Source organism: Belnapia rosea, from assembly GCF_900101615.1.
GTDB lineage: Bacteria > Pseudomonadota > Alphaproteobacteria > Acetobacterales > Acetobacteraceae > Belnapia > Belnapia rosea.
On the sequence record NZ_FMZX01000005.1, the window covers coordinates 1 to 221,461 of the forward strand.

A 221,461-nucleotide genomic window follows, 5' to 3' on the forward strand; every position below is an offset into this window, starting at 1 on the left:
GCCATGACGCGCTTCGACTTCAGCGCCTCTGGCACGTCGCCCTTGACGATGCGAAGCGCGAGGCCCTCGACGATGGCGGTCTTGCCGACGCCGGGCTCGCCGATCAGCACCGGGTTGTTCTTGGTGCGGCGGGCGAGGACCTGGATGGCGCGGCGGATCTCCTCGTCGCGGCCGATGACCGGGTCGAGCTTGCCCTCGCGTGCGGCCTCGGTGATGTCGCGGGCGTATTTCTTCAGCGCGTCGAAGCTCTGCTCGGCGTTCTGGCTGTCGACCTTGCGACCCTTGCGGAGGTCGGTGACAGCGGCCTCCAGGCGCTGGGCATCTGCGCCGGCGCCCTTCAGCACGCGGCCCGCCGGGGTGTCGGAGGCGGCGAGCGCCACCAGCAGCCGGTCCTGCGCGACATACTCGTCGCCGGCCTTCTGCGCCTGCTGCTGGGCGGCATCCAGCACGCGGACGATGTCGGGGGTGAACTGGGGCTGGCCGGCGCCGCCGCCGGTGACTTTTGGCTGGCGGCTGATCTCAAGGTCGATGGCCTGCTTGGCGCGGGCGGCATCGCCGCCGGCGGCGCGGATCAGGCCCGCGGCCGCACCCTGTTCGTCATCGAGCAGCGCCTTCAGCAGGTGCTCCGCCGTGACGCGCTGGTGGTACTCTCGGATGGCAATGGTCTGGGCGGCCTGGAGAAAGCCGCGGGACCGTTCGGTGAATTTCTCAATGTCCATAGCGTTTGTCCCTCATCGAGGCGACGGAGGCCACCGCCCCTCAAGAGGCGACGACGGCATCCAGTTCGTCACAGGATGTGGTAATTCGCCTTGCGCGAGGTCAAGGGGCGGGAGAATTTATTCCGATGCGCGTCGAACATATCTACCGCTACCCGATCAAGGGCCTGACGGCCGAGGCCTTGGAGGAGGTGACCCTCAAGCCCGGCGAATGCCTGCCGCATGACCGGCGCTTCGCCCTGGCCCAGGGCGATGCCCCCTTCGATCCGGCGGCGCCGAGCTGGATGCAGAAGCGGCATTTCGGCTGCCTCATGGCGAATGCCAGGCTGGCCCTGCTGCACACGGCCTTCGACCCGCGAAGCGGGCAGCTGCTGATCCGCCCGCCGGAAGGGGAGCCGCTGGTGGGCGATACGCGGAGCGAGGCAGGCCGGGCGGAGATCGCCGCCTTCCTCACCCACTTCCTCGGCGAGGAGGCGCGGGGCGTGCCACGCTTCGTCGAGGCGCCGGGGCACAACTTCACCGATGTGGCGGCGAAATGCGTCTCGATCATCGGCCTCGCTTCCCTGCATGCGCTGGAGGAGGCGGCGGGGATGCGGCTCGATCCGCTGCGGTTCCGGGCGAATGTCTATGTCTCGGGCAGCCACCCTTGGGCGGAGTTCGACCTGGTCGGACAGGAGATCCAGCTCGGCGGGGCGCGGCTGCGGGTGTTCAAGCGGATCGTCCGCTGCCCGGCGACGGAGGTGAACCCGGAAACGGCGGAGCGGGATGCGAAGCCGCCCAAGGTGTTGCGGGAGGCGTTCGGCCATGCCGATCTCGGCGTCTATGCCGAGGTGATCGAGGGTGGGCGGCTGGCGGTGGGCGATGCGCTGGAGCCGCTGCAGGGGGACATGCTGCACTGACCGCGGCTCAAACCGCTTCAAACGGCATCAACCAGTGGCGGTCAGGGCATTGAATTCGTTCCCGTTTGGCCGGAAATTTCAAGCTTTTAGGGTTTGAGGCGCCTCCCTGGCCAGCCGCCGGACAAGGCGGTGCTGGAGGCAAATAATCCTAATCCTGTCCGCCGCCCGAAGGCAAGCGGACATGGACGGATAGGGAGCCGGGGAGACCACCGCCTCCCCGGCCTGTCTCCCGGCCTAGCGCGCCACGGGGGGGAGGTAGATCTCGCCCCCATTGCCGCGGAAGCGCTCGGACATCTCCTCCATGCCCTGCTGCGCCGCCTCGCGGACCTCCTGGCTGATCTTCATCGAGCAGAATTTGGGGCCGCACATGGAGCAGAAATGCGCCAGCTTGGCGCCCTCGGCCGGGAGGGTCTGGTCGTGGAAGCGCTCGGCCGTCTCCGGGTCGAGGCCGAGGTTGAACTGGTCGCGCCAGCGGAATTCGAAGCGGGCGCGGCTGAGGGCATCGTCGCGGAGCTTGGCGGCGGGGTGACCTTTCGCCAGGTCGGCGGCATGGGCGGCGATCTTGTAGGTGATGACGCCGGTCTTCACGTCGTCCCGGTCCGGCAGGCCAAGATGTTCCTTGGGCGTCACGTAGCAGAGCATGGCGCAGCCGAACCAGCCGATCATGGCGGCGCCGATGCCCGAGGTGATGTGGTCGTAGCCCGGAGCGATGTCGGTCGTGAGCGGGCCGAGGGTATAGAAGGGCGCCTCGCCGCAGACCTCGAGCTGCTTCTCCATGTTCACCTTGATCTTGTGCATCGGCACATGGCCGGGGCCCTCGATCATCACCTGCACGTCGCGCGCCCAGGCGATCCTGGTCAGCTCGCCCAGGGTCTCGAGCTCGGCGAACTGGGCGGCGTCGTTGGCATCGGCGATGGAGCCGGGGCGGAGGCCGTCGCCAAGCGAGAAGCTGACGTCATAGGCGCGCATGATCTCGCAGATCTCGGCGAAATGCGTGTAGAGGAAATTCTCCTGGTGATGCGCCAGGCACCACTTCGCCATGATCGAGCCGCCGCGGGAGACGATGCCGGTGACGCGCTTCGCGGTCAGCGGGATATAGGCGAGGCGGACGCCGGCATGGATGGTGAAGTAATCCACCCCCTGCTCGGCCTGCTCGATCAGCGTGTCGCGGAAAATCTCCCAGGTGAGGTCCTCCGCCTTGCCGCCGACCTTCTCCAGCGCCTGGTAGATGGGGACGGTGCCGATGGGGACGGGCGAGTTGCGGATGATCCATTCGCGCGTCGTGTGGATGTTGCGGCCGGTCGAGAGGTCCATCACCGTGTCGCCGCCCCAGCGGATGGCCCAGACGAGCTTGTCCACCTCCTGTGCGACGGAGGAGGCGACGGCGCTGTTGCCGATATTGGCGTTGATCTTCACCAGGAAATTGCGGCCGATCGCCATCGGCTCCGATTCCGGGTGGTTGATATTGGCGGGGATGATGGCGCGGCCGCGGGCGACCTCGTCGCGGACGAACTCCGCCGTCACGTAGTCGGGGATCTCGGCGCCGAAGCTCTCGCCATCGCGCTCGGCCGCCTCGCGCAGGCGGGCGCGGCCGAGATTCTCGCGGATGGCGACGTATTCCATCTCCGGCGTGACGATGCCGGCCCGGGCATAGGCGAGCTGGGTCGGCGCGGCGCCCGCGCGGGCCCGGAGCGGCTGGCGCTGGCCGCGATCGAAGACGGGGACGCGGCGGGCCTCGCCGGGCTTCAGCCCGTCATCCTCGGGCTTCGGGTCGCGGCCAGCATAGGCCTCGACATCGCCGCGGGCCTCGATCCAGGCGGCGCGGAGGCCAGGGAGGCCGCGGCGGATATCGGCCTGGTAGGTGGCATCGGTATAGGGGCCGGAGGTGTCGTAGACGCGGAGCGGCGGCTCCTTCGCCGAGGGGTCGAGCGCGATCTCGCGCATCGCCACCCGGATGCCGGGGTGGTGGGTGCCGGCGATGTGGATCTTGCGCGAGGCCGGCAACGGGCCGGTGGTGACCTCGAGGCTCTCGGTGGGGAAAATATCGGGCATCTTGGACCTCCTTCAGTGGAGATCCGGGTGGTGTGACGCGTGGGGCCGGGCCTGCCCCCGACATGGCTGGGGCGAAGCCCGCTCGTTCCGTTCCCTACGCCGGCATGACCCGGATCAGGTTCGAAGGGTCATGGCGGGCCCGCCATATCTCAGCCCCAGCCTGGGGCCCCCCTTGGAACAAGGGGGAGCCTGCGTCCGGTGGAGGGGACTGTCAATGCAGGGGATGCAAGCGGCTCAGGCCGGCTCGCGCGGCTGCTCGTCCTGGTCCTGGCTGGCCTCGGCCGGCTGGCCATTCGCGTAGGGCTGGCCATTGCCATTGCCCTGGCCGTTGAACTCGGACTGCTGGTCGCCCTGGTTCTCGCCGCCCTCGCCGCCCTGGTCCGGGCCATTCTGGTAGCGGCGGGGTGGCTGCTGGCCGCCCTGCTGCTGCTGGACCTGGTTCATGGCGTTGAGGATGCGGAAATAATGCTCCGCATGCTGGAAATAGCTCTCGGCCATCACCCGGTCGCCCGAGCCGGTCGCGTCGCGGCCGAGCTGGAGGTATTTCTCGAAAAGCTGCTGCGCGGTGCCGCGCAGGCGCATGTCCGGCCCGTTGGAGTCGAAGACATGGTTGCGGCTCATCGGCTGATGGGACGCGGGGCGGTACTGCCCGCCGCCGCCGCCACCACCGCCGCCACCGCCTCCGCCGCCCCCACCATGCCGGTGGCTGCGGCCGCGAATCCGTTTCATGTTCATCGGTATTGCGTCTGCCGTCTCGCAGCTGGGCCGCCCCGTCCTTGCCCGGCGCTCGGGCTGGATCGGCTGTGGCGGTCGATGTGGTTCAAAGCGCCGCGGACGCCATGCTGAGCACGACCACCCCACGGATTGGGGCCTACGCAGCCTGGGTCATGCCCGTCTGCTCACGAAGGCCTATCGCAAGCTAGTCGCTGTGGCCGCCGGCGCCAAACGGTTTTTTTGCAAAGCAGCGCGAGGGGAAGGCCTCAGCCGATGACCAGGGCGCGGTCCACGCCGCCGAGATCGGCCCGGCAGGCGAGCGGGGCGAGGCCGGCGGCGCGGGCCAGGGCCTCGACGGCCGGGCGCTGGCCCTGGCCGAGCTCCAGCACGGCGCGGCCGCCGGGGGCGAGGAGGCCGGGCAGGATCCTGGCCAGGTGGCGATAGGCGGCGAGGCCATCGGCGCCGCCATCGAGGGCCGAGGCGGGCTCATGCCGGGCGACGTCGGGCATGAGGCCGGCGATGGCACCGGTCTCGATATAGGGCGGGTTGGAGAGGATGAGGTCGAAGCGGCCGGCGATGGGCGCGGCCCAGTCGGCGGCGAGGAAGCGGGCACGGCCGGCGAGGCCGAGGCGGCGGGCATTCTCCTGCGCCAGGGCGGCGGCCTCGGGGATGCGGTCGATGCCGAGGCCGGTCGCCTGCGGATACTCCGTGAGGGCCGCCAGCAGCAGGCAGCCGGTGCCGGTGCCGAGATCGAGCAGGCGGAGCGGGGCCGCATGGTCGGGGCGGGCCTCCAGCGCGGCCTCGATCAGGCTCTCGGAATCGGCGCGGGGGATGAGGGTCGCCGGGGAGACGCGGAAGGGGAGCGACCAGAATTCCGCCTCGCCGAGGAGATGGGCGATGGGGGCATGGCCGAGGCGGCGGCGGAGGAGGCCGGCGAAGCGGGTGGCGGCCTCGGGCGGGACGGGCGCGCGGGGGTCGCGCAGCAGATCCTCCTGGCGGCAGGCGAGGCTATGGGCCAGCAGCAGCCGCGCCTCCTGCCGGGGCGCCTCGATGGCGGCGGCGCGCAGGGCCTGGCCGGCGCGGCAGAGGAAGAAGCCGACGGTGCCAGCGGGGTCGGGGCAGGCGCTCACTCCCCTTCGGCCGCGAGCCGGGCCGCCTCGTCCTCCTGGGTCAGGGCGTCGATGATCTCGTCGAAATCGCCGAGCATGACCTTGTCGATCTTGTGCAGGGTGAGGCCGATGCGGTGGTCGGTCACCCGGCCTTGCGGGAAATTATAGGTGCGGATGCGTTCGCTGCGGTCCCCGGTGCCGACCTGGGACTTGCGGTCGGCGGCGCGGCCCTCGGAGAGGCGGGCGCGCTGGGCCTCGTAAATGCGGGCGCGCAGCACCTTCATCGCCTTGGCGCGGTTCTTGTGCTGGCTGCGCTCCTCCTGCATCGCCACCACCGTGCCCGTCGGGATGTGGGTGATGCGGACGGCGCTGTCGGTCTTGTTGACGTGCTGGCCGCCAGCGCCGCTCGCCCGGTAGGTGTCGATGCGGAGGTCGCTGTCGTTGATCTGGACGTCCACCTCCTCCGCCTCCGGCATGATGGCGACCGTCACCGTGGAGGTGTGGATGCGGCCCTGCGTCTCGGTGGCGGGGACGCGCTGGACGCGGTGGACGCCGCTTTCATACTTGAAGCGGGCGAAGACGCCGGTGCCGGCGATCTCGGCCACGGCGCCCTTCACCCCGCCCAGCTCGCCCTCGTCGTATTCCAGCACCTCGAAGCGCCAGCGGCGGCCCTCGGCGTAGCGCTGGTAGGCGCGGAACAGCTCGGCGGCGAAGAGGGCGGCCTCGTCGCCGCCGGCGGCGGGGCGGATCTCGAGGATGGCGCTGCGCTCGTCGGCGCTGTCCTTCGGCAGGAGCATGAGGCGGACCTCGCGCTCCAGCCGGGGCACGGCCTCCTTCTGGGCGAGGTACTCATCCTCGGCCAGCTCGCGCAGCTCCGGGTCGCCGAGCATGGCCTCGGCCTCGTCGCGGGCGCGAATGGCGGCGCGGAGGGCCTCGACCCGCTCGACCAGCGGCTCCAGCTCCGACAGTTCCTTGGAGAGGGCACCGAACTGGCTGCCATCGGCGGTGGCGAGGAGGTGGCGGACCTCCTCGGCGCGGGTCAGGACGCGATCGAGTTTATCCGAGATGCTCATGCGAGGCGGCCGGGGATCTCCGCCAGCGGGACGGTCTGCTGGGTGCCGGCATCGAGGTCGCGGAGCTGGGCGGCGCCCTGCGCCAGCTCCTCCTCCCCGAGGATGACGGCGGCGCGGGCGCCGAGGCGGTTGGCGCGCTCCATCCGGCGCTTCAGGTTGCCCTTATAGGCGATCTCGGCGGTGACGCCGGCGCGGCGGAGCGATTGCAGCAGGGCCAGCGCCGGGGCCTCGGCGGCCTCGCCCACGGGGATGACGGCGACCTGGCGCGGGGCGGCGGGGGTAAGGCCACTGGCCTCGACCAGCAGGGCCAGGCGCTCGACGCCGGCGGCCCAGCCGACCGAGGGGGTGGGCGGCCCGCCCATCTCCTCGACCAGCCCGTTGTAGCGGCCGCCGCCCATCACCGTGCCCTGGGCGCCGAGCCGGTCGGTGACGAATTCGAAGGCGGTGTGGCTGTAGTAGTCGAGGCCGCGCACGATCCGCGCATTGATGCGGAAGGGCACGCCGAAGCTGGCCAGGTGGCGCTGGACGCCGGCGAAGAAGCCGGCGGCCTCGGGCGTCAGGTGATCGAAGATGGTCGGCGCGTCGGCGATGATGGCGCGGTCGCCGGCATCCTTGCTGTCGAGGATGCGCAGGGGGTTCCGCTCCAGCCGCATGCGGCTGTCGGCCGAGAGCCGGTCCTGGTGCGCGGTGAAGTAGCCGACCAGGGCGGCGCGGTAGGCGTCGCGGCTGGCGGCATCGCCGAGCGTGTTGATCTCGAGGACGGTGCCCTCGGTGATGCCGAGCTCCTGCTGGATGTGCCAGCCGCAGGCGATCACCTCCGCATCGGCCAGCGGCTCGGCGGCGCCCAGCACCTCGATGCCGATCTGGTGGAATTGCCGGTAGCGGCCCCGCTGGGGGCGCTCGTAGCGGAACATCGGGCCGGCATAGAAAACCTTGCGCGGCAGGTTCGCCTGGGTCAGCCCGTTCGAGACCAGGGCGCGGCAGACGCCGGCGGTGTTCTCCGGCCGCAGGGTGACGCTCTCCCCGCCACGGTCCTCGAAGCTGTACATCTCCTTCGAGACCACATCCGAGGTGTCGCCGAGGCCGCGGGCGAAGACGCGGGTGTCCTCGAAGATGGGCGTCGCCCATTCCTCGAAGCCGTAGAGCGTGGCGATCCGGCGCGCGACCTCGATGACGCGGTGGTGGCGCCTGAATTCCTCGCCGATCAGGTCATGGGTGCCGCGGGCGGGTTGCAGGGGGGTCATGGGGATGCCGGATAGCCCTCCGCCCCGCGCAGGGCAAGCGACGCGACGGAACGGTGCCGGTTCTCGGGCGCTGTTACATCGGCCCCCTGGGCGATTCACGGCAAGGAGAGACAGGATGAAACGCTTGATCTGGTCGGCGGCGCTGATGCCCGCCCTGCTCCTCGGCTGCGCGCAGACACAGCAGGCGGCGGATACCACCGTGGCGGCGGCGAAGGCGCAGGTGAACCCGACCCTCTCCACCACCGATGCCGGCTTCATGACGACCGCGACGCGGGGTGGCCTGGCCGAGGTGCAGATGGGCCAGCTGGCGCAACGGAACGGACGCTCGCCAGCGGTGAAGCGGTTCGGCGAGCGGATGGTGGCGGACCATTCGAAGACCAACCAGGAGATGCTGGCCCTTGCCCAGCAGAAGCAGATCACCCCGCCGGACAGCATGGGGGCGCAGCACCAGGCGATCTATGACCGGCTGGCAGGGCTGCGCGGCCGCGAATTCGACCGGGCCTATATCCAGGCGATGGTCGAGGATCACCGCGAGGATGTGCAGGCCTTCCAGACCGAGGCGCAGGACGGGACGGACCCGGATGTAAGGGCCTTCGCCCAGCGTCACCTGCCGGTGCTGCAGGAGCATCTGCGGATGGCGGAGCAGATGGAGGGGCGCGGGCCGGCAACCCGCGGGCACGCCCGGCACCACCAGTAGGGCACGATACGGGAGGGGTCTTGCCCCTCCCGAACTCCCGCTAGCGTGGCAGGTGATCCGCCACGGTCAGCGCCAGGAACAGCACCAGCTCCGCCAGCAGCATCCAGCCGAGGCGGCGAAGCTGGCGGGCCGGGTGGTCCGGCGGCTTCCCCTGGCCGAGCCGGCCGAGCAGCAGGGCGGAGAAGCCAAGGCCGTTCACCCCTATTCGGCCGCCAGCGCCGCCTTCTCGGCCGCCTCGGCGGCCTTGATCATCTCGACCCGGCGCTCCACCAGCTCGACCAGGTGGTCGACCATAGTGGCCTCGTCGATGGTGTGGTCGGTCTTGCCGGAGGCGTAGATCATGTGCCGCCCGGCGCCGCCGCCGGTCAGGCCGATATCGGTCATCAGCGCCTCGCCGGGCCCGTTCACCACGCAGCCGATGATGGAGAGCGTCACCGGCGTCTCGATATGGGCCAGCCGCTCCTCCAGCGTCTCCACCGTCTTGATCACGTTGAAGCCCTGCCGGGCGCAGGAGGGGCAGGAGATGATCTTCACGCCGCGATGGCGGATGCCGAGCGACTTCAGGATCTCCCAGCCGACATGCACCTCCTCCTCCGGCTCCGCCGAGAGGGAGACGCGGATCGTGTCGCCGATGCCGGCCCAGAGCAGGCTGCCGAGGCCGATGGCCGACTTCACCGTGCCGGTGCGCTTGCCGCCTGCCTCGGTGATGCCGATGTGCAGCGGATGGTCGCAGACCTCGGCCAGCTGCTGGTAGGCGGCGGCGGCAAGGAAGACGTCCGACGCCTTCACGCTGATCTTGAACTCGTGGAAGTCGTTGTCCTGCAGGTGGGCGGCATGCCAGAGCGCGCTCTCGACCAGGGCTTCCGGGTTGGGCTCCCCATATTTCTCCAGCAGGTGCTTCTCGAGCGACCCGGCATTGACGCCGATGCGGATGGAGCAGCCGTGGTCGCGGGCGGCCTTCACCACCTCCTTCACCCGGTCGGCGCTGCCGATATTGCCGGGGTTGATGCGGAGGCAGGCGGCGCCCGCCTGCGCCGCCTCGATGGCGCGGCGGTAGTGGAAGTGGATGTCGGCGACGATCGGGACATTCACCTCCCGCACGATCTCATGCAGGGCGGCGGTGCTCTCCGGCGTCGGGCAGGAGACGCGGACGATGTCGACGCCCGCCACCTCAGCGCGGCGGATCTGGGCGATGGTCGCCGCGGCATCCTCGGTCGGGGTGTTGGTCATGGTCTGGACGGTGATCGGGGCGTCGCCGCCGACCGGCACCTTGCCCACCATGATCTGGCGCGACTTGCGCCGGGTGATCATCTGGTACGGGCGATAGCTCATGCGGTGAAATCCCGATTGGGTTCTGGTGTCCTGATCCCGAAATCCTGCGGATTTCGCTTTCCGGCCACCAGCCTTTGTTTTCACTGGCCTGCTTATCCGCGAGGCTCGTGAGTTACTCACGAGCCTCGCGGGCAGGACACTGGCGGCCAATATGGCAGCCCGGGCGCCGATGCCCAAGCCGCGGGCCGGCGTTATTGGGCCGGGCGCGGCGCCGGGGCGGCGGGCGGCCCGGAGGGGGCGGCGAGAGGCTGGCCGGATTTCAGCCGGTCCGGCTCCAGCAGCAGGTCGCGGCGGACGGCCTGGGCGCCGCCGAGGGCGGGCACGGGCTGGCCATCCACCAGGATATCGAGGCCGCCGGCATTGCCGGTGCTGAAGAGCAGCCCCTCCCGCGGCGGCACGGTATAGCTCTCGCCCGGGCGGAGGACACGGTTGACGATCACCGTGCCCGAGGCCCGGTCGCGGAGCTGGACCCAGGATTCGGCCCTGGCGCGCAGCACCACGCGGCCTTCCGGCGCGGCGGCGGCCGGGACGGGGGCGGCGGGCGCCGCGGGTGGCGCCGGGGCGGCCTGGGGCGGGGCCGGCGGGGGTGTCGGCGGGACGATTGCGGCCTGGGCGTTCACCGGCGAGGAGGGCGGGGGCGGTGGGGCGGCCTCGCGGGCCGCCTGCTCGATCCGGGCCGGGACGGGCGGCACGGTATCCACCACCCGGTTGCCGCTGCCGGACCATTGGTACCAGCCGATATAGGCGCCGAGCGCCAGCATCGCGCCGACCAGGATCACCGCCCCGGCGGGCAGGCCGCGTTCCGGCACCGGCTCGGGGAAGACGAGATCGGTCTTGCGCTGCACGACCGGGCCGCTCGCCTCGCGGAAGCGGCGCACGATCTCGTCCTCGTCGAGGCCGAGGGCGCGGGCATAGCTGCGGACGAAGCCGAGAGCATAGGCCGGGGCCGGCAGGTCGCGCACCCTGCCCTCCTCCAGCGCCACCAGATGGGGGCGCCGGATACGGAGGGAGGCGGCGACGTCCTCGATGGAAAGGCCGAGGGTGGTGCGTGCCTCGCGCAACTCCTCGCCCAGCCGGGCGGCCTCGCCTGCGGAGGGTTCGGGTCGGGTGGGGCGCTTCATGTCGTCGAACACGTTTCCGGCATGTAGACCCTTGCCGCCGGGGCGGCAAACCGAATCGCACCGCCGGGCGGGCATGTCATCGGCTTGTCACCCCGCGCGATGCGGGGATGTCACGCCGGGCGGGGGCCTGTCAGGCCGCCCGGCGGGCGAGCGCGGCGGCGGCCTGGCCGACCAGCTCGGCGATGATATCGGCGGCAGGGGCCTCGCGATCCACCATGCCGACGGACTGGCCGGCCATCAGGCTGCCATTCTCCACATCGCCATCGATGACGGCGCGGCGGAGGGCGCCGGCCCAGAAATGCTCGATGTCGAGCTGGGCGGCCTCCTTGCTCAGCTCGCCGGCCTGGAATTTCGCCAGCACCTCGGCCTGATGGGCCATGAAGCGCTTGGTGCCGGCATTCACCAGGGCGCGGACCGGGATGACCGGGAAGCGCTCGTCGATCTGCAGCGTCGGCACGGCGTCGCGCGCCGCGCCGCGGAGGAAGGCGCGCTTGAAGAGCGGATGGGCGATGCTCTCGGCCGCGCAGACGAAGCGGGTGCCGAGCTGGGCGCCGGCGGCGCCCATCTCCAGGTAGGAGAGCATGGCCTCGCCGCGGCCGATGCCGCCCGCCACGAAGACCGGGACCTCGGCGGCCATGGTGGGCAGGATCTCCTGCGCCAGGACGTTGAGCGAGACGGGGCCGATATGGCCGCCGGCCTCGGAGCCCTCGATGACGAGGGCGTCGGCCCCCGACCGGACCAGCTTCTTCGCCAGGGCCAGCGCCGGGGCGAAGCAGACCACCTTGGCGCCGCCCTCCTTCGCCCGCTTGATGGCGGAGCCGGGCGGGATGCCGCCGGCGAAGACGATATGGCCGACCCGCGCCTCGAGGCAGGTCTCGACCAGCGCCTCGAGGCGGGGGTGCATGGTGATGAGGTTCACGCCGAAGGGGCGGCGGGTCAGCGCCTGGGTGCCGGCGATCTCCTGTGCCAGGCGGTCCGGCTCCATCGCGCCGCAGGCGATGACGCCGAAGGCCCCGGCATTGGAGAGGGCGGCGACGAGGTTGCGTTCGCTGACCCAGGACATGGCGCCGCCGAGGATGGCGTAGCGGCTGCCGAGGAAGGCGGCGCCGCGGGCCATCAGCCGGTCGAGCCCGGCCATGCCCGGCGCGAGGGGGGTGGTGCCGTCCATCAGGCGGGGCCGTCCAGGCCATAGGCGGTGTGCAGGGCGCGCACCGCGAGCTCGGTATAGTCGGCACCGACCAGGACGCTCACCTTGATCTCGCTGGTCGAGATGACCTGGATGTTGATGCCCTTCTCGGCCAGCGCGCCGAACATGGTGTTGGCAACGCCCGCATGGCTGCGCATGCCGACGCCGACGACGCTGATCTTGGCGACGTTCGGGTCGGCGACCAGGCTCTCGAAGCCCATCTCGGCCCGGGCCTTCTCGAGCACGTCCTGGGCGCGGGCGAGGTCGGCCTTGCCGACGGTGAAGGTCATGTCCGTCGTGCCGTCGGCGCCGATGTTCTGGACGATCATGTCCACGTTGACGTTCGCCTTCGCCAAGGTGCCGAAGACATTGGCGGCGACGCCCGGCCGGTCCGGCACGCGCCTGAGCGTCACCTTGGCGTCGTCACGGGAATAGGCGATGCCGCTCACGACCGGCTGTTCCACGATCTCGTCCTCATCCACCACCAGGGAACCTGGCTTGTCCTCGAAACTGGAGAGCACCTGCACCCGCACGCGCTGCTTCATCGCCAGCTCGACCGAGCGGGTCTGCAGCACCTTGGCACCCACCGAGGCAAGTTCCAGCATCTCCTCGTAGGAAATGCGCTCCAGCTTGCGGGCGCGGGGGACGATGCGGGGGTCGGTGGTGTAGATTCCGTCGACATCGGTATAGATGTCGCACCGGTCCGCCTTCACCGCGGCGGCGATGGCGACGGCCGAGAGGTCGGAGCCGCCGCGGCCGAGGGTGGTGACGCGGTTGCGCACCGGCTCCAGCCCCTGGAAGCCGGCGATGACGGGGACCTGGCCGGAGCGCATCCGCTCGATCAGCAGGGAGCCGTCGATGCTCTCGACCCGGGCCTTGCCATGGGCGGCATCGGTGATGATCGGCACCTGCCAGCCCTGCCAGGACCGGGCATCGACGCCGATGGTCTGCAAGGCGATGGCAAGGAGCCCGATCGTCACCTGCTCGCCGGTGGCGACGACGGTGTCGTATTCCCGCGCGTCATGGAGCGGGGAGAGCTCCTGGCACCACTTGACCAGCTGGTTCGTCACGCCGGACATGGCGGAGACCACCACGGCAACCTCGTTGCCCGCCTCCACCTCGCGCTGGACGCGGCGGGCGACGTTGCGGATACGGTCGAGATCGGCGACGGAGGTGCCGCCGAACTTCATCACGATACGGGCCATGGCGGGGCGTTCGGTCCGGAAAAAGGCCTCTGCGGCGGTTGCGGCCGCGGGAAAGCCGGCACAGATACCGATCCGGCCCACGGGCTGCAACCGGAAGAGGATGGCGCATGCCGGGACCCGGAACCGCGATCAGCGCAGAGATCGCCAAATTCGACCGGCTGGCGGCGCAATGGTGGGACCCCAAGGGCCCGATGGCGCCGCTGCATGCCATGAACCCGGCGCGGATGGGCTGGATCATCGAGCGTCTCGCCAAGGGGCGCCCGAACCGGCTGGACGGGCTGCGCGTGCTCGATGTCGGCTGCGGCGCGGGGCTGGCCAGCGAGGCGCTGGCGCGGGCCGGGGCACGGGTGACGGGGCTGGATGCGGCGGTGGGCGCGCTCGGCGCGGCGCGGGCCCATGCCGCCGGCCAGGGCCTCGACATCGACTATCGGGAGGGGATGCCGGAGACGCTGGAGGAGAGCGGCTTCGATGCCGTCGTCGCGCTCGAGGTGATCGAGCATGTGGCGGACCGGGAGGCCTTCTGCCGGCAATTGGCGCGGCTGGTGAAGCCGGGCGGGCCGGTCTTCCTCTCGACGCTCAACCGCACGCCGCGCTCCTTCCTGATGGCGAAGCTCGGGGCGGAGTACCTGCTGCGGCTGCTGCCGGTCGGCACGCATGACTGGCGGATGTTCGTCCGCCCGGGCGAGCTCGGCGCCGACCTGCGGGCGGCGGGGCTGCGCGTGGCCGACATCGCCGGGCTCTCGATGGGGCCCGGCGGGGGCTGGCGGGTCAGCCGCGACGTGGGCGTCAACTACATCGTCATGGCGCGCTAAAGGCTAGTCGGCCAGCGGCACCCAGGGGATCCGGGCGACCTCGATGCCCTCCTCGCGCAGCGCCTCGGCATCGGCCTCGGAGGCCTCGCCATAGATGCCGGGGCGCTCGCTCTCGCCGCGATGGATCTTCCGCGCCTCCTCGGCGAAGTCGCGGCCGACATAGTCGCATTTCTTCTCGACCTCGGCGCGGACGCGCTGGAGAAGGGCGACCATCTGGGCCGGGATCGGCGGTGGCGGCGGGGCGGCGGGGGCCGCCGGGGGCTGGGCGGCGGCCTCGGGCGGCGGCGCCTCCTTGGCACGGATCCGGCCCTTCTTCGGGATGGCGGGGGCCATCAGCCGCTTGCTGACATCCTTCGAGCCACAGACCGGGCATTCGACGAAGCCCGCCCTGGCCTGGCTGGCGAAGGCCTCGCTGTCCTTGAACCAGCTGTCGAAGTCATGGCCTGCACCGCAGCGCAGATCGTAATGGATCATCCCCGCTCATCCCTGGCCCCGCGATATCCCGCGGCCTGGCCCATCCCATAAGTTTGGCACTCTTCCCCGGTGAGTGCCAAGCGCCGGCTCAGGCGGCAGCCAGCAGCGGGTCCAGCTTGCCGGTGCGGTCGAGTGCGGTGAGGTCGTCCGACCCGCCGATCGGCTTCCCGTCGATGAAGATCTGCGGGACGGTGGTGCGGCCGCCGGAACGGGCGATCGCGTCCTTCCGCGCCTGGGAACCGGTGGGAGCGTCGATCTCCTCGAACGCCACGCCCTTCTTGTCGAGCAGCGCCTTGGCGCGGTCGCAATAGGGGCAGAACAGGATGGTGTAGATTTCGACCTTGGGCATGGCATGGAGCTTGGCAGCCGACCCTCGCCGGTCAAGGGCCCCTGGTTCAAGGTCCCGGCAGGATGGCGAAGCTGAGCAGGATGGCGGCCGGGGCGAAGACCAGGGCCAGGGCCAGGGCGAAATCGCGCAGGTCGATCTCATCCTCGGTGTTGCGGAGGGTGGCCGGGCGCGGCTCGACCACCGGCTCCGGCGCGATGCGGCGGCTGGAGATGGGATGCCGGGGCGGGGCCGGGATGGTGAAGGGACAGGGCTCCGCCGCCGGCTGTTCAGGGGGGGTGGGCTCGGAGGTCTCGGGCATATTGCCGCATCCTTCCGTTCTGGGGGACACGGGGAGCCTCGCCGATTCGGGTTAAGCCCCGGTTATCGCATTCTCGATACGCGGATCAGGAACGCGTGCGGCGGCCAGCACCTCCACCGCCGCGGCACCGCCGGCCAGCAGCAGCCGGGCGCAGGCCTCCGTGGTGGCGCCGGAGGTCAGCACGTCATCCACCAGCAGCACGCGGCGGCCGGCGATGCGGGCGGGGGTGCCACGGCCGAGGGCGAAGGCGCCCTCCAGCGCCGCCTCCCGCTCGGCGGCGCCCAGCTCGCCGAGCGGCACCGTGCGGCGGATGCGACGCAGCAGGCGGGGCGCATAGGGCTTGCCGGAGAGGCGGGCCAGCCGGGCGGCGAGCAGCCCGGCCTGGTTGTAGCGGCGGGCGAGCTGGCGGCGCCAATGCAGCGGCACCGGGGCGATGAGCTCGGCGCGGTCCAGCAGGGCGGCGCCGGCGCGGGCCATGTGGCGGGCGAGCGGGCCGGCGAGCTCCGTCCGGTCGGCATATTTGAAGGGCAGCAGCAGGCGCTGGGCGCCGGCATCGTAGCGCAGCGCGGCGCGGGCGGCGGCGAAGGCCGGCGGCCTCGCCCGGCAGGCGGGGCAGAGCGGGCCCATCGCCGCCTGGCGGAAGGGCACGCCGCAATGCTCGCAGAGCGGGGCGGTGAGGAAGGAAAGCCCGCTGAAGCAGGCGCCGCAAAGCGTGCCCTGCTGGCCGACCTCCGCCTCGCAGGTAAGGCAGTGGGGCGGCAGCACGGCATCCAGCAGGCGGGTGCCGAGGCGGGCGAGCGCGCCGCTCACGACTGGGTTCACACCTGGCCGAAGCGGGCGTCGCCGTCGCGGGCCACCTCATGCACCAGGTCGATCTCCCAGGAGAGGTACTCATGCATGGCCGCCTCGACGCCCTCGTTGCGGTCATAGGGGCGGAGATAGGTGTCGATGCAGTCCGCATCCTCGGGCGTGCGGCGGTTGGCGGCGAGCGGCAGCCCGGCCTCGCGCCAGGCGGCGAGGCCGCCGGCCAGCAGCCGCACCGGGGCGGCGACCAGCGCCTGCAGCTCGGGGATGGCGAGGCGGGCGGTGGCCTCATCGGGCGCTGCGACGACCACCGGGCGGTCCCCGGCGAGGCGGGGGGCGAGCGCCGAGAGGCGGGTGCGGACGCCCCAGAGGGCGCCCGGGATATGCGCCTCGCGGAAATCGATGGAGCGGGAGAGCTGGACGACCCGGGCACCCCCCTCGTCCAGCAGGCCAGCGAGCTCGGCGGGGGTGACGGCCTCCGGGCGGATGGCATCGGCCTCCGGGCATGCGGGGCGCCAGGGGCCGGTCTCGAGCGGCCCGGCGAGCCCATCCTCCAGCACATGGACCTCCCACTGGCCAAGCTGGCGGAGCCAGCCGCCCGTCATGCGGGCGCGGACGCCGGTATCGTCCACCAGGACGATGCGGGCACCGCGGACGGCGACCCATTGGTCGGTCGCCTGGACCAGCTGGCCGCCGGGGGCGCTGCGGCTGCCGGGCAGGTGGCCGGCGGCGTATTCGGCCGGGTCCCGCACATCGAGCAGGTAGGTGGTGCGGCTGGTATCGGCCAGCAGCCCGGGCAGGCCGGCGCGGTCCAGGCTGCGCACCCCGGCGCGGGCGGCGAAATCCGTGGCGCGGGCGAGTGCCGTCGGCAGGCTGCCGGGCGTGCCGGCGGGGTAGCTGTCGGTCCGGCCGGTCTCGCAGGCGAAGCCGGCCAGCTCCCAGCCCATGGTGCCGTTGCGGAGCGCCACGACCTTGTTCGGCAGGCCGGCGCTGCGGAGGCTCTCGGCGCCCATGATGCTGCGGGTGCGGCCGGCGCAATTCACCACGATGGTGGTGGCCGGGTCCGGCGCGATCTCGCCGATGCGGTAGACCAGCTCGCCACCCGGCACGTCGATGGCGCCGGGGATCGACATGCGGCGGAACTCGTCCATCGGGCGGCTGTCGAGGATGACCATGGGCTCGCCCGAGGCGCGCATCGCCTGCAGCTCGGCCGGGTCGATGGAGGGGGTGTGGTAATGGTGCTCCACCCATTCGCCGAAGGCCTTGGAGGGCACGTTGACGCCGGAGAAGAGGACATAGCCGGCCGCCGCCCAGGCCGGGGTGCCGCCCTCCATCACCGAGACATCGGTGCAGCCGATACCCTCCAGATAGACGGCGAGCCGTTCGGCGAGGCCGCCCTCTCCGCCATCGACACAGGCGATGCGGGTGCCGGGGCGCGGCAGGATGGCGCGGGCCCGCTGCTCGGCGCGGGAAAGGCCGCAGGGATTGGCCCAGAACAGGTGCGAGCGGCCGAATTCGCCATCCTCGCGCGCATCGAGGATGGCGAGCTCCGCGCCATCGCCGATCCAGGATTTGAGGGTGGCGGGCGTAATCCTCTGCATGCGCGGCATTCCTGATCCCGGCGCGGAGGGTATGGCGCCGGCCAGAGGACAGCAACCATGTGGACAGCGGGGCGGGCGCGGGCCAAATGACCGGATGCGCCGATCGAGCCCGCCCTCCCCCTCCCCCCGCCGCCCGTCCCAGCCGGAGGCGCGCGGCGGGGCCCGCGGTGAAAGTCGGGGCGAGGCCGGCGGGACCCTCTGGCTCTACGGGCTGCATGCGGTGGCGGCGGCGCTTGCCAACCCGGCGCGGCGGCTGAAGCGGCTGCTGGCGACGGAGGAGGCGGAGGAGGCGCTGGCCGCCCGGCTCGGCGAGCGCTGGCGCATCACGCCGGAGCGGGTGGAGCGCGGGCGGTTCGGCACCTTCCTGCCGGAGGATGCGGTGCACCAGGGCGCCGCGTTGCTGGTCGAGCCGCTGCCGAACCTGACGCTCGACCGCGCGGTGGAGCATGGGCCGGGGCCGGTGCTGGTGCTCGACCAGGTGACGGACCCGAGGAATATCGGCGCCATCCTGCGCTCGGCCGCGGCCTTCGGTGCGGCGGCGCTGGTGATGCAGGACCGGCATGCGCCGCCGGAGACGGGGGCGCTGGCGCGGGCTGCCTCCGGCGCGCTCGAGATCGTGCCGGTGGTGCGGGTGGTGAACCTGTCGCGGGCACTGGACGAGCTGAAGAAGGCCGGGCTCTGGGTGGTCGGGCTGGACGGCGCGGCGCCGGTGACGCTGGCGCAATCGGGGCTTGGCGGGCGGCGGGTGGCGCTGGTGCTGGGCGCCGAGGGCGACGGCATGCGCCGGCTGACGCGGGAGGGCTGCGACGAGCTCTGCCGCCTGCCGATCGCGCCGGAGATGGAAAGCCTCAATGTCTCGGCCGCGGCGGCGGTGGCGCTGTACGAGCTGGGGCGGAGCTGACGCAAACCCCGAAGGGGAGGAACCAGGCATGGACGCTGCGGTGGAGGCAATCCTCGAGGCGAGGCGGGCGCGGCGGGTGCTGGCGCCGCTCGGCACCAGCGCGCCGGCCGATGAGGCGGCGGGCTATGCGCTGCAGCGCAAGGTGGCCGAGGGGCTGGGTGCCGTGCCGCCGGCCGGCTTCAAGATCGGCGCCACCACGCGGCAGATGCAGGAGTATCTCGGCTTGGCCGGGCCGGCGGCCGGCTTCGTGCCGCAGGGCAGCCTCAACCCCGGTGGCGCCGGGTTCCGCTTCGCCGATTTCCTCAACCCCGGCGTCGAATGCGAGATCGGCGTGCGCCTCGGCCGCGACCTGCCGGCGGGCCCCTGCACGCGGGAGGCCGCGGCCGAGGCGGTCGCCGAGGTCTTCCCGGCGATCGAGATCGTCGAGCGGCGCTATGGCGATCTCGGCGAGCTCGGCACGCCGACCCTGATCGCGGACCAGGTCTTCCATGCCTCGGGGGTGCTCGGCGCGCCGGCCGAGGGGTGGCGGGGGCTCGACCTCGCGGCGGTGCAGGGCGTCTTCCATGTCGGCGGCCGGGTAGTGGGGTCCGGCCATGGGCGGGACCTGCTCGGCCATCCCTTCGCGGCGCTGGCCTGGCTGGCGGGCTCCGGCGCGGCCCGGGAATTCGGCGGGCTGCGGGCGGGCCAGGTGGTCTGGCTCGGCTCGGTGACGCCGCCGATCTGGCTGGAGGGGCCTGGCGAGGTGGTGGCCGAGTTCGGCCCGCTGGGGGCCGTGCGGCTCCGCTTCCTGTGACGGCGCCGCTAAGGAAGAATTAGGGGGCGGGTGCGAAGATTGCGGGGCCACCATGAGGTGGCTGTGATGACCTCCGCCAGAAGGGCGTCAGGGATCGGGAAATCCTATGCCCCCCGCCGACTGGAATCTGCTGACCGAGGATCTGCAGCTCGCGCTTTCGCGCGAAGCGCTGCGCCGTGCGACCGAGACGCTGGCCGAGCATGCGAGGCTGCTGGCGCTGGAGATGGAGCACGGCACGTTGAGCGACCGCGGCGGGCCGGAGGCGCTGCGCCTCTTCGCCGCGGTGGTGACGGCGACCAGCCAGGATGCCTTCGGGCCGATCGGCCATGCCTGAGGCGATGGTTGCGATGGCGGCCGGCCCGGATTAAGGCCACCCGGCTATTGCCGACGGGGCCTCATGGACAACCCGCTGCTCTTCGCCCTTGCCGTGCTCGCCGTGCTGGCGACTCCTGGGCCGACCAACACCCTGCTCGCCACCTCGGGCGCGATGGTGGGGGTGCGACGCTCCCTCGCCCTGGTGCCGGCGGAGGCGGCCGGCTACTCGATCGCCATCCTCACGCTCGGCTTGGTGCTGGGGCCGGTGATGGCCGGGCAGCCGCTGCTGGCGGCGGCGCTGCGGGCGGCGGTCGGGGCCTATCTGCTGCTGCTCGCCTGGCGGCTGTGGCGGCGCGGGGCCGGGGGAATGGTGGGGGCGGTGGCCGGGGCGGGGCTGGTGCGGCCGGGGCAGCTCTTCCTGACGACGCTGCTGAACCCTAAGGCGGTTATCTTCGCGCTGGGGATCGTGCCTTTCGGCAAGGCGCCGGTGCTGCCCTACATGCTGGGCTTCCTCGCGCTGCTGGCCGCGGTGGCGGTCGGGTGGATCGCCCTCGGCGCCCTGCTGGGCCGGGCGGCGGCGCGGCGCGGCGTCGCCGGGGTGGTTCCGCGGATCGGGGCGACGGCGGTGGCGGGGTTCGGGGTGCTGCTGCTGGTCGGGCCGTTGCTGCGATAGGCCCGGAGGCGCCGCCTCACCCCTGCAGGGACAGGCCGAGCAACAGGTAGAGCCGCGCCGCGGGGGGCCAGGCCTCGACGATCGGCGCCTGCCACAGCAGCAGCGCGGCGACGAAGCCGAGGAGGAGCAGGCCGGAGGCGGTCCAGGCGGCGGCCAGCGCCAGCCCGCCACGGTGCGGGACCATGGCCGATAGCGGCGGGGCAATCGGTTGCGGCGGGCGGGGCGCGATGGGAATCGGTGGCGGGGCCGGCTCGGCCCGGCCCGAGGGGGCAGCCGGGGCGGGCGGCTCGGGCACGGGCTCGGCGGCGGCGCCCTCGCGCCATTCGTGGCGGCATTTCACGCAGCGCAGCAGGCGTCCGGCCCCGATCAGCGTGTCGGGGACCTCATAGGCGGCCTGGCATTGCGGGCACTGGATGCGCATCGATGGCGCAATGTGCGGGCCGCGGCCCCGCGCGGCAAGCATCCGCTTGATGGGTCCGGCGTCATGGCTCTGGCGGCCCTTGGCGTGCAGGCCCGCCGGCGGCATTGTCCGGCCCCATGGTGCGCTTCGATGATGTCGGGCTGCGATATGCCGGGCCGTCCGGCCTGGGGCCGCAGGGCCCGGCGCCGGAGGTGCTGCGCGATGTCAGCTTCACCTTGCCGCAGGGCAGCTTCCACTGGCTGCTCGGGCCCTCGGGCGCCGGGAAATCTTCGCTGCTCGGCCTGATGCATCTGGCGCTGCGGCCGAGCCGGGGCGAGGTGGAGGTGCTGGGCCAGAGGCTGTCGCAGCTGCGGCGGGGCGCGCTGCCGGCGCTGCGGCGGCGGATCGGCGTGGTGTACCAGGATTTCCGGCTGCTGCCGCACCTCACCGTCTTCGACAACGTGGCGCTGCCGATGCGGGTCGCCGGGCGCGGGGAGGCGCAGTTGCGGGCCGATGTGGCCGAGATGCTGCGCTGGACCGGGCTTGCCGAGAAGGCGGGTGCGCTGCCGGCGACGCTCTCGGGCGGCGAGCAGCAGCGGGTGGCGCTGGCGCGGGCGGTGGTGATGCGCCCGGCCCTGCTGGTGGCGGACGAGCCAACCGGCAATCTCGACGGCGTGCAGGCACGGCGGGTGCTGGCCCTGCTGCGGGAGATGCACCGGCTCGGCACCACGGTGGTGGTGGCGACCCATGCGGAGGCGCTGGTGGCGGAACATCCCGCGCCGGCGCTGCGCATGGATGAGGGGCGGCTGGTGGCCCATGGCTGAGCCGTCCCGCCTGGCCACCCCGAGGCTGCGGCGGAGCCGGGGGCGCGACCCGCTCGGCCTGCGACGGGCCCTGTCGGACCGGCTGCTGCCGGCGCTGGTCGCGGCGATGGCGCTGCTGGCGGCGCTCGCCCTGGCCGGGGCGCGGGGCGCGGCCGAACTGACGGCCCGCTGGGAGGCGGGCGCGGCGGCGGCGATGACGGTGCAGCTGCCGCCCTCGGCCGCCACGGGCGGGCGGCTGGAGCGGGCGCTGGCGGCGCTCGACGCCATGCCCGAGGTGGCCGAGGCGCGGGTGATGGATGGGGCGCGGATGCAGGCGCTGCTGCGGCCCTGGCTGGGCGAGGCGCCGGCCGTCTCCCTCCCCCTGGTGATCGAGTTGCGGCTGGCGGAGCTGCCGGCCTCGCCGGAGGTGCTGGCGGGGCGGATCGGCGCCGCCGTGCCGGGAGGCACCGTCGAGTCGCACGGCGTCTGGGTGGCGCGGCTGGTGGCGCTGGCGCGGAGCCTGCAGGCGGTTGCGCTGGCGGCGCTCGTGCTGGTGGCGGGGATCGCCGCCGCGGTGGTTGCCGTGGCGGTGCGGGCGGGGATCGCGGCGCGGCGATCGGCGATCGCCCTGCTGCACGACCTGGGGGCGACGGATGCGGATATCGCCGGGCGCTTCGGCCAGCGGGCCGGGCTGCTGGTGGGAACCGGGGCGCTGCTGGGCACGCTGCTGGCGGTGCCGGTGCTGGCGGGCTTCGCCGACCTGGCGGCGCCGCTGCTCGGCAGCCAGCCGGCCCCCTCGCTGGCGGCGCTGCCCTGGGCCAGCCTGCCCTGGGCGGAACTCGCCCTGCTGCCGCTGCTCGGCGCGGCGCTCGGCTGGGTGACGGCGCAGGTCACCGTGCGGCGCTGGCTGCGGCGGCTGCCGTGAGCGAGGCGCTTCGCCGGCCGCGCTGGCGCCGCCGGCGTCGGCTGCTGGTGCTGGCGCCGGTGCTGAGCTTCGCCCTGCTGCTGCTCGGTTTCGGCTGGTTCCTGCTGGTGGTGGCGCGCGGGCCGGCCGAGCCGGGGCGGCAGACCGACGGCATCGCGGTACTGACCGGCGGGGCGGAGCGGGTGGAGACCGGGCTGCGCCTGCTGCGCGAGGGGCGGGCGGAACATCTGCTGGTCTCGGGGGTCCATCCGCAGGTCACGCTGGCCGATGTGGCGCGGCTGGCGGCGATGGAGCCGGAGGCGCTGGCCGACCGGGTGGCGCTCGGGCCGCGGGCCACGACCACGCGGGGCAATGCGCGGGAAATCGCGGAATGGGCGCGGGCGGCGCAACTCCGCTCGCTTCGGGTGGTCACGGCGGGGTATCACATGCCACGCGCCCTGCTGGAGCTGCGGCGCAGCCTGCCCGAGATCGAACTGGTGGCGCACCCCGTGGTGCCGGCGCGGCTGCGCGACCCGGCCGCCGGCGGGCGGGCGCGGACCTGGTCGCTGCTGGCGGGCGAGTATCTGAAATTCCTCGCAGCCTGGGCCGGACTGCCCTACCTGCTCGGCCTGCCCCTGGACCCGCCCCGATGATCTGGCTTCGTTCCGTCCTGTTCAATATCGCCTTCTTCACCAGCACGGCGCTGGTGGCCGTGCTGGCGACGCCCGTGCTGCTGGCGCCGAGCCACTGGACCATGCCGCCGATCCGCTTCTGGGCCTGGCTGGTGGTGCAGGAGCTGCGCTTCATCTGCGGCATCCGCCTGCAGGTGACGGGGCAGGAGCACCTGCCGCAATCCGGCCCGGCGCTGATCGCCGCCAAGCACCAGTCGGCGCTCGATACCATCATCTGGCTGCTGCTGGTGCCGCGCTGCTGCTATGTGCTGAAGCAGGAATTGCTGCGCATCCCCTTCTACGGCTTCCTGGTCGCCAAGGCGGGGATGATCTCGGTGGACCGCGCGGCCGGCGGGGCGGCGATGCGGCACCTGCTGAAGGCGGGCAAGGAGGCGGCGGCGGCGGGGCGGCAGCTGGTGATCTTCCCCGAGGGCACGCGCGTCGCGCCGGGACAGCACAGCCCCTACCAGCCGGGGATCGCGGCCCTGGCCTCGGCCACCGGCCTGCCCGTCATCCCCGTGGCGACGGATAGCGGGATGCTCTGGGGGCGGCGGGCCTTCCTCAAGCGGCCGGGGGTGATCTCGGTCACCGTGCTGCCGCCGCTGCCGGCAGGCCTGCCCCGGCCGGTCCTGATGCAGCAGCTCGAGACGGTGATCGAGCGAGAGACCGACCGGCTGATGGCTCGCGGGCTTGTGGATAACTCCGTGGATGAACTGGTGCAGACCGCTGCCCCGTGAGGCAAGCAAGGCATCGCAAGCTGCTGCCAGGGCGCGCTTTTCCCCGGCCCGACGCCTTTCCGCGCCATTCATCCACCGCGGATTGCACAGGCTAAGTTACTGATTTTTCGATGTAATATCGTGAATAGTCACAGGCCCTCCCCTGGCCTGGGGACGCGCCGCAGCATTGATTCGGGCCTAAATTGAACAGCTTGGCCGGATTGTGGACGATTTACGGATGTGACTCGGGGGCCGTTTAAGACAATCTGCCGCTCGGTACGGTGGCAGACATGGCGCCCAACCCCGTCAGACCGTCTCCGAAGCTGGTGGGAGCAGGGCCGCGATCCGGTCGAGCGCGGCGTCGCGGATGCCGAGGGCGCGCAGGTGCTGCACGGTGTTCATGAGGTAGTCCCGATTCGCCCCCGCCTGGCCGACCCCGCGGGCGATGGTGGCGGCGGCGACCTCCGCCTCCGGCCGGCAATAGGCGCCGTGGCGGCGATCCGCCACATAGGTCACGGCATGGACCATGCGCCCGCTGTCCAGCAGCCGGACCGGCAGGCGACGGCGGGTATAGACCGCCTCGCCCGCCAGGTTCTCCCTCGCATCGAGATAGGCAAGCACAGCCTCCGCCTGGCCGGCCGCGACGCGGAAGGCGACCCCGCGGCAGGCGCCGCCCCGGTCGAGGCCGAGGACCAGGCCGGGCACCTCCGCCGTGCCGCGGTAATGCCGGCTGGTGAGGCAGAAGCGACGGTGGAAGCCACGCAGCAGGGCCGGGTGCATGCCCTCATGGGTGAAGCCGGGGCGCCAGATCAGCGAGCCATAGGCAAAGACGTAGAGCGGCGGTTCGGGGAGGGTATCGGGCATCGCGGGTCCGGGGCGCGGCCATTCGCGTGCCGTGCGGGGGCGGGATATATCGCCCGGCATCATGCCAGCCAAGCCGCGCCCTGCCCTTCTCCCCCGCCTCCTTCTCGCTGTGCTGGCCCTGCTGGTCCTGCTCGGGGTGGGCCATGCGCTGCTCTGGCGCTGGATGGCCGGGCAGGTGGAGGCCAACCTCGCCGCCTGGGAGGCGGCGCGGCGGACCGAAGGCTGGGTGGTGGAGCATGGTGCGCCCGTGCGAGCCGGCTGGCCGCTGGCGGTGCGGCTGCGTCTGCCGGCGTTCCGGCTGGCGCGGGAGGCGGTGGACTGGCGGGCAGCCTCGATCGAGCTCCGCCTCGCCCTCGCCCGGCCGGGGCGGCTGGTGGTCGACATGGCAGGCGAGCACCGGCTGCGGCTCGGCCAAGGGGACTGGCCGGTGCAGGCCGGGGCGCTCTCGGCCAGCCTGCCGGTGGAGCGGCGGGCCCTGCCGAGCGAGGCGACGATCCGGGGCGCGGGGCTGCGGATGGGCGAGATCGGGGTCGCGGCGCTGTGGCTCGACCTCGAAACCCGCGAGGGGGCGCTGGAGGGCGAGCCGGCGCTCGGCCTGCGTGGCGCGCTGGATGGGGTGGACCTGCCGGTAGCGCTGGCAGCGCTCGGCCCGCGGATCGAGGGGCTGGCGCTGGATACGGTACTTACTGGGCCGATGCCGCCGCCGGCCAGCCTTGCGGCGCGTGCCGCCAGCTGGCGGGATGGCGGGGGCACGCTGGCGCTGCGGCGCCTCGACCTGCGCTGGGGACCGGTGACGGCGGCGCTCGACGCGACGCTGGCGCTCGACCAGGCGCTGCAACCGATGGGCGCGGGGACGCTGCGGCTTACCGGGGCGGAGGCGGCGCTCGACGCGCTGGCGGCGGCCGGGATGCTGGCGCCGCGTGGTGCGGCGGGCGCGCGGGTGATGGCCGGGCTGCTCGGGCGGGTGCCGCCCGAAGGCGGGCCGCCGAGGATCGAGGTACCGCTGACCCTCGACCGGCAGAGGCTGACCCTGGCGGGCCTGCCGCTGGCGCGCATCGAGACCTGGCGCTGGCCGTGAGCCGAGATCGGGGCTGGCCAAGCCGGATGGGCCGGGCTAGGGTGCCCTGCATGAGGTTCCGCTTCACCCGTACTGTGCGAATTACCGGCCCGGCTGCCTGAGCCGCGCCGTGGGTACGGCGCGTCCGCGCCGCCGGGATGTCCCTGCCCACACCCTTCGCCACGGTTCGGAACCTTCTCCCATGTGCAGCTCCTCCCTTGTCTCCGTTCGATTCCGCGTGCTTGCCGATAGCAGCCCGGGCCTGTTGCCGCGCCTGCTGCAGCCGCTCGCCAAGCGCGACCTCACCGCCGACAGCATGACGGCTCAGCGGCAGGGCGAGACCATGGCGGTCGAGCTGGTGCTGGAGGCGATGCCGCAGGAGATGGTGCATCTCGTCGCCGGAAATCTCGGCCAGGTGATCGGCGTCATGGAGGTGCTGACCGAGGCGGGTGCGGGTTTGCGCCTGGCCGCATGAGCGTCACTTGAATGCCGCGCTGCAGCGGAGCAAGAACTATGCAGGCGGCCGGCGCGTAATCCGGCTGACGCCCGGATAGGAACAGGCCGATGCTGTGGGATGCCTTGCCGGATGCGCTGTTGCTGGCGCGAATCCAATTCGCCTTTACCGTCACGTTCCACTTCCTCTTCCCCGCCTTTACCATCGGGCTCGCCAGCTATCTTGCGGTGCTGGAAGGACTGTGGCTCTGGACGAAGCGCGAGGCCTATCTCGACATTTTCCGGTACTGGCTGAAGGTCTTTGCCGTGAACTTCGCCATGGGCGTCGTCTCCGGCATCGTGCTGTCCTACCAGTTCGGCACCAACTGGTCGGTCTTCGCCGATCGCACAGGGCCGGTGCTCGGCCCGGTGATGGGCTATGAGGTGCTGACGGCCTTCTTCCTCGAGGCGGGCTTCCTCGGCGTGATGCTCTTCGGCCTCGGCCGGGTCGGGAAGGGGCTGCATTTCGCGGCGACGAGCCTTGTCGCCATCGGCACGCTGATCTCGGGCTTCTGGATCCTCTCGGCCAATTCCTGGATGCAGACGCCCGCGGGCTACACGATCGGGCCGGATGGGCGCTTCCTGCCGGAGGATTGGTGGGCGATCATCTTCAATCCCTCCTTCCCCTTCCGCTACCTGCACACCATCACCGGCGCCTACCTGACCACGGCGATGATCGTCGGCGCGGTCGGCGCCTTCCATGTGCTGCGCGACCGGCGCAACGAGCGGGCGCGGCTGATGTTCTCGATGGCCATGTGGATGGCGGCCGCCGTCGCGCCGGCGCAGGCGGTGTTCGGCGACATGCAGGGCCTCTGGGCGCTGCACTACCAGCCGCAGAAGGTGGCGGCGATGGAGGGGCACTGGGAGACGCAGCGTGGCGCCCCGCTCATCCTCTTCGGCATCCCCGACATGGAGCGGGAGGAGACGCGGCTGCGGGTTGAGATCCCCTATCTCGGCAGCCTGATCCTGCGGCACAGCCTGGATGGCGAGATCAGGGGGCTGAAGGATTTCCCGCGCGATGCGCGGCCGACCAACGTGCCGCTGGTCTTCTGGTCCTTCCGCATCATGGTCGGCATCGGCTGCCTGATGATCGCGCTCGGGATGGTCTCGCTCTGGCTGCGCTGGCGCGGGAGGCTCTACGACACGCCCTGGTTCCAACGCTGGGCGGTGGCGATGGCGCCCTCCGGCCTGATCGCCGTGACCTTCGGCTGGATCACCACCGAGGCGGGGCGGCAGCCCTATACCGTCTATGGCCTGATGCGGACGGCGGAGAGCGTGAGCCCGATCGCCGCACCGGCCGTGGCGGCCTCGCTGGCGGCCTTCGTCGTGGTCTACTTCTGCGTCTTCGGCGCGGGCATGTGGTACCTGTTCCGCCTCGTCGGGAACCCGCCACTGCCGCATGAGGAGGGGCCGCGCGAGGATCAGCCGATCCGCACCGGCGGCATCACCCCGGGGCATCCGGCGCAGCGCCAGGCCCGCCAGGCCGAGAAGCAGGCGGAGAAGGTGTCATGAGCGCCGAGACCATTGCGACGATCTGGGCCTTCCTGATCGCCACCGCCGTCTTCCTCTATGTCTGCATGGACGGATTCGACCTCGGCGTCGGCATCCTCTTCCCCTGGATCACCGGGCAGGAGGACCGAGACGTCGCGGTCAACAGCATCGCGCCGGTCTGGGACGGGAACGAGACCTGGCTGGTCATGGGCGGGGCGGGGCTCTTCGCCGTCTTCCCGCTGGCCTATGCGACAATCATGCCGGCGCTCTACATGCCGATCATCCTGATGCTGCTGGCGCTGATCTTCCGCGGCGTCTCCTTCGAGATGCGGTTCCGCGGGACGACACCGGGGCAGCGGCTCGGCTGGGACCGGGCCTTCTCCTGGGGAAGCTATGCGGCGACCCTCTGCCAGGGCCTGGCACTCGGCGCCTTCGTGCAGGGCATCGAGGTGGAGGACCGGGCCTATGCCGGCGGCTGGTGGGACTGGCTGACGCCCTTCTCCTGCCTGACCGCCGCGGCGCTGGTGGTGGGCTATGGGCTGCTCGGCGCCTGCTGGCTGGTCTGGAAGACCGAGGGCGAGTTGCAGGACCAGGCGCGCGGGCTGGCACGAGGCCTGGGTTGGCTGACGCTTGGCCTCATCGCGCTGGTGAGCGCGATCATGCCCTTCCTGATGCCGGAATTCCGGGCGCGCTGGTTCGCCTTCCCGGCGATCCTCGCGGCGCTGCCGGTGCCGGTGCTGGTGGTCTTCCTCGCCTGGCGGATGTTCAAGGCGCTGGACGAGACGGATGGCCATCCCTGGCGGGACGGGCTGCCCTTCCTCTGCGCGATCGGGCTGTTCTTCCTCGCCTATACCGGACTCGGCATCTCGATGTGGCCGATGATCGTGCCGCCGGAGCTGACCATCTGGGACGCGGCGGCGCCACGGGATTCACAGCTGTTCCTGCTGGTCGGGGCGGCGGTGCTGATCCCCGTGATCCTGGGCTACACCGGCTATGTGTACTGGCTGTTCCGGGGGAAGGTGAAGCACGGCCAGGGGTACCACTAGGCCATGGCGCGCCGGTGGCTGTGGTTCGTCGGGCTCTGGGCGGCGGGGGTGGTGACGGTCGGCACCATCGCCATGCTGCTCAGGACGCTGATGAAGGCGCTGTGAGGCGAGCCGGCCGCGCACCGGTGCCGGCCCCCGAGGCCTGAGGGGCAGCGGCCGGCAGGGTACGGGCGGAGGCTAGGCCTGCTTCCGCTCGATCAGCCCCCGCCGGATGCGCCGGCCGCGGCGGATGCGGTCCTCGATGAAGTCGGACTGCCCCCAGCGCACGGCCCGTGCCAGGGCGTGGCTGTCCTCGGTGAAGCGGGCCAGCATCTCGAGCAGCGCGTCGCGGTTGTTGAGGAAGATGTCGCGCCACATGTCGACATCCGAGGCGGCGATGCGGGTGAAGTCGCGGAAGCCGGAGGCGGCGAAGCGCAGCACGGCCTCGCGCGTCTCCTCCGCCAGGTCATCGGCCGTGCCGCAGATGGTGAAGGCGATCAGGTGCGGCAGGTGGGAGACGATGGCGACGACCTTGTCATGCGTCGCCGCATCCATGCTCTCCACCGTGGATCCGGCACGGCGCCAGAACTCGGCCACCTTGTCCTGCGCCGCGCGGTCGCCGCCCGGCAGCGGCGTGAGGATGGTGTAGCGGCCCTCGAAGAGCGTGGCGAAGCCGGCATCGGGGCCGGAATGCTCGGTGCCGGCCATCGGATGGGCGGGGACGAGGTGGACGCCCGGCGGCAGCAGCGGCGCCAGGTCACGGATCACGCTGCCCTTGGTGCTGCCGACATCGGTGAGGATGCAGCCCGGCGCCAGATGCGGCGCGATCTGCGCCATCACCCCGGCATAGGCGCCGACGGGGACGCAGAGGATGACGCAGTCGGCGCCCTCGACGGCACGGGCGGCGTCCTCCTCCACCACATCGGCGAAGCCGAGCTCGCGGATGCGGGCCAGCGTCTCCGGCTTGCGGGTATGGGCGACGACGGTCCCGGCGATGTCGCCCCGCTCCCGCGCCAGCCGGGCGATGGAGCTGCCGATGAGGCCGGCGCCGATGAGGCAGAGGCGCCGGAACAGGGGCCCGCTCATGCGGTGCCGCGCATGAAACCCGTCAGCGCGTCGAGCACCATGGAGCATTCCTCCGCCGTGCCGATGGTGATCCGCAAGCATTGCGGCAGGCTGTAGCTGCCCATGGCACGGACGATGAGGCCGCGCGCCTTCAGCGCCGCATCGGCCCCCTTGGCGCGCTCGGCGGTGCCGAAATCGGCGAGGATGAAGTTGCCCTCGCTCGGGTGGACGGTGATGCCCGCGGCCTGCAGGCCGTCGGAGAGCTTCGCCCGCCACTCGCTGTTATGGGCGACCGACCGCTCCACCCAGCCGTGCTCGGCGAGGGCCGCGATGCCGGCGGCCATGGCGGGGGCGTTGACGTTGAAGGGGCCGCGGACGCGGTTCAGCACGTCGGTGATGTGCGGCGGCGCATAGGTCCAGCCGAGCCGCACGCCGCCGAGGCCGAAGACCTTGCTGAAGGTGCGCGTCATGATGGTGTTGGTGCCGGCCTCGACCAGCGCCACGCCCGGGTCGTAGTCCGGGCGGGTGACGTATTCGGCATAGGCGCTGTCGAGGACCAGCAGCACGTCCTCCCGCAGGCCGGCGCGCAGGCGCTCGATCTCGGACTGCGGCAGGATGGAGCCGGTCGGGTTGTTCGGGTTGGCGAGGAACATCAGCCGGGTGCGGGGGCCGACGGCGGCCAGCAGCGCATCGACATCGGCCGTCAGGTTGCGCTCCGGCACCTTGATGATGCGGCAGCCGGCATAGCGGCCGGCGATGTCGTACATGACGAAGCCATGGGCGCTCATCACGAGCTCGGTGCCCTCGCCGCCATAGGCCATGATGATGTGGCCGATCAGCTCGTCGGAGCCGTTGCCGCAGACGATCCGCTCCGCATCCAGCCCGTAGCGCTGTGCGATCGCCTGGCGGAGGGCGGTGCTGCCGCCATCGGGGTAGCGGTGCAGTTCCGCCGCCAGCTTGGCATAGGCGGCCTGGGCGCCGGGCGGCACGCCGAAGGCGCCCTCGTTGGAGGAGAGCTTGATGATGCGGTTGACGCCCGGGATCTTCGACTCGCCGCCGACATAGGGCTCGATCGAGAGGATGGAGGGGCGGGGCAGCAGGGTGGGCATCAGCCGATGACTCCTCTCTCGGGCACCGCGTAGAAACCCAGCGGCAGGGCACGGTCGACCGGCAGGGCGGCGAGGCGGGGGTCGCCCGCCTCGAGCACGCCATCCACCTCGGCCAGGGCACGCAGCAGGCCGCCATCGCGGCGAAGCTGCAGCAGGCGGGGGGCGAGGCCGGCGGCGGTGAGCGCGCCGGTGAGCTGGGCCCTGCTGCGCTCGCCCATCGCCTCGATCCGCAGCAGGGAGCGGTCGGCGCCGCTCGGGTCCGGCGCGCCGGGGGCGATGGCCAGGGCCTCGGGCAGGCTGTCCGGGCCAGTGGCGAGGAAGGGCAGGCGGGCGATGACCTGCAGGCGGGGGCTGTCGAGGCTCATCCACCAGGCATCCTCGGGCGCCTCGCCCTCCTCCGGCAGGGGCAGGACGGCGACCTGCGCCTCGCCGGCGGCGACGGCCGAGAGGGCGCGCGAGGCGGTGGGCAGGCTCCGCAGTGGGGTCAGGCTGCCGAAATGCTCCCGCGCCAGCCTGTCGAGGTCGGGGCTGCGGGCATAGACGGCGACGGTGAAGCCGCCCTGCTGGGCAGAGGAGGAGGCCAGGATCTCCCGCCAGAGGCGCACCAGCGCCGTGGGCGGCAGGGGCCCCTGATGGCGGGCCAGCAGGCGGCGCAGGATCATCGCCTCGCGCCCGGGGCGGAGCGGGCTCGGGCTGCCGGCCTTGGCGCGGCTGGCGGCCAGGCGGGCAACCACCTCCGCCCGCTGCATCACGAGATCGTGCAACGCATCGTCCAGCGCATCGATCTCCGCGCGGGCGGCGGCGAGCGGGTTGGAGGGCTCGAGGGAGGTGGCCAGGTCGGTTTCGGAGGTCATGGTCCGGGCGTCTTTCCCGGCAGCTTTAGACGCGACTTCACGCCCCGCCAAGGCGTTCCCCAAGCCCAACCGTTGAAGACCGGGACGGGCGGGCCTATTCCTGCCCGTCGAGACACAAGAAGACGCCATGTCCGCACATGTTGCCCCCTTCCCCCAGGTGGACCATCAGCGCGCCCTCTTCCCCGAGGGGCTGGCGCTCGATTGCGGCATGGCGATCGCGCCGCTCGCCGTCGCCTACCGCACCTATGGCCGGCTGAACGCGGCACGGAGCAACGCCATCCTGGTCTGCCATGCGCTGACCGGCGACCAGTACCTGGCGGAGCCGCAGCCGCTGACCGGGAAGCCCGGCTGGTGGCAGACCATCGTCGGGCCGGGGCGGCCGCTGGATACGGACCGCTACTTCCTCATCTGCGCCAATGTGCTCGGCGGCTGCATGGGCTCGACCGGGCCGCGGGAGGAGATGACGGATGCCGAGGGGCGGCCCCTGGGGCGGCCCTGGGGGACGGACTTCCCCAACGTCACCATCCGCGACATGGTCCGTGCCCAGAAGAAGCTGGTGGAGGATCTCGGCATCGAACGGCTGCTGGCGGTGGTCGGCGGCTCGATGGGCGGGATGCAGGTGCTGGAATGGGCGGCGACCTTCCCCGAGGCCGTCTATGCCGCGGCGCCGATCGCGACCGCCGCCTACCACAGCGCGCAGAACATCGCCTTCCACGAGGTCGGCCGCACCTCCATCCATGCCGACCCGGACTGGCGCGGCGGCCGCTACTGGGAGGATGGCCGGGTGCCGGCCAAGGGCCTCTCCGTCGCGCGGATGGTGGCGCATATCACCTACCTTTCGGAGCAGGCGCTGACGCGGAAATTCGGCCGGAGGCTGCGGGGGGCGAGCGCGCTGACCTTCCTCGAGGACGTCTTCGAGGTGGAGAGCTACCTGCGCCACCAGGGCAGCACCTTCGTCCGGCGGTTCGACGCCAACAGCTACCTGACCATCACCCGGGCGATGGACTATTTCGACCTCGCGGCGGAGCATGGCGGGGACCTCTCGGCCGCCTTCCGGGGCACGCGGACGCGCTTCTTCGTCGCCTCCTTCTCCTCCGACTGGCTGTTCCCGACGACGGAGAGCCGGGCCATCGTCCGGGCGCTGAACGCGGCGGCGGCGAATGTCAGCTTCGTCGAGATCGCCTCCGACAAGGGACATGACGCCTTCCTGCTGGAGGAGCCGGATTTCCACCGGGCGCTCGGCGGCTTCCTGGCGGGCTGCGCGGACCGGCTGGGAATCTAGGCCCGGATCAGGTCGGCCGCCTTCTCGGCGACGCTCAGCACCGTCGCGTTGATGTTGCAGACGGGGATGTCGGGGAAGACCGAGGCATCCACCACCCGCAGCCCCGCCACGCCGCGCAGCCGGAGCGCGGCGTCGAGCGGCGCCTCCGGGTCCGCGCCCATCCGCACCGTGCCGCAGGGGTGGTAGACGGTGCCGCCTGTGGCGCGGGCGAAGTCGAGCAGGTCGGCATCGCTCTCGGCCGCCGCGCCGGGGCGGGATTCAGCGGTGACGATGCCGGCGAGCGGCGGGGCGGAGAGCCAGCGCCGGGCCAGGCGCAGGCCGCGGATGACGCAGGCGCGGTCCCCCTCCGTCGCCAGGTAGCGGGGGGCGATGCGCGGGGCCATGGCCGGGTCGGGCGAGGCGAGGCTCACGCTGCCGCGGCTCTCGGGCCGGCATTGCCAAACGCCGACGGTCATGCCGGGCTCCGCCTCCGGCGTGCCGATGCGGAGGCCGGGCCAGCGCCCCTCGCCCGGTGCCTCGGCCCAGGAGAGCGGGCCGCCATTGATCTGGATGTCGGGCGCCTCCAGCCCCGGCGCGGTGCGGGCGAAGAGCGAGAACATGCCCGGCGACCAGGTCAGCACGCCGGTGCCGTCCAGCGCCCAGCGCATCGCCTCGATCGGCAGGCGCCAGCCGGCGATGCGGCGGTTGGCCGACCAGCGATGCGAGGCGAGGCGGTAGCTGAGGCGGATGATGTAGTGGTCCTGCAGGTTGGCGCCGATGCCGGGCATGTCGCGCAGCACGGGGATGCCGAGATCAGCCAGCGCCGCGGCGGGGCCGAGGCCGGAGAGCATCAGCAATTGCGGGGAGCCGATGGCGCCGGCCGAGAGCACCACCTCGCGCCGCGCCTCGATCACCTGCTCCACCCCGCCGCGGCGGATGGCCACCCCGGTCGCCCTTCCCTCCGTGACGACGACGCGCAGCGCCAGCGCCTCGTCGATCACCGTGAGGTTCGGCCGCCTCAGCGCCGGGTGCAGATAGGCCCGCGCCGCCGAGATGCGCCGCCGCCCCCGCCGGGTCTGCTGGAATTCGGAGAAGCCCTCGCGCACCGGGCCGTTCATGTCGGGCTGGACGGGCAGGCCGATGGCGCGGACGGCCTCGGCCAGGTGGTCGAGCAGGGGCGGGCGGTCGGCCAGCGGCTCGACGGTCTGCGGGCCGGTGGTGCCACGGCCCGCGCCGCCGCCGGCATAGGCCTCGTGGCGCTGGAAATAGGGCAGCAGGTCGTCCCAGCCCCAGCCGGTGCAGCCCTTCTGCGCCCAGAGGTCGTAGTCCGACGGATGGCCGCGCACATGGCCGAGCCCGTTGATCGAGGAGGAGCCACCCCAGACCCGGCCGCGCGGATAGTCGAGCGCGCGGGAGGCGGTGCCGGCATCCGGCTCCGTCCGGTAGCCCCAGGTGAGGCGCGGATGGCCGAGGATGCGGGCATAGCCGGCGGGGATATGGATATAGGGGTGGCGGTCCCGCCCGCCGGCCTCGATAAGCGCGACGGTCGAGCGGCCATCCTCGCTGAGCCGGGCGGCGAGGACGCAGCCGGCGCTGCCGCCGCCGACGATGACATAGTCGAAGGGCCCCTGCATCGCGGCACTCACTCCATCAGGTCCGGCCCGGTCCGCAGGCCACTGGGCGGGTCCACCTCCCGCGCCACGGCCAGCAGCAGGCGGCGCATCCAGGCATGGCCCGGATCGGCCTCGAAGCGGCGGTGGAACAGCAGCGAGAGGCGGGTGTGGCGTGGCGCCACGGGCGGGTCGCGGATGACCAGCCCATGCACCTCGGCGAGGCGCACGGCGAGGCGGGAGGACAGGTTCATGATCATGTCCGTCCGCAGCAGGATCTCGGGCACGGCCGAGAGATGCGCGACCACGGCACCGAGCCGGCGGGTATGGCCGAGCTCGGCCAGCATCTCGTCGATCGCCCCGCTGCGCGAGCCGTTCGGCGAGTGCAGCAGGTGCGGCACGCTGGTGAAGCGCTCGAGGGTCAGCGCGCCCTCGGCCAGCGGGTGGCCGGGGCGCATGACGGTGCAGAACCCCTCCGGCAGCAGGCGCAGCCGCGTGTAGAGCGCGGGCGGCTCGGGCAGCACGCCGACGGCCAGCTCGGCGCCGTCGCTCTCCAGCAGGGCCTCCCAGTTGGTGCGGTCGGCATGGCGGATCGCCAGCAGGGCATGCGGCGCCTCCTGCGTCATGCGGGCCAGCAGCGGCGGGGCCAGCACCGCCTCGGCATATTCGCTGAGGGCCAGGACGAAGACGCGGGTGGTGGTCGCCGGGTCGAAGGGTGCCTGGGCGGAGATGGCGGCGGCGATTCGGTCCAGCGCCTCGGCTACCGGAGCGGCGAGGCTAAGGGCGAGCGCCGTCGGCTCCACCCCGCCGGGGCGGCGGAGGAAGAGCTCGTCGCCGAGCGCGAGGCGCAGCCGGGCGAGGGCGTTGGAGACGGCGGGCTGGGAGAGGTTCAACCGCTCCGCCGCGCGGGTGACGTGGCGCTCGCGCGCAACGGCGTCGAAGACCCGCAGCAGGTTGAGGTCGAGACCGCCTATGCCGGCCATGCGGCCTCCGCATCATTCACCCGGGTGATGATGGACGTTCCGGCCCTGCGTTGGAAGCCGGGCGGGGCGGGCGGCATCTTCCGCTGCATCGAACTTCCCTGTTGCGGAGACTTCCGATGCCCGAGACCACCACCACGACCCCCTATGCCGCCGCGCTGCTGCGGATCGCTCAGGGGCTGATGTTCCTGGCGCATGGCGCCATCCTGAAGCTCGGCACCTTCGGCCTCGCGGGCACGATGGGCTTCTTCGGCAGCATCGGCTACCCGCCGGTACTGGGCGCCGTCGTCATCGCCGCCGAGATCCTGGGCGGCCTCGCCCTGATCGCCGGCTTCGCCACCCGCTGGGTGAGCCTCGCCCTGGTGCCGGTCCTGCTCGGCGCGACGCTGCAGCATGCCGGCAATGGCTGGCTGTTCAACGTCGCGGGCGGCGGCTGGGAATTCCCGGCCTTCTGGACCGTGACGCTGCTGGTGCAGGCCGGGATCGGCGCCGGCGCCTGGGCGCTGGACGGGCGGCGCGCCACGCCGAGGCCGGTGGCCGTCGCGGCCTGAGGCGTCGCCGGCCCGAGCCGGGGTTGGGCCTGGGGTTGGGGCTGGCCTAGTCCGGCGCGGTCGCCTGGCCCTCGCCGAGCGGCCGCGTCATCAGCACGCTGTCCACCCAGCGCCCGTGCTTCCAGCCGATGCCGGGCAGCAGCCCGGCATCGGCGAAGCCGCAGGCCCGGTGCAGGCCGATCGAGCCGGCATTCGCCGAATCGCCGATCACCGCCACCATCAGCCGGAAGCCGAGCGCGGTGCAGCGCTCGATCAGCGCCGGCAGCAGCAGGCGGCCGATGCCGCGCCGCCCGGCCTCCGGCGCCACATAGATCGAATCCTCGACCGTGAAGCGGTAGGCGGGGCGGGTGCGGTAGGCGCTGGCATAGGCGTAGCCCAGCACCTCGCCGTGCCGGTCGGTGGCGACGATATAGGGGTAGCCGCCATCGAGCACGGCGGCACGACGCCGGGCCATCTCCGCCCCGCCTGGCGGGTCGAGCTCGAAGCTGGCCAGGCCGTGCAGGACCCAATGGCCATAGATGCGGGCGATGGCCGGGATGTCGGCATCGGTGCTGCTGCGCAGGAAGAGGTCGGGCATGGGGGAATCCTGACTCGGCACGCGCAGGCTGTCCACTGGGTGGTCTCTTCACCCGTGGCGCGCAGGGCGCAAGTTGCGCGCGGCGCGCGCGGAGACGAGGCTGAGCCGCCGCCCGGGAGTCGCCGCTTGCCCCAGCCTGCCCATGCCGCCCTGCTGGTGGGCCTTGCCGTCGGCGCAGTGGGGCTGGCGACGACCATCCCCCTGCCCCTCTATGGCGAGATGGCGGCGCGCGAGGGCCATGGTGCCGGGGCGCTGGCCGCCGCCTTCGCCTGCTATGCGGCGACGGTGATCCTGACCGCGCCGCTGCTCGGCCCCCTGCCGGACCGAATCGGGCGGAAGCCCTGCGTGCTGCTGGGCATCGCGCTCGCGGCGGTCTCCAGCCTGGTGCTGAGCCTCTGGCCGAGCATCCCCGCCCTGGCGCTGGCGCGGGTGGCGCAGGGGCTCGGCATGGGCTGCGTCGCCGGGGCGGCCGCCGCCTGGGGGGCGGAGCTGGCTGGTGGCGGGGCGGAAGGCGGGCGCCGCGCGGCCGGGGTGATCGCGCTGGCGACGATCGGCAGCTTCGGCGCGGGCGGCATCCTGACCCTGGCGGCGATCCTGGCCTGGCCGGCGCAGCGGCCGCCGGCCACCTTCGCCCTGCACCTCGCTCTCTGCCTGCTGCTGCTGGTGCTGGTCGCGCGGCTGCCGGAGACGCTGGCGGCGCCGCAGCGCGGCTGGCTCCGCCTGCCCCGCTTCCCGCCCGGCACGCTCGCCACCACCTGCGCCATCCTGCCCGGCTGGGGCGTGACGGGGACGGTGCTGACGGCGGTGCAGTCGACCCTGGCGGCGGGCGGGCAGCGCCTGGCCGGGCCGGTCGCCGCCTGCGGGATGATGCTGATCGGCGTGCTGGCGCAGCGCTGGTTCCGGCAGGTGGCGCCGCAGCGGGCCGTCCGCATCGGCCTTGCCGTGCTGCTGGCCGGGGCGGGGCTCACCTTTATCGGCACGGCGGGCGGCGGGCTCTGGCCGCTGCTGCTGGGCGGGGCGGTGGTCGGGATCGGCAGCTATGGCTTCGTCTATCCCGGCGGCCTCGCCGCGGTGGCGGAGGCCGCCTCGGGCGAGGACCGGGCGCGGGCGGTCGCCGGCTATTTCGTCCTGGCCCATCTCGGCTTCGGGGCGGTGCCGCTGCTGGTCGGCCTCGCCATCGACGGCCTCGGCGCCGGGCCGGCGCTGGCGGGGAGCTGGGCGGTGCTGCTGCTGGCCAGCCTGGTCCTGTGGCGGGCTACCGCTCGCAGCGGATGAAGAGGGTGCTGCGGTTGGCGATCTCGCCGACATCGGCGGCGCCACGCTCCGGGCCGGTGCTCTCGGCGGTCTGCGGGTTGAGGCCGGCGCGGCGGAGGAAGACCTGCGCCGCCTCGCCCTTCACCGCGAAATTGATGTTCTGGGCGATGTCGCCGGTGGCGCGGGCGATGCGCTGGGCGTTCAGCTTCGAGACCACGATGCCGACGATGTTGCCGTGCATGTCGAGCAGCGGGCCGCCGGAATTGCCCGGCTGGACCTCGGCGCTGATCTGGTACTGGTTGCGGTTGTCGGCGAGGCCGGCGAGGCCGTTCACCTCGCCCCGCGTCAGCTTGGCATCGGAGGAGAGCAGCCCGGCCAGCGGGAAGCCGTAGGCGACGACGCCGTCGCCGCGCCGCACCGCCGGCCCGCTGCGGAAGGGCAAGGCGGGGCCGGGCAGGCCGGGGACGGCGAGCAGGGCGAGGTCGAGCTCGGCATCGACCCGCGCCGGCGGCACGGCGCCGAGCCAGCGCCCATCCGGCGTGCGCATGACGATGCGGTCGCAGCCATTCACCACATGCTGGTTGGTCAGCACCCGGTCCCCGGCCACGAGGAAGCCCGTGCCGGTCGAGACGTTGCGCGCATTCTGGTTCGGCCGCTGCTGCGGGACGTTCGGCGCGGGCGGCACGGCGGCCGTCGCGGGCGCCGGCTTGCCGGAGGGCAGCGGGCGGGTGGCGACATCGAAGGCCAGGTCGCGGTTGGCGCAGATATCCTGGTTCTGCAGCAGCGACTCGCGGCCATCGGTCAGCACCAGGCGGAGGTCGAAGCGGCAGCCGGCGGATTCGGCCGGGTTCACCCGGAAGCCGGCGCCTGGGGCGAGCGGCCGGTCGGGAGAGAGCAGGTTGCGGCCCCAGTCGCTGCTGGCGCCGCGCGGGGTGCGGACGGCGTTCAGCTCCCGCGCCGGGGCATCGGTGCGGTTCACCACATGAAAGGGCTGGCCTTGGGCCAGCGCGGCGGCCGGGGCGAGCAGGAGGAGGAGCAGCGCGAGGCGGAACGGGTGCGGCATGAGGGGCATGTCGGCTGCGGCCGGGGTGCTGTCAATCGGCCGGGGCGTGCAGCCGCATCGCCACGGCCAGGGTGTCGAGCAGGGCGGCGGCGGGGGCGGCCCCGCGGGCGCCCATCGGCTGCGGGATGGCGCTCCAGCGCCCGGGGAAGGACTCGTCCAGCCGCGGCCCCAGTACGCGGGCGACGGCGAGGCCGATGACCAGCACATGCGCCGGCCGCAGCGGCGGCAGCAGCGGGCCATGGAAGCAGCGCCAGCTTTCGCGCAGCGCGGCGGCATGGGCGGCGGGCGGCAGCCGCTGGCCGCCGGGGCCGGCCACGGCCACCACCGAGGCATCGGTCAGCCAGATCCCCCGGTCGCGCAGCCGGCGCAGCAGGGCCAGCTTGGCGGCGAGCCGCCCGGTGGCCTGGGGGAAGGCGGCGCGGGTCGGTGGTGGGCTGCCTTCGACCAGGGCGAGCAGGCGCCAATACTGGCCGGTACCGGCATTGCGGGCGGCGGCGAGGCCGGGGACCAGGGACGGCTCGCCATAGGCCGGGCAGTAGAGATGGCGGCTGAAGCCGGCGGGGTGCGGCCAGCCCGGGGTGGGCAGCATGGGCGTCGCCAGCTCCTCCGCAGCGGTCGCCATATGGCTCTCGGCCAGCAGCAGCAGGCGAAGCCGGGGCGGGCGCCAGGCCTGACGCCAGGCCTCGGCGGCGAGGGCGGCCCCGGGCGGTTCCAGGCCCGGGCCGATGGCGGCGAGGGCGGCGGCAATTCTGTTCGCCGCGATCCCTTGACCCTCCCATAGTGGGAACCCCCATATCCCCGCCATGCCCGAAGCACCCCTCCCCGCCACGCTCAGCCTGCCCATCGCGGGCATGACATGCGCCACCTGCGCCCAACGGGTGGAACGCGCCCTCAGCCGCGTGCCGGGCGTGCTCGGCGCGCGGGTGAACCTGGCGACGGAGCGGGCCGCGGTCGAGGGCGGGGCGCCGCTGCCGGCGCTGGTCGAGGCCGTGACCCGGGCCGGCTATGCGGTGCCGGAGGCGCGCTTCGACCTCGGCATCGGCGGCATGACCTGCGCCACCTGCGCCGGGCGGGTGGAGCGGGCGCTCCGCCGCGTGCCGGGGGTGCTGGAGGCGCAGGTGAACCTCGCCTCGGAACGCGCCACGGTCCGCGCCGTGGCGGGGGTGGAGGCGGCGGCGCTGGGCGAGGCTATCCGCCGCGCCGGCTACGAATTGCGCGAAAGCACGCCGGAGCGGCGCGCCCCCGAGGGCGGGCGGGAGCGTCGGGACCTGCTGCTGGCTGCCCTTCTCAGCGCACCTTTCTTCCTCGGCATGATCGGGATGGCCTTCGGCCGGAACTGGATGCCGGGCGGCTGGGTGCAGCTGGCGCTGGCCGCGCCGGTGCAATTCTGGCTCGGCGCCCGCTTCTACCGGGCCGGCTGGGCGGCGCTGCGGGCGGGCACGGGCAACATGGACCTGCTGGTGGCGCTCGGCACCAGCGCCGCCTTCGGCCTCTCGCTCTGGGGGCTGCTGCGGGGCTGGCACCATCTCTATTTCGAGGCGAGCGCGGTCGTCATCCTCTTCATCCTGCTCGGCAAGTATCTCGAGGCGCGGGCGCGGCGGGCGACCGGCGCGGCGATCGAGGCGCTGCTGGCGCTGCGGCCGCAGGTGGCCCGCCGGCTCGCCGCCGATGGACGGGAGGAGGAGGTGCCGGCGGCGGCGCTCGCGGTCGGCGACCGGGTGGTGGTGCGGCCCGGCGAGCGCATCCCGGCCGATGGCGTGGTGCGCGAGGGCGAGGCGGGCGTCGACGAGAGCGCGCTGACCGGCGAGAGCCGCGCGGTGGAGCGGGGCCCCGGCGGCAAGGTCGCCACCGGCACCGTCGCCCTCGACGGGCGGCTGGTGGTGGAGGTGCGGGCGGTCGGCGCCGAGACGGTGCTGGCGCGCACCGCCGCGCTGGTCGCCGCCGCCCAGGCCAGCCGGGCCCCGGTGCAGCGGCTGGTGGACCGGGTGAGCGCCGTCTTCGTGCCGGTGGTGATCGGCATCGCCGCCCTCACCCTGGTCGGCTGGCTGCTGGCCGGTGCCGGGGCGGAGGCGGCGGTGCTGCGGGCCGTCGCCGTGCTGGTGATCGCCTGCCCCTGCGCGCTCGGCCTCGCCACGCCCGCCGCCATCATGGCGGGGACGGGTGCTGCGGCGCGGGCCGGCATCCTCATCCGCGACGCGGAGGCGATCGAGCGGGCGGGGGCGATCGACCTGGTCGCCTTCGACAAGACGGGCACGCTGACCGAGGGTCGGCCGCGGCTGGCGGCGGTGCGGACGGCGCCGGGCGTCACCGAGGCGGAGGCGCTGCGGCTGGCGGCCGCGCTGCAGGCGGGCAGCGAGCACCCGCTGGCCCGCGCCGTGCTGGAGCGGGCGGGCGGCGCGGTGCCGCCGGTCGCGGAGTTCCGGGCGCTGCCCGGGCGCGGCGTCTCCGGCATGGTCGAGGGCCGGACGCTGCTGCTCGGCAGCCCGCGCCTGCTGGCCGAGAGCGGTGCCGATGCGGCCGGCCTGGCGGCGGCGGAGACATTCACGCCGGCCTGGCTGATCGAGGCGGGCCCGCAGCCACGGGTGCTGGCGCTGCTCGGCTTCGAGGATGCGGAGCGGCCGGGCGCCGCCCCGGCCATCGCCGAGCTTGGCGAGCTCGGGGTGCGGGCGGCGATGCTGAGCGGCGACAGCCCGGCCGTCGCCGGGGCCATGGCCGCGCGGCTCGGCATCGCCGAGGTGGCGGCCGGGCTGCTGCCGGCGGACAAGGCGGAGCGCGTGGCCGCCTGGCGCGCGACAGGGCAGCGGGTCGCCATGGTGGGCGACGGGGTGAACGACGCGCCGGCGCTCGCCGCGGCCGATCTCGGCATCGCCATGGGCTCGGGCACCGACATCGCCATCCAGGCGGCGGGGATCACCCTGCTGCGGAGCGACCCGGCCCTGGTGCCGGCGGCGCTGCAGGTCACGCGGCGGACGCTGCGGACCATCCGGCAGAATCTCGGCTGGGCCTTCGGCTACAACCTGATCGGCCTGCCACTGGCGGCCTTCGGCCTGCTCTCCCCCATGCTGGCGGGGGCTGCCATGGCCTTCTCCTCGGTCTCCGTATTGGCCAATGCGTTGCGCCTGGCGAGGTGGCGGCCATGAGCTGCACGATCGGCGAGGCCTCGAAGGCCTCCGGCGTCTCGGAGAAGATGATCCGACACTACGAGGCTATCGGCCTGCTGCGGCCGCTGCGGGAGGCGAATGGCTACCGCCGCTACGGCGAGGCCGACATCGCCGTGCTGCGCTTCATCCGCCATGCCCGCGACCTCGCCTTCCCGCTCGAGGAGGTGCGGCGGCTGCTCACCCTCTGGCAGGACCGGGGGCGGGCGAGCGCCGAGGTCCGGGCCATTGCCCTCGCCCATGTCGCGGCGCTGGAGGAGAAGGCACAGAGCCTCCAGCGCATGGCCGAGAGCCTCCGTCACCTGGCCGCGCATTGCCACGGCGATGCGCGGCCCGACTGCCCCATCCTCGATGGTCTGGAAGGAAAGACATCATGCTGACCCTGCAAGTCGAAGGCATGAGCTGCGGCCATTGCGTCCGCGCCGTGACCGAGGCGATCCGCACGCTGGACCCGAAGGCGGAGGTCCAGGTGGACCTCGCGGCCGGAACGGTGCGGGCCGAGACGGCGGCGGCGCCCCGGGCCGTCGCCGCCGCCGTGGAGGAGGAGGGCTACAAGGTTCTCTCGGGTGCCTGACCTGGGCGCTTGACCTGGGCGGCCGGGCGGGGGATCACCCCCGCCTCATCCGATCCACGGTCCCATCGCCATGCAGCGCGTCTTCTCGGGCATCCAGCCCTCCGGCATCCCGACCCTCGGCAACTACCTCGGCGCCATCCGCAACTGGGTGCCGCTGCAGGACACGCATGACGCGATCTACTGCGTGGTGGACCTGCACGCCATCACCCAGCCCTTCGACCCGAAGACGCTGGCGACCCAGACGCGGGAGATGGCGGCGGCGCTGATCGCCTGCGGGCTGGACCCCAAGCGCTGCATCCTCTTCGTGCAGAGCCATGTGCATGCCCATGCGCGGCTGGCCTGGATCTTCAACTGCGTGGCCCGCCTCGGCTGGCTGAACCGGATGACGCAGTTCAAGGACAAGGCCGGCAAGGACCGGGAGGCGGCCTCCTCCGGCCTCTATGTCTATCCGAACCTGATGGCAGCCGACATCCTGGCCTACAAGGCGGTGCTGGTGCCGGTCGGCGACGACCAGAAGCAGCACCTGGAGCTGGCCAACGACATCGCCGAGAAGTTCAACCACGACTTCGGCGCCGAGGGCTTCTTCCCCCGCATCGAGCCGCTGATCCAGGGCGTCGCCGCCCGCGTCATGTCGCTGCGCGACGGCACCAAGAAGATGTCGAAGTCGGACCCGTCCGACCAGTCGCGCATCAACCTGACCGACGACGCGGATGCCATCGCGCTGAAGATCCGCCGGGCGCGCACCGACCCGGAGCCGCTGCCCGAGGCGGCGGCCGGGCTTGAGGCCCGGGCCGAGGCGCGCAACCTCGTCGGCATCCTCGCCGCCATCTCCGGCACCACGCCGGAAGGGGTGCTGCGCGAGCATGGCGGGAAGGGGTTCGGCGCCTTCAAGGAGGTGCTGGCCGAGGCGCTGGTGGCGCATCTGTCGCCGATCCAGGCGGAGATGCGGCGGCTGCTGGACGACCCGGCGGCGGTCGATGCGGCGCTGCGCCATGGCGCCGAGCAGGCCGCGGCCATCGCCGACCCGATCGTCACCGAGGCGGAGCGGATCGTCGGCTTCCTGCCGCGGTAAGTCGCCGCTCAAGCCCGATGTGATCCCGGGCCCGGATCGCGGGCCGGGGCCAGGGCGTGCTAGAGCGCGGCGCATGAACATCCTTGCCCGCCGCACCCTGCTCGCCGCGCTCGCGGCCCTGCCCTTCATTCCCGCTGCACAGGCGCAGACGGCGCCGATCGAGCGGCTGAACGCCGCCCTGCTCGACGTCATGCGCAATGCCCGCAGCCTCGGCGTGCGCGGGCGGGAGCAGCGGCTGCGGCCGGTGATGGAACAGGTCTTCAACCTGCCGGCGATGACGCGCATTGCCGTCGGCCCCTCCTGGACGGGCTTCTCCCCGGCCGACCAGCAGGCGCTGGTCGCCGCCTTCAGCGACTGGTCCATCGCCACCTATGCCAACCGCTTCGACGGCTATGGCGGGGAGAGCTTCGAGATCCAGGGCAGCACGGCGCGGCCGAATGGCGACCAGCTGGTGAACACCCGCATCGTCCGGCCGAACGATCAGCCGGTGCAGATCAACTACCTGCTGCGCGAGGGCCGCATCGTCGATGTGTACCTGACCGGCACCATCAGCGAGCTGGCCAGCCGGCGCTCCGAATTCGCCGGCCTGCTGCGGGATGGCGGGGCGCAGCGGCTGGTGGCCGAGCTGCGCCGCCGCACCGCGGACGCCCTTCGCGGCTGATCAGATGCCGGGCGCGTAGCCGAGCGCCTGGTTGAGGCGCGATCTGGCGCGGCCGAGCTGCACCGCGGAGCGGGCCTCGGCCCCCGCCGCCTCGAGCTGGAGCTGGCGGACGCGGTAGAGGTCGAAGATGCCGGTCTCGCCAGCGCGGAAGGCGCGGCGGGCGGTGTCGAGCTGCTGGTTGGCGACCGAGAGGCGCTGGCGGGCCAGCCGCGTCGCCTCCTCGGCGGCCCGCAGCGCCTGCTCGGCGGCCAGGACGGCGGCCGATACCAGCCGGCGCTGCTGGGCGAGCACGGCCGTCGCGCGGGTGATATCGGCCTCGGCGGCGGCGCGGCGGGGGGCATTGCGCGCCTCGGTTGCCAGCGGCACCCGCAGGCGCAGCCCGAGCGAGACGCCCTGCTCCGTCACGTTGCCGCTCTGGCTCTGGCCAAAGAGGCCGAGTTCCGGGTTGTCGCGCTGCGTCGCGGCCACCAGCCGGGCCTGGGCCTCCGCATTGGCGAGGCTTGCCTGGGCCGCGGCCAGCAGCGGGTGCTGCACGCGGCGCGGCGCCGGTGCCTCCTGCGGGAGGTCGGGCTCGGCGCCGCCGGTCAACGTGGCGTAGGTGGCCCGGGCGGCGATCAGCGCCGCCTCGGCCTCGGAGAGGGCGAGCTCCGCCGCCAGGGTCTCGTTCTGCGCCAGCAGGCTGTCCGAGGGTGGGATGTCGCCGAACTCTGCGCGCCGGGCGACGTCACGGGCGATGTCGCGCGCGGTCGCCAGCCGGTCGCGGGCCAGCTGCTGCTCGCGCGCGGCCAGGGCGGCGTTCCACCAGTATTCGCGCAGCAGGCCGGCGATTTCGAGCCGGCGCTGGGTAAGCTGCCCCTCCACCTCGGCGACGCCGGTGGTGACGGTGTTGCCGAAGGCGCTGCGCTGGCCGGGCAGCCAGAGCGGGGCGCCCACCTCCAGGTCGAATTGCAGCGCCTCGCGGGGGCCGCGGGTATCGGTGCGCCAGGCGCCGCTGACAACGGGGGAGCCGGCGATCGGCGAGCGCACCGTGGCGCTGCGGGCCGCGACGGCGCCACGCTGGGCGGCAAGGCTGCGGCTGGCGGCGTCGAGCGTCACCGCCTGGTCGAGATGGCGGCCGAAGAGGGTCTGGTCGCCGCCCCTCTGCGGAAGCGGCCGCGACGGGGGCTGGGGTTGGGCCTGGGCCCAGGAGGAGACGAGCAGCATGGCCATCAGGGCCAGCGCCTGAAGCATCAGGATCGGACGCATCGCTGTCATCACTCCGCTGGAGCCTGCCCCGGCAGCGGCAGGACTGGCTGTTCCGGCCTCCGCTCACCCTCCGCCATGGCCGATTTCGGCAGGGCGAAGCGGGCATAAAGGATCGGCAGCAGCACCAGGGTCAAGACCGTTGCGGTGACAAGGCCGCCGATCACCACGATGGCCAGCGGGCGCTGGATCTCGGCGCCGGGGCCGGTGGCGAAGAGGAAGGGCACCAGGCCGAAGGCGGCGATGGTGGCCGTCAGGATCACCGGCGTCATCCGCCGCTTCGCCCCCTCTCGCACCGCATCGGCCAGCGCCAGCCCCTCCTCCGCGATCAGGCGGTTGATGTAGGAGACCAGCACGACGCCATTCAGCACGGCGATGCCGACCAGGGCAATGAAGCCGACCGAGGCCGGCACCGAGAGGAACTCGCCCGAGAGCCAGAGCGCGACCACGCCGCCGATGGCCGCGAAGGGCACGTTGCAGAACACGAGGGCCGCCTGCCGCGCCGAGCCGAAGGTGAAATAGAGCAGCAGGAAGATCATGCCGAGCGCGATGGGCACGACGATGGCGAGCCGGGCCGAGGCGCGCTGCTGGTTCTCGAACTGCCCGCCCCACTCCATGCGGTAGCCGGGCGGCAGCTCCACCCGCTCGCGCACCGCCGCCTGCGCCTCGGCGACGAAGCCGACGAGGTCCCGCCCGCGGACATTGGCGAGGATGGTGGCGTAGCGCTGCGTGCCCTCGCGGATCACCTGGATCGGCCCCTCCTCCTCGGCGATGCGGGCGACCTGGGAGAGCGCCACGGTGCGCCCGCCCGGCAGGGCAAGCGTCAGCCGCTGCAGGTCGGTGGCCGAGCGGCGCAGGCTGCCCTCGCCACGCAGCATCAGCGGGATGCGGCGCTCCTGCTCCAGCACCAGCCCCATGTCGCGGCCATCGACCCAGACGCGCAGCGCCTGCTGCACGTCCCGCACGTTGAGGCCGAGCCGGCCGGCGGCGAAACGGTCGATCTCGACGCGGAGATATTTCATCCCCTCGTTGCGCAGGGCGAAGACCTCGGAGGAGCCGGGGATGCCCTGCACCACCTCCTCCACCTGCCGGGCGATCTTGTTCAGCTCGCCTATGGAGTAGCCGAAGACCTTCACCACCACGTCGCCGCGGGCGCCGATGATCATCTCCTGCACGCGCATGTCGATGGGCTGGTTCACGGCGTAGGAGATGCCGGGGAATCCATCGAGCACCTTGCGCACCTCGTCGATGACGAAGTCGCGGTTCTTCTTGTCGCGCCACTCCTCGCGCGGGGCGATGGTGAGGAAGAAGTCGCTGTCGTTCAGTCCGACCGGGTCGATGCCGAGCTCGTCGGCGCCGGCACGGCCCATGATGCCGCGCACCTCCGGCACGCGATGCATGATCTCGCGCTGGAGCAGCAGGTCGGATTCCGCCGCCTGCTCGACATTGATGGTCGGGTGCTTGCGCAGCGTGATGACCGGCGTGCCCTCATCCATCACCGGCATGAAGGTGGAGCCGATGCGGCCGAAGAGGAAGACGGCGAGGCCGAGGCCCGCCAGCGCCGAGCCGCCCACCTTGAGCGGGTTCTTCATCGCCCAGGCGAGGAAGGGGTCGTAGACCGCATGCAGCCGGCGGACGAGCCAGGGCTCCTTCGCATGGCCGCCCGCCTTCAGCACCGACGCCGCGAGCGCCGGGACGACGGTGAGGGAGATCAGCAGCGCCGCGCAGAGCGCGAAGATGATGGTCAGCGCCACCGGGCCGAAGAGCCGCCCTTCCAGCCCCTGCAGCGAGAGCAGCGGGACGAAGACGGTGACGATGATGACGACGCCGGAGACCAGCGGCACCGCCACCTCCCGCACCGCCTCGAGCGTCGCCTGGGAGCGGGCCTTCAGGCTCGGCTTGCCCTCCATCCCCGCCAGGCGATGCGCGACGTTCTCCACCACCACCACGGCGCAATCGACCAGGAGGCCGATGGCGATGGCGAGGCCGCCGAGCGACATGATGTTGGCCGAGAGGCCATAGAGCGACATCACCCCGAATGTGGACAGCACCGAGAGCGGCAGGGCGAGCGAGACGACGAGCGCCGCGCGGAGGTTGCCGAGGAAGAGGATCAGCAGGACCACCACCAGGGCGATGGCCTCCAGCAGCACCTTCTGGACGGTCCAGACCGCCTTCTCGATCAGGTCGTTCCGGTCGTAGAAGATGCTGATCTTCACGCCCTCGGGCAGTGTCTTCTGGATCTCGTCCAGCTTGGCGGTGACGCCGTTGACCACGGTGCGCGCATTGGCGCCGCGCAGCCCGAGCACGATGCCCCAGACCGCCTCCCCCTCACCATTGCGGGTGACGACGCCGTTGCGGGCCAGCGCGCCGAAGCGGACATCCGCAATGTCGCCGACACGGACGACGCCGGTCGGGTGGGAGACGACGACGATGGCGCGGATATCCTCGAGCGTGCGGATGCGGCCCTCGGCGCGCACCAGCAGCGCCTCCTCCCCGTCCTGCACGCGGCCGGCGCCGTCGTTGCGGTTGTTCTGGCCGAGCACCTCGGCCAGCATGGCGCTGGTGATGCCGCGCGCGGCCATGGCCGCCGGGTCGGGCGCCACCTCATAGGTGCGGACATGGCCACCGAGGGTGTTGACGTCGGCCACACCCGGCAGGCCGCGGAGTTGCGGCCGGATCACCCAGTCGAGCAGCGTGCGGCGCTGCATGGGCGAGAGCGTGCCGCCCTCCAGCGTGAACATCAGCATCTCGCCGAGCGGCGTGATGACCGGCGCGAGGCCGCCGGAGACGCCGTCGGGGAACTGGCTCTCCAGGTCGTCGAGGCGCTGGTCCACCTGGGTGCGGGCCCAGTAGATGTCCGTCCCCGGCGCGAATTCGAAGGTCATCAGCGCCGTCCCGTAGCGGGTGACGGAGCGGATGCTGGCGAGGCCGGGGATGCCCTTCATCGCCAGCTCGACCGGGTTGGTCACCTGGGTCTCGAGCTCCTCCGGCGGCAGGCCGGGCGCCTGCATGGCGATCAGCACCTGGGTCGGCGAGACATCGGGGAAGGCATCGATCGGCAGCTTGCGGTAGGCATCGATGCCCCAGGCGATCAGGCCGAGGGTCGCGAGCATGACGATCAGGCGCTGGCGCAGCGCCAGGCCAACGAGGCGCAACAGCATGTACGGTCAGCCCCCGTAGACTTCGGTAAGTTCGGCCAACAGCGAGAGGATGCCGCGCGTCGCCACCTGGTCCTCGGCGGTGAGGCTGGCGCGGATGGAGACGGTGCTCGCGGTCTCGGCGATCACCACCACCGGCCGGGCGCGGAAGCCCTGCGAGCTGCGGACGAAGACCCAGGACTGGCCGGCATGCCGCACCACGGACCCCGATGGCAGGCGCCATTGCGGGGTGCCGTTGGGCCGCAGCGCCACGCTCGCCGAGACCACCTGGCCGGGGCGCAGCGCCTCGGCGCCGTCCGAGACCTCGACCACGGCGGCGAGCGACTGGGTGTTGGGATCGACGCTGCGGCCAAGGCGGACCACCTCGCCCTGGGCCGGCGTGCCGGGGACGGCGACGCGGGTGCCGGGCACGATGGCATTCGCCTGCGCCAGCGGCAGCTGCAGGGTGATCCAGAGCGGGTCGAGCTGGGCGATGCTGAAGAGCGGCGCGGCAGGGGCGATGCGCTCGCCGGCGGTGGTACGGACCTCGAGGACGACGCCATCGGCCGGCGCGCTGACGGTCAGCGCCGGGACCATGCGGCGCTGGTCGCGGACGGCGCGGATATCGACCTCCGCCATGCCGAGCAGGGCGAGCATCTGCTCGCGCTCCTGCAGGGTGGTGCGGGCATAATCGTAATCGGCGCGGGTGGTGAGCAGGCGGCGCTCGGCGATGATTCGCTCGCGGTGCATCTGCTCGTCCCGGCGCAGCTTCTCGGCGGCGAGGCGCTCGGCGGACAGCGCCTGGAGGTAGGTGCGTTGCGCCTCGAGCAGGTCGGTGCTGCGGAGCCGGGCAATGGGCTGGCCCGCCTTCACCGGCTCGTTCGGCGCGACCAGCACCGCCTCCACCAGGCCGGCGGCCGGCGCAGCGACGACGCGGAGTTGCTGAGGCGGGACGCTGACGGTGCCGGGCAGGATGGTCTGGGTGGTGCCAGCCTCCGCCTCGACGCGCGTGATCTCGATACCGGCGGCGCGGTACTGGCGCTCGTCGATGCGGATCTGCACCTCGTTCGGCGCCGGTTCGGCCGCATGGGCCAGGAGAGGCACCAGCAGCAGGAGCGGCGCCAGGGCGCGCGCGACAAAGGGCGCGCCAAAAGCAATTCGCACAGTCATAGCCTCCGATGGGACGGGAGGCGCACGGCTCAGCGCCCGGTTGCGCGCAGGCCGCCGGGGGCGGTAGCGCATCGGCTCAACAGGCCCCCATATACAAGGAGGCGTGCCACCTTGATGTGGTCTACAGCGCCGGCCGACCCAGTGAAAATGGACAAATTGTAAGAATTTTCAATCCCTGGCCGCACAGGTCCTTATCACGCCCGCGCGAAGGAGACATGCATGATCGTTCTCGTCACCGGTGCCACGGCCGGCTTCGGCCTCGCCATTGCCCATCGTTTCGCCAAGGATGGTGCGCGGATCATTGCCGCCGGACGGCGGCAGGACCGGCTGGAGGCGCTGGCGGCGGAGTTGCCCGGGCAGGTGCTGCCCCTTGCGCTCGACGTCGCCGACCGGGCAACGGTGGAGGCGGCGATTGCCGGGCTGCCGGCGGATTGGGCGGAGGTCGACCTGCTGGTGAACAATGCCGGCCTCGCCCGCGGCCTCGCCCCGGCGCAGGAGGCCTCGCTGGATGACTGGGAGGCGATGGTCGATACCAATGTGAAGGGGGTGATGTACCTTACCCATGCCGTGCTGCCGGGGATGGTGGCCCGGAATGCGGGGCACATCCTCAATATCGGCTCGACGGCGGCGGAATGGCCCTATCCGGGCGGCAATGTCTATGGCGCGACCAAGGCCTTCGTCCGGCAGTTCAGCTACAATCTCCGCGCCGACCTGCACGGGACGAAGGTGCGGGTGACGGATATCGAGCCCGGGCTGGTCGGGGGGACGGAGTTCTCCACGGTGCGCTTCGGCGGCGATGCGGAAAAGGCGGCGGGCGTCTATGCGGGGACCGACCCGCTGACGCCGGAGGATATCGCCGATGCGGTGCATTGGGTGGCGACGCGGCCGGCGCGGGTGAACGTCAACCTGCTGCAGGTGATGCCCGTGGTGCAGAGCTTCGGCCCGCTCAGGGTGCATAAGGGGTAACCAGGGGCCGAAAAGGCCCTGGAACCCCTGGGTCAGGAGGGTTGGAGGGGTGCCATCCGCCTCTCCGCCCAGACCCAGGCGAGCAGGCCGGGCAGGAAGATGACGAGGTCGCGCAGGCGGCGGGCGATGGCAAGCGCCGCCGACACCTCGGGCGGCAGGCCGAGCAGCAGGCCAAGGCCGAGGAAGCCGGCCTCCTGCAATCCGAGCGCGCCGGGCACCAGGAAGGCGGCCGAGGAGAGCGCCTGGATCATCGCCTCGATCGCCACCGCCTCGGCCAGCGAGACGGGGTGACCGAGGGCGGCCAGCGCGATCCAGATCTCGAGCGCGCCGGCCAGCCAGCCAGCGAGCTGCCAGAGGAAGCAGCCGGCGATGGCGCCGCGCACCCGCCAGAGGCGCCGCGTCATCCGGTCGATTCGCGCCGAATGGGCGGCGATGCCGGGGAAGCGCCCGGCGGCGATGCCATTCAGCAGCGCGGCGAGGCGCGAGAGGATATCGGCTCGCTGCGCCAGGATGAAGCCGCCCGCCATCGCCAGCCCCGCCACCAGCCCGAGCGCCACGCCGCCCCAGCCGATCCCCGCCCCCGCCCAGGCCAGCAGGGCCAGGCCGAGCAGGGCGAAGCCGAGCTGGCTGAGGATGGAGATGGCCATGTCCACCATCAGGCTGGCCGCGGCCGGCGCCACGGCGACGCCCTCGCCACGCAGCAGCCGGTAGGAGGCGATCTCGCCACCGATGCGGGCCACGGGCAGCAGCCCGTTCACCGATTCCCGGATCCAGACATTGGCCGTCATCGCGCCGAGGCTGGGGCGGCGGCTGCGCGGGAGCAGGAGGCGCCAGGCATGGCCGTTCAGCGCCATCGAGGGGATATGCGCCAGCGCCGCCAGCACCAGGCCGAACCCGGCCGTCACCAGCAGCGCGCCCACCTCGGTGAGGTCCTGCTGGCCGATCAGCAGCAGCGCCGCGGCGAAACCGCCCAGCGCCAGGAGGAGGCCGAGGCGGTTCATGCCAGCATCGCCGTGTAGCCGCCGCTCGGCAGGGTGGCGCAGGCGGCGCGGATGCGCGGGTCGGTCAGGGCTGCAAGCTCCTCGGGGTAGCGGTAGCCGGGGGCGGCACCGGGGAAGCCGCCTGCCATGGCCGGGTGGAAATAGAGCTCCGTCACCCCGGGCGGCAGCCGGGCCAGCGCCTCAGCCAGCCGCTCGGCGGTGAAGGCGCCGGTCCAGGCAAGGCCGATGACGCGATCCGGCGCGCGCAGCCCATGCCGGACGGCCAGCCGCCGGAGCCAGAGGATCAGCGGCGCCAGGGCCCGGGCGGTGCCGGGCTCATGCGGGATGCGTACGGCGCGGATGCCCTGGCGGGCGGCCTCGGCGAAGGCCTGGACGGCGATGACCGGGTGCAGGTGGTAGTGCTTGTGCGCGTTCAGATGGTCGCAGGCGAGGCCCGTTGCCCGGAAGGCGGCGCATTGCGCGGCAATCTCGGCGCGGAGCTGGGTGCGGGCGGCGGCCGAGATGGCGAGCGTCAGGCCGAGCCCCGCCATGTCGTCACGGAAGCGGCCATTGGGCTGGACAAGGGCCGGGATGCGCTCGGGCGGCAGGGTCGGCGTGCCGTCGGTCAGCGTCAGATGGAGGCCGATGGCGAGGCGCGGGTTGCGGCGCGCGACCTCGACGCCCTCCGCTGCTGCCGGCTCACCGACCATGAGGCTGGCGGCCGTCAGCACGCCCTCGCGGTGCGCCTGCTCGATCGCGGCATTCACCGGCGCAGCGAGGCCGAGATCGTCGGCATTGAAGATGAGGCGAGTGGTCATGGTGGTCCCCGGGCTCAGGGCCCGGGGGCGTCCGGCTCAGGCGGCCTGCTGCTCCCCGGCCGTCTTCCGTTCGCGGAGGAAGTGGAAGAACTCCACCCCCTCGCGCAGGCGGCGCACGAGCATCTGCCGGTCGCGGATCATCTCGCCGCAGATCGAGGCGATCTTCGGCGCGCGGAAGTAGAACTTGCGGTAGAATTCCTCGACGCCGTTGAAGATCTCGGTATGGCTGAGATGCGGGTAGGCGAGCGGGGCGATCTGCACGCCATGCGCGTCCACATATTCGGTATGGGCGGTGTCGAGCCAGCCCTCCTTCTGCGCCTGATCGAACAGGAAGGTGCCGGGATAGGGCGCCGCCAGCGAGACCTGCAGGGTATGCGGGTTGGCCTCGATGGCGAACTGGATGGTCTCGCGGATGGTCTCCGTCGTCTCGCCCGGCAGGCCGAGGATGAAGGTGCCGTGGATCATGATGCCGAGCTCGTGGCAGTCCTTGGTGAACCGCCGGGCGACATCGATCCGCATGCCCTTCTTGATGTTGTGCAGGATCTGCTGGTTGCCGCTCTCGTAGCCGACGAGGAGCAGGCGCAGCCCGCCATCCTTCAGCACCTTCAATGTTTCACGGGGAACATTCGCCTTGGCGTTGCAGGACCAGGTGACGCCGAGCTTGCCCATCTCGCGGGCGATGGCCTCGGCGCGGGGCAGGTCGTCGGTGAAGGTGTCGTCGTCGAAGAAGATCTCCTTCAGCCCGGGGAAATTGTCCCGGATGTAGCGGATCTCCTCGATGACGTTGCCGACCGAGCGGGTGCGGTAGCGGTGGCCGCCCACCGTCTGCGGCCAGAGGCAGAAGGTGCAGCGGCTCTTGCAGCCCCGGCCCGTATAGATCGAGACATAGGGGTGCTTCAGGTAGCCGATGAAGTACTTCTTGTAGTCGAGGTCGCGCTTATAGACCGGGCTGACGAAGGGCAGGCTGTCCATGTCCTCGAGCACCGGGCGGTCGGCGTTGTGGACCAGCACGCCGTCCCGGTTGCGCCAGGACAGGCCCTTGATCGAGGCCCAGTCGCGGCCCTCGGCCACATCCTTCACGGTGAAGTCGAACTCGTTGCGGGCGACGAAATCGACCACCGGCGCGTCGCGCAGGCTCTCCTCGGCCTGCACGGCGACCTTGGCGCCGATCAGCCCGACCTTGATGTTCGGGTTCTCGGCCTTCAGCCGCTCCGCCACCTTCACGTCGGAGCTGAAGGAGGGCGTCGAGGTATGCAGCACGACGAGGTCATGGTCGCGCGCCATGGGGGCGACATCGGCCAGGCTCTGCCGGTGCGGCGGGGCATCGACGAGCTTCGAGCCCTCGACCAGCGCGGCCGGCTGGGCGAGCCAGGTCGGGAACCAGAAGCTCTTGATCTCCCGCCGCGCCTGGTAGCGGGAGCCGGCGCCGCCGTCGAAACCGTCGAAGGAGGGAGCCTGGAGGAACAGGGTGCGCATCATCGCCGGAATCAATCCCCAACCCGCGCCTCGGCCATGCGGCCTTCGCGGTCCATTCGATATCGCTGGCCCTGCCACGTCACCGCGCCTCGGGCAAGCCCAAGCCCCCATATAGCGAAGGAGAGGAGGTCTCGCAGTGGCAGAAGTGCCAGCCTTCCCATGCGCCAGGGGCGGCCCAGCACCCGGTCCACCGTGAGGGCGAGGGAGAGCCGGGCGGCCAGTGCCACCGCCAGCGCCAGGAGGCCACGCGGTGCGAGCAGCGCCGCCAGCAGGCCCGGCACCAGCGGATAGGTCAGGCCCATCCCGAGATAGCCGCGCGGGTCGAGCAGCCTGAGGGTCCGCGCCCAGCGCAGCTCATGCGCGAGAAGGACGCGGAGGCTCGGCTCGCTCTGGACATGCAGCGGCAGCACCGGCGCCACCACCACGCGGAGGCCGAGGCGGCGGACGGCGGCGCCGAGCGCATGGTCGTCGGCCAGCAGCCCGGCAAGCGCCCGGAAGCCGCCGATGCGCTCCAGCGTCTCGGCCCGGAGCGCCATGGTGGCGCCGTAGCAGCCATCCGCCCGGCCCATCTGCTCGCCGAGGCAGGCATTGGGCAGGAATTGCCAGTCGATCCCGAGCGCGCCGAGGCGGGACCAGAAGCCGGGATCGGCCGGCTCGCCCTGGTAGAGGCAGGTGACCAGGCCGACCGAGGGATCGGCGAGCGGGGCCGTCACCGCGGTCAGCCAGTGCGGCGGCACGCGCATGTCGGCATCCGCCACCACCAGCACCGGATGGCGTGCCACCTCCTCCAGATTCACCAGCTGGGAGACCTTGCGGTTCGGCCCATGCAGCCGGCTGTCGCGGACCAGCCTGGCGGAGATGGCGGGGCGGCCGGCCATGGCAGCCTCGGCCACCGGCCCGGCGCCATCCGCGGCATCCGGCACGGCGAAGAGCACCTCGAAAGGGGCGGCATGGGCCTGGCCGAGGGTTGCCAGGAGATTCTCGTCGAGGCCGGGCTCGGCCCCGTGCAGCGGCTTCAGGATGCTGGCGGGCAGCGCCGGCGCGGCCGCAGGCGCCGTGCGGCCGAAGCGGTAGGTGGCGCGAGCGGCCAGAAGCGCGGCGGCGGCGCCGGCCATGGCCGGGATGGCGAAGAGGAGGTCAAGCACGCGCGCGGTGCCGGTTTGGTGGCTGCCGGCCGCTCGGGCTTTGGGTTAGCGTGAGCTTCCCCCTGCTGGTTGGTCCCATGTCCCCCATCACTGCTCTGCCTGCCCTTACGCTTGCGCTCGCCATGGCCGCTTGTGCCCAGTCCGGCGATGGGCGTCAGGTGGTGGCGGCCAATGGCCGTGTGGCCTCCGATGCCGCCGGCAATGCCCCACCCGTGGTGGTGACGGCACCGACCGACCCGACCGACCCCTACGAGGCGGCCAACCGTCGCGTCCTCGACTTCAATTTCGCGGTCGATGATGCGGCCATCCGCCCCGCCGCGGTCTTGTACCGGAATTCCATCGGCAATTGGACGCGCACGCGCATCCGCAACGTGTTGAACAACCTGAACGAACCGGCCGTCGCCGCCAACAGCCTGCTGCAGGGGCGGCCGCTGGAATCGGCGCAGACGGTGTTGCGCTTCGTGTTCAACAGCACGGCCGGGCTCGGCGGGATGTTCGACCTCGAGCAATTCGGCGGACCGCCGCGGCTGGAACGGGATTTCGGCCAGACCCTCCACACCTGGGGCCTGCCGGATGGACCCTATCTGATGGTGCCGGTCCTCGGCCCCTCCAACCCGCGGGAGCTGACCGGCTCCGTGGTGAACGGCTTCATGAACCCGATCAACTACTTCATCCCCTTCGGCGCCAATATCGGCCGCGGCGCGGTGGAGGGGCTTGATACGCGCGAGCGGAATATCGAGACGCTGGACGAGATCCGGAACGGCTCGCTCGACAGCTATGCCCGGCTGCGGAGCCTGTGGCAGCAGCACCGTGATGCCCAGCTCGGCCGGGTCACCAGCGATTCCATCGACGTACTGGACGATCCGGGCGCGCCCGCGGCCCGGTAAGACAACAGGCAGGGCAATGGGGGGCGCGAGCCCCCCATCCCTGGTTCAGGCGTAGCGGCGCGCCACCACGGCGGCGTTGCGCGTCCCGGCCCGGGCACCGAGCACGGCAGCCACGGCACCCAGCAGCATCGCGGCGAAGATCCAGTAGGCCGCGACCGCACCGGCCGTCGCGGCGGCATCGGCCGCCTCGCGGGCCTGGCGCTCGGCCGCCTGAGCGGTCTCGGTCGCCTGCTGCTCAACCTGCTGGAGGCGGCGGTTCGCCTCGTCCGGGGCGATGTTGTACTCGGCGGCGACGAGCCGGCTGAGGCGGTCGCGGTCACCCTGGGGCAGGTTGCCATCGGTCACCCGGCGGGTGAGGAGCTGGCCGATCTCCGCATTGCGCTGGTCGCTGCTCATCGCGGCCGGGTCGCCACCGGTGCGGAGGGCGGTCTGCGCCCGCTCGACCAGCTTCGAGGGATCGATCTGGCTGGCCATCTGGCTGGCCGGGCCTGCTGCGGCGGAGGCCGCCTGGCCGGCGCCCTGGGCCAGGCCGCCGAGCACGGAGGAGGCGCCCTGCGTCGCCGTCGCCGCGGTGCCGGCGATGACATTGCCGAGCAGCACCGCCGAGAGCAGGTAGCCGATGGCCCAGACCGAGAGCCCGTGCAGCGTGCTATCTGTTCTATCGGCGCTGCCGGAGAGGCGGGCCGCGACATAGCCGCCGACCGCGAGGCCGATCAGGTTCGAGATCAGCAGCCAAGCCCCGGCGATGATGCCGGCGTTGCCCGCTTCGGGGGATTGGCCCTGGGTCGCATCCACCGCGCTTGCGCCGATGGCGACACCGAGGACGGAGAGCATGGTGCCCACCGCCACGGCGACGACGCCACCGGCGAGGATGGCGCCCCAGGAGACCCGGCGTTGCAGGGTAGGCGTGCCCTCTGCGAGGCCGGTAGCGGTGCCTGGTGCGACGGTCGCACCCATGGTTTGCGTCGGCATCTGTTGTTCCCGTGACTGGTTGCGCCCGCTGAACGCCGACTCCCCCGGCAAGTTCGCACCAAACCGGTCACGGACTTACCGTTTGTGCCTTGCTCCCGCCACAGGCCCGGTCCAAACCCGGGCCATTCCTCCCCTGGTTCGGAACTAGCGATGCAGGTCTACCTGCCGATCGCCGAGATGTCGGTGGATGCCTTCCTGCTGGTCGGCATTGGTTTTGGCGTTGGCTGGCTATCCGGCCTGTTCGGCGTGGGGGGCGGCTTCCTGCTGACCCCCCTGCTCATCCTCATCGGCATTCCCTCGCCCGTCGCGGTCGCCTCGGGTGCCAACCAGACGCTGGGTGCCTCGGTGTCCGGCCTCATCGCGCAATGGCGACGGGGCAATGTGGATGCCAAGATGGGCGGCGTGCTGCTGGTCGGCGGCGTGCTCGGCTCGCTGGGCGGAGTGCAGCTCTTCGCCCTGCTGCGGCGGGTCGGGCAGGTCGATCTCGCCGTTTCGCTCTTCTACGTCGTCGTGCTGGGGACGGTCGGCGGGCTGATGGTGATGGAGAGCCTGCGCGCCATCCTCCGCCGCCGCACCGCCACCAAGCGCAAGCTGCACGAGCATTTCTGGATGCATGGCCTGCCGCTGAAGATGCGGTTCCGCCGGTCCCGCCTCTATATCTCCATCATCCCGCCCTTTGTGGTCGGCTTCGGCATCGGCGTGCTCTCGGCGGTGATGGGCGTCGGCGGCGGCTTCATGCTCGTCCCCGCCATGATCTACCTGCTCGGGATGCCGACCTCGGTGGTGATCGGCACCTCGCTGTTCCAGGTGGTCTTCGTCGCAGCGAATGTGACGATGCTGCAGGCGGTGCAGCTCGGCACGGTCGATATCCTGCTGACCATGCTGCTGCTGCTGGGCGGCGTCGCGGGCGCGCAATTCGGCGCCGCCATGGGGACGCGGCTGCGCGGCGAGGAGACGCGGGCGCTGCTTGGCCTCTTGGTGCTCTCGGTCGCGCTCAGCCTGCTCTGGGGGCTGCTGCGGCGGCCGGAGAACCTGTTCAGCAGCGGGCCGGCGCTGTGATCCGGCTGCTGCTGCTGCTGGCCCTGGCCTGGCCGGGCCGGGCCCCGGCGCAGGAGGTGCCGCTGGTCGCCGCCCTGTCGCAGAATGCCGTCGAGGTGACGACGGGCTTCACCGGCACCTCGCTGATGGTCTTCGGCAGTACCGAAGGGCCGATCGGGCCAGGGGGCGACGAGGTGCTGATCCTCGCCCGCGGCCCGACCCGGCCGGTGGTGGTGCGGCGCAAGGTCCCGGTCGCCGGGGTGATCTGGGTGAACGGCCCCTCCGCCCGCTTCGCCGAGGTGCCGGGCTTCTATTTCCTTGGCGGTACCCGCCCGGCCTGGCAGGTGCTGCCGGAGGAGGAGCGGCAGCGCAACCGCCTCGGCCTCGACAGCCTGCCGCTGACCAGCACCGGGGCGCGCTCGCCCGGCTTCCGCGCCGCGCTGCTCGCCCTCGAGAGCAGCAGCGGTCTCTGGCAGGAGGATACGGCGCCGATCGAGATCGCCGGCAGCCGGCTGTTCCATGCGCGGCTGCCGCTGCCGGCCTCGGTGCCGACCGGAGATTACCAGGTGGAGGTGCTGCTGGTGCGCTCCCGCCAGATCGTTGCCCGGCAGCAGCTCGCCTTCCGGGTGGACCGGGTGGGCACCGCCGACCGCATCGCCACCGTCGCGGAGGACCAGCCTTTCCTCTACGGTCTTGCCTGTATCCTTAGCGCGGCGCTGGCCGGCTGGCTCGGCAGCGTCCTGTTCCGGAGGGGCTGATGGGTGAGACGCGGGAGCAGCAGGAGGCCGCGAGCAAGCGCGACCGGGTGTTCCTGGTGGTGGTGGATGACAGCCCGGAGCGGGCGGTCGCCCTCCGCTATGCCTGCCTGCGTGCCCGCAATGGCGGCGGGCGGCTGGCCTTGCTGCGGGTGATCGAGCCCGAGGGGCTCACCGAATGGGCCGGGGTCGGCGCCATGATGGCCGAGGAACGCCGGGAGGAGGCGGAGCGGCTGCTCTCCGGCCTCGCCGCGCAGGTGAACGAGATCACCGGCGGCCTGCCCATCCTGCTGATCCGCGAGGGCAATCCGCGGGACGAGTTGCTGGCGCTGCTGGAGGAGGACCCGCGGATCTCCATCCTCGTGCTCGCCTCCTCGGGCGAGGGCAGCGGGCCGGGGCCGCTGATCAACGCGCTGACCGGGCGCTATGCGACGCGCGTCCGGGTTCCGATGACGATCGTGCCCGGCAATCTCGAGGATGCGGAGATGGAGCGGGTCACCTGAGGCGCAGCCCGGCCCGGTAGTCAGCCCGTGACGGTGTCGCCCATCAGGCCCGCCCGTTCCACCGCGCTGCCGAGCGCCTCGAGCGCCGCCCGGCTGCGGCGGGCGACCACCAGCAGCGCCGGCAGCTCCCGCGGCTGGCGCAGCAGGGCAAGGGCGACGCGGCCGGCGGCGGGCCGCCCATCCACGGTGAGGCCCACGGCGGCAGAACGTGGCAGCACCTCCTCCGCCGTGTCGGCAACGGCGCGCAGGGCGGCGAAGGGCAGCCGGCGGGCGGTGGCGAAGGCGGCCGCCGCCTCGGTTTCCAGGTCGACGATCAGGGCGCCGGTCGCGGCGCGCAGCAGGCGCTTGTTGGCCGGCTCCCCCACCACGGCGCTGGCGCCGGCCACCATGCCGAGCCGCGCCCCGCAACGCCGGGCAAGCCGCGCCGACCACACGGGATCCGAGGCATAGGCGCCGCCCGGCCCCCGTACCCGCGTGGCCACCACGAGATCCCCGGTGATGAGCGAAGGATCGAGCCCGCCGGCGATGCCGAAGCTGAGCACGGCGGCGATGCCATCAGGCTGGTCCTGCAGGAGCCGGCGCAGCCGGGCCGGATCGCCGCCGCTGACCACGACGCGCATCCCCCTCGGCAGCAGGGCCGCTTCCGATTGCATGCCGACGACGGCGAGGATGGAAGGGGCGCTCATGCTGCGGTGCAGTATAGACGGGCGTGGTGCCCCTTGCACACCCCATGCCGCGGGCATTACCGTGGCTGCACGGCCTCCACCCCGCCCGGCAGGGCCAGGCCACGGGCGCGCAGGCAATCCCGATAGGCGCGGAGGAGCAGGATCCGCTCCTCGCGGTCCAGCCGGTTCTCGTTTTCCGTGTTGCCCGGCAGGCGCTGGCGGTTGAGGGCGGTGACGGCCGGGGAGAGCCGGGCCTCCTCCCGGCAGGCGCGTTGCTCCGGGGTTTCCGGCTCGCCCGGCGGGGCGCCGCCGCCGAAGAAGCCGCAGGCGCCAAGGGGCAGCAGCAAAGCAAGGGCCGCAGCCCGCCTCATGCCGCCTGCTCCGCCAGCCAGTCCTCGATCAGCCGGCGGGCGATGCTGTCGCCGCGCGGCAGGGCAAAGCCATGCGCCTGCGGGTTGCGCATCTCCTCCACGGTGAACCAGCGGGCGTCGCGCAGCTCCTCTGGGTCGATGGTGATGGTGTCCGAGAGGCCCTCGGCATGGAAGCCGAGCATGATGGAGGAGGGGAAGGGCCAGGGCTGGGAGGAGTGGTAGTGGACGGCGCCGACCTCGATGCCGGCTTCCTCCATCACCTCGCGCCGCACCGCCTCCTCCAGCGTCTCGCCCGGCTCCACGAAGCCGGCGAGGGTCGAGTACATGACGTTGTTCGGGAAGCGGGTGGAATGGCCGAGCAGGCAGCGCCCCTCCCGCACCACCAGCATGATGACGGCCGGGTCCGTGCGGGGAAAATGCTGGGTCCCGCAATTGGTGCAGGCCATGGCATGGCCGGCCGAGCGCGGCTCGCAACCGGCGCCGCAGACACCGCAGAAGCGATGCTTGGTGCGCCAGTGCATCAGCCCGCGGGCATGGGCGAGGATGCTGGCCTCGCCCGGCGGCAGCAGGCCGGCGACGGTGCGGAGATCGGCGAAGGCGCCCATCCCCTCCGGCAGCAGCGGCAGCGGGTCATCGGCCTGGGAGCAATCCACGGCGAAGACCGGGCGGCCCTCCCAGAAGCCGAGGAAGGCCCAGGGACCGCCCGTCATGCGCACGGCCTCGGCCGCGGCACCGGTGAGCAGCACCGCCTCCGGCGCCCCCTCCGGCACGCCCTTCATCAGGCTTCGGCTGCGCCAGACCGGGACGAAGAGCGTCTCCGCATCGGCCAGGGCGGCCTCGATGAAGGCGGCATCCTCGCGGCGGTTTGCGGCGCGGTCGAGGGGGCTGCCGGAATAGGCGTTGGGGCGGCTGGCGGGAATGGAGAGCATGCAGGGCGACGGTGCCATGCGGGGGGCGCGGCGGCAACGGGCCTCCATTCCATCGGCGCAGGACAGGCGGCTAGGATCGGCCCATCGCCATGACGCCGCCCGACCGCATCCGCCTGATCCATGACGCCCCGAGCGGGGTGGAGGCCATCGAGGCCCGTTTCGCCGCCCATGCCTATGACCTGCACCGGCATGACGACTGGCTGGTCGGCGTCACCGAGAGCGGGGTGCAGGATTTCCTCTGCCGTGGCGCGCGGCGGCGGAGCACGCCGGGCCGCGTCATCCTGATCGAGCCGGAGGAGGCGCATGACGGCCAGGCCGGGGCGGAGGGTGGCTTCGCCTACCGCATGCTCTACCTGCCGCGCGCCTGGCTGCGGGCCGGGCTGCCGGGCGAGGATCCCGGCTTCGCCGCCAGCCTCTGCGACGACCCGCCGCTGGCGCGCGCGATCGGCGCCGCCTGCCGCGCCCTCGCCCAGCCTTCGGAGCGGCTGCTGCGGGATGCGGCGCTGGATGCCGTGCTGCACCGGCTGCGGCCCCATCTCGGCCGGCCGTGGCGCGCGCCGCCGCCACGCGATGCCCGCGTCGCCCGCCTCGCGCGGGAGCGGCTGCGGGACGACCCGGCGCGGGACCCCGGTGCCGACGCCCTGGCGCAGGAGGCCGGCGCGGCGGACCGCTTCCAGCTCGCCCGCGCCTTCCGCGCCGCCTATGGCACCTCGCCCCATGCCTACCTGATCCAGATCCGCCTGCTGCGGGCGCGCCGGCTGCTCACGGCCGGGATGCGGCCGGCGGCGGTGGCGGCGGACTGCGGCTTCGCCGACCAGAGCCATCTCGGCCGCCGCTTCCGCCGCGCCTATGGGCTGACGCCGGCGGCCTACCGCGCCCTCTGCACGGGCGTTCCAGACAGCGGCGCCGCCCCGGCGTGACATGCCGGCCTCCGCGACATGGCAGGGGCAGCATGCAGTTCGAGACGAAGGTGGCGATCCTGGTGCTGGAGGACCTGGTGGTCTGGCAGAAGCTCAACGTCACCGCCTTTCTGGCGACCGGCATCGCGGCGGCGGCGCCGGAGGCCATGGGCGAGCCCTACGAGGATGCCGCGGGCCGCCAGCATGCCCGGCTGCTCGGCCAGCCCATGCTGATCTTCGCCGCCGGGGGCGAGGTGCTGCGCCGCGCCTGGCGCCAGGGCATCGAGCGCGGGTTGACGCGGGCCGTCTATGTCCGGGCCATGTTCGGGACCGGGCATGACGCCGCCAACCGTGCCGCCTTCCTCGCCGAGCCGGCGGAGGCGCCGGACCTCGTCGGCCTCGCCCTGCGCGGGCCGCGGCGGGAGGTGGACAAGGCGACCAAGGGCGCCTCGCTCCACCCCTGACCTTGCGGGCCCTGACTTTGCGGGCCCTGACCCCACGGGCTGCTGTCCGATGGGGCGCCGGAGCACCGGTGCCCGGGTGTCTCGGCACCGGGTTGTACGAAGCCCCCCGTGCCATGATATGGTGCCCTCGGAAGGTCGGTGGTGGACGGGCTCCCCGCCAACCCGGTCAGGTCCGGAAGGAAGCAGCCGTAACGGGTTCTCGCCTGGGTCGCTTGCCGGCCTTCCACCCTCTCCCCCGGCCCGGCGGGCCAGATGCACGGGATGCCGCCGCGCCGATGTCCTCATCCCTGTCCGGCACCGAAGACCGGCCGCCCGAGGAGGGCCTGCCCGAGCCGCCGGCCGAGGGCCCCGGCCTCTTCGGCGAGGCCCCGCCCCTGCCGCCCGCCCCCGCCGCGCCGACACCGGCCGCGCCGGCAGCGGCCCCGGCGGATGCGCCCTACCGGGTGCTGGCCCGCAAGTACCGTCCGAGCAATTTCGAGCAGCTGATCGGCCAGGACGCGCTGGTGCGGACCCTGCGCAACGCCTTCGCGCAGGACCGCATCGCCCATGCCTACCTGCTGACCGGCGTGCGCGGCGTCGGCAAGACCACCACGGCGCGGATCATCGCCCGCGCGCTGAACTGCGTCGGCCCCGACGGCCGTGGCGGGCCGACGCCCGAGCCCTGCGGCGTCTGCCCGGAATGCCGGGCGATCCTCGCCGACCGCCACCCGGATGTGCAGGAGCTCGACGCCGCTTCCAACAACGGCATCGACGATGTGCGGGAGCTGCGCGAGCGGCTGCGCTACCGCCCGGCCCAGGGGCGCTTCAAGGTCATCATCCTGGACGAGGTCCACATGCTGTCCACGGCGGCGTTCAACGCGCTGCTGAAGACGCTGGAGGAGCCGCCGGCCCAGGTGAAATTCATGCTGGCGACGACGGAGCTGCGGAAGGTCCCGGCCACCATCCTCTCCCGCTGCCAGACCTTCCACCTGAAGCGCGTGCCCCAGGCCGAGCTGCGGGCGCATTTCGAGCGCATCGCCGGGCTCGAGCATGTGAGGGTGGAGGCGGAGGCGCTGGCGATGCTGGCCCGCGCCGCCGATGGCTCGGTGCGGGACGGGCTTTCGCTGCTCGACCAGGCGATCGCGCTCGGCGGGCCGGAGGGGCAGGTCACCGCCGAGGCGGTACGGGACATGCTCGGCCTCGCCGACCGCGCCATGGTGCTCGAGCTGATGGAGGCGCTGATGGCGGGCCGGACCGCCGAGGCCCTCACCCTGCTCGACCGCGCGCATGAGCGGGGCGCCGACCCGGCCGTGGTGCTGCAGGACCTGCTGGAGCTCACCCATACGCTGACCCGCCTGCGCAGCGTGCCCGGGCTGAAGGATGACCCCTCGCTGACCGAGGGCGAGCGGACCCGTGGCGCGGCGCTGGCCGAGACGCTCTCCGTCCCCGTGCTCGGCCGCGCCTGGCAGATGCTGCTGAAGGGCCTCGGGGAGGTGAACGAGGCGCCGGACCGCCGCGCGGCGACGGAGATGGTGCTGATCCGCCTCGCCCATGTCGCCGAGTTGCCGACGCCGGGCGACCTGGTGCGGCGGCTGACCGAGGGCGGCGCGGTGGCGGCCAATGCGCCCCGCCCGGCCCCGCCCGGCAATGGCGGCGGCATGCGGGCGGTGGCCAATGGCGCGCCGGTGCTGGCCGATGCGGTTGCCGCCCCTGCCCTGGCCCAGCCGCAGAGCTGGCGCGAGGTGGTGGCGCTTGCCTCGGGCCGGAAGCCGATGCTGCATGCGCATCTGCTGCACAGCGTGCATCCCGTGCGGGTGACGCCGGGGCGGATCGAGATGCGGGTGCAGGCGGGAGCGCCGCGCGACCTCGCCGCCGAGCTCGGCACGCTGCTGGGCGAGCTCACCGGGCAGCGCTGGACCATCGCCCTCTCCAATGCCGAAGGCGAGCCGACGCTCGCCCAGCAGGGCCGTGTCGCCGAGGCGGAGCGCCGCAGCCTGGCGCAGAGCCACCCGCTGGTGCAGGCGGTGCTGGCCGCCTTTCCCGGTACGGTGATCGAGGCGGTGCGCGATGCCGGGACCGACGCCTATGGCCTCGCCCTCGCCCCCGCCGCGGCGGAGGCCGACAACGAAGGCGAACCGCCGGATTTCGACGATGTTCCACCCCCCGATGACGACAGAGAATAGGGCAGCGCCATGAAGAATCTCGGCAACATGCTGAAGCAGGCCCAGCAGATGCAGTCCCGCATGGCGGAGATGCAGGCCAAGCTGGACGCCACCACCGTGGAGGGCGTCGCGGGCGCCGGCATGGTCGCGGTGACGCTGACCGGCAAGGGCGACCTCAAGCGCGTCTCGATCGACCCGAGCCTGATGGCGGCCGATGAGCGCGAGGTGCTGGAGGACCTGCTGGTCGCAGCCCATGCCGATGCCAAGCAGAAGGTCGAGGCCATGATGGCCGAGGAGATGCAGAAGGCCACGGCCGGGCTGAACCTGCCGGGCGGCCTCCCGGGCGGGTTGAAGCTGCCCTTCTGAGATGAGCGGGGAGCGGCCCGTCGACCCGATCGAGCAATTGGTCGGGCTGCTGGCGAAGCTTCCCGGCCTCGGCCGGCGGAGCGCCAGGCGGGCGGCGCTGAGGATGCTGATGCAGCCGGAGCGGGTGATGCTGCCGCTCGCCGGTGCCTTGCAGGCCGCCGCGGCCGCGGTGCAGCCCTGCCGCGTCTGCGGCAATCTCGATGCGCGCAACCCCTGTGGCATCTGCCGCGACCCGCAGCGGGACCATGGGCTGATCTGCGTGGTGGAGGGCGTCTCGGAGCTCTGGGCGCTGGAGCGGGCGCATGCGCATCGCGGCCTCTACCATGTGCTCGGCGGCACGCTCTCGGCGCTCGGCGGCGTCGGGCCGGACGATCTGGCGGTGCAGCCGCTGCTGGCCCGCATCGATGGGGCGGAGCCGAAGGTGGAGGAAGTCATCCTTGCCCTGCCGGCCACGGTCGATGGCGCGACCACGGCGCATTACCTCTCCGATCGGCTGGCCGGTAGTGGCGTGCGCGTCACCCGCCTGGCGCAAGGTGTGCCGATGGGGGGCGCACTCGATGTACTGGATGAGGGTACCCTGGCGGCGGCATTGAAGGCGCGGCGGAGTTTCTGACGCCTTGTCTTGGAACCGGCCGAATCGTTTCGACGGCGCTGGATTTGGTTACAGGAAAGTTCAATTGACAAGAACGTGAGCTTATCGTTCAAGTCAAGGGATGCGTCTCCTCCCCAGCGACCCGCTGCCCTATGCCGAATTCATCGTCAAACGGCTGATGCAGCCGCTATCGCCTGACGGGCGCATGGGCCTCGCCGTCACCGAGACCGAATTCCCGATCCTCGGCGACCGCTGGTTCTGGGCGGACGACAACGCCAAGATCCTCGAGTTCCTTGCCCTGCCGGCGGTGTGGCGGCAGTATCCGGAAGCGGTGGCGCAGGCCTTCGGCTTTCTGGCCTCGCTCTGCGAGGGGCCTTTCATCTTCCGCCGCACCGGTCATGCCCGGCTGGAGCAGACCCAGCGCGATGGTGGCCGCGCCAGGTTCACCCATACCTTCCTGCATGTGGAATGTGACCTGCCGGCCGGCAGCGTCACCATCGGCACCCGCTTCCATGACGGGCGCGATGCGCGCAACGTCATCCTCACCGGCAACTACGTCCATTTCGTCCATGACGGCAGCTTCTTCAGCCTGGACGTCGAGGATGCGATCGATGGCTGGGACATCGAGCAGAACGAGCGCGAGGCGCGGCTCAGCCATCGCAGCGAGCTGACCTTCCTGCACCAGGGGCGGCGGCTGCGGCTCGGCCGGCTCACCTACACCTATCGCATCGAGGCGGCCTCGATGATGGTCGATGCCGAGGCGGCGCTGGAGCTCGACCCCGGCATCGCCGTCTCCGACGTGGTGCTCACCATCGGCCAGGATGGGATGAGCCACGGCGAGAACAACGTGCATTACGGCACGGTCTTCGCCGATGTGCCGGGCCGCGGGCCGGTGCGGATGGATGCCGCGGCGCCCGGCCATACCAGCATCGGGGCGCCCGGCTGCGGCTACTGGTCCGTCGTGCAGCGCGACGAGATGCGCGGCTTCGCCCTGGCCGCCCATACCATGCCGCGCGACCCGGGGCGCATGGCGAGCATCGAGGCGATGGTGGCGAGCCCGAACCGCCTCCACTGGGTCGTCTCGCAGCACCGCTTCCCCGGGCAGTGGCGCGGCGAGCGGCTGGTGGCGGCTGAGCGCAAGCTCATCACCGGCGGCGGCTTCTACGACCGGGTCGCGGATTGCAGCCTGATGTTCCGCACCCGCGCGATGGCCGAGGCCTCCTATGGCCAGCCGCTCGATCTTTCGATCTCCTATGACTACGGGGCGGAGATGGCGGCCTTCGCCCGCTGCTTCCGCGGCGCCGGCGCGCCGGACATGCCGCGTGCGGCGCAGCTGCTGCGGGACCAGAGCCGCGCGCTCTACGACCATTTCCACGCCGTCTATGCCGAGAACCTGCTCTCGGCGCACCGTACCGATACGTCGGCCATCTTTTCCCGGCCGCTCGCCTTCGTGGTGATGAGCCTCGTCGACATGTGGAGGGCGACCGGGGAGGAGCGCTACCGGACCGCCCTGCGCGAGACGGTGGCGATCCTGCTGGAATTCGAGAAGCCCTTCCAGGGCATCACCGGCCAGCCGGAATCGGGCTTCGTGATGGGGCTGCGCACCGCGGCGGCGCCCTTCGTCGACTGCCATGCCGCAGCGATCCTGGCGCTGATCCGGGCACTGCCGGTGCTCGGCGATACCGGCCTCGCCGCCAGCGTCGACCGTGCCTTGCGCTCCTTCCAGGTGCTCACCATGGATATCGAGGCGGTCCGCCCGCAGAAGTCGGACCTCGTCATCGTCGACTTCCCGCATCCGGATGGCAGCGGGGCACGCCTGCCCTGCCATACCTTCTGGAATTTCTGCGCCGGGCTCAGCCACCGCGCCTTCAAGGCGCTGCGGGCCTCGCCGCACCCCGCATTGCAGGGCGTGCTGGCGGAGCACGACTTCCGCCTGAGCACCTTCGAGGCGCTGATCCGGCACCAATTCGTCAAATCCATCCGCGAGGCGGACGGGCTGCTCGAGATCCGCACCTGCGCCATGGCGGCCGAGAGCAATTCCGAGACCCAGCCCTGGGTGGCGCTCAGCCTGGTGGCCGATTCGGGCGACGACTGACGCCGGCGGCGGGCACGAAGGACGGCAGGGGCATGAGGGCGTTCTTTTCCGCCGAGGAGTTCGTGGAAGCCCTCTACGAGGGCATCCTCGGCCGCGAGGCCGATGCGGAGGGGCTGTCCCACCATGCGGCCGAGCTGCGCCGCCGGGGACCGCTCCATTCCATCCGCGCCCTGCTCGGCAGCGAGGAGTTCCGCCACGCGCTGGGGCTCGACCGGCAGCAGCAGCTGACCATCCTCGGCAATTGCAACGCGCCGGTCCTCGCCGAATGCCTGCGCGCCGGCAGCAATGCCTGGGTGCGCTGGGTCGCCGACGTCAACCACCGCGGCAAGCCCGCATTCCTCGCCGCTCTCGCCGCGATCGACGCACTGCAGGCTGGCAGCGTCATCTCCGTCCCCTTCGGGGAGGACCACCCGGACCTGTCCACGGCGCGCATCAAGGCGCTCTACGGCGATCGGTTCTTCCTGATGACCAACATCCACTTCACCGGGCTGCACCCCGACCTGACCTATTTCGGCGGCTTCGGCGGCCGGGTCCACAGCCCCATCGGCGAGTACAACAGCCGCATCGTCCTCAGCTGCTACCTGCGCGGCATGAGCCGGCAGGACTGCCTCAGGCAATTCAACGGCAGGACCTACGAGAAGCTCGGCTATTTCAGCGCCTGGGAGGACTCGGCGGAGGAATTGCGGCGGCGCGACCGGCCGATGGACATCACCTTCGCCGACGCCTTCCTCGAGATGACGCGGCACGAGCAGACGCTCTACTCGATCAACCACCCGACCAGCATCGCCTTGGTGACGCAGGCCGAGAGCATCGCCCGGAAATTCGGCCTTGCCGCGCGCTTCTCGGTGGACAGTTTCTACAACCCACTCGTCGAGGAAGCTCGCTGGCCGATCTACCCGGAGATCCGGGAGGCGCACCGTCTGCCTTACGAAACGGAGTTCCGCTTCCGCGGCAAGCCCACTGCAGGGCCCAGCATGGATCTCGCGGATTTCATTGCGGCTTCATATAATTGTTACGACGCCTACGGGCACGAGGCGCTGCGCCAGAAAGCCCGGCGCAACGACGACTTCATCGACCGCGATTTCTGAGGCGGCCTCGCTTCAGACCTTCTCGAAGACGAAAGTATTCGACAGGCAGTCGGCGCGCGGCGCGATCACCCAGGTGTCCTCGCGCATCTCGAGCAGCCGGCAGCGGTGGCGCTCGGCCAGGTCCAGCACCGCGCGTTGCGGCACCATGTGCATCTCCACCGCCGGCCCGTCCGCCTGCGCCAGGTAGTCGGCGGTGCGGAAGGCGTACCACTCGTAATGGGTGGGCACCTGGAAGATGGTGATGCCGCCCGGTGCCAGGCCGCGGAACATCCCGTCGAGGATGTGCAGGATCACCGGCGGCGGGTTGTGCTGCAGCACGATCCGCGAGAACCACAGGTCGTAGTCCTGCTCCGGGTGCAGGTGGTCTGCCGTCACCTGGCGGAAAATGATGTTCTCTATATCGAGCTGGCGACGACGCTCCTCCGCCAGGCGGAGATGCGCCCGCGAGATGTCGAGGCCGACGACCTGCCGGAAGGTGCCGGCGAGAAGCATGCTGAGCCGGCCGACGCCGCAGCCATACTCGACGATACGGGTGAAATCCCCAGGCGCCCGGCCGATCCGCGCCAGGATGCCGAGGATGATCCGCAGGTCGATGCCGGCGGAGGCGTAGAAGGCCTCGCGCGTCTCCGCGATGCGCTCGGGGGCGAACTCATCGCTGCTGACGACGGACCAGTGCGGCGCGGTCTCGCCGATCGCCTCCCACCGGCCGGCGACGAGGTTGAGCAGCCGGGCCAGCGTCGCGGCGTCGGCCTGCGTCTCGACCGGCCGCGGCGCCACGTCGAGCGGCAGGGTCGCCGCGAGGGGCGTCACGGCCTGGGTGGCCGAACGGCCAAGCTGTTCGCTCAATTCCCGGGAGTGGAGGAAGGTGTCGCGCAGGCTGGCCAGGGAAGCATGACCCTGCCGATGCTGCTCGATCACCGCCTCGCTCTCCGGCTCCCGTCCGAGGATGTAGCGGTAGGCCAGCACCACCTGTTCACGGTCCAGCGCCATGATGGCCTTTCCCCAACACCCGTTCAGCCAGGATCGCGGCACGGGGTCAGGGGGCAGCATACCGGCTGCCATGCCATTCCCACGCGGCACTCCATCGCGAAGCCGTTATGCCGCGAGGGGCAAGAATGGGCAAGGCAAAGACAAAAGGCTCCCCGAAGGGAGCCTCCTGCCATCGTCACGACCTGATCGGCTTGTCCTCAGTCGGTGGCGTCGCGGACCTTGTCCTTGGCGCCGCCAACGGCGTTCTGCACCTTGCCCTCGGCCTTGTCGGTCTTGCCCTCGGCCTGCAGGGCGGCATCACCGGTCACCTTGCCGGCGGCGTCCTTCACGGCACCCTTGACCTGCTTGCCGATGCCTTCGATGCGATCCTTATCCATGGCATTTTCTCCTTGGCCGGCCGCGAGGCGCGACGGCTTCGGGGACAGGAACGCGATCAGGGATCGGAAGGTTCCGCCCCCGCTCAGCGGAAGGGAATGGCGTACATCAGCCCGCCCTGGGTCCAGAGGCCGTTGAGGCCGCGGCGCAGCTTCAGCGTGCTGCCCTGGCCGACATTGCGCTCGAACACCTCGCCGTAATTGCCGACCGCGCGGATGGCGCTCAAGGCCCAGCGGTTGTCGAGGCCGAAGCGGCTGCCGAACTCGCCGGCGGTGCCGAGCAGCCGCTGCGCGTTCGGGTTGGCGCCGGCGGCCTGCGCCTCGGCATTGGCCGCGGTGATGCCAAGCTCCTCCGCCTCGATCAGCGCGTAATGCGTCCAGGCGATGATGTTGGACCACTGGTCGTCGCCATTGCGGGTGAAGGGGCCGAGCGGCTCCTTGCTGATCGTCTCCTCCAGCACGCGATAGGCTGCCGGGTCGCGCGCCGCGGTCAGCGCGCCGGCCAGCGCGCTCGCATCCTGGGTCATCGCGTCGCAGCGGCCGGCGTAGAAGGCCTCGTACATGGTGTCGATGCGCTCGAAGACCACGGGGCTGAACTTCATCCCCCGCGCGCGGAACACGTCGTTCAGGTTCAGCTCGTGCGTGGTGCCCTGGGCCACGCAGATGGTCGCGCCGTCCAGCTCCTGCACCTTGCCGACACTGGCGTCGCGCCGCACGGCGAAGCCCTGGCCGTCATAGAAATTCACCGGCCCCTGGTTGAGGCCGAGCGAGGCGTCGCGCAGGAAGGTCTGGGTCGAGTTGCGGAACAGCACGTCGATCTCGCCCGTCTGCAGCGCGGTGAAGCGCGCCTGGGCGGTCAGCGGCACATAGCGCACCTTGGTCGCATCGCCGAGCACGGCGGCCGCCACCGCCCGGCAGTAGTCGACATCGAGGCCGCGGAACTCGCCGCGGCTATCGGGGGCGGAGAAGCCGGCGAAGCCCTGGCTCACGCCGCAATTGAGCACCCCGCGCGCCTTCACCGCCGCCAGCGTCTGTGCCTCGGCGCCCTCCATGCCGGCGAGGGCCAGCGCCCCCGCCAGGATCCAAGCCTTCATCACTGCAATCCCCTTCACAGGCTGGCCAGCGCGGCGTCCACCGCCTCGCCGAACCGGTCCACGATCTCGTCGATCTGCGCGGCCGTCGCGATGTAGGGCGGGGCCAGGATGGCGTGGTCGCCCCGCCGGCCGTCGATCGTGCCGCCCATCGGGTAGCAGGCGAGGCCGCGCTCATAAGCCTGCATCTTCACCCGCTCGTTCAGCTTCAGTGCCGGGTCGAAGACGGATTTGCCCGCCCGGTCCTCGACCAGCTCGATCGCCCAGAACAGGCCGCGGCCGCGGATGTCGCCGACATGGCGGTGGTTGCCGAAGCGCTCGGTGAGGCGCTGCTCGAGCCGCGCGCCCATGGCCTGGACGTTGTCGAGCAGCCTCTCCTCGGCGATGACCTTCTGCACCGCGACGGCGGCGGCGCAGGCCACCGGATGCGCCTGGTAGGTGTGGCCGTGCATGAAGGCGCCGGTGCCGCCGGTCAGCCCCTCGATCACCCGGCCATGCACCAGGATGCCGCCGATCGGCTGGTAGCCGCCGCCGAGCCCCTTGGCGACGATCTGGATGTCCGGCGTCACGCCCTCCTGCTCCCAGGTGTGCAGCGCGCCGCAGCGGCCCATGCCGCTCATCACCTCGTCGAGGATGAGCAGCGCGCCATGCCGGTCGCAGACCGCCTTCATCGCCGGGAAGTAGCCGGGCAACGCCGTGACGCAGCCGAGCGTCGCGCCCACCACCGTCTCGGCCATGAAGGCGATGACGGTGTCGGGGCCGAGGCGCTGGAACTCGGCCTCCAGCTCATCGGCCAGCCGGGCGACGTATTGCTCGTCGCTCTCGCCCTCGGCGCGGTCGCGATAGGCGTAGCAGGGCGAGACATGGCTGAAGGCGGGCGAGAGCAGCGGCTGGTAGGGCGCGCGGCGCATCGCATTGCCGCCGGCCGAGAGGGCGCCGAGCGTGTTGCCGTGATAGCTCTGCCGCCGGGCAATGAAGCGGGTGCGCTCCGGCTGGCCGATCTCGAGGAAATACTGCCGTGCCATCTTGATGGCGGCCTCGTTCCCCTCCGAGCCGGAGGAGCAGAAATAGGCATGGGTCAGCCCGCCCGGCCGGTGGCCGACCATGATGTCGGCCAGCTCCTCCGCGCTCTCGCAGCTGAACAGCGCGGTATGGGCATAGGCGAGCTTGTCGAGCTGCGCCTTGATGGCCTCGATCACCCGCGGGTGGCCATGGCCGAGGCAGGCGACGGCGGCGCCGCCCGAGCCGTCGATGATCGCCCGGCCGGACTGGTCGTAGAGGTAGATCCCCTCGCCCCGCAGGGCGAGCGGCGGGTCGGCATGCAGGCTGCGATGGACGAGGTGGCTCATGGCTGGTCCTCCGGCTCGGGCAGGTAGGCGGACAGGGTGGCGAGGCGCGCCTCGCTTTCGCGCAGCCGAGCCCGCGCCGCCTCGCCGCCGAGGGCGAAGACGGCGGCGGCCAGCGCCTGGGCGAGGGCCAGCGCGGCGGTGAGGCTCGGGAAGAAGGCCGGCGTCGCGGTGGCGAAGACCAGCAGGTGCTCCGCCCCGGCGGCGACCGGCGCGGCGGGGCTGTCGGCCAGCACCACCAGCCGCAGCCCGGCGGCGCGTGCCGCCGCCTGGGTGGTCAGGGCGGCGCGGGAATAGGGGGCGAAGCCGGTCAGCACCAGCGCCTCGCCCCGCTGCATCGCGCCGAGATCGAGGTCGAGCGCGGCATCGCCCACCAGCACAGTCTCCGGCCGGAACAGGCGCAGCTGGTAGTGCAGCAGCGTCGCCACCGCGCGGCAGGACCGGAAGCCGGCGACATGGATGCGCGGCGCCGCATCCAGCATGGCGGCAGCGGCCTGCAGCGCGGCCTCGGGCAGTGTGGCCAGCGCCGCGATATTGGCGGCCTCGGCGGCCTGGATGGCGGCGAGGCCACCGTCCCCGGCGCGGCTGGAATAGGGGGCGGGCCGGCGCTGCTCCTCGATGGCGGCGGCGCGCAGCTCGTCCCAGCCGGCGAAGCCGAGGGCCTGGGCGAGGCGGGTGAAGGTCGCGGGGCTCGCCCCGGCCTCGGCCGCCAGCGCCCGCATGGAGCGCGTCGCGGCATCGAAGGGGCGTTCGCTGACATGGCGGCCCGCCGCGGCGAGCTGCGGCGGCAGGGCCGGCAGGGCGGCGCGGAGGCGGTCGGCGAGCATGAGACAAATGTTTCACGACCCAGCCGGAACCGCAACACCTGTCTCTTAGCCAAGCCGGGCCGAAAGCCGCCCCCGCGCTGCCCCTGGCATGATCCGCGGTCGCCGGACAGCGCGGGTCATGCCAGAGGCGATCGCGCCTTACGGCATGGTGCGTGGCGCGGTGGTCTGAGGCGTCGGCGCCATGCGGCCATTCTGGTCGGGCGTGGCGACGCCATCGCGGGGACGCGGCGGGCCGCCGCAGGCGGCGAGCAGGGCGACCAGCAGCAGCGGGGCGGCGAGGCGGGTGAAGGCCATGGTCTGTCTCCGGGACGGTTGCACCAGGGAGAAACCCCGACCGCCACCGGAGTTGCGCCCAGGCGCCGTGCCAAGCCTCAGGGCGCCGTCAGCACGCCCACCGTCGCGCCCGCCATGCAGCAGGCGATGCTCGCCGCCACCAGGCTACGCAGCCCGAGCCGGACGATCTCCGCGCGTCGCTCCGGGCACATCGCCGCCATGCCGGTCACCATGATCCCGACCGAGGCGAAATTGGTGAAGCCGCAGAGCGCATAGGTGAGGATGACGCGGGAGCGTTCGGTGAGCCCGGCGGCGCCGCTGGCGGCGAGTTGCAGGTAGCTGACGAACTCGTTCACCACCACCTTCACGCCGAGGCTCTGCGCGACCGTCGCGCATTCGCTGGCGGGGATGCCCATGGCGAAGGCGAGTGGCCAGAAGACGAGGCCGGCGATGCCCTCCAGCGTCCAGCCGGTGAGCGGCTGGAGCATGCCGTTCACCAGCGCCACCAGCGCGACGAAGACGATGAGCGAGGCCATGATGCCGAGCAGCAGCTGCAGCCCATCCGCCGTGCCGCGCACCAGCGCATCCATGCTGCTGTCATAGAGGCGCGGCGCGTCGGCCTCCGGTCCGGCGGCTCCCGCCGCCTCTCGCTCCGGGACCATCAGCAGGGCGGCGAGGACGGCGCCGGGGGCGGAGACGAGGCTCGCCGTCAGGAGCTGCCCGGCGGCATCGGGCACCACCGGCGCGATCATCGTCGCATAGACCACCAGCATGTTGCCGCTGATGGTGGCGAGGCCGGCCACCATGCAGGTGAACAGCTCCGCCCTCGTCAGCCGCGCGAGCCAGGGGCGGATCAGCAGCGGCGCCTCCACCATGCCGACGAAGACATTGGCGGCGACCGAGAGGTTGCAGGCGCCCGACAGGCCGAAGAGCCAGCCGAGGCCGCGCGCCAGGCCCCGCACCACCAGCGGCAGGATGCGCCAGTGGTAGAGCAGCGCGGAGAGCGCGCCGACCAGCAGCACCAGCGGCAGGGCCTGGAAGAAGAGGATGAAGCTGCCACCTGGCACCGTCTCGGCATAGGGCAGCGGCGCCCCGCCGAGATAGCCGAAGACGAGGCTGGTGCCCGCCCGCGTCGCCCGCGCCAGCGCATCCACCCCATCGCCGACCAGGGCGAAGCCGGCGCGCAGCGGCGGGATGTGCAGCAGCGCCGCGGCGACCAGCAGCTGGCCGAGCAGCCCCGCCACCACCACCCTTGGCCGCACGCCGCGCCGGCAGCCGCCCAGCACCCAGGCCAGCAGGCCGAGCGCGGGCAGGCCCGCCAGGGCCTGGAGCTGCAGGGTGCTCATTCGGCGGCGCGGGCCGGGCTCGGCGTATCCATCTCCACCGCCTCGATCCGGGCGGCGGCGGCGAGGATCTTCTGCGCGGTGATGGCGATCTGGTCCATATCGGCCTGCGACTCGCTGAAATGGCGCCGGAGGTTGCCGACGCGGCGGTCGAGCCGCCCGGTCTCCTCCGCGAGGCGGGCGACCTCCAGCCGCATGTTCTGTGCCTCGGCCCGCAGCCGCACGTCACGCATCAGCGCCCGCATGGCGCCGAGCACCGCCCAGAGCGTGCCGGGCGAGACGAGATAGACGCCGCGCCGCGCCGCCTCCTGCACCAGCGCGCCGTGCAGCGCGTGCAGGTCGGCATGCAGCGCCTCGGAGGGGAGGAAGATCAGCGCGCCCTCCGCCGTCTCGCCGGGGCGGATGTATTTCGTCGCCACGTCATCGACATGGCGGCGGATGTCGGCGGCCAGCCGCCGCGTGGCCTGGAGCCGCGCCGCCTCGTCGGGCGCCGTCCGCAGCGCCTGCCAGGCCTCGAGCGGGAATTTGCTGTCCACCGCGATGGGGCCGGGCGGGAAGGGCAGGCGGATCAGCGCGTCGCAGCGCGTGCCGTTGGACAGCGGGTGCTGCCAGGCCCAGCCCTCGGCCGGCAGCCTGTCGGCCAGCATGTCGCGCAGCTGCACCTCGCCGAAGGCGCCGCGTGCCTGCTTGTTGCCGAGGATGCCGGCCAGCGTCGTCACCTGCCCGCCCAGCGCCTCGATATTCGCCCGGGCGGCATCGATGACGGCGAGCCGCTCATGGATGCGGCGGGCACTGTCCTGGGTGCGCTCGGCGCTGTCGGCGAGGCTGCGGGCCAGGCGCTCATTCTGCGCCGCCACCGACTGGTCGAGCCGCTGGGAGAGCGCATCCATCCGCTCGGCGAGCAGCGCAACGCCCTCGCCGCCGCCGCCACCGCGCGGGCGGAAGGCCAGCACCAGCAGCCCGCCCGCGAGCGCGGCCGCCACGGGCACCAGCAACGGCAACAGCCAATCCGGCACGCAGGATCCCCCGATTCGCCCCTGGGCGAGTCTCGCACTCCGGGGTGCCCCGAGGAAACGATCTCAGGATGCCGGGTGGAACTCGCCATCCTCGCCGAGCAGCACGAGCTTGCCCGTCGCCACGCCGAAATGCGCGCCATGCAGGATGAGGCGGCCCTCGGCCACCGCCTCCGCCACCCAGGGGAAGGTCATGATGTTGCGGAGCGAGATGCGCACCGCCTCATGCTCGCCCACCTCCTGCCGCTCGGCGGGCTCGCAGCGCAGCACCCGCTCGCGCGCCTCCTTGGCGATGCTGATCCAGCCGGCGACGAAATCCTGCGCCTCCGGCGGCGCGCCGTTCAGCAGCGCCGCGACGCCGCCGCAAAGCGCATGGCCGAGCACCAGGACCCGCTCCACCTTCAGCACCCGGACGGCGAATTCCAGCGCCGCGCTGGTGCCGTGGAAGGCGGCGTCCGGCATGTAGGGCGGGATGAGGTTGGCCACGTTGCGGACGACAAACAGCTCGCCCGGCGCGGCGGAGAAGATCATCTGCGGGTCGACGCGGCTGTCCGAGCAGGCGATGACCATGGTCTTCGGGCTCTGCCCCCGCTCCGCCAGCTCCTCGAAGCGGGCCCGCTCGCGCGGCCAGGTCTCCACGCGGAAACGGCGGTAGCCGTCGATGAGGCGGTCCATGGACATGCTGCTCCGTTACGATGAGGGACCTGCCGGATGTGCTCCGGACAGGCCCGCAATCAAGCCTCTCAGTGCCGGAAGTGCCGCATCCCGGTGAAGACCATGGCGAGGCCGGCCTTGTCGGCTGCCGCGATCACCTCGTTGTCCCGCATCGATCCGCCGGGCTGGATCACCGCCGTGGCGCCCGCTGCCGCCGCCGTCTCCAGCCCGTCGGCGAAGGGGAAGAAGGCGTCCGAGGCAACGACGCTGCCGCGGGCCAGCGGCTCCGGAAGGCTGGCGGCCTTGGCCGCGGCCTCCGACTTCCAGGCGGCGATGCGGCTGCTCTCCACCCGGTTCATCTGCCCGGCGCCGATGCCGACCGTCGCCAGCCCCTTGGCATAGACGATGGCATTCGACTTCACATGCTTGCAGACGCGGAAGGCGAAGAGCAGGTCGGCCAGCTCGGCGGCCGTGGGCGCACGCTGCGTCACCACCTTCAGCCCCGCCTCCGTCACCCGGCCGGCATCGCGGGACTGGGCGAGGAAACCGCCCGAGACGCTCTTGAAGACGCGGCCCGGCGCCGCCGGGTCCGGCACGCCGCCGGTCAGCAGCAGGCGGAGGTTCTTCTTGCGGGCGAAGATGGCGCGGGCTGCCTCGTCCGCATCGGGGGCCACCACCACCTCGGTGAAGATGGCGGTGATCTTCTCCGCCGCCGCGGCGTCCAGCACGCGGTTGGCGGCGACGATGCCGCCGAAGGCCGAGACCGGGTCGCAGAGCAGCGCCCGGTCCCAGGCCGCGGCCAGGCTCCCGTCCACCGCCACGCCGCAGGGATTGGCGTGCTTGACAATGACGATGGCAGGCCGGTCGAATTCGGCGACGCATTCGAAGGCGGCGTCGGTGTCGTTCAGGTTGTTGTAGGACAGCTCCTTGCCCTGGGCCTGCCGCGCGGTGGCGATCCCTGGCCGGTCGCTGCCATCGGTGTAGAAGGCCGCCTGCTGATGCGGGTTCTCGCCGTAGCGGAGGCCCTGGCGCAGCACGCCGGCCATGGCGAGGCGGGGCGGGAATTCCTCGCCGAGCTGGCCGGCGAACCAGCCGGAGATCGCCGCGTCATAGGCCGCCGTCCGGGCATAGGCCGCCGCCGCCAGCCGCCGCCGCGTCGCCAGGCGGGTGCCGCCCTCGGCCTCCAGCTCGGCCTGGACCTCGGCGAGCTGCGCCGGCTCGGTCAGCACCACGACATGGGCATGGTTCTTGGCGGCGCTGCGGATCATCGCCGGGCCACCGATATCGATATTCTCGATGCAGTCCTCGAAGCCCGCGCCGCCGGCGACCGTCGCCTCGAAGGGGTAGAGGTTCACCACGACGAGGTCGATCGGCGCGATGCCGTGCTGCTGCATCTGCGCCCCGTGCTCCGGCAGGTCGCGCCGGCCGAGCAGCCCGCCATGGACCTGCGGCACCAGGGTCTTCACCCGGCCGTCGAGGATCTCGGGGAAGCCGGTATGCTCGGAGACATCCTTCACCGGCACCCCGGCCTCGCGGAGTGCCCGGGCCGTCCCGCCGGTGGAGAGGATCTCCACGCCGCGCCCGGCGAGGAAGCGGCCAAATTCGAGCAGCCCGGTCTTGTCGGAGACGGAGATCAGGGCACGGCGGATGGGGACGAGGTCGGTCATGAAGGGGGCACTCCGCGGTCGGGCGCGGCATAGACCCGCGCCCGCCACGGGGCAACCGCCCCGAGGCCGTTACCGCAGCGGAGGCAGGGTGCTCCGCTGGACGCCACCACCCGCGACAGGCGCCGGGCCACTGCCGAGCGTGCCGGGGCCGGGCTGGTAGCCAGGCGCCGGCTGATAGGCGGGGGCGGGCTGGTAGGCGGGCGGCTGGGCGGCCGCCGCGGTGCCGGTGCCGAAGCGCATCAGCGCCGCCCGCAGCGGGTCGGCCGCCGGGTTGTGGACCTGCATCGCCACCACGATCTCCCGCGGCCCGGTTTCGCGCTGGTAGTAGCTGCGGTTCCATTCGCTGCGGGGCGTGATCATCGAGCCTTCCAGCGTCAGGCCGGCATAGAGACCGCGGGCGCGGGCGAAGGCGACGATATCGGCCCCGACCGCCGCCGTCGTCGCGCCCTCGACCGAGCCGCCATAGGTGGCGAAGGCGAGCGAGGCATCGGCGCCGAGCTTCAGCTGGCTGTCGAGCATGGCGTTGAGCGCCTTGTCGTTCATGATCAGCATCAGGATCTGCAGGTCCTGGATGCCGGCCTGCAGGCCGAAGCTGCCCGAGCCGAGGGAGTAGAAGGCCGGCGAGGACCAGGATCCGGCGGCATCCCGCCCGACCATTACGCAGCCACCGCCCTCGCCGCCGAAGAAGAAGCCGCCGCGGAAGATGCGCGGGCAGATTATGGCGGCGCGGGCCCGGCGCAGCAGGTCGGCGGCCTTCAGCCGGTCATGGCCCTCGCCGAGGATTTCCTGCACCGCGAGCGTGGACCGGTCGACCAGCGTCTGCTCCTCGCCTCCGACGGGGGTACCCGCGCAACCGGCAAGCATTGTGAGAGTGAGGCCCACGATCATCAGACGCCGCATGAAGCTTCCCCACCAAGCCATGGATTTGTCGACGGAAGGTTAGCCGTTCTCCGGCGGGCTGTCCAAACCCCAGCCGGAGAGGCGGCCGCATCCGCGGTTGGGCGGAGCCCGCCCTGTGACAGAATAATACGGAGACACGAACGATTTGTTTACCATTACACAATCACAGGTTGTAGGGTCCGGCCAGGATACCCGGCATTCGGGTGACTCCCAGGCAAGGACCGGATCATGGCCGACTACGCATCGATCATCGGCGGCAACGGGGCGCATCTCGCCTTCGACGACGTGCCGCGCGCGGTGGATGCCTTCTACCAGCTGGACAGCGCCCTCCCGGTCCTCGACCTCTCCTTCCGCAGCGGCAGCAGCTATGTGGACGGGGCCGGCAATGCGAACGACCTGCATGTGATCCTCGGCAAGGGAAGCGACACGGTCTTCACCGGGATGGGCGACGACGTGATCTTCGGCGGCAAGGGCGGCGACCGCATCGATGCTGGCGGGGGCAACAACCTAGTCATCGGCGACCAGGGCCATGACAGCATCGCCGCCGGCAGCGGCTTCGACACGCTGAGCAGCGGCAAGGGTGACGACACCATCGATGGCGGCGCCGGCGCCGACCACCTCGCCGGCGATGATGGCCATGATCTGCTCCTCGGCGGTTCCGGCAATGACACGCTCAACGGCGGCAAGGGAGACGACGATCTCTATGGCGGCAGCGGCGACGATTCGCTGTTCGGCGACAAGGACGACGATCTGCTCTCCGGCGGCGCCGGCCGCGACACGCTGGATGGCGGCAGCGGGAACGACACCCTCTCCGGTGGCGTCGGCGACGACGTGCTGGCCGGGGGCGACGGCTACGACACCTTCTATTTCGAGGATGGCTTCGGCCACGACCAGATCATCGGCTTCAGCACGGATGACCGCATCCTGCTGGCACCCGATATCGACGGCTCCGGTATCATGACGCCGAAGGATCTGGAACCCTATGTCAGCGGCGACCATGCGGTGACGAAGATCACCATCGGCGACAACAGCATCGTCCTGCACGGCATGGACAAGGAGGTCTTCCTCAGCCACCTCAGCCAGTGGGTGAAGGTCCTGTAGGGCGCGGTCGCGCGCCCCGCCCTACTCCCAGTCGGGCGCCAGCCAGGGCTCCTCGTTCACGGCGGAGACGCGCCAGTCTCCGCCATGGCGCTCGAGCCGCGTCACCCCAAGGTTGCGGATGGAGAAGGCCAGGGCCTGGTGCCCGGTCAGACCCAGCGCATGGGCGATGGCGGCACGGATCGAGCCGCCATGCGCCACCACCACAACATCCTCGCCGGCATGCGCCTCGGCCAGCCGGTCGAGCACCGCGCCGACGCGGGTGGCGACGGTGGCGAAGCTCTCGCCATTCGGCGGCTCCTCCTCCGCGGCATGCGGCCAGAAGGGATGGGCCGGGTGGCGCAGCTTCGCCGCCAGCGCCTCATGCGGCAGCCCCTGCCAGTCGCCGAGATGCTGCTCGGCGAGGCCGGGCTCCGTCGCCAGCGGCTGCTCGGGATAGCCGGCGGCGAAGATCGCCGCGGCCGTCGCCCGGGTGCGGGCCAGGTTCGAGGTGACCCAGGCCGCCGGCCGCGGCAGCCGCGCGGCCAGCCAGCGGAACAGCGAGGCATCCTGCTTCAGGGCCAGATCGCAGAGCGGCACGTCCATCGCGCCGTAGAACAGGGTCCGGGCCTTGGGCTCGACCAGGGCGTGGCGGATCAGGTGGAACCGGGTCTCGGGCATGGCGGCCAGCTATTCTCCGATGTTCAGCAGCGCGCCACGCACCCGGGCGGACTGGAATTGCCGCAGGAAGACGAAACCCATCAGTGCCAGCCAGGCGGCATCCAGCGCGAAGGCGGCAAGGAGATGGCCGGTCGCCACCGTCCCGTCGCGCAGCGCCTGCCGCATCCCCTCGAAGACATGCGCCGAGGGCAGTGCGAGCGCCACCGGCTGCAGCCAGCCGGGCAATATGCTCACCGGGTAGAAGACGGCCGAGAAGGGCGTCAGCCCGAAGAGGATCGACCAGGCCAACGCCTCCGCCCCCGCGCCGTAGCGCAGGATCAGCGCGGTGACGCCGAGCGCCACGGCCCAGCCCATCACCAGCAGCGCCGCGAAGAAGCCGACCACCACCGGCCCCATCGTCAGGATACCGAAGGAATACAGCAGCCAGGCCAGCAGCATCGCCGGCAGCACGCCGACCAGGACGCGGATGATGCTCATGCCCATCAGCGCCGCCACCAGCTCGCGCGGGCGGAGCGGGCTGACGAAGACATGGCCGAGGTTGCGCGACCAGATCTCCTCGAGGAAGGAGAGCGAGAAGCCCATCTGGCTCCGGAGCGCCACCTCCCAGAGCAGCACGCCGCCGAGCAGCACCCCGGCCGCCACGCTCGCGGTATTGCCCTGCACACCGGCCAGGTAGGAGGTGACGAAGCCCCAGACCACCATCTGCAGCACCGGCCAGTACATCAGCTCCAGCACCCGCGGCCAGGACCGCCGGTAAAGTGCGAGATGCCGGTAGATGATCCCCCAGACCCGCCGCAGCGCCGCCCGGTTCATGCCGGCACCCGCTGCCGCCCGCGGGCGATGTCGAGGAAGACCTGCTCCAGATCCTCGCGCCCGTATTTGCCCAGCAGCTCGGCCGGGCTGCCGCTGTCGACCACGCGCCCCTGCTTCAGCATCAGCACATGGCCGCAGAGCCGCTCGACCTCCGCCATGTTGTGGCTGGCGAGCAGGATGGAGCAGCCCGTCTCCGCCCGGTAGCGCTCCAGCCAGCTGCGCACCCAATCGCCGGTATCCGGGTCGAGGCTTGCCGTCGGCTCGTCGAGCAGCAGCAATTCGGGCCGATTCACCAGCGACTTGGCGAGCGCCACCCGCGTCTTCTGCCCGGCCGAGAGCTGCCCCGCCGGCCGGTCCAGCAGGTCGGTGAGCTGGAGCTGTGCCGCCAGCTCACCGATCCGGCGCTCGGCCTCCGGCACGTCGTAGAGATGGGCATAGACCCGCAGGTTCTCGGCCACGCTCAGCCGCGAGGGAAGGGCGATATAGGGTGAGGAGAAATTCATCCGCGCGAGCGCCGCGAACCGGTCCCGCGCCATGTCGTGGCCGAGCACGGTGATGCGCCCGCCGCTCGGCACCAGCAGGCCGAGCAGCATGGCGATGGTGGTGGTCTTGCCCGCGCCGTTGCCGCCAAGCAGTCCCCAGGTGGCGCCGCGTGGCATGCGGAAGGAGAGGCTGTCGACCGCCGCCGGCGCATCGGGGGCGTAGCGCTTGCTCAGCGCCTCGGCGAGGATGGCGGGGATTTCCATGGGCTCCGCATATGCGTCAGCCCCGTGGCCGCAGCAACCGCCCTTCGAACAGCGTAATGCCCGCCTCCCATCCCCAGCCGATGGCGGCCGCCCGGTCCGCCCCGGCGAGGACCACCCTTCCACGGTCCTCCGGCAGGGCGGCTGCGAAGCCCGGCAGGGCCGCCGACCAGCGCAGCCGCAGCAGGTCCACCTCCAGCCGGGCCAGGGGCAGGGCCGGCAGCAGGGCCGGGGCGGCGAGGTCGAGTGCCACCCGCCAGCCGCGCAGCCGGCAAAAATCGCGGGCGAAGGCAAAGCCCGCCGGGTCCGCCAGCGCATCCTCGGCGGCGAGGGAGAGGGTCATCCGCGCCCGCCCCTCAGGCCCCAGCGCCGCGTCGAGGCGGAGGAATTCCGGCTCCGCCACCGTCTCCGGCGCGAGGGAGAGGCCGGCCTGGCCAAGCCGCCGGGCATCCTCCGGCCGCGCCAGCTCGGTCAGCAGGCGGCGGTCGGCCAGCCGGCGCAGGCGGCGGGACAGGGCCGGGGCAAGGGCCGGGTCGGCCCCGGGCAGCAGGGCGGCGCAGAGTTCGGGCCAGGCGAGTTCCCATTCCTCCCATGCGATGTCCGGGCCACCGCCATCGGGCGAGAGCCGGCAGACCGGGCGGCGGACCAGGAAGCGCGCCAGGCCGGCATGGCCGAGCCCGCGCTCCATCGCCGCCAGATCGGCGGCCGAGACGGGATGCCTGTCCGCCTCCGGCGCCGGCCGCCGGCGGGGCGGGGCGCTGCCGGGGGTGAGGCTATCCTCCACCGCGGCGAGCAGGGCGGCTGCTTCCTCCGGCAGGCGCCGCCGGGTGAAGGGCGGCGCCTCCTCGGCGGCGAAGAGGATGGCGAGCTCCCCCTCCGCCTCGCGCAGGTGGCGGCCCTCCGGCGGGGCAACGGCGACGATGTCGCCATTCGGCAGCTCGAAGACGCGGGCGCGGGTTGGGCGCAGTAGGGGAGCGAGGGCATCCCGTACCAGGCGCTGGTGGTGGCCGCGGCGGAGGCCGGCCTCGAGCGCCGTCAGGCGGAGATGCAGCACATCCCGCACCGTGCCGGCGGCCACCGCCTCGCGTAGGAAATGGGCGAGGGCCAGGGCATCGGCGCCGCGCGGGCCGGCGAAGGGGCGCAGCGGGGCAGGCTGAGGGCTCATGCCGCCTCCGCCGCCGGGCCGGTGGCGAAGGCGCCGAGCCGCGCCGCCAGCGCAAGCGCGGCCGGGCCGTCGCAGCCGGTCAGGACGAGCCGTTCCGGTGGCAGGCCGCGCAGCGCCGCCAGCCCGGCGCGATCCTCGAGCGCCGGGGACCAGCGGAGCAGCAGCAGGTCGGCCGGCAGCCCGCCAGCCGTTAGCAGGGCAAGCGCCGCGGCATCCAGCCCCTCCAGCGCCAGATCCCAGCCTCGCGCCGCCAGGGCCTCGCGCCAGGCCGGCAGCGCCGGATCGGCCGCGGCCGCGAGGGGCAGGACGCCGATAAGGCCGGGCAGCGCGGTGGGCGGCGGCAGGACACCCCGCGGCAGGGGCAACAGCCGCCGGCCGGGCAGGTCCCGGGCCCAGAGGGCGAGGCCGGGCAGCAGCCGCGCCGCCAGCCGGTCCGCCGCATGGGCCATCAGATCCGGATCGGCCGCCAGCGGGCCGAGCATCGTAGCAAGGGCTGGCCGGGAGAGCCGCAGCCGGCGCCCCCGCCCGGGCACCGCCGCACCGGGGCGGATCAGGTGGCGGTGCCGGAGGACGCGGTCGGCGGGCAGCGCATCCAGCCGCGCCTCGAGCCCGGCAAGCCCCTCGGCCGGGGCCAGAATTGTGGGCTCCGGCCCGGCGAGCTGGGCCGTCGCCGCCCAGGCGAGCAGCGCCTTGGCATCCTGCGGCAAGGTCCAGAGCGTCGCCGGCTGCATGTCCGGCCCGGCGAGGGTGGCGAGTGCCGCCGCGGCGCGGCGCGCGGCACCCGGCATGGCGCCGAGCAACAGCATCTCCCCCGACGTGGTGTCGAACACCGCCCCGCCCCCGGTTTCCGCGGCGTCCTGCAGCAGGGCGCGCGCCAGGCGGCGGCGGGGGGGCGGGCCGGCGAGTCGGCCGGCCGGGCGCAGCCGCAGCGCCACCCGCCCCTCGGCGCCCGGCAGGGCTTGGCGGAGCAGGGGCATCAGCCCGGCCGCCGGCGGGCTGGCCGATGATGGGGCGGGAAAGCCGGCAGGGCGGGGTCCGGTCACGATCATGCGCTGTCCTGGCGCGGTGCGGTGCGGCGCGTCATCCTCTAAACTCGCGCCGGATGGTGAACGATGCCCTAAGCGCCGCCTCGAAATCGGCGCGCCCCGCATTCCCCTGGCCCGGCCAATTGGCCCCCGGCGCCCTGCCGCCGGGCTGGCGCATCTATGCGGTGGGCGACATTCATGGCTGTGCCGACCGGCTCGCCACCCTGCATGCCATGATTGCCGAGGATGCGGCGGCGCGGCCGGTCAGCCGCGTCACGCTCGTCCATCTCGGCGACTATGTGGATCGCGGCCCGGACAGCGCTGCGGTGCTGCGGCGCCTGCTCGACCCGGAGCCCCTGCTCGGCCCCGCCTTCGCCGAGGTCGAAGTGGTCAACCTGCTGGGCAACCACGAAGTGATGATGCTGGATGCCTGCGACCCGGACGCCCATCCCGGCGCCCTGCCCTTCTGGCTGGAGAATGGCGGCGCGGCGACGCTCGCCAGCTATGGCGCCGACCCGGACGGCCCCGATGCCTGCGCCGCCGTGCCGCCGGAGGATCTCGACCTGCTGCGCCATTGCCCGCTGCAATATGCCGCCGGCGACTACCTTTTCGTCCATGCCGGGGTGCGGCCTGGCATCCCGACCGAGCGGCAGGACCCATTCGACCTGGTCTGGATCCGCGAGCCCTTCCTGTCCTTCGACGGGGACCTGCCTCAGGTGGTGGTGCATGGCCATACGCCGGCCGAGGTGCCCGTGGTGCGGCCGCACCGCATCGGCGTCGATACCGGCGCCTGCTTCGGCGGAACATTGAGCTGCGTGGTGCTGGAGGGGCAGCGCCTGCGCTTTCTCTCGGCATGATGGCTGGTTCGAGGGTCCCCGGGGCCCCATTGCCGGTCTGTGACAATTATCGGCGTCTCTCGCCTTGCGTGTGAACCCTGGCATGGGCTACCGCAGTGCGATGCACGGCCCCGCGCCCGAACCCCGCCCAGCCCTATCCGGTGCCATACCGGCCGATCTGCTGGAGGCGGTGCGCCAGTTGAAGCGCGGCACCGTCCTCGTTGTCGGGGACGCGATGCTGGACCGCTACGTCTATGGCCGCGTCGAACGCATCAGCCCGGAAGCGCCGGTGCCTGTCCTGGCGGTGGAGCGCGAGGTGGCGCTCCCCGGTGGCGCCGGCAATGTCGTGCGCAACCTGACGGCGCTGGGCGCCGCCGTCGCCTTTGTCTCGATCGTCGGCGACGACCAGGCGGGCAGCGACCTCACCGGGCTGATCGGTGGCCAGCCCGGCGTCGAGCCCTGGCTTCTGGTACAGGGCGGCCGGGCCACCACGGTGAAGACGCGCTTCGTCTCCAGCGGCCAGCAGCTGCTGCGCACCGACCATGAGCAGGCCGCCCCGATCCATCATCGCCTCGCGGACCGGCTGGTGCGCATCGCCGCCGATGCGGTGGCCGCGACCACGGTCATGGTCCTGTCGGACTACCGGAAGGGCGTGCTGGCCGGGAATACCGCCGCCCGGCTGATCGCGGCTGCCCGCACCGCCGGCCGCAAGGTAGTGGTCGATCCGCGCGGCGGCGACCCCAGCCGCTTCGCCGGCGCCGACCTCATCATCCCCGATTGCGCCGAACTCAGCGACGCCACCGGCCTGCCGACCGGGACGGAGGCGGAGATCGCCACCGCCGCGCAGGCGCTGAAATCCACGCATGGCTTCGGTGCCGTGCTCGTCATCCGCGGCCCGGCCGGGTTGATGCTGGTGGATGGGGAGGAGCGGCCCCGCCACCTGCCTGCCGATGTGGCGGAGCTGGTCGACCCGGCGGGGGCCGGGGATGCGGTGATCTCAGTCACGGCAGCCGGCCTCGCCGTCGGCCTGCCCTTGCCGATGGTGGCGAGGCTCGCGGCGCTGGCGGCGGGCATCGCCATGGGCAAGTCCGGCATCGGCGTGGTGCGCGAGGATGAGTTCCTCGAAGTGCTGACCCCGGGCCGGCTCGCCGCCCGCAAGCTCGTCACCCGCGGACAGGCGGCGGAGCGGGTCGAGGTCTGGCGCCGCGCCGGGCACCGCGTCGGCTTCCTGGCCGCCCGCACGGCCGCGGCCGAGCCGCATCTGCTCGACCAGGCGCATGACTGGTGCGACCGGCTGGTGGTCGGCGTCGGCGACGGGGATCCGGCGGCGGAGGCGCTGGCGGAACTCACCGCGGTCGATCTCGTCATCCGGTATGGCAGCGAGACGGCGGTCGACCTGATCCGCATGCTGCGGCCCGATGTGCTGGTGCAGGACCCGGGGCGCGCGCCGGAGACATTGGCCGGTGGCGACATCATGCAGGAATGGGGCGGCACCGTGCGCCGCGCGGTCCCCGAGCCGGAGCGCGGACTCTAGAGCCGCCGCCTTCGCCGCATGGTTGCCGGCGCCGCTGGCCCCGGCTACAGCCAAGGGGCGACAGGGTGCAGGGGAAGTCCATGCAAGCAACGTTCCGCGGTTTGGCAATTCTGGCTGCATGCCTCGCGCCGATACTCGCCAAGGCGCAGCCTGCCTCTCGTGCACCGGCACCGGCGCCTACGGCACCGACCGTGGCCACGCCGGCACCGAATGCCCCGGCCGATAGCCCGGACCGCACCATGGCCGTCTTCGCCGACTGGATCGTGCGCTGCGAGACGCGCGCCGCGGCCGGCACGGCACCCGCCGCCCGCCAGTGCGAGATGGCCCAGACGACCCAGGACCAGCGGCAGCAACCCGTCGCGGTCGTCGCCCTCGGGCGTACCGGGAAGGGCGAGCCGCTGCGCATCGTGGCGCAGGTGCCGGTGAACCTGCAGATCGGCCCGCCGGCCCGGCTGGTGCTCGATATCCCGAACCGCCCGGCCGAGCCGCCGCTGGCGCTCGCCTTCCGCAATTGCGTGCCGCGCGGCTGCTTTGCCGAGCTGGAGATGCGCGACGAGGCGGTGCTGCGCCGCCTGCGCAGCCGCCCGGCCGAGGCGGCCGCCCGGATGGAATGGAAGGATGCGGCGGGCGGGGATGCCAGCATCCCCGTCTCCTTCCGCGGCTTCGCCGCCGCCTTCGAGGCGCTGGCGAAGGAGAGCGAATAGGGCTGATCCCGGCCGGGTGGGCGCACCCGGCCGGGCCCGGCCTCACCCGTCGGCGCGGATGTTGTTGGCGCGCACGACCTCGCCCCAGCGGGCATGGTCGCGGCGCATCGTCTCGCCCAGCGATTCGGCCGTGCCGCCGCCCGGCTCGTCGCCCTGGCTGGTGATGCGCTCGCGCACCGAGGCATCCTGCACCGCCGTGTTCAGCGCCGTGTTCAGCCGCGCGACGATCTCCGGCGGCAGGCCGGGCGGGCCGAACAGGCCGATCCAGGCGGTGAAGGTGTAGTCCGGCAGGCCCTGCTCGGCCGAGGTCGGCAGGTCCGGGAAGGCCGGGATCCGCTGCGTGCCGGTGGACAGCATGCCGCGGATCTGCCCGGCCCGCAGGAAGGGCGCGACCACCGAGGCGGCGTCGCACATGATGCTGAAGCGCCCGGCGATGAAGTCCTGCATCGCCGGCCCGCTGCCGCGATAGGGGACGTGCTCCATCGGCGGGTTGCCGATGCGGTTCTTCAGCATCTCCATCGCCACATGGGAGAGGCTGCCGGCGCTGGCCGAGCCGTAGTCCACGCCATTCGGCTGGGTCCGCGCCCAGGCGGCGAATTCCTGCGGCGTCTTCGCCGGCACGGAGGGGTGCACGCAGAGGACGAGCGAGGATTGCAGCATCAGCCCGACCGGCGTCAGCCGCAGCGGGTCGATCGTCATCCCCTGGAAAGTGTGCGGGTTGATGGTCAGCGGGTTGGCGTTGCCGGCCAGCAGCGTGTAGCCGTCCGGCCGCGACCGCAGCACCGCATCGGTGCCGAGATTGCCGCCGGCGCCGCCGCGGTTGTCGATCACCACGCTCTGTCCGAGCGCGGCGGAGAGGCCGGGCTGGAGGATGCGCGCGGCGAAGTCGGTCTGCCCGCCCGGCGGGAAGCCGACCACCACGGTGATCGGCCGGTTCGGATAGCCGCCCTGCGCGATGGCCGGGGTGGCGAGGCCGAGCCCCAGCATCCCCGTCAACGCGCCGCGGCGCGAAGGGCCTTGCCCAATGGTCGTCATCGAGGCGCCTTTTCAGTCATGTTGGTGGCGGCGCTTGTACAGGGCGGCGCGATCTATTCCAGTACCGCGATGCGCTTCCGCTCGATCAACTCGAAGTCGATCGCGGCGCCGAGGCCCGGGCCCTCCGGGGCATGCACCAGCCCGTCCGGCCCCACCGTGATGTCCTCGGCCAGGCCGTATTTGTGCGCCCCGTCCGGCAGCAGCACCTCGAAGTAGCTGGTGTTGCGGATGGCGCAGCAGACATGCAGGTTCGCCACGTTGTTGAGGCTGTTGCCGCCGTGATGCACCTCGTAGTTCATGCGGAAGGCCTCGGCGAGGTGGGCGGTCTTCATCAGGGTGGTGATGCCGCCCTTCACCGCGACGTCGCCGCGCAGGTAGTCCGTTGCCTGCAGCATGATCCAGGGCGCGTAGCTCTCGAGCCCGGCCGCCGGGTATTCCGTGGCGACGATCGGGATGTCGAGCTTCTGCCGCAGCTTGACGTAGCTGGTGATGTCCTGGTCGTGCAGCGGGTCCTCGTACCAGAGGAAGCCGAGCTCCTCGATGGCGCGCCCGACGCGCATCGCCGCCGGGAAGTCGTAGCTCCAGGTGCTGTCGAGCATCAGCGTGTAGTCCTCGCCGACCGCCCGGCGCACCGCCTCGCAGACCTTGATGTCGGTCCGCCATTGCTGCGGCGGGTGGATCTTGTAGGCGGCCCAGCCGGTGTCGCGGAAGCGCACCGCCTCCTCCGCATAGGCCGCGGCGTCGGGCAGGATGGCGGAACTCGCATAGGCCGGGATGCTGTGCCGCGTCGTCCCGAGCAGCCGGTGGATGGGCATGCCCGCCGCCTGGCCGGCGATGTCCCATAGCGCCACGTCCACCGCGCCGATCGAGCGTACCGAGACGAGGCGGGACCAGGGCCAGAGGGCGGCGTTGAGCCTCTCGCGGTCGAGCGGGTCCTGGCCCATCAGCAGCGGCTTCAGGTAGCGGACAAGGCCCGGCCCGTCATTCGCCGCGGTATGCGTCGCGGAGCCGAGGAAGGCATGGCCGGTGATGCCGGTATCCGTGCGGATCCGCAGCAGGCCGAGGGCGGAGCTGCCCGACTCCAGCCGGCTGGAGGCGTGGTACTTGGTCGGCGGGATGCCCTCCCAGGCGAAGAGCGTCAGCGAGACGTGGTCGATCTTCATCGGCGTTTCCTTCCCGGTGGGGAAGGTTAGAGCATGATCGCCGCAGGCTGGAACGGCCGGAGGCGTGAATCATGCGACGCAACAACAGGCTGGGGCGTGATCCGCGATCCGGAGATTGCGGATCACGCCCCAGGCAAGCGGCGGCGGATTTGTCATCTGCGCCCCGCCGGACGAGCATGGCCGCAACGATGGAGGAAACCGACCATGCCGATCGCCCGCCGTGCCGCGCTCGCCCTGCCGCTCGCTGCCCTGGGGAGGCCGGCCGCGGCCCAGCCCTGGCCGCCCCGCCCGCCGCGCCTCGTGGTGCCCTATGCGCCGGGTGGGCTGACCGACATCCTGGCCCGCGCCCTCGCCGCCGGCCTCGGGGCGCAGCTCGGCCAGCAGGTTGTGGTGGAGAACCGGCCGGGGGCGAATACCATCATCGGCGCCGGGGCGGTGGCCCAGGCGGCGCCCGACGGGCTCACCCTGCTGATGGCCAGCGGCGCCAGCACCGTGCTGAACCCGCTGCTCTACCGCCAGCTGCCCTATGACGCGGCGCGGGACCTCCTCGTGGTCGGCATCGTGGTGGAGACGCCGCTGGTGATGGTGGTGCCGCCGGGCCTGCCGGTGCGGAGCGTCGCCGAATTCGTCGCCCATGCGAAGGCGCGGCCGGATGGGGTGAACTACGCCTCGGTCGGCCTCGGCAACCCCATCCAGCTCGCCGCCGAGCTCTTCGCCATGGGGGCCGGGGTGCCGCTCACCAATGTGGTTTATCCCGGCAGCGCCCCGGCGCTGCTGGCGCTGACCGCGGGCGAGGTGCAGGTGATGTTCGACGTCATCGGCACCTCCCTGCCGCAGATCCGCGAAGGGCGGCTGCGCGCCCTGGCGGTGACGACGCGCGAGCGCCTGGCCGTGCTACCGGATGTGCCGACCATCGCCGAGAGCGGCCTGCCGGGCTATCAGGCCACCACCTGGTTCGGCATCGCCGTGCCGCGGGCGGTGCCGGAGCCGGTGCTCGCCCGCCTGCGCACCGCCCTCGCCGCGGTGCAGCAGGAGCCGGAATTCGTCCGCCGCTTCGCCGATCTCGGCCTCGCCGTGCAGCCGCCACTGGAGGCGGCCGCCATCGAGGCCTATCTGGCGGAGGAGCGCGAGCGCTGGGGCGGCGTCATCCGCGCCAAGGGGATCTCGCTCGGCGCCGCCCCCTGACGCCCAGGCCCATGATCCCTTGGCTCAGTCGAGCTGGATGTTCGCCTTGCGGATCACCTCGCCCCAACGGGCGATCTCCTGGTTGATGTGGGCGGCGAATTGCTCCGGCGTGTCGCCCACCGGCTGGGCGCCCTGCTCCTCGATCTTCGCCCGCACCGCCGGGTCCCGCACGATCGCCTGCAGCTCCTGAGACAGGCGCTGCACGATCTCCGGCGGCATGCGGGCGGGGGCCTGGATGCCGAACCAGGCGGTGGCGTCGAGGCCCGGATAGCCGGCCTCATGCGTCGTCGGCACATCGGGCACCGCCGGGCTGCGCTCGGCCGTCGTCACCGCCAGGGCGCGGACGCGGTTGTCGCGGATATGGCCGAGCGAGGAGGGCAGGTTGTCCACCGCCATGTCCACCCGGCCGGCGATCACCTCGGTCAGCATCGGGCCCGAGCCGCGGAAGGGGACATGCACCAGGTTGATGCCGGCCACCTGCTTCCACAGCTCGCCGGTGAGGTGCAGGCTGGTGCCGTTGCCTGAGCTGGCGATGGTCAGCCCGTCCCGCCGCTGCTTGGCCAGGGCCACCGCCTCCTGCAGGGTCTTCACCGGCAGTTGCGGGGCGGCGATGATCACGTTCGGCACCGCCGCGATGTTGGAGACGGCGGCGAGGTCCTCCGGCTTGTAGGGCATGGTGTTGCGATACAGGCCGTAATTGATGGCCGCCGTCCCGATCGTCGTCATCAGCAACGTGTGGTTGTCGGTGGACCTGGCCACCGCCTCGGCACCGATATTGCCGCCGGCGCCGGGGCGGTTCTCGACGACGACGGACTGGCCGAGTCGCGCGGTCAGCGGCTCCACCAGGAGGCGCGCGACGATGTCGGTGGTGCCGGCGGCGCTGAAGGGGACGATGATCCGCACCGGCCGGTTGGGCCAGCCGGCCTGCGCCAGGGCCGGACGGCCGGGCAGGATGGTGAGGGCGGCGGTGCCGAGGCTGGCACTGAGCGCGGCGCGACGTGTGATGGCAGGCATGGTCTTCCCCATTTGGCTCAGGCGGGCTCGTGATCCCGCGTCTCGTCCCGTGCGGCTCGGCAAGCCCGAACGCGCATGGCCGCCCTTGTATCCAGCCATTCGTTCCTGGTCGAACCGGCCAGGCCCCCGCGCCCGGGATCGTGCGCGGCCGCCGTTCGAAACAATGCGGCTTGGCCTGCACCCCGCATCGCGCTTGGATGGCGCCCAAGGAAATCGGGAGAGAGACGCATGGCCGCATCGGTCCCCATCGCGGGCAACCGCTTCGCCATCATCGGCGGCGCGAGCCTGGTCGGCTCCGCCACCGCCGGTGAGCTTTTGGACCATGGCGCGGCGGAGGTCGTGCTGTTCGACAATTTCGCCTTTGGCTCGGATGCCGCCATCGCCCATCTGAAGGACCATCCGCGCCTCCGCCTGGTGCGCGGCGACGTGATGCGGATGGCCGACCTGCTGCGCGCCACCGAGGGCCTGGCCGGCGTGCTGCAGCTGGCTGCCTACATGACCCTGTCGATGGACCGCGACCCCTGGAGCGGGCTCGACGTCAATATCCGCGGGGTGCAGAACGTGCTGGAGGCCTGCCGCGCCAATGGCGTGCGGAAGCTCGTCTTCGCCTCCTCCAACGCCACCTACGGCTACGGCCCCGGCGTCGCCGGCGAGCTGGTGGAGGACACGCCCTTTCATTCCGCCGGCGCCCCGCCGGCGGCCATCCTCTACGGCGCCAGCAAGATCATCGGCGAGCAGCTCTGCCGCGACGCCTACCGCAAATGGGGCCAGGACTATGTCGTGCTGCGCTACAGCACGGTCTATGGCGAGCGCCAGCACTACCGCGCCGCCAATGCCCTCTACATCATCGAGACCATCGACCGGCTGCGGCGTGGCGAGGCGCCGCAGGTCTTCGGCGACGGCTCGGAGACCAAGCATTTCGTCTATGTCGGCGACCTGGCGCGGGCCAACCGCATGGCCTTCGAGAGCGGGGCGACGGATGTGGCGGTCAACACCTCCGGCCCCGCCCCGACCACGACGCTCGAGCTGGTGCAGCTGGTGACCGAGCTGCTCGGCGGCGGGAAGGCGCCGGAGTTCATCGGCGCCGAGCCGGGCAAGGTCCGCCTCACCTCGGGCGGCGCCTTCCGCATCGCCCATGAGGCGGCGAAGGCGGCCATCGGCTGGGCGCCGGAGGTGGACATGCGCGAGGGCCTTCGTCGCCTCATCGCCTGGCGCGATGGAAACGAGGGGCGCAACAGCAACGAGGAGCGCGGCGCATGAGCCTTACCCGGCGTACCCTGCTGGGGGCGGGCCTCGCCACCCCCGCCCTCGCCCCCTCCCTCGCCCAGACCGCTCGCTACCCGGAGCGGCCGATCGAGATCATCGTCGGCTTCACCGCCGGCGGCGGCACGGATCTCGATGCCCGGAGCTATGGCCGCGCGCTGGAGCAGCGACTCGGCGGCACCGTCGTCATCACCAACCGGCCCGGGGCGGGGGGCGAGCTGGCGCTCGGCGCCGTGGCCCGCGCCAAGCCGGACGGCCATACCCTCGGCACCACCAACTATCCCGGCCTGCTCACCATCCCGATCGAGCGGCAGGCGCAGTTCAAGCTCGACGACTTCGCCCCCATCGCCAACCTGGTGACGGACCCGAGCGCCATCACCGCCCATGCCGACGGCCCCTACCGCACCCTCGCCGATGTCATCGCCCGGGCGAAGGCGGAGCCGGAGCGCATCACCTACGCCTCGCCGGGAATCGGGACGGACGACCACCTGCAGCTCGTCCTGCTGCAGGTGGCGGCCGGCATCCGGCTGAACCACGTGGCCTTCCAGGGCGACCCGCAGCTGCGCACCGCCGTCCTCGGCAAGCAGGTCGACCTGATGGGGCTCAACCTCGGCGCCGTTACCGCCGCGCCGCAGGGCTTCCGCATCCTCGCCCAGGCCGCGGCCCGGCGCAGCCGCTTCGGCCCCGAGGTGCCGACGCTGACGGAACTCGGCTTCCCGATCACCATGGCCTCGGAGCGCGGCATCGTGGCGCCCGCCGGCACGCCGCCTGCCATCCTCGCCCGGCTGCGCGAGGCGACGGCCGACATCGCCCGCGACCCGGATTTCATCCGCGCCCTGGAGGACCGCTTCACCGAGCCCGCCTATGAGCCCGGTCTCGCCTGGTTCGACCGGCTGCGCCGGCAGGAGGCGGACTACCGCGGCCTCTGGCAGCGCACCCCCTGGGTGCAGCGGGGGTAGTGCAGCGGGGGGGGTAGGCGGTCAGCGGGCGGACCAGACCCCCCGCCGCACCGAGGCCGCGGTGATCAGCCCATAGGCGCTGATCCCGAGCGCCACGGCGACGAACTGGCCCTGCAACCCGAAGCCCAGGATGTCCGAGAGCAACCAGCCGCCGCCCACCGCCAGGACGACGCGGGTCACCGCCGCCAGCACCGGGCCGGCCATCCGCCCCGCGCCCATGCTGGCGAAGTAGAGCGCCATGCCGACGCCGAAGCCCGGCAGCGCGAAGCCGATGACCGACAGCGCCTGGGTGGCGATGGCGACCACCTCCGGGTCCCGGCTGAAGGAGGCGGCGGTGAAGCCCGGCGCCACCGAGACGAAGACGCCGACCACCAGCGTGACGGCCAGCGCCATCAGCGCCCCGGCCCAGGCGGTGCGCCGTGCCGTCCCCCAGTCGCCCGCGCCGACCGAGCGGCCGACCAGCGCCGTCAGCGCCGAGCCGACGCCGAAGGACAGCGGCACCATGAGGAATTCGATCCGCGCCGAGACGCCATAGGCCGCGACCGCCACCGGCCCGTAGGCGGCGATGCGCGCGGTCACCAGGATGGTGGCGAGGTTGGCGATCGTCGCCATGGCGCAGGCGACGAGGCCGACCGAGAGGATGCGCCAGAACAGCGCCGCCTGCAGCCGGACGCGCAGATCGGGCGTGAAGCCCGCGCCGCCGCGCAGCACCACCACCGCCATGCCGATGCTGGCCGCCGCCATGCTGATGGCGAAGGCGATGCCGATGCCCGCGAGGCCGAGGCCCGCCGGCTCCATCAGTACCCAGGCCAGCGGCGGGTAGGCGATCCAGCCGAGCAGCAGCACGCGCGAGGCCAGCGCATGCCGCCCCCCGCCGCGCAGCACGGAGGCGAGGGTGTTGGCCATCCAGGCCGGGACGGCGCCGGCGCCGAACAGCCAGGCGCAATAGGACGCCGCGGCCGCCGCAGCCTCCGCCCCGCCGATCAGGCCGAGGATGGCGTGGGAGAAGCCGGCCAGCACCAGGGCGAAGAGCAGGCCGAAGCCGAGCGCGATGACCAGCGCATGCACGACCAGCGTCGAGGCCTCCTCGCGCCGGCCGGCGCCGAGCGCGCGGGCGATGGCGGAGACCACGCCGCCGCCCATCGCCCCGGTCGACATCTGCTGCATCAGCAGGGCGAAGGGCAGCACCACCGCCCAGCCGGCCAGCGCCGCGGTACCCTGGCGGGAGGCAAGCCAGGGCTCCGCCAGCTGCGCCGCCGATTGCAGCGCGGCGATTGCCGTGGTCGGCGCCGCCAGCGCCCAGACACGGCGGAGCAGGATGCCGAGTGGGGCCGGCGAAGGGGGTGCCGCAGCGGCCAAGGGGGTGGCGGCGAGGGCCGTGGTGCCATCAGCCATGCTCGGCCTCCTCCAGGCGGGCGCGGAGGCTGCGGCCGGCGCCCGGCCCGGCCAGAACGCGGATATCCTCGAGCCGCAGCGGCACACCGCTGGAGGACAGCAGCGGCGGGCTGCGCACCGGCTGGCCCGTGGCCCGCTCTTCCAGCACCACCGGGGAGCCTTCTGGCCCGACCATCCAGCGATCCGCCCAGGCCTTGAGGGCGAGGAAGACGGGGAAGACGTCCCGCCCCTTCTCGGTCAGACGGTACTCATGCCGCGCGCCGCCGGCCGGGACCCGCTCGATCAGCCCATGGCCGGCGAGGTCACGCAGCCGGGCCGAGAGGATGTTGGGCGCGATGCCGAGGTTGCGCTCGAACTCGTCGAACCGCGTGGTGCCGTAGAAGCATTCGCGCAGCACCAGCATGGACCAGCGCTCGCCGAGCACGGCCATGGCGCGCGCGATCGGGCAGCGCATCTGGGTGAAATCGGTGCGGCCCATGGCGGGGATTCCCTATGACTTGCATCATGCAAGCATTCCGGCTTGCATGATGCAAGCAGCTTCCCGGCAACGGCCTTCGCTCAGCGCAGCGCATCGCCTGTCACATACCCTCACCTCAGCCCCGGGCGATGGCGGAGAGGCCCAGCATGGCCGCGTCGTGCCGCATGACCAGCCAAGCCGGCACGGGCTCCAGCCAGGTGCGGAACCGGCCCTTCTCCTCGAACCGGGCGCGGAAGCGGGAGGCGGCGAGGTAGTCCGGGAAGCGCGGGCAGATGCCGCCCGCGATATAGACCCCGCCCTGCGCGCCATAGAGCAGCGCCAGGTCACCCGCCAGGCTGCCGAGCATGGCGCAGAAGACGTCCAGCACCTCCGCCGCCCGCGGGTCGCTGCCCGCCAGCGCCCGGGTGGTGATCTCCGGGGCCTCGAGCGGCTCCACCGTGATGCCATCGATGGCTGCCAGCCCGGCATGGAGGTTCTCGATCCCCTGGCCGGACAGCAGCCGCTCGGCCGAGACATGGCCATGCCGCGCGCGGAGCCAGGCGACCACCGCCGCCTCCCGCTCGTCATGCGTGGCGATGCTGGCATGGCCGCCTTCCGTCACCAGCGCCCGGCCAGGAGCCGAACCCTGCGGCAGGAAGGCGCCAATGCCGAGGCCGGTGCCGGGGCCGACCACGGCGAGCGGCGCGCCGGCCTGCGCCGGGCCGCCGCCGAGCGGGTGCAGGTCCGGCCCGGACAGATACGGCAGGGCCCAGGATTGGGCGGCGAAGTCGTTCACCACCTGTATGCGCGGGATGCCGAGTCGCGGCCCGAGGGCCGCCCCATCCACCACCCAGCCCCGGTTGGTCAGCCGCACGCTGTTGTTCGAGACCGGGCCGGCGACGGCGAGTACCGCCGCCTGGGGTCGGGGGACGTCATCGAGGAAGGCGGCGATCGCCTCGGCGATGCCGGGGAAATCGTCGAGCGCGAGGCTGGTCGCGGGGCCGGGCTCGTGGCCGTCCAGCAGGGCGAAGCGGGCATTGGTGCCGCCAATATCGGCGAGGAGCGTCGTCATCCCGGCATAGTGGAATGGCTTCGCCCTTCCAGGCCACCCTGCCGGGCATCGGCGAGGGCTTGCGAACCATCAGTTGATTGCGCGGCCAGGCGGCGGCGAGGTGGGCGGGGCGGCGCCGGCGGGGGCAGCGGCAACGCCTCGCAGGTGAAGCAGAGGCCCCAGCGTTCCGCCAGCGTCCGTGGATCGGGGCGCTGGGGCAGGCTGGCCCAGGCGGCGGCGATCAGCAACGCCACCACCAGCGGCTCGAAGGCCGAGCCGGTGCGGCAGAGCGGCAGGGCCCAGGTGCCCCGCAGGGGCCAGGCAAGGCGCAGCCCGCCAGGCGTCAGCAGGTCGGCGCCCAGATGGCTGAGATAGCCGATGATGATCGGTGCTGCCCAGGCGACCGGCACCGCCTGGTGGCGCAGCAGCAGCCAGCAGCCGACCACCGCCAGCAGCGAATGCGTGACACCCCGATGCCCTAGCAGCGCGGCGAGGATGTCGGATACCGGGCGCACCCGTCGGCCAACCCAGGATTTGGGGTGGTCGATATCCGGCAGCAGCCCGCCCAACGCGGCCAGCGCCATCGCCCCCGGCGCCAGCGGCGGCTGGCCGAGATGCGGCGCCGCAGCCATCCAGGCCGCCATGCCGAGCGCAATATGGGAGCCCGCCATCATGGCGTGCGAGGTCCTTACCGGAAGTGCTTGGAACGAAGCATGAAGAATTCTGTCTAAACGCTGATAAGTCCAGTCTTTTCCCGCCAAACCTCCTTGTGATGACGCCGCAACTTTTGCGGCTGCGGATGCTGCAGGGCACATCGCTGCCCCGTCCGGCCAATCTGGCCGGATCGGGAACACGCATGGGAAGGGTGACGCGCTACCTGCTTCTGCGCCCGACTCGCGGCTACAACTCGGCCAGGACCTGAAGGAAGCGTTCCGCTGCCAGCTCCGGCGGCCAGGGCCGCCAGGGCTCCCCGCCATACGGGGCGACCAGCGGATCCTCCTCCATGACCCTGGCGCGGATGCCGAGCGTTCCGCGCACCTCCGCCCGCGTCCAGCCGGCGACATGCACCGCCTCGGCCGCCGCCAGGGCGATGTCGCAGGCCTTGTGGGCGCGCCGCTCCTCCGGCGTCCAGGCCGGCAGGCCGTAGCGCAGGGCGATGACGGATTGCAGCCGCGCCTGCAATTCGGCGAAGCCGGCGCCCAGGAAGGGCTTCAGCGGCGAGATGCAGTCGAAATTGATCAGCCCTTCCTCGGCATCGTGCAGCAATTCCCGCCGCGCCTGGGCCGGGGTGAGTGTGGCGCGCGCCTGCCGCAATGCCAGCACCGACAGTGAATGCTGCGCGACCGAGAGGGGCGCCCCCGGCCAGATGGAGTGCCCGCCCCAGCGGAAGGTGCGCGAGAGGCCGATCGCCAGATCCTCCTCCGTCCAGTCGAAGGGCGTCGGGGAGAGGAGGTCGAGTCGCCGGCCCGAGGGCAGCCGGATCCAGGCACGCAGCGGCGGGGCCATTCAGAAGCGCGGTTCGGTGATGTCGAATTCCTGCATCACCGCGAGATCCTCGCTGAACCAGGCGGCGATGCCGGCGCGGCGCTGGCCGATATAGGCGGGGCGTCCGGTGGCATCGAGTCGCATGGTCAGGTCATGCCCGGGGATCAGCAGCGTGCCCGGCACCTGGCGCCACAAGGCCCAGATGCGCTCGAGGCTGGCGCGGCTGGCCGGTGCGTCCATCGTCATGTCGGTGGCGAGCGAGAGCAGCTCCGCCCGGTTCTTCGCCGCGTCGCCGCTGAAGAGGACGGGCACGTCATTGCCCTCCAGCCGGTAGACGAGGCAGCCGGGCGTATGGCCGGGGCAGAGATGCGCGGTGAAGCCGTCGAGGAAGGCCTCGCCATCCTCCAGCAGGTGCAGCCCCGGGTGGCGGGCCAGCGCCTCGACATGCAGCTCGGGCAGCGGGTTGAAGCCGGGCGGCTCCCGCGCCGCCCAGTCCATCTCCGCCCGGCCGATCCAGATCTCCGCCTTGGGGAAGAGGGTGAAGTTCACCGAGTGGTCCCAATGCGCATGGGTCAGGACCACATCCGTCACCGCCTCCGGCGCGACGCCGGCCGCCGCGAGCTGGCGGCCGAATTCCGGCCGCACGCCATAGGCGCCGACATCGACGAGGATGACGCGGCCATGGCCGCGCAGCAGGGCGATGGTGCTCCAGCCGAGCCCGCCATGGCAGAGCGACCGCTCGGGATAGCCCTGCACCAGCACGTCGATGGCATGCATGGCCCCTGCCCTCTCAGCCGAGCAGCAGGCGCCGCAGCTTGGCAACGGCGCTGTCCGGCGTGGTGAGGACCAGCCGGCCGGTGGCGGCCTCCACCAGCGGCGCGGCCCGCGCCAGGCTGAACTGCGCCAGCGCCACCACGTCGCAGCCCGCGAGGCCGCGCGCCGCCTCGGCCGCCAGCCGGTCATGCTCGGCCGCATCGCCCCGGTCGAGCGCGGCCAGCGCCCCGGCGGCGAGTTGCGGCACCACCTCCACATCCCCGGGGAATTCCGGCGGCATGGTGTCGAGCGTCGGCTGGAAGGTGGCCAGCAGCCCGATGCGGGGCCGCCGGCCCGGGGCGAGGCGGCGAGCCTCGGCCACCGCCGCCTCGATCATCGCCTCGTTCGGCTTCAGCACCGGCATCGGCGCCCGTTCCGCCGCCACCGCCTCGATGCAGGGGCCGAAGGCGGAGCAGGTGAAGAGGATGCCGTCCGCCCCCGTCCCCGCCGCATAGCGGGAGAGGGTGAGAAAGCGCTCCGTCATCGCCGGCGTCAGTGATCCGGCGCGGGCGAGATCGGCCGAGAGGCTGTCATCCAGCAGGTTCATCAGCACCGCCTCCGGCCAGGCGTGCGCGAAGGCAGCCTCGATCGGCGGCGGGGAATGCCGGAGGGCGTGGATCAGGGCGATGCGCATGGCGTCAGGACCGGCGGGCGCAGCGGCGCAGCGGCGAGGGGAAGTCGCTGCAATCGGTGAAGGCGATCTCGTCCGGGCCGCGCCGTTCCACCCGCAGGATGTCCGGGCTGCCGCCGCAGCCGAAGCCGATATCGGGCGGCAGGCGGTTGCCGAGCGCGCTGCCCAGCGGTGCCGCCGGCAGGAAGCGGAATTCGAGGCCGTTCGGCTGCAGCGCCACCGTCTCGATCACCCGCTGCCGGTAGGGCGTGTCGAGCATGCTGGCGCGCATGACGATGTCCCGGGTGAAGACCACCGTCGGGCTGCCGAAGCAGGCGGGGCTGTCGGCGTCGTTCGGCGGGAAGATGCCGCCCGTCCAGGCGCCGAAGATCCATTCATGCGGCGGCCCCTGGCGCTGTTGCGCGCGCAGGATGGTGGGGGCAGCCAGCGTCGCCATGGTGACAAGCAGGGCCCGACGACGCATCCGGTATTCTCCAAGGATTGGTGATGGGAAGCTTGTAGCGCCCTTCGCGCCCGATGCCCAAGGGGCCGCGCATCGGGTGAACCCGCGCCTCGCCTTCTCGCACATCACCAAGGCAACGTACTGCTGCCACGCATCTCCGAGCCCGGATTCTGCCGCCTTGCGAGAGGTCGGCCGGCACAGCATCGTCGTAGCCTGAACGAGCCGGGAGGATAACGGCGATGCAGGACGGCGCACGGAACCAGGGGGCGCAAGGACAGGCGGCGATCATCGGCTTCGGATTGATGGGCTGCGACATCGCCGCCATCTTCCTCGCCGGCGGCTGGCGCGTCACGGCGGCGGAGCCGGACCGCGCATCCTGGCCGGCCCGGCTCGACCGCGTCGCCGCCTCGCTGGCCCAGCTTGGTGCGCCGGCCTCCCGCGTCGAGGCGCTCGACCTCGTTGCCCGGCTCGAGGATATCGGCTTCGCCGATTGCGTTGTGGTGATCGAGGCGGTGCCGGAGCGCCTGGCGCTGAAGCGCGAGGTCTTCGCCAGCCTCGACCGGTTGGTGCCGGAGGGCGTGCCCATCGCCAGCAACGCCTCCGGCTTCCGCATCACCGATATCGCCGCGGGCTGCGCCACCGCCAGCCGCATGGCGAATCTGCATTTCTTCCTGCCCGCCCATCTCGTCCCCGGCGTCGAGGTGGTGCAGGGCGAGCGGACCGACCCGGCCATCTGCGAGCGCCTGGCGGCGATCATGGCGAGCCTCGGCCGCGTGCCGATCCGCGTGGCGCGGGACGTGCCGGGCTTCCTCGCCAACCGCATCCAGCACGCGATGGTACGCGAGGCCTTCAATGCCATCGACGAGGGCCTCGCCACGCCGGAGGATGTGGACCGCGCCGTGCGCTTCACCTTCGGCATGCGGCTGATGGGGGCGGGGCCGATCCTGCAGAAGGAGCTCGCCGGGCTCGAGACCCAGCTTGCCGCGGCAGCGACGATCTACCCCTCGCTCACCACCCGCGATGCGCCGGGGCCGACGCTGACCCGGCTGGTGGAGGAGGGCAAGCTCGGCCCGAAGACGGGCCAGGGCTTCTGGAGCTGGACGCCGGAAAGTACCGCCGCCGCACGCGCCCGCTACGAAACGATGCTGCTCGCAGCGCTCGACCTGCTGCGAACGGAGATCGCGCCGGAACGCACGGAATCGTGACTCCAGGCGGGAGCGGTGGAACCGCCGCCCCGCCCCTCGCGTCTGCCCCGCGAGATCCGCCAGGGAGCAGACAGACATGGACTCGGACAGTCTCGTGGTCTGGCTTTTCGCCATGACCCTCATCGTCGGCGCGGCGATCGGCGTCTGGCAATGGACCCGCGTCAAGCAGGCCAAGCGTACCAACGAGCATTCCGTGGCGACGACGCCGCAGGCGGGGCCGGACCCCCGGGCCTAGCCCCGGCGCAGCTCCTGCTCCACCAGTGTGGCGAAGTAGCTCGCCCCGATCGGCAGCAGGTCGTCGTTGAAGTCGTAGTGCGGATGATGCACCGGCACGCCGCCGCGATCCGTGCCCTTCTGCCCCATGAACAGGAACGCGCCGGGCCGCTTCAGCAGCATGAAGGAAAAGTCCTCGCCGCCCATGACGGGCGGCAGGTCGCGATGCACCTTGGCGCCGCCGAGTACCCGCCCGGCCGCCTCGGCCGCCCGGTCGGTCTCCGCCGCGTGGTTCACCGTGGGTGGGTAGCGGCGGGTATAGGTCACCTCCGCCACCGCCTCATGCGCGGCGGCGGTGTTCTCGGCCACCTGGGCGATCAGCCGCTCCATCTGGTCGCGCACCTCGGGCAGCAGGGTGCGGACGGTGCCGCGCAGCTCCGCCGTATCGGGGATGACGTTGCCGGCGCTGCCGGCATGGAACTGGGTGACGCTCAGCACCGCGCTCTTCAACGGATCGATGCGCCGCGCCACCACCGCCTGCAGCGCCACCAGGATATGCGCGCCGACCATCACCGGATCGATGGCGATATGCGGCTTGGCGGCATGCCCGCCGACGCCGCGCACGGTGATGGCGATGCCGTCGGACGCCGCCATGATCGGCCCCGCGACCGCGGAGCATTCGCCGAGCGGCAGGTCCGGCGCATTGTGGATGCCGTAGACCGAATCGCAGGGGAAGCGCTCGAACAGCCCCTCCTCGACCATCACCCGGCCGCCGCCGCCGCCCTCCTCGGCCGGCTGGAAGATGAAATGGACGGTGCCGTCGAAATTCCGTGTCTCCGCCAGGTACCTAGCGGCGCCGAGCAGCGTCGCCGTATGACCGTCATGGCCGCAGGCATGCATGCGGCCCGGGATGGTGGAGGCATGCGGCACCCCGCTCTGCTCCTGCATCGCGAGGCAATCCATATCGGCCCGGAGCCCGATGCTGCGCCCGCTGCCGCCATTCCGCAGCACGCCGACGAGGCCGGTCGTGGCCAGGCCCCGATGCACCTCGATCCCCCATTCGGCCAGCTTCGCCGCCACCACATCGCTGGTCCGCCGCTCCTCGAAGCCGAGTTCCGGGTGGCGGTGGAAGTCCTGCCGCCATTCGGCCATCTCGGCAGCGAAATCGGCGATGCGGTTGATGACGGGCATGAGGCGACTCCAGTCGGGCGGAAAGCGGCGGAGACTAGACCAGGACCGGCCCGGCTTGGAGCGCCGATCCGGCCTCAAGGCGGTACGGCGGCATCCGGCGTGGCAGGGCTGGCGAGAAAAATCCGCAGCGCCATGGCCTGCCACGGCGTTCGGCGCCATGCTCTCCGCCAAGCAAGGCGGGAGGAGCGCCATGACATTCCTGGTCGGCAATGGCAGCGGGTTCTCGGGCGACCGCGTGGATGCGCCGGTCCCCGTCGTCCGCAGCCTGGTCGCGCGCGGCCTGCCCGCAGCCCTGTTCTTCGAGACCCTCGGCGAGCGCACCGTGGCCCTGGCCCAGCTGGAACGCCGCCGTGACCCGGAGGCCGGCTACGAGCCGATGCTGGAGCGGCTGCTGGAGCCGATCCTCCTCGACTGCCATCGCCACCGCATCCCGATCCTCGGCAATTTCGGCGCAGCCAACCCACCCGCCGCGGCGCGCCTGATCGCCCGGCTTGCCGCGCGCCTCGGCCTGCCCGGCCTCCGCGTCGCCATCGTCGAGGGCGACGACGTGATGGGCCGGATCGCCCTGGACCAGCTCCCGGTGCATGAGGCGGATGGCAGCCTCGACATGCGTACCGCCCGGCTGATCGCCGCCAATGCCTATATCGGCGCCGAGCCGCTGGCCGCCGCGCTGGCCGCCGGCGCCGATGTGGTGGTGGCCGGCCGCACCTCGGACCCGGCGCTGGCCATCGCCCCCTTGATGCACCATTTCGGCTGGGGGCCGGATGACTGGCAGGCGCTCGCCATCGGCGCCGCCTGCGGCCATCTGCTGGAATGCGGCAGCCAGGTCACCGGCGGCGTCTTCTGGGACCCAGGCTTCAAGGACATACCCGACCCCGCCAATATCGGCTTCCCCATCGCCGAGGTGACGGCGGAGGGCGGGCTCACCATCACCAAGCCGGAGGGTACCGGCGGCATCGTCGACCTGCGCACGGTGAAGGAGCAGCTGCTCTACGAGCTGCATGACCCTGCCCGCTACATCACGCCGGACGTGGTGCTCGACATCACCGGCTGCCATCTCGAGCAGGCCGGCCCCGACCGCGTGGCGGTGCATGGCCTCCGCGGCCATGCCCGGCCGGAGACGCTGAAGGTCACCGCCTGCTTCGAAGGCAGCTGGCTGGGCGAGGGGGAAGTCTCGGTCGCCGGCCCCAATGCGCTCGCCCGCGCCCGTGCAACGGCGGATGTGCTGCTGCGGCGGCTGGAGATGCGGGGGCTGCCGGTCCGCGCCCGGGCCGACCTCATCGGCCTCGCCAGCGTGCTGGACAGCGATGCCGGCACGCTCTGGCGCGGCTATGACGGGCCCGAGCCGCCTGAGCTCCGCATCCGCCTCGCCGCCGAGGGACCGGACCGCGATGCGGTGGATCAGGCGGCACGGGAGGCGCTGGCGATGCTCTGCTGCGGCACCGCCGGCACCGGCGGCGCCCGCTGGCGCGTGACGCCGCGCATCCTGACGCGCAGCTACCTCGTGCTGCGCGAGCGGGTGCCGACCCGCTTCACGCTGCACAGCGCGGCGGAGCTGGCATGATGCCCAGCCCCGACGCGCCGCGGTCAGCCGCGATGGCCACCTTCATCGATATCGGCCCCGGTGCCGCCGCCGGACAGGCGCGACGCGGCCTCGGCCGGCGTCACGAAGGTCGCCGCACCGAGGGACAGGCCAAGGGCAGTGGCAAGCAGGCCGGTACGGAGCATCGGACTGGTACTTTCTCCCGCCCCGGTACCGATCCGGCTCCATGCCGGCACGGCTCGAAGCTAACACTCACGTTGATCAAAATTCATCCGTTCGGCTGCCGAGGAGAGTCGCCATGACCGGGATGGAGGTTCCGTTGCACGCCGTTGCCCATGCCCGCGCCGGCGACAAGGGCAACCGCGCCAATATCTCGCTCATCCCCTATGACCCATCCCTCTACCCGCTGCTGGCGGAGCAGGTGACGGAGGCGCGGGTGCTGGACCTCTTCGCCCATCGCGGCGCGACGCGCTGCACGCGCTACGACCTGCCGCTGCTGCACGCCTTCAACTTCGTGATCGACGACGTGCTGGAGGGCGGGGTGAATGGCAGCCTGAACCTCGACGGCCATGGCAAGACCGCCTCCTTCCGCCTGCTGTCACTGACGGTGACGGTGCCGCGCGGGTTGTTGCCGCCGTGAACCCGGGCATGGCAGGCGCGTTGCGCCAATGTGACCTATTTCATGTTCGCCACCGGCATCGAGAACAGCAACCCAACCATCGAGGGGGGGCGTGTCCGGCGCGACCAGATGGAGGAATGCGGCCACTACGCCCGCTGGCAGGAGGATCTGGCGCTGGTGGCCGAGATCGGCTGCGGCTTCCTGCGCATCGGCCCGCCCTTGCACCGCACGCTGCTCGGCCCCGGGCGGCACGACTGGGACTATGCCGATCAGGTCTTTGCCGAGATGCGGCGGCTGCGGATCGTGCCCATCGTCGATCTCTGCCATTTCGGCCTGCCGGACTGGCTCGGGGATTTCCAGAACCCCGATTTCCCGGCCGCCTTCGCCACCTATGCGCGGGCCTTTGCTGAGCGCTTCCCCTGGGTGCAGCTCTATACGCCGGTGAACGAGATGTACATCACCGCGGTCTTCTCCGCCCGCTATGGCTGGTGGAATGAGCAGCTGAGCAGCGACCGCGGCTTCGTCACCGCCCTCAAGCATGTGGTCCGCGCCAATGTGCTGGCGATGGAGGCGATCCTCGAGGTGCGGCCGGATGCGCTCTTCATCCAGAGCGAGAGCTCGGAGTATTTTCACGCCGACAGCCCCGCCGCCATCGGCCCCGCCGAGATCCGCAATGCCGAGCGCTTTCTCTCGCTCGATCTGAATTATGGCGTCCGCGTTTCCTCCGAGATGTACGACTACCTGCTCGACAACGGCATGACGCGGGAGGAGTACCGCTTCTTCATGCAGCACCGGCTGAAGCGCTGGTGCATCATGGGCAACGACTACTACGTGACGAACGAGCACCTCGTATCGGCTGATGGCCGCACCAAGGCCTCGGGCGAGATCTTCGGCTATGCCACGATCACCCGCCAATACCATGACCGCTACCGCCTGCCGGTGATGCATACCGAGACCAACCTGCAGGAAGGCCCGCGCGGCGACGAGGCGGTGCAATGGCTCTGGAAGCAATGGGCCAATGTGCTGCGCGTCAGGAATGACGGCATGCCGATCGTCGGCTTCACCTGGTTCTCGCTGACCGACCAGGTGGATTGGGACACCGCGCTGCGCGAGCGGAACGGACGGCAGAACCCGCTTGGCCTCTACGATCTCGACCGGCGCATCCGCCGCGTCGGCCAGGCCTACAAGAAGCTCATCGCCGACTGGCGTGACGTGCTGCCGGCGCAGAGCCTCTGCCTCCAGGTCCCGGTCCATATGCTGCGGGACCGGGATGGCTGGCCGGAAGGTGAAGGGCGAGGCTAGGGCTTCGCCCGTTCCCGTTGGATGACGGAAAGCGCTTCACGCTGCTGCCCGGCCGGGCCCATACCCCCGATCGGGGCTTGCCTCAGCCTCCCGCCACGCCCTGCGTGTTGACGTAGAGCGCGAAGAGCGACTGCGCCGCGGACATGAACAGCCGGTTCCGGTGCCGCCCGCCGAAGCAGAGATTGGCGCAGCGTTCCGGCAGGTGGATATGGCCGATGGGATCGCCGCCGCTGTTGAAGACGCGCACGCCATCCAGCGCCGGCGTCATGCCCCAACCGCACCAGAGATTGCCGTCGATATCGACGCGGAAGCCGTCCGGCGTCTCGTCCGGTGCGCAGGCGACGAAGATGCGGCGGTTGCGCAGGCCCTCTCCCGTTACGTCATAGGCCAGGATGTTGCGCGGGCTGCTGCGGCTCTCGATGACGTAGAGCAGGCTCTCATCCGGGCTGAAGGCCAGGCCGTTAGGATGGTCGATGTCGTCGGCGACGCAGGTGATGGCGCCGGTCTTGCCATCGACGCGATAGAGGTTGGTGTGCGGCAGCTCGGCCTCGGTCTTGATGCCCTCATAGAAGGCATAGGTGCCGAAGGGTGGGTCGGTGAACCAGATGGAGCCGTCCGACTTCACCACCACGTCGTTCGGGCTGTTGAGGCGCCGGCCCTGGTAGCTGTCGGCCAGCACCGTCACGCTGCCGTCGTATTCGAAGCGCACGACGCGGCGGCCGGCATGTTCGCAGGCCACGATGCGGCCCTCGCGGTCCCGCGTATGGCCGTTGGCGTTGTTGGAGGGCTTCTGCCACTCGCTGACCTCGCCCGTCGCCTCGTCCCATTTCAGCACGCGGTTGTTCGGGATGTCGGACCAGAGCAGGCTGCGCATGTCGCCGAGCCAGACCGGCCCCTCGCCCCAGCGGGAGCCGGTCCAGAGCCGCTCCACCGCCGAGAGGGCGAGGTGGTATTTCTTGAAGGAGGGATGCAGGGCAACGATGGCGGGGTCGGGGTAGCGTTCGCTCGGCTGCCAGCGCTCGGTCATGGAGATTCCTTCCCAGATGGAAGGCCGATCCTGCCGCCGCCGCGCCGGCGGCGCCAGACGGCGAAAGAGCGCCGCGCCACCGCCCGGGGCTACAGCGCCCCGCTCATCGGCGGCGGCGGCGCACCAAGCGCCTCGGCAATGGCGGCATAGGCCAGCGGGCGGCGGGCGGTGACGGCATGGGCCAGCATGGCGGCGGCGATCGGCTCCGCCCCGCCCCGCGCGGCGAAGAGGCAAGGCAGCGCGTCCCGGCCGAAGGCGGCGCAGTAGTGGTCGATGGCGGCCTGGAACCCGGCCTCGGCGGCGGGCATCACCCTGTCTCGTGGCATGGCATCCTCCATGGGTCATGGCGAAGCTAGCCGGGGCCGGGCAGGCTCACCCATCCATACGGTGGATGAACCCTATCCGGGCTTCGCATTGGCCTCCGGGCACCGCGGGGGCCATCTTCCGGGTCACAGAGAGGGCCGGCGAGGGTTTCGAGCCTCGGGCGGCCCCCATCCCGAAGGAGAGTCAAGCCATGATCCGCAATACCGTATTTGCCTCGTTGATTGCCCTGACCGCTGCCGGTGCCGCCCAGGCGCAGGACAACGGCCCCCGCCTGATTGGTGGCGGTGCCGATGGTGGCCCCCGCGTCGAGTATGGGATGCCGAGCGAGAATGTGGTCGGCGGCGGCTATGCCCGCATCACCGGCGAGGCCAACAGCCGCACCGTGGCCTATTCCGGCCAGACCGCCGCCCAGCATGAGGGCCGCTATGTCGCCCAGCTCGTCGGCGGTGGCCGGGAGCAGGCCCTGGTCTATGTCCCCGCCCAGGCCGCCAGCCCCACCCTCGCAGGCCGCCTCGTCAGCCAGGGCGGCTGATCAGCCAACAGCCCCGGGCGCCAGCGCCCGGAATCCCTGCTGACCCTTAGCCTCCCTCCGCCCCCCTCCCCCGCGAGGCAGACCCATCCCACCCCCCGGGATGGGTTTGTCGCGTTCGGGGGCTGCCATGCATTGGCGGTGCACCGCTCCTAGGTAACGGATCTCATCGCCGACGACCGTCAGGCTTACGTCCCGGGCCTGTGGCCCAGGGCTCAGCGTGCGGAGGCCGAGGCCTCCGACCGTGTCGCACCGACCCGCGAGGCCAGCGCCGCCGCCATGAACTCGTCGAGGTCGCCATCCAGCACGGCGGCCGGGTTGCCCTTCTCGACGCCTGTCCGGAGGTCCTTCACCAGCTGATAGGGCTGCAACACGTAGTTCCGGATCTGGTGGCCCCAGCCGATATCGGTCTTGCCGGCCTCGATACCGGCCGCCACCGCCTCGCGCTTGGACAGTTCCAGCTCATAGAGGCGCGCCTTCAGCATGTTCATGGCGATGGCGCGGTTCTTGTGCTGGCTGCGGTCCTGGGTGGAGGCTGCCACAATCCCGGTCGGGATATGGGTGAAGCGCACCCCGGATTCCGTCTTGTTCACGTGCTGGCCGCCGGCGCCCGAGGCCCGGAAGGTGTCAGTCTTGATGTCGGCCGGGTTGATATCGATCTCGATCTTGTCGTCCACGACCGGGTAGACATAGACGCTGGCGAAGCTGGTCTGCCGCTTGTCGTTGCCGCCGAAGGGGCTGATCCGCACCAGGCGGTGCACGCCCGTCTCGGTCTTCAGCCAGCCATAGGCGGCGGGGCCGGTGACCTGGAGGGTAGCCGACTTGATGCCGGCCTCTTCCCCATCCGACTGCTCGGTCAGCGCCACCTTGTAGCCATGCTGCTCGGCCCAGCGCTGGTACATGCGCAGCAGCATCTCAGCCCAGTCCTGCGCCTCGGTCCCGCCGGCGCCGGCATTGACCTCGATATAGGCATCGTTTTGGTCGGCCTCGCCGGAGAGCAGGCTCTCGATCTCGCGCCGCTTGGCCTCGGCGGCCAGCGCCTGGAGGTCGGCGACGGCGGCATCGGCCGTCGCCGCATCACCCTCCGCCTCGGCCAGCTCGACCAGCTCGATCGCGTCGCGCACGGCCTGTTCCAGCCGGGCCACGCCCTCGGTCTGGTCGGCGAGGCGGGAGCGTTCCCGCATCAGCTTGTTGGCGGCCTCGGCATCGTTCCACAGGCCGGGATCCTCGGCCTTGGCGTTCAGCTCATCGAGACGTCGGAGTGCGGCATCCCAGTCAAAGATGCCTCCTCAGCAGGGACACCGAAGCGGTGATCTGCTCGTTCAGGGATTCTGCATCGGCGCGCATTGCCGGGCGATAGGCCATGGCGGAGGCCCTGTCCAGAGTGCCCGGAGGGATACAGCACGCCACGGGAGTTCGCTCGACCTTGCGCATACCGATGGTATAGGATCAGGCGACCGGAAGCGCCCCGCTGGGGGCCGAGCATGGAGGGCATTCCCGGCCATGGCCGCCGTCACGCCGATCGACCTCGCCGGCGCCCACCGCATCCTGGCCCGCGCCGCCTATGGCGCCCGGCCGGGGGAGGCGGAGGCGCTCGCCCGCACCGGCCTCGCGGCCTGGCTCGACCGCCAGCTCGCCCTGCCCGCCCTGGAGCCGGCGGTGGAGGCCCGCATCGACGGGGTGCTGATCCCCATCCGCTACGCCGCGGGCCCGGGCGAGCAGATCACCGACGAGATCCGCCCGCCCGTTGCCCTGCGCCAGACCCAGGCGGAGCGCTGGCGGCTTGGCGAGTTCCGCCAGGGGGTGCGCATCCCCCCCGCCGAGCGCGAGCGGCCGCGCCTGGAGCTCAGCCTGGCGACCCTGCTGCGCAGGACGGCGGCCGAGGCGCAGCTCCGCGAGCGGCTGGTGGAGTTCTGGCACGACCATTTCAACGTTGCCTTCCAGGCCGATGGCCGGGTTGCCGCCTCCCTGCCCGACCATGACGGGCGCATCCGTGCCCATGCGCTCAGCTCCTTCCGCGCGCTGCTGGAGGCGATGGCGACCAGCCCGGCGATGCTGGTTTACCTGAACAACCAGAGCTCCCGCGCCGGCGCGCCGAACGAGAATTACGCCCGCGAGCTGCTGGAGCTGCATACGCTGGGACGCGCCGCCTATCGCGGCAGCGCCCGCACCGGTCGGGACGTGCCGCGGCTTCCCGATGGCAGGCCCGCCTTCTATGTCGATGCCGATGTCTGGGAGGCCGCCCGCGCGCTGACCGGCTGGAGCATCGCCTCCGGCCAGGCTTTCGACGGCGCCCGCGCCCTGCCGCGCACCGGCGAGTTCGCCTATGTCGCCCAGTGGCACGATCCCTACCAGAAGCACTTCCTCGGCCAGGACCTCGACCCCTTCGCCCCGGCCATGGCGCACGGGCGGGCAGTGCTGGACGCGCTGGCCGCCCATCCGGCGACGGCGCGCTTCCTCTGCACCAAGCTCGCCCGCTTCCTGCTGGGAGACCCGCCGCCGGCCAGCGCCATCACGCGCGCCGAGGCGGCCTGGACCCGGGGAATGGGGAAGGATGACCAGATCGCGCAGACGGTCCGGGCCCTTCTCGCCGGGCCCGAGATCCTCGCCCCCGCACCCTCCCGCACCCGTCGCCCGGTCGAGGCCGTGGCCGCCGCGGTCCGGGCGCTCGACATTCCCTTCGCGCCCAACACCGGGATCCTCGGCCAGCTTGCCAATGCCGGGCAGCTTCCCTTCGGCTGGGCCCCGCCGGATGGCCAGCCGCTGGAGGCGGAACCCTATCTCGGCGCCTCCGCGCTCCGCGCCCGCTGGGCCATGCTGCTCGGCCTGGCCCGCAACAGCGGCGGCATGGGATTCTCGCCCCTCTATGCCGAGCTCGCCCGCACGCCCGTGGAGGGCATCGTGCGGCGCCTCGGTGAGCTGGCCCTCGGCCCGGCCGGCGCCCCCGTGGCGGAGACGGTAGCCGGGATCTGGAGTGCCGCCGGCCGCAATGCCCGCCCGGTGCCGGGCGAGGTCGCCGAGCTTGCCGGCTGGGTGCTGAACGCACCGGCCTTCCAGACCGTCTGAGGAGAGAGGCCATGCCCATCCTGCTCGGCCGCCGCCATCTGCTCCGCGCCGGCCTTGGCGCTGCCCTGCTGCCCGGCCTGCGCAGCCTCGCCTTCGCCGAGCAGCCGGGTGCGCCGTTGCTCGTGCTGGTCAATCTCCGTGGCGGGATGGACGGGCTGCATGCGCTCTCGCCGGCGGATAGCGCCCATTTCGTCGATCTGCGGGCGGAGAACCTGCGCAGCCTCGCCACCGGCCCCCAGGCGGGACATCGCCTGGATGCCTCCCCGGCCGCTGACTTCCGCCTGCACCGGGAGGCCGGGCCGCTGGCCGAGATCTGGCAGGATGGCCGCATGGCGATCTGGCCGGCGGCCGGCGTGCCCCAGGCAACGCGCAGCCATTTCGAGGCCCAGGCGATGATGGGCCTCGGCCAGGGCCTGCGGGCCGAGGCGGGCGGCAGCACCGGATGGCTGGCCGCCTGGGCCGCCGGTGCGGCGCCGCCCGATGCCGCCATCGCCGCCATCTCCGCCCAGGGCGGTCTCGCCCCCGAATTGCGCGGCGCCCGGCACGGGCTTGCCGTCGCCGGACTGGGTGATGGGCTGGCACCGCCCGGCAGCGCCTTCGGCGATGCCATGCTGGAAGCCCTCTACCGCCGTGGCCAGGGCCCGGTGGCGGAGGCGGGGCGGGATGCGCTGGGCGGGCTCCGCAGCATCGACCGGCTGCTGCCGCGCAATGCGGAGGGCCGTCCGCTGCCCTATGCGCCCGCCGTCGGGGTGGATTACGGGCCCGGTCGCGAATTCGGCCGGGCGCTGGCCGTCATGGCGCAGACGGCGAAGCTCAACCCCGCACTGGTCGCCGCCACGGTCGATCTTGGTGGCTGGGACACGCATGAGGGTCAGCCCGGCCGCTTCGCCGACCGGATGCGGGTGCTGGCCCGCGGCCTCGGCGCCTTCGATGCCGACATGGCCGGGCTGCCGCGGCGCTGGACGGTGCTGGTGGCCAGCGAATTCGGCCGCCGCCTCCGCTCCAACCGCAGCAGCGGCACGGATCACGGCCGGGCCGGGGTGATCCTCGCCTTTGGCGGGCGCTTCGGCCTCGGCCGGCATTTCGGCGAATGGCCGGGCCTCGCGCCGGAGGCGCTGGACGAGGGCGTCGACCTCCGCGTCGCCAGCGACTACCGTGCGGTGTTCCGCACCGTCATCGCCGACCTCGCGCCCTCGGCGCCGCCGCCTTTTGCCCGAAGCTAGAGCGAACCCCGATCGGGCGGGATCACCTGATCGGGGCAATCTGCACCATCAATCAGCCAGCTAGGATGGGTTCCGTGAGCTGCCACGAACGAAAAATGCTTTCGGTAAGAACCCATACATCTTGATTGGCAATACTTACGGTTTCGCCTCCTGAACGGGTTTGGATGGCACGCTTGTTCTGGCTGTCGGATAGGGCTTGGGCTGCCATCGGGCCGGCCATGGGTAAGCTGATGGCGACGAGGCTCGTGGAAGCCGGGTATGGGGCGGCAGGATGATCGGATGGCGAAGCCGCGCTTGCCTCCTCGGCAGCGGCACGGAATTCGACAGTGTCGTTACCAATCCGGGACTTGACCATGCCTGCACTTGACGGAGGCGCCCTGCCCCGAGTGGCGCGGGCCTGTGGACCCGGGATGCCTGCGACCTCGACCACCGGCTACGCAGGCGATGCTGCACTGCCTGCCACCCGGCGGCCGTTGGTGGCGCTACGCGAGCCCGTCCGCACGGCGCAATTCGCGGGCCCAGGCGCGGCGTCGCTCCTTGCCGCAGCGGGCCACCTAGTGCGGGTCTTCTGATGCTCCTCAGTGATACATATGCCGCAACAGCTCTGTCACTGACGACGCTCTGCCATGAGAGACGAGCCGGAGCGGCGGAGCACCCATGAACGAGTGTTTGCCGCCCTGTGCAGGCATCTCCCGGGAGGCAGGATGAACGCGCCCACAACAGACGGCACCAACCGTCGTCCGCCTACAGGGAGTGACGGCCGCCCGATCGATGCGGCTGAGGCCGAGGCGGCGCGGCTGTCGATGCTACGGCGCTACGCGATCCTTGACACGCCGGCGGAGGCGGCCTTCGACCGGCTGGCAATGCTTGCCTGCGACCTCCTCGGGACGCCAATGGCGATGGTTTCGCTCATCGACGAGACCCGCCAGTGGTTCAAGGCCCGCATCGGCACAGACCTGCGCGAGGTGCCGCGCGAACTGGCCTTCTGCGACCATACCATCCGGGGCGGGCCGGACGAGGTGCTGGTCGTGCCCGACCTGAAAGCTGATCCACGCTTCGCTTCCAACCCGCTGGTCGCCGGGGACCCCTGCCTCCGCTTTTACGCTGGCGCACCGCTTGTCGGTCCGGGCGGGGAGGTGCTCGGGACCGTGAGCGTATTGTCCTCCGAGCCGCGCCCCGAGGGGCTGTCAGGGACGGAGACGCGCGGGCTTCGCAATTTGGCGGCGATGGCGACTGACGAGTTGGAGTTGCGCCTCCAGTCGCGCCTGTCCCGCGAGGCGGCGGTGCGTGCCGAGGCGGCGCGGGCCGCCGAGGAGCGGCTGCGCCGTGCCCAGGAGGCCGCCGGGGTCGTCGCCTTCGAGATTGCCGGCCGAGGCCGAACGGTCGTCGGCGTGGCCCCCCGGGGCGGCAGGCTGCGCCAGATCCTCGGACTGTCGCCCGGTGCACTTCTCAGTCTCCGCCACGTGCTGGCCGTGATGCACCCGGAGGATCGCCCTGCGCTGGTCGCCGAGGCACGCCGGCTGACCGCCGCGGGCGGGGAGTTCCGTCTCGAGTTCCGGATCAGGTCCGGGCTTTGGCTGCAGACGCGCGGCAAGGTCGAGGCCAGCAGGGGCGAGGACCGGATGCCGGTCTGGCGCGTCTCCGGGGCCGTTCACGACATCACGGAGCGCAAGGAGATGGAGCTGGCGCTGCGCGAGGCAGAGCTCCGCCAACGCACGCTCTTCGAGGCCGCGCCCTTCGGCGTTATCGTCATCGACCCTGCAACGCACCGCATCCTCGACGTCAACGGCCGCGTCTGCGCCGAGTACGGCTACACGCGCGAGGAGCTCCTCCGCCTCTCGATTGCCGACATCGACGCGCTCGGAGACTCTGAGGCCATCCGGGTCCGGGGCAGGATGCATGCCATCCGGCCTGGCACGCAGGAGGTCGAGGCGCGGCACCGGACCAAGTCCGGCGAAATCCGCGACGTGCTGGTCCGGGCGCAGGGCGTCGTGCTCGGCGGGCGGGACGTGACCTACGGCGCGCATATCGACATCACCGCCCGGAAGGCCGCCGAGGCAGCGCTGCGCGAGAGCGAGGCCGAGTTCCGGGCGGCGTTCGAGCAAGCCTCCGTGCCGATGTCGGAGGTGGACTGCGCCACGGGCTGTCTGCTCCGGGTCAACGCCGCCTATGCACGGCTCGTCGGCCGGCCAGTGGAGGAGATCGTGGGCCGGCCATTCTCCGACTTCGTGCATCCCGACGACCGGGCCGAGGACCTCGAGGAGTTCCAGCGTGTGTGCCGGGGCGAAGCGCCCGGGCACGAGGTGGCCAAGCGCTACGTGCGGCCCGACGGCTCGGTCCGATGGACCGAGCTGACCTCGGCTCCCGTATGCGACGACGCGGGGCGCATCGTGCGAACCGTGGCGATCGTTCAGGACGTGACGGAGCGCCGGGCGGCGGAGGAGCGCCAGGCCCTGCTGGTACGGGAGGTGGACCACCGGGCGAAGAACGTGCTGGCCGTGGTGCAGGCAGCGCTGCGGCTGACGCCGAAGGGCGACACGGAGGCCTATGCCAAGGCCGTCGAGGGCCGGGTGATGGCGCTTGCCCGAGCGCATACGCTGCTTGCGGCGGGACGCTGGACCGGTGCCAGGCTGCGCGTCCTGCTCGAGAGCGAATTGGCGGCCTTCCTCTCGGTCACGGAGACGAGCGCTGGAGGCGGCCAGCGGGCCGAGCTGCACGGCCCCGATATACTGCTCCCGCCCACCTCGGCGCAGGCGCTGTCGATTGCCCTGCATGAGCTTGCCACGAACGCCATCAAACACGGAGCGCTCTCGGCACCGGGAGGGCGGATCTCCGTGTCGTGGCGCATCGCGGGGGAGACCGACAGGGGAACGCTGTGGCTGCGGTGGAGTGAGGCCGGTGGGCCACCGGTCGCCGGGCAGCCGGAGCGCCGCGGGTTCGGCTCCCGGGTGATCGAGGCCACCATTCGGGACCAGCTCGGCGGCACGGTGCGCGCGGCCTGGGAACCCGGCGGGTTGATCTACGACCTGACCATGCCACTCGGGCATAAGCGAGGGGAATGAAGGGTGGGACGACCGGGAGGCGAGGCGGCCTTGCAGCTTTACGCCTCCCGTTGCGGGCTCATGCGCTTCGCACGAAGCCCGGATAGCCCGTTGCGGCGACCTCATCGCAGATGGAACGGTAGCGTGCCATGCCACCGGCATAGGGCATGAAGACGCGCGGCTTGCCTGGCACATTGGCACCGAGATACCAGGAGTGATGCGCCTGCGGCAGCAGGGTGGAACGCGCGGCATCGTTGACTTGCGTGACCCAGTCATCCATCGCGGCCTCCGTCGGCTCTATCCGTGCCAGGCCTTCGGCGCGCAGATGGGCGATGCAATCGGTGATCCATTCGACGTGCTGCTCGATGGCGACCGGCATGTTGCAGAGCACGGAAGGGCTGCCGGGCCCGGTGATGGTGAAGAGATTCGGGAAGCCTGCCACCTGCAAGCCCAGGTAGTTGCGCGGCCCGGCCTCCCAGGCCTCGGCCAAGGCCCGGCCGTCCCGGCCCTTGATGTTCATCCTGAGCAGCGGGCCGGTCATGGCGTCGAAGCCGGTGGCGAAGACGATGATGTCGAGTGGGTACTCCGCCTTCCCGGTGCGGATGCCGGAGGGCGTGATGCGCTCGATCGGCGCACGGCGTACATCGACAAGCGTGACGTTGGGGCGGTTGAAGGTTGCGAAATAGTCGCTGTCGATGGGCGGGCGCTTGGCGGCATAGGGATGGTCGATGTCAGCCAGCAACTCCGCGGTCGCCGGGTCCTTCACGATCTCGCGGATCTTGTTCTTCAGGAACTCCGCCGCGGTGTCGTTCGCCTCCTTGTCGATGAGGAGGTCACGGAAGGCGGCACGGAATTGCAGGCCGCCCTTGGCCCAGGCCGCCTCATAGATTGCCTGGCGCTGCTCGGCGGTCACGTCCCAGACTGAACGGTCCTCGATGACGAAGGGGTGGCCGTTGGGGGTTCCCTGCATGATGCCGCGAAGCTTGGCGTGGTTGCTCTTCACCCACTGCTTGAATTCCGGTGTCAGCGGCGCGTTGTGTGCCGGCACGCTGTAATTCGGCGTGCGCTGGAATACGGTGAGATGCGCCGCCGCCTCGGCGATGACCGGCGTCGCCTGGATTCCGGTGGAGCCGGTGCCAACAAGGCCGACGCGCTTCCCCTTGAAATCCACGCCGTCATGCGGCCATTGCCCGGTGTGGTACCAACGGCCTGCGAAATCAGGAAGACCGGGAATCGCCGGCACGTTCGCGGTCGAGAGGCAGCCCACGGCGGTGATGAGGAACTGCGCTGTCAGCGTCTCGCCGGCTTCGGTCGTCACCTCCCAGGATTTCGCCGCATCGTCATAGCACGCGCCCACGACGCGGGTGCCGAAGCGGATGTCGCGCTTCAGGTCGAAGCGGTCGGCGACATGGTTCAGGTAGCGCATGATCTCCGGCTGTTCCGGATAGCGCTCGGACCACTCCCACTCCTCGAACAGCTCCTTCGAGAAGGTATAGTTGTAGGAATGACTTTCGGAATCGCAGCGTGCCCCTGGATAGCGGTTCCAGTACCAGGTGCCACCCACGCCATCGCCCGCTTCCAGCACCTGGACATTCAACCCCAGCCGGTCCCGCAGGCACAGCAGCTGATACAGGCCGGAGAAGCCGGCGCCGATGATGAGCGCGTCGAAGGTCCGATTGGCCGGGGCGGGCATCATGTCGGGCATGAGGATCGATCCTCCTTGGATGGTCGGCTGAGGGTTTCCGTCAGGTCGTTTTCGGTAGAGATGGATCCAGGCCGGCTCAGGCCGCGGTCATGCGGCCATCGCTGCCAGCCCGGCATCATTCAAGTAGCCAGCGCCGTCGCAGGCAAGGACCACAATGCCTTCGGTAATGTCCATGGCCAAGCCGGGACAGCCCCACGGCCTCGAGCCCGAAACGAGTTTCCGCGCTGGTGCAGTGTCGTTGCTGCCGGTGCGGCGAGCGTGGGCGATGAACGGCGCCGATCGTCTGGATCAAACGCGTCGCTTCTCCTTCCACTGAAGTGGCCAAAGTCGGGCTCAGGTGAGGTCATGGCTCCAACAGGGCACCCCCGTTTTTTGGACCGATTAGCGGCTCCTGCTCCGCGTCATGCGCCGGGCGTCCTCGGCGGAGAGATTTTTCTTGCCGCTCAGCGTGCTTAGCCCTCCACCATCTCGGCCTTGAGCGCGTGGACGAGAAGGCGGACCGCGAGGCCGGGGGGCCGGTGGCGGTGAGAGGCGGCCACCACCTCGCGCTGGATCAGCGGATCAATGATGAGCCGGCAATGCACGATGCCCGCCTCCACCGCCTTCCGCACTGCCAGTTCGGGCAGGATGGTCGCGTAGGCGCTGCGGCTGACCAGGTCGAGCGTCATGTTGAGAGAGTCGATCTCGAAATCGGGCTGAAGGGCGAGGCCGGCCTCGCCCAGCCTCTGGTCGAGCAGCCGGCGCATCCCCTGCCGGGACGAGGGCAGCACGAGGCGAAAGCCGCCCAATTCCGCCGCCGTGACCTGGGGCGGCAGCCGCGGCTCGCCCGCTTCCACCCTGGTGACCAGGGCCAGCCGGTCCATGGAGAGCGGTATCGCCGGCACCGGCAGGCTCGGCCCGCCATTGACGATGGCAAGGTCAAGGCTGCCGGCCTGCAGCCGCTCCAGCAGATCATCGCTATAGGCCTCGATGACCGTGACACGGACGGCGGGGTAGTCCCGCGCATAGGCCAGAAGGGCCGGGGCCATCGTGCCGGCTGCGAGGGAGGGCATGAGCCCGAGCGTGACATGGCCGGTCACCAGGGTTCCCGCCTCGCGCAGCGCCTGGCCCGCGCCCTCGACGCCGGCAAGGATTGCCAGGCAATGCTTGTGGAACTCGCGTGCCCCCGCCGTGGGCTCGACGCCACGCGCGGTCCGCTGGAAGAGCTGGGTGTGGAATTCCTCCTCGAGCTTGCGGATCTGCATGCTGAGCGCGGGTTGCACGACCCCTAGCCGCTTGGCCGCCTTGGTGACGCTGCCCTCGTTGAACAGCGTGACGAAATAGCGGATCTGGCGAAGGTCCATCGGCGCCCGGTTGCGATGCTGCGGAATAGATGGACCGGCGGCCGGGAAAGCGCAAAGGAAGGGGCCAGATCCGTTGATGGCAGCCATCAGCGGGGCAGCACTTCCGGACGGCAGGCCAAGGGCGCATGAACGGGGCCGGGAGGGCGGCTTCGGCCGCTATAAGCAGAGGCATGGCTTCGAACCGATGAGCATCTCATCTGCCGGCGGCCGGATGGTCGCCGATATCTACCGCCAGTACGCCACCGATCCGTCGGCGCTGGATAACAGCTTCGGGGCGGTCTTCGAGGGGCTGGAGGGCGCCGAACTTGCTGCCGGCGCGCGCCCCGACCCGGAGGTTATGGACCCCTACCGCACCGCCCTGGTGCTGGGCCGGGTGATCGAGGGCTATCGCTGGCGCGGGCACCAGAATGCGCGGCTGGACCCGCTGGGTCTCGCCGAGCCGAAGCTCGATGCCGACCTGCAACTGGACCGCGAGCTGCTCCGCCTGGCCGATCAGCAGGTCGCCCCGGCCCTCGCCGGGACGCTGGGGCTGAAGCAGGGCACCGTGCCGCAGATCCTGGAGCGGCTCGACCGGATCTATTGCGGCACGATCGGCTTCGAATACATGCAGGTCCGCGACCCGGTGGCCCGCGAATGGCTGCGCCGCGCGATCGAGGCCGGGCCCGCCATGCCCGGGCGGGAGGCGCGGCGCGACGCTGCCCGGCAGCTCATCCGCGCGGACGAGCTGGAAGCCTTCATGCACCGCCGCTTCGTCGGCAAGAAGCGCTTCGGTGCCGAGGGCTGCGAATCCCTCATCTGCGCGCTCTGGGCGGTGCTTGCGCGCGGCGCGGCGCTTGGGGTGCGAAGCGTCGTCATGGGCGGGACCTCGCGGGCGCGGCTCAACCAGCTCGCCAATGTGGTCGGCAAGCCGCTGCACGCGATCTTCGCCGAGGTGAAGGGCCTGTCGCCGGTGCCGGAGGGCGTCCGGGCCTCGGGCGATGTCGCCTACCACCAGGGCTTCCGGGGCGAGCAGCAGGTCGGCGGCGTCACGGTCAGCATCGACTACACCGCCAACCCTTCGCATCTGGAGACCGTGGATGGCGTCGCCGCCGGCCGGCTCCGCGCCATGCAGGAGGCGCGGGGCGGGGCGGGCTGGCGCGAGGCGCTCGGCCTTGTCGTGCATACCGACGCGGCCTTCGCCGGCCAGGGCATCGTCGCCGAGGTCGCCCAGCTCAGCGCGCTGCGGCACTACTCGGTCGGCGGCACGATCCACGTCATCGTCAACAACCAGGTCGGCTTCACCACCGACCCGGCCGATGGCCGCAGCTCGGCCTATTGCTCCGATCTCGCGCGGGCCGTCGGCAGCCCGGTCTTCCATGTGAATGGCGACGATGTCGATGCGGTGATCCGGGTCGGCCAGCTTGCCGCCGAATACCGGCAGCGCTTCGGGCAGGACGCCATCATCGACCTCGTCTGCTACCGGCGCCGCGGCCATAACGAGATGGACGAGCCGAGCTTCACCCAGCCGCTCATGGCGGCGCGCATCGCCGGCCATCCCACCACGCGGCGCCTCTATCTCGACCGGCTCGCGGCCGAGGGCGCCGTGACGGCGGCCGAGGAACAGTCGATCACCGCGGCGGTGCAGCAGGAGATGAGCGACGCCTATGAAGCGGCTCAGTCCTATCGGCTGAACGCCATGCCGGAGGATGCCTGGGCGGCGAGCCCGGAGCGCTTCGCCGAGGAGACCGCCGGCCCCGAGATCCCGACCGGCATCGACCTTCCGCTGCTGCAGGCCCTCGGCACCGCGATCTCGACCGCGCCGCCCGGCATCGGGCTCAACCCCAAGGTCGAGCGGGTTTTCGCCGAACGCCTGGAGATGCTGGCCAGAAAGCGGGAGGTCGCCTGGGCCTTCGCCGAGGGGTTGGCGCTCGCCAGCCTGGCCTCGGAGGGCACCGCCATCCGCTTCAGCGGCCAGGACACGCCGCGCGGCGCCTTCTCGCAGCGGCATTTCGCCGTCCATGACGCGAGTAGCGGCGCCGGGGCGAGCATCTTCGCCAACCTGCCCTCTGGGAGCGCGGCCTGCACCGTCTTCGGCAGCCCGCTTTCGGAATACGCCACCCTCGGCTTCGAATACGGCTATTCGCTCGAGGCGCCCGGGACCCTGGTGCTGTGGGAGGCGCAATTCGGCGATTTCGCCAATGTCGCGCAGCCGGTCTTCGACCAGTTCATCGCCAGTGGCGAGGACAAGTGGCTGCAGCAATCCTCGCTGGTGACGCTGCTGCCACATGGCCTCGAAGGCCAGGGGGCCGAGCATTCCTCGGGCCGGATCGAGCGCTTCCTCCAGCTCTGCGCCGCCGGCAACATCATGGTCGCCAATGCGAGCACGCCGGCCAGCTACTTCCACCTGCTGCGCCGTCAGGCGAAGGGCCGGCGGCGGCCGCTGGTCGTCTTCACGCCGAAGTCGCTGCTGCGGCACCGCTTCGCCGTCTCGGGCCTCGCGGAATTCGGCCCTGGCACCGCCTTCCGCCCGGTGATCGGGCCGCAACCCGGCCAGCATCGCCGTCTGGTGCTGTGCAGCGGCAAGCTGTACTGGGAGCTGGAAGCGGCGCGGCAGGAGCGGAACCTCGCCGATGTCGGCCTGGTGCGGCTGGAGCAGCTCTATCCGTTCCCGGCCCGGGAGCTCGCGGCGATATTCCGCATGGCGCCCGGGGCGGAGATCCTCTGGTGCCAGGAGGAACCACGGAACATGGGCGCGTGGGACTTCGTCGACCGGCGGATCGAGGCGGTGATGCGTGCCAGCGGCTGCAGCGCGCCCTGGCCCGCCTGTATCGGCCGCCCGGCCAACCCTTCACCCGCACTCGGCACGGAGAAGCAGCACATGGCGGACCAGGCGAGACTGATCGAGGCCGCGCTCACCGGCCCCTCTCCGGCCCGATAAGGTCATGCCGATGCAGGGCAATCCCCCGACCCAGGCGCTGCTGGACCGCTGTGCCACGGCCCTCGATTCACTCGAAGGGCTGCAATCGGCGGCGAAGGCGGCGCTCGCCGCCCGGCTGCTGCGCAACGGGCGCGCCGATGGCGCGGCGCTGGAGCGCGAGCAGCTGGCCGCGCATGGCTATGCCTGGCTGGCGACCTATGCGACGGCGCTCGGCGCCCTGCTGGCGCGGGCGCGGCGGCTCGAGGCCGGGGGCGTGCTGTCGCCGCTCGAGCGCCTGGTTCTGGAGGCCGGGTTCAGCGAGTACCTGGCGCAGGTCGCCGGCGGCATCGCCATGTCGCAGAACGAGATCGTCCGGCTCGAGGAGCTCGGCCTGCCGGAGGCCGATCTCGCCCGCTTCCTCGAGGCGCCGGCGGTGCAGGCGCTGCGGCGGGTGTCGCAGTCCGGATTGCGGGCGGAGATCGCGGCGGCGATCGGCCGCGGCGACGAGCCGCATGAGGCGCTGGGCGACGACATGCTGGACATGATCCGCGACCAGTTCCGCCGCTTCGCTGCCGAGGCGGTCGCGCCGGAGGCCGCCCGTATCCACCGCGAGGACGCGCTGATCCCGATGTCGCTGCTCGCCAGCATGGCGGAGCTCGGCGTCTTCGGCATCACCATCCCCGAGGAGCGCGGCGGCCAGGGCCTCGGCAAGGTCGCCATGTGCGTGGTGACGGAGGAGCTGTCGCGCGCCTCGCTGGCCGTCGGCTCGCTCGCCACCCGCTCCGAGATCGCGGCCGAGCTCATCGCGCAGAACGGCACCGAGGCGCAGAAGGCCGCCTTCCTGCCCGGGATCGCCAGCGGCGCCATCATCCCGACCGCCGTCTTCACCGAGCCGAACACCGGCTCCGACCTGGCCTCGGTCCGCACGCGCGCGGTGCCGGAGGATGGCGTCTACCGGGTCACCGGCGGCAAGACCTGGATCACCCATGCCGCCCGCGCCGACCTGATGACGGTGCTGGTCCGCACCGGGGCGCCGGAGGAGGGTCATCGCGGCCTCTCCATCCTGCTGGCCGGCAAGCCGCGCGGGACGGAGGAAGACCCCTTCCCCGCCGCGGGCATGACGGGGGCCGAGATCAAGGTGCTCGGCTATCGCGGCATGAAGGAATACGAGATCGCCTTCGACGGCTTCATGGTGCCGGAGGACCGGCTGCTGGGCGGCGTCACCGGCCAGGGCTTCCGGCAGCTGATGGCAACCTTCGAGGCGGCCCGCATCCAGACCGCCGCGCGTGCCGTCGGCGTCGCCTGGAACGCCTATGACCTTGCCCTGCGCTATGCGCGGGAGAGGACGCAATTCGGCAAGCCGCTCTTCGCCTTCCCCCGTGTCCACGGCAAGCTGGCGATGATGCTCGTCGAGAACGTCATCGCCCGCGAGCTGACCCTGGCCGCAGCCCGCCGCAAGGACCAGGGCGGGCGTTGCGACATCGAGGCCGGCATGGCGAAGCTGCTGGCGGCGCGGATCGCCTGGAGCAATGCCGATGCCGCCGTGCAGATCCATGGCGGCAACGGCTACGCCGAGGAATACGCCGTTAGCCGCGTGCTGGTGGATGCGCGCATCCTGAACATCTTCGAGGGCGCGGCCGAGATCCAGGCGGGCGTCATCGCGCGCGGCCTGCTGGAGGGGCGGAACTGATGGACGCACCGCTCGCCGGCCTTCGCATCGTCGAGGTCTCCGCCTTCATCGCCGCGCCGATCGGCGGCATGACCCTGGCGCAGCTCGGCGCCGAGGTGATCCGCATCGACCCGCTCGGCGGCAATATCGACTACAACCGCTGGCCACTCGCGCCCGATGGGCAGAGCCTCTACTGGACCAGCCTCAACAAGGGAAAGCGCTCCGTCGCCCTCGCCCTCGACAGGCCGGAGGGCCAGGCGCTGGTCCGCGACCTGATCTGCGCCCCGGGCGCCGAGGCCGGCATCCTGCTGACCAACCTGCCAGCGTCCCGCGGCTGGATGAGCTATGCCGCGCTCGCCGAGCATCGGCCCGACCTCATCATGCTGCGGCTGACCGGCAATCCGGATGGCTCGGCCGCCGTCGACTATACGGTGAACTGCGCCAGCGGCTTTCCGGTCGCCACCGGTGCGGATACGCGGCCGGTGAACCATGTGCTGCCGGCCTGGGATGTGGCGGCTGGCCTCTACCTGGGACTGGGCCTGCTCTCCGCGGAACGCGTCCGCGCCCGCACCGGCAAGGGGCAGGAGGTGACGCTGGCCCTGTCGGACGTGATGGCCGCGACGGTGGCCAATCTCGGCTATGTCGCGGATGTGCAGGTCAATGGCGCGGTAAGGCCGCCGATGGGCAATGAACTCTACGGCGCCTTCGGGCGGGACTTCGCCACCGCGGATGGGCGCTCGGTGATGCTCGCCGCCATCTCCAACCGGCAGTGGCGCGCCATCGGCAAGGCGACGGGGCTGGCCGACAAGCTGGCCGCCATCGGCCCCCTGATGGGCGTCGATATCGAGACCGAGGGCGGACGCTTCCAGGCGACCAGGGCCATCGCCGCCCTGCTCGAGCCCTGGTTCGCCGCCCGCAGCCTGGAGCAGGTGGCGGCCGCCTTCGCCAATAGCGGCGTGCTCTGGGGCCCCTACCAGGATTTCGGGCAGCTCGTGCGGGAGGACCTGCGCTGCTCACCCGCCAACCCCATCTTCGGCGAGATCGAGCAGCCGGGCATCGGCAGCCTGCTCGCGCCGCGGGTGCCGCTCTCCTTTGCCCTCAGCGCCGCGCCGCCACCCGCGCCGGCGCCTCGGCTCGGGCAGCACACGGGGGCAGTGCTGCGTGACATCCTGGGCCTCGACGCAGGCGCAGTCTCCGAGCTCGGGAAGCAGGGGATCCTGCGCCCCTGACCGAGGCGCCTACCGGGCACAAGATGGCGCTGCGCCGGACGGGCCGCGGCTGGAGCGGGTTCCGTTCGCACTGGCTCACGGAAGCCGCTCCAGCGTGTCGCCGGATCGATCCAATACCTGAGAGGCGGGCAGCACCCTCCCCAGCCCGGCTCAGTACAACCCACCCAGCCCCCGATCGAGCCCGACCGCCGTCCCCCGCGACGGATCCTCCTCGGGTGGCCGGGCGGCATTCTCCGTGCCGGGCCGGAAGGCCTCCATGATGGCCTGGCCATTATCCGCCTGGACCCGCACCAGGGCGACGCCGGGCGGGGCGCGGAAGGGCACGGCCGGGCTGCCGCGCAGCGCCGCCTCCAGCACGTCATGGAAGATCGGCGCCGCGTTGCTGCCGCCGGTCTCGCCATTGCCGAGCGAGCGCGGCTCGTCGAAGCCCAGCCAGACGGCGATGACGATGTCGGGCGTGAAGCCAACGAACCAGTTGTCGACATAGTCATTGGTCGTGCCGGTCTTGCCGGCGATCGGCCGGTTCAGCCCCTTGCCCGCCGCGGTGCCGGTGCCGCGCGTCACCACGCCGGTCAGCAGGTTGACCATCTGGTAGGCGGCGATCGGGTCGGTGATCTGGCGGCGGCTGTCCACCAGCTCGGGCGGCCCGGCGCCGGGGCCCGATCCCGGCCCGGTCGCGGCGCAGCCTTCGCAGGCGCGGTTGTCGCTGCGCCAGATCACCCGGCCGCGCTGGTCCTGCACGCTGTCGATCAGCGTCGGCGTCACCTCGCGCCCGCCATTGGCGAAGGCGGCATAGCCGGCGGCCATGCGCAGCACCGTCGTCTCGCCCGAGCCGAGCGACATCGCCAGGTAGCGCGGCATGTTGGGGATGACGCCGAAGCGCGCCGCCGTCTCCGCCACCTTGTCGATGCCGACATCCTGCGCCACCCGGATGGTGACGAGGTTGAGCGACTTCTCGAGCGCGGTGCGGATGGAGACGTAGCTGTTGGTGACGCCATCGCCGTAGTTGCCCGGGCGCCAGATGCCCTGCGGCGTGTTGATCTCGATCGGCGCGTCGAGGAAGCGCTGGTTCGGCGGGATGCCCGCCTCCAGCGCCGGGAGGTAGACGAAGGGCTTGAAGGAGGAGCCGGGCTGCCGCTGCGCCTGGGTGGCGCGGTTGAACTGGCTCTTCTCGAAGGACCAGCCGCCGGCCATGGCGAGCACGCGGCCCGTGCCGGGGTCGAGCGCGACGATGGCACCCTCCACCTGCGGGATCTGCCGCAGCGCCAGCCGCTCCGGCCGGGCGGGGGCGCGGCCCTGGGCGGCCTGGGCCGGCAGCGCCTCCACCAGCACCACATCGCCCGCCGCCAGCACATCCTGCATCCGCCGCGGCGTGGCGCCGAGCCGCCCGTCGCCCAGCGCGCGCCGGGCCCAGCCGGCCTCCTCCAGCGGCAGGGTGCCGGTCCGGGGTTGCGCCGGGCCGCGCGGGTCCGGCCGCTCGATCCAGCCGAGCCGCGCCTCGCGGTCCCGCACCTCGAGCGCAACGGCGAGCTTCCACTCCGGCATGGCGCCACCCGGGCGCTGCGTCGCCTCCAGCGCCGGCAGCCATTCCGTGGCGGCGGCGGAGATCTTCGCCACCGGCCCGCGCCAGCCGCCGCGCCGCCGGTCATAGCTCGTCAGCCCGGTGCGCAGCGCCGCTTCGGTCGATGCCTGCAAGGCCGGATCGATACTGGTGCGCACGACGAGGCCGCCCATCGTCGTCTGCTCCGGCCCGAAGCGCGTCGTCAGCTCGCGCCGCACATCCTCCGTGAAGTACTGCCCGACCGGCAGCACCTCGGGCCGGCGCAGCGGGCGGGGGATGAGGGGCTCGGCCTTGGCCGTCGCCGCCTCGGCCGGGGTGATGGCCTTGTCCTCCGCCATCCGGTCCAGCACCCAGTCGCGCCGGGCGCGTGCTGCCTCGGGGAAGCGCATGGGGTTGTAGTTGTTCGGCCCTTTCGGCAGCACGGCGAGGAAGGCGCTTTCGCCGAGGGTCAGCTCGTCGAGCCCCTTGTTGAAATAGGCCTGCGCCGCCGCGGCCACGCCATAGGCCTGGTAGCCGAGGAAGATCTCGTTCAGGTACAGCTCGAGGATGCGGTCCTTCGGCAGCGTCTCCTCGATGCGGATGGCGAGGATCGCCTCGCGCAGCTTGCGGGTCAGCGTGCGGTCGGCGCCGACCAGCATGTTCTTCGCCACCTGCTGGGTGATGGTGGAGGCGCCGCCGAGCCGCCGGCCGCTGCCGTAATTCTCAACAGCTGTCAGCGTCGCCCGCAGGATGCCGATGGGGTCGACGCCATGATGCTCCCAGAAGCGCTGGTCCTCGGCGCTGACGAAGGCTGCCTGGATCTGGCGGGGGATCGCCTCGATCGGCACGAAGACCCGGCGCTCCGCCGCCAGCTCGGCCAGCAGCCGGCTGTCGGCGGCATAGATGCGTGACATCTGCGGCGGCTGGTAGTCGGCAAGCCAGCGGTAGTCGGGCAGGTCCGCCGCCACCTGGCGATAGAGGCCATAGGCGACCACGGCGCCCCCCGCGGCGCCGACGGCCAGCAGCATCAGCAGCCCGCCGAAGACCCCGCGGAAAGGCACGCGCCGCCGGCGCGGCTTCTGCTTCGGCGGCGGGTCCCGTGGCGGGGGCGGGGGCGGCGCGATCTCGAGGGTGGGCTCGGGGCGGTAGTCAGGCGGCGACATGGCGGTCCCAATACAGCGTCCCGGGGCAGGCGGCCACGCGGACGGCCCTGATATAGGCGCATGGCGCACCGGCACCACGAACAACTGCGCGGGCGCCGCCCGGCCCCTTCGCCGGCGGCCCGGCCGGGATCAGCCGGCCGAGGCCACGACGGCGCCCGGAGCGCCGAGGAATCCATGCACCGCCTCGGCCAGCGCCCCGGCCAGCTTGGCGCGGTGGCTGGCGCGGTTCAGCGCCGCCTCGTCCTGCGGATGGGACAGGAAGCCCATCTCCACCAGCGCCGCCGGCACGTCGGGGGCCTTCAGCACCACGAAGCCGGCGCGCCGATGGGTGTTCGGCAGCAGCGGCACCTGATCCTCGAGAGAATCGACCACCAGCCGCGCCATGCGCTCCGAGCCGGCCCGGGTCTCCTGGCGGATCAGGCTGAGCAGGATGCGGCCGACCTCGGGCGAGACGCTCGGCAGCCGCAGCCCGCCATTGCGATCCGCCTGGTTCTCCCGCTGGGCGAGGCGGGCGGCCAGGCTGTCCGAGGCGGTCTCGGAGAGGGTGTAGACGCTGGCGCCGCGGGCACCCGGTGCGCTGTCGGCATGGAGCGAGAGGAACAGCGCCGCCTCGCGTCGCCGCGCCATCTCCACCCGGTTGCCGAGCGGGATGAAGACGTCCCGCCCCCGGGTGAGTGCCACGCGGCAACGGCCGCCGGCCTCCAGCTGCCGCTTCAGCTCCAGTGCCGAGGCGAGGGTGATGCGCTTCTCATGCGTGCCCTGGCTGCCGATCGTCCCCGGGTCCCGCCCGCCATGGCCGGGGTCGATCATGACCAGGGGCAGCGAGCCGCGGGCTGGCAGGGCGGCGCTGGCCAGCGGCCGGCCCTGGGCCAGCCGGGCGAAAGCCGCCGCCGGGCCGGGCCGCAGCGCGATGGTCAGCCGGTCCCGCGTCGCGGCGACGCGCGGCGCGGCGATGGGGCCGGCGAGGTGCAGGATCAGGGTCTGGGTGCCGCCGCTGCCTTCGCGCCGCGCCTCGGTGACGATGCCGGCGCCGGCCAGCCGGTCCGGCCCGCGCCAGGACTGGTTAGGCAGCTCGATCACCAAGCGGGCCGGGTTGGCGGTGGCGGTGACGCGCCAGGCGGTGCCGGGGGCGATCGGCAGCAGCAGCCGCGTCTCGCCACGCGCCGCGCTGAGCCGAGCCTGCGGCGCCGCCGCCTCGGCCAGCCCCGGCAGCAGCAGGCCGGCCGCAGCCGCGATCAACCCGCGACGCCCCGGCCGGAATTGGCCATCCCCCTCGATCATCCGTGCCACGCCCCCCAGCGTTGCGGCCGCATTCTATCCTCGACCCGGCGATGGGTGAAGCCGCATCGCCAGGCATTGCCGCATCGTCAGGCGGGGATGTGACCAAATTGGGGGCGATGTCGGCACGGGATGCCGACTGGCGGCCTGCAACCGTGGCGCGTCAGCCTTGTGGAAGACAAACCCCTCCCCTATGGTGCCTTGCCCCGGCGGCGCCCGCTGCCGGCGGAGGATTACGGCGCTTTCGTGCCGACAGGCCATGGACCCAGCGGTCCGCCGGGCCTGCGGTGCGGTACGCGGCAGTGTCCGGCATGGGGGGCGGTAGCCGCCTCCGCGTTTCGCCGGTCCGCCACCCGCCACGGTCCCCTGACAGGTCCTTGGGCTTCGCCCCGGGGCATGGCGTCGGTGGGCTGCCCGGGACGCCGCCTTCGTCGCCATGCGGGACGTGTCGCGTGCGGACCCTTGGCGCCCTTTCCATCCCTTCGGGGCGTCCCTGGTGCAAGCGTGACCGACGTCGCCCCAGCCGCGCCCTGCGTGGCTGGCCCTGGGGGCGCGAACCCTGGGGTGCCACCCCGGGCCGACGCCTTGCGCCGTACCCGGCGCGGCGGCAGTCCGGGCCCGGCCCCCGCCGGAGGAGGATGGATGGGCGCATGACGCGCGTGCCCTGCCCCCGCGATTGGCCGCCCCAGGCGGCGATCAGCGGGAGGATGCAGGTCATCAATACAGAAGCCCGGTGGACCGGAGGGAGTGGCCGCCTGCGTGCGGCCCCGTGCTTCGCCACACCGGGCCGCGTCGCGCCCCCTTCCGATTTCGGGTCACGCCACCCCGATCCGCCGCGCCGCACTCTGGTGCCGCGCGGCGCGGAGCCACTGCTTCGATGACCAAGCGCATGCTGATCGACGCATCCCACGCGGAAGAGACCCGCGTGGTGGTGCTGGACGGCAACCGGCTCGAGGAGTTCGACCTCGAGGCCGCGAGCCGCCTGCCTCTCAAGGGCAATATCTACCTGGCCAAGGTGGTCCGGGTGGAGCCCAGCCTTCAGGCCGCCTTCGTGGAGTATGGCGGCAACCGCCACGGCTTCCTCGCCTTCAGCGAGATCCACCCCGACTACTACCAGATCCCCGTCGCCGACCGGCAGCGCCTGCTCGAGATGCAGGCCGCCGAGGCGCGCGAGGAGGAGGAATCGGAGGAGCGCGAGGCCGCCCTCGCCGACGCCCTGGAAGCCGCCGCCGCTGAGGAAGTGCCGGCCGAAGCCGTGGCGCCGGAGGCCGAGCCCTCTCCAGCCGAGCCCCCTCCAGCCGAGGCTGACGCCAGCGCGGCCGAAGCCATGCCGGCCGCCACGGAGGCGTCCGAGGCCGGGCCCGCCACCGAGGCACCCTTCGGGGAAGCCCCGGCCGAGCCCATCTCCGCCGGCCCCATCGAGATCGCGGCCGAGGCCCGCTTCGAGGCCGCACCGGACGCCGCCGAGACGGCGCCCGACAGCGCCTCCGTGGCCGCCTCTCCGGGTGAGGGCGACCAACCCGAGCTCGCCCAACCTCTCGCCAATGGCCATGCGCCCGAGGCGCTGCAGCCGAATGGCGAGGATGAGCGCGGCGAAGATGACCGCGGCGGTGACGAGGAGGAGGATGCCCCGGCGCCCGAGACCATCGGCGGCGAGGGCCCCGAGGAGGTCTCGCGGGAGCGCCGCATCCCGCCCCGCTTCCTCCGCCACTACAAGATCCAGGAGGTGATCCGCCGCCGGCAGATCATGCTGGTGCAGGTGGTGAAGGAGGAGCGCGGCACGAAGGGCGCGGCGCTGACCACTTATATCTCGCTCGCCGGCCGCTTCTCCGTGCTGATGCCGAACAGCCCGCGCGGCGGCGGCGTCTCCCGCAAGATCACCTCCGTCACCGATCGTAAGCGCCTGCGCGAGGTGATCGACGATCTCGGCCTGCCGGGGGGCATGAGCCTCATCGTCCGCACCGCCGGCGCGCAGCGGCCGAAGCCCGAGATCCGGCGCGACTGCGAATACCTGCTGCGGCTGTGGGACAACATCCGCGACCGCACCATGGCCTCGACGGCGCCTGCGTTGATCTACGAGGAAGCCGACCTCATCAAGCGCTCGATCCGCGACGTCTATGCGCGCGACGTCGAGGAGATCCTGGTGGATGGCGAGGACGCCTTCCAGGAGGCCCGCGAGTTCATGCGCATGCTGATGCCGCAGCATGCCAAGAAGATCCAGCTCTTCCATGATGGTGGCCTCTTTGCCCGCCATCAGGTGGAGGCCCAGCTGGATGCGATGCATTCGCCGATGGTCCAGCTCCGCTCCGGCGGCTACCTGGTCATCAACCAGACCGAGGCGCTGGTCGCCATCGACGTGAACTCCGGCCGCTCCACGCGCGAGCGGCATATCGAGGACACGGCGCTGCGGACCAACCTTGAGGCGGCGGACGAGATTGCCCGCCAGCTGCGCCTGCGCGACCTCGCCGGCCTGATCGTCATCGACTTCATCGACATGGAGTCGGCCAAGCACGACGCCATGGTGGAGCGCCGGATCAAGGAGGCGCTGAAGCATGACCGCGCCCGCATCCAGGTCGGGCGCATCAGCCATTTCGGCCTGCTGGAGATGTCCCGCCAGCGGCTGCGGCCGAGCCTGACCGAGACCACCTTCGTCACCTGCCCGCACTGCCAGGGCCGCGGCCAGGTCCGCAGCCTGGAGAGCAGCGCGCTGCAGGTGCTGCGCGGCATCGAGGAGGAGGCGGCGCGCCGCCGTTCCGCCGAGATCTGCGTCCATGTCGCCGCCCAGGTCGCCTTCTACCTGCTGAACCGCAAGCGCGAGAAGCTTCAGGCGATCGAGCAGCGCTTCGGCATGTCGGTCGTCTTCGAGCCGGATGACACCCTGATGCCGCCGGCCTTCCGGCTGGAGCGGCTGCGCGCCGCCGAACCGGGCCGCATTCCGGAGGCGCCGCCGGCCGCACTGCGGATGGACTACGCCCCCGAGGCCGAGCCGGAGCCGGAGCCTGAAGCCGAGGAGGCCGAGGCGCCGGCACCCGCCGAAGCCAGCGAGGCCGAGCGGGCCGAAAGCGAGCGCCAGGGCGATCGCCGCCGCCGGCGCCGCCGGCGCCGGGGCAGCAACCAGCGCGGTGAGGGCGCCCAGGCCAATGGTCAGGCCGAGGGCGACACCGAGGAGGAAGGCGAGGGTGAGGAGGAGCAGGCAGAAGCTGCCCCGACGCCCGAAGCCGAGCCGCAGCCGGCACCGGCCGCCACAGCCGAGGAATCCGCCGAGGCCGAGCGCCAGGCGGATACCGAGGGTGATGCCGGCCGCGACGGCCCGCGCCGCCGCCGCCGTGGCCGCCGTGGCAGCCGTCCCGGGACCGCCGGGCAGGGCGAGGAGGCCACGCCGGAGGAGGGCGAGGCCGCCCCGGCCCCCCGCTATACCGGCCCGACCCCGGCCGACCCCTTCGCCGGCCATGTCGATGACATCATGGCGGCGATGGAAGCGGCCGAGGCCGCGGCCGAAGCGGCGGCCGCCGCTCGCCGCTCGGCCCGCATCGCGGCACCGGCCGAACCGGCCCCCGAAGCGCCATTCGGCGAGGCGGTGACGGAGGCCGCGCCGGCCGGGCCAGCGGCCGAGGCAGCGCCAGCAGAGGTAGCGCCAGCCGAGACCACCCCGGTCGAGACCGCGCCGGCCGAGACGACGCCAGTCGAGGCAACACTGGTCGAGGCCACACCGGTCGAGACCATGCCAGGCGAAGCCACACCGGCTGAAACCACGCCCGGGGACGCCGCATTGGCCGAGGCCACACCGGCCGAGGCCATCCTGGAACCTGCCCCGGCCGAGGCAGTGCCTGCTCCGGAGCCGGAGGCCGCTGCCATGCCAGAGCCTGCTCCCACCCCCGAGCCAGTGCCCGAGCCGGCGGTGGTCCAGGGGCCGATCATCCAGCCGGTCAGCGTCGATGCGCTCGACGAGGCGGCCCCGAAGCGCCGCGGCTGGTGGCGCCGCTGATCCGCTGAACCCCGCGCCGCCCGGTTACCCTGGGCGGCGCGGCGGGGCGTCCCGCCCCATCAGATAGCCAACCAGACCAAGCGCCAGGGCGGCGGCGAGGGTGGCGAAGGCGATGGGCCAGGCCATGCCCGCCGGGGCCGCAGCCACGGCCCAGCCTGTCAGAGCCGGCAGGGCAGCGCTGCCCAGGGTCTGCGCCAGGTTCACCGTCGTCGCCCCGCGCCCCACCAGATGGTCCGGGAAAAGCGAGCGGCCCTGTGCCACCACCACGACCGGGTAGCAGCTCAGCAGGCAGAGCAGCACCAGCAACCCCACCGCCAGCGGCAGGGGGGCGCGCGGCCAGAAGGCGAGGGCCAGCAGCACCAGCACTGCCCCGCCCGCCATGCCGGCCACCAGCCACTTCCGGGTGTTCAGCCGCCGCTCCAGCGGCCCGACGCCGAGCAGGCCGAGCACCAGCGCGAGACCCATGGCCCCGAGCACCATGCCGCGCGGCCCCGGCGCCAGCCCGTGCACCTCCGACAGATAGGGGCCGGCCCAGACCGCCAGCACCGTCGCCATCGCCGCATAACCGACGAGATGCATCGCCAGCACCGGCAGCAGCCCCGGCGTCCGCCAGACGGTCAGCTGGCCACGCAGCGCGCCGGCCAGCGTCTCGGGCGGGCGGTGCGGGGCCGGGCGGTCCGGCGGGTCATCGCGCACCCAGGCCCACCACAGGGCCGCGAGCCCGAGGGTGAGCACGGCCGAGAGAGCATAGGCGCCGCGCCAGCCGATTCCGGCCGCCACCCAGGCGAAGGGCGCCCCCGCCAGCAGGATGCCGATCTGGCTGAAGGCGAAGACACGCGCCAGGGCGGTGGTCAGCCCCTCCCCCGCATGCCAGCGGGCGCAGAGCACCACGCTCGCCATGAAGGAGGCGGCGCACCCCAGGCCGAGCAGGAAGCGGCCGGCCAGGAACAGCCCGGCATCCGGCGCCAGGGCCTGGGCCAGGGCGCCAGCCGCCGCCGGGAGGCTCAGCGCGGCGACCGTCCGCCGTGGCCCGATGCGGTCGAGCGCCAGGCCGACCGGGATCTGCAGCACCAGCAGGGCGAGGAAGAAGGCACCATTGGCGGCGCCAAGCAGGCCCGGCCCGGCGCCGAGGTCACTCGCCAGTTCCGGCCCGATCACGCCGAGCGCGGCGCGGTGGAACTGGCTGGCGCTGGTCATCAGCGTCAGGGCCAGCAGCAGGCGGGCCGAGGCGCTCATGCCGCGATGCCCAGTGCCTCGCCAAGTTGGCGAGCCCCCTCCGGCGTCATCCGCAAGCGGCGCCGGGCCAGCGGGTCGCCCTCCCGCTCGGCCGGGATGCGGGCGAGCCAGTGGCGGCGGAGGCAGCAGGCGGCGATCTCCCGCCCCAGCCCGCCCGCCAGATGCGCCCGCCGCTCCGACCAGTCCATGCAGTCACAGGCGAATCGGCGCGCCTGCCGCGCCGCGACGAGATCGACGCCGAGCGCCGCGAGCCCCGCCTCCCCCCTCGCCGTCGCCACCCACCCCCCGGCCACCGGCGCGATCCAGCCCCGCCCGGTGAGGCCGGCATGCAGGGCGACGCCGAGCCGGCCGGCCAGGTGGTCGTAGCAGAGGCGCGCGCTGCGGAAGGCCTCGCCATGCGGCCAGCGGCGGGCAGGGGAGACGGCCTCGCTGAGGCCGCCCAGCGTCTCCAGCATGGCCGCCACCTCCTCCGAGGCGAGGCGATGGTAGCGGTGCCGGCCCTGTGGGTGGACGGCGATCAGCCCGCCCTCCGCCAGCCGGGCGAGATGGGCGCTGGCCGCCGGGGCGCCGATGCCGGCGACGCGGGCCAGCTCGCCCGCCGTCAGCGCCTCGCCCGAGAGCAGGGCCTGCAGCATCGCGGCGCGTGCCGGGTCGGCGAGGAGGATGGCGGTGGCGGCGAAGGCAACAGGGCTGGTCATGGAGGCGAGCCTAGCGTGGATGCGGCGCCGCCGCTTCGCCCCTGCCCGAAGGACAAGCGCCACGCGGCATGGCAGGCTCCGTGCCAGGAGGACCCGCATGATCGCCGTTATCTTCGAGGTCGAGCCGGCCGAGGGCCGCTTCGACGACTATCTGGACCACGCCGCCCGCCTGAAGCCCGAGCTCGAGAAGATACCGGGGTTCATCTCGGTCGAGCGGTTCCGCAGCCTGACCAACCCCGCGAAGCTGCTCAGCCTCTCCTTCTGGGAGGATGACGCGGCGGTGGCCTGCTGGCGCAACCATGGGACGCATCGTGCGAGCCAGGCCGCAGGCCGGGACGGGATCTTCGCCGGCTACCGGCTGCGGGTGGCGGCGGTGCTGCGCGATTACGGAATGGCGGAGCGGAGGGAGCAGGCGCCGGCCGACTCCCTTGCCCTGCATGGCTGGTAGGGCCGGCTAGCCGCAGCCGCTGGCGACGATCTCGCAGCTTGCGCTGCGGTCGCGGCTGCCGCAGGCGGCCAGCGCCTGGCTCTCGGCCGCCTCTTGCGAGGGCCCGGCCCCGCCCGCGGCATAGGTGATGGTGTAGGTGCTCGGATCAGCGGTACGGACGAGGCCGTTGCTGCGCCGGGCCTGGGCCACCGCGCCGCAGCGGTCGGTGAACTCGAGGGCGAGCCGGCAGGCGCCGCCCTGGCCCTGGCAGCGGCGCTCCGCCTGGCCATGGGCGGCGAGCCGGTCCGGCTGGCCATAGGTCAGGCCGAAGCTGCCGCTCGGCGCCGGGGCGAGGTAGATCGCGCCGCTCCGCGCACCGCCGCCGTGATGCGGCGGGGCCGGTACGCTGGCGAGGCCACGCACCTGCGGGGTGTAGGTTCCTTGCGGCAGGGCGGCCAGGCGCTGGCCGGTCGGGCCCTGGAGCGCCACGTAATTCGGCTCCGCCAAGGTGCCGCGGCCGGTGGTGGTGCCGCGGCCGGTGGTGGCGCCCCGGCCGGCGCTGCGCTGAAAGGCGTGGCCCGCGGTACACCGCATCAGGCAGGCCTGGACCGGCGCCGGATTGGACCGGATGGCCGAGGAGGCAGCGCCGCAGCTCCGGGTGCAGGCCGGCGGGGCCGAGGTGGTCTGCGCCACGGCCAGCGGCGGGGCGAGGAAACCCAGAATCAGCATCCCCCAACCGATGAGGATCGTGGACCGCTCGACCATGCCCTCTCCCCGCCATGCACGCTGTCACTGCGTGCTGTGACACGAGCCGCCTCCGTGGGACGCGGAACGCGGGGTTTGGCTTTTATCAGCCTATTGGTGATATTCCAGCATCAAAACTGCACGGTTCCGTTACCGCCCGAGGAAACGGGCGATACGGGACGGAGCCGCAGCCATGTCGGCCTCCGGTCCGCAGTAGGACAGGCGCAGGAAGCGATGGCCGCGCGCCGCGTCGAAATCGACGCCGGGCGTCGCGGCGATGCCGGCCTCCGCCAACAGCCGGCGGCAGAATTCCGGGCTGTCATTGGTCAGGTGGCCGATATCGGCCCAGAGGTAGAAGGCGCCATCCGCCGGCGAGAGGCGGTCGAGCCCCGCCGCCGGCAGCCCGGCCAGCAGCGCATCCCGGTTGCGGCGATAGCGGGCGATATTCGCCTCGAGCTCCGGCCGGCAGGCGAAGGCGGCCTCGGCAGCCACCTGCGCCACATGGGGCGCGTTGATGAAGAGGTTCTGCGCCAGGCACTCCACCGGCCGGACCAGATCCTCCGGCAGCACCAGCCAGCCGATGCGCCAGCCGGTCATCGAGAAGTATTTCGAGAAGCTGTTGACCACCACGGCGCTGGAGGAGTGGGCTGCGGCGCTCCGCTCCTCGACCGTGCCGTAGGTCAGGCCGTGATAGATCTCGTCCGAGATCAGCCGCACCCCCTCCGCCTCGCACCAGCGGGCGATGGCGATGAATTCCTCCGCCGGCAGCATGGTGCCGGCCGGGTTGCAGGGGCTGGCGAGGATGAGGCCGGCCGGGCGCGGGTCCAGCGCCTTCAGCATGGCCAGGGTCGGCTGCCAGCGCGTCGCGGCATCGCAAGGCAGGATCTGCGGGCGCATGCCGAGGGCGGTCAGGATGTTGACATAGGGCGGGTAGTAGGGCGCCGCCATGGCCACCGCATCGCCCGGGTCGAAGGCAGCGAGGAAGGCGAGCGGGAAGGCGCCGGAAGCGCCGACCGTCACCGCGATCCGCTCCGCCGGCACGGCGGCACCGTAGCGCTCGGCGTAATGGGCCGAGATCCGCTCGCGGAGGGAGCGCAGGCCGAAGGCCTCCGTGTAGCCCATCGGCGCCCCGGCCTCGAGAGCCGCCACCACCGCCTCGGCGGCGCCGCGCGGGGCACCGGTGCCGGGCTGGCCGACCTCCATCCGCAGGATGCCGAGCCCGTCGGCGAAAGCGCCGGGCGGCAGAACCGCGGCCCGGGCATTGGCCGCGGCAATGACATCCATCACCAGGAAGGGCGGCGCGGAGGCTCCGCGGCCGATCTTGAGGGCCATGGCGGCTACCGGTCGATGGCGCCCAGCGCCACGCCGGCGCCGCGCGGGTCGGAGAGGATGCTGCACCGGTTCGGATAGCCGGGCAGGTAGTCGGTGCAGGTGCCGAGCTGCGTCCGCGCCGGCTCCGGCGAGCCGGACTCGAGCGCGGCCAGCGGAGCGGTGGAGCGCAGCAATTGCAGCGCCGCCGGCCCGGCCACGCCGATCGGCGCCGCCTCCTGCCCGGAGGCGGCCGCCGCGAGGCGGAAGCTTTTGATGTTCGGGTTGTAGGCGAGGGCGGCGGAGAGCAGCGGCGGCCGCACCTGGCCGATATTCGCCGCCGGCGCCAGCAGGAAGCCGAAGCCCGGCACCACCCGCCCGGTCCCGAAGAGGTTGTTCATGGTGAAGGCGCAGCTCACCGCATGGCCCAGGCGGTCGAAGACCACCAGCCCGGCCGAGGCGCCAACCGGCCCCGGCTCCGCCGCCGGCAGGCTGGTCGAGGCAAGGATCGCCCGCGCATCGCCCGCCCCCTGCCGCCAGGCGGCGGCGGCGGCCAAGCCGCGGCGGGAGGCATCCGGCAGGCTGGCCCCACCCTGCAGGGCGGCGAAGGCCGCCGCCGCCGCCAGCCCGCCATCGGCCGGCGGTGGCAGGAAGGCAATGCGGTCCCCGTTGCGGGAGGGCAATTCGATCGGCGCCACGAGGTTGGGCAGGGCGGCGCGCAACTCATCGCCGGTCAGGTTGCCGCCGGCGGCGCGCGAGGCTTCCTCCAGCCGACGGGCGAAGCCGCCCTGGTGCATGTCGCCGACGCCGCCGACGCGGAGCTGGCCAAGGGTCCCGGCCAGCTCGGGCTGCGTCATCGTCTCGCCGGCGACCTTCGGCCTGCCATCCGGCCGGGCGAAGACCGCCCGGGCGCCCGGGTCGGCGAGGAGCGGGCCTGAGACGGCTGCCAGATCGGCGGCGAGGCCGCGGCTGACCTCCGTGCCGAAGCGGGCAAGCTGCTCGGCCGGGGCCATCAACTCCTCGAAGGGCCGGACCGGGTTGCGGGTATGGAGGCCGAAGAGGCCGCGGGCCAGCAGCGGCACGGCGGCCGGCCGGTCGGCGCCGGGCGGCACGGCGGCGCGGGTGCCGGGCAGGAACATCACCGCCTCGGTCGTGCCCTTGGCCGGGTCGAAGGAGAGGCAGGCCCCGCCGCCGCCGAGCCCGACGCGGGAGGGCAGCGTAACCGACATGGCGAAGCCCGCCGCCACCGCCGCATCCGTTGCCGAGCCACCGGCCGAGAGCACGTTGCGGGCGATCAGCGCCGCCGCCGGGTCCTCGGTCGCCACGCCGCCAAGGAAGCCGCGGACGAAGCCGGGCGCGCCGAGCGCCGGGCCGCCGCCGCCGATGATGGGCGAGAGCGCGCTGTTCACCGTCTCGCAGCCGGGCAGGAGGAGGGCGGCCGCCAGCATGAGGGAAGGCGTCAGGGCCGAGCGGCCCGGCCTGGAGGAGTCCGCCCGCTGGAAGACGCTGGCCCCGGTCTCGGCACTGCTTGTCATGCTGCTGTCCCTGGTCCCCTTCGAGGCGGCGCGGGGCCAGGGCCTGGCTCGAACCACACCGCAACCCCATGGTCCGTGCCGCCGGCACGGAGGCTGGCCTGATGCGCGTCACGCTGATCCCGGCGCGGGCCATAAACGCCTTCGTCACCAGCGGCAACCGGTGTTGATTTCGGCAGGGGCCTGCGTCGCCCCGCGCTTCGGTCTAACCTGCCGCGCAACGCGGAGGAGACCGCCCCGGTGAAACGAGTTCTCGCCCCCCTGCTGGCCGTCGCCTCGCTGACCATCGCCTTGCTGGCTGGGGCCGCAGCCATTGCCCAGGGCTTCACGCCTGAGCAGCGGCAGGAGATCATCGCCATCCTGCGCGAGGCCCTGGTGCGGGACCCGACGATCCTGCGCGAGGCCATGACCGCCGCAGAGCAGGCCGACCAGCGCGAGCGGGAGGGAGCGGTGCGCCAGGCCATCGCCAGCCAGGGCGACGCCCTGTTCCGCGACCCGGCCGACCCGGTGAAGGGCAACCCGCAGGGCGCCGTCACCATCGTCGAATTCTTCGATGCCCGCTGCGGCTACTGCAAGCAGATGCAGCCGGCCATGGAGCAGCTGCTGCGCCGCCAGCGCGATGTGCGGCTGGTGCTGAAGGACCTGCCCATCCTCGGCCCCAGCAGCGTGCTGGCCAGCCGCGCCCTGATCGCCGCCCAGCGCCAGGGCAAGTATGCCGAGCTGCACGATGCGCTGATGAAGCTGCGCGAGGAGCCCGCCGAGCCCGTCCTGCGCCGTGAGGCGGAGCGCGCGGGGCTCGACTGGGCCCGGCTGCGGCGCGACATGGACGACGCCGCCATCCAGGCCCGGCTCAACGGCAATATCCGCCTCGCCCAGGCGCTGCGGATCGAGGGCACCCCGGCGCTGGTGATCGGCCAGGCGCTGATGCCGGGCGCCGTCGACCTCGCCACGCTGGAGCGGATGGTGGCCGAGGCCCGGCGCGGAGGCTGAGCGATGCCGCACTATATCTGCACCGCCTGCACCATGCAGTTCGCCGAGAGCGAGGCGCCGCCGCCGCTCTGCCCGATCTGCGAGGATGAGCGGCAATTCGTCCCCGCCCGGGGCCAGGGCTGGACCACTCTGGAGGCCATCCGCGGCGGCCACAGCAATGCCTGGCGGCAGCTTGGGCCTGGCCTCCTCGCGCTGCAGACGGTCCCGGCGCTCGGCATCGGCCAGCGGGCGCTGCTGGTGCAAAGCCCGGCGGGCAACCTGCTCTGGGACTGCATCGCCCTGCTGGATCCGGCGACGGAGGCGATCATCCAGGCGCTCGGCGGCCTCGCCGGCATCGCCATCAGCCACCCGCACTACTACTCGACCATGGTGGAATGGGGCCGGGCCTTCGGCGTGCCGGTCTGGCTGCATGCCGCCGACCGCGCCCATGCCGCCCGGCCAGACCCCTGCCTCCGTTTTTGGGAGGGCGAGACGCATTCCCTGCTGCCGGAGGTTACGCTGCATCGGCTGGGCGGGCATTTTGCCGGGGGCACCATCGCCCATTGGTCGGCCGGGGCCGGCGGGCGGGGCGCGCTGCTCTCGGGCGACATCCTGCAGGTGATGCCGGACCGGCGGCATCTGGGCTTCATGCGCAGCTATCCCTGCCTGATCCCGCTGCCGCCCGCCGAGGTCCGCCGGATGGCGGCCGCCTGCGAGGGCCTCGCCTTCGACGCCATCTACGGTGCCTTTCACGAGCGGGAGATCGTCACCGGCGCCCGGACCGCGCTGGCCCGCTCGGCCGAGCGCTACTGCGCCTGGGTGGCGGGTATGGTGGAGCCCTGAGGCTTCAGCCCGGCTCCCGCCACTCCACCGCCTGATCGATCGGGTAGACCGGCCGCGGCAGCCTCGCCCAGGAGAAATTTCCCAGCACCGGGCTGGTCAGGCCAGGCACGTCCACCTCCAGGATCCGCGCATCGGGGAAGTGCTCGTCGAAGCCGGCGCGGAAATGGCCGCGGCTCTTCACCACGAGGCAGCGCAGGGCGGCGATGTCGATGCCGTGCATCTCGAGCATGCGCGGCTCCGCCAGCTGGCGCCGGAGCGAGGCGACCACGACGCGGAGGCCGGAGCCGGCGAGTTCCAGCAGTGCCGAGGGACCGAGGTCGAAGCGCCGCCCGGCGAGGATGCCGCGCCGGCCGATGTCCTGGCCATCGCGGAGCGCCAGCACCCGGGCCGGGGCGGCGAAGCGGTGGCTGAACTCGCTCTCGACGCGGTTGAAGACGGCCTCGAAGGCCGCGCCCTCGCCCCGCCCATGCGCCTCGGCGGCCAGGGCCGGATCGACCAGCACGCCGGCGACCACGCCCTCGGCCCCGGCCTCGTGCAGGGCACGGAGGAGGAAGGTGGTGCTGCCGCGGCCCCCGCCGCCGGGATTGTCGGCGACATCGGCCAGCAGCACGGGCGGCGCATCCCCGCGCCCGGCCTCGACCGCCCGCGCCACCGCCTCGGCCAAGGGGGTGAGCGCGCGGCGGTAGCGCGGGTGGTCGGCCCAGACCCGCCGCGCCAGCGCGCGCGCCGCGGCCTCGGCCGCCGCCGCGTCGCCGTCCCGCGCGGTGACGGTCACGGTCATCCCGCATTTCGGCAGGTCGGAGAAGACGAAGCCGGCCGCGACGGAGGCATTGGCGATGCGCCGGTCCGTCCGCATCAGCGCCTCGGCCGCCTGGATCGCCTCGGCATAGGGGCCGGCGGCGGTCAGCAGGGTGACGGAGGGCGGCGTCAGCGGCAGGCGGATGAAAGCCTTCGCCGTCCGCATCCCGGCCAGCATCTCGCGCAGCAGCTCGGCACTCTCGGCGGCGCGTTCCGCCATGTCGACATGCGGGTTGGTGCGGTAGACCACCAGCGCATCCACCGCCTCGACCAGACGCTCGCTCACATTGCAGTGAAGATCGTGGCTGCAGACGATGGGGGTGGCAGGCCCGACGACGCGCCGCACCAGCGACGCCAGCGTGCCGTCGCTGTCCTCGTCGCCGGTGGCGGAGGAGGCGCCGTGGCTGGCGATGTAGACACCGTCCAGCGGCAGGGCAGCGGCGAGCCCGCCCCTGATCTCGTCGAGGACATCGAGGAAGACCGCCTGCTCGATCGGCCCGCCCGGCGGCGCGGCGGCGATGAGCACGGGCACCGGCTGCCAGGGCCCGGCGGCATCCATCCGCCGGTAGAAGCCGCCGATCTCGCCCGGCAGATGGCTCGACTCGGCCCGTGCCAGGCCAGTGATCGCCGCGCCGCGTTCCAGGCATTGGCGGGTGAAATCCTCCCGGATGGTGGGCGGGGCGAAGGCATTTGCCTCCAGATGCAGCCCGAGCACCGCAATGCGTGGTCCCTTGCCTCGATCCATGCCACAGCCCCTCCCCGGATTGCCGGCTTCGCCACCCCGTATAGACTGCTGGATGGGAGACAATGGAATGGCGCAGCTCAGCGAGGCACTGGGGCTGCTCGACCGGCTGGTGGGGTTCGACACCACCAGCCGCAACAGCAATCTCGACCTGATCCGCGACGTGGAAGCGTGGCTGGCGGCGCATGGCGTGGCGAGCCGCGTCACGCTCGACGCGGAAGGCCGCAAGGCCAACCTGCACGCCATGGTCGGCCCGCGCGTCGCCGGCGGCGTGGCGCTCTCGGCGCATGTCGACTGCGTGCCGGTCGAGGGCCAGGACTGGCGGGCCGATCCGTTCCGCCTGCGCCGCGAGGCCGGTCGGCTGATCGGCCGCGGCGCCACCGACATGAAGGGCTTCGCCGCCTGCGCGGTGGCGATGATGCCGGAATTCGCCGCGATGGACCTCCAGCGCCCGGTGCATCTCTGGCTGACGCATGACGAGGAGACCAACGCCGCCGGCGCCTGGCGGCTGGTGACGGAATTCGAACCGGACCCGATGCCCGGCTTCTGCGTGGTCGGCGAGCCGACCGGCATGGCCCCGGTCATCGGCCACAAGGGCTATGCGAGCTGGGACGTGACGGTGACCGGCCTGTCCGGCCATTCCTCACGCACCACCGAGACCGCGAATGCGCTGCAGGCGGCGGCCGAGGGCGTGGCCTTCCTGGCGCGCCGGGCACGGCTCTTCGCCAGCGAGGGCCGCCGCGCGGCCGGCTTCGAGCCGCCTTTCACCACCGTCCATGTCGGCACCTTCCACGCCGGCAGCATCCTCAACATCGTGCCCGACCGCGCGGAGCTCACCTTCGAGGTGCGCAGCGTGCCGGGCGACGAGGCCGGGGCGGTGCTCGCGGAATTCATGGCCTTCATGGAGCAGGTCGCGTTGCCGCCCCTGCGCGCGGCGCATCCGGCGGCGGCGCTGCATGTCACGCCGCGCTCCGAGCTGCCGGCGCTCGACCTCGCGGAGGATGCTCCGCTCACCCTACTGGTGCAGCGCCTGACCGGGCGCAACAGCGCCGGGCGCGTCAGCTACGGGACGGAGGCAGGGGTTTACCAACGCGCGGGCATCCCCACCATCGTCTGTGGGCCCGGACATATCGCCCAGGCGCATCAGCCGGAGGAATGGGTGGCCGAGAGCGAGATCGAATCCTGCCTTGGCTTCCTGCGCCGCCTCGCGGGCACGCTGGCGGAGTAGGCATGGCGCGGTCCCAGCCTCCGTCGCAGCCATCCTCCCTCGGCAATTCCGGCGTGCTGCGCCTCGAGGTGCAGATCAGGGCGCCGGACATCCGCCCCTTCCTAGGCGGCAATGTGCTGCCTGGGGTCTGGAGCTTCTCCGCCGTGGCGCCCGGCCCGCATGTGGCCGTGGTCGCGCTGGTGCATGGCAATGAGATCGGCGGTGCCGTGGTGCTGGACCGCTGGCTGCGCGCCGGGTTGCGGCCGGCACGCGGCCGGCTCTCGCTTGTCTTCGCCAATCTCGATGCCTATGGCCGCTTCGATCCGGCGGACCCGACGGCCAGCCGCTTCATCGACGAGGACCTGAACCGGCTGTGGGATGAGGAGACGCTCGATGGCGGCCGCCGTTCCTGCGAGTTGCGCCGGGCGCGGGTGCTGCGGCCATTCTTCGACAGCGTCGATGTCCTGCTCGACCTGCATTCCATGCTCTGGCCCTCGGACCCGCTGATGCTGGTTGGCCAGTCCAGGCGGGCGGCCGGGCTGGCCCTGAGCCTTGGCGTGCCGTCGCTCGTCGTCGCCGATGAGGGGCATGAAAGCGGCAGGCGGTTGATCGACTACACGCGGTTTTCCGCGCCCGGCAGCCAGCGCAGCGCGATCCTGGTCGAGGCGGGTTCGCATTGGGAGGAGACGACGGTCGCCACGATGGAGGCGACCGGCGCCGCCCTGCTGCAGACGACCGGCGTGGTGGAGGCGGGCAACGCCATACTGCGCCCGGCGCCGCCGGGCCGTGCGGCGCCCCGCCTGGCCGAGGTGACGCGCACCATCGTCGCGCGCAGCCGCGGCTTCGCCTTCGTTCAGCCCTATCGCGGCGGCGATGTCGTGGCGCGGCGGAACACGCTCATCGCCCTCGACGGCGATGCGGAGGTCCGCTCGCCGCATGACGGCTGCCTCATGGTGATGCCGAGCCTGCGCACCATGCCGGGCCAGACGGCGGTGCGGCTGGCCCGCTTCGTCGGGCCGGGGCCGCAGGCCCGGTAGCCTCTCGGCCCCCGGTGCTCAGCCCCCGGTGCTCAGCCCCCGGTGTCAGCCCTCTGGTGCCGGCTCGCCTTCCCGCGCGGTGCCGTATTCGGCCAGCAGCGCGAACATCTCGCGCGCCGCGGCATCGACCTCCGCCGCCTCGGTCCCCTTGGCAACCAGCGCCACGCCGCCGCCCTTGCCGCGGTAATAGGGATAGCTGCCGAGATCGAGCGCCGGATGGCGCTGCTGGATGGCCGTCAGCCCCGCGGCGATCTGGCCTTCATAGACGTAGTCCGCATGCACGGTATGGGAGAGGATGGGGCGGCCGCGCTCCAGGCCCGGGGCCAGCGCCTCGAACATCGAGCGCATGATGCGCGGCACGCCGGCCATCACATGCACATTGCCCATGCTGAAGCCGGGCGCCGTCGTCTCGGCACAGCGGATCGGCACCGCGCCGCGTGGCAGCGTCGCCATGCGGAGGCGCGCCTCGTTGAACTCCACCGGCGGGTCGCGCCGGGCATAGTCGGCCGCCATGATGGCGCGGGTTTCCTCATGCACCTCCCAGGGCACGCCGAAAGCCTGGGCGATGCATTCGCTGGTGATGTCGTCATGCGTCGGCCCGATGCCACCGGTGGTGAAGACATGGGTGAAGCGTGCCCGGACCTCGTTCACCGTGCCGATGATGGTCTCCGGCACGTCGGGAATGACGCGCACCTCGCGCAGCGGGATGCCGAGCTCGCCGAGCCGGGTCGCCAGGAATTGCAGGTTGGCGTCGCGGGTCCGGCCAGAGAGGACCTCGTTGCCGATGATGAGCAGGCAGGCGGTGGGATTGTCGGTCATGGCGGCTCCGGCCCGTGATGTGGTTCCGGCAAGCCTAGAGCAAACTCACCTCAGGCGGGACATGGGCCGCGAGTGAGACAGGAAAGCGGCCGCATCGCCCCAGGCGGCCCTTAGGCGGTGGGGTGCGATGGGCCCCTGCCCTCGCCCAGGCGTAGCGTCACCGCCTGGCGCACGGCCGGGTGCCGCAGGCCGATGCGGCCTGGCGCGATGGCGGCCTGCCACCCGCTGGCCCGGGCATGCCGGATCAGCCGGGATGGCAGGACGATGACGCCGGCTGTGGCACGGCGGCTCGAGACCAGCACTTGGTCGGCCTCGAACTCCACGCGCCAGCCCTCGCGCTGGGCCAGGCGGAGCAGGGTGGAGAGGATGGACCAGTCGGTCCGGTCGCGGGCGGCTTCCATGCAGTCCCGTAATGCCGTGCCGGCGCCATCGTTGCCTGGCCCGCGCATTCGTGCAGTACGGCGCCGCGAGGCGGCGATGGCATTTGCCTCACCCAGGACGATCGGGCATGAGCGGCAACCACGACCCCGTGACTGCCGACAGGACCGACGAAGCCATGCGCGTGCTGTTCGTCCACCAGAATTTTCCGGCCCAGTATCGCCATGTGGCCCGCGCCCTGGCCCGGCGGCCGGGGATGCAGGTCATCGGCCTCGGCGAGAACCCCGGGGAGACGCTGCCGGGTGTGCAGCACCTCCGCTACAAGGCACCGCATCCGGGGGCGAAGGAGACGCATCGCTACGTCCGCCGGTTCGAAACCGCGGTCTATCGCGGCCAGCAGGCCGCCCGTGCGGCACTCACCCTGAAGGAGCGCGGCTTCACCCCGGACATCGTCTGCTGCCATCCCGGCTGGGGCGAGGGGCTGTTCCTGCGCGATGTCTGGCCGGACACCAAGCTGCTCTACTATTGGGAATTCTATTATCATTCCTCCGGCGCCGATGTCGGCTTCGACCCGCCGGGGCAGGTGTCGATGGATGATGCCTGCCGCGTCCGCATCCTGAATGCCAACCATCTGGTTTCGCTCCAGGTAGCCGATTGGGGCCAGACGCCGACCCAATGGCAGGCCAGCCGCTTCCCGGACTGGGCGCGGGAGCGCATCTCGGTCGTGCATGAGGGGATCGACACCCATGCGATCCGCCGGCGGCGGGACGTCACGATCACCCTGCCCGATGGCTGCCGGCTTACCGAGGGCGACGAGGTGGTGACCTTCGTCGCCCGCGGGCTCGAGCCCTATCGCGGCTTCCATGTCTTCATGCGGAGCCTGCCGGAGATCCTGGCCCGGCGGCCGGCGGCGCAGATCGTCATGGTCGGTGGGGAGGACCCGCATTACGGCAGCAAGCCGCGCGAGGGGACGAGCTGGAAGGCGCTGCTGCTGGAGGAGCTTGGGGAAAGGCTGGACCTGAGCCGAATCCATTTCACCGGCAAGGTGCCCCATGAGACGTTGCTCGGCCTGCTCAGCCTGTCCTCCGCCCATGTCTACCTGACCTATCCCTTCGTGCTGTCATGGTCGATGCTTGAGAGCATGTCGCTCGGCTGCCTCCTGATCGGCTCCGCCACCGCGCCGGTGCAGGAGGTGATCGAGCACGGGAAGAACGGGCTGCTGGTGGATTTCTTCTCCTCCGACCAGCTGGCGGAGACGGTGGTGCGGGCCCTGGCCGACCCGGCGGCCCATGCCCCGCTGCGGGAGGCTGCACGGCGTACGGCGGTCGAAAATTATGATCTGGACAGCGTTTGCCTGCCGCAGCACCTGGCGCTGATCGATGCGGTGGCAGCCGGTCGGCGCCCTGAGCGCCGCTGAGCGGCCGCACCAAGCCATATTTCACAACTTCGCGTGACAAGAGGGCGTTGGGTAACAGTTTGTTGAGGTGTTCGCTCCTATGATTTCTCAGGTGACAAGGGCGTGCTGCACCGCACACTATGGCTGCCGTAATCCTGGATTGAACAATGCAGGGCTTGCTGTCGGCAGACGGGCGCCGCAAGGGAACAGGCATGGAACAGCTTGGACTCGGCATTATAGAAGCCGATGCTGGTTTTGGCCGGAAACTGGCTAGTTTCTTTAACCAGAACGGCTTCCCGGTTGAATTGCACGACGATGCGAAGCCTCTGCTGGCAAGGCTGCCCAACCGCCCACCCAGCGTGATCCTGCTGGGGGAGGGCGACAAGCCAGCCAGCGCCCTGCAAACGCTTCGCCGCATTCGTGAGGTGTCCATCATCCCTTGCATCATGCTGGCCAGCCGCGGCGACGACCTGAGCGAGATTGTCGTCCTGGAGGCCGGTGCGGACGGCATAGTGGACCGCGACCTTCCGCCACGCGCCCTGCTGGCGCGGATCCGCGCGGTGCTCCGCCGCGGCGAATGGGGGGCGGTCCAGGCCGAACCGACCATCAGCGTTGATGGCTGGAGGCTGATTCCGCAGCGGCGGCAGCTGCTACGGCCCGATGGCTCGGAATGTGCCCTGACCACCGCCGAATACGACCTGATGTGCCTGCTGGTCGAGCACCGCGGCAAGCCGATCACCCGTGACGCGGTTGCCCGCGCCGTTTTCCGCCGGCCTTTCCGGGCCGAAGACCGGACCGTGGACAACCTCGTCCTCCGGCTGCGGCGGAAGCTCGGCCTGGCCCAGCAGGATTGCATCAAGACGGTCCGCGGCGCGGGCTATATGTTCGCCGGCTTCGCCGATTGCGGTCTTCGCGTTGCCTGATTTCGTCCCGATTTTAGCGATATTTCCGGTATAGGCCGCCACAAAATCACGGAGTTTCCCATGGCGATCGTGCCGGTCATCCTCTCGGGCGGGACGGGAACGCGCCTCTGGCCGCTATCCCGCGAAGCTTATCCCAAGCAGTTCTGGCCCCTGCTCGGCGTCGAGACCATGCTGCAGCAGACGGCGGGCCGCGCCGTCGGTGATGGCTTCACCGCCCCCGTGGTCGTCTGCAACGAGGCGCATCGCTTCCTGGTGGCCGAGCAGCTGCGCGAGGCCAGTGTTCACGGGGCCCGCATCCTGCTGGAGCCGGCCGGGCGGAACAGCGCCCCGGCCATTGCCGCCGCCGCCTTGTTGATCGCGGAGCAGGCACCCGACAACGTGCTGTGGCTCATGGCCGCCGATGCCGCCATCGCCGATGTGCCCGCCCTGCATGTGGCGCTCGAGAAGGCCTTGGTCGCGGCCCGCGCCGGCCGCATCGTCACCTTCGGCATGCGCCCGACCGCGCCGGAGACCGGCTATGGCTATATCGAAGCCGGCTCCGAATTGCCTGACGCCCCGGGCGTGATGCACCTCGACCGCTTCATCGAGAAGCCGGATGCGGCCAGGGCGGCCGATCTCCTCGCCGGCGGCCGGCATCTCTGGAACAGCGGCATGTTCGTCGCCACCGCCGCTACCTTGCTGGCCGAGCTCGAGCGCTTCGCGCCCGAGGTGGTCCGCAGCGTCATAACCGCCATGGCCGAGGCCAAGCGGGACCTCGACTTCGTCCGCCTCGGCGCCGCCGCCTTCAGCGCGGCGCCGGCCGTCTCGATCGATTACGCGGTAATGGAGAAGACGGGCCTCGCCGCCGTGGTCCCGGCCGATATCGGCTGGTCCGATCTCGGCTCCTGGGCTGCCCTGTGGGAGGCCGGCACCAAGGATGCGCGCGGCAATGTTGTCACCGGTCCGGTCTCCCTGGTCGATGCCGAAGGCTGCCTGGTGCGGTCGGAGGGCATCCTCACCGGCGTGATCGGCCTGAAGGATGTGGTGATCGTCACGACCGACGACGCGGTGCTCGCCATGCCGCGGGAGCGGGCACAGGATGTGAAGAAGCTCGTCGACGAGCTCCGCCGCACCAAGCGGCCGGAGGCGACCGAGCATCGCCGCGTCTACCGCCCCTGGGGCAGCTATGAGGGGCTGATCCAGGGCGACCGCTTCCAGGTGAAGCGCATCCAGGTCCGCCCGGGCCAGAAGCTGTCGCTGCAGAAGCACTTCCACCGGGCCGAGCACTGGGTGGTGGTGAACGGCACCGCCATCGTCCACCGCGACGGGGAGAACATCCTGCTGCGCGAGAACGAGAGCGTCTACCTGCCGCTCGGCTGCGTCCACCGGCTGGAGAATCCGGGGATGATCCCGCTGAACCTCATCGAGGTCCAGTCGGGGTCCTATCTCGGCGAGGACGACATCGTCCGCATCGAGGATACCTACGGGCGCTGCTGAGCATTCGGCTGCCCACCCTGTCGGCGTGATGTGCGTTTGCCCATAGGCTGTCCCTGTCTGGAAAACGCAATACTTTCAGCATGTTGTAGTGAATTTTAGAAATTGACGGCTTATGGGGAAAGGTAGTTGCCTCGCGCTTGAGCGGAATTTGCTTGGCGCGAAAGGCCACCCTAGCTGACGCCTTGGCACCTTCGGTCGACACCAAGGGCATCTTGCTCTGTCGTGAGGCTCATGCGGTAGCACCGAGGCGGACGAGGCATTGAAGGTTGTAGGTAAGCCCGCGCAGCAGCGCCTGGACGCGCTGCGCCGGATGCAGCTTGGCGGTAAGCGCTTCGCCATGGCGCCGCTTCACGACAGACATTAAGGTCTCCACCTTCCACCGCTGGTGGTAGACGGCGCGGTCGGTCAAGACGATTGACCAGCCCCCACGGAGCGGTCCGGGTGGATTTTTAGTGGAGAATGGCTGCGGCTTGGCCTGAGTTGGAGAAGGGTGGGCCGGTGGGGGACGGCGGACTTGATGTCAGGAGCACCACCGGCGCTGGCGGTCGGTAGCGCAGAGAGGAGTGCGGGCGGACGGTGTTGTAGTGCTGTCGCCACTGCTCGATCAGGACCTTGGCCTCGGAGAGGGAGTTGAACACCTCCGTGTTGAGCAGCTCATCCCGCAGCTTGCCGTTGAAGCTCTCGTTGTAGCCATTCTCCCACAGGCTTCCGGGTTCGATGAACGCCGTCTCCGCACCGACGCCGCTGATCCAGCTCTTCACGACCGTGGCTGCAAATTCGGGCCCGTTGTTCGAGCGAACATGGCCTGGGATGCCGCGCAGGATGAACAGGTCGGACAACAGGTCGATGGCGTCAGCTGCCCTGAGCTGGCGCCCAACCCGGATCGCCAGGCATTCGCGGGTGAACTCGTCGACGACGTTCAACATCCGGAACCGGCGCCGCGACTTTCCTGCTGCGCACTGCTGCAATCTCCGCCGGTGCGGCGGACAACAACGTCCTGCTGGGTCTCCAGTTGTACTCGACCTTGCCGGCCACCGCATACTCGCATTTGCTTTTGCGGCTGGCGCGGCTCTCGCCATGGAGGGACCCACAGACCCTCTGCTCGGCCCGAACCGCTGGGCGGCCTGGGCAGTCGTGATCGCCGCTACTGTGCCGGACTCTGATCTCGCCGTGGTTGTCGCGTCGGTGCTCCTGATCTTGCTAGCCCGCGGCGAGGGTGTTTTCCCGGCGCTGCTGCGACACCCCATACCACTCTGGCTTGGCCGCATGTCCTACAGCCTGTACCTGATCCATGTTCCGGTCATGTTGGCTGTCGCCCATGCCTTGCATGGCGCCATCGGCCCTTTGGCGATCACCGCACTCGGCGTCGTGCTCGCCTTTCCATTGGCCTGGGCCCTATATGTAGGCGCCGAGCGGCCAGCCTTGGCCTTAAGTCGACTTATCGGCACTTGCATTCGTCCGGCGACGGCCACCTCTCAGGCGGCTGTACGCAATTAGCACCACTCCTGAGCCATGTTGTGCCTCAGTGCCTGTCCACGAAGTTCATGAGCGGAACAAGCGCTTGGCCGTGAGCTTGATCATGGCCAGGCGGATCAGGGCGGCCGACATTGACCATACACTTTGCCCCATCTTTGTCCGGTTGCTTCAGTAAGCGGGTAGCGCGACTTGGCTGCCCGGGGGTGGTGGGCACCGTGGCTGCACAGTCCACCCGGCGCCAGCATGAGCCAAGGCAACTACGCCATCAGAGGGCCCTGTCACTTCTCAGCACCAGCGCTCCACCCGCAGGCAGTTGCGCCAGCAGAGCCGGCCGGAACAGCAGGGTAACCGCCAGCTCCCACCCCAAAGCGATCATTAGCAGCCGGCCCATGCTTGCGGTCCCTGGATGGCTTGAGATCCAGAGCGCGCCGAAAGCGGTCGCGGTCGTCAAAGCGCTGAATACGACCGCGCGCATCAAGCTCGCATGCACCAGCTCATTCTCTCCGGCACGCCAGGCTGAAACGAAATAGATGTTGAACGCGACGCCCATGCCGAGAAGCAGTGGGAGGGCAATGATGTTGGCGAAGTTCAGGGGCTCGTCCAGGAGGACACATGAGCCAAGAGTGAGCAGGCCACTCAGCAGCATTGGCAGCATGGCCAACACGACATCGGTAGCGCGCCTCAACGCGACCCCAAGCAGGACGGCGATGGAGAGTGCGGACAGAGCGGAAGCCTGCAAGAAGGCGAGCACAATGCTGTCACCCGCCTCGCGGATAATAATCGGTGTGCCAGTGGCGGCAGGTGCGATGGACTGAACGGCCTCCGAGAAGCGCCGCAAATGAGCATTGTCGTCAGTTTTGCCGCGCGGAAAGACCAGAATGCGCGCGCGGCCATCCGACGTTATCCAGTCCGCAACCAAATTCGGAGGCAGCATCTCCCGGCTTACAGGTCCCGCCCGTAGCAGGCTGGCTACTTGCTGCAGCAACACCGTAAGTGGTTCAGTGACTGCGGCTTCTGCGGCTGCGCGGACGCTCGCTGGACCACCAGCAAGCTGGTCGAGCGCCGCGGCCAGGCGGCCCGCCTCAGCGGATGCGGGCTGGTCAGGCGCATCTGTCACATCCCGGAGATCCCGGGCCGTCTTTCGCAGCTGTTGGACCAACTCAGCATCTGAGGGCGCAGGCGGCCGCAAACCAGGCTCGAGCGTTGGCCCCAGCAGCATGGCTGCATCCTCAACGAGAACGAGCTTCTCCGTCTGCTCCGAGGGTATGAAGCTGCTGAGCGTCATGGCGCGCGACACCTCTTGCAGCGCGCCGGTGCGCCGGGCCAGCGCATCGGCTTCGGCCAGCGATGGTGCGAGGATGTCAATGGTGTTCGGTGTGCGGTCCGGATCAGCGAGCAGATCGGCCAGCGTCGCCATGGACTCAGCCTGCGGGTTCCGTAGGTGCAGCGGATCAAAGTCGAAGCGCAGCCACGGCAGTAGCGCGACCGATGCAATCGCCGCCAGCCCGCCAGCCCGCAGGACCCATGCCCGGTGCCGGCGCACTGCCGCCTCAGCTGGCTCAAGGAGGCTCGACCCAGGTGCCGCGCCGCGGTCCGCCTTCGGCCGCAGCAGGACCAGCAGCGCCGGCAGGACCGTGAGGCTCATGACGAAAGCAATGCCCATGCCGAGGCCAGCGATAGCGCCAAGTTCGGAGACACCGACATAGCTGGTGGGCAGGAAGGCAAAGAAGCCGGCCGCGACGGCCGCTGCGGCGAGCGCGAGCGAGCCGCCGAGACCAGCGCCGGCAGCGGCTAGCGCCTGCTCCATTTGGGGATGCGCTCGGCGCTCGGCCTGGCTGCGGACAGCGACCTGGATTGCGAAGTCGATGCCGAGCCCGACGAAGAGCGGGATGAAGGCGACCGAGATCAGGTTGAAGCGCCCAATGACGAGAAGGCCGAGGCCGGTGGTGAGCACCAGCCCAAGCAGAGTGGTTGCCAGGATGGCGAACACGTATCGAGTCGAGCGAACCGCCAGCCATAGGATACCGAGCAGCGCGAGCAGCATGGCGGTTGTCATCGGCACCGCATCCTGCGCGAGCGTAGCGAACTCCTCGTCGGCCAAGGGGACCGCGCCGGTGAGGCGTACCGTGACGCCCCGCGTTGGCTGCAGCCCCAGTTCCTGCGCGGCGGCCCGGATGGCAGCGCTGACCGCGGCGCCGGGCTCCAGCGCCCCGAAATCCAGCACCGGTTGGACCAAAACGAAGCGCCGGGCATCTCCGGGCTTTGAAGGTTCGCCAGCCATCAGCCGGCGCCAGGAAAAATGGGCTGGCCTTCCCTCGGCCGCGGCCTCGAATGCCCCGGCCAGGGCGGTCATCACGGGCCGTATCTCGCCGAGATTGGCGTCGCCGCGCCGTATGCCCTCCAGCATGGTCGAGACAGTCGTGAGCACGCCCCGTAGCCCTGGATCGGCAGCAAGCGGGCCGAGAAAAGCCTGCGCCGCGATCAACCGCTCCAGCACCGCCTGCACCTCCGGCAATGGCAGCAGCAGCAGGCCGTAACGCTCAAAGAATGGGCCACCTTCCGGTAGCCAGGCTCGGCGCACGTGGCGCGGCTCCACTTGCAACCGCGCTGCCAGCATGGCCGCTGCGGCCTCGGCTTGCTCCGGGGTTGCCGCGTCGATCACCACGAGGATGGAATCGGTGTACTGCGGGAAGGCCAGGCTGAAGGCCGCCCGCTGCCGCCGCCAGTCGAGGTCCGGGGAAATCAGCTCCGTCGTGTCGGCGGTCATGGCGAAGTTGCGCGTGGTGTGCAGCAACGCGGCCGCGCCGAGCGCGAGGGCGAGCAGTAGGACCAACCAGGGCCTTCGGCAGCTCGCTGCGACCACGCGGCCGGCAAGCGGTATGCCGCCCGTCACGTGTACGGTCCCCGAACTGCCTGCCCGGAGCCACAGCACGGGTCGTCACCCACAGTGCCGGGCGCACCGTGCCGGGTCGCCGTCAGCGTGCTAATCACCTTTCCAGGCATGCAAAAATCGGCACAGTGGCCGGCGGCCGGGGCAGCGCTTCGGTACGGATCTAGCGCAGAGGACAGAAGTTGAGCGCCAACACCGTGATTCACCGGATCGTCCGCCCGGCAGTGAGGGTCATTGCCCCCACGGGTGTGACGCCGAACCACGTCACCACGTTGCGGCTCGTCACCGGCACGGCGGCGGCGGTGGCCTTCGCAATAGGCGGGGTGCTCTGGCCGGCCATTGGCGGCGGCATCTTCGTCCTGTCCATGCTGCTGGACCGGGCCGACGGCGAGCTCGCACGGCAGACCGGCCAGTCCAGCCCTGGCGGGTATTGGTACGACATCATCAGTGACTGTGCCTCCAATGTCATGGCAATGATCGGTATCGGAATCGGCCTTCACGATGTGCTCGGCGTCTGGGGGCCGGTGCTTGGCATCGTCGCCGGGGCAGGAATCGGTGCCTTGTTCTGGCAGCTTTTCGGCTTGAGCCTGGCGCAGCCGCGCGGTTGGGAGTTCTCGCCTGGCCTCATCCTCGATCCGGATGATGCGCTGATCCTGGTGCCCATCTTTGTCTGGACCGGTACGGCGGTCCCGATGATCGTCGCCGCCGCAGTCGTCACCCCGTTGGCCGCCCTCTGGCTCGGGCTGCAGGGTTGGCGGGCGAAACGCGCGTAGCAGGGACGCGCTCAGGCCAATGCCATCTCGCCCAGGACTGTCTCCACCGCCCCCAGAAGCCGCTCGATGTCGCTGCGGCTGATCGCGCCGATGCAGCCAATACGGAAGGTCTCTGCCTGGGTCAGCTTGCCCGGATAGATCAGGAAGCCGCGGGCGGCGAGCGCGTCGTAGAAGGCGTCGAAGGCAAGCGGCCGTGCCTCCGGCATCCGGAAGGTGGCGATGATGGGCGCCTGCAAGGCTTGGTCCAGGTACAGCTCGAAGCCGAGGCGGCGCATACCGGCGAGCAGGGTGCGGCAATTCTCGCCATAACGCGCAAGGCGGGCCGCCGGGCCGCCCTCCGCCTCCAGCAGCCGCAGGGCCTCCACCAGCGCAGCCACGACCTGAACCGGCGGGGTGAAGCGCCATTGCCCATCCTTCTCCAGCCCGCGCCATTGCGCATGGAGATCCAGGCTGACGGAGGGGCTGACCCCTTCCGAGGCAGCCAGCATGGCCCGCTCGATCAGGGCGAAGCCGATGCCTGGCACCCCTTCCAGGCATTTGTTCGATGAGGCCATGACGGCCGCAACCGGCAGGATCTGGAGATCAATCCCGATGGCGCCGAAGCTGCTCATTGCATCGAGCAGGAGGCAGCGCCCTGCGTTCGCAACCACGGCCGCGATCTCGGCGAGAGGGTTGAGCAAGCCGGTTGTCGTCTCGCAGTGCACCAGCGCGACATGGCTCAGGCCAGGATCAGCTTTGAGCGTCTCGGCTACGCGCCAGGGCTCGACCGGCCGATTCTCCGGCCAGCGTAGAACCTCGACCTCGCGGCCCATGCGGCGCGCGATGGCAGCAATGCGTTCGCCATAGGCGCCGTTAGCCAGCACCAGCAGCCGGTCCGTAGGCCGTATCAGGGTAGCTAGGGTCGCCTCGACAATGAAGGTGCCGGAGCCCTGGAGCGGCACACAGGTATGCGTGGCCTCGCCCTGTGCTACGCCGAGCAGACGCGCCCGCAACTCGGTCGTCAGGCCGATAAAGGCCGGGTCGCGAGAGCCCCAGTCGCGCAGCATGGCGCGGCGGGTCTCGATCCGGGTGGTGAGGGGGCCGGGCGTCAGCAGGATCGGATCGGTCATGGGCCTTGTATCCTTACCGCGGTCGCGGATCCGTCAGGGTACGATGTGGGACGGCAGCCGCGTCCCAGCGCCAGGCGATGATGCCGGGCAGGCCGAGTAAGATATCGCGGATGCGGCGGATTAGCGCGAAGGCGAGTGCCTGCTCGGGTGGGATGCCAAACAATCCGCAGGCCAGGACAAAGCCGCCCTCCTGCACCCCGATCGCACCGGGCACCATGAAACCCAGGCTACGCGCGAGCTGGCCGAGGCTCTCGATCACCACTGCCTCGGCGAGCCCGGCCTCAATTCCGAGGAGCCGCAGCGCCGCCCAGGTTTCGAGGACTCCAAACAGCCAGGAGGCGAGATGCGCGGCCCCGCTAATCCAAAGCCGGCGCGGTGCGCCGTAGAGGCGAACCACCGCCTCATGCAGCCCGGTGGCGGCAGCTTGCCCCTGGCGGGCCAGCCTCGGCAGCAGCCGCTCCACAAGTCGAAACAAACCCCAACGTTGTGCCGCCAGGAAGCTGCCCGCCATGGCGCCTAGCACGGCACATGCGGCCACCGCCCATCCGACGGGGCCCCGATGGGGCACGTACCACAGCACTGTCAGCCCGATCGCCGAGAAGGCGACTTGCGCAGCCATTTCGGCGGCGAGATCGACCGCCACGCTGGCGGTTGCCGTTACACCCCTGACGCCGCGACGAACCAGGAGCTGGGCCCGGACCACGTCACCACCGACCTGCGCCACCGGCAGCAGGGCATTCACCGCGTCCCTGATCCAACGCAGACGGAACAGCACCGGCCAAGGCGGGCGCGCCGCATCCTCAATCAGCGGCGCCCAACCGAAGGCCGAGGCCAGGATCTGCGGCAGTCGCAAGGCGACGACCGCGAGAATTCCCCAGGACATGCCGGCAAGGAGGCGGAGGATCTCCGCCAGATCATTGGCAGCCAGCAACGCGGCCAGAACCGCTGTTCCAACCAGCAGAGTGACCAGGGCGGACCAGTTCACGCCCCGGAGGTCTCGCCCCGGCGCGCGGCGAGAAAGGCGCGGAAGCGCTGCGCCACCTCGGGCGGCGTTACGGTGGGGCGCCCGAGCTTCGTCATGGAGCCGGGCGCGATGCGCAGGTGGATCAGCGTCGGCCCAGGCTCGGCCACGGCATTGCGGAGGGCCGCCTCAAACCCCTCGAGGCTCGCGCAGGAGGCCGCCTGGGAATAGCCGCAGGCAAGTGCCACTCCGGCGAAGTCCACCCCGGGCGAGACGGTGGGCTGCCCGCCGGTGGAGTCGTGTACGCCATTGTCGAGCAGGATATGCACCAGGTTTCGCGGGGCCTGCGCCCCGATGGTGGCGAAGGTGCCGAGCTTCATCAGCGCCGCGCCGTCCCCGTCCAGCACAAAGACCGGCACGGCGCTGTTCAGCGCGACGCCGAGCGCCATGCCGCTCGCCCCGCCCATGGAGCCGACCTGGTAGAGATGCTGCGGCCGGTCGGCGAGGGTGAAGAGCTCCCGGCCGCATTTGCCGGTGGTGGCGATCACCGCGGCCTCCTCAGGCACGAGTTGCAGGAAGCGTTCCAGCGCGGCCGCGCGGCTTGGCCGCGCTCCGCCGGCTGGGAAGTCTGCCCGCCGTCCCGGTGCCGGCAGCCCGCGCTCCGCCACGCTGAGTTCCGTCTCCGCGACATCGCCCTTCCGCATGACGAAGGCGTAGGGGAGACCCGATGCGTCCATGCTGCCGACCGCTGCCGCGAGCGCCGGCGCGACTGCCTCGGGCGCCGCCGGGAAGGGGGCCTGCGGCACGCCGATGACCGATAGCAGATCCTGTGTGATGCGGCCCATCACCGCATGCTGCGGTTCGTCCGGGATGCCGGGTTCGCCGCGCCAGGTGGTGAGCAGCAGGGTTGGAATGCGGAAGGGTTCGTTCAGTGAGGTGAGGGGGTTCACCGCATTGCCGAGGCCGGAGTTCTGGCACATCACGACGGTGCGGCGGCCGGCCAGCCAGGCACCGGCCGCAATTGCCACCGCCTCGCCTTCGCTGGCCGCACCGATATAGGCAAGGCCGGGCGCGGAAAGGGCACCGTTGATGAGCGGCGTGAGGAAGCTGCAGGGCACGCCGGTGTAGAAGTCGAAGCCGGCGCGCTCCGCTTCGGCGAAGAAATCGGTGGCGGTGATCATGAGCGGGACGCTAGCCCAGGTTGCGCGCCTCGGCGAGATCGCCGAGCGTGTCGATGTCGAGCCAGTGGCCCGCGAAGTAGAGCACCTGCACCGGATGACGCGCCGCCATTCGCGTCAGCAGCAGCGGCAGGTCGGCGGCTTCGAGCAGGCCCTCGGCCTCCATGGCCGTCATCTCCTCCCGCAGCCAGCCCGCGCCGCGGGCGCTGACGCGGAAGAGGCCCATCCACTCGCCACAGCTATCCGCGGGCGCGATATCGGTGGCGATACGCCGGAGATGCGCCGGCGTATCGTCCAGGTAATCGCCGGAGAAGGGGCGATCGGCCACCACCAGGTCCCGCGCGGTGCCGGAAGGCCGCCGTGTGGCCCCGAGGCTGTCCACCGCGAGCGCGACGTCTGCCTCGCTCCTCAGCAAGCCATCGAGGATATGGCGGCGGAACAGCACGTCGCCATAGGTGATGACCGTCTCGCCCCGGATCGCCTCTCGCGCGCAGGCGAGGGACCACAGCTCGCCCGTCTCGGCATGGCGATCGTTATCCACCATACGCACGCCATCCAGCCGCACCGCCTCCTTGCGGTAGCCGCGCACCACGGTGACATCGCGGACGCCGCTTTCGCGTAGCGTATGCACAAGGTTGCCAAGTAGAGGCCGGCCGCGGACGTCCAGCATGCATTTCGGGCGGTCGACGGTGAGCGTGCCGAGATCGCCGCCAGAGGCGGCGAGCACCACCGCGGTAGCACTCGGCCGCGCCGGCAGGTATTGGCGCTCTGCCTGCTCGAGCTCGGCATTGCCAACCAGGCGGAATACCTCCTGCACCGAGGCAACCTGCCCTTCGACCCGCATCAGCGACTCATCCTCGGCAATTCGCGCCGCGGTTTCGCGCATGGCGACCAGCGCCGAGCGCAGCAAGTGGTTAGCCCAGATCACGGTCGAAATGCCGGCCTCACGGTACACTGCTGTCGGCGTCGCGTAATACATGGTCGGCACGATCACCAGCGGCGCGCGGTTGCCCCAGGCGCGGGTGAAGGCGAGGATCTCCTCAGCGGTCGAACGCTTGGAGTGGATCAGAATCGCATCGGCGCCGGCCTGGTGATAGGCCTCTGCCCGTCGGAGTGCCTCCGCCATGCCAAGGCCGGAAATCAATGCCTCGACCCGGGCGATCAGAACAAAGTCGTCGTCAACTTGGCTGTCCTTCCCGGCTTTGATGCGGCCACAGAACTCCTCGATATCGGCTAGCGCCTGCCCCTCGCCGATGAAGGAATTGGTTTTCGGGAAGAGCTTGTCCTCAATGCACACGCCCGCCAGACCACGCTCGCCCAGCTTGCGCACGAACCGGCGGACATTGTTGAAATTGCCATGGCCGGTGTCGCCATCCACAAGGATCGGCAGGCGGGTTGCATCTGCCATGTACTCCAGCTGGTCCAGCACCTGCGTCCAGGACGCCTCGTTGCTGTCGCGCAGCCCGAGCGCCGCGGAGGTGGTCAGGCCGGAGGCCCAGACGCCGCGAAACCCGGCTTCTTCGACGATCTTCGCGGACAGGCCATCATGCGCCTCCATGAGAAAGGAAATCTCGGACGACATGATCTCACGCCGCAACGCCGCAAAGCGCGTCATGCCCGCGTGCGAAGTGGAAACCTTCTTGCTCATGCCGAATGGCGTGACTTCCTTCAAACTTCAAACTCCTCACTTGTCGGGTGTTTACATGGCCTAGGCATGAACTGAAACACGCGTAATGTAGCTGTCACGACATAGCCAGAGTTGGGAGAGCAGAGCGTTGCAGGATCAGCAGGCCACCTTCGCAATCATCCTTGCCGCCGGCGTTGGGCGGCGCCTTGGGCGCGATGGCCATCCACCTAAGGTGATGCTCGAATTCGGCGGACGTACGCTCTTGAAGCGGCATCTGGACGCTTTGGAAGCAGCTGGCATCAGAGAAGCAAGCATTACAGTCGGCTACCAGCGGGAAATGATCGAGGAAGAGGTGAAGCGACACGGCTGGCACGACCGAGTCAGCTTTGTGCACAATCCTCGCTATCGTGAGGGCAGCTTGGTATCGCTTTACGCGCAATCCGCTCGGCTGCGCGCGGGACACTCGTTGCTCCTTCTGGACGGTGATGTGCTGTACGACCCTCGCATGATCGACCGGTTGGTTCGGGCGCCGGGCGAGAACCTCCTCCTTGCGGATCGCGAGATTGAACCAGGCGATGAGCCGGTGAAAATCTGCTTCCAGGATGGTAGGATTGTGGACTTCCGCAAGCAGCCCGAGCGTGCTCACGACTGGCATGGTGAATCCGTCGGCTTCTTCCGCTTTTCCGCAGCCATGGCGGCCGCTCTGGCCGACCGCTGTGCTGACTACGTCGCGCGCGGGCAGACAGGTCTGGAGTACGAGGAGGCGATCCGTGATCTGATTCTCGCCCAGCCTGACCGCTTCAGCGCGCAGGATATCAGCGACCTTCCGTGGATCGAGGTCGACTTCGCCGCCGACGTCCTGCGTGCGCGCGAACACGTTCTTCCGCAGCTGCAATAAGACGAGTCTCCTGGAACGGCGCTGCAACAGTCCCGGCGCCAGCGTCTGCGTGGCGCACGACGCTGACTGCGAGCCGAGCCGGCCCCTTGTCATCCTGCAAACCAAGTGCGCCTGCGCGTACCTTTCCGTAGAGTTCGTGTATGTCACCGTAAGGTGGGCCCACGAGCAGCGGCCAGAGCTCGGCAGCAAAGAATGGCGAGCAGTAGGTTCAAAATGCATGCCATGATCGAGCCGACCACAAGTGAGCTTTGCGCATCACCTGTGATGCCGTAGCGGAATCCATCGACAAAATAGAAGGCAGGATTGACGTATGCGACAGCGCGGCAGACCAGCGGGACTTCCGCGAGCGGGAGTAGCACCGCCGGAAGGAAGGTGAGCGATACCGCAATCAGGCCATCAAGCGCTTTAAGAGCTTGAACGCGAAATAAGCTCGATCCTGCGGGCCGGCTTCGACACGTAAGGCAGTGATCCACGGTGCTGCGGCCTGGGCACGTTTAGCCAACAGTTCTCGAGATTGTCCCCCGTGTTCGCTTGGATCGTCTAGCCGGGTTCAGCGACAAGCTGCCGACTGGTTCCAACCGCGCGGCTTGAAGAGGCTGCAGTGCAACGAAGGTGCCGGCGCACAGAGTTTGCGACGGGGTTGTCAACTGGTGACAGCTTATGCGTCCAGGTGACCACGAATTGACGCCTCATGGGTTAAAGTTTGGACCGCCCCGTCGGTGGTGGGATGGTGCAAGTCCCTGAAAAGGCGAGGCATACAGGACCGGCTTATGGGCAAGCGCACACTGCCGGCATGAAGGGTCGGTGCCGGCAGCCCAGGCAGCTGCCGCCCGGCTGTGCCGTAAGCGGCCCTGTGCGGCCGCAATGGCCGGAGCAGGCTGCTCGCCAGGGGCGACGCGGCCCGGCATGATCTGCGCCTCCTCGGCACCTTACCGGCAAGTCCCCCATGCCCGATCTGTTCAGCCCCTACACGCTCAAGGGCGTCACCCTCCGCAACCGTATCGCCATGTCGCCCATGACCATGCACAGGGCGGTGGATGGCAGAGTGAACGATTACCACATCATGATGATGGGCTCGCGCGCCGCCGGCGGCTTCGGTCTGGTGTTCCCCGAGCAGATCGCCATCACGCCGGACGGCCGCACCAGCACCAGCTGTGCCGGCATCTGGGACGACAGCCAGGTCGAGGGCCTGGCCCGAATCTGCGCCCTGGTGAAGGAGATGGGCGGCGTTCCCGCCATCCAGCTCGGCCATACCGGGCGCAAGGGCAGTGAGCAGAAGCCATGGGAGGGCAAGAGGCAGATCGCCCCGGACCATCCGGATGGCTGGCAGGTGCGCGGACCCTCCGCCGTCACCTATGGCGGCCGCTATACCTACCCGGTGCAGGCGCTGAGCGTCCCCGAGATCCACGCGCTGCACCAGGCCTATGCCGATGCGGCGCGACGGGCTCTGCAGGCCGGCTTCGAGTGGCTGGAGATGCATTTCGCGCATGGTTATCTGGGCGCGAGCTTCTTCTCACCGCTCGCCAACCAGCGGACGGACGCCTATGGCGGCAGCCTCGAGAAGCGGCTGCGTTTCCACCGTGAAGCGCTGGATGCCGTGCGCGCCGTATGGCCGGAGCGGCTGCCGCTGACGATGCGCCTGGGCGCGGACGACTTCCATCCGGACGGGGTGCAGTTCGACGACTCCGTCTGGGCGGTCGGCGAGCTGAAGCGGCACGGACTGGACCTGGCCGATATCAGCCTGGGCATGAACACCGACGACCTGCGCGACCCGCCCTTCTCGCAGGCCGCCTTCATGGTGGAGCGCGGCAACCGCGTCCGGCGCGAATGCGGCATACCGGTCGCCGTCAGCTGGAACCTGGGCACTCCGGCGCTTGCGGACCAGGTGATCCGCGAGGAGCTGGTCGACCTGGTGTTCCTGGGCCGCCCGGCCCTGGCCAACCCGCATTGGCCGGTCTGGGCCGCGCGGGAGCTGGCGCATGGCGATCCGTTCTCGATGCTCCCGCAGGACTGGTCCTGGTGGTTGCACAACCGGCCAGGTTCGGAAAACTCACATGGTTGGCCGCCACCTGCGGCTACCCCATGAGCCACCGCGATGCCCCGCTCCCCGGCATCAGGCCAGGCTGCCGGCCAAGCCTGCGGCGGGGATTCGGTGGCGGCACACGCCCGCCCGGCGGTTTTCCAGAAGCCGTTCGAGCCTGGCGGCCATGCCGCCCGGGCCCCCGCGGAGAGGGCACGACACGCCCCTTCCCCGGCTGGCGGTCCCATCCCTTCAGGCGGACCGCCCGTCCTTCATGCCTGGGCCGGTCAGGCCCGCATGGCTCGAAGGCGACCGGGGCCGGCTCAGCCGAGGACCTTGGCCAGCAACTCAGCGGAGCGGCCATTGGCAATGGTAGCCGCCCGGGCATCCCAGGAGTGGCCACCCATGCGGGCGAAGGCATGGTCCACGCCCGGATAGACATGCACGGCGACCTGGCTGTGGCCCGACAGCCCGGCCAGGATCTTCGCCTGCGCCTCGGGGGGGACGAACTTGTCCTTCTCCGCGATATGCAGGATCAGCGGCGCCTTGATGCCGCCCGCTTCGCCCAGCAGCCCCTCGAGCCCGACGCCGTAATAGCTGACATTCGCATCCGCGTCGGACCGCGCCGCCATCATATAGGCGAGCCGGCCGCCGAGGCAGAAGCCCATGGTCGCCACGCGGCCGTTGCTGCCCGGCAGCGTCCGGGCATGGGCGACCGTCGCCTTCAGGTCCTCCACTGCCTTGTCCTGGTCCATGCCGTTCATCAGGGCGAAGGCGCGATCCCACTGCGCCTGGCCCGCATCCGGGTCGAGCGTCACGCCCGGCTCCTGACGCCAGAACAGGTCGGGGCTGATGGCGATGAAGCCCATCTCGGCGACCCAGTCGCTCAGCTGCCGCATGGCGTCGTTCACGCCGAAGATTTCCTGGATCATCACCACGGCCCCGGCCGGGGTGGTCTTCGGCATTGCCAGGTAGGCGCCGAAGCGCCCGCTGCCATCGGCCGCGGCGATCTCGATCTCGGGCATGGTCTGCTCCTTGTCTCAGGCGGTTCCGGCGGCATCTAACCGCAGATGCTCAGGCTTGCCATGCCCCTGGCGATGACATTGGTGGCCGGAGCCGGGCCGGCCACCCCGCCCGGCGCGCTGGACGCCGCCGGCTGGCACCATGCCGAATGGCATGGCGTGGCACCGGCCCGCTTCCGTCCGCTGCCCGATGGCGGCGTCGCGGTGGAGGGCGATGGGGAGGGTAGCTTCGTCTGGCGCCGGGCGCAGGGTGGGGCCGAATGCCTCTCCTGGCGGTGGCGGGTCGATGCCGGGCCACCGCCGACCGACCTGACCCGATCCCATGGCGACGACCGGGCGCTGGCGGTGGCCGTCGGCTTCGCGGGCTGGCCGGCCCGCGTCACCTTCTGGCAGCGCAGCCAGCATGCGCTGGCCCAGGCCGTGGCCGGCAGCCACCCGCTGCCACGCAGCGCCCTGCTCTATGTCTGGGGCGGCACCGGGCAGGAGCCGGCGCGCTTCCCAAGCCCGCATATGGCCGGGCTCGGCATGGTGCGGGTGCTGCGCCCCGCAGCCACCCCACATGGCCGCTGGTTCGAGGAGCGGGTGGACCTGGCTGCCGATTGGCGCGCCGCCTTCGGGGGCGAGCCGCCGCCGCTGCAGGAACTCGTGATCGGCACCGATGGGGACGACACACGCAGCCGGCTCCAGGCCCAGGTGGACAGCCTGCGCTTCGGTCCCTGCCGCTGAAGCATCGGAACGCCCCGTCACGCGTTGCCGCCGGGTCGAGGAGACCCGAGCGGCATGCGCGATACACCTGAAAGCGGCCAGTTCAGCACCGATGTCCCAGCCCGGCTGGATCGCCTGCCCTGGAGCGGCTTCCATTGGCGCGTTGTCATCGCCCTCGGCATCACCTGGATCCTCGACGGTCTGGAAGTGACGCTGGTCGGCAGCCTGGCCGCTGCCATCCATCAAAGCCCGAGCCTCGCACTGACCGAGACGCAGATCGGCCTCACCGCCTCGGCCTATCTGATCGGCGCCGTCGTCGGCGCGCTGGGCTTCGGCTGGCTGGCCGACCGGATCGGCCGCCGGCGGCTCTTCTTCATCACCCTCATCGTCTACATGCTCGCCAGCATCGCCACCGGCTTCGCCTGGAATTTCTGGACCTTTGCCCTTTGCCGGATGCTGACCGGCGCGGGCATCGGCGGCGAGTACGCCGCGGTGAACTCCGCCATCCAGGAACTCATCCCCGCCCGCCTCCGCGGCCGGGTCGACCTGTTCGTCAATGGCACCTTCTGGGGTGGCGCGGCCATCGGCGCCGTCACTGCTCTGGTGGTGCTCGACCCCGCCATCATCGACCCCGAGATCGGCTGGCGCGCTGCCTTCATCGTCGGCGGCGCCCTCTCGCTGATCGTGCTGCTGCTGCGCCGCCACCTGCCGGAGAGCCCGCGCTGGCTGATGCTGCACGGCCGGCCGGAGGAAGGCGAGAAGATCGTCGCCGACATCGAGCGTGACGTCGCCGCCGAGACCGGCCCGCTGCCGCCCACCACCTACGGCCCGATCAGGCTCAACCGCCGCGGCGCCGCCAGCCTGTCCGAGATCTGGCGCACCATGTTCGACACCCACCGCGACCGGGCGATCCTCGGCCTGACGCTGATGTCCTGCCAGGCCTTCTGCTACAACGCGGTGTTCTTCACCTACGCGCTGGTGCTGACCAAATTCTACGCCATCCCGGCCCATGAGATTGGCTGGTTCATGCTGCCCTTCGCGCTCGGCAACCTCGCCGGCCCGCTGCTGCTCGGCCGCTTCTTCGATACCATCGGCCGCAAGGTGATGATCACCGCCACCTATGGCCTGGCCGGGCTGCTGATGGCGGCCACCGGCTTCGCCTTCGCCCAGGGCTGGCTCTCCGCCTGGGAGCAGACGGCGGCCTGGACGCTGATCTTCTTCTTCGCCTCCGCCGCTGCCTCGGCCGCCTATCTGACGGTTGGCGAGAGCTTCCCGCTGGAGATGCGGGCCATGGCGATTGCGCTGTTCTATGCCATCGGCACTGCGGTCGGCGGGGTCGTGGGGCCGACGCTCTTCGGCTGGCTGATCTCGAGCGGGGAGCGGGGCGATATCTTCTGGGGTTACCTGATCGCCGCCGCCCTGATGCTGGTGGCGGCCGGCACCGAATGGCGCCTCGGCTTCGCGGCGGAGGGGCGTTCGCTCGAGGACGTGTCCGCCCCACTCTCCGCAACCGCCGCAAATCGGTAACGAGCGTGTAAGGAGGTCTTGGCACAACCCTGCTCTTGATCTTAATCTCTTCTTCACAACCAAAGATTGCGTTGTAGAGGGTAAAGCCCATGTCTCCGCGCAGCCGGTCCGGCATTGCCGATGATGATTGGGATAGGGTCTGGCAGGATTACGACCGCCGGCACCCGAAGCCGGTTGCCCCTGCCGCACGGGAGATCGTGAAGCCGAAGCCGCTGCGCGGCCGGATCAGCGCCATGCTGCTCGCTCTCGCGCTCAGCCTCGCCCTCGCGCCGCGCCCTGCCAGCCTGATGACCGGCCAGCCCGATGGCGGGGAAAGCCTGGTCTCCCTCTCGCCGACCGAGGCCGAGTTGCCGCCGCTCTCCACCTCGGTCGCACGCCTCGCAGCCGAATCCGCCCATGCCGCCTGCTGGGTCCTGCAGCTCGATCCGCGGCGGCCGGCCTGCCCCTGAACGGGCCGGCCGTTTCCTTGGGGCCCATTTCCCATGGCACGGTGCATGCTTTAATCGGGGTCTCCAGCAAGGCAGGCCCCTGATGTCCGTGACGAAGCAGGAATTCCGCGATGCCATGGCCCGGTTGGGCGCCGCGGTGAACATCATCACCACCGGCGGCCCGGCCGGGCGCGGCGGCTTCACCGCCAGCGCCGTCTGCAGCGTGACCGACGAGCCGCCGACCCTCCTCATCTGCATGAACCGCAACGCCACCGCCGCCCCTGCGCTGCGCGCCAACGGCACGGTCTGCGTCAATGTCGTCGCCGCCGGGCAGAAGGAGGTGGCGATGGTCTTCGCCGGCGTCACCAAATGCAGCATGGAGGAGCGCTTCGATGCCGGCACCTGGGCCAGCCTCGCCACCGGCGCGCCGGTGCTGCAGGGCGCCGTGGTCTCCTTCGATTGCCGCATCGCCGATATCGTCGACAAGGGCACGCATAGCGTGATCTTCGCCGAGGTGGCCGGCATCCGCGGCGGCAGCCATCACGAGCATGGGCTGATCTATTTCGGCCGCGACTACCACCCGGTCGGCAAGGCCTCGGCCTGAGCCGCCCATGGCGCTGCGGCCCGAGGAAACCGAGCTTCGCCGGCTCGACCTGAACCTGCTGCCCGTCTTCATCGCCCTGATGCGGGAGCGCAGCGTGACCCGCGCGGGCGAGGCGCTGTTCCTGTCGCAGCCCGCCACCTCGGCGGCGCTGGCCCGGCTGCGCGCCGTGTTCCGCGACGAGTTGCTGGTGCGCAACGGCAAGCAGCTGGAGCCGACGGCGCGGGCCGAGGCGCTGCTGGCCGCCCTCGCGCCATCGCTCCAGGCCATTGCCGGGGCATTGTCGGGGGCCGTGCCCTTCGACCCGGCGACGGATGAGCGCGTCTTCCGCATCGGCTGGACCGATGACGTGGGCATGGCGGCGAAGCCCCTGCTCGCGCGCATCTGGCAGGCGGCACCCCGTTGCCGCCTGGTGATCCGGGCGGCGAATTACCGGACGATCCCCGGCATGCTGGAAAGTGGCGAGATCGGCCTTGCCCTTGGCTTCATGGGGGATGACCTGCCGGCCATCGCCAAGCAGCGGGTGCTGCGGCGGGGCAGCTTCCAAGTGCTGCGCTGGGAAGGAACGCCCGGCCCCATCGATCTCGACGCCTATTGCGCCCGCCCGCATGTGCTGGTGACGCCGCGCGGCGACCTCACCGGCTTTGCCGATGCGGCACTGGAGCGGCTGGGGCGAAGCCGGCGCGTGATGCTGGGCGTGCCCGAATTCGGCCTGCTGCGTCAGGTGCTGCTGGGGACCGACCTGCTCTGCACCGTCTCCGATGCGCTGGTGGAGGCACTGATGGCGCCCGAGGCGGGTGGCGGGCTGGCCGCCGACCCCGTCCCCTTCGACGGGCCCGATTCTGTCATGCGCATGGCCTGGCGTACGGCGCTCGACCATGACCCGGCCGAGGAATGGCTGCGCGCCCAGGTGGTGGCGGTACTGGCCCGTCGCTGAGCCGGTGCCTCACTCCACCCTGGCATGGTCTGAGGCGCCCCTCACCGGCACCTTGTGCCGCTTGGCGGCGTAGAGCGCCATATCGGCATGCTCGATCGCCGCCTCCATCGTCAGCGCATCCCGCGGCAGCAGGGCGACGCCGAGGCTGCAGCCGAGATGCAGCGGGCCGGTCTCGGTCGGCACGCCAGCGCGGAGCATGGCGTTGAGCCGCGCCCCGACCTCGCGCGCCGCCGCCTCGACCTTGGCGGACGGGCCGATCAGGCAGAGCAGGAACTCATCCCCGCCGAGGCGCACCGCCGCATCCTCGTCGCGCAGGTTCCCCTGCAGCCAGGCGCCGATGCCGCGCAGCACGGCATCGCCCGCGGCATGGCCATGGGTATCGTTGATCGGCTTGAACCCGTCGAGGTCGAGCGCCACCACGGCGCAGCCCTCGTCGAGCGGCGGCAGGGCCTTCTGCCAGGCGGCGAAGCCGGCGCGGTTCAGCAGGCCGGTCAAGGGGTCCCGCCAGGCTTGGTCGCGCAGCTGCTCGAGCTGGCGGGCCACGTCACGGCCGGCCGAGCCGCCCAGCACGCGCTGGATCGTCGAGCCGACCCGGCCCGCATACCAACCCGCCAACGCGCCGCCCGTCGCGGCGATGCCGAATGTGCCGAAGCCGAGCCAGAGGCCGAAGCTCCAGAGCGGCGCCAGCACCGCTACCCTGTCGCGTTGCGCCACCACCACCCAGTCGAGGGTGGGCCGGTCCGGCGCCCCTTCCGCCCGGGCGAAGCCGAGGATGGCGGGTGGGTGGCCCGGCAGGGTCGTCTCCCGCCAGCCGCCGGCGGAGCGTTCCTGCGGCCAGGGCTTGCCCCGCTCGTTTTCCGGACCGAGCAGCACCAGCTTGTCGGTGCCGATCACGCGCAGGATCGGCGGCGGCTGCCAGGGCGCGAAGACGGCGAGTTCACGCCGCACGCCCTCGGCCCAGCGCCAGGTCAGGTGCCCGGCGATGACCCCGATCACCGCCCCATCCGCGGCATGAACCGGCGCTGCGGCATCGACGAAATAGGCATCGGCGCCACCGCCCTGATCCTCAGGCAGCAGCTTCGCCAGCATGACCGCCGGGTGCACGTCACCAAGATGTGGGCCGGCGAGGCCCGGACGGAACCACGGACGGGCGGAGACATCGGCGCCCTCCAGTAGCCCACCCGTTGCGGCGATAACCTTGCCGTCGGTACCGGTGAAGCCGATCCAGGAGAAGGTAGGCGAGCGGCCCTTCAGATCCTCCAGCAGGCGGCGCGCCATGGATGGCTGCGCCGGCTGCCGCTCGAACACCTCGAACCGCGCCAGCATGCCGACATCATGCGCCCAGTCGGCCAGGCCGGAGTCGAGCCGAAGCGCCATGACCCGCGCGTAATCGGCGAGCCGTTGCCCGGCATCGGCGATCAGCCTGCCGCGTTCCGCCCGGATCACCATGGCCGAACCCGCCACGCCCAGCAGGGCGCAAAGCACGCCGACCGTCAGGCCATGGCGCCAACCGGGACCGAACCAACCAGCTAGGGACATCCCGGGCGACTCTCCTGACCTGCGCGAACTGGAAATATTCGACCGAAGCTTGATTCGTAAGCGGGGCATCGCACGGCGAAGAGCAAATTCTAACGATCCTGTGAGTAACGCTCTTATCCCGCCGACCGGTGAATCGAAGGTGAATGGTTACATCCCGCTCTCGCGCCGGGGCCCGGACATGCGAAAGGCCCGGGTGGTATCCCACCCGGGCCTTTCCATTGCTGCAGCCGTTGCCGGCCTAGGCAGGGCTCAGGAAGCCATCTCCGCAGTGGCGGTGACGATGATCCAGGCCGCAGGCAGGGCACGCGGCATATGGCAATGAGACACTGGATCACCTCCTTTCGGTTGTTGACGACTGAGCAGAAGATGGCCCCCCGCAGGGGGCCAATCAAGTCCTAGATCTGTGCGTAGTCGCCATTCTTCCAGACGTAGAAGACATAGTCCGGAACGGTGACATCACCCTTCCTGTCGAAGGCGATGTCGCCCAGCACCGTCGGCCAGGGGCCGCTCGCCTTCATCGCCTCGGCGACCTTCTTGGCGTCGATGCTGTTGATCTTGGCCGCGGCGGCGGCCCAGATCTGCACGGCAGCGTAGGTGTAGAGGACATAGCCCTCGGGATCGATGTTCTTCGCCTTGAAGGTCTGGACGACGGCGGCAGCGCTGCTGCGCTGGCGCGGGTCGCTGCTGAAGGTCATCAGCGTGCCCTCGCCCGCCGCGCCGGTGATCTGCCAGAAATCCTTGGTGACGAGGGCGTCGCCGCCGATCATCGTCACGGCCATCCCCTGCTCCTTGGCCTGGCGCAGGATAAGGCCGGCCTCGGTGTAGTAGCCACCGATATACATCACCTCGATGCCGACGCTTTTCATGCGGGAGACAAGGGCATTGTAGTCGCGCTCGCCCGGGTTGTAGGCGGCGTAGATGGCCTCCGTCACGCCGCCGGCGTTCAGCGCCTTCTTGGTCTCGTCGGCGAGGCCCTTTCCGTAGGCCTGGTTGTCATGGAGGATCGCCACCTTCTTGCCCGGGAAGGTCTTGGCGATGTAGGTGCCGGCGATCTGGCCCTGCTGGTCGTCCCGGCCACAGACGCGGAAGGTGTTCCAGGCGCCGTCATCGGTGAATTTCGGATTGGTGCTGGCCGGGCTGATCTGCAGCACGCCCTCCTCCGCATAGACCTTGCTGGCGGGGATGGAGCTGCCCGAGCAGTAATGCCCCGCGACCAGCGCCACGCGCCGCCCGGCGAGCTGGTTGGCGACCGAGACCGCCTGGCGCGGGTCGCAGGCATCATCGGCGATCTCGAGGACGAGCTGGCGGCCGAGCACCCCGCCCTTGGCGTTCATGTCGGCCACCACCTGCTGGGCGCCGATCTTCATCTGCTCGCCGGCGGCGGCGTTGGAGCCGGTCATCGGCCCGGCGCAGGCCAGGCGGATCGGCCCGCTGCCCTGGGCATGGGCGCTGCGGATCAGGGCCGGGCCGGCCAGCGCGAGGCCGGCGGTGCCGGCGATCAGTCCCCTGCGATTCAGCATTGTCCTGCCTTCCCTGTCGATGCCGCTGCCCTCGGGACAGCTTGGTGTGAATGTTACGCCAGCCTGCCGCGCCGCTCCACTCTCAGCCGTGGCCGCCGCCGAGATAGGCATCGCGGATCTCCGGCCGGGCCAGCAGCTCATGGCCGCCGCCCTCCATGGTGATGCGGCCGTTCACCAGCACATAGCCCCGATGGGCGAGGCGGAGCGCCTGATTGGCGTTCTGCTCGACCAGCAGCACGGTGAGGCCCGTGCTCTCGTTGAGTTGGCGGATGGCGCCGAAGATCTGCCGCACCACCAGCGGCGCCAGGCCGAGCGAGGGCTCGTCCAGCAGCAGCAGCCGCGGCTTCGACATCAGCGCCCGGCCGATGGCGAGCATCTGCTGCTCGCCGCCCGAGAGGGTGCCGCCGCGCTGGGCGAGGCGTTCCTTCATGCGGGGGAAGAGGGTGAAGACCTGCTCCAGCTGCGGGCCCGGATCGCCCGTGGTGAGCGCCTGGGCGCCCATCAGCAGGTTCTCGTACACCGTCATACGCGGGAAGATGCGGCGGCCCTCCGGCGACTGCGCCACGCCGCGGCGCATCGTCAGATGCGTCTTTTCGCCGGTGATATCCTCGCCGGCGAGGCGGATGCGGCCGGCGCGCGGCACCGGCGCGCCGCAGATGGTCATCAGCAGCGTCGACTTGCCGGCGCCGTTGGCGCCGATCAGGGTGACGATCTCCCCCGGCATGACCCGGAGCGACACATCGGTGAGCGCCTGCACCGCGCCATAGGCGGCGGAGACGTTGTCGACCTCGAGCAGGGGGGTCATGGCGCCGCGACCTCCTCCTCATCCTCGCCCAGATAGGCGGCGATCACCTTGGCGTTGCCGCGCACCTCGGCGGGCGTGCCATCGGCGATCAGCACGCCGTGGTCCAGCACCACCACGCGGTCGCTGATGCGCATCACCACGCCCATGTCGTGCTCGATGAGCAGGATCGAGGTGCCCTCCTCGCGGATGTCGAGCAGCAGCCGCGCCAGCTCGTCCGATTCGCGCGGGTTGAGGCCGGCGGCCGGCTCGTCGAGGCAGAGCAGCGCGGGCTCGGTGCACATGGCCCGGGCGATCTCCAGCCGCCGCTGCTGGCCATAGGGCAGGGCACCCGCCGGGTCGTCCGCGCGCTCCATCAGGTTGGTGGCGGTGAGCCAGCGCTTGGCCCGTTCGATCGCCAGCCGCTCCGCCGCCGGGTAGCGGGAGAGGCCGAGCACGGCGCCGATGCCCCAGCCGGTCGCCGCCATCAGCGGGCCGTGCTGGGCGATGAGCAGGTTCTCGAGCGCCGTCATGCCGGGGAAGAGGCGGATGTTCTGGAAGGTCCGCGCCACCCCGGCGCGGGCGATTCGGTGGCCCGGCAGGCGCTGCAGCTCGGTCGGCGGGACGCCCGGCTTGTGCAGGCGGATGATGCCGTCGCTCGGCCGGTAGAAGCCGGTGACACAGTTGAACAGCGTGGTCTTGCCGGCGCCGTTCGGCCCGATCAGCGCGGTGATCTGGCCGGACCCGGCGGCGAAGGAAACCTTGGAGACGGCGGTGAGGCCGCCGAAGCGCATGGTGAGGCCCTGCACCTCGAGGATCGGCGGGCCCGGCCGGACCGGGCGGACCGCTGTACGGTCCGGGGCAGCGGCGCTCATCCGTGGCCCTCCCCGACGAGGTTCCCGTCGATGGCACGTCGCTTCCCAAGCGCGATGGAAGGTGTGCGGGTGCCAACCAGCCCCCGTGGCCGCAGCACCATGATCAGCACCATCGCCCCGCCGAAGACGAGCATCCGCCATTCCTGCAGGTCACGGAACAGCTCGGTCCCGCCGATCAGCACCAGCGCCGCGATGGCGACCCCGATCTGGCTGCCGAGCCCGCCGAGCACGACGATCGCCAGGATGATGGCGCTCTCGATGAAGGTGAAGCTTTCCGGGCTGATGAAGGCCTGGCGGGTGGCGAAGAAGGCCCCGGCGAAGCCGCCGAACATCGCGCCCAGCGCGAAGGCCGAGAGCTTGGTCGTGGTGACGTTGATGCCGAGCGCCCGGCAGGCGATCTCGTCCTCGCGCAGCGCCTCCCAGGCGCGGCCGAGCGGCTGGCGGCGCAGCCGGATCGTCACCCAATTGGTCAGCAGGGCGAGCGCCAGGATTAGGTAGTAGAGGAAGATCACGCGATGGACCGATGACGGCTCCAGCCCGAAGAAACCGGCGAAGGTCCCCTCGCCGCCCGACATGCTGAAGGACAGGCCGAAGAAGGAGGGCCGCGGGATGCCGCTGATGCCGTTCGGGCCGCCCGTCAGGCTCACCCAGTTGAGCAGCACCACGCGGATGATCTCGCCGAAGGCCAGCGTGACGATGGCGAGGTAGTCGCCGCGGAGGCGCAGCACCGGGAAGCCGAGCAGGATGCCCCAGAAAGCGGCCAGGATGCCGGCCAGCGGCAGGCAGACCCAGAAGGAAAGGCCGAAATACTGCGCCAGCAGGGCATAGGAATAGGCGCCGACCGCATAGAAGGCGACATAGCCGAGGTCCAGCAGCCCGGCGAGGCCGACCACGATGTTCAGCCCCCAGCCGAGCATCACATAGGTCAGGACCAGGATGCCGAGATCGAGCTCGTAGCGGTCGACCCCGGGGATGACCGGCAGCAGCAGCGCCACGATGAGGAAGGCAGGCGCGGCGAATCTTCCGGCCTGTTGCAGCCGCCGCGTCCAGGGCCCAGCCGAGGTCGTCGGCTGCAGCCCCCGCCGCCCCGTCCAGAGCACCAGCAGGAGACGGCCGAGGAAGACCAGGCCGCAGAGGATCGCCGCATCGGTCCAGCGATAGCGCAGCGCGAGCGCGCCAGCCGTGCCGACATCCGTGCGCAGCGCCACCATCGGCACGAAGAGGATGGCCGCGACCGCGGTGGCGATCAGCGCATCCTTGAGGGCGAGCTGCACGCGCCCTGCCGGACGCGGCGGCGCAAGCGCTGCGGCGCTCATACCTTCTCCACCTCCTGCCGGCCGAGCAGGCCCGTGGGCAGGAAGACCAATGTCAGCACGAGGATCGAGAAGGCGGCGACGTCCTTGTACTGCACGCTGAAATAGGCCGACCAGAAGGTCTCGATCAGGCCGATCAGCAGCCCGCCCAGCACGGCGCCCGGCAGCGAGCCGATGCCACCCAGCACCGCCGCGGTGAAGGCCTTCACCCCGGCCAGGAAGCCGATATAGAAATCGATCACGCCGTAGCGCAGCAGGTACATCGTGCCCGCCACCGCGGCGAGCGCCGCGCCGATGACGAAGGTGAGGCTGATGGTGCGGTCGGTGTCGATACCGAGCAGCGACGCCATCTTGCGGTCCTGCTCGCAGGCCCGCATCGCACGGCCGAGCGGCGTGCGCGTCACCAGCACGGTGAAGATGGCAAGCACCGCAAGCGTCACGCCGATGATGAGAATCTGCGTATAGGCCAGCTGCACGACGAAGCCGTCCTCGCGCATCACCTCGATGCCGCCCTGCACCAGCGTCTCCATCGGCTTGACCCGCGCGCCCTGGCTGACCTGGACGAAATTCTGCAGCACAATCGAAAGGCCGATGGCCGAGATCAGCGGCGCCAGGCGGAAGCTGCCGCGGAGCGGCCGGTAGGCGATGCGCTCGATCGCCCAGCCATAGACGCCGGTGATGGCCACCGAGAACAGCAGCACCAGCAGGATGCCCGCGGGGCCATCCATCAGCCCGCCCATAGACAGCAGCAGCACCGCGATCAGTGACAGGAAGGCGCCGATCATGAACACGTCGCCATGGGCGAAATTGATCATGCCGATGATGCCGTAGACCATGGTGTAGCCCACCGCGATCAGGCCGTAGATCATCCCCAGGCTGACCCCATTGATCAGCTGCTGCATTGCATAAGCCAAGCAGTCCCTCCAGCCCGTGATGTCCCTGTTACGCGAAGGCTAGCCACGCCCGCAGCCCCGGCATAGGGAAAGTTGCCCTCGCCCGGCGGCGGGGCGATGATCCCTGCCTGAGCTTTGGGCGGAGGAAATGCGATAATGGCTTCCGATACGGCAATCCCGGCGGATGACGGCCGAACCGGGCGGCTGCCGCCCATCCCGGCGGACCAGCTGACCGAGGCGCAGCAGCGCGTCGCCGCCGGCATCTCCGGCGGGCCGCGCGGCGGGTTGCGCGGGCCCTTCCCGGCCCTGCTGCGCAGCCCGGAACTGGCCGACCGCTTCCAGAAGGTCGGCGAGTACCTTCGCTTCAACAGCTCGATCCCGACCGCGCTGAACGAGCTGGCGATCCTCGTCACCGCCCGGACCTGGAGCGCGCAGTTCGAATGGTATGCCCACCACCTGCTGGCGATGAAGGCCGGCCTGCCGCCCAGCATCGCCGAGGCCATCGCCGAAGGCCGGCGGCCCGAGGGCATGGATGAGGACCAGCGCATCGTCTACGAGTTCTGCACGGAGCTTCACACGACCCATGCCGTCTCCGACGCCACCTATGCCGCCGCCCGCGGCCGCTTCGGCGAGCAGGGCGTGGTCGATCTGCTCGGCGTCAGCGGATACTACGTTGCCGTCGCAATGATCCTGAACGTTGCCCAGGTGCCCCTGCCGCCTGGCGTGCCGGAACCGCTGAAACCCCTCTCCCTGGGTTGACCGGGGCCGGACCGCGGCTAGGCTGACCTGGTCCAGAAAGCCCGCCGAAGGCGGGAAGCAGCGGGAGGGGCGTTTGCAGCACCACGTCACGGATGGCCAGTCCGGGCCTGAGCCCTTGCGCGATCCGGCCAGCCTGCGCCGGTTGCTTTCCCCCCGCAGCGTCGCCGTGGTCGGCGTCTCGGCCGACCCGATCGGCTTCGGCGCGCGCAGCATCGGCAACCTGCGGAACTTCGCCGGGCCGGTCTGGGCAGTGAACCCCAAATATGCCGGGCAGGAGCTGCACGGCTTCCCCTGCCTCGGCAGCATCGCCGAGCTGCCGGAGGCACCTGACTGCGTGCTGCTGGCCCTTCCGCGCACCGGCATCATGCCGGCGGTGGAGGCCTGCATCGCCAAAGGGGCCGGCGGCATCATCGCCTTCGCCTCGGGCTATGGCGAGACAGGCCTTGCCGACCGCATCGCCGAGGAGGAGGCCCTGCGCGACCGCTGCCGCGCGGCGGGCCTGCCACTGGTCGGCGTCAACTGCCTCGGCATTGTCGACCATGTGCTGAAAGCCGGCGTCACCTTCATGCCGGAGTATCAGCGCCTTACCGCACCGCCTGGCGGCGTCGCCATCACCAGCCAGTCGGGCGCGCTCGGCTATGCGCTGATGCAGGCGGCGGAGCGCGGCTTCTCGGTCTGCCACATGACGACGGCGGGCAACGCCACCGACCTCGATGTCTGCGACCTCGCGGCCTATCAGCTGTCCATGCCGGAATGCCGCGCCGTGGCGCTGGCTGTGGAGGGGCTGCGGGACGGGCGCCGCCTGGCCCTGCTGGGCGAGGCGGCGCGGCAGGCCGGCAAGCCCATCGTCGTGCTGAAGCTCGGCCGTGGCGAGGCGGGGGCGGCGGCGGCCGTCTCCCATACCGGCTCGCTCGCCGGCAGCGCCGCCGCCTGGTCGGCGGCCTTCCGCCGCGCCGGCATGATCGAGGTCGAAGATTTCGACGCCCTGCTCGAGACGGCGGGCATGTTCGCCAAGGCGCCGCCGCCGATGGCATCCGGGGTCGCCATCATCACCCCCTCGGGCGGCGCCGGCATCATGGCCGCCGACCACGCCGAGGCACTCGGCCTGTCCATGCCGCAGCCCATGCCGCAGACCGAGGCGGTGCTGCGCTCCGCCATCCCGGATTTCGGCGCGCCGCGAAACCCCTGCGACCTCACCGCGCAGGTGGCCTCCAACCCGGCCAGCTACGATGCCTGCATGGAGGCGATGCTAACCGACCCGCAATATGGCTGCGCGGTCATGCCGGTGGTCTATTCCCATCACGCCTCGACCCAGCTGCGGATGGAGCAGCTGCGCCCCTATGCGCGGAAATTCGGCAAGCCGCTGCTGATCGCCTGGATTCCCGAGCAGCTTGAAGGTCCCGGCGCCGTGGTGGCGGATTCCGTGCCGGAGCTGATCCTCTTCCGCTCCATGCGCCGGCTGATGAATGCCGTGCGTCTCTGGCTGGAGTATTACGGCCGGACGCCACCGGCCCAGGTCGCCGCGCCGGCGGGCCTCGATGCCGCGCTCGCTGCCCTGCCGGGCGGCGAGGCGGTGCTGATGGAGGCCGAGGCGAAGGCCCTCTTCGCCAAGGTCGGCGTGCCGGTGGTGGAGGAGCGCCGCGCCACGACCGCCGCCGAAGCGGCCGAGGCGGCGGCCGGGCTTGGCTTCCCCGTGGTGCTGAAGCTCGACAGCCCGGACATCGCCCACAAGACCGAGGTGGGCGGGGTGAAGCTGAACCTCGCCGACCGCAGCGCTGTGGAGGCCGCCTTCGCGGCCATCATGGCCTCGGCGCGGCAGCATGCGCCTGAGGCCCGGCTGGATGGCGTGCTGATCCAGCGCATGTCCCGCCAGGGGGTGGAGCTGATCCTCGGCGCCCGGCGGGATGGGCAGTTCGGCTCGCTCATCCTGGTCGGCACCGGCGGCGTGCAGGCGGAGCTCTGGCGCGACGTGGCGCTCGACCTTGCCCCGGTCAGCCCGGCGCGGGCGGAGGAGATGCTGCGCAGCCTGAAGGGCTTCCCCCTGCTCGACGGCTTCCGCGGCGCGCCGCGGGCGGATATCGCCGCCATCGCCCGGGCGGTCTCGGCCTTCTCCGTCCTGGTCGCCGAGGCGGGGCCGCGGATCGAGGAGGCGGAGGTGAACCCGCTGATCTGCGGCGACTGGGGTTGCCTTGCCGTGGATGGCCTGGTGCGCTGCGGCGCGTGACATATCAGGCTGTCATGGGCTAGCGTCCGCCCGCGATAGCGGGAATGCCATGACAGAGGCGATGCGGGCCGGCGCGAGGGCAGCCGGCCGATGACGATCTATGAAGGTGGCCGCGGCCTTGCGGGGGCCGAGGTGACGGCCGACGGCGCCCCGCTCGACCCATGCTTCGAGCTCCGCCGCTTCTCCCCGATGGGCTTCGAATGGACCTATGAGGGCGATGGTCCTCGCCAACTGGCCCTCGCCCTGCTGTGCCATCATCTCGGCGACCCGGCTCGCGCCCTGGCGCTGACCGAGGGCTTCATGCGCAGGGTGGTGGCCCGGCTCGACAATGCCTGGCTGCTGACCTCGGAGGATATCGATGCGGCGCTGTCTTCTTCGCCGATAGGCGAGTAAGGACGCCCGCAAGGGAACGCACGACTGACGGCCCTGCCGCCAACCGCGCGTTCAACCCGCTGGACCACCCTCCCTAAACCCGGCTTTCCGCAGGGCGGATATATCAATGACACATTCGACGTTCACGAATCCGACGCTGATATGCGGCTTGATATATCTCTTGCATGCAGTGTCGCCGCGCGGGCGCCCCCTGTCAACGGGGGTGGTTGCATCTACCGTCGCTTCCCACAAAAGCTGAACCCATGCCCGACCAGACACCGCCACGCCGTGCCTCTGCCTTCCGCCGCCGGCGCAGCAGCGCCGACACTGCCGCGACCCTGACGGAGCAGGCCTACCGCGCCATCGAAGAGGCGATCGCCACGCTGTCCCTGAAACCGGGCGAGGTGGTGAGCGAGGCACAGCTCTCGGCCAGGTCGGGCTTCGGCCGGACGCCGGTTCGGGAGGCGCTGCAGCGCCTGGCGCGGGAGCGGCTGGTGCGCATTCTTCCTCGCCGGGGCATCGTCGTCGCGCCCGTCGATATCCGCGAGCAGCTGCGCCTGCTCGAGGTGCGGCGGGAGATCGAGCGGCTGACCGCGCGCGCCGCCGCCCGCCGTGCCGATGCCGCCCAGCGCGACCGGCTGCGCGCCATTGCCGATGCCATGGAACAGGCGGCCGCGACCAAGGACGAGACGGGCTTCCTCCGCCTCGATCGCGAACTGAACCTGTTGCTGCTGGATGCGGCGCACAACGAATTCGCCGCCGCCGCCATGGCGCTGATGCATGGCCTCACGCGCCGCTTCTGGTTCATCCATTGGCGCCGCAGCGCCGGGCTGGCGGAGGCCGTGGCGGCCCATGCACGACTGGCCCGCACCATCGCCGACGGCCGTGTGGAGGAGGCCGCCGCCGCCTCCGACGCCCTGATCGACTATATCGAGAGCTTCACCCGCGCGACGGTCGGCCCCGAGCCTTGACCCTGGCGGCCCCCGCATGCTGATATATCAGTAACGAAGCGGAGGAACGCCATGGCAGAGACCCTGACAGGAGGCATCTCGGCCGCCGCCCTGCGGCGCGAGCGCCTGTCCCGCCGGCAGCAGGCCTTCCGGGCCGATTTCCGTGCGAAGATCGGCCGACTCTATCATGGCTGGGTGCATGTCGCGCTGATCTACGCCATTGGCGGCGCCGCCATCTGGTATGCAGCGCGGCAGGTCGTGGCGCCCGCCTGGTATGAATGGCTGGTGGTGCCGCTGGCCTTCCTCGGCGCCAACATCTTCGAATGGTGGATCCATAAATACGTGATGCACCGGCCCCTCAAGGGCTTCATGGGCATCTACAAGCGCCATACCCTGGCGCACCACCAATTCTTCACCGAGACCGAGTACACCATCGACAATGCGCGAGACTTCCGCATCGTCTTCTTCCCGCCCTATGCGCTGATCACCTTCCTGGCGCTGTCGCTGGTGCCCTGCCTGCTGCTGCAGGCCCTGGGCTTCCCGGATGCCGGCTGGCTGCTGCTCATCACCAATACCGCGCTCTACCTGAACTACGAGCTCTTCCACTTCTGCTGCCATGTGAAGGATGACCGGATCGTCCGGCACATCCCCTTCATCAACACCATCCGCCGCCACCATGCCGCGCATCACGACACGGCCATCATGATGGAGCGGAATTTCAACCTGACCTACCCGATCGCCGACTGGCTCTTCGGCACCAGCGACCTGAAGCGCGGGCTGCTCGGCCATATGCTGAACGGCTACGGCACCGCGCATCGCCGGACCGACCTGAAGCAAGTGCGGCATGGCACGGATGATCCGCAGGCCGGCCGGCCGCGGCTGATGGCGGCGGAATAGGCATGGCCTCCCTGACGCCGCTCGATGGTGGGCAGATCAAGACCTCGCGTGCCTCGCTGGTCGGTGGCATCGCCGTTGGCCTGGGCGTCGCGGCGCTCTGGGTGGCGTTGGCGCGGGACCTCGGCGCTGGCCTGCTCGGCGCCATCCTGCCGGCCTTGATGGCCGGGCTGCTCTCCGGCCTATGGGTCTGGCGCGCGGATTTGTAGCGACCAATCAGCAACACCCGGAACAGTTCCCACCCCTCAGGGCAACCGATGGCGCGCTTGGTCGTTCCATGATTGGGTGAAAAGGAGCGGCCGTGGACCAGGCACCGCAGGCAGACAGCACCGCATCACGCGCCGGGCCGGAGCAACGATTGCTGGCCGCCCTGCCCGGTTGGCGCGCGGTGGGGCGCTGTCGGCGTGGCATGGCCGGCGCGAGCGGGATATCGGCCGGCTGCCATGCCCTGGCCCACCCCGCCATCGGGGTGGCGCTGATCGACCTGGTGCCGCAGGTGACACCGAATGCGGAGGCAAGGCTGCGCCGGGCGCTCGATGCCGCCAGCTTCTCCGACCTCTGCCCTGGAACCCTGCCGGTCTGGCATGGCCGGGTGGAGCCGATGCAGCTCCGCCGGCTGCCGGATATCCTGGCCGAAGGGTTCGACTCGCTGCCCCCGCTCGGCCTCGGCGGGCCGGAGGGCTGGATCGGCGCCGTCCAGGCCGCCCTTGCCCGAGACCCGGCCTGGGAAGTCCCCGGCCGTCCTCGCAGCCCCGCCAAGGAGGAGGGCAAGGCGAAAGAGGCCGAAGCGCCGCTGCCTCGCCGACGCCTGCCGCGCTGGGCCGTCGCCAGCCTGGCATTGGTCGTCTGCCTGGTGGGCGGCATCGCCTTGCTGCCCGCCACGCCCGCGCCGACCAGCCCTGACCCGGCGCCGGCCCCGGTCCTCGCGGCGCTGCCAAGCCAGGCGGCGCCCGCGCCGATCCCCCATGCTCTTCCGCAGATCGAGCGGGTGGAACTGCCCGTGATCCGCCCCGCGGCACCGCCGCCCGCACCCGAGCCCGAGCCCGTGGCCGAGGCGCCAGCGGCCTCGGCCATGCCGCCCCCGGACCCGACGCCGCCCGTCCCGGAGCCGGACCTCATCGCCCCGCCCCCGGCACCGCCGCCGCCGCCACCCGTCCGCCAGGCCTCGGCGCCGAGGCCGCGCATCGACCCCAATTGCAGCCGTGCCCTGTTTCGCTTCCAGCAGGGCGAGCGGCTCAGCTCAGCCGAAGAGGCCTATGTCCGCAACGGCTGCGCCACCCGGCGCTGAGCGCTACCTCAGCCCGGCATTGACCGCCTCGAGCGCCGCCGCACCCGGTACCAGCGCCGCATCGCCCAGCCGGTTGAGCGGGCGCGCCACCGTGTTCAGGTTGGCGTGCAGGTCGCGCGGCTCCGGGTCGATGAACAGCAGGCCGGTGACGATCTCCCCTGCCGCCTTGCGCTCATGCAGGTGGTGCATCGCGGCGACGCGGTTGGTCGGGTCGTACTCCGCATGGAGCTTCCGCAGACGCAGGATCGACCCGTCATGCTGCTCCACCTCCCGCACTTCGCCGGGTTCATAGTCGGCGGTGATCGGGGCACGGCCGGTGATGACATCGAGACGGTTCATCGCCTCGTTGTGTTCGCGGACGAAGTCATAGCTCTTGGTCGAGCCTTCATGGTTGTTGAAGGCGACGCAGGGGCTGATGCAGTCGATGAAGGCCGGCCCGTCATGCCGCATCGCGCCCTTGATGAGGGGGACGAGCTGGTCCTTGTCGCCTGAGAAGCTGCGGGCGACATAGGTGGCGCCGAGCTGGAGGGCGATGCCGATGAGGTCGATCGCCTCGTCGGTGTTGACCGTGCCCTTCTTCGCTTTGGACCCCTTGTCCGAGGTGGCGGAGAACTGGCCCTTGGTCAGGCCATAGACCCCGTTGTTCTCCACGATATAGGTCATGTTCACGCCACGGCGGATGCTGTGGGCGAATTGGCCGAAGCCGATCGAGGCGCTGTCGCCATCGCCCGAGACGCCGAGATAGAGCAGCTCCCGGTTGGCGAGGTTGGCGCCGGTCAGCACGCTCGGCATCCGGCCATGGACGGAGTTGAAGCCGTGCGAGGCGCCGAGGAAATAGTCCGGCGTCTTGGACGAGCAGCCGATGCCGGACATCTTGGCGACGCGGTGCGGCTCGATATCGAGCTCGAAGCAGGCCTGGATGATGGCGGCGCTGATGCTGTCATGCCCGCAGCCGGCACAGAGGGTGCTGATCGCCCCCTCATAGTCGCGCCTGGTGTAGCCAAGCGCATTGGTCGGCAGCTTCGGGTGGTGCAGCTTGGGTTTGGGAAGGAAGCTCATTCCGCGGCTGCTCCGGCAAAGGGGAGGATCTGGGCCAGTACCTTGTCGCCGATGGCGGCGCGGATGAAGCGCGCGGTGATCGGCGTCCCGTCATAGTGCAGCACGGGGATGAGCTGCTGCGGCGCGATGCCGCACTCGTTCATCAGCAGCGTGCGCAGCTGGGCGTCGCGGTTCTGCTCGACCACGAAGACCTGGTCATGGGCGGCGATGAACGCCTCAACGTCCTGATGGAAGGGGAAGGCACGGATGCGCAACGCATCGACATGGATGCCGTCCGCCTCTAGCGCGGCCAGCGCCTCCCGCATCGCGGCGGAGGAGCTGCCGTAATAGATCACGCCCGTCCGCGTCGGCTCGGCCGCCTGGCGCAGCACGGGGCGCGGGACGATGCCCTTCGCCGTCTCGAATTTCTGCAGCAGGCGCTGCATGTTGTCGACATAGGCGGCGCCCACCTCGGTATATTTGGCGAAGCGGTCGCGCGAGGTGCCACGGGTGAAGAAGGCGCCCTTGCTCGGGTGGGTGCCCGGATAGGTGCGATAGGGGATGCCATCCCCATCCGCATCAAGGTAGCGGCCGAAGACGCGGCCGGCCTCCAGCTCCTCCGCCGTCATCACCTTGCCGCGGTCCATACGCCGGGCATCGTCCCAGGCGAAGGGCTCGCAGAGCCAGTCATTCATGCCGATATCGAGGTCGAGCAGCACGAAGACCGGCTGCTGCAGGCGGTCGGCGATGTCGAAGGCATCCGCCCCGAAGGCAAAGCACTCATGCGGGTCCTCGGGGAAGAGGACGATGTGCTTGGTGTCGCCATGGCTGGCATAGGCCGCCGCCAGCACGTCGGATTGCTGGGTGCGCGTCGGCATGCCCGTGCTGGGTCCCGCCCGCTGCACGTCGAAGATCACCGAAGGGATCTCGGCGAAGTAGGAGAGCCCGACGAATTCCTGCATCAGCGAGATGCCCGGGCCGGAGGTGGCGGTGAAGGCCCGCGCCCCGTTCCAGGCCGCACCGATGACGATGCCGATGGAGGCCAGCTCGTCCTCCGCCTGGACGATGGCGTAGCGCTTGCGGCCATCCGGCTCGGTGCGGAACTTCTTGCAGTACTTCTCGAAGCCTTCGGCCAGCGAGGTCGAGGGCGTGATCGGGTACCAGGCGCAGACGGTCGCGCCGCCATAGACGGCACCGAGCCCGGCCGCGCTGTTGCCATCCACATAGATGCGGTTGCCGACCTTGTCGGCCGGCTCGAGCGTCAGGCCGAGCGGGCATGCAAGGTTCGCCAGCGCCCAGTCCCGCCCCATCTGGAAGGCGTCCCGGTTCGGCTTGGCCAGCTTCTCCTTGCCCTTGTACTGCTCCGAGAGCAGCGTCTCCACCACCGCCGGGTCGATCTGCAGCAGGGCCGAGAGGGCGCCTACATACATGATGTTCTTGAGCAGCTGGCGCTGCCGTGCATCGGTGAAGGCCGCGTTGCACATCTCGGTCAGCGGCACGCCGATGACGTGGATGTCCTCGCGGAAGCGGCTGCGCGGCACCGGCCGCGTGCTGTCATAGAACAGGTAGCCGCCCGGATCGATCTCGGCGACATCCCGCTCCCAGGTCTGCGGGTTCATCGCCACCATGAGGTCGACGCCGCCGCGCCGGCCGAGATGCCCCTCGCCGCTCACCCTGACCTCGAACCAGGTCGGCAGGCCCTGGATGTTGCTCGGGAAGATGTTGCGTGAGGCGATGGGGATGCCCATGCGCAGGATCGCCTTGGCAAACAGCTGGTTGGCGCTGGCCGAGCCCGAACCGTTGACATTGGCGAATTTGACGACGAAGTCGTTGGTGCCGGTTACGGCGGATGTCACCGGATCGCGCATGCGTGCACCCTCTCAGCCTTGGGCTTCGCGCTCTCGAGGAGGAATTTCTGCATGTCCCAGGCGCCGGTCGGGCAGCGCTCGGCGCACATGCCGCAATGCAGGCAGACATCCTCGTCCTTCGCCATGACTCGGCCGGTCTTGAGCCCGTCCGCGACATAGATCGCCTGTTCGAGGTTATGCGCCGGCATCTTCAGCCGGTCGCGCAGCTCCATCTCCTCCCCATCCTCGGTGAAGGTGATGCAGTCGACCGGGCAGATATCGACGCAGGCGTCGCATTCGATACAGAGCTTCGAGGTGAATACCGTCTGCACGTCGCAGTTCAGGCAGCGCTGCGCCTCCTTGAAGGCAAGCTCCCGGTCATAGCCCAGCTCCACCTCGGTCTTGATGTCGCGCAGCGCCACCTCATTCTCGGCATGCGGCACCTTGAAGCGCAGGTCGGGCGAGACCGCGCTGTCGTAGCTCCACTCGTGGATGCCCATCTTCTGGCTGGACATCACCACATCGGGCGGCGGTCGCTGCGTGACGTCCTCGCCCTGGCAGAAGCGGTCGATGGAGACCGCCGCCTCATGCCCATGCGCCACGGCCCAGATGATGTTCTTCGGCCCGAAGGCCGCATCGCCGCCGAAGAAGACCTGCGGCAGGGTCGATTGCAGCGTCTTCTCGTTGAGCTTCGGCAGGCCCCAGCGGTCGAATTCCAGGCCGAGATCCGCCTCGATCCAGGGGAAGGCATTCTCCTGGCCGATCGCCACCAGCACGTCATCGGCCTCGATGGTCACATCCGGCTCACCCGAGGGCACGAGCTGGCGGCGGCCATTGGCATCGCGCTCCGCCTTGACCTTCTCGAAGACCATGCCGGTGAGGCGGCCGCCCTCATGCAGCACCTGCTTCGGCACCAGCCAGTTGAGGATGGGGATGCCCTCATGCATGGCGTCCTCCTTCTCCCAGGGGCTCGCCTTCATCTCCTCGAAGCCGGAGCGGACGACGACCGTCACCTGCTCGCCACCAAGGCGCCGGGCGGAGCGGCAGCAATCCATCGCGGTATTGCCGCCGCCGAGCACGATGACGCGCCGGCCCACGCTCTCGATATGGCCGAAGGAGACGGAGGAGAGCCAGTCGATGCCGATATGGATATTGGCCGCCGCCTCCTGGCGGCCCGGCACGTCGAGATCCCGCCCGCGCGGCGCGCCGGCGCCGATGAAGACGGCATCATAGCCCTCCGCCAGCAACGCGCGCAGGCTGCCGACCCGCTGGTTGTAATGGGTGACGACGCCGCCGCGGTCGGTGATGTAGCCGACCTCCTCGTCGATCACGCTCTCCGGCAGGCGGAAGCGGGGGATCTGGCTGCGGATGAAGCCGCCGCCCTTGGCCTGCTCGTCAAAGACATGCACCTCGTAGCCGAGCGGCGCGAGGTCCCGCGCGACGGTCAGGCTGGCCGGCCCGGCGCCGATGCAGGCGATACGCTTGCCATTGCCGATGGCCGGGATGGGCGGCATCCGCGCCAGCACGCCCTCCTTGTTGTCGGCGGCCACACGCTTCAGCCGGCAGATCGCCACCGGCTCCTCCTCCACCCGCCCACGGCGGCAGGCTGGCTCGCAAGGGCGGTCGCAGGTGCGGCCCAGCACGCCCGGGAAGACGTTGGAGTGCCAATTCACCATATAGGCGTCGGAATAGCGCCCCGCCGCGATCATCCGGATGTACTCGGGTACCGGCGTATGCGCCGGACAGGCCCATTGGCAATCGACGACCTTATGGAAGTAGTCAGGATTGCGGATATCGGTCGGCGTCACGCGCGCGACTCCCTTGGGCGCATTGGTGTCCTCCTATCGGCCTCTGCGGGCCATGAGGGGGAGCTTGCCCCAAGCCCGGTAGGCCCGCAACGACCTGAACGGAGGCGTGTCGAAGCCCGCCTTGCGGCCTCGGCACCCCCCGCCGATGATGGTGGAGCGAACAGGGAGGGGACAGCGGATGAAGCTCATCAGCTTCGCGATCGACGGCGAGGCGCGCTACGGCGTGTTGGAGGGCGAGGCCGTGATCGACCTCTCCGACCGGCTCGGCGCCCGTTTTCCGAACCTGCTGTCGCTGATCGAGGCGGATGCGCTGGCCGAAGCGGCAGCGGCGCTCTCGGCACCCGGGCCACGCCATGCCCTGGCAGGCCTCCACTATCTCGAGCCGATCCCGGGAGCACGGCGCATCTTCTGCGTGGGGGCCAATTATCCGAAGGTCCACCCGACCGGCGGGGTGGTGAGCGGGCCGGAATTCCCCGCCATCTTCCAGAAGCCGGCCGAGACGCTGGTGCCGCACGGGGCAAGGCTGCAGGCCCCGACCGCCTCCCGCCAATTCGACTATGAGGGGGAGCTGGCCTTCGTCATCGGCCGCGGGGGCGCCAATATCCCGCCTGAGCGGGCGCTGTCCCATATCGCCGGCTATACCTGCCTCAACGACGGCTCGGTGCGGGACTTCCAGAAGCACAGCGTCTGGGCGGGGAAGAATTTCGTCCGCTCCGGCGGCTTCGGCCCCTGGCTGGTGACGGCGGATGAGATCGGGGATCCGGCCACCCTCACCCTGGTGACGCGGCTGAACGGCGAGGAGGTGCAGCGCACCGGGCTCGACCGCATGTTCTTCAGCATCCCCGCCATCATCGCCTATCTCTCCGCGGTGACGCCGTTGCTGCCGGGCGACGTGGTTGCCACCGGCTCTCCGGAAGGCAGCGGCGCCACCCGCACCCCGCCACGCTGGCTGGTCCCCGGCGACCGGATCGAGGTGGAGGTGTCGAAGGTCGGCGTGCTGGAGAATGTCGTGGCCTGAGGCTTCTCGCGGCCTGGCGCCTATCGGTGCCGGTCTGCGGCACTGGCTGAAGGATGCCGCCCCCGCTCCGAAGGCATGGCTGACCAGGGCCGTGCCCATGGTCGTCGGCGGCGGAGGCCATCCTCACCGCCCCGGCCCTGTGCACGGTCCCGTCACATCGCGGAATAGTTCCGCACCCACGCATCCATGATCCTCTACAGCATGCAGCGCCGGTTGGTTGCTGACCGTCCGGCTACATCCATCGATGCGTGAGGAATTGGAAGGATGCGTCTCCTGCTCCTGCTGCCGGCACTTGTCCTGGCCGGCTGCGCGATGTCCGAAGCCGAGCGGCAGGCCGAGGCCGATCAGGCCGCCATGCGGCAGGCCTCCATGTCCGGCCCGAGCCTGACCTGGGAGGAGTTGCATGTCCACCCGACGGTGATCCGGCATGCCTGCTCGATCAGCACGCTGGTCAATACCAATGGCCAGGTGGTCGGCTACTGCCGTGCCGGCCGCCAGTGCCGGACGATGGACTGGCATCCCGTCGCCCCTGGCTGCGTCGACCCCCAGCTCCGCCAGGCCTCCGCCCCGGCCCGCACCGCGGCGCTCGATACGGGACGATAACGGGGGATTGCAGCGCGCCGCCTGCGCGGTACATCCGGGGCGTGCTGCATCTCATCAAGCTGTCGGTCGGGCCCAAGGATGTGGGCCAGCTCCGCGCCATCCAGGCACGACGGGCGGTGGCCGAGCCGCCGCTCCGCCACCAGACCCGGATGATGCCGAAGCGGGCCGCCGAGATCCTCACCGGTGGCTCCATCTTCTGGGTGGTCGCCGGCTTCGTGCAGGTGCGCCAGCGCATCATCGACATCATCGAGGAGGAGTGGGACGACGGGACCCGCTGCGCCGGCCTGGTGCTGGACCCCGAGCTGGTTCCCGTCGCGGCCCGGCCGGTGAAGCCTTTCCAGGGCTGGCGCTACCTGGCGCCCGAGGCCGCCCCGCCAGATGCCCTGGCCAGCGCCGAGGGTGAGGGTGCTGAGGCCATGCCGGAGCGCCTGCGTGCCGAGCTCCGCTCGCTCGGGCTATTGTAGCACCCACCGCACCAGCAGCAGCGCCGCGATTCCGGCCCCGAGGGCAGGCAGCAGCCGCTCTCCAAGTAGCCGCCAGGCCAGCAACCCCACAGCCAACCCGGCCAGCCGTGCCGGCCAGGGCAACCCAGCCACCGCGCCACCCGGCACCGCGACGGCCAGGGCGACGAAGGCCGCCAGCGTGGCCTGCGAGACCGCGGCCGCCCAGGCGACCAGCGGATGATCCGGGCGCAGGGCGCCCGCCACCAGCAGCCCGATGGCGCGCAGCAACAGCATCGCGGCCGCGGCCAGCGCCAGGGCGAGGTCAGCCTCCGCCACGGCGCAGCCCGAGCAGGAAGGCCAGCGTCCCGCCCAGCAGCCCGGCGCCGAGCAGGCCCCAGGCTGGCGGCAACCACAGCGCCACGGGCGCCAGCAGCACCCCGGCCAGGATCGCCCGGCGCTGCGCCGGCCGGCGCAACTCGGCCGCCAGCAGCAGGGCGAAGTAAAGCGGGTTGGTGAAGAGCAGTGCCGCCAGCAGCAGGGGGCTCAGCAGGGGTGCCGCCGCATGCCCGGCCGCGGTCGCCAGCCCCGCCATTAGCCAGGAGACAAGGGCGAAGCCAAGGAACCAGGGCAGCCGCGTCGGGGCCGGCAGGCCCGGCAGGACCCGCATGGCCGCGGCCCAGGGGGTGATGGCGATGAAGGGCAGCGCCAGCCAGCGCCGCCCCCCGCTGCCGAGCCAGGGCGCCAGGGCAAGGGCCATCGGCAGGAAGCGGGCATTGGCGATGGTCGCCCCCAGCGCCGCCGGCACCACGCCCCCCACCTGCAGCAGCACCAGCTGCCCCGCCATGCCATAGACCAGCAGCGAGGCGCCGAGCGCCCAGCCGAGGCCACGGCCCGCCGCCGCCACCGCGGCGCCGAAGGCCAGGAAGGTGGCGCCCATGGCAATGGCCGGGGCGCCAAGGGCAGCGAGGGCGCCCGGCCGCAGCGGGGCGAGAAGGGGGGATGCGCACATGCCGGCCCGCCACTCTGCCACGCCGCATGGCAGGACGGTAAGCCAGCGGGCCACCGGCAGCCGCGAGGCCATGCTGTCACCGCCGATGGCAGCCTCGATGTCCGCCTGACGGTTGCCCAAGGCGGGCGCCTGGCCGGTTGACGGCATCGCGGGCGGCGGACACCCTCCGCCCGCCATGGCCGATACTCCGCCCGACCCTCCGCCGAAGCCCGCCGACCGCGCCCGGGCGGAACGCGAGGCCCGGCTGGCGGCTGCCCTCCGCGCCAATCTCCGCCGCCGCAAGGCCCAGGCCCGCGGCCGCGAGGATGAGGCGAAGCCTTCGCCGGAGCCGGCGAAGAAGGGCTGACCCACCGTCGTGGTTGCCGATGCCGTGGCGCTGGAGTAAGGGGGCCGCCCATACCGGGGCCCCTCAGGGGCATAGCCAGCCCGTCACGCAAAGGCCGCCCGCCATGTCCATCATGCCCGACCACTGGATCCGCCGTATGGCGGCGGAGCACGGCATGATCGAGCCTTTCGTCGAAAGCCAGCGGCGGGAGGGGACCATCTCCTTCGGCCTGTCCTCCTATGGCTATGACGCCAGGGTGGCGGACGAGTTCAAGGTCTTCACCAATGTGGACAACGCCCTGGTGGACCCGAAGCATTTCTCCGAGGAAGGCTTCGTCACCCGCCGCGGCGAGACCTGCATCGTCCCACCGAATTCCTTCGTCCTCGCGCATACGGTCGAGTATTTCCGCATCCCGCGCGACGTGCTGGTGATCTGCCTCGGCAAGTCCACCTATGCCCGCTGCGGGCTGATCGTGAACGTCACCCCGCTCGAGCCGGAATGGGAGGGCCAGGTGACGATCGAGATCAGCAACACCACGCCCCTGCCGGCACGCATCTATGCCAATGAGGGCATCTGCCAGTTCCTGTTCCTCCAGGGCGCCTCGGCACCCGAGGTGAGCTACAAGGACCGGGCCGGCAAATACATGCACCAGCGCGGCGTCGCGCTGCCGAAACTGTAAGGACAGGCGGGAATATGGACCGCATCCGCATCCGCGGCGGCCGGCCGCTCGAGGGCAGCATCCCGGTCAGTGGCGCCAAGAACGCGACGCTGCCGCTGATGGCCGCCGCCCTGCTCTCCGACGGGCCGCTCGTGCTGCGCAACGCGCCGGACCTCGCCGATATCGCCACCATGCGTGCCCTGCTGATCCAGCACGGCCTCACGGTGGAGCACGACAGGGAGGCACGGACCCTCACCCTCGCCGGCGAAGCGAGCCATCTCGAGGCGCCCTATGACCTGGTGCGGAAGATGCGCGCCTCGGTCCTGGTGCTCGGCCCGCTGGTCGCGCGCCACGGCCGCGCGCGCGTCTCGCTGCCAGGCGGCTGCTCCATCGGCACCCGCCCCGTCGACCTGCACCTGAAGGGGCTGGAGGCGATGGGCGCCACCATCACCCTCGATGCCGGCTATATCGGGGCCGAGGCACCGAACGGGCTCAAGGGCGCCCGCATCATCTTCCCCGTCGTCTCGGTCGGCGCCACCGAGAACCTGCTGATGGCCGCCTGCCTCGCCGAGGGCGAGACGGAGCTGGTCAATGCCGCCCGCGAGCCGGAGATCGAGGATCTCGCCCGCTGCCTCGTCGCCATGGGCGCCAGGATCGAGGGCATCGGCACCGACCGGCTGCATGTCACCGGCGCCACCCATCTCGCCGCGGCGACGCATGACATCGTCCCCGACCGGATCGAGGCCGGCACCTATGCCTGCGCCGCCGCCATCACCGGTGGTTCGGTCCTGCTGCAGGGCGCGCGGGCCGAACATCTCGGCGCCGTGGCCCGCACGCTGCGCGAGGCGGGGGTGGAGGTCGCGGCCGAGGGCGACGACCTTCGCATCTCCCGCCTCAACGGGCTGCACGGCGTCGATGTGATGACGGAGCCCTTCCCCGGCTTCGCCACCGACATGCAGGCGCAGTTCATGGCGCTGATGGCGGTCGCCGAGGGCGCCTCGATGATCACCGAGACGATCTTCGAGAACCGCTTCATGCATGTGCCGGAGCTGAACCGCATGGGCGCGCGGATCAACGCCCATGGCGCCTCGGCCATCGTCCGCGGCGTACCGCGCCTCTCGGGCGCGCCGGTGATGGCGACCGACCTGCGGGCCTCCGTCTCCCTCATCCTCGCCGGCCTCGCCGCCGAGGGCGAGACCATCGTCAACCGCGTCTATCACCTCGACCGTGGCTATGAGCGGGTGGAGCAGAAGCTCGCCGCCGTCGGGGCCGATATCGAACGGATTCCGGGCTGACCGCATGGACCTGCCGATCTCAAACCCAGACGCCGCCGAGGCCGCCGGCACCGGCCCCATCATCCTCGCCCTGCCTAAGGGCCGCATCCTGTCGGAACTCGGGCCGGTGCTGGCGCGCGCCGGCATCCACCCCGCGCCCGACTACACCGACGAGGACAGCCGCCGGCTGCGCTTCGAGACGAGCGACCCAAGCCTCGACGTGGTGCGGGTCCGTCCCTTCGACGTCGCCACCTTCGTCGCCCATGGCGCCGCCCAGATCGGCATCTGCGGCGCCGATGTGCTGATGGAATTCGACTACCCGGAGATCTACGCCCCGCTCGATCTCGGCATCGGCAGGTGCCGCATCAGCGTGGCCGAGCCCGCCGCGACCGCCGGGCAGGACGACCCGAGCCGCTGGTCCCGCCTCGCCGTCGCCAGCAAGTATCCCAACGTCGCGCAGCGCCACTACGCCGCGCGCGGGGTGCAGGCCGAGGTGGTCCATCTCAACGGCGCCATGGAGCTGGCCCCCTCGCTCGGCCTCGCCCGCGTCATCGTCGACCTGGTGCAGACCGGCAGCACGCTGAAGGCGAACGGGCTGATCGAGACGGAGGTGATCGCCCATGTCACCTCCCGCCTCATCGTCAACCGCACCGCGCTGAAGACCATGCCGGAGCGGATCGGCGCCTGGATCGCGCGCTTCCGGGCGGCGCTCGCGCCATGATGCGGCTGGACACGAGCGAGCCCGGCTTCGAGGCCGGCTTCGCCACCCTGCTCGACATGGCGCGCGAGACGACGGCGCAGGTGGATGACGCGGTCGCCGCCATCATCGCCGAGGTCCGGGCCCGGGGCGATGAAGCCCTGCTGGCGCTGACCTCCCGCTTCGACGGCTGGGCCCCGCTGCAGACCGCCGCCCTCCGCGTCACCGCGGCGGAGATCGAGGCGGCCACCGCCGGCATCCCGGCCGGGCTGCTCGCCGCCCTCGACCTCGCCGCGGCCCGCATCGAGCGCTTCCACGCCGCCCAGCGGCCGGCCGACCTGGAGCTGCCGGACCCGGCCGGCCTCACCCTCGGCATGCGCTGGACGCCGCTCGATGCCGTCGGCCTCTATGTCCCGGGCGGCAAGGCGGCCTACCCGTCCTCCGTGCTGATGAATGCACTCCCGGCGCGCGTCGCCGGCGTCGCGCGCATCGCCATGGTGGTGCCCTCGCCCGGCGGGCAGCTCAACCCGCTGGTGCTGGCGGCGGCGCAACGGGCGGGCGTGACCGAGATCTACCGGGTCGGCGGCGCCCAGGCCGTGGCGGCGCTGGCGCATGGCACCGCCTCCATCGCCCCGGTCGACCGCATCGTCGGCCCCGGCAATGCCTATGTGGCCGCCGCCAAGCGCCAGGTCTTCGGCCGGGTCGGAATCGATTCCATAGCCGGCCCCTCCGAGGTGGTGGTGGTGGCCGATGCCTCGAACGACCCGCGCCTCGTCGCCGTCGACCTGCTGGCCCAGGCCGAGCATGACGAGAGCGCCCAGGCCATCCTCATCACCGACGATGCCGGCTTCGCCGCCGCCGTTGCCGCCGCGGTGGAGGCGGAGCTGGCGACGCTGCCGCGCGGTGCCATCGCCGGGGAGAGCTGGCGGCGCCACGGCGCCACCATCCTGGTGCGGGACTGGGCCGAGGCGCAGGCCCTCACCAATCGCCTCGCCCCGGAGCACCTGCAGGTGATGCTGCCCGATCCGCGCGGCTGGTTCGCCGGCATCCGCCATGCCGGCGCCGCCTTCCTCGGCCGCTGGTGCCCGGAAGCACTCGGCGATTACGTCGCGGGCCCCAACCATGTGCTGCCGACCGGACGGACCGCGCGCTTCGCCTCCGGCCTGTCGGTTTTCGATTTTCTCAAGCGTACCACCTGGGTCGAGGCGAGCGAGGCGGGCCTCGCCGCCATCGGCCCCGCCGCCGTGGCGCTGGCGGAGGCGGAAGGGTTGCAGGCGCATGGGCGCAGTGTGGCCCTTCGCCTGCCCGCCGCGCCTTGACCCCGCATCCCCCGGCCATCATCTTGCCGGGGCGAAGTCAACCCCCCGAGTGCGTGCCCCAGGGCCTGACGCCGTCCGACCCGGACATGGCGTGGGCTCGGCACGCCGTTCAGCATGAAGGTTCCTGATGTCAAAAGAGGACATGATCGAATTCAGCGGCACCGTACAGGAGTTGCTGCCCAATGCGATGTTTCGCGTGAAACTCGATAACGAGCACATGGTGCTGGCCCATACCAGCGGGAAGATGCGCAAGAACCGCATCCGTGTCCTCGCCGGGGACAGGGTGAATGTCGAGATGACGCCCTATGACCTGACCAAGGGCCGCATCACCTTCCGCTTCAAGTAGCGGCTTTGAGCACCGACAAACCGCCCCTGGTGCTGGCCTCGGCCAGCCCGCGGCGGCTCGACCTGCTGGCGCGGATCGGCATCGCCCCGGATCGCGTGCTGCCCACCGAAACCGACGAGACGCCCCGCAAGGCCGAGCTGCCGCGCGAGCTCGCCGCCCGCCTGGCTGCCGCCAAGGCCGAGGCCGCCGCCGCCGCCGCGCCGGAGGCGCTGGTGCTGGCCGCCGATACGGTGGTCGGCCTTGGCCGCCGCATCCTCGGCAAGCCGGCGGATGCGGCCGAGGCACGGCGCTTCCTCACCCTGCTCTCGGGCCGGCGGCACCATGTCTATACCGGCGTCGCCCTCCGCATGCCGGATGGCAGGCTGCGCAGCCGGCTGGTCGATACCATCCTCGCCTTCCAGCGGCTGACCGAGGCGCAGATCGAGGATTACGTCGCCGGCGAGGAATGGCGCGGCAAGGCCGGGGGCTATGCCATCCAGGGCCGGGCAGAGGTCTTCGTCCGCTTTCTCGCCGGCTCCCATTCCAATGTCGTGGGCCTGCCCCTGTTCGAGACGGCGCAATTGCTGCGGGGCATTGGCTGGCTGAAGCCTTGAGAATCCTGGCAAGCGTCTCACCCGGCGAGGTCCGGGTGGCGCTGCTGCGCGGCGAGCGGCTGGAGGAGGTCTGGGTGGAGCGCCCGGCCCGCCCGGACGGCGTCGGCGACCTGCACCGCGCCCGCGTCACCGCCCTCGCCCCCGCCATGGCCGGCGCCTTCCTGGCTCTGGCCGGGGGCGAAACCGGCTTCCTGCCCGAATCCGAGGCCGGACCGGTGCGCCAGCCCATCGCCCAATCGGTGCAGGAGGGGCTGGTGCTGCCCGTTCGCGTCACCCGCGCCCCGCAGGGCGGCAAGGGTGCCCGCGTCTCCGCCCGCCTGACGCAGGCCGAGCAGGCCCGTGCCGCCGCAGCGCCGCCCGGCAATACGCCCACACTGCTCACCCGTGGCCCGGAGGCCACGCTGCGCCTCGGCCGCGCCCATCAGGGCGCCGAGGTGGTGACGGATGGCGCCGGGCTTGCCGCCCGGCTGCGGGCCGCGCTCGGCGCCGCACGGGTGACCTACAGCCCGCGCCCTGTCTTCGACGAGGCGCTGGAGGCGGAATTCGACCTGGTGGCGGGCCCCGAGGTGTCGTTGCCGGGGGGCGGCCGCATCCTCATCCATCCAACACCGGCGCTTGTCGCCCTCGATGTCGATGCCGGCAGCGCCGCCGGCACGCGGGACCCGGAGGCGCAGCGCCGCGTGAACGAGGCTGCCGTGGCCGAGGCTGCCCGGCAGATCCGCCTGCGCCAGCTCGCCGGGCCCATCCTGCTCGACCTGGCCGGGATGACCCAGAAGCGCCGCGCCACCCTGGCGGAGCCGCTTGCCCAGGCGCTGGCGCCGGACCGGCTGGCACGGCTGCTCGGCCTCGGGCCGCTTGGCCTGTTCGAGATCCTGCGCCAGCGCATCCACCCGCCGCTGCATGAGGTGCTGGCCGGGCCGCTCACGCCCGGCCTCGCCGCGCTGCGCCAGGCGGTGCGCGAGGCCGCCGCGCGCCCCGGGCGGCGGCTGGCGCTGCGGGCGGCACCCGCCCTGCTGGCAGCCCTCGAGGCCCTGCCCGGCGCGCTGGCCGAGGCGGCGGAGGCCGCCGGCCAACCCCTGCAGCTTCGCCCGGACCCCACGCGTTCCTGGGCCCAATGGACGATCGAGGATGCTTCCCATGGCGGATGAGGCCAAGGCCCTGCTGCGGCGCTGCGCCGTCTGCGGCAAGCCGGTGGAGCCACCGGCCCGCTACCGCCCCTTCTGCTCGGCCCGCTGCCGGCAGGTCGATCTCGGCCGCTGGCTGGCGGGGGATTACGCCATCCCGGGCGAGGAGGCGGAACAGCCAGAAGATGACGCGGAGGGCCGCTGAACGGGTGGACAGGCGCCCAGGCTTCGGCTACATCCCGCGGCCTCTGCAGCAGCCTCCGCCACGGGGCCGCTTGGGCCCAGGTAGCTCAGTTGGTAGAGCATGCGACTGAAAATCGCAGTGTCGGTGGTTCGATTCCGCCCCTGGGCACCATCCCCTTTTCACCCATGTTTGCGGCTCCTATCAGCTTGAACGGCATGGAAATTTTGGGGGTTCGATAACCCTCCCCACGCACGTATGGCAGGTGGTCGGCGAAGACCAGTTTGAGCACCGCGCGGCGGTCCTCGATTCGATCCGAATGCCAAAGTTTACAAGGGTTTGCGAGGAAGTCGAAAGCGGTTCGATAAGTTTCGCCAAAGCTCTTGAGCGGCCTGCCGCAATTCTCGACGCGCTCCCGCATCAGCGCCTTCTGCGTCTCCAGCTCCTTAATCCGCTTCTCATACGCCGCGACGACAGAATCGCTGGTTGCGTCAACGATCCGGTCAAGCAACTGCCCGACCTTGCGCTCGACGTCCTGAAGTTCCTTCTTCAGCGCCGCGCCCTGCGTCCGCGCGCTCACAAGCTTCGCGTCCCAAAGATCGCGGAACATGTGAAACGCCAAGTTGAACAGTCCTTCGGACGGCCTGAGACTTTGGAGCAGCGTCTCGAACTCGCCTTCGATCACGTCCCTGCGGATCGACTTCCGCGTAGCCTCACAGCCTCGCGTGTCGCAGAGGTAGTACGGATAGCGGGCGCTGCGCCCCTTCGACCAGCAGGCCGTCAGAGGCTCTCCGCAATGGCCGCAGGTGACGAACCCCCGCAGCGGGAAATCTTCACTCAGATCCTGGCGGGCTGGCACCTTGGGAACGCCCCCATTGCGGCGCTCCTGGACCTTCTGCCAGGTGTCCAGGCTCACCAGCCCCTCATGCTTGCCGCGTACCAACCGCAGGCCCCAGTCCTCGTAGGTGATGTGGCCCGCATAGACCGGGCGCTCGAACATTTCGACGACGCGCTCGATATGGACCTCGTTGTTGCTGTTGCGCGGATAGGCGGGCTGGGCTTCGAGGAAGCGCTTCACTTCGGTTGTCGTCTCGAACCGACCCGAGGCATAGCCTTCCAGGGCTTCGGCCACGATGGACGCCAGAGGCTCCTTCCGCACCAGCAGCTTGCCGTGACCGGCAACCCGCTCAAACTCGTAGCCAATCGGCGCGCGCGTCACCCAATAGCCATTCATGGCGCGGGCGCGCATCCGGTTCCTCGTCTGCTCCGCGTTCTTCTGCCGCTGATGCTGAGCAACCGACGCCATTACGTTTTCGCGGAGAACGCTGTCCGCATCCTCACCGAACTCGAAGGACGGGCTTTCCAGCTTCCCACCGGCCTCGGTCAGCAATTTGCGCAGGCCCCAGTGGCTACAAATGTCACGTGCGAAGCGATCCAGACCGTCGATGATGACGACGATCCCTTGCCTGCGGTTCTGCTTCAGGAAATGCAAAAGCGCGGTCATCCCCTTTCGCGAGACCACGCCGCCCGAGATGTCATCGTAGAAGGCATGTACAACTTGATAGCCATGAAAGTCAGCGTACTCGCGGCACCTGGTTTCCTGGCTGCGCAAACCGTCGCCCTGCCGAACCTGCTTTTTGCTCGACACGCGGCAGTAGATTACGGCCCTGGGTGCATTCGCTTCTTTCATAGTTTCGGCAGCGCTCCTTTCACTCGCCTCCGCCAGATTGGCGGAATACGCGCACGAGACCGGCGCGGTTGTCTGGTTGTGGTGTGTCAGCCAAGCCTACTGCACGAGAGCCGTTCGCTTCACGCGCCACGGCACGACTATCCCCAGAATTCCGGGCGAGCTGAGCAGCATCGTCGCCGAACGCCAGGTCGACGAAGCTGCGCATGATCTGCCAGACGGCAGCCAGCATTTCGTTCTCGCGGTCCTCGCTTAAGCCTAGTGCCGCCACATGGGAGCGATACCGCTCTGCCTCGAACGTTAGCGGGACCGAAGCCAACGCATGGCCTCCGGTGCTCGTCGTATGGTCCCCGCCAGGGCGGGCTTGATGATCCTGTTCCACACCGCGCCTCCTTTGGGTAACGGGTTAAATAACGTTATCCAGTTTATAGAACATTACGTGAACGTACAAGGAATAAATTCCTTTTCATGTCCTCTGTGTTGTTGTGCTTTCAGCTTTCCGGGTCTGATCTTGCTGAGTCAGAATGTAGGGGATCGCGCCTGGCGGCGCGACGCCGCTGCGCGGGGTTTACCCAAGCAAACGCGCGGCAGCTTGGGCTAGGTGCGCTTCAACCTATTGATCAAGAACGGTCTTCCCGGCATGGCGCAAGCAGGCAAGTCGAAAACGGGCAAAGCCAGCAACCGCTTCTATCGATCCGCCAAGGTCAGCGAATACCAGTTCAAGCGCGTTCTCTGGAGCTTCGCGCAAGACCAAGCAGCAGGCGAAGCCGCCAAGCAAATCGCGCTCAGCGCCAACAGCATAGACGCCCTCTACAGCAAGCTTCGGGTGTTCTTCACCGAGATCGGCCTCTTCACGGATATCTACAAAGGGGGCGATCCGAACGACGGCACCGACATGGGTGAAGACGGCGAAGGCTACGAGCTGCGCCTGATCGCATTCCATCTGGAGCGAGTGAAGCGTAAGCGCCGCATGAAGGAAACAGAGCTGGAAGAGGTTGATTATAATTGGTGCGAAAGCCGGTGGCGCTTCGAATACAGCATCCTAACCGAGGGGCGGCCTTCGGACACGATTAACAGAATGATGTACTCGCACCTCTTGGCGCATATCCGCCTATCGGGTCCAGTTGGTTCTAAGCCACAAGTCACATCAGAAATTGGAAAACTAACGCGGCAGCAAGTAAGCCAGCGGCTCCTATGGCTGGAGCGAAACGCTCCCGCCTTTAAGGATGAGGCAACACGCACGGCGCTACGGGAAATCCGGCAGCGACGCTTTGAAGACCAGGGATCGGATTGATCCCATCGTTGGGTTTAATCCGTTTGCGGCGCGGGGCTGGGCGGCCAATGCGTTCGCAAGCGGTCCAGCCAGTTTTCTGGATCTTCAGCTTTTGCCTTCGCAATCAGCACATCCATCTCATTCATGGTGAGACCTGCTAAGGATGCGAGCGCCAATGGGAACATCAAATGAGGCGAGATAACCCCACCCTGCATCAGCCAGTCTAATGCCGCGTCGACGGGGTTGCGCCCATCGGTAACAGGCTGTTGCCATCCCTGATCGTCAGGGCCAAGAGTTCGTCCGACAAGCCTGTCCGTCTTAAACTCTTCCATGCCTGTGAATCCCGATTGGTCAGTGGCTCGTCATGTAAGGGTCCAGCACGTGGCAGAGCAGCCCATCGACCGTCCCGCCACAAGGCCCAAAGATGCAGACACGCCGTCACAAGGAGGTACCGGCCACCGAGCAAGCCATCGTGGTTCTTGAGCCATAGCAGGAAGTGCAAGATGTGCGGTGTAGTACCGCAATCTTGCCAAGGGGGCGGTGCCCGCCCCCGTTGGATCCCCCCAGCCTATGGCGCATTCACCGGCCTTTGGCCGGATCTGCGCCATGCAACGTCTGGCCGCTGCACCACCAATCAGGGAGCCTCCATGCTCCCCGACACCCCATGGCCAACCCTGCGCGGTTTGGATGCCGCCAACGCTTCGCCGCTGGACCACGACCAGGCGGAGACTTCGCTCTCCCCTGGACCCCATCGATCATGGAGTTGCACTCCCTTGTAACCGCCTACTAGTTACATGGGCGGTACACTGCTGTATCAATTCAGTCATCCCTATTAACTGCTAACCAGTTTTAGCACGTTCAGCTGACGCTCTTGAAGCAGCGGTAGAAATCCCATAGGGTTAAGGATCCAAGAAGGCTGCAGGAAGGTCTAAATGTCAGGCATAGTCGTAAAAAAATCAAATGATCTTATTGATCCACAAGCGCAGCTCCTTGTTGGATTCCTTCAAGAAATGGGGCTTCCCTCAGAGAATATTATCGCCAACGCTCAACAACGGGCAATTATTGGAGACAATATACAAACCCTCATTGCCTCCATCCCCGACGAGGTGAAAAAGAACGCAACGTACCTATCGAAATTTGTAATTGGGGCCGGTATCGGACTTTTTGACTATTCGTTAAATGCCGTATGGAATGAGGTAGTAATAAATCTCAGGCGAAAGGCGGTGCTTTATGGATTGGACATATTCTTTGATGCCGCTGTTGGCGGAAGCAAAGCGAGAGAATACTACAATAACGAGGAAGATTTATCTTCCTTAAAGGACTCTGTCCTGCTGGATACAAGTCGGAAGCTGGAACTGATTTCTGACACCACTTATAAAAAGCTCAAACACATTCTAGATATGCGAAATGACACTGGTATTTCGCATCCAAACGACTACACAATAAATGCTTATGAACTGCTTGGCTACCTGCAAAACTGCGTGAATGACGTTCTAAATGACAACCCAACTGAAGCAGCGCTTCAGGTTCAGGCGTTTATTAAAAATTTAAAAACAACCACTGACACCTTGGACGCCGCAACGCGTGCAGCAGTAGAAAAGAGAATTTCTGAGCTACCGAGCCATCTCTGTGGTAGCTTGTTACGGACGGTTTTCGGAATTTACGTTGCTATAGAAACAGACCCGGTTGTCCGGAAAAACATATCGTTAATCGCTCCCGCCTTATGGAATTCCTGCCAGGATGATGCAAAATTCAAGCTCGGTGTAGTCCTGGAAGGTTACAATATAAATCTTTATAGAGACAAACACGCCTTAGGACGGCAGTTTTTCGAAGTTGTGGATGGAAATTCATTCCGATCGCCTTCAGAGCGGGTCATTATAGTTGACGAACTCATAACGGAGTTACTCGATAAGCATAACGGCTGGGATAATTTTCATCACGAGGCACCCGTTGCTGCTCAGCTTTACTCATATGTACCCGATCAAAATTCGATTTTTGAAAACCTTGGCATGCGTCTGTTCAAAGTCGTTCTCATGTGCAGGATTGGACGAGGTGTATCTTACTACGAAGGCGTCTCTCCGGGTGGCCGAAAATACTATGAGGCGATTCTTAGTGTTGCCGGCGATAAATACGCTCCCTATGCCATGGCTTCGCTGGCGCACTTTGAATTAAAAAACAAGTTAACCAATTCCCTTTGCCGGAAACATGCTAAAGCGGCCCTCGGCTTTATAAGAAAGAACGTAATAAACGCCCGCATTATCGAGTGCTTAGATTATTTGATCGCAAACATCGAAGCTAGCGCGAGCTGTGTTGATAGCGGAGATTTCAAAAAGCTGTCACAAGGCTATATAAGCTGGAATTAGCGGTATCACAGATTGCTCTCGACGGACTCCACTTGATCTGGCAGTCGACGTGGCTAAAGGTGTATTTTTCTGATGAACGCTAAAGTGCCGCCTGGACTAATTAGAGAGCTACGCGATCAACTCGCTTCGGCTATATCGGATGCGAAGGCGTACGAAGTACCAAGCTTGTGTGCCCGACTTGGACTCGCTGAAGGTACTGAGGAAGAGGCGTACCGAAGTAAGTACAAGTACGCTAAATCCCGCCTTGCTGGCATTGCCACCCAGCGTATTTTATTGGCTGCAGAAGAATACCTAACTGAGGAACCTAACTTTTCCCTCTCAGAGATTGTCGCCAAAATCGGCGAGCTGAATGGACCAGAACTTACTGATCTTACTCGCAAGCGCATTCTGAATTTGTTTAATCAAGAACCGCTTGTAACAGAAGTGGACGAAATAGATTTTTTGCGTCAGCTCTGGCCTATAGCAAGTATGCGCTGCGTGACAGATGATGAACAACATAACCGCTCGTTAGAAGAAGCGGTCATTCAGCACACCATCAGAAACTACGATTGGGACAACGGCGACCTACTGAAGGCAACTGGATTGCCGAACATGTCCCGAAGCCAGTTTTTTCGCTTTCTAGGCGCAGTCGTAGATCCGCTTGCCCAAACGCAACAAAGGCAAGAGGAACTTGTGCCCGCAATTAATGCACACTTGAAACATGATGGGTATGCTCTTAAGGAGATAACTCGCATATCTGGAAGTCCGAGATATGAAGTTAAGCGGATATTACAAGGCTCTCCGGCGGATGAAGGTATCTCTGCAACATTAGTCCAATTTAGCCCCGATGATGTTCATGTGCGATGGTTATCTGCACTCGAACGTCGAACAAGCGATCCGCCCGGCGCTATAACGCTAGCGAGGACATTGCTAGAGGACGTTTGCAAATGGATTTTAACCGAGGTTGAAGATAAAACTTGGAAAGATAGCGACGATCTGCCCGTCCTTTATCGTAAACTTGCAAAGCATTTAAATCTTGCTCCAGACAATCACACTGAGGAAATATTTAAGAGCATACTGGGAAATTGCCAAAGCGTAGTAACTTCAATCGGAGCATTGCGAAATAAGCTGGGCGATGCACACAGTCCCGGCCCAAGGCGCGCACGCCCTTTACCACGCCATGCAGAGCTTACTGTAAATCTCTCTGGTACAATGGCTACTTTCTTGGTTTCAACGTGGAAAGCCCGAATACTGTCTACACGAACAAAAAAAGAAGAACCGCAATAACAGTGATAGCGAAGAGGGTTGGCAGACAAGTTTTAAATGCATCGTCGTCGGAATTGCCTAGTTTTATCTACATCGAAGCTAATCTTATAGCGGTGCCCATGCGCACGGAGCTTTCCCATACGGAAGTACTTAGGGCTCCGCCCCCGGCGCGCTTCGAAGCGCCTTCCGCCCAGCTTCGGTCGCTTCGCTCCCTGCAGCCGGGTCCCCGCGAAGGCGCTCCTCCGCTTGCACCCCCGTTCTCGCCGAAGGGCAGAGGTTCAACTGCGTTGAACCTCATTTCGTACTTGTCAGTGGGACGGCGTGAGCCAATCCCGTGAGGTGAGGAACGAATTGTCGTCGGCGTCAGATGGCGTCTGTACACCCCTCGTTTACCATCTAACCGGCCTTGGACCGATCCGCGCCATGTACCAGACGCCTATGGCCAGCTGTGGGCGATTCTGATTTCACCAGCGCTTCTGCCGCCTGACCATGCCGTAGAAATATACTCTCCCCTTGGCCTCCATCAAACATAAGTATGCCAACTCAGGACCGAACCAATGCAAAATCGTCGCAGCTTCGGTTCATTTAAAGACAGCCATCCCATTGTGTGCGATAAGTGATGAATAAATTTTGCTTATAGAGTCGAGTTCTTCCCTAGGATCAGTTTATCATCCACGGTGGTGAACTTATCAACCGCTCGCTTCTGTGCGACGTCACTAGTCAGGTACTAAGACAAGCGATCGACAGGAACATATAAAAGGAACTGCACAATTGAAGTACAAAAGCTTTAGAATCAGGAATTTCAAAGGCATAAAGGATACGACTGTCAGCCTGGAAAGTCTTACCGGTGCCAATGTATTTGCATTCGTTGGGCTCAATGAAAGCGGCAAAACAACGGTGCTGGAGGCTATTCACAGTTTCTCGCCAGATAAAGCAACTAGCGAACTACTAGGAGGGGATGAAGAAACAGGTGTGCCATTCAGCGAGCGTGTTCCCAGACACCAGCTGTCAAGCTTTTCAGGCGACGTTTCGGTAAGCGCGACCCTAATCCTCACAGACGAGGATAAAAGCAAGATTGCTCAATTGCTTTTTGACGATGAGAAAATAACCGTAAACACGAAAGACCTTCCATCTGAACTAACGTTTGAGAGGCAGCAACGCTTCGAGGACGGCGATTTCGTTAAGAGCTATTTTACGTTGCGCGCCTCACTACAAATAAAGACAGCGTCACAGCGAAAGTGGCGCGAGCCGACCGTTGAAGAAAGCGCGAGGATCAGAAATGTAGTTTATCAGCTTACACCGGACATTTGTTATTTTCCTACTTTTGTATTCGAATTTCCCGACAAAATCTATTTAACCGACCTCAAACGAGGAGAGTTGAGCAGGTTTTACAGAAGCGTATTTCAAGACATTCTTGATTATGACGGCAAGGGCTTCACGATTGAAAAAGACATTACTAGACGAGTTCGAAACGAAACACTTAATGTTCCATGGCTCCAATTTTTTGGTCTTTGGAGTAAGAAAGACGACGCACCCAAAATCCAACACGTGATAGATCGTGCTAGCTCAACAGTTAGTAAAGTTGTCTTTGGGAGATGGAATAAAATCTTCGGCGAAGACACCCATGGAAAGGAAGTAGTTATAACCTTTGACATAAGTGAGGGCGAAACTAAAGACAAAAGTGGTGTTATATCGAAAACAACTGAGCATGATATTTTTATTAGTTTCGTGATACGTGATGGCACAAGGCGTTTTAATGTCAACGATAGGTCTTTGGGTTTTCGCTGGTTTTTCGCCTTCATGTTGTTTACCCAATTTCGTGTAGCGAGATCTAACTCACGTCCGCTATTGTTTCTTTTTGACGAACCCGCTTCAAACTTGCATGCTGCAGCTCAACAAAAGCTAGTAGATTGTTTTCCGCAAATTGCCCAAAAAAATCACGCTTTGATTTATACAACTCATAGCCATTATATGATCGAGCCAAAATGGCTTGAACAAACCTTTATTGTTACTAATCGTTCTGATACACCGCCTTCCTCTGTTTTGGATGCTGTTTCCCTTGATGACGAATCATTAGATATACAGGTAACAAGCTATAGATCATTTGTTGATAGACACCCTGGCCAAACAAGTTATTTTCAGCCAATTTTAGATAGACTTGAGGTCGTTCCGTCTAGATTTGATATAAAACGGGCCTCGATTGTAGTTGAGGGTAAATCTGATTATTACATTCTTCGATACGCTATGAAGATGCTGAGGCGGGATGATCTTCCTATCATGCCAGGTTTGGGAGCTGGTACATTCGGAGCCCTGGCGGCGATGCACGTCGGATGGAACCTGAATTTTCTTTTCATTCTGGATGCAGATAAACAAGGGAAAACGGAACGTCTGCGTTACGCCCTCGATTTCGGGATACCCCTTGATCGAGTTGTAACTATAAATACCCTTCTGGATGGCCTTGTTCAAATTGAAGATTTAATAGATGAGGATGCCCTAGATGGCATTCGTAAATCGTTGGGAATCTCAAGTTCACCGAGCAAGGCACAAATCAGAAGGTTTTTTCAGGAGCGACTAGCGGGTGACGATTGCCCAAAGCTAAGCGATGGTTTTGCCAAATCGGCAACCTCCCTCCTAGATGCTATTAAACTTCGCATGAGCCCGTGATCTATTCCTGCTGAAAAATAAACGCTCGGTAAGCTATCCTAGGGTCGCCCGCAGGCTGCTTCGAACGCCTTTCGCACAGAGCTTCGAGCAATGTTCCCCACTTTCGGTTCTTACGAAGGCGCTCCTCCGCCTGCACACCCGCTTTAACCGAAAGCGCCTATTCAACTGCGTTGAACCTCAATCCAAGAGCGTCACCGGGGCAGCGTGGCCCGGTGAGGAGGCGAGAGAAAGGCAGCATGCTCGCCAGCGTTAGGTAGCGTCCGCTCCGCGCCCCGCTGGCCGTCCAGCCAGGCATAACGATCCGGCTTCTCCCGCACATCGCGCAGGTAGCCGCTCAGCTCAGGCCGCTCCCAGAAGTTCGGCATCTCGACCGTGAAGAACCCCCAGTCGCGGGATTCCAGGAGGCCTAGCTCACCGCCCGTCGCCTCGCGGATATCCTCAACCTGAAGCACCGGGCGCGCTTGCTCCGACAGGTTGTCGCCCGACCCGTTCACCTGATTGTTGTTGTGGTTGAACCCGCGAACCATGACGCTGGTCTTGCCGGACCGGTGCTCGATCTCCCGCAGCGTGTCGCTATCCGGCAGTCCCCGGTAGAGCGTATGGGCCACGGCCTTCTTCCAGATCCGGGCCGTCTCCCGCCCATACCGCGTCTCAATCTGCGCGGCGGCATTCTGGAACACCCCGAGGAAGTTGATCCCGCCTTGCCGGTAGAGGGTCAGGATTTCATGGAAGTTTGAGACATAGAGCTGCCCCCATTCCTCTCCCACCACGAGCGCCCGCAATGGGCCATGTGCGTCCGCAAAGCGCTCGATGACCGCCGCCGTCATCGCGCCCACGAAGGTCCGGCTGGTGTCGCTCCGCGCCGAGCCGATGATGAACAGCGCTGTGCGCTCATGCTTCATGTCCGCCGGGTCGAACGAGTTGCAGTCCGTCGCCGTCCGTCCCGCCGCGCCAGGCTGGAAGCCCTGCAGCCTCTCCATGATGACCGAGCGATAGGCGTTCCATTGGTCAGGTGAGGCGGTAAGGCTGGCAATCATCCGGCACATGCCGGAATCCTCGTCCATGCGCCCGTCGCTGGCCCACACCAGCAGATCGTCGGCGATCTCATCCGCGCCGCGTCCGAAGAAGTCCCAGAGGCCGCCCGGCGTGCAGGGCCAGCGCTTGGACGGATGAAGCGCCGAGATCTTGTTATAGAGGGCGAAGAAAGTCCGCACACCTTGGCCTATCCAGCGGTGCACCGGGTTCGGGTCAACCGGCACCAGGTAGCTCGCCGCGTCATAGGCGGCCTCGCCGACAATGCCGTGAAGCTCTGGCCGCGCCGCCACTTCGAGCAGCCGCGTGTTGAAGTTATAGGTCTCAGTTCGATAGCCGTGGATGCCGCCCGTGTTGATAAAGCGGACCTTGTAGCCCTGCCGCTCCAGTGTCTTCCAGGACACCCAGGCAAGTTCGGCATCCTTCACGTCCGTGATGATTTTGCATAGGTGCGCGGTCCGGGGCGAGACCATGTTGACGCCGAGGAACCGGGTGAGCTTGCCCTTGCCCGCCTGCGCATCAATTGCCACCGGCTCCGTCCCGTCGTAGACGAGCGCGCGGCCCCCCTGAAATCCAAGCTCGATCCCGCGCCGAAGCGCGGGACGGCCAATCGCCGGGACGCTCATAGCAGCCCCGACCGTTCAAGATTGGTCAGGTCGTTGAGCCTGGCATCCCCCAGCGAGCCGCTAGGATTCGCCTGCAACATGGCGCGGAGCTGGGCGGCGGCCTGAGCCTCCGCCCTTGCGCGGGCGATGCGCGCCTGCGCCGCATCCTCCCAGGCCATGCGCTGTTGCGCATGGGATTCGAACATCCAGAAGAACTGGTAGATTTCGACGATGCGGCCGAGGCTCATTGCCGCTCCTCCTCGTCATCCCAGCTTGCGAAGCGGAACGGCCTTTCCTGCGGCTGCGCCTGAGGCCGTTGGATCGGCGGCGGTGGGGCGATCATTTGCGGAGGCATCACCTCCATGGCGCTCGCGGCCTGCTGCTCGTCGGAATGCAGGAGCATTCCGACGCCGACCGACCCTCCCGCATATCCGGCGATAAGGATGTATATCCAGAAGTCATCCCGGATCGGCGTATCGAAAAGGACCGCGCAGAACAGGGCGAACATCGGCAGCAGGAAGGCTCCCAGCAGTCCGCGCCAGACAAAAGCCCGCGCCTCCTCCCGTGTGATCGTGAGTTTGCCGAGCGTCAGGCCGTCATGCCAGGCGAAGATGCATAGGATGGTAAAGCAGAAGGACACAAAGGCCCCTATGGCGAATATAATAGCGATAAAGAAGACTGCCATTGTGCCGATCAGCGCAAAGGCCATCCCCGCTTCTGAGTTGCTGTTGTTCTGCTGTGACATGATAATCGTCTCCTATGGAAGAAGATTTACCGTTCCAGTCTGAGTCCGATGGACCGCTCGCGCTTCTGGCTGATCTCGCTACTTTGCCCGCGCGTGAACTTGAGATAGCGGCCAACGTCGCGGCGCAATTCGAGGAGCTGCTGCGCCTGGTTTTTGCGCAGCGCCTTGAACTGCGCTTGCAGGTGCCCGCGCTGTTCAAGCTGTTGCTCGATGAGTTTTTGCCGCTCCTGGGCTTGCCGGTTGCGGCTGCGCTGCGCTTCTAATTCAGCTTGCGCGCGCAGCTCCTGGTATTTGCCGGTTATGCGCTGCCACAGGCCGCGAATGCCTTTGGGCAGCCGGTCCGCGCGCTGGCGCGCCTCCGCCTGCCATTCCTGTTTCTGGCGCTGGTCGAGCCTTTCCCGCGCCATGCGGTGCTGGCGCGTCATCTCTTCCTTCTGCTTGCCGAGCGCGGCGGAGCGCCCCTCGAAGCGCTCCCGCGCTTCGGCCACGTGGCGGCGCATGGCCGGGCTCAGCCGCTCGCCAATCTTTTTCTGCGTGGCCTCGACGCCTGCCAGGTCCGCGCCATCGCCCAGCCGCGCCGCGACCTCCTTTGTTTTGAGGCCGAGCGCGCGCGGCAGCGAGTGAACCTCGCCCGTATGATCCAGGACGACAAAGCTGCGCTTGTCGCCCTTGGCGAGGAAGAAGCCGCGCTCCTGCAACGACTGCCCGAAGGCGCGGGCGTTGTCCGAGGCGGCCCAGCACTCTTGCAGCGTCTGCTTGATCCAACGCGGATCGACGCCTTGCCGCTTGGCCTGCTGCCATTCGGCCAGGCTGAAGTTGGTCGGATCGCGGTTTATGGAATCCGCGATCCCGCGCGGCATCTTCCAGCCATGTTCGAGGTAGAGGTCGCGCGATACGTCGATGAGCTTCTTCTTGAAGAAGCTCATCTGCTTGGCGGTCATCGTATCCGCGTCGATGCGCGACCACACGCAATGCGCATGACGGCGGCCTTCCTTCTCATGGAAGACGACCGCGCGCGGCTGGCCTTCCAGGCCGAGCCTGGTCTCGATCCGCTCGATAGCCTGCTCGAACACCTCGACTGGAACGCGCTCTTGCTCAGGCGGGCTCAGGGACAAGGAGAACAGGTATTGGCGGCACTTCGTGCCGCGACTGATCGCGTCCGCTTCCTTGAACGCATCCCGCAGATCGTCCGAGGCGAAGCCGCGCAGCTCGTGCAGCCGGACATGTTCGTTGTCGTCGGTGCGCATCAGGTGGACGGCCAGGTCCTGCCCGCCGCCGCGCTGGGAAGCTTTGAGGATCATGGCGACCCTCCCGGCTTGAGGCCGAGGGCCACCATGACCAGGCGGCGGATCTCGCGGATCTCGGCGAGCGCTTCGGTTAGCTCTGCCTCAGTTTCCGGCGTGACCGGCAGCGCGCCCACGTTCGCCAGGTGCGCGAGCTGGTTGAGGTTGCTGGACAGGCGCGACCGGCCCAGCAGGGCAAGCGCCTTTGCCAGCGCCTGGCGGTCCTCGACTGCCAGGCCGGACCGGCGCAGCCGCAGCGGCGGCGCATCCCCCAGGACCTTTGCCTTGATATAGGTGCTGAGCGGAGCGCCCGCGGCCTCAACAGCCAAGCGGGCGCGTTCGTCCGGGGACAGACGCAGGCTAAACGGCGCAGGCCGCTTCTTTGGTCCCGTTGTGCCAGGGTTGAAGTTGGTGGCGCTGAAATGCTCGCTCAGGGACATGGCCGCCCCCACTCACAGGGAAGGCGGCGGTGGCCCCGCCAGCGATGTGTCTTTTAGAATTTGCTCCCAGTGCGCCAGTTCGTCGAAGATCCGGTTCGTCTCCTCACCGGAGAAGCGCACCATTCCTCCCATGAACGAGCCGACGCCACGGCAGGTGGCCAGCCAACCCGCGGCGTGAGTTCGCCATGCTGGTGCTGCTCAGCCCCGCGGCAATGCTCGGGGCGATTTAACCCGCAGTTGCGGACCCCCAGCGCAGGCCCATATGGCCTCCATCGCCCGCGCAGTTTCTGGCTGTGGGTGCCAGAGAGATGAGAGCGCTCCCGCGGCACCCCGTGCGAGGAGCCGCCCTTATGGTAACCCACGAGCATCAGCCTTCTGCCATCCGCAACGGCTTGCTCGCGGCGCTGCCGCAGGAGGACCTGGCCCGGCTACGGCACGGCTTGCGGCCCGTCGAACTCCCCTTCGACCATACCCTCTACCCGGCGGAGAGCGTGGTGGACGCCGTGCTGTTCGTCGAGAGCGGCATGGTGTCGCTGCTCGCCACGCTCGAAGGCGGCGAGCAGGTCGAGGTCGGCGTGGTCGGCCCGGAGGGGCTGCTCGGCCTGCCCCTCGTCTTCGGCGACAACCACTCCCTGGTCGAGATCAGGGCCAGATGGAGGGCGAGGCGCTGCGGATCGGTGCCGCGCCGTTCCGCGCCGCCATGGAGGAGAGCGCGGTGCTGCGGGCGCTGCTGTACCGCTACGCCCTGTTTTTCCAGGCGCAGGTGACGATGACGGCGGCGTGCAACGCCCGCCACGCCATCGAACAGCGCCTGGCCCGCTGGTTGCTGATCGCCCATGACCGCGCCGGGGCCGACGAATTCCCCATAACCCACGAGTTCATCTCCATGATGCTTGGCGTGCGCCGCCCTGGCGTGACGGTGGCGGCCGGGGCGCTCCAGCGGGCCGGGCTGGTCCGCTACTCCCGCGGCCGGATGGACGTCACCGACCGCCTCGGTCTCGAAGCGGCGTCCTGCGAGTGCTATCATGTGGTCCGGTGGGAATTCGCCCGCCTGCTCGGGACCGATGGCGGGCCGCCTCCGGGCTAAGCCGCCCTTGCCGCCCCCAGCGTCCAAAATCGGACCGACAGCCACGCCGCGGCGGTCTCGGATGCCGGTGTTCCCGGGCGCGGTCGTGCCTCCTCCTTCCACCGGCCAGCGGGAGCATCGCCCAAGGAGCGGCGCCGATGCCTATGGACGCATCCCCCAATCACGTGGCCAGGCTCACCGGCAAACGCGTCCTCGTGGTCGAGGATGAGGCGCTCGTGTCCATGCTGATCGAGGACGAACTGCGTGACGCAGGCGCGGAGGTGGTCGGCCCCGCCATCTCCGTCGATGATGCGCTGCGGCTGGTCGAGACCGCGGCGACCGCTGGCGGGATCAGCGCCGCGGTGCTCGACATCAACCTGGATGGGCAGCATGTGGCGCCAGTGGCCGACCAGCTGGCCGCGCTCAACGTGCCGTTCCTGTTCGCCACTGGCTACGGCGCGAATTACGACGTGGGCGGGCACGGCGCCGTTCCGGTCGTGCAGAAGCCCTTCGACCTGGAGCAGCTGGTCGCGACCGTCGAGGCCCTCGCCTGCGCCAGCACCCGCCGATAAGGGCCGCGCCCAAGCGGTATCCGGCATAAAGACGCTTGGCAGCGGGCCAACTCATCCCGGACGTCTGCCGGACCGAGTTCCAGCCCGCCAACCCACAGGCAGGTTGACGGTGCCCACGCTGGAGGTGGTGCGCGACTACGAAATGCGTTTGGACGTGTCGGAGGTCATGATCCACCTCAGCATGGGTGCCCTCCTGTTCCGCCGCATCGCTCATCAAAACCCGTAGCCACTTTCGGACGGGTCCTACAATGTCGCGCGCAAGATAAGTGGCATTGGCTCCAACTGGTCTTCCACCTTCGTCACACCCGGGATCTCTTGAGCCATGACCCGAAGGCCATTGCGCACGGAATCGTTGCGGGCATAGCCATAGAACGTCACGACACCATCATGGACACTCGGATAGGTCCAGAACGTATCCACCCAGGGCTGCTTGCGCATGACTGCGAGGACGGCGCGCAGGATGGCGCTGTCGTCGGCGTTGGTGGCGGACTGCTCCTGGCCCTGTGGGCGCAGGATCGCCCGCAACAGGTCCGATCGGCTTACGATTCCAACAATCTTATCGTCGCGCAGGACCGGCACCCGCTTGATCCTGCGCTCCTCCATGAGGCGGGCGATCTCCTCGGCCGGGGTGTCCTCCTCCACCGTCACGAGTTCGGCGGTCATCACATCGCGTGCCGTGGCGCCGTGGGCCTTGAGGAAGCGCTTGGCCAGCCGGCCCGCGTCTTGGTATTGGCCCAGGAACCAGCGAAGCGGGCCCGGCTCTTCGTCCGCAAGACGGCGGATCAGGTCGCCCTCGGTGACGATGCCAAGGGGCGTTCCGCTGCCATCGACCACCGGCACGGCCGAGATGCCGTGCGATGACAGCAACTCGGCAACGGCGAGCACCGGCATTTCCGGTGGTACGATCCTGAGCGTGGTGGACATCAGGTCCTTGGCCTTCATGGCGGCCTCCCTCCAACTTCTTGTGAATCCAACTCCCGACCCACTTCGGTCGGGCGATCAACGAATCAGAACGCAACCCGCGTATCGCGATGGTTGATGCAGTCATCCAGCCCCGAACAGGGAGGGCGGCGGCGTCTCCACCTTCATCTCGGCACTGCGCACGCCCGGAATCCCCTCCGCCAGAACCCGCAATGCGCGGTGCACGTCAGGTGAGCCGCAGAAGCCGTGGATCGTCACCACGCCTTTCTCCACCGTTGGCCAGAGGAAATAGGGCTTGGCCCAGCTCTCCTCGCGGAGGGCGGCCTGCACGGCACGGCGGATCCTGGCATCATCAGCGCCGATCGCTTCCGTCTCGGGGGGCGCGAACACCGCCTCGAGCAGATCGGCCCGGGAGACGATGCCGGACAGCCTGCCATCGTGCAGCACGAGCACCCGCTTGATGCGCCGCTCCTCCATCAGCCGGGCGATCTCCTCTGCCGTGGCCTCCTCATCCACTGATACGAGGTCGACGGTCATCACGTCGCGCGCCTTCGCGCCATGGGCCTTCGCGTAGCGGGCCGCGTCCGCAGGCGCACTGCCGAAGAGGCCACTCAACCAGCCGCGTGGACGCTCCTCTGTCCCGGTTATGCGCCTGACCAGATCCGCCTCGGTGACGATGCCGGCGGCCGTCCCGTCCGGCTCCACCACCGGCACCGCCGAGATTCCGCGATCGGCGAGCAACCGAGCCAGCGCGGCGACGGGTGTCTCTGGCGACACGGTCACCACCTCTCTCGACATCAGATCCTTGGCCCGCATGGGTCGCTCTCCTTCGTTTGCGCTGACAACACAGGCTGTGTCGTCGTTGTCATGCAGACGTCCTGCCGACGAGCACGCCAATCGAGGCGTGATCGCCCCTTCCTCTACGATTTCGCGCGGGCGGCCGAACAGGTCGAAGGCCTCGACGATGTCGTTCAGCCGGCAGCGCCGGACCGCACTCATGCCAACCCACAAACTCCGGCCGCCAGGAGCCCGCGCAAACGAGGTCGCCGCTGGCCAGATGCCAGCGCCCCAAAGCGCGCTGTCGCAGGCTGACAGAAGAGCCGGTAGCGGCTATCCAGAGGTCTGCCAGGTGGCAAGACGATGCCAGATTGCACCTGCCGCTGGCGAGCATGAAAGTCATGGCGGAAACCGGCATCTTCAGATCGGCCCTTCATGGCGCTCCCGCTGCCCTACTGCATGGAGTGCAGGTTACGTCCAATACAGGCAGGAAAGCATTGATCTGGCGCAAAGCCATGCCGGCACGGAGCAACTCACGCCACCGCCAAGCGTCGCCACTCCGGGCCCTGCTTATGGAAACCCGGCCGCTTGCCTCCGGTGCGTACCATTGGCCGTTTTTTGCGGCGATCCTGCTATGCTCATGGCACTGACCCCTTGGAAGGGAGGTGCAGGCGATGGCGAACAGCATCAAAACGCTCATGGTCGATGCGGGGCTGGATGACGCGGCCGAAGCGCGGATCAAGCTGGCCGCGGAACTCGCGGGCCGCTTCGGTGCCCGCCTGGTGGGGCTAGGGGCCTGCACGGCACGCCCACCCGTGACGGGCCCCTTCGGTGAAACCGCAGCCATGGTCTCGATCGTCAATGCCGAGGTGGATCGTATCAAGGCGATGCTGCGCGCATCGGCGGAGCGGTTCGAGGCGGTCGCAAGGGATGCCGGGGTACCCTCCGAATGGCGAGCCTTCGACGAGTACCCCGGCGAGGCCTTGGTGCGGGAATGCCGGGCCGCAGACCTGCTCGTGCTCGGCCGTGGTGGAGAGGCCGAAGGGCATCAGTCTGCCGCCCCAGGTGACGTGCTGATGCGCGCCGGGCGTGCGATCCTGGTCACGCCGCCCGGGGTGTCCACGTTCGAGGCGAAGACCGTCCTGGTGGCCTGGAAGGAAACGCGCGAGGCGCGGCGCGCCGTCACGGACGCCCTGCCCTTCCTTGCAACCGCGGAGCGCGTCTCGGTTCTCGCCGTCTGCGAGCGCGAGCGCGAGCAGGCACAGCGCCACGTCGATGATGTCGCCGCCATGCTGTCGCGGCACGGCATCGCGGCGTCGGCCGAGGTTGAGATGCGGGCGGGACAGCGGGTTGCAGACCTCCTGCTGGGTGCGGCGGGGCGGTTGGGCGCCGATCTGATCGTCGCAGGGGGATATGGCCATGCCCGCCTGCTCGAATGGGTGCTTGGTGGCGTCACCTACGAGCTGCTGGACCGCTCCCCGGTTTGTTGCCTGTTGAGCCACTGATTGCAGGCCGGGCCAGCGCGGCCCGGGGACCAGCTTGGTTTGAAGGCCACGATGGATGCAGCCGGGGATAGCCTCCGGCGGACGCTCCCCGTTTGACCGAGCGCAATGCGGGTGGCGGTACCGTATGCTGAACACCTTGGGCTACGCGACCGGAGGATGACATGGAGCAACTGCTCGACCTTTCCCTCCCTGCGAGGGTGGACCTCGAAGGGTTGAGCGAAGGGGAGGCCGCCGAGCAGCTCCGGCGCGATGGCCCGAACGAGTTGCCCCAGTCCGGCCGTCGCTCCGTGCTGCGCGTGATTCTCGATGTCGTCCTGGAACCGATGTTTGCGCTGCTGATCGGTGCCGGGCTCCTCTACCTGGCTTTCGGTGACCCGGCGGAAGCGGCCCTGCTGTTCGCCTTCGCCTCGGTCTCCGTGGTGATCGCTGTGGTCCAGGAAGCGCGGACCGAGCGCGCGCTGGAAGCCCTGAAGCAGCTGTCGAGCCCGCGGGCCCTCGTCATCCGGGACGGAGCGCGGCGCAGGATCCCGAGCCGCGAGGTCGTCCGCGGCGACCTGCTCGTGCTCTCCGAGGGGGACCGGGTCCCGGCCGACGCGGTGCTGGTGGAGGCCGAGGCGCTCGAGGTGGATGAATCCATGCTGACCGGGGAGTCCATCCCGGTCCGGAAGAGGTCCTCATCCGCGAGCGACGGCGCAGCCACCGGAATGCTGCGCCCGGGCGGGGACGACCTGCCTGTCGTGTTCTCGGGCACGCTGCTGGTCAGGGGCCAGGGGCTTGCCCGCGTCACCGCGACCGGCGTTGCGACGGAGCTGGGCCGGATCGGCAGCGCGCTGGGCCATATCGAGCGGGAGCCGCCGCGGCTGCGGGCGGAGACAACGCGACTGGTGCGGGTCTTCGCCACGCTCGGGATCGGGGTCAGCCTGCTCGCCACGCTGCTCTACGGCCTTGCGCTCGGGGATTGGGCACGCGCCGCCCTGGGCGGGATCGCGCTGGCGATGTCCATGCTGCCTGAGGAGTTCCCGCTGGTGCTGACCGTATTCACGGTCATGGGCGCCCGGCGGATCGCACGGGCGGGGGTGCTCACCCGCCGGGCTGCGGCGATCGAGGGGCTCGGTGCTGCGACCGTGTTGTGCACCGACAAGACCGGCACCCTCACCCAGAACCGCATGGCAGTTGTGGAATTGCGGGATCCGATGGGCCAGTCGCACCGCATGGCGGCAGGAGGCGGGACACTCCCGGACTGGGCGGCGGTCCTGGCCAACCTGGCGGCGCGGGCGAGCCGGGACGAAGCCTTCGACCCCATGGAGCGCGCACTCCTCGACCAGGCCGCAAACCTTGGGGCCGGGTACGCCCGCCCTGGCCGTGTTGCGCATGAGTACCCGCTGCGGGACGGACAGCCCGCCATGGGGCGCGTCTGGCAGCAGGAGGCGGAAGCCACCGCCCTGCTGGCGGTGAAGGGGGCACCCGAGGCCGTCGTCCGTCTCTGTCGCTTGCCCTCGGTCGAAGCCGCAGCGGCGCTTGCGATGGCCAGCGAGATGGCCGCCGGAGGGCTCCGCGTTCTCGGGCTGGCCGAGGCGCGCCTTCTGTCCGGCGGCCTCCCTGACGATCTCGGCGACATCCCATCGCTGGGCTTCGCCGGTCTGGTTGGCTTGGCCGACCCGCTGCGCCCGTCGGTACCGGACGCCGTGCGCGAGTGCCGCGGGGCCGGGATCCGCGTGGCGATGGTCACCGGGGACCACCCAGCTACCGCGGCGGCGATCGCCCGTGAAGCCGGACTACCGGACGCGCCGGTGGTCACGGGCGCCGAGTTGGCGGGCCTGGACCAAACCGCGTTCCGAGCCCAGGTCCGCAAGGCCGCGATCTTCGCCCGTATCCTGCCCGAGCAGAAGCTGCATATCGTCGAGGCACTGAAGGCCGATGGCCAGATCGTGGCCATGACCGGGGATGGGGTCAACGATGCCCCGGCCCTGAAGGCCGCCCATATCGGGGTGGCGATGGGCGGTCGTGGCACCGACGTCGCCCGCGAGGCCGCGGCGGTGGTACTCCTGGATGACGACTTCGGTTCCATCGTCCGGACGATGCGGATGGGGCGCCGCATCTTCGACAACCTGCGCAAGGCGATGTGCTTTGTGCTCGCCATGCATCTGCCCATCGCCGGGCTCGCCTTCTTGCCCCTCGCCCTCGGGTTGCCGCCGCTGCTAGGGCCGGTGCATATCGCGTTCCTCGAAATGGTGATCGATCCCGTATGCTCGCTCGCCTTCGAGGCCGAGCCGGAGGAGCCCGATGTCATGCGGCGGCCGCCCCGCGATCCGGCGAGTCCGTTGCTGCCCCTCCCGCTTGCAACCTGGGGATTGCTTCAAGGCCTGGTCGGGTTGGTGGCCCCGGCGGGAGCCTACTTCCTGGGGCTCTGGCGTGGCATTCCGGAGGACGAGCTGCGGTCCCTGGTTTTCACGGCGCTGGTGCTTACGGCCGTCGCGCTCACTCTGGTGAACCGAACCTTCTCTGCCTCGCCGCTGGCTGCCCTCAGGCGGCCGAACGCGACGCTGGTGGCGGTCCTGCTCGCGGCGAGCGCAATCCTGGGAGGCGTCCTGGCGGTCCCGAGGCTTGCAATGCTGTTCCGGTTTGGGCCGTTGCACGTCGATGATCTCGCCCTTGCCGTAGCCGGGGCCTTTGGCGTTCTCGTCATTCTTGAGGCGCTGAAGCCTCTGCTTGCAGCCCGTGCTCTGGCCAGATAATCGCGCGGCGCGATAGGGCCGCATGCAGGGTGGGCATGGCTCTGGCCGTCCATGGGCGTGATCCAGGGTAACCTGCTTTCCCGACGATGGATCCGAGTTTGGTGAACGAGTGCACTCTCCGCACTGTGTGCCGGTTCTGGCGGCGGAGGGATCGTCCTGCTCTGTTGCGGCGTTCAGGGCCAGCCGGCGGCACAGATGCCGGCAACGCAAGCAGCGGACAGGATGAGTGATGCGATCTGCACTGGTAGTCGGGGTCAGCGGAATTGTCGGCAACAACCTGGCCGGGCACCTGGTCGGCCAGGGCTGGCAGGTCAGCGGCCTGGCCCGCCGTCCGCCACGGGATGCCGAGGGCGTCCAGCCGATCGCAGCCGACCTGCTGGACCCGGCGGGGCTGCGCGTGGCCCTCGACGGGCTCCGCCCGAGCCATGTCTTCATCACCACCTGGATGCGCCAGCCGACGGAGGCGGAGAACATCCGGGTCAATGCCGCCATGGTGCGCAACCTGATGGAGGCGCTCCGCCCCGCGGGCACGGTGCGGCATGTCGCACTGGTGACCGGCCTGAAACACTATCTCGGTCCCTTCGAGGCTTATGGCCAGGGCCGGCTGCCTGCCACGCCCTTCCGGGAGGACCAGCCGCGCCTCGACATCGAGAATTTCTACTACGCCCAGGAGGATGAGGTCTTCACCGCCGCCGCACGCGATGGCTTCGGCTGGAGCGTGCATCGCCCTCACACCATCATCGGCTACGCCATCGGCAATGCGATGAACATGGGCGTCACCCTGGCCGCCTTCGCCACCATTTGCCGCGAAACCGGCCGCCCCTTCCGCTTTCCTGGCTCCGCCATGCAGTGGAACGGGCTGACCGATATGACCGATGCGCGGCTCCTGGCACGCCATCTCGGATGGGCCGCGACCACGGAAGCGGCGCGCGACCAGGCCTTCAACGTGGTGAATGGGGACGTCTTCCGCTGGAGCTGGATGTGGGGCCGCCTGGCTGCCTGGTTCGGGGTTCAGCCGGTACCCTATGCGGATGCGCCGATGCCGCTGGAGCAGCAATTGGCCGATGCCGCACCGCTCTGGGCGGAGATCGCGCAGCGGCATGGGCTGGCGGAACCGAATCTCGGCCAGCTCACCTCCGCCTGGCACACCGATGCCGATCTCGGCCGCCCAATCGAGGTGGTGACGGATATGAGCAAGAGCCGGCGCCTCGGCTTCCTCGACTACCAGGCGACGGATGATGCCTTCTTCGACCTCTTCGCCACGCTGCAGGCCCGGCGGATCATTCCCATCTCGCCATCGCGAGCCGGAACCGGGGAGGCACGAGGCTGAGGCCGGAAGCCCCGGCCAGATTCGGCGCCGGTTTCAACCCATTTCGCGGTCGCTTATCGTCCGCCAACGCTGGTGTCGCGGGCCGGAGGGCGGCCGCATCGGCAGCGTCTCCGTATTGGCGTCGCCTGAAAACAGTGCCTCAATCTTGTTGCAACTATCTACCGAATTACTAACGACCCTTGTCCGATCCGAAATGAAATGCCGGGATCGGCCCGGAGAGGGCGCAATCCTTGCACAACACGGAATGATGAGGGCTTGGGTAATGGCTTATGAACTGACATGATGTCATCGATACGTTAAGGCTTGGGCTGCCAGCGCCCGGCAGGTGACCAGGGTTATCATGTCACATCATATCGTCCGGTATCGCATTGAATCCTGGATGGCCATGGCGCGGCGCAATCTCACCATCGCCGCCGCACTGCTGCTTCCCCTGGCGCTGAACCCGGCGTCGGCGGAGGAAACCAGCCCCATCCATTTGCGGATCGCCGGCGGCCTCGGCGGCGTCATCCAGTACACCCAGTACGAGGCGCCGTTCTGGACGGAGGAGGTGCCGCGCCTGACTGAAGGGCGGGTCCGCGCCGAGATCGCGCCATTCGACCAGAGCGGCATCCGCGGCACCGAGATGCTGTCCTTCATGCGGCTTGGCGTGGTGCCCTTCGGCACCTTGACCCTCGCCGTGGCCGCGGGCGACGAGCCCGAGATGGGCGCGATGGACCTGCCGGCGCTCAACCCCAATATCAACGTGCTGCAGCAGTCGGTGACGCTGCTGCGCCCACGCCTCGAGGAACTCCTGCGCGACCGCTACAATGTGCAGCTTCTCGCGGTCTACACCTACCCTGCCCAGGTGATGTTCTGCCGCGACCCCTTCACCAGCCTCGACGACCTGTCAGGGCGGCGCATCCGCACCTCATCCGTCGGCCAAAGCGAGTTGATGCAGGCTCTCGGGGCAATCCCCGTCGTCATCTCCTTCAGCGGGATCGTCAAGGCGATCAATGACCGGGTGGTGGAATGCGCCATTACCGGGAGCATGTCAGGCAATTCCATCGGCCTGCAGGCGGTGACCTCCACGGTGTCGCGTCAGGCCATCAGCTGGGGCATCTCCTTCTTCGGTGCCAACATGGCCGCCTGGCGGGCCTTGCCGCCCGAGATACGGTCGCAGCTGCAAGCCGGCCTGCAGAAGCTCGAGAGCCGAATCTGGCAGGTGGCCCAGCAGCAGACGGAGAATGGCTTCGCCTGCAATGCTGGCCTTCCCAGCTGCACCGATGGCACGCCGGGCCGGATGGTCGTGCTGGATGATTCGGTGCGTGACCAGCGGCGACGGGATGCGCTGCTGCGCGACACCGTCCTGCCGAAATGGATCCAGCGCTGCGGCAGCGAATGCGCCGAGGTCTGGAACCGCTATGTCGCCCCGACCCGGGGCATCGTGGCCCGCGCGGATTGAGGCCGGGCCCGCGCTGCGAGGCGAGGGCCAGGCCATTGCCGATGGATGCCGCCGGCTACCGCGTCGAGGCGGCGGCCTGCGCGTCGCCGCCCCCGGCATTCGCCGGTACGGCAATCGGCTTGACCTCGACCGGCGCGGTACCATCCTGCTTCATGCCGAGGCGCTCCGCAGTGCGCGGGCTGACATCAATGACCCGGCCGCGCACATAGGGCCCACGGTCCCGGATCACGACGCGCTCGGCCCGGCCGGTGCGCAGATTCTTCACCTCCGCCACGGTCCCGAGCGGCAGGCTGCGATGCGCCGCGGTGTTGGAGGCCGGGTCGAAACGCTCGCCGCTGGCGGTGCGGCGCCCCTCGAATTGCGGGCCGTAATAGGAGGCCTCGCCCTGCTGTGCCGGACCAGCAGCCGCTGGTGGTTCCGGCGGGGGCGGGGGTGCCGCGGGTGTCGAGCAGGCCGACAGGCCGGCGAGCAGCAACACCACAAGCCCCGACGAACCAAGGCGCGTTCCGATCTGCATGGCTGTAGGTCTCCGGGATCACATGGACCTCGCCCCTACGCGCGCGCACCATTGCGGTTTGCGTCCGAGCGGCGATGGACCGGCAGCCTCTCGCGCTCGTGCAGGATGGGCATACCAGGAGGCGAAGGACGCCGGGGCGCCTCCACTGCGGAAGGCGCTTTCCGGTCCCGGCAGCGTGTGCAGACCTCGGCACGGGGCCCGGCCCCTTGCCGGCCTGCGAAACGGCCGCCACCTCCAGGGCGCCAGCGCCGGGCGCTCGATACCGAGCAGCCAGCCCCTCTGCCAGGATGTCACCCATGAAGCTGCCGGGACCCGACCACCCCATCACCATCACCCCCACGCCAGGGCGCGTGCGCGTGACCCTCGGCGGCCAGGTGGTGGCGGAAACGACGCGGGCACTGACCCTGAAGGAGGCCAGCTACCCCGCCGTGCAGTACATCCCGCGCGAGGATGCGGCGATGGCACTGCTCGAGGCCACGCCGCGCAGCACCCATTGCCCCTATAAGGGCGATGCCAGCTATTACAGCATCGCCGCCGGCGGCAAGCGCGCCGAGAACGCGGTCTGGAGCTACGAGGCACCCTACCCGGCCATGGCGGCGATCCAGGGCCACCTCGCCTTCTACCCCGACCGGGTTGATGCGATCGAGATCGGCTGACGAGCGACGAAGCGACCAATCGTGATGGGCCGGGGCCATACCAAGGCCCCGGGACGATGCCAAGCTCCGGCCGCATCGGCTCCACCGATCCAGTCGGGAGCTGCGGGAGGGTGCATGGCGCGATCGCTGCTTGTCTTTTACGGCTCCTACCGGTCGGACCGCACCGGAATCCGCCTTGCACGCTACCTGACCGCCGGCTTCACCGCCCGTGGGGACGCGGCGGAACTGATCGACGCACGCGAGATCGGCCTGCCGATCCTCGACCGGATGTACAAGGAATACCCGGCCGGGCAGGCGCCCGAGGCCCTTGAAACCCTGGCCGGCAAGATCCGCCGCGCGGATGGCTTCGTCTTCGTCACCGGCGAGTACAATTGGGGCGTGCAGCCCGGGCTGAAGAACCTCACCGACCACTTCCTGGAGGAGTGGTTCTGGCGACCGGCTGCCATCGCCAGCTATTCGGCCGGCCGCCTGGCCGGGGCGCGGGCGGGCCTGCAATGGCACGGCATCCTGTCGGAGATGGGCATGGTGGTGATCTCGAGCACGGTGATGGTCGGCCCCATCACCACCGCCCTGGACGAGGCAGGAATGCCTACGGGTGATGGCGGCGCCGCACTCGGCCGCGCCTTCCCACGCTTCGCCCAGGACCTCGAATGGTGGGCCGATGCGGCCCGGCAGCAGCGGGAGCGCCAGGCGCCCCCCTACTGACGGGCCGCTCCAGCTTCAGGCGGCCGGCTTCGTCCAGCCCTCCAGCACGATCTTGCCGCGCGCCTTGCCGGATTCGACCGCCGCATGCGCCCGCCGCAGATTGGCCGCGTCGATGACGCCGAAATGCTCGGCCAGGGTGGTGCGCAGCTCGCCGGTATCCAGCATGCGGCTGACTTCGGCGAGCAGCCGGTGCTGCTCCTCCAT

General features: G+C 70.2%; 214 protein-coding genes, 1 tRNA gene, 1 other RNA gene, 2 pseudogenes and 1 riboswitch (1 of these 219 cut by a window edge). Of the genes and pseudogenes, 106 read left to right on the plus strand and 112 right to left on the minus strand.

What is annotated here, in order from left to right:
• A partial coding sequence (locus tag BLR02_RS11705) for a Clp protease N-terminal domain-containing protein (protein WP_281201050.1) occupies positions 1-719 on the minus strand: 719 nt, incomplete at its 3' end.
• Positions 720-844: 125 nt separating this feature from the next.
• On the opposite strand from BLR02_RS11705, the gene BLR02_RS11710 reads away from it, so the two are divergent.
• Positions 845-1,615: an MOSC domain-containing protein gene (locus BLR02_RS11710; protein ID WP_090663272.1), complete on the plus strand. Its 771-nt coding sequence runs from the start codon at positions 845-847 to the stop codon at positions 1,613-1,615.
• A 234-nt stretch (positions 1,616-1,849) separates the two neighbouring features.
• Here the strand turns inward: BLR02_RS11710 and thiC are convergent, their stop codons facing one another.
• The 5 genes from thiC to hisS form a co-directional block, all read right to left on the minus strand.
• Positions 1,850-3,667 carry a phosphomethylpyrimidine synthase ThiC gene (gene thiC, locus BLR02_RS11715; protein ID WP_090564125.1) on the minus strand — a complete coding sequence of 606 codons (1,818 nt, stop codon included), beginning with the start codon at positions 3,665-3,667 and terminating at the stop codon, positions 1,850-1,852.
• A 73-nt stretch (positions 3,668-3,740) separates the two neighbouring features.
• Positions 3,741-3,850: riboswitch (TPP riboswitch) on the minus strand.
• Positions 3,851-3,901: 51 nt separating this feature from the next.
• Positions 3,902-4,402, minus strand: a complete 501-nt coding sequence (locus BLR02_RS11720) for a DUF4167 domain-containing protein (protein WP_090564122.1) — start codon at positions 4,400-4,402, stop codon at positions 3,902-3,904.
• Between the two features lie 245 nt (positions 4,403-4,647).
• Positions 4,648-5,511, minus strand: a complete 864-nt coding sequence (gene prmC, locus BLR02_RS11725) for a peptide chain release factor N(5)-glutamine methyltransferase (protein ID WP_090663274.1) — start codon at positions 5,509-5,511, stop codon at positions 4,648-4,650.
• The gene (gene prfA, locus BLR02_RS11730; RefSeq protein ID WP_090663276.1) at positions 5,508-6,563 is read right to left on the minus strand and encodes a peptide chain release factor 1; all 1,056 of its coding nucleotides are present in this window, start codon (positions 6,561-6,563) and stop codon (positions 5,508-5,510) included. The genes prmC and prfA overlap by 4 nt, the downstream gene beginning before the upstream one ends.
• A complete protein-coding gene (gene hisS, locus BLR02_RS11735) occupies positions 6,560-7,807 on the minus strand; it encodes a histidine--tRNA ligase (RefSeq protein ID WP_090663278.1) in 1,248 nt (415 codons plus the stop codon). Before hisS ends, prfA begins: the two co-directional genes overlap by 4 nt.
• Positions 7,808-7,922: 115 nt before the next feature.
• Between hisS and BLR02_RS11740 the strand changes: the two genes are divergently transcribed.
• On the plus strand, positions 7,923-8,504 hold the full coding sequence (locus BLR02_RS11740) for a DUF4142 domain-containing protein (RefSeq protein WP_176849522.1): 582 nt from the start codon (positions 7,923-7,925) through the stop codon (positions 8,502-8,504).
• Between the two features lie 40 nt (positions 8,505-8,544).
• Here BLR02_RS11740 and BLR02_RS29460 read toward each other — a convergent pair whose 3' ends face one another.
• From BLR02_RS29460 to BLR02_RS11760, 5 genes are all read right to left on the minus strand, one after another.
• On the minus strand, positions 8,545-8,703 hold the full coding sequence (locus tag BLR02_RS29460) for a hypothetical protein (RefSeq protein ID WP_176849523.1): 159 nt from the start codon (positions 8,701-8,703) through the stop codon (positions 8,545-8,547).
• Between the two features lie 2 nt (positions 8,704-8,705).
• Positions 8,706-9,836 (minus strand): flavodoxin-dependent (E)-4-hydroxy-3-methylbut-2-enyl-diphosphate synthase, encoded by a 1,131-nt coding sequence (gene ispG, locus BLR02_RS11745; protein ID WP_090663282.1) that lies wholly within the window; start codon positions 9,834-9,836, stop codon positions 8,706-8,708.
• Positions 9,837-10,027: 191 nt separating this feature from the next.
• Positions 10,028-10,969, minus strand: a complete 942-nt coding sequence (locus tag BLR02_RS11750; protein ID WP_176849524.1) for a helix-turn-helix domain-containing protein — start codon at positions 10,967-10,969, stop codon at positions 10,028-10,030.
• 118 nt (positions 10,970-11,087) lie between these two features.
• Entirely contained in the window at positions 11,088-12,125 is a 1,038-nt protein-coding gene (locus BLR02_RS11755; RefSeq protein WP_090663286.1) for an NAD(P)H-dependent flavin oxidoreductase, read from the minus strand.
• Positions 12,125-13,348 (minus strand): aspartate kinase, encoded by a 1,224-nt coding sequence (locus BLR02_RS11760; protein ID WP_090663489.1) that lies wholly within the window; start codon positions 13,346-13,348, stop codon positions 12,125-12,127. Before BLR02_RS11760 ends, BLR02_RS11755 begins: the two co-directional genes overlap by 1 nt.
• A gap of 107 nt (positions 13,349-13,455) precedes the next feature.
• On the opposite strand from BLR02_RS11760, the gene ubiG reads away from it, so the two are divergent.
• Positions 13,456-14,160 (plus strand): bifunctional 2-polyprenyl-6-hydroxyphenol methylase/3-demethylubiquinol 3-O-methyltransferase UbiG, encoded by a 705-nt coding sequence (gene ubiG / locus BLR02_RS11765; protein ID WP_090663287.1) that lies wholly within the window; start codon positions 13,456-13,458, stop codon positions 14,158-14,160.
• 3 nt (positions 14,161-14,163) lie between these two features.
• Here the strand turns inward: ubiG and BLR02_RS11770 are convergent, their stop codons facing one another.
• The 5 genes from BLR02_RS11770 to BLR02_RS11790 form a co-directional block, all read right to left on the minus strand.
• Positions 14,164-14,634 carry a DUF1178 family protein gene (locus BLR02_RS11770; RefSeq protein WP_090663289.1) on the minus strand — a complete coding sequence of 157 codons (471 nt, stop codon included), beginning with the start codon at positions 14,632-14,634 and terminating at the stop codon, positions 14,164-14,166.
• 88 nt (positions 14,635-14,722) lie between these two features.
• Positions 14,723-14,983, minus strand: coding sequence for a glutaredoxin 3 (gene grxC, locus BLR02_RS11775; RefSeq protein ID WP_090564102.1), 261 nt, complete (start codon positions 14,981-14,983; stop codon positions 14,723-14,725).
• A 46-nt stretch (positions 14,984-15,029) separates the two neighbouring features.
• A complete protein-coding gene (locus tag BLR02_RS11780; RefSeq protein WP_090663291.1) occupies positions 15,030-15,281 on the minus strand; it encodes a hypothetical protein in 252 nt (83 codons plus the stop codon).
• Positions 15,282-15,332: 51 nt separating this feature from the next.
• A complete protein-coding gene (locus tag BLR02_RS11785) occupies positions 15,333-16,091 on the minus strand; it encodes a ComF family protein (protein WP_090663293.1) in 759 nt (252 codons plus the stop codon).
• Positions 16,092-16,099: 8 nt separating this feature from the next.
• Positions 16,100-17,686 carry a rhodanese-like domain-containing protein gene (locus BLR02_RS11790; protein ID WP_090663490.1) on the minus strand — a complete coding sequence of 529 codons (1,587 nt, stop codon included), beginning with the start codon at positions 17,684-17,686 and terminating at the stop codon, positions 16,100-16,102.
• Positions 17,687-17,780: 94 nt separating this feature from the next.
• On the opposite strand from BLR02_RS11790, the gene rlmB reads away from it, so the two are divergent.
• The 4 genes from rlmB (at position 17,781) to BLR02_RS11810 (ending at position 20,368) form a co-directional block, all read left to right on the plus strand.
• Positions 17,781-18,587, plus strand: a complete 807-nt coding sequence (rlmB, locus tag BLR02_RS11795; protein ID WP_090564096.1) for a 23S rRNA (guanosine(2251)-2'-O)-methyltransferase RlmB — start codon at positions 17,781-17,783, stop codon at positions 18,585-18,587.
• Positions 18,588-18,615: 28 nt separating this feature from the next.
• Positions 18,616-19,380, plus strand: coding sequence for a 2-keto-4-pentenoate hydratase (locus BLR02_RS11800; RefSeq protein WP_090663295.1), 765 nt, complete (start codon positions 18,616-18,618; stop codon positions 19,378-19,380).
• 106 nt (positions 19,381-19,486) lie between these two features.
• Positions 19,487-19,714 carry a hypothetical protein gene (locus BLR02_RS11805; protein WP_090663297.1) on the plus strand — a complete coding sequence of 76 codons (228 nt, stop codon included), beginning with the start codon at positions 19,487-19,489 and terminating at the stop codon, positions 19,712-19,714.
• A 63-nt stretch (positions 19,715-19,777) separates the two neighbouring features.
• Positions 19,778-20,368, plus strand: a complete 591-nt coding sequence (locus BLR02_RS11810; RefSeq protein ID WP_090663299.1) for a lysine transporter LysE — start codon at positions 19,778-19,780, stop codon at positions 20,366-20,368.
• Between the two features lie 16 nt (positions 20,369-20,384).
• Here the strand turns inward: BLR02_RS11810 and BLR02_RS11815 are convergent, their stop codons facing one another.
• The gene (locus BLR02_RS11815; RefSeq protein WP_176849525.1) at positions 20,385-20,789 is read right to left on the minus strand and encodes a zinc-ribbon domain-containing protein; all 405 of its coding nucleotides are present in this window, start codon (positions 20,787-20,789) and stop codon (positions 20,385-20,387) included.
• Between the two features lie 116 nt (positions 20,790-20,905).
• Here BLR02_RS11815 and BLR02_RS11820 point away from each other — a divergent pair, with 116 nt between their 5' ends.
• The 4 genes from BLR02_RS11820 to BLR02_RS11835 are packed head-to-tail and all read left to right on the plus strand — an operon-like array spanning position 20,906 to position 23,883.
• Positions 20,906-21,592, plus strand: a complete 687-nt coding sequence (locus BLR02_RS11820; RefSeq protein ID WP_090663303.1) for a cell division ATP-binding protein FtsE — start codon at positions 20,906-20,908, stop codon at positions 21,590-21,592.
• A complete protein-coding gene (locus tag BLR02_RS11825; RefSeq protein WP_090564085.1) occupies positions 21,585-22,496 on the plus strand; it encodes a cell division protein FtsX in 912 nt (303 codons plus the stop codon). The genes BLR02_RS11820 and BLR02_RS11825 overlap by 8 nt, the downstream gene beginning before the upstream one ends.
• Positions 22,493-23,128, plus strand: a complete 636-nt coding sequence (locus tag BLR02_RS11830) for a YdcF family protein (RefSeq protein WP_176849526.1) — start codon at positions 22,493-22,495, stop codon at positions 23,126-23,128. The genes BLR02_RS11825 and BLR02_RS11830 overlap by 4 nt, the downstream gene beginning before the upstream one ends.
• Complete coding sequence (locus tag BLR02_RS11835; RefSeq protein ID WP_090663305.1) at positions 23,125-23,883, plus strand: lysophospholipid acyltransferase family protein; 759 nt, start codon at positions 23,125-23,127, stop codon at positions 23,881-23,883. The genes BLR02_RS11830 and BLR02_RS11835 overlap by 4 nt, the downstream gene beginning before the upstream one ends.
• A 285-nt stretch (positions 23,884-24,168) precedes the next feature.
• On the opposite strand, the gene BLR02_RS11840 is transcribed toward BLR02_RS11835, so the two are convergent.
• Positions 24,169-24,726 (minus strand): gamma-glutamylcyclotransferase, encoded by a 558-nt coding sequence (locus BLR02_RS11840; protein ID WP_090663491.1) that lies wholly within the window; start codon positions 24,724-24,726, stop codon positions 24,169-24,171.
• A gap of 61 nt (positions 24,727-24,787) precedes the next feature.
• Between BLR02_RS11840 and BLR02_RS11845 the strand changes: the two genes are divergently transcribed.
• From BLR02_RS11845 to BLR02_RS11865, 5 genes are all read left to right on the plus strand, one after another.
• On the plus strand, positions 24,788-25,804 hold the full coding sequence (locus BLR02_RS11845; protein ID WP_090663307.1) for a DUF2125 domain-containing protein: 1,017 nt from the start codon (positions 24,788-24,790) through the stop codon (positions 25,802-25,804).
• Between the two features lie 217 nt (positions 25,805-26,021).
• Positions 26,022-26,258 carry a hypothetical protein gene (locus BLR02_RS11850; protein WP_245704747.1) on the plus strand — a complete coding sequence of 79 codons (237 nt, stop codon included), beginning with the start codon at positions 26,022-26,024 and terminating at the stop codon, positions 26,256-26,258.
• A gap of 89 nt (positions 26,259-26,347) precedes the next feature.
• On the plus strand, positions 26,348-27,787 hold the full coding sequence (locus tag BLR02_RS11855) for a cytochrome ubiquinol oxidase subunit I (protein WP_090663309.1): 1,440 nt from the start codon (positions 26,348-26,350) through the stop codon (positions 27,785-27,787).
• Complete coding sequence (gene cydB / locus BLR02_RS11860; protein WP_090564074.1) at positions 27,784-28,812, plus strand: cytochrome d ubiquinol oxidase subunit II; 1,029 nt, start codon at positions 27,784-27,786, stop codon at positions 28,810-28,812. Before BLR02_RS11855 ends, cydB begins: the two co-directional genes overlap by 4 nt.
• Positions 28,813-28,815: 3 nt before the next feature.
• Positions 28,816-28,917 carry a DUF2474 family protein gene (locus BLR02_RS11865; RefSeq protein WP_090564072.1) on the plus strand — a complete coding sequence of 34 codons (102 nt, stop codon included), beginning with the start codon at positions 28,816-28,818 and terminating at the stop codon, positions 28,915-28,917.
• A gap of 72 nt (positions 28,918-28,989) precedes the next feature.
• On the opposite strand, the gene BLR02_RS11870 is transcribed toward BLR02_RS11865, so the two are convergent.
• From BLR02_RS11870 to BLR02_RS11880, 3 genes are read right to left on the minus strand one after another with little or no spacing between them, the layout of a single operon-like run.
• Complete coding sequence (locus BLR02_RS11870; RefSeq protein ID WP_090564070.1) at positions 28,990-29,877, minus strand: prephenate/arogenate dehydrogenase family protein; 888 nt, start codon at positions 29,875-29,877, stop codon at positions 28,990-28,992.
• Entirely contained in the window at positions 29,874-30,965 is a 1,092-nt protein-coding gene (hisC, locus tag BLR02_RS11875; protein WP_090663311.1) for a histidinol-phosphate transaminase, read from the minus strand. The genes BLR02_RS11870 and hisC overlap by 4 nt, the downstream gene beginning before the upstream one ends.
• Positions 30,965-31,819 (minus strand): chorismate mutase, encoded by an 855-nt coding sequence (locus BLR02_RS11880; RefSeq protein WP_176849527.1) that lies wholly within the window; start codon positions 31,817-31,819, stop codon positions 30,965-30,967. The genes hisC and BLR02_RS11880 overlap by 1 nt, the downstream gene beginning before the upstream one ends.
• A gap of 127 nt (positions 31,820-31,946) precedes the next feature.
• Between BLR02_RS11880 and metX the strand changes: the two genes are divergently transcribed.
• Positions 31,947-33,101, plus strand: coding sequence for a homoserine O-acetyltransferase MetX (gene metX, locus BLR02_RS11885; protein ID WP_090663315.1), 1,155 nt, complete (start codon positions 31,947-31,949; stop codon positions 33,099-33,101).
• Here metX and BLR02_RS11890 read toward each other — a convergent pair.
• Both BLR02_RS11890 and BLR02_RS11895 read right to left on the minus strand, forming a co-directional pair.
• On the minus strand, positions 33,098-34,714 hold the full coding sequence (locus BLR02_RS11890) for a GMC family oxidoreductase (RefSeq protein WP_090663317.1): 1,617 nt from the start codon (positions 34,712-34,714) through the stop codon (positions 33,098-33,100). The genes metX and BLR02_RS11890 overlap by 4 nt on opposite strands.
• 8 nt (positions 34,715-34,722) lie before the next feature.
• Positions 34,723-35,673: a LysR family transcriptional regulator gene (locus BLR02_RS11895; RefSeq protein ID WP_090663319.1), complete on the minus strand. Its 951-nt coding sequence runs from the start codon at positions 35,671-35,673 to the stop codon at positions 34,723-34,725.
• A gap of 116 nt (positions 35,674-35,789) precedes the next feature.
• Between BLR02_RS11895 and BLR02_RS11900 the strand changes: the two genes are divergently transcribed.
• Positions 35,790-36,221 carry a DoxX family protein gene (locus tag BLR02_RS11900; protein ID WP_090564059.1) on the plus strand — a complete coding sequence of 144 codons (432 nt, stop codon included), beginning with the start codon at positions 35,790-35,792 and terminating at the stop codon, positions 36,219-36,221.
• Between the two features lie 46 nt (positions 36,222-36,267).
• Here BLR02_RS11900 and BLR02_RS11905 read toward each other — a convergent pair whose 3' ends face one another.
• Complete coding sequence (locus tag BLR02_RS11905; protein ID WP_090564057.1) at positions 36,268-36,798, minus strand: GNAT family N-acetyltransferase; 531 nt, start codon at positions 36,796-36,798, stop codon at positions 36,268-36,270.
• 126 nt (positions 36,799-36,924) lie between these two features.
• Here BLR02_RS11905 and BLR02_RS11910 point away from each other — a divergent pair, with 126 nt between their 5' ends.
• The gene (locus BLR02_RS11910) at positions 36,925-38,073 is read left to right on the plus strand and encodes an MFS transporter (RefSeq protein WP_176849528.1); all 1,149 of its coding nucleotides are present in this window, start codon (positions 36,925-36,927) and stop codon (positions 38,071-38,073) included.
• Here the strand turns inward: BLR02_RS11910 and BLR02_RS11915 are convergent.
• Both BLR02_RS11915 and BLR02_RS11920 read right to left on the minus strand, forming a co-directional pair.
• Entirely contained in the window at positions 38,054-39,124 is a 1,071-nt protein-coding gene (locus BLR02_RS11915) for a trypsin-like peptidase domain-containing protein (protein WP_090663323.1), read from the minus strand. The genes BLR02_RS11910 and BLR02_RS11915 overlap by 20 nt on opposite strands.
• Before the next feature lie 22 nt (positions 39,125-39,146).
• Positions 39,147-39,920, minus strand: coding sequence for a hypothetical protein (locus BLR02_RS11920; RefSeq protein ID WP_090663325.1), 774 nt, complete (start codon positions 39,918-39,920; stop codon positions 39,147-39,149).
• On the opposite strand from BLR02_RS11920, the gene BLR02_RS11925 reads away from it, so the two are divergent.
• From BLR02_RS11925 to BLR02_RS11945, 5 genes are all read left to right on the plus strand, one after another.
• The gene (locus tag BLR02_RS11925) at positions 39,919-42,255 is read left to right on the plus strand and encodes a heavy metal translocating P-type ATPase (protein ID WP_090663328.1); all 2,337 of its coding nucleotides are present in this window, start codon (positions 39,919-39,921) and stop codon (positions 42,253-42,255) included. The two genes, BLR02_RS11920 and BLR02_RS11925, sit on opposite strands and share 2 nt — an antisense overlap.
• Positions 42,252-42,653, plus strand: a complete 402-nt coding sequence (locus BLR02_RS11930) for a Cu(I)-responsive transcriptional regulator (RefSeq protein ID WP_090564048.1) — start codon at positions 42,252-42,254, stop codon at positions 42,651-42,653. Before BLR02_RS11925 ends, BLR02_RS11930 begins: the two co-directional genes overlap by 4 nt.
• Positions 42,647-42,847, plus strand: a complete 201-nt coding sequence (locus BLR02_RS11935) for a cation transporter (protein ID WP_090663329.1) — start codon at positions 42,647-42,649, stop codon at positions 42,845-42,847. The genes BLR02_RS11930 and BLR02_RS11935 overlap by 7 nt, the downstream gene beginning before the upstream one ends.
• Positions 42,848-42,917: 70 nt before the next feature.
• Positions 42,918-43,919 carry a tryptophan--tRNA ligase gene (gene trpS, locus BLR02_RS11940; protein ID WP_090663331.1) on the plus strand — a complete coding sequence of 334 codons (1,002 nt, stop codon included), beginning with the start codon at positions 42,918-42,920 and terminating at the stop codon, positions 43,917-43,919.
• Between the two features lie 73 nt (positions 43,920-43,992).
• The gene (locus BLR02_RS11945; protein ID WP_090663333.1) at positions 43,993-44,580 is read left to right on the plus strand and encodes an ABC transporter substrate-binding protein; all 588 of its coding nucleotides are present in this window, start codon (positions 43,993-43,995) and stop codon (positions 44,578-44,580) included.
• On the opposite strand, the gene BLR02_RS11950 is transcribed toward BLR02_RS11945, so the two are convergent.
• From BLR02_RS11950 to BLR02_RS11960, 3 genes are read right to left on the minus strand one after another with little or no spacing between them, the layout of a single operon-like run.
• Positions 44,581-45,834 carry a TolC family protein gene (locus BLR02_RS11950; protein WP_218127922.1) on the minus strand — a complete coding sequence of 418 codons (1,254 nt, stop codon included), beginning with the start codon at positions 45,832-45,834 and terminating at the stop codon, positions 44,581-44,583.
• The gene (locus BLR02_RS11955) at positions 45,834-48,983 is read right to left on the minus strand and encodes an efflux RND transporter permease subunit (RefSeq protein WP_090564040.1); all 3,150 of its coding nucleotides are present in this window, start codon (positions 48,981-48,983) and stop codon (positions 45,834-45,836) included. Before BLR02_RS11955 ends, BLR02_RS11950 begins: the two co-directional genes overlap by 1 nt.
• A gap of 6 nt (positions 48,984-48,989) precedes the next feature.
• The gene (locus BLR02_RS11960; protein ID WP_176849529.1) at positions 48,990-50,123 is read right to left on the minus strand and encodes an efflux RND transporter periplasmic adaptor subunit; all 1,134 of its coding nucleotides are present in this window, start codon (positions 50,121-50,123) and stop codon (positions 48,990-48,992) included.
• A 225-nt stretch (positions 50,124-50,348) separates the two neighbouring features.
• On the opposite strand from BLR02_RS11960, the gene BLR02_RS11965 reads away from it, so the two are divergent.
• Positions 50,349-51,095 (plus strand): SDR family oxidoreductase, encoded by a 747-nt coding sequence (locus BLR02_RS11965; RefSeq protein ID WP_090564036.1) that lies wholly within the window; start codon positions 50,349-50,351, stop codon positions 51,093-51,095.
• 32 nt (positions 51,096-51,127) lie between these two features.
• On the opposite strand, the gene BLR02_RS11970 is transcribed toward BLR02_RS11965, so the two are convergent.
• From BLR02_RS11970 to hpnI, 4 genes are read right to left on the minus strand one after another with little or no spacing between them, the layout of a single operon-like run.
• Entirely contained in the window at positions 51,128-52,096 is a 969-nt protein-coding gene (locus BLR02_RS11970) for a lysylphosphatidylglycerol synthase domain-containing protein (RefSeq protein ID WP_090663337.1), read from the minus strand.
• Positions 52,093-52,893: a hopanoid biosynthesis-associated protein HpnK gene (gene hpnK / locus BLR02_RS11975; protein WP_090564032.1), complete on the minus strand. Its 801-nt coding sequence runs from the start codon at positions 52,891-52,893 to the stop codon at positions 52,093-52,095. The genes BLR02_RS11970 and hpnK overlap by 4 nt, the downstream gene beginning before the upstream one ends.
• Positions 52,894-52,929: 36 nt before the next feature.
• The gene (gene hpnJ / locus BLR02_RS11980) at positions 52,930-54,372 is read right to left on the minus strand and encodes a hopanoid biosynthesis associated radical SAM protein HpnJ (RefSeq protein WP_218127923.1); all 1,443 of its coding nucleotides are present in this window, start codon (positions 54,370-54,372) and stop codon (positions 52,930-52,932) included.
• A gap of 8 nt (positions 54,373-54,380) precedes the next feature.
• Positions 54,381-55,514, minus strand: coding sequence for a bacteriohopanetetrol glucosamine biosynthesis glycosyltransferase HpnI (gene hpnI / locus BLR02_RS11985; protein WP_090564031.1), 1,134 nt, complete (start codon positions 55,512-55,514; stop codon positions 54,381-54,383).
• A 122-nt stretch (positions 55,515-55,636) separates the two neighbouring features.
• On the opposite strand from hpnI, the gene BLR02_RS11990 reads away from it, so the two are divergent.
• Entirely contained in the window at positions 55,637-56,401 is a 765-nt protein-coding gene (locus tag BLR02_RS11990) for an MlaA family lipoprotein (protein ID WP_218127924.1), read from the plus strand.
• Positions 56,402-56,446: 45 nt separating this feature from the next.
• On the opposite strand, the gene BLR02_RS11995 is transcribed toward BLR02_RS11990, so the two are convergent.
• Positions 56,447-57,373, minus strand: a complete 927-nt coding sequence (locus BLR02_RS11995) for a hypothetical protein (protein WP_245704748.1) — start codon at positions 57,371-57,373, stop codon at positions 56,447-56,449.
• A gap of 150 nt (positions 57,374-57,523) precedes the next feature.
• On the opposite strand from BLR02_RS11995, the gene BLR02_RS12000 reads away from it, so the two are divergent.
• From BLR02_RS12000 to BLR02_RS12010, 3 genes are read left to right on the plus strand one after another with little or no spacing between them, the layout of a single operon-like run.
• The gene (locus BLR02_RS12000) at positions 57,524-58,432 is read left to right on the plus strand and encodes a sulfite exporter TauE/SafE family protein (protein WP_090564027.1); all 909 of its coding nucleotides are present in this window, start codon (positions 57,524-57,526) and stop codon (positions 58,430-58,432) included.
• A complete protein-coding gene (locus BLR02_RS12005) occupies positions 58,429-59,169 on the plus strand; it encodes a TIGR02186 family protein (protein ID WP_176849530.1) in 741 nt (246 codons plus the stop codon). Before BLR02_RS12000 ends, BLR02_RS12005 begins: the two co-directional genes overlap by 4 nt.
• Positions 59,169-59,669, plus strand: a complete 501-nt coding sequence (locus tag BLR02_RS12010) for a universal stress protein (RefSeq protein WP_090564023.1) — start codon at positions 59,169-59,171, stop codon at positions 59,667-59,669. The genes BLR02_RS12005 and BLR02_RS12010 overlap by 1 nt, the downstream gene beginning before the upstream one ends.
• Positions 59,670-59,689: 20 nt before the next feature.
• On the opposite strand, the gene BLR02_RS12015 is transcribed toward BLR02_RS12010, so the two are convergent.
• The 3 genes from BLR02_RS12015 to nudC are packed head-to-tail and all read right to left on the minus strand — an operon-like array spanning position 59,690 to position 61,634.
• Positions 59,690-60,355, minus strand: coding sequence for a phosphorylase family protein (locus BLR02_RS12015; RefSeq protein ID WP_176849531.1), 666 nt, complete (start codon positions 60,353-60,355; stop codon positions 59,690-59,692).
• Between the two features lie 56 nt (positions 60,356-60,411).
• Entirely contained in the window at positions 60,412-60,705 is a 294-nt protein-coding gene (locus BLR02_RS12020; protein ID WP_090564019.1) for a hypothetical protein, read from the minus strand.
• On the minus strand, positions 60,702-61,634 hold the full coding sequence (gene nudC, locus BLR02_RS12025; RefSeq protein WP_090564152.1) for an NAD(+) diphosphatase: 933 nt from the start codon (positions 61,632-61,634) through the stop codon (positions 60,702-60,704). The genes BLR02_RS12020 and nudC overlap by 4 nt, the downstream gene beginning before the upstream one ends.
• Before the next feature lie 89 nt (positions 61,635-61,723).
• On the opposite strand from nudC, the gene BLR02_RS12030 reads away from it, so the two are divergent.
• The 8 genes from BLR02_RS12030 (at position 61,724) to BLR02_RS12065 (ending at position 69,279) form a co-directional block, all read left to right on the plus strand.
• The gene (locus BLR02_RS12030; protein ID WP_090663341.1) at positions 61,724-62,554 is read left to right on the plus strand and encodes an AraC family transcriptional regulator; all 831 of its coding nucleotides are present in this window, start codon (positions 61,724-61,726) and stop codon (positions 62,552-62,554) included.
• Positions 62,555-62,586: 32 nt separating this feature from the next.
• Positions 62,587-62,997, plus strand: a complete 411-nt coding sequence (locus tag BLR02_RS12035) for a DUF2000 domain-containing protein (RefSeq protein WP_090663343.1) — start codon at positions 62,587-62,589, stop codon at positions 62,995-62,997.
• A 129-nt stretch (positions 62,998-63,126) separates the two neighbouring features.
• Positions 63,127-63,225, plus strand: an RNA gene (ffs, locus tag BLR02_RS12040) — signal recognition particle sRNA small type.
• 47 nt (positions 63,226-63,272) lie between these two features.
• Positions 63,273-65,159 (plus strand): DNA polymerase III subunit gamma/tau, encoded by a 1,887-nt coding sequence (locus BLR02_RS12045; protein ID WP_090663346.1) that lies wholly within the window; start codon positions 63,273-63,275, stop codon positions 65,157-65,159.
• 9 nt (positions 65,160-65,168) lie between these two features.
• A complete protein-coding gene (locus BLR02_RS12050) occupies positions 65,169-65,504 on the plus strand; it encodes a YbaB/EbfC family nucleoid-associated protein (protein ID WP_090663348.1) in 336 nt (111 codons plus the stop codon).
• Between the two features lies 1 nt (position 65,505).
• Positions 65,506-66,117 (plus strand): recombination mediator RecR, encoded by a 612-nt coding sequence (gene recR / locus BLR02_RS12055; protein ID WP_090564008.1) that lies wholly within the window; start codon positions 65,506-65,508, stop codon positions 66,115-66,117.
• A 100-nt stretch (positions 66,118-66,217) separates the two neighbouring features.
• A complete protein-coding gene (locus BLR02_RS12060) occupies positions 66,218-68,191 on the plus strand; it encodes a hypothetical protein (protein WP_090663352.1) in 1,974 nt (657 codons plus the stop codon).
• A gap of 32 nt (positions 68,192-68,223) precedes the next feature.
• Positions 68,224-69,279, plus strand: coding sequence for a WcbI family polysaccharide biosynthesis putative acetyltransferase (locus BLR02_RS12065; RefSeq protein WP_090663354.1), 1,056 nt, complete (start codon positions 68,224-68,226; stop codon positions 69,277-69,279).
• Positions 69,280-69,291: 12 nt separating this feature from the next.
• On the opposite strand, the gene BLR02_RS12070 is transcribed toward BLR02_RS12065, so the two are convergent.
• The 11 genes from BLR02_RS12070 to BLR02_RS12115 form a co-directional block, all read right to left on the minus strand.
• On the minus strand, positions 69,292-70,269 hold the full coding sequence (locus BLR02_RS12070) for a class I SAM-dependent methyltransferase (protein WP_176849532.1): 978 nt from the start codon (positions 70,267-70,269) through the stop codon (positions 69,292-69,294).
• A 197-nt stretch (positions 70,270-70,466) separates the two neighbouring features.
• Positions 70,467-70,646, minus strand: a complete 180-nt coding sequence (locus tag BLR02_RS12075; RefSeq protein ID WP_090564000.1) for a CsbD family protein — start codon at positions 70,644-70,646, stop codon at positions 70,467-70,469.
• 83 nt (positions 70,647-70,729) lie between these two features.
• On the minus strand, positions 70,730-71,737 hold the full coding sequence (locus BLR02_RS12080) for an amino acid ABC transporter substrate-binding protein (RefSeq protein WP_090663358.1): 1,008 nt from the start codon (positions 71,735-71,737) through the stop codon (positions 70,730-70,732).
• 14 nt (positions 71,738-71,751) lie between these two features.
• Positions 71,752-73,083 carry an aspartate aminotransferase family protein gene (locus tag BLR02_RS12085; protein ID WP_090663360.1) on the minus strand — a complete coding sequence of 444 codons (1,332 nt, stop codon included), beginning with the start codon at positions 73,081-73,083 and terminating at the stop codon, positions 71,752-71,754.
• Entirely contained in the window at positions 73,080-73,907 is an 828-nt protein-coding gene (locus BLR02_RS12090) for a MurR/RpiR family transcriptional regulator (protein ID WP_090663362.1), read from the minus strand. The genes BLR02_RS12085 and BLR02_RS12090 overlap by 4 nt, the downstream gene beginning before the upstream one ends.
• 138 nt (positions 73,908-74,045) lie before the next feature.
• Positions 74,046-74,201 carry a hypothetical protein gene (locus BLR02_RS29465; protein WP_176849533.1) on the minus strand — a complete coding sequence of 52 codons (156 nt, stop codon included), beginning with the start codon at positions 74,199-74,201 and terminating at the stop codon, positions 74,046-74,048.
• A 77-nt stretch (positions 74,202-74,278) separates the two neighbouring features.
• Complete coding sequence (locus BLR02_RS12095; protein ID WP_090663364.1) at positions 74,279-75,526, minus strand: NupC/NupG family nucleoside CNT transporter; 1,248 nt, start codon at positions 75,524-75,526, stop codon at positions 74,279-74,281.
• Positions 75,523-76,539, minus strand: a complete 1,017-nt coding sequence (locus tag BLR02_RS12100) for a DNA recombination protein RmuC (RefSeq protein WP_143018112.1) — start codon at positions 76,537-76,539, stop codon at positions 75,523-75,525. Before BLR02_RS12100 ends, BLR02_RS12095 begins: the two co-directional genes overlap by 4 nt.
• Before the next feature lie 63 nt (positions 76,540-76,602).
• Entirely contained in the window at positions 76,603-77,211 is a 609-nt protein-coding gene (locus BLR02_RS12105; protein WP_090663366.1) for a carbonic anhydrase, read from the minus strand.
• 68 nt (positions 77,212-77,279) lie between these two features.
• The gene (purH, locus tag BLR02_RS12110; RefSeq protein ID WP_090663368.1) at positions 77,280-78,857 is read right to left on the minus strand and encodes a bifunctional phosphoribosylaminoimidazolecarboxamide formyltransferase/IMP cyclohydrolase; all 1,578 of its coding nucleotides are present in this window, start codon (positions 78,855-78,857) and stop codon (positions 77,280-77,282) included.
• A gap of 69 nt (positions 78,858-78,926) precedes the next feature.
• Positions 78,927-79,757 carry a lipid-binding SYLF domain-containing protein gene (locus BLR02_RS12115; RefSeq protein WP_245704749.1) on the minus strand — a complete coding sequence of 277 codons (831 nt, stop codon included), beginning with the start codon at positions 79,755-79,757 and terminating at the stop codon, positions 78,927-78,929.
• 228 nt (positions 79,758-79,985) lie between these two features.
• Here BLR02_RS12115 and BLR02_RS12120 point away from each other — a divergent pair, with 228 nt between their 5' ends.
• On the plus strand, positions 79,986-80,858 hold the full coding sequence (locus tag BLR02_RS12120; RefSeq protein WP_090663369.1) for a calcium-binding protein: 873 nt from the start codon (positions 79,986-79,988) through the stop codon (positions 80,856-80,858).
• Between the two features lie 21 nt (positions 80,859-80,879).
• Here the strand turns inward: BLR02_RS12120 and BLR02_RS12125 are convergent, their stop codons facing one another.
• From BLR02_RS12125 to BLR02_RS12145, 5 genes are read right to left on the minus strand one after another with little or no spacing between them, the layout of a single operon-like run.
• On the minus strand, positions 80,880-81,515 hold the full coding sequence (locus BLR02_RS12125; protein WP_090563984.1) for a histidine phosphatase family protein: 636 nt from the start codon (positions 81,513-81,515) through the stop codon (positions 80,880-80,882).
• Between the two features lie 9 nt (positions 81,516-81,524).
• On the minus strand, positions 81,525-82,328 hold the full coding sequence (locus tag BLR02_RS12130; protein WP_090563982.1) for an ABC transporter permease: 804 nt from the start codon (positions 82,326-82,328) through the stop codon (positions 81,525-81,527).
• Entirely contained in the window at positions 82,325-83,074 is a 750-nt protein-coding gene (locus tag BLR02_RS12135) for an ABC transporter ATP-binding protein (protein WP_090663372.1), read from the minus strand. The genes BLR02_RS12130 and BLR02_RS12135 overlap by 4 nt, the downstream gene beginning before the upstream one ends.
• 16 nt (positions 83,075-83,090) lie before the next feature.
• Positions 83,091-84,236 carry a hypothetical protein gene (locus tag BLR02_RS12140; protein ID WP_090563978.1) on the minus strand — a complete coding sequence of 382 codons (1,146 nt, stop codon included), beginning with the start codon at positions 84,234-84,236 and terminating at the stop codon, positions 83,091-83,093.
• Positions 84,233-85,213, minus strand: coding sequence for a hypothetical protein (locus tag BLR02_RS12145; protein ID WP_218127925.1), 981 nt, complete (start codon positions 85,211-85,213; stop codon positions 84,233-84,235). Before BLR02_RS12145 ends, BLR02_RS12140 begins: the two co-directional genes overlap by 4 nt.
• Positions 85,214-85,341: 128 nt before the next feature.
• On the opposite strand from BLR02_RS12145, the gene BLR02_RS12150 reads away from it, so the two are divergent.
• The 3 genes from BLR02_RS12150 (at position 85,342) to BLR02_RS12160 (ending at position 88,335) form a co-directional block, all read left to right on the plus strand.
• On the plus strand, positions 85,342-86,118 hold the full coding sequence (locus tag BLR02_RS12150) for a metallophosphoesterase family protein (RefSeq protein ID WP_408735515.1): 777 nt from the start codon (positions 85,342-85,344) through the stop codon (positions 86,116-86,118).
• Positions 86,119-86,218: 100 nt separating this feature from the next.
• Positions 86,219-87,631, plus strand: coding sequence for a bifunctional heptose 7-phosphate kinase/heptose 1-phosphate adenyltransferase (locus tag BLR02_RS12155; protein ID WP_408735474.1), 1,413 nt, complete (start codon positions 86,219-86,221; stop codon positions 87,629-87,631).
• A 191-nt stretch (positions 87,632-87,822) separates the two neighbouring features.
• Entirely contained in the window at positions 87,823-88,335 is a 513-nt protein-coding gene (locus tag BLR02_RS12160; protein WP_176849534.1) for an invasion associated locus B family protein, read from the plus strand.
• A gap of 42 nt (positions 88,336-88,377) precedes the next feature.
• Here the strand turns inward: BLR02_RS12160 and BLR02_RS12165 are convergent, their stop codons facing one another.
• Positions 88,378-89,370, minus strand: a complete 993-nt coding sequence (locus tag BLR02_RS12165; RefSeq protein ID WP_090563969.1) for a Bug family tripartite tricarboxylate transporter substrate binding protein — start codon at positions 89,368-89,370, stop codon at positions 88,378-88,380.
• Positions 89,371-89,423: 53 nt separating this feature from the next.
• Positions 89,424-90,533 carry an enolase C-terminal domain-like protein gene (locus tag BLR02_RS12170; protein ID WP_090563968.1) on the minus strand — a complete coding sequence of 370 codons (1,110 nt, stop codon included), beginning with the start codon at positions 90,531-90,533 and terminating at the stop codon, positions 89,424-89,426.
• Between the two features lie 204 nt (positions 90,534-90,737).
• On the opposite strand from BLR02_RS12170, the gene BLR02_RS12175 reads away from it, so the two are divergent.
• Positions 90,738-91,718 carry a Bug family tripartite tricarboxylate transporter substrate binding protein gene (locus tag BLR02_RS12175; protein WP_090663380.1) on the plus strand — a complete coding sequence of 327 codons (981 nt, stop codon included), beginning with the start codon at positions 90,738-90,740 and terminating at the stop codon, positions 91,716-91,718.
• A gap of 24 nt (positions 91,719-91,742) precedes the next feature.
• Here the strand turns inward: BLR02_RS12175 and BLR02_RS12180 are convergent, their stop codons facing one another.
• The gene (locus tag BLR02_RS12180; protein ID WP_090663494.1) at positions 91,743-92,732 is read right to left on the minus strand and encodes a Bug family tripartite tricarboxylate transporter substrate binding protein; all 990 of its coding nucleotides are present in this window, start codon (positions 92,730-92,732) and stop codon (positions 91,743-91,745) included.
• Positions 92,733-92,960: 228 nt separating this feature from the next.
• On the opposite strand from BLR02_RS12180, the gene BLR02_RS12185 reads away from it, so the two are divergent.
• Positions 92,961-93,992: an NAD-dependent epimerase/dehydratase family protein gene (locus BLR02_RS12185; RefSeq protein ID WP_090563965.1), complete on the plus strand. Its 1,032-nt coding sequence runs from the start codon at positions 92,961-92,963 to the stop codon at positions 93,990-93,992.
• The gene (locus BLR02_RS12190) at positions 93,989-94,954 is read left to right on the plus strand and encodes a tripartite tricarboxylate transporter substrate binding protein (protein WP_090663382.1); all 966 of its coding nucleotides are present in this window, start codon (positions 93,989-93,991) and stop codon (positions 94,952-94,954) included. The genes BLR02_RS12185 and BLR02_RS12190 overlap by 4 nt, the downstream gene beginning before the upstream one ends.
• Before the next feature lie 21 nt (positions 94,955-94,975).
• Here BLR02_RS12190 and BLR02_RS12195 read toward each other — a convergent pair whose 3' ends face one another.
• From BLR02_RS12195 to BLR02_RS12230, 8 genes are all read right to left on the minus strand, one after another.
• On the minus strand, positions 94,976-96,349 hold the full coding sequence (locus BLR02_RS12195; RefSeq protein WP_090663384.1) for an MATE family efflux transporter: 1,374 nt from the start codon (positions 96,347-96,349) through the stop codon (positions 94,976-94,978).
• A complete protein-coding gene (locus BLR02_RS12200; RefSeq protein ID WP_090663386.1) occupies positions 96,342-96,827 on the minus strand; it encodes a winged helix-turn-helix transcriptional regulator in 486 nt (161 codons plus the stop codon). The genes BLR02_RS12195 and BLR02_RS12200 overlap by 8 nt, the downstream gene beginning before the upstream one ends.
• 115 nt (positions 96,828-96,942) lie before the next feature.
• Positions 96,943-97,878 (minus strand): glucokinase, encoded by a 936-nt coding sequence (gene glk, locus BLR02_RS12205; protein ID WP_090663388.1) that lies wholly within the window; start codon positions 97,876-97,878, stop codon positions 96,943-96,945.
• A complete protein-coding gene (locus BLR02_RS12210; RefSeq protein WP_090663390.1) occupies positions 97,875-98,531 on the minus strand; it encodes a metal-dependent hydrolase in 657 nt (218 codons plus the stop codon). The genes glk and BLR02_RS12210 overlap by 4 nt, the downstream gene beginning before the upstream one ends.
• A 226-nt stretch (positions 98,532-98,757) precedes the next feature.
• On the minus strand, positions 98,758-99,363 hold the full coding sequence (locus BLR02_RS12215) for a phosphohydrolase (protein ID WP_090663392.1): 606 nt from the start codon (positions 99,361-99,363) through the stop codon (positions 98,758-98,760).
• Positions 99,364-100,119, minus strand: coding sequence for an MBL fold metallo-hydrolase (locus BLR02_RS12220; RefSeq protein ID WP_090663394.1), 756 nt, complete (start codon positions 100,117-100,119; stop codon positions 99,364-99,366).
• Between the two features lie 13 nt (positions 100,120-100,132).
• The gene (locus tag BLR02_RS12225) at positions 100,133-100,789 is read right to left on the minus strand and encodes an arylsulfatase (RefSeq protein WP_090563953.1); all 657 of its coding nucleotides are present in this window, start codon (positions 100,787-100,789) and stop codon (positions 100,133-100,135) included.
• Positions 100,790-100,793: 4 nt separating this feature from the next.
• Positions 100,794-101,249: a hypothetical protein gene (locus tag BLR02_RS12230; protein WP_090563951.1), complete on the minus strand. Its 456-nt coding sequence runs from the start codon at positions 101,247-101,249 to the stop codon at positions 100,794-100,796.
• Between the two features lie 218 nt (positions 101,250-101,467).
• Between BLR02_RS12230 and BLR02_RS12235 the strand changes: the two genes are divergently transcribed.
• Both BLR02_RS12235 and BLR02_RS29470 read left to right on the plus strand, forming a co-directional pair.
• Positions 101,468-102,433 carry a 3-hydroxyacyl-CoA dehydrogenase family protein gene (locus BLR02_RS12235; protein ID WP_090663396.1) on the plus strand — a complete coding sequence of 322 codons (966 nt, stop codon included), beginning with the start codon at positions 101,468-101,470 and terminating at the stop codon, positions 102,431-102,433.
• A 76-nt stretch (positions 102,434-102,509) separates the two neighbouring features.
• Entirely contained in the window at positions 102,510-102,668 is a 159-nt protein-coding gene (locus BLR02_RS29470) for a hypothetical protein (protein ID WP_176849535.1), read from the plus strand.
• Here the strand turns inward: BLR02_RS29470 and BLR02_RS12240 are convergent.
• Complete coding sequence (locus BLR02_RS12240; RefSeq protein WP_090663398.1) at positions 102,665-103,837, minus strand: M20 aminoacylase family protein; 1,173 nt, start codon at positions 103,835-103,837, stop codon at positions 102,665-102,667. The two genes, BLR02_RS29470 and BLR02_RS12240, sit on opposite strands and share 4 nt — an antisense overlap.
• A gap of 190 nt (positions 103,838-104,027) precedes the next feature.
• On the opposite strand from BLR02_RS12240, the gene BLR02_RS12245 reads away from it, so the two are divergent.
• A complete protein-coding gene (locus tag BLR02_RS12245) occupies positions 104,028-105,401 on the plus strand; it encodes an acyclic terpene utilization AtuA family protein (RefSeq protein WP_090663399.1) in 1,374 nt (457 codons plus the stop codon).
• 23 nt (positions 105,402-105,424) lie between these two features.
• Here BLR02_RS12245 and BLR02_RS29475 read toward each other — a convergent pair whose 3' ends face one another.
• Entirely contained in the window at positions 105,425-105,565 is a 141-nt protein-coding gene (locus BLR02_RS29475) for a hypothetical protein (RefSeq protein ID WP_176849536.1), read from the minus strand.
• A 113-nt stretch (positions 105,566-105,678) separates the two neighbouring features.
• Here BLR02_RS29475 and BLR02_RS12250 point away from each other — a divergent pair, with 113 nt between their 5' ends.
• Together BLR02_RS12250 and BLR02_RS12255 are read left to right on the plus strand one after the other, a co-directional pair.
• The gene (locus tag BLR02_RS12250) at positions 105,679-106,020 is read left to right on the plus strand and encodes an AtuA-related protein (protein WP_090563943.1); all 342 of its coding nucleotides are present in this window, start codon (positions 105,679-105,681) and stop codon (positions 106,018-106,020) included.
• Between the two features lie 30 nt (positions 106,021-106,050).
• Positions 106,051-107,301 (plus strand): family 1 glycosylhydrolase, encoded by a 1,251-nt coding sequence (locus BLR02_RS12255; RefSeq protein ID WP_218127926.1) that lies wholly within the window; start codon positions 106,051-106,053, stop codon positions 107,299-107,301.
• 82 nt (positions 107,302-107,383) lie between these two features.
• Here the strand turns inward: BLR02_RS12255 and BLR02_RS12260 are convergent, their stop codons facing one another.
• Positions 107,384-108,328 carry an SMP-30/gluconolactonase/LRE family protein gene (locus tag BLR02_RS12260; protein WP_090563941.1) on the minus strand — a complete coding sequence of 315 codons (945 nt, stop codon included), beginning with the start codon at positions 108,326-108,328 and terminating at the stop codon, positions 107,384-107,386.
• Between the two features lie 89 nt (positions 108,329-108,417).
• Positions 108,418-108,654 carry a hypothetical protein gene (locus BLR02_RS12265; protein ID WP_143018113.1) on the minus strand — a complete coding sequence of 79 codons (237 nt, stop codon included), beginning with the start codon at positions 108,652-108,654 and terminating at the stop codon, positions 108,418-108,420.
• Between the two features lie 188 nt (positions 108,655-108,842).
• On the opposite strand from BLR02_RS12265, the gene BLR02_RS12270 reads away from it, so the two are divergent.
• On the plus strand, positions 108,843-109,184 hold the full coding sequence (locus BLR02_RS12270) for a hypothetical protein (RefSeq protein ID WP_090563937.1): 342 nt from the start codon (positions 108,843-108,845) through the stop codon (positions 109,182-109,184).
• Positions 109,185-109,396: 212 nt separating this feature from the next.
• On the opposite strand, the gene prfB is transcribed toward BLR02_RS12270, so the two are convergent.
• A protein-coding gene (gene prfB, locus BLR02_RS12275; RefSeq protein ID WP_143018114.1) for a peptide chain release factor 2 occupies positions 109,397-110,528 on the minus strand; the annotation gives its coding sequence in 2 pieces (ribosomal slippage) (positions 109,397-110,458 and positions 110,460-110,528; 1,131 coding nt in all).
• A 156-nt stretch (positions 110,529-110,684) separates the two neighbouring features.
• Here prfB and BLR02_RS12280 point away from each other — a divergent pair.
• From BLR02_RS12280 to BLR02_RS12290, 3 genes are all read left to right on the plus strand, one after another.
• Complete coding sequence (locus BLR02_RS12280) at positions 110,685-112,247, plus strand: DUF1800 domain-containing protein (RefSeq protein WP_176849537.1); 1,563 nt, start codon at positions 110,685-110,687, stop codon at positions 112,245-112,247.
• 11 nt (positions 112,248-112,258) lie between these two features.
• The gene (locus BLR02_RS12285; protein WP_090663402.1) at positions 112,259-113,470 is read left to right on the plus strand and encodes a DUF1501 domain-containing protein; all 1,212 of its coding nucleotides are present in this window, start codon (positions 112,259-112,261) and stop codon (positions 113,468-113,470) included.
• Between the two features lie 704 nt (positions 113,471-114,174).
• Positions 114,175-116,532: a PAS domain S-box protein gene (locus tag BLR02_RS12290; protein ID WP_176849538.1), complete on the plus strand. Its 2,358-nt coding sequence runs from the start codon at positions 114,175-114,177 to the stop codon at positions 116,530-116,532.
• Between the two features lie 58 nt (positions 116,533-116,590).
• Here BLR02_RS12290 and BLR02_RS12295 read toward each other — a convergent pair whose 3' ends face one another.
• Positions 116,591-118,216, minus strand: coding sequence for a flavin-containing monooxygenase (locus tag BLR02_RS12295; protein WP_245704750.1), 1,626 nt, complete (start codon positions 118,214-118,216; stop codon positions 116,591-116,593).
• A gap of 452 nt (positions 118,217-118,668) precedes the next feature.
• Entirely contained in the window at positions 118,669-119,559 is an 891-nt protein-coding gene (locus BLR02_RS28590; protein WP_176849539.1) for a LysR family transcriptional regulator, read from the minus strand.
• 184 nt (positions 119,560-119,743) lie between these two features.
• Between BLR02_RS28590 and BLR02_RS12310 the strand changes: the two genes are divergently transcribed.
• Genes BLR02_RS12310 through BLR02_RS12320 form a run of 3 tightly spaced genes read left to right on the plus strand, consistent with a single transcriptional unit; the run spans position 119,744 to position 125,353 of the window.
• Positions 119,744-122,476, plus strand: a complete 2,733-nt coding sequence (locus BLR02_RS12310) for a 2-oxoglutarate dehydrogenase E1 component (protein ID WP_176849540.1) — start codon at positions 119,744-119,746, stop codon at positions 122,474-122,476.
• 10 nt (positions 122,477-122,486) lie between these two features.
• On the plus strand, positions 122,487-124,145 hold the full coding sequence (locus BLR02_RS12315) for an acyl-CoA dehydrogenase family protein (RefSeq protein ID WP_090564142.1): 1,659 nt from the start codon (positions 122,487-122,489) through the stop codon (positions 124,143-124,145).
• Positions 124,145-125,353: a CoA transferase gene (locus BLR02_RS12320; RefSeq protein WP_090563923.1), complete on the plus strand. Its 1,209-nt coding sequence runs from the start codon at positions 124,145-124,147 to the stop codon at positions 125,351-125,353. The genes BLR02_RS12315 and BLR02_RS12320 overlap by 1 nt, the downstream gene beginning before the upstream one ends.
• 150 nt (positions 125,354-125,503) lie before the next feature.
• Here the strand turns inward: BLR02_RS12320 and BLR02_RS12325 are convergent, their stop codons facing one another.
• Both BLR02_RS12325 and BLR02_RS12330 read right to left on the minus strand, forming a co-directional pair.
• A complete protein-coding gene (locus BLR02_RS12325) occupies positions 125,504-128,056 on the minus strand; it encodes a penicillin-binding protein 1A (protein WP_090663406.1) in 2,553 nt (850 codons plus the stop codon).
• A gap of 129 nt (positions 128,057-128,185) precedes the next feature.
• A complete protein-coding gene (locus tag BLR02_RS12330; protein WP_090663407.1) occupies positions 128,186-129,337 on the minus strand; it encodes an N-acetylmuramoyl-L-alanine amidase family protein in 1,152 nt (383 codons plus the stop codon).
• 874 nt (positions 129,338-130,211) lie between these two features.
• Here BLR02_RS12330 and BLR02_RS12335 point away from each other — a divergent pair.
• Complete coding sequence (locus BLR02_RS12335) at positions 130,212-133,319, plus strand: ribonuclease E/G (protein ID WP_090663408.1); 3,108 nt, start codon at positions 130,212-130,214, stop codon at positions 133,317-133,319.
• A 24-nt stretch (positions 133,320-133,343) separates the two neighbouring features.
• On the opposite strand, the gene BLR02_RS12340 is transcribed toward BLR02_RS12335, so the two are convergent.
• Both BLR02_RS12340 and BLR02_RS12345 read right to left on the minus strand, forming a co-directional pair.
• On the minus strand, positions 133,344-134,555 hold the full coding sequence (locus BLR02_RS12340; protein WP_090663409.1) for an MFS transporter: 1,212 nt from the start codon (positions 134,553-134,555) through the stop codon (positions 133,344-133,346).
• Positions 134,552-135,253 carry an ArsR/SmtB family transcription factor gene (locus BLR02_RS12345; protein ID WP_090663410.1) on the minus strand — a complete coding sequence of 234 codons (702 nt, stop codon included), beginning with the start codon at positions 135,251-135,253 and terminating at the stop codon, positions 134,552-134,554. The genes BLR02_RS12340 and BLR02_RS12345 overlap by 4 nt, the downstream gene beginning before the upstream one ends.
• Positions 135,254-135,350: 97 nt before the next feature.
• On the opposite strand from BLR02_RS12345, the gene BLR02_RS12350 reads away from it, so the two are divergent.
• Positions 135,351-135,701: an antibiotic biosynthesis monooxygenase family protein gene (locus BLR02_RS12350; RefSeq protein ID WP_090563913.1), complete on the plus strand. Its 351-nt coding sequence runs from the start codon at positions 135,351-135,353 to the stop codon at positions 135,699-135,701.
• Positions 135,702-135,707: 6 nt separating this feature from the next.
• On the opposite strand, the gene BLR02_RS12355 is transcribed toward BLR02_RS12350, so the two are convergent.
• The 3 genes from BLR02_RS12355 to BLR02_RS12365 all read right to left on the minus strand — a co-directional run bounded on the left by BLR02_RS12355 (position 135,708) and on the right by BLR02_RS12365 (position 139,267).
• Positions 135,708-136,445: a DUF4189 domain-containing protein gene (locus BLR02_RS12355; protein ID WP_090663411.1), complete on the minus strand. Its 738-nt coding sequence runs from the start codon at positions 136,443-136,445 to the stop codon at positions 135,708-135,710.
• Between the two features lie 129 nt (positions 136,446-136,574).
• Entirely contained in the window at positions 136,575-137,756 is a 1,182-nt protein-coding gene (locus BLR02_RS12360; RefSeq protein WP_090663412.1) for a pyridoxal phosphate-dependent aminotransferase, read from the minus strand.
• A gap of 5 nt (positions 137,757-137,761) precedes the next feature.
• Complete coding sequence (locus BLR02_RS12365) at positions 137,762-139,267, minus strand: gamma-glutamyltransferase (RefSeq protein ID WP_090663413.1); 1,506 nt, start codon at positions 139,265-139,267, stop codon at positions 137,762-137,764.
• Positions 139,268-139,504: 237 nt separating this feature from the next.
• On the opposite strand from BLR02_RS12365, the gene BLR02_RS12370 reads away from it, so the two are divergent.
• Positions 139,505-140,254, plus strand: coding sequence for a DsbA family protein (locus BLR02_RS12370; protein WP_245704751.1), 750 nt, complete (start codon positions 139,505-139,507; stop codon positions 140,252-140,254).
• A 3-nt stretch (positions 140,255-140,257) separates the two neighbouring features.
• Positions 140,258-141,076 carry an MBL fold metallo-hydrolase gene (locus BLR02_RS12375; RefSeq protein WP_090663414.1) on the plus strand — a complete coding sequence of 273 codons (819 nt, stop codon included), beginning with the start codon at positions 140,258-140,260 and terminating at the stop codon, positions 141,074-141,076.
• Between the two features lie 4 nt (positions 141,077-141,080).
• Here BLR02_RS12375 and BLR02_RS12380 read toward each other — a convergent pair whose 3' ends face one another.
• The gene (locus BLR02_RS12380; RefSeq protein WP_090663415.1) at positions 141,081-142,619 is read right to left on the minus strand and encodes a M81 family metallopeptidase; all 1,539 of its coding nucleotides are present in this window, start codon (positions 142,617-142,619) and stop codon (positions 141,081-141,083) included.
• A gap of 67 nt (positions 142,620-142,686) precedes the next feature.
• On the opposite strand from BLR02_RS12380, the gene argE reads away from it, so the two are divergent.
• Both argE and BLR02_RS12390 read left to right on the plus strand, forming a co-directional pair.
• Positions 142,687-143,844, plus strand: a complete 1,158-nt coding sequence (gene argE / locus BLR02_RS12385; RefSeq protein WP_245704752.1) for an acetylornithine deacetylase — start codon at positions 142,687-142,689, stop codon at positions 143,842-143,844.
• Positions 143,845-143,846: 2 nt separating this feature from the next.
• Positions 143,847-144,860: a M14 family metallopeptidase gene (locus tag BLR02_RS12390; RefSeq protein WP_090663417.1), complete on the plus strand. Its 1,014-nt coding sequence runs from the start codon at positions 143,847-143,849 to the stop codon at positions 144,858-144,860.
• A gap of 45 nt (positions 144,861-144,905) precedes the next feature.
• Here BLR02_RS12390 and BLR02_RS12395 read toward each other — a convergent pair whose 3' ends face one another.
• Both BLR02_RS12395 and BLR02_RS12400 read right to left on the minus strand, forming a co-directional pair.
• Positions 144,906-145,679 (minus strand): competence/damage-inducible protein A, encoded by a 774-nt coding sequence (locus tag BLR02_RS12395; RefSeq protein WP_090563899.1) that lies wholly within the window; start codon positions 145,677-145,679, stop codon positions 144,906-144,908.
• Positions 145,680-145,789: 110 nt separating this feature from the next.
• Complete coding sequence (locus BLR02_RS12400) at positions 145,790-146,080, minus strand: hypothetical protein (protein WP_090563897.1); 291 nt, start codon at positions 146,078-146,080, stop codon at positions 145,790-145,792.
• Positions 146,081-146,187: 107 nt separating this feature from the next.
• Here BLR02_RS12400 and BLR02_RS12405 point away from each other — a divergent pair, with 107 nt between their 5' ends.
• The 3 genes from BLR02_RS12405 to BLR02_RS12415 all read left to right on the plus strand — a co-directional run bounded on the left by BLR02_RS12405 (position 146,188) and on the right by BLR02_RS12415 (position 149,852).
• Positions 146,188-147,474, plus strand: coding sequence for a glycosyltransferase family 4 protein (locus tag BLR02_RS12405; protein ID WP_245704753.1), 1,287 nt, complete (start codon positions 146,188-146,190; stop codon positions 147,472-147,474).
• A 146-nt stretch (positions 147,475-147,620) separates the two neighbouring features.
• Complete coding sequence (locus tag BLR02_RS12410) at positions 147,621-148,376, plus strand: response regulator transcription factor (protein ID WP_090663418.1); 756 nt, start codon at positions 147,621-147,623, stop codon at positions 148,374-148,376.
• 60 nt (positions 148,377-148,436) lie between these two features.
• Positions 148,437-149,852, plus strand: a complete 1,416-nt coding sequence (locus BLR02_RS12415) for a mannose-1-phosphate guanylyltransferase/mannose-6-phosphate isomerase (RefSeq protein WP_090663419.1) — start codon at positions 148,437-148,439, stop codon at positions 149,850-149,852.
• Positions 149,853-150,081: 229 nt separating this feature from the next.
• Here the strand turns inward: BLR02_RS12415 and BLR02_RS30855 are convergent, their stop codons facing one another.
• Together BLR02_RS30855 and BLR02_RS12425 are read right to left on the minus strand one after the other, a co-directional pair.
• Positions 150,082-150,261 carry a transposase gene (locus tag BLR02_RS30855; RefSeq protein ID WP_342670576.1) on the minus strand — a complete coding sequence of 60 codons (180 nt, stop codon included), beginning with the start codon at positions 150,259-150,261 and terminating at the stop codon, positions 150,082-150,084.
• A 40-nt stretch (positions 150,262-150,301) separates the two neighbouring features.
• Positions 150,302-150,790: pseudogene (locus BLR02_RS12425) on the minus strand (integrase core domain-containing protein); the annotation flags it as partial.
• A 139-nt stretch (positions 150,791-150,929) separates the two neighbouring features.
• On the opposite strand from BLR02_RS12425, the gene BLR02_RS30985 reads away from it, so the two are divergent.
• Positions 150,930-151,349 (plus strand): acyltransferase family protein, encoded by a 420-nt coding sequence (locus BLR02_RS30985; protein WP_090563889.1) that lies wholly within the window; start codon positions 150,930-150,932, stop codon positions 151,347-151,349.
• Positions 151,350-151,593: 244 nt separating this feature from the next.
• On the opposite strand, the gene BLR02_RS12430 is transcribed toward BLR02_RS30985, so the two are convergent.
• On the minus strand, positions 151,594-154,260 hold the full coding sequence (locus BLR02_RS12430; protein WP_342670577.1) for an MMPL family transporter: 2,667 nt from the start codon (positions 154,258-154,260) through the stop codon (positions 151,594-151,596).
• Between the two features lie 140 nt (positions 154,261-154,400).
• Here BLR02_RS12430 and BLR02_RS12435 point away from each other — a divergent pair, with 140 nt between their 5' ends.
• Complete coding sequence (locus BLR02_RS12435; RefSeq protein ID WP_090663421.1) at positions 154,401-154,991, plus strand: CDP-alcohol phosphatidyltransferase family protein; 591 nt, start codon at positions 154,401-154,403, stop codon at positions 154,989-154,991.
• A gap of 11 nt (positions 154,992-155,002) precedes the next feature.
• Here BLR02_RS12435 and BLR02_RS12440 read toward each other — a convergent pair whose 3' ends face one another.
• The 4 genes from BLR02_RS12440 to aepX are packed head-to-tail and all read right to left on the minus strand — an operon-like array spanning position 155,003 to position 159,911.
• Entirely contained in the window at positions 155,003-156,100 is a 1,098-nt protein-coding gene (locus BLR02_RS12440; protein ID WP_090663422.1) for a 2-aminoethylphosphonate--pyruvate transaminase, read from the minus strand.
• A 13-nt stretch (positions 156,101-156,113) separates the two neighbouring features.
• Positions 156,114-157,085 (minus strand): lysylphosphatidylglycerol synthase domain-containing protein, encoded by a 972-nt coding sequence (locus BLR02_RS12445; RefSeq protein WP_090663423.1) that lies wholly within the window; start codon positions 157,083-157,085, stop codon positions 156,114-156,116.
• Positions 157,082-158,242 carry a phosphonopyruvate decarboxylase gene (aepY, locus tag BLR02_RS12450; RefSeq protein WP_090663424.1) on the minus strand — a complete coding sequence of 387 codons (1,161 nt, stop codon included), beginning with the start codon at positions 158,240-158,242 and terminating at the stop codon, positions 157,082-157,084. The genes BLR02_RS12445 and aepY overlap by 4 nt, the downstream gene beginning before the upstream one ends.
• Positions 158,243-158,252: 10 nt before the next feature.
• Entirely contained in the window at positions 158,253-159,911 is a 1,659-nt protein-coding gene (gene aepX / locus BLR02_RS12455) for a phosphoenolpyruvate mutase (RefSeq protein WP_245704755.1), read from the minus strand.
• Positions 159,912-160,014: 103 nt separating this feature from the next.
• On the opposite strand from aepX, the gene BLR02_RS12460 reads away from it, so the two are divergent.
• Complete coding sequence (locus BLR02_RS12460) at positions 160,015-160,764, plus strand: phosphocholine cytidylyltransferase family protein (RefSeq protein WP_090563877.1); 750 nt, start codon at positions 160,015-160,017, stop codon at positions 160,762-160,764.
• A gap of 946 nt (positions 160,765-161,710) precedes the next feature.
• The gene (locus tag BLR02_RS12465; RefSeq protein ID WP_090563875.1) at positions 161,711-162,850 is read left to right on the plus strand and encodes an NADH:flavin oxidoreductase/NADH oxidase; all 1,140 of its coding nucleotides are present in this window, start codon (positions 161,711-161,713) and stop codon (positions 162,848-162,850) included.
• 257 nt (positions 162,851-163,107) lie between these two features.
• On the opposite strand, the gene BLR02_RS12470 is transcribed toward BLR02_RS12465, so the two are convergent.
• Positions 163,108-163,809, minus strand: a complete 702-nt coding sequence (locus BLR02_RS12470) for a dienelactone hydrolase family protein (RefSeq protein ID WP_090663425.1) — start codon at positions 163,807-163,809, stop codon at positions 163,108-163,110.
• Between the two features lie 72 nt (positions 163,810-163,881).
• Here BLR02_RS12470 and BLR02_RS12475 point away from each other — a divergent pair, with 72 nt between their 5' ends.
• From BLR02_RS12475 to BLR02_RS12495, 5 genes are all read left to right on the plus strand, one after another.
• A complete protein-coding gene (locus BLR02_RS12475) occupies positions 163,882-164,532 on the plus strand; it encodes a DUF3047 domain-containing protein (protein WP_176849542.1) in 651 nt (216 codons plus the stop codon).
• Positions 164,533-164,586: 54 nt separating this feature from the next.
• The gene (locus tag BLR02_RS12480; protein ID WP_090563869.1) at positions 164,587-166,038 is read left to right on the plus strand and encodes an MFS transporter; all 1,452 of its coding nucleotides are present in this window, start codon (positions 164,587-164,589) and stop codon (positions 166,036-166,038) included.
• 89 nt (positions 166,039-166,127) lie between these two features.
• Positions 166,128-166,487, plus strand: coding sequence for a hypothetical protein (locus tag BLR02_RS12485; RefSeq protein ID WP_090563867.1), 360 nt, complete (start codon positions 166,128-166,130; stop codon positions 166,485-166,487).
• 82 nt (positions 166,488-166,569) lie between these two features.
• Complete coding sequence (locus tag BLR02_RS12490; RefSeq protein WP_143018117.1) at positions 166,570-167,070, plus strand: flavin reductase; 501 nt, start codon at positions 166,570-166,572, stop codon at positions 167,068-167,070.
• A gap of 7 nt (positions 167,071-167,077) precedes the next feature.
• Positions 167,078-168,004 carry a LysR family transcriptional regulator gene (locus BLR02_RS12495; RefSeq protein ID WP_090563865.1) on the plus strand — a complete coding sequence of 309 codons (927 nt, stop codon included), beginning with the start codon at positions 167,078-167,080 and terminating at the stop codon, positions 168,002-168,004.
• 9 nt (positions 168,005-168,013) lie between these two features.
• Here the strand turns inward: BLR02_RS12495 and BLR02_RS12500 are convergent, their stop codons facing one another.
• From BLR02_RS12500 to BLR02_RS12525, 6 genes are all read right to left on the minus strand, one after another.
• Positions 168,014-169,543, minus strand: coding sequence for a sensor domain-containing diguanylate cyclase (locus BLR02_RS12500; RefSeq protein WP_176849543.1), 1,530 nt, complete (start codon positions 169,541-169,543; stop codon positions 168,014-168,016).
• Positions 169,544-169,938: 395 nt separating this feature from the next.
• Positions 169,939-171,063: a branched-chain amino acid ABC transporter substrate-binding protein gene (locus tag BLR02_RS12505; protein WP_090563862.1), complete on the minus strand. Its 1,125-nt coding sequence runs from the start codon at positions 171,061-171,063 to the stop codon at positions 169,939-169,941.
• A gap of 82 nt (positions 171,064-171,145) precedes the next feature.
• Positions 171,146-171,868, minus strand: coding sequence for an ABC transporter ATP-binding protein (locus tag BLR02_RS12510; protein WP_090663428.1), 723 nt, complete (start codon positions 171,866-171,868; stop codon positions 171,146-171,148).
• The gene (locus BLR02_RS12515) at positions 171,865-172,719 is read right to left on the minus strand and encodes an ABC transporter ATP-binding protein (protein ID WP_090663429.1); all 855 of its coding nucleotides are present in this window, start codon (positions 172,717-172,719) and stop codon (positions 171,865-171,867) included. The genes BLR02_RS12510 and BLR02_RS12515 overlap by 4 nt, the downstream gene beginning before the upstream one ends.
• Positions 172,716-174,035 (minus strand): high-affinity branched-chain amino acid ABC transporter permease LivM, encoded by a 1,320-nt coding sequence (livM, locus tag BLR02_RS12520; RefSeq protein WP_090663430.1) that lies wholly within the window; start codon positions 174,033-174,035, stop codon positions 172,716-172,718. Before livM ends, BLR02_RS12515 begins: the two co-directional genes overlap by 4 nt.
• Positions 174,032-174,934: an ABC transporter permease subunit gene (locus BLR02_RS12525; RefSeq protein WP_456303763.1), complete on the minus strand. Its 903-nt coding sequence runs from the start codon at positions 174,932-174,934 to the stop codon at positions 174,032-174,034. The genes livM and BLR02_RS12525 overlap by 4 nt, the downstream gene beginning before the upstream one ends.
• Positions 174,935-175,081: 147 nt before the next feature.
• Between BLR02_RS12525 and BLR02_RS12530 the strand changes: the two genes are divergently transcribed.
• From BLR02_RS12530 to BLR02_RS12560, 7 genes are all read left to right on the plus strand, one after another.
• On the plus strand, positions 175,082-175,684 hold the full coding sequence (locus BLR02_RS12530; protein WP_090663431.1) for a carboxymuconolactone decarboxylase family protein: 603 nt from the start codon (positions 175,082-175,084) through the stop codon (positions 175,682-175,684).
• Positions 175,685-175,826: 142 nt separating this feature from the next.
• The gene (locus tag BLR02_RS12535; protein ID WP_218127928.1) at positions 175,827-177,908 is read left to right on the plus strand and encodes an acetate--CoA ligase family protein; all 2,082 of its coding nucleotides are present in this window, start codon (positions 175,827-175,829) and stop codon (positions 177,906-177,908) included.
• Positions 177,909-177,998: 90 nt separating this feature from the next.
• Complete coding sequence (locus BLR02_RS12540) at positions 177,999-178,301, plus strand: DUF6166 domain-containing protein (protein WP_090563849.1); 303 nt, start codon at positions 177,999-178,001, stop codon at positions 178,299-178,301.
• Positions 178,302-178,543: 242 nt separating this feature from the next.
• Positions 178,544-179,251, plus strand: coding sequence for a GntR family transcriptional regulator (locus tag BLR02_RS12545; protein WP_090563847.1), 708 nt, complete (start codon positions 178,544-178,546; stop codon positions 179,249-179,251).
• Positions 179,252-179,302: 51 nt separating this feature from the next.
• The gene (locus tag BLR02_RS12550; protein WP_090563845.1) at positions 179,303-180,127 is read left to right on the plus strand and encodes a sterol desaturase family protein; all 825 of its coding nucleotides are present in this window, start codon (positions 179,303-179,305) and stop codon (positions 180,125-180,127) included.
• 2 nt (positions 180,128-180,129) lie between these two features.
• Positions 180,130-180,333, plus strand: a complete 204-nt coding sequence (locus tag BLR02_RS12555) for a hypothetical protein (protein WP_090663433.1) — start codon at positions 180,130-180,132, stop codon at positions 180,331-180,333.
• 92 nt (positions 180,334-180,425) lie between these two features.
• Positions 180,426-181,412, plus strand: coding sequence for a hypothetical protein (locus BLR02_RS12560; protein WP_143018118.1), 987 nt, complete (start codon positions 180,426-180,428; stop codon positions 181,410-181,412).
• Positions 181,413-181,415: 3 nt separating this feature from the next.
• On the opposite strand, the gene BLR02_RS12565 is transcribed toward BLR02_RS12560, so the two are convergent.
• From BLR02_RS12565 to BLR02_RS12575, 3 genes are read right to left on the minus strand one after another with little or no spacing between them, the layout of a single operon-like run.
• Entirely contained in the window at positions 181,416-182,471 is a 1,056-nt protein-coding gene (locus tag BLR02_RS12565) for a 2-oxoacid:ferredoxin oxidoreductase subunit beta (RefSeq protein ID WP_090663435.1), read from the minus strand.
• Positions 182,468-184,318 (minus strand): 2-oxoacid:acceptor oxidoreductase subunit alpha, encoded by a 1,851-nt coding sequence (locus BLR02_RS12570; RefSeq protein ID WP_090663436.1) that lies wholly within the window; start codon positions 184,316-184,318, stop codon positions 182,468-182,470. The genes BLR02_RS12565 and BLR02_RS12570 overlap by 4 nt, the downstream gene beginning before the upstream one ends.
• Positions 184,303-186,105 carry an FAD-dependent oxidoreductase gene (locus BLR02_RS12575; protein WP_090563834.1) on the minus strand — a complete coding sequence of 601 codons (1,803 nt, stop codon included), beginning with the start codon at positions 186,103-186,105 and terminating at the stop codon, positions 184,303-184,305. The genes BLR02_RS12570 and BLR02_RS12575 overlap by 16 nt, the downstream gene beginning before the upstream one ends.
• 178 nt (positions 186,106-186,283) lie before the next feature.
• Between BLR02_RS12575 and BLR02_RS12580 the strand changes: the two genes are divergently transcribed.
• From BLR02_RS12580 to BLR02_RS12590, 3 genes are all read left to right on the plus strand, one after another.
• Positions 186,284-187,123, plus strand: a complete 840-nt coding sequence (locus BLR02_RS12580; RefSeq protein WP_090663437.1) for a fumarylacetoacetate hydrolase family protein — start codon at positions 186,284-186,286, stop codon at positions 187,121-187,123.
• Positions 187,124-187,387: 264 nt separating this feature from the next.
• A complete protein-coding gene (locus BLR02_RS12585) occupies positions 187,388-187,726 on the plus strand; it encodes a hypothetical protein (RefSeq protein ID WP_090563830.1) in 339 nt (112 codons plus the stop codon).
• Between the two features lie 41 nt (positions 187,727-187,767).
• A complete protein-coding gene (locus BLR02_RS12590; protein ID WP_090563827.1) occupies positions 187,768-188,190 on the plus strand; it encodes a DUF1489 family protein in 423 nt (140 codons plus the stop codon).
• On the opposite strand, the gene BLR02_RS12595 is transcribed toward BLR02_RS12590, so the two are convergent.
• Both BLR02_RS12595 and BLR02_RS12600 read right to left on the minus strand, forming a co-directional pair.
• Positions 188,182-188,505, minus strand: coding sequence for a hypothetical protein (locus tag BLR02_RS12595; protein ID WP_090563825.1), 324 nt, complete (start codon positions 188,503-188,505; stop codon positions 188,182-188,184). The genes BLR02_RS12590 and BLR02_RS12595 overlap by 9 nt on opposite strands.
• Positions 188,492-189,298 carry an AzlC family ABC transporter permease gene (locus BLR02_RS12600; RefSeq protein WP_176849544.1) on the minus strand — a complete coding sequence of 269 codons (807 nt, stop codon included), beginning with the start codon at positions 189,296-189,298 and terminating at the stop codon, positions 188,492-188,494. Before BLR02_RS12600 ends, BLR02_RS12595 begins: the two co-directional genes overlap by 14 nt.
• A gap of 55 nt (positions 189,299-189,353) precedes the next feature.
• Here BLR02_RS12600 and BLR02_RS29480 point away from each other — a divergent pair, with 55 nt between their 5' ends.
• From BLR02_RS29480 to BLR02_RS12645, 10 genes are all read left to right on the plus strand, one after another.
• Positions 189,354-189,524 carry a hypothetical protein gene (locus tag BLR02_RS29480; RefSeq protein WP_176849545.1) on the plus strand — a complete coding sequence of 57 codons (171 nt, stop codon included), beginning with the start codon at positions 189,354-189,356 and terminating at the stop codon, positions 189,522-189,524.
• A 103-nt stretch (positions 189,525-189,627) separates the two neighbouring features.
• Complete coding sequence (gene dcd, locus BLR02_RS12605; RefSeq protein ID WP_090563821.1) at positions 189,628-190,182, plus strand: dCTP deaminase; 555 nt, start codon at positions 189,628-189,630, stop codon at positions 190,180-190,182.
• Between the two features lie 14 nt (positions 190,183-190,196).
• Positions 190,197-191,456 (plus strand): UDP-N-acetylglucosamine 1-carboxyvinyltransferase, encoded by a 1,260-nt coding sequence (gene murA / locus BLR02_RS12610; protein WP_090563819.1) that lies wholly within the window; start codon positions 190,197-190,199, stop codon positions 191,454-191,456.
• A gap of 4 nt (positions 191,457-191,460) precedes the next feature.
• On the plus strand, positions 191,461-192,156 hold the full coding sequence (gene hisG, locus BLR02_RS12615) for an ATP phosphoribosyltransferase (RefSeq protein WP_090663439.1): 696 nt from the start codon (positions 191,461-191,463) through the stop codon (positions 192,154-192,156).
• Complete coding sequence (hisD, locus tag BLR02_RS12620; RefSeq protein ID WP_090663440.1) at positions 192,153-193,451, plus strand: histidinol dehydrogenase; 1,299 nt, start codon at positions 192,153-192,155, stop codon at positions 193,449-193,451. Before hisG ends, hisD begins: the two co-directional genes overlap by 4 nt.
• A gap of 127 nt (positions 193,452-193,578) precedes the next feature.
• Positions 193,579-193,797 (plus strand): translation initiation factor IF-1, encoded by a 219-nt coding sequence (infA, locus tag BLR02_RS12625; RefSeq protein ID WP_043336856.1) that lies wholly within the window; start codon positions 193,579-193,581, stop codon positions 193,795-193,797.
• Positions 193,798-193,802: 5 nt separating this feature from the next.
• Positions 193,803-194,390, plus strand: a complete 588-nt coding sequence (locus BLR02_RS12630) for a Maf family protein (RefSeq protein ID WP_090663441.1) — start codon at positions 193,803-193,805, stop codon at positions 194,388-194,390.
• Positions 194,387-195,538 carry a ribonuclease E/G gene (locus BLR02_RS12635; protein ID WP_245704756.1) on the plus strand — a complete coding sequence of 384 codons (1,152 nt, stop codon included), beginning with the start codon at positions 194,387-194,389 and terminating at the stop codon, positions 195,536-195,538. Before BLR02_RS12630 ends, BLR02_RS12635 begins: the two co-directional genes overlap by 4 nt.
• On the plus strand, positions 195,528-195,719 hold the full coding sequence (locus BLR02_RS12640; protein WP_090663442.1) for a DNA gyrase inhibitor YacG: 192 nt from the start codon (positions 195,528-195,530) through the stop codon (positions 195,717-195,719). Before BLR02_RS12635 ends, BLR02_RS12640 begins: the two co-directional genes overlap by 11 nt.
• Positions 195,720-195,793: 74 nt before the next feature.
• Positions 195,794-195,869 (plus strand) — tRNA-Phe (locus tag BLR02_RS12645).
• Between the two features lie 544 nt (positions 195,870-196,413).
• On the opposite strand, the pseudogene BLR02_RS31070 reads toward BLR02_RS12645, so the two are convergent.
• Positions 196,414-197,385, minus strand: a pseudogene (locus tag BLR02_RS31070) (recombinase family protein); the annotation flags it as partial.
• Positions 197,386-197,983: 598 nt separating this feature from the next.
• Between BLR02_RS31070 and BLR02_RS28600 the strand changes: the two are divergent.
• The gene (locus tag BLR02_RS28600) at positions 197,984-198,676 is read left to right on the plus strand and encodes a hypothetical protein (RefSeq protein WP_143018119.1); all 693 of its coding nucleotides are present in this window, start codon (positions 197,984-197,986) and stop codon (positions 198,674-198,676) included.
• Between the two features lie 14 nt (positions 198,677-198,690).
• Here the strand turns inward: BLR02_RS28600 and BLR02_RS28605 are convergent, their stop codons facing one another.
• Positions 198,691-198,987: a hypothetical protein gene (locus BLR02_RS28605; RefSeq protein ID WP_143018120.1), complete on the minus strand. Its 297-nt coding sequence runs from the start codon at positions 198,985-198,987 to the stop codon at positions 198,691-198,693.
• Positions 198,988-199,587: 600 nt separating this feature from the next.
• On the opposite strand from BLR02_RS28605, the gene BLR02_RS12655 reads away from it, so the two are divergent.
• The 3 genes from BLR02_RS12655 to BLR02_RS12665 all read left to right on the plus strand — a co-directional run bounded on the left by BLR02_RS12655 (position 199,588) and on the right by BLR02_RS12665 (position 204,927).
• Entirely contained in the window at positions 199,588-201,018 is a 1,431-nt protein-coding gene (locus tag BLR02_RS12655; protein WP_090663500.1) for a hypothetical protein, read from the plus strand.
• A 72-nt stretch (positions 201,019-201,090) separates the two neighbouring features.
• On the plus strand, positions 201,091-202,284 hold the full coding sequence (locus tag BLR02_RS12660; protein ID WP_090663501.1) for an abortive infection family protein: 1,194 nt from the start codon (positions 201,091-201,093) through the stop codon (positions 202,282-202,284).
• 750 nt (positions 202,285-203,034) lie between these two features.
• A complete protein-coding gene (locus BLR02_RS12665) occupies positions 203,035-204,927 on the plus strand; it encodes an AAA family ATPase (protein WP_176849546.1) in 1,893 nt (630 codons plus the stop codon).
• A 191-nt stretch (positions 204,928-205,118) separates the two neighbouring features.
• Here the strand turns inward: BLR02_RS12665 and BLR02_RS12670 are convergent, their stop codons facing one another.
• From BLR02_RS12670 to BLR02_RS30405, 6 genes are all read right to left on the minus strand, one after another.
• A complete protein-coding gene (locus BLR02_RS12670; protein ID WP_090663443.1) occupies positions 205,119-206,585 on the minus strand; it encodes a type IV secretory system conjugative DNA transfer family protein in 1,467 nt (488 codons plus the stop codon).
• Positions 206,582-206,812 (minus strand): hypothetical protein, encoded by a 231-nt coding sequence (locus tag BLR02_RS12675; protein ID WP_090663444.1) that lies wholly within the window; start codon positions 206,810-206,812, stop codon positions 206,582-206,584. The genes BLR02_RS12670 and BLR02_RS12675 overlap by 4 nt, the downstream gene beginning before the upstream one ends.
• On the minus strand, positions 206,809-207,309 hold the full coding sequence (locus BLR02_RS12680; RefSeq protein WP_090663445.1) for a hypothetical protein: 501 nt from the start codon (positions 207,307-207,309) through the stop codon (positions 206,809-206,811). The genes BLR02_RS12675 and BLR02_RS12680 overlap by 4 nt, the downstream gene beginning before the upstream one ends.
• A 26-nt stretch (positions 207,310-207,335) precedes the next feature.
• On the minus strand, positions 207,336-208,610 hold the full coding sequence (locus BLR02_RS12685) for a relaxase/mobilization nuclease domain-containing protein (protein ID WP_090663446.1): 1,275 nt from the start codon (positions 208,608-208,610) through the stop codon (positions 207,336-207,338).
• Positions 208,607-209,032, minus strand: coding sequence for a MobC domain-containing protein (locus tag BLR02_RS12690; protein WP_090663447.1), 426 nt, complete (start codon positions 209,030-209,032; stop codon positions 208,607-208,609). The genes BLR02_RS12685 and BLR02_RS12690 overlap by 4 nt, the downstream gene beginning before the upstream one ends.
• 428 nt (positions 209,033-209,460) lie before the next feature.
• The gene (locus BLR02_RS30405) at positions 209,461-209,661 is read right to left on the minus strand and encodes a hypothetical protein (RefSeq protein WP_245704758.1); all 201 of its coding nucleotides are present in this window, start codon (positions 209,659-209,661) and stop codon (positions 209,461-209,463) included.
• A 23-nt stretch (positions 209,662-209,684) separates the two neighbouring features.
• Between BLR02_RS30405 and BLR02_RS30410 the strand changes: the two genes are divergently transcribed.
• Positions 209,685-210,119 (plus strand): Crp/Fnr family transcriptional regulator, encoded by a 435-nt coding sequence (locus tag BLR02_RS30410; protein ID WP_245704759.1) that lies wholly within the window; start codon positions 209,685-209,687, stop codon positions 210,117-210,119.
• A gap of 143 nt (positions 210,120-210,262) precedes the next feature.
• On the plus strand, positions 210,263-210,670 hold the full coding sequence (locus BLR02_RS12700) for a response regulator (RefSeq protein WP_090663448.1): 408 nt from the start codon (positions 210,263-210,265) through the stop codon (positions 210,668-210,670).
• A gap of 243 nt (positions 210,671-210,913) precedes the next feature.
• Here the strand turns inward: BLR02_RS12700 and BLR02_RS12705 are convergent, their stop codons facing one another.
• Both BLR02_RS12705 and BLR02_RS12710 read right to left on the minus strand, forming a co-directional pair.
• Positions 210,914-211,612: a CBS domain-containing protein gene (locus BLR02_RS12705; protein WP_090663449.1), complete on the minus strand. Its 699-nt coding sequence runs from the start codon at positions 211,610-211,612 to the stop codon at positions 210,914-210,916.
• A 102-nt stretch (positions 211,613-211,714) separates the two neighbouring features.
• A complete protein-coding gene (locus tag BLR02_RS12710; RefSeq protein ID WP_245704760.1) occupies positions 211,715-212,590 on the minus strand; it encodes a CBS domain-containing protein in 876 nt (291 codons plus the stop codon).
• A gap of 452 nt (positions 212,591-213,042) precedes the next feature.
• Between BLR02_RS12710 and BLR02_RS12715 the strand changes: the two genes are divergently transcribed.
• The 4 genes from BLR02_RS12715 (at position 213,043) to BLR02_RS12730 (ending at position 219,379) form a co-directional block, all read left to right on the plus strand.
• Positions 213,043-213,873, plus strand: coding sequence for a universal stress protein (locus BLR02_RS12715; protein WP_090663450.1), 831 nt, complete (start codon positions 213,043-213,045; stop codon positions 213,871-213,873).
• 161 nt (positions 213,874-214,034) lie between these two features.
• Positions 214,035-216,608, plus strand: a complete 2,574-nt coding sequence (locus BLR02_RS12720) for a cation-translocating P-type ATPase (protein ID WP_090663451.1) — start codon at positions 214,035-214,037, stop codon at positions 216,606-216,608.
• A 226-nt stretch (positions 216,609-216,834) separates the two neighbouring features.
• The gene (locus BLR02_RS12725) at positions 216,835-217,938 is read left to right on the plus strand and encodes an SDR family oxidoreductase (protein ID WP_090663452.1); all 1,104 of its coding nucleotides are present in this window, start codon (positions 216,835-216,837) and stop codon (positions 217,936-217,938) included.
• Between the two features lie 385 nt (positions 217,939-218,323).
• On the plus strand, positions 218,324-219,379 hold the full coding sequence (locus BLR02_RS12730) for a TRAP transporter substrate-binding protein (protein ID WP_176849547.1): 1,056 nt from the start codon (positions 218,324-218,326) through the stop codon (positions 219,377-219,379).
• A 55-nt stretch (positions 219,380-219,434) separates the two neighbouring features.
• Here BLR02_RS12730 and BLR02_RS12735 read toward each other — a convergent pair whose 3' ends face one another.
• Positions 219,435-219,896, minus strand: a complete 462-nt coding sequence (locus BLR02_RS12735) for a septal ring lytic transglycosylase RlpA family protein (RefSeq protein WP_090563796.1) — start codon at positions 219,894-219,896, stop codon at positions 219,435-219,437.
• A gap of 296 nt (positions 219,897-220,192) precedes the next feature.
• Between BLR02_RS12735 and BLR02_RS12740 the strand changes: the two genes are divergently transcribed.
• Positions 220,193-220,552 carry a DUF427 domain-containing protein gene (locus BLR02_RS12740; protein WP_090663454.1) on the plus strand — a complete coding sequence of 120 codons (360 nt, stop codon included), beginning with the start codon at positions 220,193-220,195 and terminating at the stop codon, positions 220,550-220,552.
• Positions 220,553-220,666: 114 nt separating this feature from the next.
• On the plus strand, positions 220,667-221,257 hold the full coding sequence (locus tag BLR02_RS12745; protein ID WP_090663455.1) for an NADPH-dependent FMN reductase: 591 nt from the start codon (positions 220,667-220,669) through the stop codon (positions 221,255-221,257).
• A gap of 15 nt (positions 221,258-221,272) precedes the next feature.
• Here the strand turns inward: BLR02_RS12745 and BLR02_RS12750 are convergent, their stop codons facing one another.
• Positions 221,273-221,461: the 3' portion of a zinc-binding alcohol dehydrogenase family protein gene (locus tag BLR02_RS12750; RefSeq protein WP_090663456.1), read on the minus strand. Its footprint extends 840 nt past the window's final position; only the last 189 of its 1,029 coding nucleotides appear in the window; its start codon lies beyond the right edge, outside the window — the gene reads right to left on this strand; it ends in the stop codon at positions 221,273-221,275.

Excerpts from the sequence above, each read along its gene's own strand:
- BLR02_RS11710 (WP_090663272.1), top strand. The coding sequence starts at position 845 with ATGCGCGTCGAACATATCTACCGCTACCCGATCAAGGGCCTGACGGCC.
- thiC (WP_090564125.1), bottom strand. The coding sequence starts at position 3,667 with ATGCCCGATATTTTCCCCACCGAGAGCCTCGAGGTCACCACCGGCCCG.
- BLR02_RS11720 (WP_090564122.1), bottom strand. The coding sequence starts at position 4,402 with ATGAACATGAAACGGATTCGCGGCCGCAGCCACCGGCATGGTGGGGGC.
- prfA (WP_090663276.1), bottom strand. The coding sequence starts at position 6,563 with ATGAGCATCTCGGATAAACTCGATCGCGTCCTGACCCGCGCCGAGGAG.
- hisS (WP_090663278.1), bottom strand. The coding sequence starts at position 7,807 with ATGACCCCCCTGCAACCCGCCCGCGGCACCCATGACCTGATCGGCGAG.
- BLR02_RS11740 (WP_176849522.1), top strand. The coding sequence starts at position 7,923 with ATGAAACGCTTGATCTGGTCGGCGGCGCTGATGCCCGCCCTGCTCCTC.
- ispG (WP_090663282.1), bottom strand. The coding sequence starts at position 9,836 with ATGAGCTATCGCCCGTACCAGATGATCACCCGGCGCAAGTCGCGCCAG.
- BLR02_RS11755 (WP_090663286.1), bottom strand. The coding sequence starts at position 12,125 with ATGGACGGCACCACCCCCCTCGCGCCGGGCATGGCCGGGCTCGACCGG.
- BLR02_RS11760 (WP_090663489.1), bottom strand. The coding sequence starts at position 13,348 with ATGGCCCGTATCGTGATGAAGTTCGGCGGCACCTCCGTCGCCGATCTC.
- ubiG (WP_090663287.1), top strand. The coding sequence starts at position 13,456 with ATGCCGGGACCCGGAACCGCGATCAGCGCAGAGATCGCCAAATTCGAC.
- BLR02_RS11770 (WP_090663289.1), bottom strand. The coding sequence starts at position 14,634 with ATGATCCATTACGATCTGCGCTGCGGTGCAGGCCATGACTTCGACAGC.
- grxC (WP_090564102.1), bottom strand. The coding sequence starts at position 14,983 with ATGCCCAAGGTCGAAATCTACACCATCCTGTTCTGCCCCTATTGCGAC.
- BLR02_RS11780 (WP_090663291.1), bottom strand. The coding sequence starts at position 15,281 with ATGCCCGAGACCTCCGAGCCCACCCCCCCTGAACAGCCGGCGGCGGAG.
- BLR02_RS11790 (WP_090663490.1), bottom strand. The coding sequence starts at position 17,686 with ATGCAGAGGATTACGCCCGCCACCCTCAAATCCTGGATCGGCGATGGC.
- rlmB (WP_090564096.1), top strand. The coding sequence starts at position 17,781 with ATGCGCCGATCGAGCCCGCCCTCCCCCTCCCCCCGCCGCCCGTCCCAG.
- BLR02_RS11800 (WP_090663295.1), top strand. The coding sequence starts at position 18,616 with ATGGACGCTGCGGTGGAGGCAATCCTCGAGGCGAGGCGGGCGCGGCGG.
- BLR02_RS11805 (WP_090663297.1), top strand. The coding sequence starts at position 19,487 with ATGCCCCCCGCCGACTGGAATCTGCTGACCGAGGATCTGCAGCTCGCG.
- BLR02_RS11810 (WP_090663299.1), top strand. The coding sequence starts at position 19,778 with ATGGACAACCCGCTGCTCTTCGCCCTTGCCGTGCTCGCCGTGCTGGCG.
- BLR02_RS11815 (WP_176849525.1), bottom strand. The coding sequence starts at position 20,789 with ATGCGCATCCAGTGCCCGCAATGCCAGGCCGCCTATGAGGTCCCCGAC.
- BLR02_RS11820 (WP_090663303.1), top strand. The coding sequence starts at position 20,906 with ATGGTGCGCTTCGATGATGTCGGGCTGCGATATGCCGGGCCGTCCGGC.
- BLR02_RS11825 (WP_090564085.1), top strand. The coding sequence starts at position 21,585 with ATGGCTGAGCCGTCCCGCCTGGCCACCCCGAGGCTGCGGCGGAGCCGG.
- BLR02_RS11835 (WP_090663305.1), top strand. The coding sequence starts at position 23,125 with ATGATCTGGCTTCGTTCCGTCCTGTTCAATATCGCCTTCTTCACCAGC.
- BLR02_RS11840 (WP_090663491.1), bottom strand. The coding sequence starts at position 24,726 with ATGCCCGATACCCTCCCCGAACCGCCGCTCTACGTCTTTGCCTATGGC.
- BLR02_RS11845 (WP_090663307.1), top strand. The coding sequence starts at position 24,788 with ATGCCAGCCAAGCCGCGCCCTGCCCTTCTCCCCCGCCTCCTTCTCGCT.
- BLR02_RS11855 (WP_090663309.1), top strand. The coding sequence starts at position 26,348 with ATGCTGTGGGATGCCTTGCCGGATGCGCTGTTGCTGGCGCGAATCCAA.
- cydB (WP_090564074.1), top strand. The coding sequence starts at position 27,784 with ATGAGCGCCGAGACCATTGCGACGATCTGGGCCTTCCTGATCGCCACC.
- BLR02_RS11865 (WP_090564072.1), top strand. The coding sequence starts at position 28,816 with ATGGCGCGCCGGTGGCTGTGGTTCGTCGGGCTCTGGGCGGCGGGGGTG.
- BLR02_RS11870 (WP_090564070.1), bottom strand. The coding sequence starts at position 29,877 with ATGAGCGGGCCCCTGTTCCGGCGCCTCTGCCTCATCGGCGCCGGCCTC.
- hisC (WP_090663311.1), bottom strand. The coding sequence starts at position 30,965 with ATGCCCACCCTGCTGCCCCGCCCCTCCATCCTCTCGATCGAGCCCTAT.
- BLR02_RS11880 (WP_176849527.1), bottom strand. The coding sequence starts at position 31,819 with ATGACCTCCGAAACCGACCTGGCCACCTCCCTCGAGCCCTCCAACCCG.
- metX (WP_090663315.1), top strand. The coding sequence starts at position 31,947 with ATGTCCGCACATGTTGCCCCCTTCCCCCAGGTGGACCATCAGCGCGCC.
- BLR02_RS11890 (WP_090663317.1), bottom strand. The coding sequence starts at position 34,714 with ATGCAGGGGCCCTTCGACTATGTCATCGTCGGCGGCGGCAGCGCCGGC.
- BLR02_RS11895 (WP_090663319.1), bottom strand. The coding sequence starts at position 35,673 with ATGGCCGGCATAGGCGGTCTCGACCTCAACCTGCTGCGGGTCTTCGAC.
- BLR02_RS11900 (WP_090564059.1), top strand. The coding sequence starts at position 35,790 with ATGCCCGAGACCACCACCACGACCCCCTATGCCGCCGCGCTGCTGCGG.
- BLR02_RS11905 (WP_090564057.1), bottom strand. The coding sequence starts at position 36,798 with ATGCCCGACCTCTTCCTGCGCAGCAGCACCGATGCCGACATCCCGGCC.
- BLR02_RS11915 (WP_090663323.1), bottom strand. The coding sequence starts at position 39,124 with ATGCCCCTCATGCCGCACCCGTTCCGCCTCGCGCTGCTCCTCCTCCTG.
- BLR02_RS11925 (WP_090663328.1), top strand. The coding sequence starts at position 39,919 with ATGCCCGAAGCACCCCTCCCCGCCACGCTCAGCCTGCCCATCGCGGGC.
- BLR02_RS11920 (WP_090663325.1), bottom strand. The coding sequence starts at position 39,920 with ATGGCGGGGATATGGGGGTTCCCACTATGGGAGGGTCAAGGGATCGCG.
- BLR02_RS11930 (WP_090564048.1), top strand. The coding sequence starts at position 42,252 with ATGAGCTGCACGATCGGCGAGGCCTCGAAGGCCTCCGGCGTCTCGGAG.
- BLR02_RS11935 (WP_090663329.1), top strand. The coding sequence starts at position 42,647 with ATGCTGACCCTGCAAGTCGAAGGCATGAGCTGCGGCCATTGCGTCCGC.
- trpS (WP_090663331.1), top strand. The coding sequence starts at position 42,918 with ATGCAGCGCGTCTTCTCGGGCATCCAGCCCTCCGGCATCCCGACCCTC.
- BLR02_RS11945 (WP_090663333.1), top strand. The coding sequence starts at position 43,993 with ATGAACATCCTTGCCCGCCGCACCCTGCTCGCCGCGCTCGCGGCCCTG.
- BLR02_RS11950 (WP_218127922.1), bottom strand. The coding sequence starts at position 45,834 with ATGACAGCGATGCGTCCGATCCTGATGCTTCAGGCGCTGGCCCTGATG.
- BLR02_RS11955 (WP_090564040.1), bottom strand. The coding sequence starts at position 48,983 with ATGCTGTTGCGCCTCGTTGGCCTGGCGCTGCGCCAGCGCCTGATCGTC.
- BLR02_RS11965 (WP_090564036.1), top strand. The coding sequence starts at position 50,349 with ATGATCGTTCTCGTCACCGGTGCCACGGCCGGCTTCGGCCTCGCCATT.
- BLR02_RS11970 (WP_090663337.1), bottom strand. The coding sequence starts at position 52,096 with ATGAACCGCCTCGGCCTCCTCCTGGCGCTGGGCGGTTTCGCCGCGGCG.
- hpnK (WP_090564032.1), bottom strand. The coding sequence starts at position 52,893 with ATGACCACTCGCCTCATCTTCAATGCCGACGATCTCGGCCTCGCTGCG.
- hpnJ (WP_218127923.1), bottom strand. The coding sequence starts at position 54,372 with ATGATGCGCACCCTGTTCCTCCAGGCTCCCTCCTTCGACGGTTTCGAC.
- BLR02_RS11990 (WP_218127924.1), top strand. The coding sequence starts at position 55,637 with ATGGCCGCTTGTGCCCAGTCCGGCGATGGGCGTCAGGTGGTGGCGGCC.
- BLR02_RS11995 (WP_245704748.1), bottom strand. The coding sequence starts at position 57,373 with ATGCCGACGCAAACCATGGGTGCGACCGTCGCACCAGGCACCGCTACC.
- BLR02_RS12000 (WP_090564027.1), top strand. The coding sequence starts at position 57,524 with ATGCAGGTCTACCTGCCGATCGCCGAGATGTCGGTGGATGCCTTCCTG.
- BLR02_RS12010 (WP_090564023.1), top strand. The coding sequence starts at position 59,169 with ATGGGTGAGACGCGGGAGCAGCAGGAGGCCGCGAGCAAGCGCGACCGG.
- BLR02_RS12015 (WP_176849531.1), bottom strand. The coding sequence starts at position 60,355 with ATGAGCGCCCCTTCCATCCTCGCCGTCGTCGGCATGCAATCGGAAGCG.
- BLR02_RS12020 (WP_090564019.1), bottom strand. The coding sequence starts at position 60,705 with ATGAGGCGGGCTGCGGCCCTTGCTTTGCTGCTGCCCCTTGGCGCCTGC.
- nudC (WP_090564152.1), bottom strand. The coding sequence starts at position 61,634 with ATGCTCTCCATTCCCGCCAGCCGCCCCAACGCCTATTCCGGCAGCCCC.
- BLR02_RS12030 (WP_090663341.1), top strand. The coding sequence starts at position 61,724 with ATGACGCCGCCCGACCGCATCCGCCTGATCCATGACGCCCCGAGCGGG.
- BLR02_RS12035 (WP_090663343.1), top strand. The coding sequence starts at position 62,587 with ATGCAGTTCGAGACGAAGGTGGCGATCCTGGTGCTGGAGGACCTGGTG.
- BLR02_RS12045 (WP_090663346.1), top strand. The coding sequence starts at position 63,273 with ATGTCCTCATCCCTGTCCGGCACCGAAGACCGGCCGCCCGAGGAGGGC.
- BLR02_RS12050 (WP_090663348.1), top strand. The coding sequence starts at position 65,169 with ATGAAGAATCTCGGCAACATGCTGAAGCAGGCCCAGCAGATGCAGTCC.
- recR (WP_090564008.1), top strand. The coding sequence starts at position 65,506 with ATGAGCGGGGAGCGGCCCGTCGACCCGATCGAGCAATTGGTCGGGCTG.
- BLR02_RS12060 (WP_090663352.1), top strand. The coding sequence starts at position 66,218 with ATGCGTCTCCTCCCCAGCGACCCGCTGCCCTATGCCGAATTCATCGTC.
- BLR02_RS12065 (WP_090663354.1), top strand. The coding sequence starts at position 68,224 with ATGAGGGCGTTCTTTTCCGCCGAGGAGTTCGTGGAAGCCCTCTACGAG.
- BLR02_RS12070 (WP_176849532.1), bottom strand. The coding sequence starts at position 70,269 with ATGGCGCTGGACCGTGAACAGGTGGTGCTGGCCTACCGCTACATCCTC.
- BLR02_RS12075 (WP_090564000.1), bottom strand. The coding sequence starts at position 70,646 with ATGGATAAGGATCGCATCGAAGGCATCGGCAAGCAGGTCAAGGGTGCC.
- BLR02_RS12080 (WP_090663358.1), bottom strand. The coding sequence starts at position 71,737 with ATGAAGGCTTGGATCCTGGCGGGGGCGCTGGCCCTCGCCGGCATGGAG.
- BLR02_RS12085 (WP_090663360.1), bottom strand. The coding sequence starts at position 73,083 with ATGAGCCACCTCGTCCATCGCAGCCTGCATGCCGACCCGCCGCTCGCC.
- BLR02_RS12090 (WP_090663362.1), bottom strand. The coding sequence starts at position 73,907 with ATGCTCGCCGACCGCCTCCGCGCCGCCCTGCCGGCCCTGCCGCCGCAG.
- BLR02_RS29465 (WP_176849533.1), bottom strand. The coding sequence starts at position 74,201 with ATGGCCTTCACCCGCCTCGCCGCCCCGCTGCTGCTGGTCGCCCTGCTC.
- BLR02_RS12095 (WP_090663364.1), bottom strand. The coding sequence starts at position 75,526 with ATGAGCACCCTGCAGCTCCAGGCCCTGGCGGGCCTGCCCGCGCTCGGC.
- BLR02_RS12105 (WP_090663366.1), bottom strand. The coding sequence starts at position 77,211 with ATGGACCGCCTCATCGACGGCTACCGCCGTTTCCGCGTGGAGACCTGG.
- purH (WP_090663368.1), bottom strand. The coding sequence starts at position 78,857 with ATGACCGACCTCGTCCCCATCCGCCGTGCCCTGATCTCCGTCTCCGAC.
- BLR02_RS12115 (WP_245704749.1), bottom strand. The coding sequence starts at position 79,757 with ATGCGGCGTCTGATGATCGTGGGCCTCACTCTCACAATGCTTGCCGGT.
- BLR02_RS12120 (WP_090663369.1), top strand. The coding sequence starts at position 79,986 with ATGGCCGACTACGCATCGATCATCGGCGGCAACGGGGCGCATCTCGCC.
- BLR02_RS12125 (WP_090563984.1), bottom strand. The coding sequence starts at position 81,515 with ATGCCCGAGACCCGGTTCCACCTGATCCGCCACGCCCTGGTCGAGCCC.
- BLR02_RS12130 (WP_090563982.1), bottom strand. The coding sequence starts at position 82,328 with ATGAACCGGGCGGCGCTGCGGCGGGTCTGGGGGATCATCTACCGGCAT.
- BLR02_RS12135 (WP_090663372.1), bottom strand. The coding sequence starts at position 83,074 with ATGGAAATCCCCGCCATCCTCGCCGAGGCGCTGAGCAAGCGCTACGCC.
- BLR02_RS12140 (WP_090563978.1), bottom strand. The coding sequence starts at position 84,236 with ATGAGCCCTCAGCCTGCCCCGCTGCGCCCCTTCGCCGGCCCGCGCGGC.
- BLR02_RS12145 (WP_218127925.1), bottom strand. The coding sequence starts at position 85,213 with ATGCCCCTGCTCCGCCAAGCCCTGCCGGGCGCCGAGGGGCGGGTGGCG.
- BLR02_RS12155 (WP_408735474.1), top strand. The coding sequence starts at position 86,219 with ATGCACGGCCCCGCGCCCGAACCCCGCCCAGCCCTATCCGGTGCCATA.
- BLR02_RS12165 (WP_090563969.1), bottom strand. The coding sequence starts at position 89,370 with ATGACGACCATTGGGCAAGGCCCTTCGCGCCGCGGCGCGTTGACGGGG.
- BLR02_RS12170 (WP_090563968.1), bottom strand. The coding sequence starts at position 90,533 with ATGAAGATCGACCACGTCTCGCTGACGCTCTTCGCCTGGGAGGGCATC.
- BLR02_RS12175 (WP_090663380.1), top strand. The coding sequence starts at position 90,738 with ATGCCGATCGCCCGCCGTGCCGCGCTCGCCCTGCCGCTCGCTGCCCTG.
- BLR02_RS12180 (WP_090663494.1), bottom strand. The coding sequence starts at position 92,732 with ATGCCTGCCATCACACGTCGCGCCGCGCTCAGTGCCAGCCTCGGCACC.
- BLR02_RS12185 (WP_090563965.1), top strand. The coding sequence starts at position 92,961 with ATGGCCGCATCGGTCCCCATCGCGGGCAACCGCTTCGCCATCATCGGC.
- BLR02_RS12190 (WP_090663382.1), top strand. The coding sequence starts at position 93,989 with ATGAGCCTTACCCGGCGTACCCTGCTGGGGGCGGGCCTCGCCACCCCC.
- BLR02_RS12195 (WP_090663384.1), bottom strand. The coding sequence starts at position 96,349 with ATGGCTGATGGCACCACGGCCCTCGCCGCCACCCCCTTGGCCGCTGCG.
- BLR02_RS12200 (WP_090663386.1), bottom strand. The coding sequence starts at position 96,827 with ATGGGCCGCACCGATTTCACCCAGATGCGCTGCCCGATCGCGCGCGCC.
- glk (WP_090663388.1), bottom strand. The coding sequence starts at position 97,878 with ATGACGACGCTCCTCGCCGATATTGGCGGCACCAATGCCCGCTTCGCC.
- BLR02_RS12210 (WP_090663390.1), bottom strand. The coding sequence starts at position 98,531 with ATGATGGCGGGCTCCCATATTGCGCTCGGCATGGCGGCCTGGATGGCT.
- BLR02_RS12215 (WP_090663392.1), bottom strand. The coding sequence starts at position 99,363 with ATGGCCCCGCCGCTGCGTGCCTGGATCCGGCTGCCCTCGGGCCGGCGA.
- BLR02_RS12220 (WP_090663394.1), bottom strand. The coding sequence starts at position 100,119 with ATGCATGCCATCGACGTGCTGGTGCAGGGCTATCCCGAGCGGTCGCTC.
- BLR02_RS12225 (WP_090563953.1), bottom strand. The coding sequence starts at position 100,789 with ATGCGCATCGCCCTGATCCACGCCCTCCGGCATTCCCCGCCGCCGATC.
- BLR02_RS12230 (WP_090563951.1), bottom strand. The coding sequence starts at position 101,249 with ATGCGTCGTCGGGCCCTGCTTGTCACCATGGCGACGCTGGCTGCCCCC.
- BLR02_RS12235 (WP_090663396.1), top strand. The coding sequence starts at position 101,468 with ATGCAGGACGGCGCACGGAACCAGGGGGCGCAAGGACAGGCGGCGATC.
- BLR02_RS29470 (WP_176849535.1), top strand. The coding sequence starts at position 102,510 with ATGGACTCGGACAGTCTCGTGGTCTGGCTTTTCGCCATGACCCTCATC.
- BLR02_RS12240 (WP_090663398.1), bottom strand. The coding sequence starts at position 103,837 with ATGCCCGTCATCAACCGCATCGCCGATTTCGCTGCCGAGATGGCCGAA.
- BLR02_RS12245 (WP_090663399.1), top strand. The coding sequence starts at position 104,028 with ATGACATTCCTGGTCGGCAATGGCAGCGGGTTCTCGGGCGACCGCGTG.
- BLR02_RS29475 (WP_176849536.1), bottom strand. The coding sequence starts at position 105,565 with ATGCTCCGTACCGGCCTGCTTGCCACTGCCCTTGGCCTGTCCCTCGGT.
- BLR02_RS12250 (WP_090563943.1), top strand. The coding sequence starts at position 105,679 with ATGACCGGGATGGAGGTTCCGTTGCACGCCGTTGCCCATGCCCGCGCC.
- BLR02_RS12260 (WP_090563941.1), bottom strand. The coding sequence starts at position 108,328 with ATGACCGAGCGCTGGCAGCCGAGCGAACGCTACCCCGACCCCGCCATC.
- BLR02_RS12265 (WP_143018113.1), bottom strand. The coding sequence starts at position 108,654 with ATGCCACGAGACAGGGTGATGCCCGCCGCCGAGGCCGGGTTCCAGGCC.
- BLR02_RS12270 (WP_090563937.1), top strand. The coding sequence starts at position 108,843 with ATGATCCGCAATACCGTATTTGCCTCGTTGATTGCCCTGACCGCTGCC.
- BLR02_RS12280 (WP_176849537.1), top strand. The coding sequence starts at position 110,685 with ATGGCCGCCGTCACGCCGATCGACCTCGCCGGCGCCCACCGCATCCTG.
- BLR02_RS12285 (WP_090663402.1), top strand. The coding sequence starts at position 112,259 with ATGCCCATCCTGCTCGGCCGCCGCCATCTGCTCCGCGCCGGCCTTGGC.
- BLR02_RS12290 (WP_176849538.1), top strand. The coding sequence starts at position 114,175 with ATGAACGCGCCCACAACAGACGGCACCAACCGTCGTCCGCCTACAGGG.
- BLR02_RS12295 (WP_245704750.1), bottom strand. The coding sequence starts at position 118,216 with ATGCCCGACATGATGCCCGCCCCGGCCAATCGGACCTTCGACGCGCTC.
- BLR02_RS28590 (WP_176849539.1), bottom strand. The coding sequence starts at position 119,559 with ATGGACCTTCGCCAGATCCGCTATTTCGTCACGCTGTTCAACGAGGGC.
- BLR02_RS12310 (WP_176849540.1), top strand. The coding sequence starts at position 119,744 with ATGAGCATCTCATCTGCCGGCGGCCGGATGGTCGCCGATATCTACCGC.
- BLR02_RS12315 (WP_090564142.1), top strand. The coding sequence starts at position 122,487 with ATGCAGGGCAATCCCCCGACCCAGGCGCTGCTGGACCGCTGTGCCACG.
- BLR02_RS12320 (WP_090563923.1), top strand. The coding sequence starts at position 124,145 with ATGGACGCACCGCTCGCCGGCCTTCGCATCGTCGAGGTCTCCGCCTTC.
- BLR02_RS12325 (WP_090663406.1), bottom strand. The coding sequence starts at position 128,056 with ATGTCGCCGCCTGACTACCGCCCCGAGCCCACCCTCGAGATCGCGCCG.
- BLR02_RS12330 (WP_090663407.1), bottom strand. The coding sequence starts at position 129,337 with ATGATCGAGGGGGATGGCCAATTCCGGCCGGGGCGTCGCGGGTTGATC.
- BLR02_RS12335 (WP_090663408.1), top strand. The coding sequence starts at position 130,212 with ATGACCAAGCGCATGCTGATCGACGCATCCCACGCGGAAGAGACCCGC.
- BLR02_RS12340 (WP_090663409.1), bottom strand. The coding sequence starts at position 134,555 with ATGAGCGCCTCGGCCCGCCTGCTGCTGGCCCTGACGCTGATGACCAGC.
- BLR02_RS12345 (WP_090663410.1), bottom strand. The coding sequence starts at position 135,253 with ATGACCAGCCCTGTTGCCTTCGCCGCCACCGCCATCCTCCTCGCCGAC.
- BLR02_RS12350 (WP_090563913.1), top strand. The coding sequence starts at position 135,351 with ATGATCGCCGTTATCTTCGAGGTCGAGCCGGCCGAGGGCCGCTTCGAC.
- BLR02_RS12355 (WP_090663411.1), bottom strand. The coding sequence starts at position 136,445 with ATGGTCGAGCGGTCCACGATCCTCATCGGTTGGGGGATGCTGATTCTG.
- BLR02_RS12360 (WP_090663412.1), bottom strand. The coding sequence starts at position 137,756 with ATGGCCCTCAAGATCGGCCGCGGAGCCTCCGCGCCGCCCTTCCTGGTG.
- BLR02_RS12365 (WP_090663413.1), bottom strand. The coding sequence starts at position 139,267 with ATGACAAGCAGTGCCGAGACCGGGGCCAGCGTCTTCCAGCGGGCGGAC.
- BLR02_RS12375 (WP_090663414.1), top strand. The coding sequence starts at position 140,258 with ATGCCGCACTATATCTGCACCGCCTGCACCATGCAGTTCGCCGAGAGC.
- BLR02_RS12380 (WP_090663415.1), bottom strand. The coding sequence starts at position 142,619 with ATGGATCGAGGCAAGGGACCACGCATTGCGGTGCTCGGGCTGCATCTG.
- argE (WP_245704752.1), top strand. The coding sequence starts at position 142,687 with ATGGCGCAGCTCAGCGAGGCACTGGGGCTGCTCGACCGGCTGGTGGGG.
- BLR02_RS12390 (WP_090663417.1), top strand. The coding sequence starts at position 143,847 with ATGGCGCGGTCCCAGCCTCCGTCGCAGCCATCCTCCCTCGGCAATTCC.
- BLR02_RS12395 (WP_090563899.1), bottom strand. The coding sequence starts at position 145,679 with ATGACCGACAATCCCACCGCCTGCCTGCTCATCATCGGCAACGAGGTC.
- BLR02_RS12400 (WP_090563897.1), bottom strand. The coding sequence starts at position 146,080 with ATGGAAGCCGCCCGCGACCGGACCGACTGGTCCATCCTCTCCACCCTG.
- BLR02_RS12405 (WP_245704753.1), top strand. The coding sequence starts at position 146,188 with ATGAGCGGCAACCACGACCCCGTGACTGCCGACAGGACCGACGAAGCC.
- BLR02_RS12410 (WP_090663418.1), top strand. The coding sequence starts at position 147,621 with ATGCAGGGCTTGCTGTCGGCAGACGGGCGCCGCAAGGGAACAGGCATG.
- BLR02_RS12415 (WP_090663419.1), top strand. The coding sequence starts at position 148,437 with ATGGCGATCGTGCCGGTCATCCTCTCGGGCGGGACGGGAACGCGCCTC.
- BLR02_RS30985 (WP_090563889.1), top strand. The coding sequence starts at position 150,930 with ATGGAGGGACCCACAGACCCTCTGCTCGGCCCGAACCGCTGGGCGGCC.
- BLR02_RS12440 (WP_090663422.1), bottom strand. The coding sequence starts at position 156,100 with ATGACCGATCCGATCCTGCTGACGCCCGGCCCCCTCACCACCCGGATC.
- aepY (WP_090663424.1), bottom strand. The coding sequence starts at position 158,242 with ATGATCACCGCCACCGATTTCTTCGCCGAAGCGGAGCGCGCCGGCTTC.
- BLR02_RS12465 (WP_090563875.1), top strand. The coding sequence starts at position 161,711 with ATGCCCGATCTGTTCAGCCCCTACACGCTCAAGGGCGTCACCCTCCGC.
- BLR02_RS12470 (WP_090663425.1), bottom strand. The coding sequence starts at position 163,809 with ATGCCCGAGATCGAGATCGCCGCGGCCGATGGCAGCGGGCGCTTCGGC.
- BLR02_RS12475 (WP_176849542.1), top strand. The coding sequence starts at position 163,882 with ATGACATTGGTGGCCGGAGCCGGGCCGGCCACCCCGCCCGGCGCGCTG.
- BLR02_RS12480 (WP_090563869.1), top strand. The coding sequence starts at position 164,587 with ATGCGCGATACACCTGAAAGCGGCCAGTTCAGCACCGATGTCCCAGCC.
- BLR02_RS12485 (WP_090563867.1), top strand. The coding sequence starts at position 166,128 with ATGTCTCCGCGCAGCCGGTCCGGCATTGCCGATGATGATTGGGATAGG.
- BLR02_RS12490 (WP_143018117.1), top strand. The coding sequence starts at position 166,570 with ATGTCCGTGACGAAGCAGGAATTCCGCGATGCCATGGCCCGGTTGGGC.
- BLR02_RS12495 (WP_090563865.1), top strand. The coding sequence starts at position 167,078 with ATGGCGCTGCGGCCCGAGGAAACCGAGCTTCGCCGGCTCGACCTGAAC.
- BLR02_RS12500 (WP_176849543.1), bottom strand. The coding sequence starts at position 169,543 with ATGTCCCTAGCTGGTTGGTTCGGTCCCGGTTGGCGCCATGGCCTGACG.
- BLR02_RS12505 (WP_090563862.1), bottom strand. The coding sequence starts at position 171,063 with ATGCTGAATCGCAGGGGACTGATCGCCGGCACCGCCGGCCTCGCGCTG.
- BLR02_RS12510 (WP_090663428.1), bottom strand. The coding sequence starts at position 171,868 with ATGACCCCCCTGCTCGAGGTCGACAACGTCTCCGCCGCCTATGGCGCG.
- BLR02_RS12515 (WP_090663429.1), bottom strand. The coding sequence starts at position 172,719 with ATGAGCGCCGCTGCCCCGGACCGTACAGCGGTCCGCCCGGTCCGGCCG.
- livM (WP_090663430.1), bottom strand. The coding sequence starts at position 174,035 with ATGAGCGCCGCAGCGCTTGCGCCGCCGCGTCCGGCAGGGCGCGTGCAG.
- BLR02_RS12525 (WP_456303763.1), bottom strand. The coding sequence starts at position 174,934 with ATGCAGCAGCTGATCAATGGGGTCAGCCTGGGGATGATCTACGGCCTG.
- BLR02_RS12530 (WP_090663431.1), top strand. The coding sequence starts at position 175,082 with ATGGCTTCCGATACGGCAATCCCGGCGGATGACGGCCGAACCGGGCGG.
- BLR02_RS12540 (WP_090563849.1), top strand. The coding sequence starts at position 177,999 with ATGACGATCTATGAAGGTGGCCGCGGCCTTGCGGGGGCCGAGGTGACG.
- BLR02_RS12545 (WP_090563847.1), top strand. The coding sequence starts at position 178,544 with ATGCCCGACCAGACACCGCCACGCCGTGCCTCTGCCTTCCGCCGCCGG.
- BLR02_RS12550 (WP_090563845.1), top strand. The coding sequence starts at position 179,303 with ATGGCAGAGACCCTGACAGGAGGCATCTCGGCCGCCGCCCTGCGGCGC.
- BLR02_RS12555 (WP_090663433.1), top strand. The coding sequence starts at position 180,130 with ATGGCCTCCCTGACGCCGCTCGATGGTGGGCAGATCAAGACCTCGCGT.
- BLR02_RS12565 (WP_090663435.1), bottom strand. The coding sequence starts at position 182,471 with ATGAGCTTCCTTCCCAAACCCAAGCTGCACCACCCGAAGCTGCCGACC.
- BLR02_RS12570 (WP_090663436.1), bottom strand. The coding sequence starts at position 184,318 with ATGCGCGATCCGGTGACATCCGCCGTAACCGGCACCAACGACTTCGTC.
- BLR02_RS12580 (WP_090663437.1), top strand. The coding sequence starts at position 186,284 with ATGAAGCTCATCAGCTTCGCGATCGACGGCGAGGCGCGCTACGGCGTG.
- BLR02_RS12585 (WP_090563830.1), top strand. The coding sequence starts at position 187,388 with ATGCGTCTCCTGCTCCTGCTGCCGGCACTTGTCCTGGCCGGCTGCGCG.
- BLR02_RS29480 (WP_176849545.1), top strand. The coding sequence starts at position 189,354 with ATGGCCGATACTCCGCCCGACCCTCCGCCGAAGCCCGCCGACCGCGCC.
- dcd (WP_090563821.1), top strand. The coding sequence starts at position 189,628 with ATGTCCATCATGCCCGACCACTGGATCCGCCGTATGGCGGCGGAGCAC.
- murA (WP_090563819.1), top strand. The coding sequence starts at position 190,197 with ATGGACCGCATCCGCATCCGCGGCGGCCGGCCGCTCGAGGGCAGCATC.
- hisG (WP_090663439.1), top strand. The coding sequence starts at position 191,461 with ATGGACCTGCCGATCTCAAACCCAGACGCCGCCGAGGCCGCCGGCACC.
- hisD (WP_090663440.1), top strand. The coding sequence starts at position 192,153 with ATGATGCGGCTGGACACGAGCGAGCCCGGCTTCGAGGCCGGCTTCGCC.
- infA (WP_043336856.1), top strand. The coding sequence starts at position 193,579 with ATGTCAAAAGAGGACATGATCGAATTCAGCGGCACCGTACAGGAGTTG.
- BLR02_RS12640 (WP_090663442.1), top strand. The coding sequence starts at position 195,528 with ATGGCGGATGAGGCCAAGGCCCTGCTGCGGCGCTGCGCCGTCTGCGGC.
- BLR02_RS28605 (WP_143018120.1), bottom strand. The coding sequence starts at position 198,987 with ATGGAAGAGTTTAAGACGGACAGGCTTGTCGGACGAACTCTTGGCCCT.
- BLR02_RS12655 (WP_090663500.1), top strand. The coding sequence starts at position 199,588 with ATGTCAGGCATAGTCGTAAAAAAATCAAATGATCTTATTGATCCACAA.
- BLR02_RS12660 (WP_090663501.1), top strand. The coding sequence starts at position 201,091 with ATGAACGCTAAAGTGCCGCCTGGACTAATTAGAGAGCTACGCGATCAA.
- BLR02_RS12670 (WP_090663443.1), bottom strand. The coding sequence starts at position 206,585 with ATGAGCGTCCCGGCGATTGGCCGTCCCGCGCTTCGGCGCGGGATCGAG.
- BLR02_RS12675 (WP_090663444.1), bottom strand. The coding sequence starts at position 206,812 with ATGAGCCTCGGCCGCATCGTCGAAATCTACCAGTTCTTCTGGATGTTC.
- BLR02_RS12680 (WP_090663445.1), bottom strand. The coding sequence starts at position 207,309 with ATGTCACAGCAGAACAACAGCAACTCAGAAGCGGGGATGGCCTTTGCG.
- BLR02_RS12685 (WP_090663446.1), bottom strand. The coding sequence starts at position 208,610 with ATGATCCTCAAAGCTTCCCAGCGCGGCGGCGGGCAGGACCTGGCCGTC.
- BLR02_RS12690 (WP_090663447.1), bottom strand. The coding sequence starts at position 209,032 with ATGTCCCTGAGCGAGCATTTCAGCGCCACCAACTTCAACCCTGGCACA.
- BLR02_RS30410 (WP_245704759.1), top strand. The coding sequence starts at position 209,685 with ATGGAGGGCGAGGCGCTGCGGATCGGTGCCGCGCCGTTCCGCGCCGCC.
- BLR02_RS12700 (WP_090663448.1), top strand. The coding sequence starts at position 210,263 with ATGGACGCATCCCCCAATCACGTGGCCAGGCTCACCGGCAAACGCGTC.
- BLR02_RS12705 (WP_090663449.1), bottom strand. The coding sequence starts at position 211,612 with ATGAAGGCCAAGGACCTGATGTCCACCACGCTCAGGATCGTACCACCG.
- BLR02_RS12710 (WP_245704760.1), bottom strand. The coding sequence starts at position 212,590 with ATGAGTGCGGTCCGGCGCTGCCGGCTGAACGACATCGTCGAGGCCTTC.
- BLR02_RS12715 (WP_090663450.1), top strand. The coding sequence starts at position 213,043 with ATGGCGAACAGCATCAAAACGCTCATGGTCGATGCGGGGCTGGATGAC.
- BLR02_RS12720 (WP_090663451.1), top strand. The coding sequence starts at position 214,035 with ATGGAGCAACTGCTCGACCTTTCCCTCCCTGCGAGGGTGGACCTCGAA.
- BLR02_RS12730 (WP_176849547.1), top strand. The coding sequence starts at position 218,324 with ATGGCGCGGCGCAATCTCACCATCGCCGCCGCACTGCTGCTTCCCCTG.
- BLR02_RS12735 (WP_090563796.1), bottom strand. The coding sequence starts at position 219,896 with ATGCAGATCGGAACGCGCCTTGGTTCGTCGGGGCTTGTGGTGTTGCTG.
- BLR02_RS12740 (WP_090663454.1), top strand. The coding sequence starts at position 220,193 with ATGAAGCTGCCGGGACCCGACCACCCCATCACCATCACCCCCACGCCA.
- BLR02_RS12745 (WP_090663455.1), top strand. The coding sequence starts at position 220,667 with ATGGCGCGATCGCTGCTTGTCTTTTACGGCTCCTACCGGTCGGACCGC.